Raw genomic sequence first — 230,686 nt, forward strand, 5'->3', positions numbered from 1 at the left:
GAATATAACAAGCTCACATCCCGCTTCCTTGTCTTGATACGAGGAAAGCTCATCAACCTCCTCGTCTAATACTATTCTAAGAATCTGACCACTCACCTCATTTCTTACAGAAAAAATTGGATTTCCGTCCATGAACGGCGTGCCGTTTGAAAAGAATGTATTGTAATAAGGTGCTTTGAACACCGCTGTAATGCTTTGGCTTTTCTGAACTTCCACTCGGAAGAAATCATAAAAAATCCGTTCTAGCCGGAGATAGCAATCCTTATCACTTAGATATTCACCAGGCACTAAGCTCAACTCCTTCCTGATAACTCGACTATCAAAACATGTCTTCATCTAGAAATTTAATATCGGGGGCGCTCTAAGACCAAAAATTCAAGCCCGGATCATGACCGGATGATAGATTGCCGAATTAATCAGGGGTAGACTTCGCTTTATTAAACTCCAACAAATTAGCCTATCCATAAGAGGAGCGACACAATAGCTCCTCAGTTTTTGAGTAGGTCGCCGTAAAAAAACATATCATCAAATGAAAAAATCACTCTCGAACTCTTGGGGATTAGCAATATTGAATTTTCATCAGAAGGGTAAAAAAAATCACTCCAAGATTTTAAAAAAACTTCGCGCGGGACAATTCCTGCCGAGGATCGTCCCCAAAAAAACCATATAAAATCGGGAAAGCTCAGTCGTTCAACAAAGAATTCTAAAGGCTCGGACTCGCACTCAAAGTCCAAAGCAACTTTCTCGTGAAGCATGAAAGCATTATTATCCAGCTCCATTAAGTTTTTAACTGGAATGAACGTATCCCACAATCGTTGTGATTCCAGACTTTCAAATAACACGATCCTTTTTTTATCAATCTCAGATAACAAGCAGTCCAGAGCATTGAAACGCCAGGCGATCGGGTAGGCATCTTCGTCCATTTGATATCTTTTCTTACTCATGAAATATATGTCCTGCGCCGCCTGTTTTTTTACCTTGACTCCAATCCTTCCACTTCAAGTGCGGAAGGTTATTCTCTGGGGCGTTAATTGTATGTGATTCTTCGGGATGCTTTTCATATCCTTTTTTGTAAGGTGTCTCCGTGCAAGTTGGATAGTTATCCATTTTTCCTTTGGATGCCTTCAACAGCTCTTCTCCAGTCGCCTGATCTTTGACCCGGAAATTGGTTTTCCCGCCGTCCTTAATGCTCTCTGTGGCGGTTTTCCATTCTTTACTGCCTTTGTTAATAATAGGTAATTACTAGTATCTCCGACTTCATCCCCTGTCAGACCACGCTTAAAAAATCTTCAAAAACGTGGTCTGCCCCCGAGCAACTCCAATTTTGTTCAGTTGGATGGTTCACGGCGCCTAATTCACTTTAGAGTCTTTTTTTTGCTGCCTCGGCGATCATGTTGTCTTCATCTGTCGCAAGTAGCGCTAATAAATCTTTGGGTGTCTTCGGGTTGCATGCAATTCTATGTCTAACCATTTCGGACTTATCAGTTGCCAGCCTCTCAAAAGTACGTCTATTGATACGCCTCTTCATTGCAACATCCCAGCGAACATCTACGTCGTCGCTTAGTGAAAGTTTCTCGAGCACATCAGTAGAAATTGATCCGTTTGCAACAACCAGTCGTGAAAGCTCAGGGTATTTTGAGATAACCTCGAGCCACACTTCATCTGTCGCAACTTCATTTATCTTTGCGTTTTCTATCTCGTTTTCGCTTTCTGCATAACACTTAAAATCATCAGCGCTGCTAATCATTGGCTTACACCTCAAGCTTTTCGGCACTTCATGTTTTTCATTGACATTATTTTGCCTGTCGGGCCTTTGTGTTTTCCTGTCATGAAGTCTCCGTAAATATCTGCATCATGCTTATGCACTAGATCCGTACCTTGCTGCGCCATTACTTTCCAAGTGGAATCACCATGTGTTTCAGTATCAGCGGACCACCACAACTCCGACGTCGAATCTCGATAGTACTTAACATTTTTTCCATTAAGTTTTCCTTCACAAATCCTATCGTAGTTATTCACCTCCCACTTTTTCCTGCATGGGCATTTCGAGTTTTGATTAGGTTTGCTCGAAATCGGCTTTCTTCCCGCTGCCCCGGGAGCTTTATTGAGGCCAAGTGGGTCAACCCACTCGACAGGGTTAGGAGCGTAGGCAAAAAAGTTGATTCCACCTGCGAGAAGAATTGGATCTTTAGATACGAACCGCCCAACCCCCGGATCATAGTACCTATACCGGTTGTAATGCAGCCCCGTCTCATGATCGTGATACTGCCCCTGGAACCGTATCGGGTTCATCACGCCATGCTGCCGCGCCCATTCCGAACGCTGCTCCGTCACCTGCCCCCACGCCTTGTACTGCGCGGTCCACGCCATGTTGCCTTTGGAATCCGTCAATTCCTGCGGCGTGCCGAGGTGATCACACTGATACCAGGCCAACGCATCAAACGGTAATGCCGTTGCCTTGTGATTCCACACCGGGTCTTCATTGAGGCTGTATTCACCACTGTAATCCGGCAGCCTAATCAGATCGATCGGCGCGTGCCGCACAGCCTGTGCCACAGGGACAAAAGTCCCCGGTTCGAAGACGTAGTGTACCGTGCGACCCGGTTCGCCATCGCTCTGCGCCGGGCTGCTTTCCCAGGCGAGGTTGTCGCCATCCCAGCCGTACAAGGTGAAGCCGCAGCCGAGTTCGCGTTGTTTGCGCGCGTGTTCGTTTCTGTTCCAGAGAGAGCCTGCTTCAGGCCGCTGCTTGTAGTGCGCACGCGAGTTTTTGTGCAGGCGGCGTCCCAGTGCGTCGTAGGCAAAATCCACGCTCAGGCGCGAGTCTTCGAAATGCACCAGTCGATCAAACAGGTCCCAGCGCAGGTCGCTGCGTTGGCCGTTGTGCCAGCGCTGGATCTGGTTGCCGCGTTCGTCGTAGTCGTAGTGCGTGCCGGCGTATTCGCGCAGCAGGTTATCGACCAGTTTGCTGCGCGGTGGGGTCAAGTCCAGTGGTCGGCGAATCTCTGTCGCCTTGTCGTCGAGCAGGTTGCCGGCCGGGTCGAAGGCGAAGGTTTCCACGCCTTGACGCGTTGCGGCGCTGAGCAGTCGGCCGACGGGATCGTAGCGATAGGCGAGCGGCCCGCGACGGCTGTCATTGATGTCGGTCAGTTGGCCGGCGGCGTCGTAGGTGTACTCGCGTTTGAGCAGTGTGGATTTGTCGTCGCTGCGGCCCAGCAACTGTTCCTGTAAGCGGCCGGCCGGGTCCCAGCTTTGGGTTTGCAGCAGGTGGTTGCCTTGATGGCGGGCGACTTCGCGGTGCAGGTCGTTGCGTTCGTAGCCGATCAGCTCGTGCTCGTCCAAGCGCAGTCCGAGCAGGTGGCCGCTGCCGTACGTCAGCCAGCTGACGCGGTGGCCGTCGGGGCGCATGGTGGCGACTCGTTGGTTGAGAACGTCGTACTCGTGCTGCCAGATCGCGACGGTGGGCTTTTCCAGGCCGAGGTAATGCTGGTGCTCGCGCAGCAGATTGCCGGCCGGGTCATGGAACCATTGCAGGCGACTGTCGGCGTTGTCGGCCAGCACCAGGTTGCCGTTGCCGTCGTAGGCGAAGGTCTCGCTTTGCGACTGGTCGCCCAGGGTGGCACGACGTTCGGTCAAACGGCCCATCGGGTCGAAGTTCAGCGAGATGACGCGTTGGCCATTGATCGATTGGGCGAGGCGTCCGGTGAGTGGGTCGTACTGATAGCGCGTGCTGCGGCCGTCGAAACCGCGCTCTTCGAGCAGACGACCGACCGGGTCGTAGTGGAAGTGCGCGCGTTGTTCGTTTTCGTTTTCCAGTGCTGTTAGCCGTCCGAGACGGTCCCAGCGATAGCGCAGGGTTTGTTCGGCTGCGTCGATGCGTTCGGCGATCAAACCGGCGGCGCTGTAGCTCCAGGTGGTGCAGCGATCGAGAGCGTCGACATGCGCCAACAGCCTACCTTCGGCGTCGCGCTCAAAGCGTTCTTCGGTCTTGTCCGGGTGCTTGATCAGCACCAGTTGACCGGCCTTGTATTCGTACTCGGTGTCGTTCCCGGCGGCGTCGGTGAAGCAGATCATCTGCCCCAGTTCGTTGTACTCCCAGGCGCTGGTTTTGCCCGAGCAATCGACGTACTCGACCAGTTGCCCGGCGTCGTTGTAGTCGAGGGTTTTTTCGTTGCCGTTGGCGTCCTTGATCGCGGTGGGCTGGCCGGATTTGTTGTAGGCGTATTCGGTTTTGTTGCCCAGCGGATCCAGCGCTTCGACCAGATTGCCTTGGTCGTCATAGGCGCGCTGCCACTGACCGCCCTCCGCATCGCTGATCTTGATCAGCAGGTCCTGATCGTCGTAGGCGTAGTGCATCACCGTGTGATCGGCGCGGATGTGCTCGAGCAGGTTGCTGCGTTCATCGTAGCTGTAGCGATCGGTGCTGCCGTCGGCATTCACGCGGCGCACGATGTTTTTGGCCTCGTCGCGGAAGAACCATTCCGAACGCTCGTCGGCGTAACGAATGCGGTAGGTGTAGCCAAGGATGTCGTAATAGTGCCAGGTCTCGTTGCCGAGGGCATCGGTGACGTAGGTCAGACGAATGTTTTCGTCCCACTCCAGACGCGTGTCGAAGCTGCCGTCGTCGGCCCATTCGCGCACGGCTTTGGCCTTGGCGCTTGAACCGTCCCATTGCAGGTTCATGCCGCGCCCGGTGCGGTCGGTGTAGCGGGTGATCAGGTGATGCTCGAACTGATACGACCAGACTGCACCGTTCTCGTCCTGCGCCTGAATCAGGTCGCCATAGGCGTCGTACTGGTAAGCACAAAGTTGTCGTAGTGGGGCGCCGTCTACGATCTGCCAGAGGCCGATAAACCGGCCGTGCTCGTCGATCATCGTGCCGAGGTGCAAATGGACTTTGGTGAAATCGTTTTCCTGATAGGTGATCAGGTCGGAGAGCACCGAGTGTTCGCCGTGTCGATGCTCGTAATGCAGCATGACCCCGGCGCCGTTGCGCAGCGAAATGTTGCTCAGCACAAAGCGCTGGCCACGGCGGATGTAGGTTTCCTTGCGTTCGAAACCACGGCACAGCAAAAGCTGATCTTCGCTGTTGCGGACCAGGGTGATGTTTTCGATGGCGTCGTAGTGGAACAGGCCGACTTTTGGCAGTGGGTAGCTGTGGTCGCGGCCGTCGGCGCCGTAGAACGTCAGGCCATCGTCCACGCAATCAAAACGTGTGGTGAATTCGCTGATCCAGCGAGCGCCGAGTTCGCTCTGATCATAGGCGTCGAGGCGTGAGTTGTAGGTGCGCGTCCATTCGATCGGGAAGGGGCCGGGCAGGCTGAAATCGGTATGGCTGAGGCTTTCAGAGCCTATGGCGAAATTGATACTGCGCCCCGTGCTGGCGCAGGCGCAGTTTTTTTTCGGCTCGGGTGCGTGAGTCGCCGAAGCCTGTTGGCCGTTAGAGGCCAACTGCCCCTCGGATGCCGTACGCTTCGCCTGACCGGTCTTGTCCGGGTGGACCGCGGCGTTCTGCCCATGGGCATTACGCTTGCGCCACAAGGTCACGGCGCTGGAAAGGATCAGCAGCAACCAGCCGATCGAGTTCTGCACCGACTCATCGTCGAGCTTGCTCAACTGCGTGCGCAACTCCGGCCCCATCGCCCGCAGTTTTTTGGTTTCGTCGGAAACGGTTTTTTTGAAGTCATCGGGGACGAGGTTTTGCGCCACGCTGTTGGCCAGGCCTTTGCCTGCCGATTTCAGAGCACTGTTGGCAGCCCCAAAAACATTGCTGAACGAGGCCAGCGGATCATTCTTGAATTGATCGGCTGCGGCGCTCGCCTGGGCGCTGGCTGCATTCAGATCACCTTTGGCATCCAGATTGCCGAACGCCACCGCTTCGATGCCTATTGCAATCTGATCAATGATTTCTTCGCCGAGCTTGCCAGCGTCCGCCAAAATGCCCGGTAACTTGCCTTTGGCTTGCTCAACAAAATCATCAAGCGTGCCGATAATCGAGGCGTTCAGGTGACCGACCAGCACCTCGATCACGGAAGTGCTGAGCAACACCTTGCTGCTGGCCCTCATTTCCTGACGCACCAGAAACAGCGTCGGGCGCAGGGTCATCCGCGCCGCAGCCATCGACGGCGGCAATGGCAATACGCCAATCAGGTTGATGCCCAGGCTGGCCCACGCGAGCAAGTCGCGTTGCTTGGCATTCGACAGCGTGACGATGTCACCCAGCGCATCGACCAGCGCCATGATGTTGCCCACCACCGGCAAGAAGCCGGCGTAGTTCTTGATCCGGTCAAGCGTGACCACGCCGTCAGTGGCCGATTGCAGCCAGGCATCGAAGGTTGCCGCACTGCTGGCGACGTCCTGAATGTCGATGGCGTTCAGTGGAACGATGGCAACCTGAGGTTCACGTTTTACAGCAGCTACTTCATTAGTCATGACAGCATCTCACCCGCCAGCAGGCCCGGGGTTTTCAAGGAAGGTTTTGGCAGACTCGGTGCAGGCAGGCTCGGCAACTTGCCTGCCTTGCTCGCCGCCCCTAGAAGCCCCGACGCACTCGGCAACGCCGCACTCGCCAATTTCGGCAACCCGGCCGCGCCGCCCTGCACCACACCCTTTACCTGCTGCGCTGTTTGCATCGCACCTTGCGCCGTCTGCATCGCACTCATCCCTGTTTGCGCCATGTCCTTGCCCTTCTCCAACATGTCCCAGCTCTTGCTCGGCAAGACCTGCGCGACCATCGCCTGCACCTGACTCGGCACGTCTTCGGCCCCCGGCGGATTCAACGGCCATTCAGGCTTGCCGATGTAACTGCCATCGCTCCAGGTGTCTGCCGGATCCTTGCCGAACAGCACACGCGCCGGCCCCGGTGCAGCGCCGGCGACGCTGGCGAAACCCTTGCCGTCGAGCTTGCCCTTGATGCTTTTGCCCAGCGCATCGATGACTTCGTAATCGCCTTCCTTGATGCCCTGACGCCCGGCGTACTGGTTGATCAATTCCAGATTGCCCTTGCCCGGTTTCGGCGGTTCCGGGAATACCCCGGCAAGACTTTTCGCCCCGGTGTAGGCAAAGTTCGCCGCGTGCGCGGTGTACGGGCCGCTGGTGGCGTGGGTGATGCCGCCGGCGTTGTAGGTGGTGGCGCTGCCGCCGCCCTGGATCACCAGTTCGGTTTTCGCGGTGATGGTGATGCGGTCGGCGTTGGCGGTGATGTTGAGTTTGGCCAGCAGGTTGATGCTGTCCTTCAGCGCACGTACGTCGATGTCGCCGGAGGCCGCGACCAAGCGCCAGCCCATGCTTTGCACGAACAGGCGCATGCCGCGACTGGCGCTGGCCAGCAGGCGTTTGCCGATCGACAGGCTGGTGTGGCCGGTGCTGCTCAGGGCCAGGTGTTCGCCGGTGGCGATGTGGCTTGAGCGCGGTGTGGTCAGGGCGATGCCGGCCGGGCTGGCGAGGACCAGATGCGGTTCGGTGAACTCGGGGAATTCGTTGGCGGTGAGGTTGGCCGGGCCACTGCCGAGCACGCCTTGATGCTGGGCATGCAATGCCTTGGCGACGTCGTCCTGATCGCCAGCCTCCTGGGCCTGCAACTCTTTGGCTTGAACGGCGAAGCCATCCTGCTGATCGCTAGCCGTGGCGAGACGCTCGGCCGTTTCCGGCAGATCCTTGTGGTGTTTCGATTCGTTCGGACGTGGCTCGGTGGTGATCAACAGGCCGGCCGCCGCACGCACCGCACCGTGGCGGTCGGTTCGTAACTCAAAACCTTCACCGCGCGGCTGGCCACCGCTCGGGCGCGGATGGGTCAGGTAACCGAGGTTGATCGCACTCGCGCCGTGATCACTGCGCAGCGCAATGCTGATCTCGCTGGTGGTGTCGTCGATGCGTAATTCGTTGGCGCGGCTGCCCTTGTATTCCTTGCTCTTGACCGTGGCCAGGGTCTTGAAGTCCGGCAGCTTGTACGGCGGCAGATTGGCGCCGTGGTACAGGCAACCAGTGATCAGCGGCTGATCGGGATCGCCTTCGAGGAAGGTGATCAGCACTTCCATGCCGACCCGCGGAATGTTGATCGAACCAAAGGTCTCGGCAGCCCAGCTCGACGCGACGCGCATCCAGCAACTGGTCATGTCGTCGTGCTTGCCTTCGCGATCCCAGAAGAACTGCACTTTCACCCGGCCGTATTGGTCGCAGTAGATCTCTTCACCCTCGGGACCGCAAACCACGGCGCTTTGGGTGCCGAGGACTTTCGGTTTCGGGTGATCGAGCGGCGGACGGTACGGCACGTCCCACGGAATGGCGCTGAAGCGGTTGCGGTAGCCCTGGTGGAAATCGTCTTTGTTGTCGGTGGTGTCGCTGGTCACCGACTCTTCCAGTACCTGCGGCTGTTTGCCTTCGTGGAAGATTTCGGTGAGCAGCCAGAGGTCATTCCAGGTCGGATTGGCGTGGTCGGTCAGGGCGAGGAAATGTCCGCTGACGAGGATCGGCTGATCGCTGTTGCCCTCGGCCAGGCGATAGTCACTGCGGTGACGTTCGAGCGCGCGATTGGCCAGGTGTTTGCCGCGCTCGCGATCGACGAAACGACCCGGGTAATCGTAGTCTTCGAGGTCCGGTTGGGCGCTGCTTTTGGCGTCGCTTTCCAGCTCGATTTTCGGTTTGACGAAGTCGTAATCACGCCGCGTGGTGCGGCTGGTGCGGGTGGCCAGACGCAGGCCGAAGCGCTTGACCACCGGTTTGTCGGCCACCAGTCCGGAATCTTGCTGATAGGCCACGGGCGCGAGTTTCGGGAAAACCGTCTGGTCATCGCCGAAGGTCAGTTTGTGGCCGCTGGACGTGTGCTGGAAGTGGTAGTGGATACCCTCCTCTTCACACAGGCGCTGGATGAAATCCAGGTCCGATTCGTCGTACTGCACGCAGTAAATGCGCTCGGGATAAATCGCGCTGAGCTGGAAGTGGTAGTCGCTGGCGAGGATGCCGTGTTCTTCCAGTACCTGGCTGATGATCTGCTGCACGGTCATCTGCTGGAAAATGCGCTGGTTGACTCGATGCGCGAGGTACGCCAGTTGCGGGCGCAGGGAAATCTTGTAGCGGGTCAGGCGTTTGCCCGCCTCGCCTTGGGCGATGCTGTAGACCAACCCGTGAATGCCAGTGCCGGTTGGCGACAGCTGAAGAAACGCCAGTTTGTGCAGCACGCTTTCGAGGTTGATCGAAGCCTTTTCACTGACCAGTTCCAGCTCGAATTCGAACGGCGTGTTAAGGGCCTCACGACCGGTGAACGACAGCACCTGAAAGTCGCTGTCGATGCCATCGACGGTCAGATTGAAATGAGGCTGGTTGGCCGGTGAGAACATCCCTTGTTCCTCGCACAGTGCTGCGACGCGCAATAGCCCGGTGAGGGGCTATTGGCAAAAATTCTTAGAAGTGAATGCGCCCCAACCGGTCATGCCGGTCGGGGCGGTACAACCATCAGCCGTGGTTAAACGACTGGAGCACGCCAGTCATCGGAACCCGAAGTACCGGAAACTTCGTGGGTCCAGGTGATTTTACGGTAGGTGAACTGCACTTCTTCCAGGTGGGTGAAGTGCGCGTTGCCTGGGTCCTGGCAGTTGTGCATTTTGTTGTTGATGGCGACGATGATCGCGTCTTCCAGTTTGGTGGTGTAGTAGTGCTCTTGGGTGCCTTGAGCAGAAGTGCGGTACCACTGGATAACGATTTCGCTCATGCGCTCGCCGGAAGTCAGCGCCGCTTGCAGCAGTGGCGAAGCCTTGTCGTAGACCTTGGTGATCACCACTGGCTTGTGCACGCGCTGACCGGTTGGCTGACCGGATTGCGGGTCACGCGGGATGATCACGTCGTGGGTGAAAGCCTGCACCATGACCTGGTCTTCGTGGCCTTCCTGGTAGGTGTTGCCTACGGAGTCAGCGGTGAAAGCGCCTGCAGTGATCAGGCCTTGTTTTTCGCCGGTAACCGACATGTACGCTGGTGTTGCCATGGGGTGCTCTCCTTGCTTGAAAAGACATACCTCACAGGCACCATTGCCTGAAAGGATGGCCATGCGCCATCAACTTTCATGCCAGTTTTCATGCAACCCATACAGATCAAGGCCCCGAGTTCATCGACTGATTTTTTCCTGTGACTAAGCCAATGAAAAACAAGGGAAAGTGCGCAACTTCTTGCGCAGCGGTGTGCAAGAAGTTGCGCACTTGGCTGGAGGCCACGAGCTACGCGGTCTGCAGAGACTTACCCGGGTGAAAACAGGCGAGGCACTGCGCAACTTCTTGCGCACTTGCACGTGGATGGATAAAGAAGAGCGCTAGATCAAAAGATCGCAGCCTTCGGCAGCTCCTACATGGGAAACCGGTACCCATAAGGAAAGCGCTGCCGAAGGCCGCGATCTCTTTGCTTTTTGAACCCCTGAGCTATCCTGCTGCCCACTAAAAGGTATCGACACATTCAGCAAGGAGGTTTGCATGCGTACCCTCGAATTGGCCGGCGTCCAGGTTCCAGTCATCGGTCAGGGCACTTGGCGCATGGGCGAAGACCGCTCGGCGCATAAGCGTGAAGTGGCGGCGCTGCGCACGGGGATCGAGCTGGGCATGACCCTGATCGACACGGCAGAAATGTACGCCGAGGGCGGGGCCGAATCAGTCGTTGGTGAAGCCATTGCCGGCCTGCGCGATCAGGTGTTTCTGGTCAGCAAGGTCTACCCGCACAACGCCAGCCGCAAAGGCATTCCGCAGGCTTGCGAGCGCAGTCTGCGGCGGCTCGACACCGATTACATCGACCTCTACCTGTTGCATTGGCGCGGTCAGTATCCGCTGGAAGAAACCGTCGAAGCCTTTGAACGCCTGCGTGAAGACGGCAAGATCGGCCGTTGGGGCGTGTCGAATTTCGATGTCGATGATCTTGAAGAACTCTCCAGTTCTGCCTGCGCGACCAATCAGGTGCTTTACAACCTCGAAGAGCGCGGTATCGAATTCGATCTGCTGCCGTGGTGCCAACACCAGCGCCTGCCGCTGATGGCCTACTGTCCGATTGGCCAGGGCGGCGCGATGCTGGCTGAACCGGTGCTGAATGAAATTGCCGCTCGTCATGGTGTAACCCCCGCACAGGTTTCGCTGGCGTGGATTCTGCGTCAGGATGGTGTGATTGCGATTCCCAAGGCTGTGCGACCGGAGCACGTGCAACTCAATGCACAAGCCGCGCAACTGCAACTGGAGGCCGGGGATCTGGCGGCGCTGGACCAGGTGTTTCAAGCGCCACAACGCAAGCAGCGGCTGGCCATGGTTTGAGCCAGCGGCTGGCGAGGGCTTCGCGATGAGAAGCACTGATCAGTACGACCCGTTCAACCTGCAACGTTTTATCCAGGCTCAGGACCCGGTGTTCGAGCGCGTGCAACGCGAACTTGATGAGGGCCGTAAGCGCAGCCACTGGATGTGGTTTGTCTTTCCGCAGTTCGCGGGCCTGGGCGGCAGTGAAATGTCCCGGCGCTTCGCCATCGGTTCGGCCGAGGAAGCCCGGGCCTATCTGGCTCACGAACTGCTCGGCGCACGCCTGCGTACTTGCACGCAGCTAGTGCTAAAGGTTCAACAGCGCTCGATCGCGGAGATTTTCGGTCATCCCGATGACCTGAAATTTCATTCCTCGATGACGCTGTTCGCTCAGTTTTGCGCTGAAGACAGCGTGTTCCATCAGGCGTTGGAACGCTACTTCCACGGCATTCTCGACGAGTGGACGCTGCAACTGCTCGACTCAAAACAGGCCCAGTTGCCCCCCGATCAGGGTTGAGAAATCGTCATCGACAAACGGCAGAATCGCATCCGCCACCGGTTGCAGTTGCCGGGTGATGTAGTGGTCGTAGTCGATGGCCGCACGGCGCACTTCCAAAGGCTCCGGGCCGGCCAGGGTGATGACGTAGCTGATCCAGCCGCCATTCTGGTATTGCCGTGGTCGCCCGTGTTGCTCGTTGTAGTCATCGGCCAGCCGCGCCGCGCGCACGTGCGGCGGTACGTTGCGTTCGTAATCGTCGAGGGTGCGGCGCAGGCGTTTGCGGTAGACCAGGCGATCATCGAATTCACCGGCGAGGGTTTTGCGCACGTAGTCGCGCACGTAATCCTGATAGGGCTTGCGCTGGAAGATCCGCTCGTAGAGCTCCTGCTGAAATTGCCGGGCCAGCAGCGACCAGTCGGTGCGCACGGTTTCCAGGCCTTTGTAGACCATTTCATCGCTGCCGTCGGCACGGGTGACCAGACCGGCGTAGCGCTTTTTGCTGCCCTCCTCCGCGCCGCGAATGGTCGGCATCAGAAAGCGTTTGTAGTGAATTTCGAATTGCAGTTCGAGGGCGCTTTCCAGGCCATATTCATCGCGCACATGCGCGCGCCACCAATCGTTGACGTGCTTGACCAGCGCATGACCGATGCTCGCCGCCTCTTCCTGCCCGTGCGGACGACGCAACCAGACGAAGGTCGAGTCGGTGTCGCCATAGATCACCGCGTGGCCCTGCTCTTCGATCAGCTTGCGCGTACGCAGCATGATCTCGTGGCCGCGCAGGGTGATCGATGACGCCAGCCGCGTATCGAAGAAGCGGCAACCACTGGAACCGAGTACGCCGTAGAAAGCGTTCATGATGATTTTCAGCGCTTGCGACAACGGTGCGTTGTGCTCGCGCTTGGCGGTCTCCCGACCTTCGGCCACCCGCGAGACGATCGCCGGCAGGCAATGCCGGGTGCGCGAGAACCGCGCACCACGGAAACCCGGTACCGAGTCAGCGTCATCGGGGTGCTGCAAGCCTTCGATCAAGCCGACCGGGTCGATCAGAAAGGTGCGAATGATCGACGGATACAGGCTCTTGTAATCGAGCACCAGCACCGATTCGTACAAGCCCGGTTGCGAGTCCATGACAAAACCGCCGGGGCTTGCCTGCGGTGGATTGGTACCGAGATTCGGCGCGACAAAACCCTGTCGGTGCATCAACGGCATATACAAATGCGTGAATGCTGCCACCGAGCCGCCGCTGCGATCTGCCGGCAGTCCGGTGACACTGGCGCGTTCGAGCAAAAAGGTCAGCAGTTCGGTCTTGGCGAAGATCCGCGTAACCAGTTCGCAGTCCTTGAGGTTGTACTTGGCCAGCGCCGGTTTGTCCTCGGCGAACATGCGGTTGATTTCGTCCATGCGCTGGTACGGGTTGTCGATCGACTTGCCTTCGCCGAGCAGGGTCTGCGCGACGTTTTCCAGGCTGAACGAAGGAAAGCTCCAGGTTGCCGAACGCAGGGATTCGATGCCATCGATGATCAGCCGCCCCGCCGCCGAAGCGAAGTAGTGATTGCGACTGCCGTGTTCGCGCCACTGCATTTCTTCACCGCCACGGCCGATCTTCAGCGGCACACCGAGGCGCCGAGCGTGTTCGTGGAGGATGCGCAGGTCGAACTGCACGACGTTCCAGCCGATGATCGCATCGGGGTCGTGACGGGCGAACCAGTCGTTGAGCTTCTTCAGAATGACCGTGCGCGAGTCGCAATATTCAAGGTCGAAATCGACAATGCTGTCATCGCCGTTCGGCGCGCCAAGCATGTACACCTGACGTTCGCCGCAACCTTCGAGGGCGATCGAATACAACTCACCGGTTTCGGTGGTCTCGATGTCCAGCGAGACCAGTCGCAGTTTCGGTCGGTAATCGGGGTCGGGTTTGAGCTGGGCGTTGAGCAACACGCCGTCGGCATCGGGCGTGCCGCTGAACCGCACCGGCGCGGTGATAAAGCGCTCCATCAGGTAGCGTTCCGGCGGGCGCACGTCGGCTTCGAAGACATCGACCCCGTTGCGGTTGAGCGCGGTTTCCAGGCGCATCAATTGGCCGTGTTGCTGGCAATACAAACCCAGTACCGGACGATGCTCGAAATCCTGCAGGGCCAGCGGGCGCAGTTCTACATTCTTTTCATCGTGCAGCAGGCGTTCTGCCGCTGCGCGCTGCTCGGCAGGGATAAATGCCACCGACGGTTGATGCGGCAAGCGCACACGGCGCGGCCCGGCGTCGGTCGCCAGCCAGAACTCGACTTCGGTGCCGGCCGGTGTATCGCGCCAATGCCGGGTCAGGACGAAGCCCTGCGGTAAATCCACCACTGCAACCTCAGGAATTGAATCAGAGAGGCATTCTACGCGGCATTGCCTGGGATGACTCTGGCGATAAATTGCCGCCAGCCACGGAAAAATTCGGCAAATGACGTTTTTTGCGTGTTATCTGCCGCTTTGCCACCTTGCCCTGCGCGCTTGCGTCTACGATGCTTGGATAACAACGACAACACCTGAGTAACCGCCATGAAGACCGTCGCCCAACTGCTCAAGCTCAAAGATCAGAAAAATCAGGAAGTGCACCAGATCAAACCTGATCACATGGTGCTCGAAGCGCTGATGAAGATGGCCGAGAAAAACGTCGGCGCCTTGCTGGTGGTCGAAGACGATAAAGTGGTCGGCATCATCAGCGAACGCGACTACGCGCGCAAACTGGTGCTGCATGGCCGCTCATCCGTAGGCACGCCGGTGCGCGACATCATGGTGGCGAACGTGATCACCGTCGACACCCATCAAACCGTCGACACCTGCCTGGGCATCATGTCGGACAAACGCCTGCGCCACTTGCCGGTGGTAGAGAACGGCAAGTTGATCGGTTTGCTGTCGATCGGTGACCTGGTCAAGGAAGCGATTGCCGAACAGGCTGAGCTGATCAAACAGCTGGAGCAGTACATTCGCGGGGAATAACCCCTCAAGTTCCCCCCACCCCCCTGTGGGAGCGAGCCTGCTCCGGGCGGCGTTCCGACGAAAGCGGTCTGTCAGTAAAAAATGCTGCGACTGACAAGACGCTTTCGTCGGAACGCCGCCCGGAGCAGGCTCGCTCCCACATTTGGTTTTGCGGTGGGATCAGGCAGGCCAATGCCGGGCGAAGACCGGCGCCAGCACAGGATGCCGGTCAATCCGCTGCAACCACGCATAAAACCCCGGCCGCGTCTGGCGCAAATGCTCACGGCTGCCGGCCCAGCGCGTCACCACCGCCGCCAGCACATCCAGCGCCCCCGGCGTTTCGTCATCCAGGTACAACTCGGCGGAAAACTGGTCGGCAAACACCTCCCAACTCCAGTGCAAACGCTCACGCGCGCCGGCCACCAGATTCTGCCGCGAGGCTTCGTCGGGCATCAGCAGCCAGCGCTCCGGATAATCGATGACGCCGATCGCCGCATAGCAGTTGCTGACGATGTAGACCAGACCGCGAATCGCCTGATCACGATCATTCGCCTTGGCTGGCAGCAGGCCGGACCTGGGAAACGTCAGGCCCAGATGAATCAGGATTGCCGCGCTCTCGGTGATAGCGCTGCCGTCGGGCAGTTGCAAGGTCGGTATCTGCTTGAGTGGATTGAGCTGGGCCAGCGCCTCGGCGGCTTCGGTGCTGGCTTCGATATCAATGAAGCGGTAAGCGATCTGGCACAGTTCCAGCGCCGCTTCGATGGCAGCTGCGCCCGAATTTCTGTGCCCATAGAGCTGGTACATATCCAATCCCCCCGAAAAGGCCATTGCCACAGGGTAGATGGCTGTAGCGCGGGTGTAGAAATAATCTGTCTGTGTATCGGTTTTGGCACGGTTTTCCCATGCACTCGCGACTTGCGAATTCAAACCTCGCACAACAGCGCTGGCGGTGCCCATCCCGCACCAAGAGCAATCATCGAACGCTATCCGCGTTCTTGTAAGGTGCGATACCGAACCAAAAGTTCGCGTATCCGAGCTGGCAACAAGGAGTTCACCGCGTGAATCTTCAAACGCTCTGCCGCATCACAGCCTCTTTGCATTTATCCGTTCGCCGCCGAGTTCATCCGAACAGTCCCGGCTGCCCTCACACTTACTTTATTACCTGACACCTCAACAGCGCACTGCGTTCGGCAATGAGTTATTGGCCGACGGCAGCGTGCTATTTAATTTTTAAATAAGACTCGGACAATTACTGCACAAACGCAGTGTGCATTGAACGACAGCAGGATTGTCGAACAATAACTTTCAGCATCATTACAAGTGCACCAAAACTGCTCCACGGCTTTGCACTATTCAATACTTCAAACAGTGATTCCATTTAAACAACAACAAGGAACATGCCCCGTGAGCCGCTAAAACATTGACCCGCACCAAATCGGTCCGCCGCGCACCAGCAAGTGCCTAGGCCGCAAGTCACGACGCCGCTCTATCCCGCCATTCAGCGGGACACCGCGTACAGCCTGACTCGCCTCTGAAAAAGCTCCGCCAACAGGAGTAACGGGAGTCTGTGCGCCGGATAAAAACCACGGCACTGGCGAAACTTATATAAATGCGACATGGGTAACACTCATGAAATAACCGCTCTACATTTCGGCAACATCTGGCACAGCCGTTGCAAAACAGAATTCGAGTAATCAATTGTAGGAGCTGCCGAAGGCTCGGGCCTTCGGCAGCTCCTACATAGAACAAACACCAGGGAATGGCTGATGAACAGACGAAATCGATAGCGCCAAGCCAGTAAGTTTGCACAAGCCTTATTCACCGGATAGTTCAACTATCGGCTTCTGCACACCTTGTAAAAAGTTACACCCACCCACTCGAACATCAGCCAAATGTTCGGACGGCACCTTATTGCCCTTCATCCACCCGAGGGAGCTTTAATGAACGATGCGGTAAAGCACAGAACCCTGCCGGGGTCGTTGCGGGAAGCTCCGGTTCCGCCACCACCGGACAGGCCGGCGTTTAAAGCCAATACCTCGCAACCTGGCGGGCTGAATAAACAGCAGATGGTGTTGCTGGTGGCTGTGTCGGCGCTGATACATGGCGGCGCCTGGTGGTTTCTCCAGCAATCCAAAACACAGCCATTGCCAACGCCGCCGCAGATTCCGGAAATGACCGTCGAGCTGACCAGCCCGACGCCACCGGCACCGCCCACACCGGAACCGCCACCACCGCCTCCTCCGCCACCGCCGCCGGAACCTGAACAACCGGTGGAAGACGAAGACGCGGTCAAGCCACCGCCGAAACCGGTGGAGAAGCCCAAGCCGATCGAAAAACCGAAACCGGTCGAGAAGCCGAAACCGGTGAAAAAGGTCGAGCCGCCGAAAGCGCCACCGGCCCCGGCACAACCGGCTGCATCCGCTGCCCCGGCCACCCCGAGCGCACCGCCGGCCCCTGCCGCCGCGCCGGGTCCGGTCAAGGAGTCGGCAGCGATTTCCGGTCTCGCCAGCCTCGGCAACCCGCCACCGGAATACCCGTCGCTGGCCCTGCGACGCAACTGGGAAGGCAGCGTGGTGCTGCGCATTCAGGTGCTGGCCAACGGTCGCGCAGGATCCGTGACGGTGACCAAATCCAGCGGCAAGCCGCAACTGGATGACGCCGCCGTCGCCGCCGTGAAGAACTGGAAATTTATTCCGGCCAAACGCGGGGACACGCCGATCGACGGCTTCGCCACCCAGACCATCGATTTCAAATTGCCGCAATAACCGAACGCTCAATCAACGCACAACCGAATAACGCAAGCGAGGTGTCACCATGAACGATTTGTCTTCGATGATTGTCCCCGGCGTGCTCTGGGGTCTGGTGCTGTTTTCCGTGGTCAGCTGGGCGATCCTGCTGGTCAAGTCGGCGCAGTACCTGCGCCAGAAAGCGCAGAACAAACAGTTCAGCAAAGCCTTCTGGGGCGCGCCGGATCTGCTCACCGCCGCCGAACACGCCAGCCAGTATCCGGGTTCGCTGGCGCGCATCGCCAGCAGCGGTTTCGAGGCGCTGCTGGTGGAAGATTCGCCGCGCACCACGCAACAACTGGCGCACACCATCAACCGTTCGGATCGCCTGGAACGCAACCTGCGCCAGCAGATCCAGAAGGAACGCCGCTCGCTGGAAAACGGCCAGGCGATCCTCGCCAGTATCGGCAGCACCGCGCCTTTCATTGGTTTGTTCGGCACCGTGTGGGGAATCATGGAAGCGCTGAAAAGCATCGGCGAAACCGGCTCGGCCAGCCTTGAAGCGGTCGCCGGTCCCATCGGTCACGCGTTGATCGCCACCGGCGTCGGCATCGCCGTCGCCGTGCCGGCGGTGCTGATTTACAACTTCTTCCTGCGTCGATTGAAACTCGCTTCGGCAGACATGGATGACTTCGCCCACGACTTCGACGCCCTCGCCTCGCGCAGTGCGTTTTCCATCAGCCGTCAGGCCATCGCCAGCAAGACCACTGCCGCCGTGCGGGAGGCCAGCTGATGTCTTTTTCTACGCAAGACAGCGATGAAGTACTCAGCGAAATGAACGTCACGCCGCTGGTCGACGTGATGCTCGTGCTGCTGGTGGTGTTCATCGTCACCGCGCCGCTGATGACCAATGCGATCAAAGTGAATCTGCCGAAAACCGATGCCGTCGCCCCCGCCGAAAAGAAAGACCCGGTGGTGGTCAGCGTCGATCAGGGCGGCAAGTTCTATCTGGCCAAGACCGAGCTGGCCCCGGAATCGCTGGAGGCCAGCCTCAAGGAGGTCAAGGCCAAGGACGCCGAGGTGCGCGTGCAGTTGCAGGCCGACTCCGCCGTCAATTACGGCCAGGTGGCCAAGGCCATGGCGTCGATCGAACGCTCGGGCATTACCAAAATATCGGTGATGACCACCCACTGAGTGCGGTGCCGGGCGCGCAGTGAAAAACGCGCCCGGCACCGCCCGCTGAATCCTGTCGCAATCAGCCGACCGAAAAAACGCCACGCGTCTTCGGAGGGGATCGGCTTGCTTGAAGAAAGTGGTTTTCCGCACGCGGTATCACCGAAAGCGGAGCAATGAGGGGCTCACAAGGCCAATTCGATAACGTCTAAAAAGTCGGAAATAACCATGCTGATGAACACTCCACGCTTCACGCTCAAACCCTTGGTGGCAACGATTTCTCGCCACCGTTTTGTTCCGTTGTATCTGGTGGCCATGGGGATGGGCGCCGGGACTGTGCAGGCTGCCGAGGACGACAACGCTAACGTCCCGGCAGCTGCGGCGGTGGTTGCGCCGACCACGCAACTGCAACGAGTGGAAGTGACGGGTTCGGCGATTCGCCGGGTCGATGCGGAAACGGCGGTGCCGATCACCATTCTCAAGGCCGATGAGCTGCGCAAACAGGGCGTGACCACCACCGCCGAACTGGTCCAGCGCATCACCGGCAGCCAGTCGATCAACAACAGCGCAGGCTCCGTGGGCGCAGCCACTGGCGGCGCCTCGTTCGCCGACATGCGCGGCATCGGCGCGAACAAGACGCTGGTGCTGCTCAACGGTCGACGCCTGGCCAACAACGCCTTGTCGGGGACCAACTCGGCCGGCGGCGCGGTGGATCTGAACATGATCCCGTTTGCCGCCATCGAGCGCGTCGAAGTGCTGCGTGACGGCGCCTCGGCCCTGTACGGCACCGATGCCATCGGCGGTGTGATCAACTTCATCACCAAGAAATCCCTGACCGACGGCCAATTGACTCTCGGCGGCGAAACCCCAACCCACAGCGGCGGCGGCCAGACCAAAGACATGAGCGCCAGTTGGGGCTACGGCGATCTGGAGGAGGACCGCTTCAACGTCCTCGGCGTGTTCAACTACAACAAGCAGCAGAACCTCGACGCCAACGACCGCTCGTTCGCCACCGACTACGCCCCCGGTCGCGGCCTCGATCAGACCTCCGGCACCGCGTTCCCCGGCAACTACAGTCAGAACGGCAACGCGACCAATCCGTTGGCCAACAGCAATTGCAACGGCCCCAACCTGATCGCCCGCGACGGCTTGTGCCGCTTCAGCACCCGTGAATACATCGATCTGGTGCCGCAAACCGAAAAGACCTCGTTCTTCGGCAAAACCACCGGCAAGCTCGGCGACGATCACAACGTCAACCTCGAATACTTCTGGTCGCGCAACAACAACGCAACGGCGATCGGCCCGGCGCCACTGACCGGCCTGAGCCTCGATTCTTCGTCGCCCTACTATCCCGGCAACGGCATCACCCCGGCGCCAACCGATTTCGCCCTCGACCCGACCCAACCGGTCGACGTCAACTGGCGTGAAACCGCGGCCGGCCCGCGTGAATCGAAAGACCAGAACACCAGCCAGCGCTTTTTGCTCAGCTTCGATGGTCTGGTCGGCGGCTGGGATTACAACGTCGGCGCCTCGTACAACCAGAACAAAATCGTCTCCAGCGTCACCAATGGTTTTGTCAGCGATCAGGCGATGATCAATGGTCTGGCCAGCGGTCTGCTCAACCCGTTCGGCCCGCAGTCGGCGGCCGGTCAGCAGTACATCGACGACGCGGCGTACCACGGCGCCTACTCCACCGCTGTTGGCCGTGTCGCCGGTTTCGATGGTCGTATCAGTCGTGAAATCGGCGACTGGTTCGGCGCAGGTCCGTCCGGCCTGGCCCTGGGTGGCGAGTACCGCAAAGAGAAATTCCATCAGGACTTCGAGTCGTTCGCCGGCGACATCCAGAGCCTCGGTATCGACCCCGCCGGCAGCGTTGAGGGCGACCGCAGCGTGAAAGCCGCCTACGCAGAAATCAACGTGCCGGTGCTCGACAGCCTCGAACTGTCCGCCGCCGTGCGTCACGACAAATACAGCGACTTCGGCAGCACCACCAACCCGAAATACTCGTTCCGTTATCAGCCATTGAAAGAGCTGGTGGTGCGTGGCGCCTACAGCGAAGGTTTCCGTGCGCCGTCGCTGTACGAGCTGTATTCGCCGCGCAGCATCACCTTCACCCAGGGCTTCTACAACGACCCGGTGCTGTGTACCGGCGGTGTGGTGCAACCGGGAGGCAACGGCGGTCGCGATTGCGGTCAGCAGTTCCTCAACCAGATTGGCGGCAACGAAGATCTGGCCCCGGAGAAGGCGCGCAACGTGACCCTCGGCTTCGTGTATCAGCCGATCAACAACCTGTCGGTGGGTCTGGATTTCTGGTGGATTCACATCTCCAACCAGATCCAGCCGTTCCCGGAATCCACCGTGTTTGATCAGGCCGGTTCCTACCCGGACCGCTTCGTGCGCAACGCCGATGGCACGCTCAACTACATCGTCACCGGCAACGCCAACCTTGGCATCGTCGAAACCAACGGTGTCGATGTGTCGCTGGATTATCGCTTCCCGAACACGCCGTACGGTCAGTTCGGTCTGGGGCTGCAAGGCACCTATGTTGACGAGTACGACTTCCAGAGCACCATCAAAGGCCCGTTCACCGACAAGGTCGGCGACTTTCAGGGTGACGGCGTGATCGCCCGCTGGAAGCACAACCTCACCGGCAGCTGGACCTTCGGCGCGGCGCGGGCGGCACTGACCAACCGCTTCACCACGGGTTACAACGACTACGACCGCGATACCCACGCGCGCGTGGCGTCGTATTCGGTGTGGGACCTTTCGGCCGGTTACACCTTCAACAAGGTGCTGGATGTCGATGCCGGGATGAAGAACGTGTTCGACCGCAACCCGCCGTTCTCCAACCAGGCCTACAACTTCCAGAGCGGCTATGACCCGCGCTACACCGATCCGCTGGGGCGTACCTTGTTTGCGCGCATGACTTACCACTTCTAAAGAACGAGCACCGCAAAACCCTGTGGGAGCTGGCTTGCCAGCGATGGCGTTGTATCAGTCGACATTTACTTCACTGACATACCGCTATCTCTGGCAAGCCAGCTCCCACATGGGGACCGGGTTTCTTCAGGGATTTTCAGGAGTGATCTCATGAGCTTTTTGCGCAACATGGCGGGCCTGCTTTTGGGCAGCGCGCTGCTGTGCACCGGCGCCTCGGCGCTGGCCGCTGGCAGTTATGCGCTGACGGTGTACGGCGAGGCGCCGAAGTATCCGGCGAACTTCCAGCACTTTGATTTCGTCGATCCCAAGGCGCCCAAGGGCGGTGCGCTCAGTCGCGCGTCGATGGAAATCGGCCAGTACAACTACATCAGCCCGTATGCCGATCAGGGCATTTCCGTGGTGCAGGTCAACGACTGGGTGTATTCGCCGTTAGCGTTCCGTTCGCTCGACGAGCCCTACACCGTTTACGCACTGGTGGCGCAACAGATCGAGCGCGATCCCGAAGGTATGTGGGTGCGTTTCACCCTCAATCCAAAAGCACGCTTCGCCGACGGCACGCCAATCACCGCTGAAGACGTGCGCTACACCTTCAACCTGCTGATGACCAAGGGCAGCCTGAGTTATCGCCAGCAATACGCCGACGTGCAGGACGTGCTGATCGAAGGCCCGCGACAGGTACGTTTCACCTTCAAGAACAACCTCAACCGCACCCTCGCACTGGATCTGGCGACGATGCGCATTGTCCCCGAACACTGGTGGCAAACCCGTGACTTCGCCAATGGCGGCGGTTTCGAGCCGCCGCTGGGCAGCGGCCCGTACCGGGTGAGCAAGGTCGACGCCGGGCGCAGCATCAGTTTTCAACGCGATCCGGACTGGTGGGGCAAGGACCTGCCGGTCAGTCGCGGTATGTACAACTTCGACACCCTCACGGTGAATTTCTACGGCGACACCGACGTCGCCCGGCAACTGCTGCAGGCCGGTGCGTTCGACTACAACCGCGAGTTCTCCTCATCCGGATACGTGGTCGGCTATGACAGCCCGGCATTGCGCGACGGTCGCTTGCAGCAGGCGATCCTCGCCCCGGAGAAACCCACCGCCGCTCAGGGCTTCGTGTTCAACCTGCAGAACCCGATCTTCCAGGATCGTCGCGTGCGTCAGGCGATCAGCCTGCTATGGGATTTCGAGTGGACCAACAAGCAGATGATGCGCGGCTTCTACGTGCGCCAGAACAGCTTCTGGCCGAAGAGTGAAATGGCCGCTACCGCGTTACCTGATGCCGAGGAATTGAAAATCCTCGAACCGCTGCGCGGGCAGATCCCCGACGAGGTGTTCACCACGGTGTATCAGGCGCCGAAAACCGATGGCAGCGGCTACATCCGCGACAAGCAACTGCAAGCGCTGAAGCTGCTCGCCGAGGCCGGCTGGACGCCGCAACACAATCACTTGGTCAACGCGGCCGGCGAGCCGCTGGAGTTCACTTTCCTCGACGGTCAGGGCGGCTTCGATCGCATGCTGTTGCCATTCAAACGCACCCTTGCGCAGATCGGCATCACGTTGAATCTGCGGCGCATCGATTCGGCGCAATACGTCAACCGCCTCAACGCTCGCGACTACGACATGATCGTCACCAGTTTCCCGCGCAGCGGCGATCCGATCGTCTCTCCCGGCCGCGAGTTGTACAGCCTGTACGCCTCGCAAAGTGCCACGCAAGTCGGCAGCTCGAACTCGATGGTGCTGGCCAATCCGGCGGTCGATCAACTGATCGACGGGCTGGTCCAGGCCAACACCCGCGAAGCCATGGTGCATTACGCCCGCGCCCTCGACCGGGTGCTGCAATGGGGTTACTACATGATTCCCAACTACTACTCCAAAGGCACGCCGACGGTGTATCAGAACCGCTTCGGCATGCCGCCCGTGCAACCGGCGTACGACGAAGGCCTCAACACCTGGTGGGAGGTCTCGGCCAAGGCGCTGACCACGCAACAGATGCACAGCCAACTCGCGGGGGGTCAGTGACATGCTGCGTTATCTGAGTCGACGTTTGCTGCTGATCATCCCCACGCTGCTGTGCATTCTGGTGGTGAATTTTCTGATTGTGCAGGCCGCGCCGGGTGGCCCGGTGGAGCAAGCCATCGCCCGTTTGCAAGGCTTCGGCGGGCACAGCATGGGTGGCGGTGGCGAGGTTGCTGCAGTTGGTGGCGCCGGGCGCAGCAGCCGTGGCCTCGACCCAGCGCTGATCGAAGAAATCAAACACCATTACGGCTTCGATAAACCGATGCACGAACGCCTGTGGCTGATGTTGAAAAACTACGCACAGCTGGATCTGGGCAGCAGCTTTTTTCGCGGCGCCAAGGTCACCGATCTGATTGTGCAAAAGCTGCCGGTGTCGCTGTCGCTGGGCTTGTGGGCGACGCTGATCACCTACCTGATTTCCATTCCGCTGGGCATTCGTAAAGCGATCAAGAACGGCAGCGCGTTTGATGTCTGGAGCAGCACGGCGATCATCATCGGCTATGCGATGCCGGCGTTCCTGTTCGCGATTCTGTTGATCGTGGTGTTCGCCGGTGGCAGCTACGTCAACTGGTTTCCGGTGCAAGGGCTGGTCTCGGATAATTTCGACAGCCTCAGCACGCTGGGCAAGATCGGCGATTACCTCTGGCACCTGGTGTTGCCGGTGACGGCGTTGGTGATCGGCGGTTTCGCCACGCTGACGATTCTGACCAAGAACAGCTTCCTTAACGAGATCAGCCGCCAATACGTCATCACCGCGCGGGCCAAGGGTCTGACCGAGAGGCGCGTGCTCTACGGCCATGTGTTTCGCAACGCCATGTTGTTGGTGGTGGCCGGTGTGCCGTCGGCGCTGATCGAGGTGTTTTTCGCCGGCTCCCTGCTGATCGAAACCATCTTCAACCTCGACGGCCTCGGGCGCATGAGCTACGAGGCAGCAGTGTCGCGGGATTACCCGGTGGTGTTCGGTGCGCTGTTTCTGTTCACCCTGTTCGGCCTGTTGATCAAGCTGATCGGCGACCTCTGCTACACCCTGCTCGACCCGCGCATCGACTTCTCGGCGAGGACTGCCTGATGTTCACTCTCTCCCCTCTCGGCCAGCGCCGCGTTGCGCAGTTCAAGGCTAATCGACGTGGACGCTGGTCGCTGTGGCTGTTTATCGGACTGTGCCTGATTTGTCTGGGCGGTGAGTTGATCGCCAACGACAAGCCGCTGGTGATCCGCTACCACGACGCTTTCTACTTTCCGATCCTCAGCGATTACCTGGAAACCGATTTCGGCGGCGAACTGCCGTTTCAGCCGGATTACGCCAGCGGTTACGTGCACAAACTGATCGAGGATCAGGGCGGCTGGATGCTGTTTCCGCCGATCCCTTTCAGTTATGACACGGTCAATTACGACCTCAGCGAACCGGCGCCGAGTCCGCCGTCATCGAGTAACTGGCTGGGCACCGATGATCAGGCGCGCGATGTGTTGGCGCGGGTAATTTTCGGCACGCGGATTTCGATACTGTTTGCGCTGATTCTCACTGGCATCAGTGCGCTGATTGGCATCATTGCCGGGGCGTTGCAGGGTTATTACGGCGGTTGGGTCGACTTGCTCGGGCAGCGCGTGCTGGAGATCTGGTCGGGGTTGCCGGTGCTGTACCTGCTGATCATTTTGTCCGGGTTTGTCTCGCCGAGTTTCTGGTGGTTGCTGGGGATCATGGCGCTGTTTTCCTGGCTGGCGCTGGTTGATGTGGTGCGTGCCGAGTTTCTGCGTGGACGCAATCTGGAATACGTCAAAGCCGCACGCGCGCTCGGCCTGACCGACAACGAACTGATGTGCCGGCACATCCTGCCCAACGCGATGACCTCCACCCTCACCTACCTGCCGTTTATTCTCACCGGCGCCATCGCCACCCTGACCGCACTGGATTTTCTCGGCTTCGGCATGCCGGCGGGTACTGCATCGCTGGGCGAATTGATCGGTCAGGCCAAGCGCAATCTGCAAGCGCCGTGGTTGGGGTTGACGGCGTTTTTTGCGTTGGCACTGATTCTGTCCTTGTTGGTTTTTATTGGTGAGGCTTGCCGTGATGCGTTTGATCCCCGGAGCTGACATGAACGACAACCTGATTGAAATTCGCGATCTGCGCGTCGCATTCGCCGGGCAGGAAGTGGTGCACGGATTGAACATGGATATTCGCCGTGGCGAATGCCTGGCACTGGTCGGTGAATCCGGCTCGGGCAAGTCAGTGACGGCGCATTCGATTCTGCGTTTGTTGCCGGGCAAGAACGTCAGCAGCAGCGGCGCGATCCGCTACAACGGCGTGGATTTATTGCACGCCAGCGAGCAGCAGATGCGTGGTTTGCGTGGCAACCGTATTGCGATGATTTTCCAGGAGCCGATGACCTCGCTGAACCCGCTGCACACGGTGGAAAAGCAGGTCAGCGAAGTGCTGGAGATTCACAAGGGTTTGAAGGGCCGTGCTGCTCGCGAACGGACTTTGGAGTTGCTGGAACTGGTCGGCATTCGCCAACCTTTGCAGCGTTTGAAAGCCTATCCGCATCAGCTCTCCGGCGGTCAGCGGCAACGGGTGATGATCGCCATGGCGCTGGCTAATGAACCTGAGTTGTTGATCGCCGATGAGCCGACCACGGCGCTGGATGTCACGGTGCAGCAGAAGATTCTCGAACTGCTGATCGAGTTGCAGCAACGCCTTGGCATGTCGCTGTTGCTGATCAGCCATGACCTCAATCTGGTCCGGCGCATTGCGCAACGGGTGTGCGTGATGCGTCACGGCGAGATCGTTGAGCAGGCGGATTGCGAGGTGTTGTTTCGGGCGCCGCAGCATCCATACAGTCGCTTGTTGATCGAGGCTGAACCGAGCGGCGCGCCGGTGCCGAGTGAGTACGATCACAACCTGCTCGAAGTCGATGATTTGAAAGTCTGGTTTCCACTGCCCAAGGCCTTGTTCAGCCGCCAGCAGGATTACATCAAAGCGGTGGACGGCGTGAGTTTCACCCTGCAACGCGGCAAGACCTTGGGGATTGTTGGCGAGTCGGGTTCGGGCAAATCAACGCTGGGTCAGGCGATCCTGCGGCTGGTCGAATCCGAGGGCAATATCCGCTTCGGCAACAAGCAACTGAGCCTGCTCAATCAGCGCTTGATGCGACCGTTGCGGCGGCAGATTCAAGTGGTGTTCCAGGATCCGTTCGGCAGCCTCAGCCCGCGGATGTCGGTGCAGCAGATCATTGCGGAGGGGTTGCTGACCCATGGCATCGGCACTGAAGCCGAGCGGGAAGCGGCGGTGATTCGGGTGCTGGAGGAAGTTGGCCTCGACCCGCAGAGCCGTCATCGTTATCCCCACGAATTTTCCGGTGGCCAGCGCCAGCGCATTTCCATCGCCCGCGCACTGGTGCTGGAACCGGCGCTGATTCTGCTTGATGAACCGACCTCGGCGCTGGATCGTACGGTGCAGAAACAGGTGGTGGAGTTGTTGCGGCAACTACAAATAAAACATGGGCTGACCTATTTGTTTATCAGCCATGATCTGGCGGTGGTACACGCATTGGCGCATGACTTGATGGTGATCAAGGATGGCAGGGTTGTGGAGCAGGGTTCGTCGCGGGAGATTTTTGCCGCGCCCAAACACCCTTATACCCAGGAACTCCTGAAAGCCTCCGGCCTAAAGTCCGCTGAAAAACCCTGTGGGAGCTGGCTTGCCAGCGATGGCGCCGAGTCAGTCGACATACCCTTCTCTGACCCACCGCTATCGCTGGCAAGCCAGCTCCCACAGGTATAGAGGTGTTCCAAAAAATATTTTTCAGGCACTGCATCCAAACGTCTCCGCCACGGGTAGTCCCTGTAACAGCCTTCTTCGGCTGTCAGCGACCTACCCTTTCGGAGATAACACTGATGAACATCACCCAGCTGATTGGCCTCACCGGTTTGCTCGCCCTGTCCTCGACGACCTTCGCCCAAAGCAGTTACCCCGACGCGATCAAAGTACCGGACGGCCACAAGATCGCGATGGAAACCACCGGCGTCGGTGAAATCACCTACGAATGCCGTGACAAAGCCAATACTCCAGGGCAGACCGAGTGGACCTTCGTCGGCCCGAAAGCGGTGCTCAATGATCGCAGTGGCAAACAGGTCGGCACTTACTTCGGCCCGCCCGCCACCTGGCAAGCCAAGGACGGTTCGAAAGTCACCGGCACGCAATTGGCCGTGGCGCCGTCGACTCCGGGCAACCTGCCCTATCAACTGGTCAAGGCCAATCCCGCCGAAGGCAAAGGCGCGATGAGCGGCGTGAGTTACATCCAGCGTGTTGCGCTCAAGGGCGGCGTAGCACCGGGCAGCGAATGCACAGCGGCGAACAAGGGCAAGCAGGAAGTGGTGAAGTACCAGGCTGATTACATTTTCTGGGCGGCGAACTGATCTCTCAGACTCAACATAAATCCCTGTGGGAGCTGGCTTGCCAGCGATGGCGTCGCGTCAGTCAACATTTATGTCACTGATACACCGCCATCGCGGGCAAGCCCGCTCCCACAGGGTTCTGCGTTGTAATGCGGAAAATGAGCTAGATTGCACGACATGCCTTTAGCCGAATCCACATTCGATTACGAAGCCCGTCTCGCTGCCTGTGCCCGTGGCGAGCGCTCGGCCCTGCGCGATTTGTATGTGCAGGAAGGCCCGCGTCTGCTCGGCGTGGCCAAGCGACTGGTGCGCGATACGGCGCTGGCGGAGGACGTTGTTCATGAGGCCTTCATCAAGATCTGGAACGGCGCAGCGGGGTTTGACCCGGCGCGCGGTTCGGCGCGTGGCTGGATGTTCAGCGTGACCCGGCATCTGGCGCTGAATCTGCTGCGAGATCACGGTCGTGAAACGTCGCTCAGGGTTGAGCACGAAACAGTTGGGGACGATGACAGCTTCGACGCCCACGCGCATTCGGCGCGCATTCATCGTTGCCTCGAACAACTCGAGCCGCAACGCCGCCACTGCATCCTGCATGCCTATGTCGACGGCTACAGCCACGCGCAAATAGCCGCGCGCCTCGACACGCCGCTCGGCACCGTCAAAGCGTGGATCAAGCGCAGCCTCAATGCCTTGCGGGAGTGCATGGGATGACCACTGAATCGGCGCAGGAACGTGATGAACTGGCCGGCGAATATGTGCTCGGCACGCTTTCTTTTGAACAGCGGATCGAGGTGCAACGACGCTTGCCCAACGACCCCGAACTGCGTGCAGCGGTGGATGCCTGGGAGCGGCGTCTGCTGGAGTTGACGGATCTAGCGCCTGCGCAACAACCTTCGGCGCTGTTGTGGCCACGGATCGAACGCAGCCTTGAACGACTCGCGCCAAAAGCGTCATCGACGTCATGGTGGAATCTGTTGCCACTCTGGCGCGGGTTGAGTGCTATCGGATTGGCCGCCACGTTGATTTTGGGTTCGATCCTGTTGATCCAGACCACGCCGAAACCAAGCTTTCTGGTGGTGCTGGTCGCGCCACAGGACAAGGCGCCGGGCTGGGTAATTCAGGCGAGCAATTCGCACGAGATTCAGCTGATTCCGCTCGGTGTGGTTGAGGTGCCAGCGGACAAGGCGCTGGAATTCTGGACCAAGGCTGACGGCTGGCAGGGGCCGGTTTCGCTGGGGCTGGTCAAACCCGGGCAGGCGTTGTCGGTGCCACTGGACAAGCTGCCGCCGCTGCAACCTAACCAGTTGTTCGAACTGACGCTGGAAGGCGCCAATGGCTCGCCGATCGGCAAACCGACCGGGCCGATTCAGGCGATCGGGCGCGCGGTGAAGGTACTGTAAGGCTCTGCTCTGCGGCTCCTGGCAAACATCATCGACATCGATGTTTACAATCACGGCAATGAAGTTCTCATAAAAAATCCCGGGCGTAACATCTGCTCCATACCAACCAACAACACCCCGGAGCACACCATCATGAAACGCCAAACCCTTCTCGGTATCGCTTTCTCGGTCTTCGCTATCAACGCTTTCGCCGCTACCCCGGCTCATACCATGATCGCTGAAGGCGGCTCGGACAAACTGATCGAAAGCCGTGTGGCTGAAGGTGGTTCGGATCGTCTGATCGAACGCCGCGTTGCTGAAGGTGGTTCGGATCGTCTGATCGAACGCCGCGTTGCTGAAGGTGGTTCGGATCGTCTGCTTGAACGCCGCGTCGCTGAAGGTGGTTCGGATCGTCTGCTTGAACGCCGCGTCGCTGAAGGTGGTTCCGATCGTCTGCTTGAACGCCGCGTCGCTGAAGGTGGTTCGGATCGTCTGATCGAACGTCGCGTTGCTGAAGGCGGTTCGGATCGTCTGATCGAACGCCGCGTTGCTGAAGGTGGTTCCGATCGTCTGCTTGAACGCCGCGTTGCCTGATGAATGGCGGCAAGCGCAACACCCCAGAGAAACCCGGCTCCCTCAGCCGGGTTTTTTATGTCTGGAGGTTTTATCCGGCCTTGGCCATGCAGCGCTTGTAACGCTCATCTACGCGTTTGGCGAACCACGCGGTCGTGAGTTTTCGGGTGATCTTCGGGCTCTGCAGGACGATCCCCGGCAACACCGCACGCGGCAGTTTTTTCCCCTCCGCTTGCTCCGCCAGTTCGAATACCCGCTGATAGAGTCTGGTCTCTTCGAATTCCAGGGTTTTGCCCTTCTCCAGTTGATCGCGAATGGTCGGGTTGCGCATGCCCAGCGACTTGCCAAGGGTGCGCACCGCCAGTTCCGTGCCACCGGGCATGATCGAGTCGTAGCGGATCAGGTCGCCATCCAGCGCCAGCGGAATGCCGGACGCACGACTCACAGCATTCTGAAACGCAGCATTGCGACTGGCGTACCAACCAGCATTGAAGTCGGCAAAACGGTACAACGGCTCGCGATAACTCACCGGATAACCGAGCAAATGCGCGATGCCGAAATACATGCCACCACGGCGGCTGAACACTTCGCGGCGGATCGTGCCGTCCACCGGGTACGGATAATCCTTGGCGTGCTGCTCGGCAAACTCGATGCTCACCTGCATCGGCCCGCCGGTGTGCACTGGGTTGAAGCCACCGAACAACGTGCGGCCCATCGGCACCCGGCCGATGAAGTCGTCGAAAATGGCGCTGAGTTCTTTCTCACTGCGCGCCGCACTCAGGCGTTCGCTATAGGTCTTGCCGTTGGTTGAGCGCACTTGCAGAGCGCCGCTGACCAACAGGCTGGGGATGTGTACTTTAGCGGCACGTCGATCGATTTCGTCGCGGGCGATTTTGCCCAGGCCGGGTACCGTGGGGTCGGCCTGGAAGGTGGATTCCTGTTCGGCAACGGCCAGCACCGAGCAAAGATTCTGCGTGGTCGGGCTGATGTTCTGCGCGGCAAACGCGGCGTAGATATCGATGGCCCAGCCTTGGCGATCGGCGGTTTTGGCCGGCATCAGCCGCACGATCTCGGCCTTCACTTCGGCAGGCGCACGCGGCACCGGTTCCTGACTGCGCTGCCCCGCGCAACCGGCGAGCACCAGCAGTGCGGCGAGCGTGATCAGTAATCGAAAGTTATGCATGAAACTTCATCCAGTCCGTTAAGCCCGAACCACGATACACAATCCGTGTAGGAGCTGCCGAAGGCTCGGGCCGCGATCGGACGATCTTTTGACTTTGATTTTAAAAACAAGATCAAAAGATCGTCCGATCGCGGCCCGAGCCTGCGGCAGCTCCTACAGGTGATGTGTGTTTTGAGAGGTGATGACAAACTGATTGCAAAACGTTACTGAGAAAAACTATCATTTGCACCTGGAGTCGCATTTGCGCAAGGAGTTCCCGCGCAGCCCTTATTTTTCTCACCGGCCGTGCGCCTCCAGGTACATACATGCCCGCTCCAGCTCGACTCGCCGTCCCGTTTCGCCCGACGCTTCTCGCCCTGCTGTGCTCCCTGACTGTCACCGCTCACGCCGCTGAAGGCGATACCAAAGCGCTGGTGCTGGACGACGTCAACGTCAACGCCCAAGCCCCGGCGCCCAACGCCTTGCCCCCGGTTTACGCGGGTGGCCAGGTCGCCCGTGGTGGTCAACTCGGCGTGCTCGGCAATCAGGACATGATGGACGTGCCGTTCAGCGCCGCGTCCTACACCGAACAGCTGATCCAGGATCAACAGGCCGAAAACGTCGCCGACGTGCTGCTCAACGATTCTTCGGTGCGTCAGGCATCCGGTTTCTCCAACCAGGCGCAGGTCTTCATGATTCGCGGCCTGCCGCTGAACGGCGACGATATTTCCTATAACGGCCTGTACGGTGTGCTGCCACGGCAGATCATTTCCACCGACGCCTTGGAGCGCGTGGAAGTGTTCAAAGGCCCGAACGCCTTTATCAACGGCGTGACTCCGACCGGTTCCGGCATCGGTGGTGGCGTCAACCTGCAACCGAAACGCGCTGGCGACGTGCCGCTGCGTCGTTACACCACCGACATCAACAGCGAAGGCCGTATCGGTCATCACTTCGACATCGGCCAGCGCTTCGGTGAAGACAACCGCTTTGGCGCCCGGATCAACCTGTCCCAGCGTGAAGGCGACACCGGTATCGATCACGAGAACCAGCGCTCGAAACTGTTCGCCATCGGCCTCGACTATCGCGGCGACGCCCTGCGCCTCTCCGGCGACTTCGCCTACCAGAAAGAGCGCGTCAACGGTGGCCGCAGCTCGGTCAACCTCGGCACCGCCACACACATTCCGGATGCGCCATCGGCCGACACCAACTACGCGCCGAAGTGGGGTTACACCGACATCGAAGACACCTTCGGCATGCTCCGCGCCGAATACGACCTGAACGACAACTGGACCGCCTACGCGGCCGGCGGCGCCAAGCACACCCGCGAAGTCGGGCGCTACAACTCGACCACTTTGGTTGGCAACAGCGGCGCGTCGTTTACCACGGGTTCGTTCGTCCCCCACGATGAAGACAACACCAGCGTCATGGCTGGCCTCAACGGCAAATTCAATACCGGCGCGATCAGTCACAAGGTCAACTTCGGCCTGACCGGTATCTGGGCCGAGCAGCGCAGCGCCTATGATTTCGATCTGACCCAATACGCCAACAACATCTATCACCCAGTGCAAACACCGTCGCCGGTGGGCAATTTTGCCGGCGGCGACTTGAATGATCCGGGCATCGTCGGCAAGACTTTCAACCGCAGCATTGCGATTTCCGACACCCTCGGTTTCTTCGATGATCGCCTGCTGGTCACCGCCGGCCTGCGTCGCCAGCAACTGGTCGTCCAAGGCTACAACTACGCCAGCTGGGGCAGCGGCGATCGCAAGTCGAGCTACGACGAATCGATCACCACGCCGGTGTATGGCGTGGTGTTCAAGCCGTGGGAACACGTGTCGTTCTACGCCAACCACATCGAAGGCCTGGCTCAGGGCCCAACCTCGCCGACCAGCACCGGCGGCTTCCGCGTGACCAACGGCAACGAAGTCTACGCACCGGCACGTTCCAAGCAGACCGAAGTCGGGGTGAAAGTCGACATGGGCACTTACGGCGCCAGCCTCGGTGTCTATCGCATCGAACAGCCAAGCGACGGTTACTGCGAAATCGACAGCGCCACCACCTGCACCTACGTGCGTGAGGGCGAGCAGGTCAACAAAGGCGTGGAAATGAACGTGTTCGGCGAACCGATCCAGGGCCTGCGCCTGATCAGCGGTCTGACCCTGATGGACACCGAACTGAAGAACACCCTCAACGGCGCCAACGACGGCAACCGTGCGATCGGCGTGCCTACCTTCCAGTTCAACGCTGGTGCGGATTGGGACGTGCCGGGCCTGCAAGGTGTCGCGCTGAATGCGCGGATGCTGCGTACCGGCGGTCAATACGCGGATGCGGCGAACAACCTGAGCCTGCCGACCTGGAACCGCTTCGATGCGGGTGCACGTTATGCGTTCAAAGTGTCGGAGAAAGACGTAACCGTGCGTCTGGGTGTGGAGAATCTGGCGAACAAGAAGTATTGGGAATCGGCTCAGGGTGGGTATCTGACCCAGGGTGAACCGCGGGTTGCCAAGTTGTCCGGGACTATTGATTTCTAACGCTGAAAAGCCCCTCACCCTAACCCTCTCCCGGAGGGAGAGGGGACTGACCGAGGTGTTCTTTCGAGTTAAGCCGACGTGTGCCACCGAGTTGAGCTCAGGTTTTGAAAGGCACCTAAATCGGCTCCCTTTTCCCCTCGCCTTTTAAAGGAGGGGGGACTGACCGTAGTGTTCTTTCGAGTTACGCCGACCTGAAATATCGAGTCGAACTCAGGTTTTGAAAAGCACCCAATCGGCTCCCTCTCCCTCGGGAGAGGGCTGGGGTGAGGGGCCACTATTTGCGTCACACACCAGCACCCCCGCCGAACACCCTCAAAACATCCCCGTCTGGCCGATCAACTGGCCACCCTCTCCTGCTGATCCATACTTGCTGCACAGCAAACGGAGGACAGGCCCATGAACCGCAGCGACGTCCTGATCATCGGCGCCGGCCCGACCGGGCTGGTGCTGGCCCTGTGGCTGAGCAAACTCGGCGTGCGCGTGCGCATCATCGATAAAACCTCCGCGCAGGGCACCACTTCGCGAGCGCTGGCGGTGCAGGCGCGCACCCTTGAGCTGTACCGACAACTGGACCTCGCCGACACCATCGTGCGCAACGGCCATCGGGTGGCGGCAGCGAATTTCTGGGTCAACGGCAAACCGGTCGCGCAGTTGCCGCTGAACCGCATCGGCGAAGGCCTGACGCCTTATGCGTTCGTCGAAATCTTCCCGCAGGATGAACATGAACGGCTGCTGATTGAGCGCCTCGAAGACTACGGCGTGACGGTCGAGCGCGACACCACGCTGGAAAGCTTCGAAGAAACCGGCTACGGCCTCACCGCGCATTTACGCCTGCCCGATGGCGAACAGGAAATCTGCCAGGCCTGTTATCTGGCCGGCTGTGACGGCGCCCGCTCAGTGGTACGCAAAACCCTCGACACCGGTTTCCCCGGTGGCACCTATCAGCAGATTTTCTACGTGGCCGACGTCAAGGCCAGCGGCCCGGCGATGAACGGCGAGTTGCACCTGGATCTGGATGAAGCGGACTTCCTCGCCGTGTTTCCACTGGCCGGCGAAGGCCGCGCACGGTTGATCGGCACTGTGCGTGACGAACGTGCGGATCGCGCCGAAACCCTGGAATTTTCCGATGTCAGCAGCCGCGCCATCGAACACCTGAAAGTGCATATCGAAGACGTGCACTGGTTCTCGACCTACCGTGTGCATCACCGCGTGGCCGAGCATTTTCGTGGAGGCCGCGCGTTTCTGCTCGGCGATGCGGCGCATGTGCACAGCCCGGCGGGCGGTCAAGGCATGAACACCGGCATCGGCGACGCGATCAATCTGGCATGGAAACTTGCCGCCGTGCTCAGCGGCGCTGCCGAACCGGGCCTGCTCGACAGCTACGAAACCGAACGCATTGCCTTCGCCCGTCGACTGGTGTCGACCACCGACAAAGTCTTCAGTTTCGTCACCGCCGAAGGGCGTATGGCAGACCTGCTGCGCATGCGCGTGGCACCGTTTCTGATCCCGAAAATGGCTTCGTTCGAAGCCAGTCGCGAGTTCCTTTTTCGCACCGTTTCGCAGGTCACCCTCAACTACCGCGGCATGCCGCTGAGCCAGGGCGCAGCCGGCCACGTGCACGGCGGCGACCGTTTGCCGTGGGCACATGATGGTGAGGGGGATAATTACGAACCGCTCAGACAGCCCTGCTGGCAGGTGCATGTGTACGGCGACACCAGCGACGAAATGATTGCCTGGTGCAATGAACACCATTTACCGCTGCATGTGTTCGACTGGCGTCCGGCGTTTGAAACGGCGGGATTGGGGCGCAACGGTTTTTATCTGCTGCGCCCGGATACTTATGTGGCGATTGCCGAGAACAGTGCGGATCCGAAGGTGATTGAGCGGTATTTCCGCGATCACGGGATCCGCCCGTTCTTCGCCTGCCCCTGACCCAAAAACACCACAAGAACCTGTGGGAGCTGGCTTGCCAGCGATGGCGTCAGCACAGTCAAAATCAATGTTGACTGATGCACCGCTATCGCTGGCAAGCCAGCTCCCACAGGGTTGTGCAGTGGTCTCTAGATCCCGGCCAGTGCCAGATCCATCGCAAAGTAAGTAAAGATCAGATCCGCACCCGCACGCTTGATCGCGCCCAGGCTCTCACGCACCACACGATCCTCATCAATCGCCCCGGCCTGCGCGCCGAACTTGATCATCGCGTACTCGCCGCTGACCTGATAGGCCGCCAGCGGCAGGTTCGATGCCTCACGGATGTCGCGGATGATGTCGAGGTACGCACCGGCCGGTTTGACCATCAGCGCGTCTGCGCCTTCCTGCTCGTCGAGCAGCGATTCGCGCAGTGCTTCACGGCGGTTCATCGGGTTCATCTGATAGCTTTTGCGGTCGCCTTTCAGCGCGCTGCCACCGGCCTCGCGGAACGGGCCATACAGCGCCGAGGCAAACTTGGTCGAATAGGCCATGATCGGAATCTGGGTGAACCCGGCGGCGTCCAGCGCCTGGCGAATCGCCCGCACCTGACCGTCCATCGCTGCCGACGGCGCGATCACGTCCGCACCGGCGCGGGCGGCTGCCACGGCTTGTTTGCCGAGGTTGATCAGTGTCTGGTCGTTGTCGACTTCATGGTTGTGCATCACGCCGCAGTGGCCATGATCGGTGTATTCGCAAAAGCAGGTGTCGGACATCACGATCATCTCCGGCACGGCATCTTTGGCAATGCGCGACATGCGCGAGACCAGGCCTTCTTCGCGCCAGGTGTCACTGCCATTGCTGTCCAGATGATGGGACACGCCGAAGGTCATCACCGACTTGATGCCAGCACGGGCATAACGCTCGATTTCGCTGGCCAGTTTGCGCTCGGGAATGCGCATCACCCCGGGCATGCTCTTGATCGGCACGAAGTCATCGATTTCTTCCTCGACGAAAATCGGCAGCACCAGATCGTTCAGGCTGAACTCGGTTTCCTGGAACAGGCTGCGCAGGCTCGCATTGCGGCGCAGACGGCGGGGACGTGCTTCGGGGAACTGACTGGACATGGGGCCTTTCCTGAAAACGGCAGATGAGACGAAAGTCGTAGGGGGCGAAGCTTATGCCTTGCGGGGGGTGGGGTACAAACCTGGATCAATCAAGAGTGCATTACCGGGGGTGTAATAATCTTTCGAAACACTGTGAATCCCTGTGGGAGCTGGCTTGCCAGCGATGGCGGTGGTTCAGTCAACCTTGATGTCGACTGTGCCGGCCTCTTCGCTGGCAAGCCAGCTCCCACAAGGTTATGTGTATAGCCCGAAAATCATGAGGGGATGGTCAGGCCGCGAATGACCGCTGGGCGCGCGAGAAAACGCTCCAGCACGCGGGTGACATTCGGGAAGTTGCTGATGCCAACCAGATCACCCGCCTCGTAGAACCCGATCAAATTGCGCACCCACGGGAACGTCGCAATGTCGGCAATGGTGTAGCGCTCACCCATGATCCAGTCACGGCCCTCGAGCCGACCGTCGAGCACTTTGAGCAGGCGCTTGCTTTCATCGGCGTAACGGTCACGCGGGCGTTTGTCCTCGTAGTCCTTGCCAGCGAATTTGTTGAAGAAACCGAGCTGGCCGAACATTGGGCCGATGCCGCCCATCTGAAACATCAGCCACTGGATGGTTTCGTAGCGCAACGCGCCTTCCTGCGCCAGCAACTGGCCGCTTTTGTCGGCCAGATAAATCAGGATCGCCCCCGATTCGAACAGCGGCAGCGGTTGATCCTCGGGGCCATGGGGATCGAGGATCGCCGGAATCTTGTTGTTCGGGTTCAGCGACAGGAACTCGGCCGACAGCTGGTCGTTGGTGTCGAAACCGACACGATGCGGCTCGTACGGCAGGCCGATTTCCTCGAGCATGATCGAGACTTTCACGCCGTTGGGCGTCGGCAAGGAATAGAGCTGAATCCAGTCGGGGTACTGCGCCGGCCATTTCTGGGTGATCGGGAACGCGGACAGATCGGTCATGGGAAGCATCCAGTCACTGATTAAAGGCTGATCATAAGGTAGAGCTGTCGGATGCTGCGATCTTTTGGCCAGTGCACGCCCACCTCAATCATTAATAAGGCTATCCAGCCACGCGTATTCGATTTTGTTGTGGTACCACGTTTGCAGGCTTTTGGCCGCAAAAATAAGGCTGTCGGCATTGTTCGCAGCCATGCGCGCGCGCAGTTGCGAATCGGCATTGAATAGCCTGACCGCTTCATCAAGATCCAGATCATCGGGGATTCCCAGATAATCGCTGACACCGATCAGGAAGCTGTCGTGGTTGTCAGTGGTGGCTTTCAAGTAATCGACCGTTAACCCACCGCGCATGATCGCGTCGGAAATGCCACGCTCCGGGACGTCGTAAACAGTCCGCGAGTCCGAGTTCAGCAAAGCCCGCTGACTTCCGTGCAGATAGAAAAAATCGGCAGCGTTCGCCCCGATGGACTTGAATCGATCGACTCTGTTGGTGTGCAACATTTCATGGCCGAACGACATGCTCAACAGCCCACTCTTCATGAACTTGCGGTTGATGAAGAACCGGCCATGAAAATCGCTTTTGTACATCCAGGCGGTGGTCTGGTTGTCAATGTCGACCCCGATGAATTTATCCCCGCCCCAGACACCTTGATACTCCCTGGAAAGCGCCAGGCCGCGCGCGACTGAATCAGCGAATTGCGCGGCAACGATTCGGTGGTCAGCGCCAAAAAAACTTTCGTAAACCGTATCGGCGTCTGGCAGCTTCATGGCGATGACGTCGTTGGCATCAGAGAACACGGTTTCGACCACTCGCAACTCCGAACGAATGAGTTCGGCCTGAATGGGCGAAAACTGAGTCAACCCACGCGCAACCAGAGCAGCTTCCGTTAACGTGTCGCGCTCGATCGAGTCGTCGTTACCATCATGCACACGGTGTTTTTCAGTCGAATCATTTCTGATACCGCGAATCAGCTCATCAATATCGATATGAATGACGTCACCCTTGTCAGGGGACGATTGAGCAACTTCAGGTTTCCATATCCTGTTTTGCGGATCAAAGGCCAGCACCGGCCCCGAAGCGGTCCGTTCGGACACCAATGTCGCCCGATACTCGCCGGTTGTTGCGGTTTGCCGAACCAGAGCGATCTCGCCCGCGGCGATATCTACGTACAGGCGATCCTTGATGACCCTGAAGCCCTGTGCATTGGCCGCAGGCAAGCTGTCGGGCGCTTTCAAGCGATAGTCTTCAAGTGACAGGACCCCGGAACGAATCGGCAAAACCTCGGCAGACTGCACTGAAGAAGGCCTGACACGGGCAAGCGATAGGTCCGGTTGAATGGCAGCAGTCTCCCGCGCCTGATTCTCATCAAGGTGAGAACTCTTCCAGGCTGGCCCGTCGTCGGAGGGTACGCGGCCTCTTTTACGACTCGGGCCTGGGTCTACCGGTCCGCGGCCGGGCGACGAGGAGGTGGCGGTTTTACGAGCAATGACCATGAAAATCCTTATTCAAGAAAAGTTGCCAGACGAAAAGCCGGGCAGACATCGCGATATTCGCTTATCGCATATGCGCCATTGCAGTCGATTAAAAATCGCCAGGTGCGGTACATATGTATTGCACATACGTGAGCGTTTTATGCGTTCTTCTGGATCAGGATCAAAAGGTCTATAGCCGCTTCGAACCGTAACATCCTGTCGCTAACCTGTGCCCAAGCCGTTGAAGTTTGCCGCTAAAGTGCCACGCACTCGCATGGATCGAACCAAATCGGCCTCAGGGGACTCTGAGCTATGCCTTTATTGCAAAGGAAGCCGTTCGTGACAGGGAAAACACCCGGTGCTGGGAGCCCGCGGTGTAAAGGTTTGTCAGCCTTAACCGAATTTGCTGAAGAACCTTTTATTTCATGACGAACCTTATGCGTTTCGCCAAACGTTTCAAACATCGCGCGTATGTGGCCCTGCCTTCCCTGCTGGCCGTCAGCGCACTGTTCCTGTCGCTTGAGTCCAGCGAAAGCCGCGCACAACCGGTGGACGGCACCCAGACGCTGGTGTTCCTGCGCCACGCGGAAAAACCCGAGGGCGGTCTCGGTCAGCTCAACTGTCAGGGCCTGAACCGCGCGATCGATCTGTCGACCCTGCTGCCGGATAAATTCGGCAAGGCCGATTACGTGTTCGCCGCCAATCCGACGCGCAATGTCGAGGAAGGTGAGCTGGACAACTCCTACAGCTACATTCGTCCACTGATGACCATCAGCCCTGCCGCGATCAAACTCGGTCTGCCGGTGAACATCGAGTTCTCGGCCAACGACACCAGCGATCTGGCCCGCGAACTGCTGGAAGACAAGTATCACAACTCGACGATCTACACCGCTTGGTCCCATGGCTATCTGCCGGAGTTGATCAACAAGGTGGCGGGCAAAGCAGTCGGCGAAAAACAGAACATCACCGACGACTGGGCGGGCAACGATTTTGACTCGCTGTACGTGCTGACCCTGACCTGGCACAACGGCAAGGCCAGCCTGCAGAGCCACAGCTACAAGCAGGGGCTGGATCATGGCAAGGAAACCTGCCCGACCTGAGTCATCTTCTGTCTGAACCGGCCCCATCGCTGGCAAGCCAGCTCCCACAGGTTTTGTGTACAACGACAATCACTGTGGGAGCTGGCCTGCCAGCGATGAGGCCAGCAAAAGCACTATCAAACCTTCTGATTCATCCGCTCACGCAGATACTCCAGCACCGCCCAACGCTCCCCGGCGAACTCGATCCGCCCGCCCTTCTTCTCGCGCTGAAACACATACATCGGGTCGTAATACTCACACAGCAACCCTTCGATCCAGCCGCGATGCAAATCCACCGCGCCGCTGCGCCCCTGCTCCGCCAAGGCGTCCTCCATCAAAACCAGCATCCGTCGATGGCGCTCGCCACCCAGCCGCTTCTGCACGTTGTTCAGACTTTCCAACAGGCGTTCAGAGAACAAAGTAAAGCCATCTTCACCGTGCACCGCAGCAAATTCTGCCGACAGATCCACCACGTAATCACGCAGGATGCGCTCGACGCGATCGTCAAAACTGTCTTCCAGCCAGACCATCGGATACTGCTGCATGCCCTGATACAACGGCAGTGGCAAGGCGCAACTGCCAACCACCCGACTCTCGTCCTCCAGCACAAACTGCGCGATCCCCGCATCGCGTTTCTTGAGGATGTCGATGGCCAGGCGGTTTTCAAAATCGATGTTCGACGGCTGCCCGGTGGCACGCTTGCCAAAGCTGGAGCCGCGATGGTTGGCGTGGCCCTCCAGGTCCAGACCATTGCGCAACTGCACCAGCACTTCGGTCTTGCCGGTGCCGGTCATGCCGCCCAGCAAAACGAAATCACACTGGGCGATGGCCTGTTCAAGGGTATCGATGAGGAAGTTGCGCATCGCCTTGTAACCGCCAGCAACACGTGGATAGTCGATACCCGCCTCGTCACGCAGCCATTGCTGGGTGATCTGCGAGCGCAGGCCGCCACGAAAACAATAGAGATAACCCTCAGGATGGGCGCGGGCAAAATCGGCCCAGGTCTGGATGCGCTCGGCTTTCACCGTGCCCGAGACCAATTGATGGCCCAACTCGATGGCGGCCTGCTGCCCGTGCTGTTTGTAGCAGGTACCGATCTTCTGCCGTTCGACATCATTCATCAGCGGCAGGTTGATCACGCCGGGGAACGCGCCCTTGTGAAACTCGACCGGCGCACGGGCATCCATCAGCGGCCGGTCGTTGAGGAAAATGTCTCGGTAGTCAGTGCAGTCGCGGAGCATCAAATCACCTCGACTGCGTTCGTCTGTCGCTCAACCAGTTCGCCGATTGGCGCAAGGTTCAGGCCCAGTTCGGCGGCGACAGCGAGGAATTCTTCATTGCCTTGCGGCGTCACCGCGATCAGCAGACCGCCACTGGTCTGCGGGTCGCAGAGCACGCGTTTATGCAGCTCCTGCACGCGCCCGACCTTGCTCGCGTAGCTGTCGAAGTTGCGCAACGTGCCGCCGGGCACACAGCCCTGATCGAGGTAATACTCGACGCTGTCCAGACGCGGTACGCGGTCATAGGCGATGCGTGCGGTGAGCTGGCTGCCATCGGCCATTTCCACCAGATGCCCGAGCAGGCCGAAACCGGTGACGTCGGTCATCGCTGTAACGCCGGCGAGTTTGCCGAAGCGACTGCCGGGTTTGTTCAAGGTACACATCCAGTCGCGGGCCACGCCGACATCGGCGGCGCGCAATTTACCCTTCTTCTCGGCGGTGGTGAGGATGCCGATGCCCAACGGTTTGGTCAGGTACAGCAGGCAACCGGCGGTCGCGGTGTCGTTGCGCTTCATGTGGCGCTTTTCCACCAGACCGGTGACAGCGAGGCCGAAGATCGGCTCGGGCGCATCGATCGAATGCCCGCCCGCCAGCGGAATGCCCGCCGCATCGCATACCGCGCGGCCACCGCGAATCACCTCGCGCGCCACTTCCGGCGCCAACACATTCACTGGCCAGCCGAGAATGGCGATCGCCATCAGCGGATCGCCGCCCATCGCATAGATGTCACTGATCGCATTGGTCGCGGCGATGCGGCCGAAGTCGAACGGGTCGTCGACGATCGGCATGAAGAAATCGGTGGTCGAGACCACACCGCGCTCGGCATCGATCTCGTACACCGCCGCGTCATCGCGCGAGGCATTACCGACCCACAGTTTCGGATCAAGGTTCTGTGCGCCGCTGCCGGCCAGAATCACTTCCAGCACCTGCGGGGAAATCTTGCAGCCGCAACCGGCGCCGTGGCTGTATTGGGTCAGACGAATCGGCTCGCTCATGGGGGAGTCTCAGGCTGTTGATGGGGCCGATTCTAGCAGAGCGCGCGGCAGCAGATTTTTGCACTGACCGAGCGGCCCCTTCGCGAGCAGGCTCGCTCCCACATTTGCACCGCACTCCCCTGTGGGAGCGAGCCTGCTCGCGAAGGCAATCAACTTGCCACCGCAAACGTCACTGAAGGGCGCAAGAGGTTTTTTGACGAAAAACCAACGGCCACTGCTCCCCGCCGGCGCCACATCGAACTGCGCAAACTGTCCGTCTCTGTTTGCGATATTCGGCTTTACCTTAGAGCGCACGAATAAAAAATCGCTGCCTGCGGTTTTTTGCTCTGTTAACGCTCGCGTTGCACCTGCGCGAAGATCTCGGTGATCGGTCGATGTGGCTGGCGCTTTTGCATTTGCCGCACCTGTTCACTCAGCCGCAGCAGCTCTTCACTGGGTTTGGCCCATTGGTCTTGCGGCAGCGGTTCTGACCACTGGCGCATGAGGTCGGGCAGTGCTTGCTTGCCGATTCTTTCGAGGCGGCGCACTTCCCATTCGACGAGGTGGTTGGGAATCGTCCACAAGGTCATGACGTGGTAGAGGTACCAGAAGAAGCCCGACAGCCTTGTTCGTGTGCCTTCGCGGATCTGCTGATGCATGAGCGCTCGGGCATTGCGGAAAGTGTGCAGGCCTTCGTGGGATGGGTCGTCGGGGCCTTGCAGGTCTTGCAGGTCCTGAATCGATTTGAGGTCGTTGACTTCGTATTCCATGTAGCCACGGATGGCCTCCCAGTGGCTGATCGCGAGTGGCAGGCCGGCGCATTGGAATTCGAGGCTGGTGAGGGTTTCGCCTTGGTAGAAACCGATGCCCATGCCGTATTGGCGGTGGATGCCGTATTGGGTCGCGCCTTGGGCTTCGATGATCCAGGCGGAGAGTGATTCCCATGGGACGAAGACGGGTTCGGTTTCGCCTGCGGGCATGAAGCAGACTTCGCGGCGTTGGCGGTTGAAGCGGGTTGGGATGATTGAGGCGCGTTTTTTGTGGTTGTGGTGCCAGACGGCAAGGCCGATGGTCAGACTCAGTAAAGCTGCGAAATTGCCATATGGATAGATGACATAGAAAAAATCAACAACAAGCTCCCATGTATAGGTGATGTCATATCCAAACATTAATCCAATGCAGCCGATAATCGCGGGAAAAAGAAACGCGGTCATAACGGCCCCACTTAACGGCCCTCCCAATATGACCTGCCATGCGAAAACCTGCGGTGATCCAAAGCCGAAATCCAGATATCGGTCATTTAAATCACCAATATGAGGGCCGTAAGGTGGAATCAGTGTTGGCAATGGAAGTGGTGCAAGATAAGTGATACTTCCACTTGAAAACGGTTCCACTTCTCCGGCTTTTGCTTGCTGTTCAAGGAGCGGCCTTCCTGTTGAGATATCACGATCATTCAGCATGATCCGCTCGCTCAAGAAACTGAGTTTCGACCAGCAGAACTGGAGGTTTTTCCTTTACCAGTTGCGGATCAACTACCGCAAAATGTCCGTCTCCGCGAGGATTCAAATGAATGATACGAGTGCGCGATGCCCACTCACCTTTTTCATTCAATGCCTGGATGCAAACCGCCAGTTCCAGCGTTTCCTTTGCCGGAATGAATTCAGAATCAGGGGTTACCGGGTATTGAAGACAGAGCACCAGCCCGTCAGTAGTGGACTTGACTATGCGCAGGCTACTGACAATTTCGTCGCCAATAATATCCCGCTGTTCTCGCGGAGTTCCTCGGCTGTGCAACGGAATAGAAATGCGGTGCGCGCCGATACCTAAACGATGCGTCGGGTTACCGCCGAAGGGAGGTAACAGATCATTCAGCGTCAATCTTGGTAGTACAAGATGTATGTCGCTGGGCTTGGCTTTAAACAGCAGGTTTTTCAGCCAAGAATCGTATGGATTTGGCCCAAGTTGGGCGTAAGGCGCGTGAATCAAAAAGGCCAGATAACTTTGGTAGTCCTCCAGTGTATGGTCACCACGCATATCGGCATCCCGACTCCAAGGCGTGAGCTTCAGCCATTTATCATGAGCACTGATGTTATAGCGGCTGTAAAGCCATGAGCCGCTCAATTCAAGCACAGTAAAAAGCGCTCCGGCCAGATTGAAGCGAAAGAATACAGTTGACAATCGTGTGCCTGCTGCTGCCCAAGCGACCGTTCGCATCGCTTTGGATGCGGTTAATACCTTTACTGTCGCGTGGGCAGTATTACCGACCCCATATGCATTTACCGTCAGCATTCCACTAGTCCCTAATTCGGCTAGGGCAGCAGCTCCTTGTGCCGGACGATTTCCGCTTCGTGTCGCCTGTTCCCAGTTTTTTTGATGGGTGAGAAGACTGCTCATTGAAGAAAGCAAGCCTGAGAAATATGTGAAGAGGCCCAATCCCACATGCATTTTCCCCATTTGTACATAAACGTTCTGAATAGCATGGCTTTGAAGCCCTGCGGCCAGAGCGGTGCTACGAGCTTTCATAGCAGTATCTGCGAGGCTTTGCGCAGCAGTGAATCCTGCAGCGCTCGTGGCCACGACTGGTGCGACCAACTCCGTCAACTTACGTCGATCCCGTGTCTGGCTAAAAGCTTCACGCACGGCCCCCACCAAATTCACGACCTGCACCAAAACCACCACCAACCCCATCCCCTCTGTCTTCACCAAACTCCCCGCCGACACCCCACTCACTCCCAACCGAATATTCCCCAACAAACTCCTCAACTCCCCCTGCTGCGCCGGTGGAAACACCACTGTCACCCCTGCGCGAGCCGGTGTCGCGCCGTACAGCCGGGCCGAGCGATCCGGCAGTTCTTCGATAGGGCTCAACGCCGCCGCCAACCGTCCTTCGAACAGCGTCAATTGCGCTCGCACCCGCACAATCTCTTCCTGCAACTCCACCGCCCGCGCCGTTTTATGGCCCTGACGATTCTTGTTGTGGGTGAGCTGGTTGCGTTCGCGGTTGAGGGTTTTCAGGTATTCGCGTTCGCGCAGCATTTCCTTGATCGCGCCTTGCAGCGCGGATTGTTCGGCGGGGCTGGCGACGGTGAAGGTCACGCCGCTGGTTTTTGCCGCGTCGAAGAGGCGCAGGCGCAAGGCTTTGGGCAGTCGCTGGAACAGTTCTTCCAGCTCGGGGACTTTTTCTCCCGACAGGTCGAAACCTTCCAGTACGCGGTTCAGACCGAGATTCAGAGCCGGGCTGTAGGTGTCCTGCACGGCAGCCGCGACGACCCGGGTGTGTTCGGGCAGTTCGTCGACGGCCGGCAACTGCGGATGCTCGATTTTGCGCAGTTTGGCCAACCAGTCCGGCAGGTTGTTGAACATCGCCATGCCGGCGTTGAACAGCGTTGAATACTGCCCGGCTTGCTGGGCTTGCAGGCGCAGCGACAAGGTGTGGAACAACGTGCGGGTCAGTTCTGGATGCTGCTCCAGATAACCGAGCATCTCTTCGCTGGCCGTGTCGCTGCGGCACAGGTCCTTGAGGCAGGCGTATTCGGTGCTGAGGGCCTGGCCGATTTGCGTCGCGACTTGTGCGTCGAAGTACCACGCCGCGCGATGGAAGCGTCCGGCGATCAGCAACTGCGTGCGGTCGGCGGTGATGCGTTCGAGCAAGCGGTTCCAGCGGCCGAGGTTGTCGCGGTGACGGTTGAGGACGTCGTCCATCGCCGGACGGTCGATCAGGTCGTTGACCCCGCGTTTGCCACTGAGGAACGGGCCGTCGAGCACGTCGCGCATGCGCCGGTCCTGACTCTTGCCGAGGTCGACCAGTGTCGAAAGGTGCCGGTCGACGAAATCGGCCGGGGCGACTTCAGCAAAATACTCGCGTGTATAGAAGCGTCTATCCGCTTCGGCGGTGACGCGGCCATGCGCGGTGAAATCCGGGGCGACGTCGTCAAACCGGTTCAGCGCCAGCGAATCGTCGAGGGCTTTTTCGCGAAGTTGCGAAAGCTCTGGCGTTGCCTCCGCAGAAGCGGGCTCAACCTTGCCGCCCTTGTTCAAATACTCAAGCAACGCCTTGCGCGTATTTTCCCGATCCGGTTCGGGCAGTTGCTCCAGCTCGGCATAAAAAGCTTTGGCTCGCGGATCGTCACTGGCCTTGGCCAGACTGTCGAAATCTGCACTGCCGAGTTGGCTCAGGGACTCGATGTAACTGGCCAGCAGGTAATCACGTTCATTGTTGCCACTGTTGCTCCACTCTTCGACCCAGCCAACGACTGTGTCCTGATACTCGGCCAGATCGCGCATCACGCCCAAGTCATCATTGACCAGCAGAAACAGCGTGTCGTCCTGATAAGGCCCGCGCACCCGACCGAGAAATTCACCGATGTGCGCCTCGCGAAAGCGTCGCGGTTGTTCCCACAGATACGGCTCGCGTTCGTGCTCCGGCGCGTCGCTGACCTGCACCGCCGGCATCCGCGTCGCATCGGTTTCGGCAACGGGTTCAGCGCCAGTCGCCACTTCCGCCAGCCATTGCCGGGTCTGCTCGACGGTCAACAAATGCTCGCCGCCAACCAGGCAATTGACCGGCCCCAAATCGACCGCCTGCATGAAGTGCTCACGCTCCTCGCTGCTCTCCAACACCTGCCGGCACTTGGCAGCCGTCAACTGCACCTCGGCAAACGTCACATACAGCGTGCTCTTGCGGGAAAAGATCAACGCCGGACGCTCTTCGATGGCCGCGCGCTGATCCTCAGTAACGGTTTTACCTTGGTGCAGCAGCGCAGTAACGATCCCGTCCAGCACGCGGTATTCGTACAATTCGCCGCCGAGGCTGTCGATGATGTACAGCCAGCCATCGCGCAACCGGCGTATGCCCATTGGCCGCGCGGTCAGGGCATGCGGTAGCGCCAGCTCAGCACTCGGGTCGTGAGGTCGTTCCACCAGGCCATAAGCCAAGGGCAACAGTTGCACATGGGTTTGCCGCAATGGGCAGGCGCCGGGAGAACCGATGGGGGTTTTGGACGCCGCGGCAGCAGCGAGGTTGGCGGGATGGTTCATGATCGACCTCGTTCAGCTGCCCACTGATGCGCCAGGGCCGCAGCCAGCGCGACGCGCTCGCCGGGTGATTGCAGCGAGGGCGTGTGGAGTAAGTGATGGATTTGCGGATGCTGTTCGAACTCGCTGCTGCCGAGCCAGAACACGACGTTGGCGTAATAAAACAACGCAGAGGGACCGCCGAGGCCAAGGGCAGACGCTTGAGTTTCCAACTGATCAAGTACGCCCCAGCGTTGTGCCAGACTCTCGCCGCTATGGCGCTCGGAGAAGTAGCGGAGCAAATGCGCATCGAGCTCAAGCAGCGTTCGGCGTCGGTCAACCTGATCCAGCGCAACGTCCTGCTCAGGACTCAAGCGGTAAGGCACGGCGAGCGCTGGACACTCCACCTGCCGGGGCCGCTGAAGGCGCCAAAGGTCATTGACGACGTCGGCTGTCACTACACAGGTCAAAGGCCCGAACAAAGACTGATCGGCACTGGCAAACAACGCCTGCGCCACTGCCGCATCCGCCAGACGCAACAGCACTGTCGGGCAGGTCGGCAACTCGACCGTGATCAGTTTGCGCAGGTGTTCGGCGACGCAGTGCAGGGGCGCGGCACTGAACAACAACACGCCCCACTCCTCCTGCGCGCTATGCAGATAGAACTGCGCCAACGGATCGTCGGGTTGCTCGATCGCCACCAACAATGGCGAGACATCGCGCAATGTTGAGAACGGTGGTTGGTCGTAGAGGGCAAGCCTGCTGGCCGTCGGACTGATCTGTTTCAGGCGCTGCGGCAGATCGCTGATCGTCGCGCCGTCCAGCAGTACAAAGGCCTGCTGCTCGCCCCAAGGCAAACCCTCTGGAAAAGAAGTCAACACGCTCATGCTGGCGCGGCCTCGCAAATCTGGCAGCGCGCAGGGCGCTTCGAAACCAGTGCCTGTCGCTGTTGACCCGGATCAAATGCGACCGTCAACAACGGCACCGCCCCCGGCACCAACGGCTCCGCCGCCATTCCCAGTGCAGGCACACCACCCTGAACAATCGGCACGCTGCTGAAAATCCCCTCCGGCCCCAACGTCAACCAATGCCCGCCGGCCTTGATCGTCACATGGGTGCCGCCGTCGATGACCACTTGCTGACCGGCACCGAGGTGGATTTCCTGGCCGGCGCTGAGCCGCTGGCTGGCGACCCGAATGTGGCGGTCGCCTTGCACCCACAGGTGATCGTCCTGCTTGAGTTCGGTCAGGCGATTGCCGTGGGTCACATGGTGTTCGTCGCTGCGCAGCTCCTGGCTGCTGATACCACCAACGACCAGGGTGTGTTGATTGTCGACTTGCACACGCTGGTCATTCAGCACGCGTTGCGCAAAGTCGCGCTGGGCGCGAATGGCGATTTCTTCGGCGCCTTTGCGGTCTTCGATGCGCAGCTCGTTGTAGCCACCGCCGCCGGGACTGCTCTGGCTGCGAAAAATGCTGCGCGTCTGTTCGGCCGGCAGGTCCAGCGGCACCGGCGTCGCCGCGTTGGGCAAGCACGCCAGCACGAACGGCTTGTCTGGATCGCCCTCGGTAAACCCGACCAGCACCTCCATGCCGACGCGGGGAATCTGCACGCTGCCGTATCGGGCATGGGCCCAGCCGGTGGTGACGCGCAACCAGCAACTGGATTGTTCATCGAGTTGCCCTTCGCGGTCCCACAACAACTGGACCTTCACCCGGCCATACGCATCGCAGTAGATTTCTTCGCCTGGCGGCCCCGTCACCACGGCGTGCTGATTGCCGCTGATGCGCGATTTGGGATGTTCGAGTGCGGGACGAAAATTGACCTCCCATGGCGTCGCGACGAAGTGGTTCCGGTAGCCCTGAGTCAAGCCGTCCGCTGGGCTTTCGACACTCGCCGACTCCTCCAGCACCTGCGGTTGTCGACCTAGATGTTTGACGCTGGTCAGCAACCATAAACCGTTGTAATCGGCGCGCGGGTGTTCACGCATGTCGACGAAACTGCCACTGCGCAGCAGGGTCTGGTCACTGCGCCCGTGGCTCTGCCGGTAATCGGCACGATGGCGTTCAAGGGCTCGCTGGCTCAGGTGTTTGCCGCGATCACGGTGGGTGAACTGCCCGGGAAAAGCGTAATCCTCAAGCGCTGGCACCCGCGCTTCTTTGGCTTCGGCATCCAGTTGCACGTTGGGTTTTTCAAAGTGGTAATCACGGCGACTGACCTGCGTGGTGCGCGTTTCCAGGCGCACGTTGAAACGGTCGATCACTGCCGCGTCGGCAACCATGCCGCTGCCCTGTTTATAGGCCGTGGGCTGGGCTGGCGGGAGGAAAACGCTTTGATCGTCACCGAACACCAGCAGGTGCCCATCGCGGCGGTGCTGGAAATGAAAGTGAATGCCTTCTTCCTCGCACAAGCGCTGAATGAAGTGCAGGTCGGTCTCGGCGAACTGCACGCAGTAGCTGCGAGGTTGATAGTCGGCACTGAGCTGGAAACGCCAGGCATCCGCTTGCATGCCGTGGTCACCCAACACCCTCGCGATGATGTGCGGCACGCTCTGTTGCTGAAAGATTCGCTGGTTATGTCGATGCGCCAGGTAGGCCAGATGCGGCACCAGAGTGATCTGGTAGCGGGTCAGGCGTTTGCCCGAGTCGCCTTGGGCAATTCGATAGACCTGCCCATGAATGCCAGCGCCGTCGGCACCGAAGCACAGGAAGGCGGGACGGTGCAGCAAGGATTCGAGATCAAGGTCGGGCCGCTCGCTGACCACGTCCAGTTCGACCTCATAGATTCGATTGAGCGCCTCCTTCGCGCTGAACTCGAAGACCTGGAGTTCATGGAAAAAACCGTCGATATCGAGTCTGAACATCACGGACTTGCCAGCAGTCAGCATCCACATTTCCCTGTGTCTGTTTAAGACACAAGACTGTGGGGGGCGACGGCTGAATCGGTGAAGTCAGATGATTCGATGTTTGACGTAAGGTTTTTCTGACTAGGGAGAAACGGTCGACCTCAGGCCATGTTTCCTACAGACATGACCGCGACTTTTTCCCCGTGCAAAAAAAAACCGCCCTTACGGGCGGCTAAAAGTGCTTCGACCCTAAATCAGAAGCCAAGGCTGAAGCTGATGGTCATCGCGTGGTCGTTGCTGTCGTTGGACAGTTGGCCGGAGTAGCCGACGCCCAGTTTGTCTGGCAAGGAAGAAAGGTAATGATGCCCTTCTCTCCAGCAAGTTCCTAGACTGCCGCATCCACAACTTCGGTAACAAAGTCAAAAAGAAAGTCCAAGCCAATATCTCCAAAATCCAGATTCCATTTTGGCGCAGAATCAAGAACCCAACTACAAACAATAGGATAATTTGAATCAAGACCATACTCAGCAATCAACTTGTTCGCACCCGAAAGTTCGATTTTCTGATTTTCATCCACCTTCGCAACTGTGCCCGTCGCAACCACTGCGTACAACAGATTTTTATAATGCCGACCCTCCCCTCCCCCCTCAATCAGCTTTCGATCTATTAGACCTAAAGAAGAAAAGTTCGAGTACACCATCTTTCTTATTGCCTGATAATAACGCCTTGCCCCGTTTGGATCACCGGCACCCGACCTGATTCCAAGATCAATTCTCCCTTTAAAGTACGAAAGCACCAATCTTGCCAAATCATCCGGAGTGTAATTATCAATATCCACATTCACCGTGCACATTCGATAGTTGTCCATACCGAGAAAGTTAAACACTCTGAATGGCTGAATTCTCGGTTGGCGCGGTAAAGCTGATGGTCCTTGAGCACGAAAGCGTTGTTGAACAGCACCACTTACAAATAACCCATCAATGTAATACCAAGAAGTCGTTACATCAGCTCGGCATTCACACCAACCATCAAAACGACCCTCACCATAATATTTTTTATCCATGTCTCCTGTATCAAGTGGATCAAATATATTCTCAGCAGCTATATGCATTTTTCGATCTTCCCGCCAATCTGGGTCGGGCTTACTCTCCGAAACCATCACCCGTATTACTTGATTGATCCATAGACCATGAGCTGCCTCTACAGCATACAAGTTCGCCCAAGTTTTCATAAACACCTCTCTACCAGTTATAAAATCCAGACCGCACACAGGTAGAGAATGAACCTCACATAAAAAATGTCACCTGTCAGAAATGACAGTACTTTAGAAGTATTTGAAGTAAAAAGACCGATCAACACCATAAAAAAATATAGTCATTGTCATCTCTGACAAAAGAGCAATAAAAACTTTAGATAAAACTGTAAAACACATTATAAAATCCGTGTTCTGTATGGATAGGATACAACGCACCCTACCCTGTATTTTCAAGGCGATGACCTGGTTCGCACTATGAATCTGCTCTAAACATCCACGTCACCATAGCTTGAACTCTTATATGAAAAGCACAGATCAAAAGATCGTCCGATCTTTTGATCTTAAAAAAAAACCGCCCTCGCGGGCGGCTAAAAGTGCTTCGACCCTAAATCAGAAGCCAAGGCTGAAGCTGATGGTCATCGCGTGGTCGTTGCTGTCGTTCGACAGTTGGCCGGAGTAGCCGACGCCGAGTTTGCCGGTCGGGCTGATCTGGAAGTCGACACCCGCTTCGACGATGGCGCTGTCCTTGGCGATCGGCACGCCCTGGGTGCTAAACGAGGCGCCGCCGTCGATGAAGGTCAGGTCGGCATCGGGCTTGGTGTCACCGAAGGCATGGCGCCAGCCGATGGCCGCGCGAGGGGTGAATTGCCCGCCGTTGGCCAGGGTGATGACTTTGCCGGCGCGCACGCCGAGGGTCGAGAAAGTGATGTCTTGATCGGCATCCGCTTCCAGGCGCCCTACTCCGCCCTTTTCCTTGGCTTTGTCGGTGTCGTAGTTGACGTAGGCGAGCCCTGCGAACGGCTCGAGGGCAATGCCGCCAGCGTCGATGGCGTAACCGACTTCACCGAACACTTGGGCGATGCGCGCGTCGTAGTTGGCTTTCAAGCGATCGTTGTAACTGCCGACGCTGACGTTGCGTTTGGTCTCGATGTCGTGCCAGCTGTAAGCCGCGCCGAGGCGCACCGCCAAGGCATCGAACTGCGAGTTGAGGTACGCCGCCAGGTGGTAGCTTTCGACGGTGGCATCCGAGCGACGATCATGCGCATCGAGATCGCTGCGGGTGTAACCGGCGGCCATGCCCACGCGCCACTGGTCATCGAGTTGCTTGTCGGTGCCGAGCATGAAGCCGCTGAGGTTACGGTCGAGTTTCGCCGCGTTGCTGTCGCCATCCGACTCGCCCCAGGCACCGAGTGCCCGCGCCCAGCCGACCATTTCACCGTGGCAACCGTTACTGCTCAGTTGGTTGTCACTTGGCGCCAGGGCACGGCGTGGATCATCCGCCTCGCTGCACGACGGTTGGCGCATGCGATCGTTGACCGCGTCACGCACGTAGCGCGAATCCTCGAGGATGGCACTGGCGGTGCTGGCGTGGATCTCACCCGACAGACTGTCGAAGGCATTACGCGCACCGGCGACACTGAGGTTGACGATCTCGTTCTGCAACGCCGCACCTGCCGGGCCGTTGTTCGACAGCGCGGTGGCGGTGCGGAACTGGTTATCGGTGGCGGCGACATCGGCGAACGAATTGCCATTGCGGCTGACCACCAGGTTCACCGCGCTGGCGTCATATACCAGTGCGCTGTTGAGGAACGCGTATTGCGGCAGGTCCGCAGCGCTGAAGGTGCCGATAACACCACCGCCCGCGGTGATCAGCGAATACGTGGTGTTGCCGGTGAACGGTGCCAGGGAATTCACTTGCAGCCCGCCACCCAGCGTTGCCGTGCCGCCGACGGCCAGTGGCGTTGCGGTTGGCGAACTGACCGTCAGCGCCAGCACACCGTCGGAGGCGTTGGTCAGGTTACCGGCGACGCTCAGGGTTCCGGCTTCGGCCCCCGAAGCGACAACCCCATGGTTGACCACGGAGCCGACGCTGCCGTTGCCGCTCAGACCCGCGCCGTTGGCCACGGTGACTTGCGCGCCCAACGAAGCTCGCGCGGCGCGGCTGCCGACTTGCAGCACACCTTGATCGACCGACACGGTACCGCTGAACGGGTTATCTCCGGTCAACAGCAAGGTACCGGCGCCACGTTTGGCCATCGCCCCGAGACCGCTGAGGACCCCGTTGAACTGACCATTGGCGTTCTGCTGGAACACCAGCGTGGCGTTGTCGAGGATGTTGCCTTGCAGGCTGGTGGTGTTACCGATCAGCGTACCGCCGCTGACGGTGGTGCCACCGCTGTAGGTGTTGGCACCGCTCAATACCAGCGTGCCGGAATCAAGCTTCTCGATACCGCCCGTGCCTACCAGCGGCACGGAAATTTCCGCACTCCCACCGGCATTGACCCGCACCGGTGCAAGGCTGCCGTCGGCGCCATTGACCGGCGTCAACGTGCCGCCAGCCCCCGGAACCAGGCTGTAGCCGCCGGAGAGGAATTGCAGACCGGTGAAGTTCTGATTGCCCTGCACGGTAACGGTACCCGCCTGACCGCCGAACACGGCGAACTGACCATTTGACGCCAAGGCTTGAGTACCGCTCGGATCGGTCCAGTTGGTGCCTGGGCCCCATACACCACTGCCACCACCGATGCTGCCGTCCGGATTGGTAGTGCCACCGTTCCAGAACTGCACCTCACCCGGCGTGCCTTGCACCAGCAGGTTGATCTGATTGGCAATCGCGGTTTGCAGCGTCAGATTGGCCGCCGACACCGGCAGGCTGCCATACGCCAGACCGTTGTCGGTCAGGTTGCCGCCGTAGCTGAACAGTTGATAGACGCCGGTGCCGAAACCGCCGGCATTGCTGATGTTCAACGTACCGTCGAGGGTCAGGTTACCGGCGACATTGACCACGGTGGTCGAACTGGCCGCCGAGCCGAGACTGAAGTCCAGATTGGTCCCCGAGGACAGTGCCAGCGAACCGACCGACAACGGCGTCGCGGTGCCGCCACCGGCCAGCGTCGCACCGTCGGCCAGTTGCACAGCGCCACCGAGCTGACCGCCACCGCCGATGCTCGCGCCGCTGGCAACGTTGACGTTGGCGCTGTTGAGCACACCGTTGACGATCAGGTTGCCGGCCTGCACCGAGGTGTTGCCGGTGAAGGTGTTGTTGCCAGTCAGCAGCAACTCACCCGTACCGGTTTTGTTCAGCGTACCGGCGCCGGTGAGATTGCCGGTGTAACTGCCATCGGCGTTTTGCTCGAAGGTCAGCGTCGCGTTGTTGACGATCGCACCTTGCAGGCTGCTGGTGTCACCGCGCGTCGTGCCGCCGTTCAGCGTGGTGCCGCCGCTGTAGATGTTGGCGCCACTGAGGACGAGATCGCCGGCACCGTTTTTCACCAGACTGCCGGAGCCGGTCACAGCACCGATCAGCGTGGTGTTCTGATTGCCGGCGAGGGTCAGTTGCGCGCCAAGGTTGACGGCGTTGGCCAGTTGCAGCGCCGAGCTGCTGTCGAGGGTGCCATTGCCGGTGACGTTGAGCGCGCCGCTGCTGATCGCACTGTTGTTGCCGAGGACCAGCGTACCGCCGGCGAGTTGAGTGCCGCCGCTGTACGTGTTGCTGCCGTTGAGGGTCAGGCTCGATGCACCGGCCTTGATCAGGCTGCCACTGCCGCTGACTACACCGCCGAGGGTCAAGGCATTGGAGCCGGCAACGGTCAAGCCACCGTTGACGACCACGTCGTTGCCCAGCGTAACGGCGCTGTTGCTGTCCAGCGCGGTGCCGTCAGCTGCGGTCAACACACCGGTGCCGAGCGCCGCGTTGTTGCCGACCACAATCTTGCCGCCGTTGAGTGCGGTGCCGCCGGTGTAGCCGTTGGCCGCGTTGAGCACCAGCGTACCGGTGTCGTATTTGCCCAGCGTTCCGCTGCCATTGAGCGCCACACCGAGGGTTGCCGTGGCGTTCGGGTCAACCCGCACCGTGGCATTGCCCAGCGAACCGTTGACCAGATTCAGCGAGCCCGCCGTGCCGTTCACCAGGTTGTAGCCGTCAGTGACGAACTGCATGCCAGTGAGGGTTTGTGCGCCGTTGACGGTGACCGTGCCGGCCGCGCCCTGGAACACCGCGAAATTATTGGTCCAGGCCTGGTTGGTGGTGCCGTTGACGTCGGTCCAGTTGGTGGTGCCGGTGCCCCAGGTGCCGCTGCCGCCTTCGACCGAACCGTTGGCCACCAGTTGGTTGCCGTCCCAGAACTGCACGGTGACGCCCGGTGCGGTGACCAGCAGGTTGATCTGATTGGCCAGTGCGGTTTGCAGGGTCAGATCGCCCGGGCTGACGCTGCCTGGCAGTGTGCCGAAGAGCATGCCGTTGTCGGTCAGGCCGCCGGTGTAGTCGATCAGACGATAGACGCCGCTGCCGAAACCACCGATATCACTGACGTTGAGAGTGCCGTCGAGGGTCAGGTTGCCGCCAACGCTGACCAACGCATTGCCGCCACCGGACACCGGTGTACCGAGGCCGACGTCGAAGCTGGAGTTGCCGTTGAACACCAGCGAACTCACGCTCAGCGTACTGCCGGTGACGCCCGCCAGATGACCGCCATCGGCCACCGTCACGGCACCGGTCAGGGTGCCGCTGCCGCCGAGGGTGCCACCGTTGTTGACCAGCACATTGCCGCTGGCCAGCGAACCGTTGACCTGCAGCGTACCGGCATTGACGTTGGTATCACCGGTCATGTCGCTGATGCCGCTGAGGGTCAGGGTGCCGGTGCCGATTTTGCTCAGGCTGCCGTCGCCGCTGAGAATGCCAGCGAAGGTGCTGCTGACGTTGTTGCCGCCGAGGCTCAGCGTATTGCCGGTGCCGATCAGCGCAGTGCCGCTGCCTGTCAGGCTGGCAAGGCTGCCCGATGCACCGAGATTCAACGCCGCGCCGCTCGCGAGATTGACCGTGGCGTTGTTGCCCAGCGCCGCGCCACTCAGCGTGGTCAGGCTGCCGGACGCCACATCGAAGGTGCCGCTGAAGGTGTTGTTGCCGCTCAGTGTCACGTCGGCCAGACCGTTTTTGCTCAACGTGCCGGCGCCGGCAATCACACCGCCAAGGGTCAGGTTGTTGTTACCGGCCAGAGCCAGATTGGCGTTGACGTTGAGGTTGTTGGCCAGCACCAGTGGCGCGGAGTTGTCGAGGGTCGAAGCGCCGGCCACCGTCAGCGCGCCGCTGCCCAGAGACGCGCCCGTACCAAGGGTCAGCGTGCCGGCATTCAGCGTGGTACCGCCGGAGTAAGTATTGATGCCATTGAGGGTCAGGTTCGACGCGCCGTTTTTAATCAAGCCGCCCGCGCCGCTGACGACGCCCGCGAGGGTCAGGTTGTTGCTGCCGGTGTTGCTCAGATTGGCGTTGAGCACGACGTTGTTGCCCAGGCTCAGCGCGCTGTTGCTGTCCAGCGCCGAGGCGCCGGCTACGGTGAGGTTGCCCAGGCCCAGCGCCGAGTTGCTGCCAGCGGTCAGCGTGCCCGCGTTCAGGGTGGTGCCGCCGAGGAAGTTGTTATTGCCGCTGAGGGTCAGGTTGGCGGCGCCGTTTTTGCTCAGGCTGCCGGCGCCGTTGACCGTGCCGGCAAGGGTCAGATCCGCCGTGCCACCGATGCCGAGATTGCCGGCCAGGTTGACCGCATTGTTTACCGAAACCGCCGTGCTCGCATCCAGTGTGGTGCCGCCCGCCGCGTTCAACGTGCCGGAGCCCAGCGCCGCATTCGACGCCAGAATCAGTCCGCCGGCATTCAAGGCTACCGGGCCAAGGAAGGCGTTGTTGCCGCCGAGGGTCAGGTTCGCCGTGCCGGTTTTGATCAGGCCACCGGTGCCGCCAATCACGCCGTTGAGAATCAGTGCATTGCTGCCGACCACGGTGAGGTTACCGTTGAGCGTCGCCGCGTTGGCCAGTGTCACCGCCGCGTTACTGTCCAGTTGCGTACCGGCATTCGCCGTCAACGTACCGGTGCCGAGTGCGGTGTTGCTGCCGACGATGATCTTGCCGCCGTCCAGTTGCGTGCCGCCGGTATAGGTGTTGGCACCACCGAGCACCAGAGTGCCGGCGTCGAGTTTATTAAGGATGCCGCTGCCATCGATATTGGCATTAATCGTCGCGGTCACGCCCGGATCGACGCGCAACGAAGTGGTGCCGCCGGTGCCGTTAACCGCTGTGAGTTGCCCCGCTGCACCGTTGACCACGTTGTAGCCGTCGGTGAGGAACTGCATGCCAGTGAACGCCTGCGTGCCGTTCACCGTCACCGTGCCGGCGGTGCCCTGGAACACCGCGAAGTCGCCGGCCCACGGTTGGTTGACCAAACCGTTGGCATCGGTCCAGTTGGTGCCGACCGCATTCCACGTGCCGCTGCCGCCATCGACCACACCGTTGGCGATGGTCTGGCTGCCGTCCCAGTAACGGATGTTGCTGTTCGGCGCGGAGACTTGAATGTTGATCTGATTGGCCACGCCGGTTTGCACCAGCAGATCGCCGAGCCCGTAGCCGACCGGCACGCTGGCCACGTCCAGACCGAGATTGGTCAGGGCGCCGGTGTAGTTGAACAGGCGATACACGCCGACGCCAAACCCGCCGGCATCAGTAACGTTGAGATTGCCGTCGAGGGTGAGGTTGCCGCCGACATTCATCAGCGACGCGGTCGACGGTGTGCCCAATGCCACATCAACGTTGCTGCCAGCGCCGAGAGTCAGAGCACCCGCCGACAAGGTGTTGCCCGACGACAACGCTAGGTGCCCACCGTTGTTGATGTTGACCGCGCCGAGCGCCGAGCCGGTACCGGTCAGCGTGCCACCGGTATTGACGTTGACCTGTGCACTGGCCAGCGAACCGCTGAGATCGACGGTACCGCCATCGATCGCGGTATTGCCTGTAATGCCGTTGATGCCAGTGAGGTTCAAAGTGCCGGTGCCGACTTTGACCAGGCCGCCGCTGCCGCTGAGATCGCCGTCAAACGTACTGGTGACGTTGCCGCCGCCGACGGTCAGGGAATTGCTGCCGGTCAGTTGCACACTGCCGCTGCCGGTCAGCGCGCCGAGGCTGGCGTCGCTGCCCAGATTCAGCCCGGCGCCGGCGCTGATGTTGACCCCGGAAGTGCTGCCCAGCGCATTGGTGTTGAGTGTGGTGACGCTGCCGGACACGATATTCAGCGCACCGGTGAAGGTGTTGTTGCCGGCCAGAGTCAGGTCCGACAAACCGTTTTTGGTCAGGCTGCCGGCACCGTCAATGATGCCGTTCAAGCTCAAATCGTTGTTGCCGGCAACGGTCAGTCCGGCATTCAGCGTAATCGCGTTGCCGATGCCGAACGAAGCGCTGTTATCCAGCGTTGCCGCGCCACCGACGACCAATGCGCCGCTGCCCAGGCCGTTGGCATTGCCCAGGGTCAGCGTGCCGGCGTTGAGCGTGGTGCCGCCGCTGAAGGTGTTGTTGCCGTTAAGCGTCAGGTTGGCAGCGCCATCCTTGATCAACTGGCCTGTGCCGCTGGTGACGCCGCCGAGGGTGAGGTTCTGCGTGCCGCCAACGCTCAGCGCCGCATTCAGGGCGACGGCGTTGTTGAGGCTGACCAACGGCGAATTACTGTCCAGCGTTGCGGCGCCAGCGACGGTCAGCGCCCCGGAACCCAGTGCCGAGCTGTTGCCGACGGTCAGGGTGCCGGCGTTCAGCGTGGTGCCACCGATGTAGTTGTTGGCCGCGTTGAGAATCAGATTGGCCGCGCCGTCTTTCACCAGACTGCCGGCGCCGCTGACCAGACCGGTCAGGGTCATATTCGCCGTGCCGCCGATGTTCAAGGCACCGGCGAGTGCCACGGCATTGTTCAGGCTGACGGCGGTGTTGGCGTCCAGCGTGGTGTTGGCGGCCGCGTTCAACGTACCGGAACCCAGCGCGGTGTTGCTGCCGACAATCAGTTTGCCGGTGTTCAACGCGGTGTTGCCAAAATAAGTGTTAGCGCCATTGAGGGTCAGGTCGGCAGCGCCGTTCTTGGTCAGCCCACCGATACCGGCGACCACGCCGCCGAGGGTCAGCGCATTGGTGCCGCCCAAGGTCAGGGTGCCGCCGAGGTTGACGTTATTGGCCAGCGTTGCCGCAGTGCTGGCATCGAGGGTGGTACCGTTCGAGGCGTTGAGTGTGCCGGTGCCGAGGGCGGTGCTGGAACCGACAATCAGCGAACCGGCATTCAGCGCCGTGGTGCCGGTGTAGGTGTTATTGCCGTTGAGGGTCAGGCTCGATGCGCCGGTCTTGATCAAACCGTTGCCGCCACTGATCACCCCGCCAAGGGTCAATGCGTTGGCGCCGCCGGCGGTGAGGTTGGCGTTGAGAATCACATTGTTGTTCAGGGTCACGGCCGAACTGCTGTTGAGCGTGCCCGCACCTTCCACCGACAACGCGCCGGTGCCCAGTGCTGCGCCGTTGCCGACCGTCAGGCTGCCGGCATTCAGCGTGGTGCCGCCGCTGTAGGTGTTGACGCCGCTGAGTGTGAGATTGGCTGCGCCGTTTTTTACCAGTTGGCTGGCGCCGCTGATCACCCCGCCGAGGGTCAGCGCGTTGCTGCCGCCAATGCCCAGGCTGTTGTTGAGAATGACCGCGTTGTTCAGCGTCACCGCCGCATTGCTGTCGAGGGTGGCCACGCCGCCGACGGTGATATTGCCGCTGCCGAGCGCCGCGTTGGCACCCGCCGTGATCGTGCCCGCGTTCAACGCGACCGCACCGAGGAAGGTGTTGGCGCCATTGAGAATCAGGTTGGCCGCGCCGTTTTTGGTCAGCCCGCCGCTGCCGCTGACGATGCCGCCGAGGGTCAGGTTGGCGCTGCCGCCGACGTTGAGGTTACCGCCGAGCGACACCGCGTTGGTCAGTGCCACTGCCGTGCTGGCGTCGAGGGTGGTGCCCGCCGCCGTGGTCAGTGCACCGGTGCCCAGCGCGGTGTTGGAACCGACAATCAGCGTGCCGGCATTCAGCGCGGTGCCGCCGGAGAAGGTGTTGTTGCCGCTGAGACTGAGGTTCGCAGTGCCGTTCTTGATCAGATTGCCGGCGCCACTGACGACGCCACTCAGGCCCAATGCCTGCGTCCCACCAACGGTCAGTCCTCCTGCCAGCGCGACGGCGTTGGCGAGGGTCACCGCCGTGGTTGCATCCAGCGTGGTGCCTGCTGCCGCATTCAGCGCGCCAGTACCCAGCGCGGTGTTGCTGCCGACCAACAGGCTGCCGGCATTGAGCAGCGTGTTGCCACTGTTGGTGTTGTTGCCGGTCAACGTCAGGCTGGCACTGCCGGATTTGGTAATCCCGCCGGTTCCGGACAACACACCACCAAGGGTCAGCGCATTGCTGCCGAGCACGTTGAGCGCGCCGGTCATGCCAATGTTATTGGCCAGCGTGACGTTGGCGGTGCTGTCCAGACTGGTACCGGCGGCCGTGTTCAGCGCGCCGCTGCCGAGCGAGTTGTTATTGGTCACCAGCAGGCTGCCGGCGCTCAAAGTGGTGGTGCCGGTGAACCCGGTGTTGGCGCCGCTGACGGTCAGGCTGCCAGTACCGGTTTTGGTCAGGCCGCTGCTGCCGCTGATCAAACCGCCGAGGGTCAGTGCGCCAGTGCCGCCGGCCGTCAAGGTGCCGCCGAGGCTGATGGCGTTGGCCAGGCTGATCGTGCCCGGTGCGCTCAATGTTGTAGCGCCGGTGACGTTGAGGCTGCCGGTGCTGAAGGCCTGATTGTTGCTGACCTGCACCGTGCCGCCATTGAGCGTGGTGTTGCCCAGGTAGGTGTTGGCGGCGCTAAGGCTCAATTGCCCGGAACCGACTTTGGTCAGACCGCCACTACCGGAAATCACCCCGCTCAGGGTGGTCGCGTTGGTGCCTTGCACCGTCACGCCACCAGCGCCGAGGGAAATCAGATTGCTGATGTTCAACCCGGCATTGCTGGCTTGCAGAGTCCCGCCGTTGGAAGTGAGCACACCGCTGCCGAACGTGGCGTTGTTGTTGAACTGGGCGACACCGCCGTTGAGCGTGGTCGCGCCGCTGACCAATGGCCCCTGCAAGGTCCAGGTGCCGCTGTTGAGGGTCAGGTTGTTGAAGTTGATGTAGGTGGCGCTGGATGCGGTGCCGACACCGGTAGTGCCGCCGCCGACGCCAGCCGGGTTTTGCAGGATCAGGCTGTTGGTGCCGCCCGCCCCGCCATCCACCGTACCGGTCGGGGCGAAGGTCAGGTTGATGCCGATCAATCCGCCTAGACCGACGCTGATCTGTACACCGTCACCGACGTTGACGCTGGAGCCGGTCACCGCAGTGAAGGTGTTGGTGCTCGCCGCGCCCATCGAGACGCCGCCGGTAATCGCACCGGCGTTGGTGAAGGTGTTGCCCGCCGCCGACGTCTCGAACGCGATCCGGCCGTTGATCACACCGGTGCTGCTGTTGGTCATGTTGACCTGCGAGCCACCGTAGACGCCGATCACCGGGGTATCCGCCAACGTGATTCCGCCGATCGAGAGTCCGGTCGAGGTGATGGTGCCGTTGTTGGTGATGCTGGTGGTGCCGGTTGCCGCGTTGTTAACCGAAAGGGCCAGGCCGTCGATGCTGGTCAGATTGAGCCCGAGCAGCATGCCCGTACCACGGATGATCCCGCTGGCGTTGTTGAGCACACTGACCGTGCTGGTTGCGCCAGTGCCGATGAATGCACCGCCGCTCAATACCGAGACCAGACCGAGCAGCGCCGGGTCGATAGTGCCAGAGTTGTTCAGGGAGATGTTCACCCCGGTCAGGTCCATCACATGGCCGCCGAGGGTCGCGTTCATCTGCGCGCCGCTGTTGACGTTGACCGTCAGGCCACTGGTGGCACTGGAGAAATTGTTGAGAAACAGCGGCAGGCTCGGAACGCCGGTACAGGTCACCGTTGAACCCGCCGTGGAGCATGTGGCCAGCGCAGGTGCGCTGACGCCGCCGAACAACAGCCCGGCAACGCTCAAGTGCACAGCAAGGGAAAGAGGGGAAAAGCGCGAAACGAGGGCGACACCAAACCTTGCTTCCACGGGCTACTCCTTGTCGTGGCCAATTTCTTCCTTGAAGGCGTGCAAAGCCTGCTTATTCCACACGCGAATCAAGACTGCGACGGTCATCACAAAACCGTTGATTGGGGACAAAGCTAGTAGACGCCCGGCAATGGGGCACGGATTAAATGGTGTTAATACTTTAATACTAGAGTGGTCTGGAATCAGCGTTTCAGCCCGCAAGCGCTGGTCTGAGGGCGATACAACACCTGTGGGAGCGAGCCTGCTCGCGAAAGCGGTGGGTCAGCTGAGAACTACTTTTCTGATACTCAGCCTTCGCGAGCAGGCTCGCTCCCACAGGGGACTAGGGGTGTACAAACCGTACCTGACTGCCCCATCAACAAATAAGCTGAAACCTTCGAAATTTCAGCGTATTGAGAAAATTGGTACGCCTTGTGCAAACGTTTGCGTAACGTCAATACCAACGTTTTCGTAACAAAACCGTACAAGCCCACGGAACACGGGCCTCGATCCGCAAAAAAGGACTTTGAATGCACGCCGCCTCGCCTTTTCGCGCACCGTTTGCGCGCACGCTTGCTGTTTCCCTGCTACTGACCGGCGTTACCGGACTTCTCAGCCACAGCGCACACGCGCAACCAGCAAGCAAAGAAGAATCCGCCCAGGGTGAAGCGCTCAGCCCCGAAGCCAGCCCGCCGAAAAAAGGCGCCTACCTGTCGGACTGGTACAACCAGGACCTGATGCTGATCGGCAGCAAAGACATCAGCTTCGGCCCGCAACCGGCCGACGATATCTACCTGGAATACGAGTACTTCGGCCGTAAAGGCCCGTTCGAACTGTACGGCTACGTCGACATCCCGAAGATCTTCAATATCGGCAACAGCCACGACAAAGGCGTGTGGGATCACGGCTCGCCGGTGTTCATGGAGCACGAACCGCGCATCTCCATCGACTACCTCGCCGGCCGTAGCCTGGCCATCGGTCCGTTCAAGGAATGGTATGTAGCGTTCGACTGGATCTACGACCACGGCAGCCGTAAAGAGAACCGCGCCAACACCCTTTACAGCGGTTTCGGCACCGACATTGACACCCATTCGCGGGTCAATCTGTCGGCCAACCTCTACGGTCGCTATCAGTGGGAAAACTACGGCGCCAGCAACGAATATTCCTGGGATGGCTACCGCGCGCAGCTCAAGTACATCGTGCCGATCGATAAATTCAGCAACGGCGCCTCGCTGACTTACATCGGTTTTACCAACTTCGATTTCGGCTCGGACATTCACAAAGACAACCCGGCGCGCACGGCCAACGCGACGGTGGCGACCAACGTCCTGCTCTACTCGTTCACCCACTTGCGCTTCACCCTGGTGGGTCGTTATTTCCACAACGGCGGCAACTGGGAAGACGGCAGCGAGCTGAATTTTGGCGACGGCAATTTCCGTGCGCGTTCCAACGGCTGGGGTTACTACGCCGGCGTCGGTTATCAGTTCTGAATCAAGGAGTTTTCCATGCAAGCAATGATGCGTTTGACCCTGGCCGGTGCGGCCCTGCTCTCCTCCACCGCGTGGGCTGCCGAGGCACCGATCCAACCGAAAGTCGTGCTGATCACCATGTTCGCCCCCGAGGCGCAACACTGGATCGATCGCCTGGAGCTGAAGCAGGAAATCCGCGTGCCGGGCCTGTCCGCCGAGTACCCGAGCATCCGCTGCAACGCGCAGCAGGTGTGCCTGCTGACCACAGGCATGGGCCAGACCAACGCCGCCGCTTCGACCCTGGCGTTGGCGCTGTCGCCAAAATTCGACCTGCGCAAAAGCTACTTCCTGATCGCCGGCATTGCCGGGATCAGCCCGAAACACGGAACCATCGGCACCGCCGCATGGGCGCATTATCTGGTGGAATTCGGCACGCAATGGGAGATCGATTCGCGCGATGCGCCGTCGACCTGGCCGACCGGCTATCTGGGCATCAACACCAAGGGTCCGAACGAAAAACCGCCGCTGGATTACAAGACTGAAGTCTTCGAGCTCAACCCGAAACTGCAGGCCAAGGCCTTCGCCCTGAGCCACAAGGTCGAGCTGAGCGAAAGCAAGGAATCGGCAGCATGGCGCCTGAAATATCCGTCGGCACCGGCCAATCAACCACCGGTGGTGACGCGCTGCGACACGTTGGCCGGCAACACTTGGTTCTCCGGCACGCGCCTGAGCGAACGGGCTGAGGTCTGGACCAGGTTGCTCACCGACAACAAGGGCGAATACTGCACGACGCAGCAGGAAGACAACTCGACCTATGAGGCCTTGCTGCGTGCCAGTCGCGAAGGTCTGGTCGACGTGCAACGTCTGGCCGTGGTGCGTGCCGGGTCCGACTTTGATCGCCCGGAACCAGGCGGCAGTGAAGTGGACAACCTGCTCAAGTACGCCGATCAGGGCGGCTTCGTGCCGGCGCTGGAGAACCTCTATCGCGCAGGTAATCCCCTGGTGCAGGACATCCTGAAGAACTGGTCGGCATGGGAAAACGGCGTCCCTGCCTCTTAAGATCAACGCGAATCCCTGTGGGAGCTGGCTTGCCAGCGATGGCGTCAGCTCAAACAACTCCTCGTCGCCTGTTCCACCGCTTTCGCTGGCAAGCCAGCTCCCACAGGTTTTAGGGTGTTAAGGCGATTTAGGCTGTGTCAGGGGATAAGGATGACCTTGTCGCCGCGGCCCTGATTCACATCGGCGTAGCGCGCGAGCCCCTCGGCCAGCGGCGCCTCGACCAACCCTTGCGGCAACGGCAACAACCCTTCATCGAAGAACCGCCCGAACTGCTCGAGCATCGCCGCGCAAGCTTCAACGCCATACAACAACGAATTGATCCCGACCACCGACCCGCCCTTGCGATACAAGGCCAGCGCCGGCAATTGCACATGACCGTCCACCGGCGCGGCAATGATCGCGATCCGTCCGAACGTGGCCAATGCCGCCACCGACGCCGGCAACCAGAAACCGGTGGTGTCGAAGATCACATCGGCACCGCCGCGATACACCGCGCTGACCTGCGCGCCGAGGTCCTCGGGCTTATCCAGTTGAATCGTCTGATAGCCCTGCATCTGCAACTCCGCCACCTGCTCCGGGCGCCGCGCCGCTGCCAGCAACTGCGCGCCACGCACTTTTGCCAGCGCCAAAGCCGCCGTGGCCACCGCACCGCCACCGATCACCAGCAAACGTGTTTCAGCCGTTACCAGACTGCGTTCCAAAGCATCCCACGCCGTGGTGTACGGCACGCCGAGGCTGGCGGCCTGGGTGAAACTCAGGTGCGAAGGTTTGTGTGCGACACCATTGGCCGGCAGTTTGACGAACCCGGCGTGGGAGCCATCGGCAAAAAAGCCCAGCTCTCGGCCAGTGCCCCAGACTTCCTGACCGATCAACGCCTGCGGCCCTTCGACGACCACGCCGGCGAAATCCCGACCGGGAATTCGTGGCAGCGTGGTGTAGGGAAAACGCCCGAGGACGTTCTTTACGTCGCTGGGATTCAGGCCGGCAGCCTTGATCTGCACCAGCACTTCGTCAGCGCCGGGTATCGGGGTCGGCACCTCCACATAACGCAGGGAAGACAGGTCGCCGGTTTTATCGAATTGCAGTGCTTTCATGGGGAGATCCACCGAAGGAAAAGAGGAAATTCAGGACAACCAGCCCGCGACCAATTGCCGGCCCATCGGCCACAACTGTTCACCGGCCAGCATGCCGAGCAAGCCGACCAGCGCGATAGCCGGTGGCGCGGGAGAACGGAAGTCCAGCGCGCCGTAGAGCAGGCCGACGCCGAGACCGATGGCCAGCGAAATCAGGTAGTTCATGGGGAGGAACTCCGCCCGTGGAAAGGAATGGGCAAAGTTTAGGGAACCGGCGGGGATGGCATCGGCCAAGGACTTCTGAATTTCGGACAAGTATCGGATGCACACCACAAAACCCTGTGGGAGCTGGCTTGCCAGCGATGAGGCCTGTACATCCGACATCCTCATCGGCTGACACACCGCTATCGCTGGCAAGCCAGCTCCCACAAGGTTCTGTGTAGGTTCAGGATATAGCGTCGTTACAGAGTGAATTGTGAAGGAGCGACACCCAATTCACGGCGGAACATGTCGCTGAAGCTACTGGGTGAATAGCCGAGCTCACGGGCAATAACACTCACCGCCACGCCCTGAATCAACTCCGCCACCGCCGTCGCCAGTTGCACCTGCCGCCGCCACTCGGCGAAGCCCATGCCGAGGCTGTCCTTGAACAACCGCGCCAGGGTGCGCACGCTGGCCCCGGCATTTTCCGCATGCTGTTCAAAAGGAATCTCCAGCGACGGCGCCGCCATCACCGCCTGACACAGATTCATCAAGCGCCGGTCGGAGTCGTCCGGCATCGGGATTTTCAGCTGCGAACGCCGTGCGCGTTTCAGCTCCAGCAAGGCCAACCCGACCAGTGCCTCGTAATACGCCGGATCACCGCTGTCGCCCTGCTCCACCAGCCCGACAATCAACTCGCGCAGTAAACCGCCGACCTCGATCACCTGCACCGTCTGATCCAGCGTCGCCGCCAGCGCCGGGCGCAGGTAGATATTGCGCATCTGCAGATCCGACACCACCCGAATCCCGTGCGGCACACCCGGCGGCAACCACACCGCCCGCTGCGGCGGCACCACCAGCGCTTCGTGCGGCGTCTCGACCCACATCACCCCGCTCATCGCATACAGCAACTGTCCCCAGACATGCTCGTGCGGCTCGATAAACAAGCCACGCGGATAGGTCCGCGCCAGCGGTTGCACGGGCACATCGGTATCACTCAGATCAGGGGGTGCGGCAAGGGCCATGGCGAGCATTCATTGGGGTTGGCGAAAACCCCATGGTAACCAGTGCACCACGGCGTCGCCAACGATAGATACCGTCGGACAATCCGAGTGAATTTTCCCGCAGCGCCGCGATCCCTCTATTACCACAGGGAGGAATACGGGCTTTATGAACAACGCAAAACTCTATGTCATCGATTACACCCTTCACGGCACGCCCAAGTCCTTCATTATCCGCTCGGACAAGATGGACAATGCCGAGGCTTGGCACTGGGCGAGCTGCGACGCCGGGGTCGGCCGCATCCCGCGTTTTGGCCGTGAGAAGGTGCAGAAGACCAGCAAACCGATGGCGGAAAAATTCGGCGTGGAAAACGTCGTGTGGCGACCGACCAGCTAAGCTCTGCCTGGCGATCGGCATCATTCGGGGGAATGCACCATGAGCAACATCATCAGCCCGGCGCATCTGGATTACGGCCTTGATACGCTGTTCGGGCGGATCACCAAAAGTGTGGACTGCCGCGTTGGGCTGGAGGCGGTCGAAGATGATCCGTTTCGCTTTGCACTGCGAGTGCCGGCACCACTGCCGGAGGATCTTGATCAGGCGAAAACCGTGGTAGTCAGGGTTGAAGGCCGACGGCTGCAAGGCACGGTGCGGCATACCGAGCGGCTGGATGATGAGAGCCTGAAACTGGAAGTGGAGCCTGATTAGGCTCCACTTTTTTATGGGTGCTGTTATTTCGAATCCCCGCAGTGACAACCTTTGCTGGAACACGCTTTGTCATCCTTGTGATGGTGGGCGCAGGCTTCGCAGCAATAGTGTTTGCCGTGGACGGCGTAAGCATGTTCGCCTTCCTTGATTGTGCATTTGCAGTTGGGACAATCGCATTTTCTATCGGGCATGGGACAGACTCCTTGGGTGGGGGTTGTCTGGGGCTTGAAGGGCAAGCCGTGATTACCAGTGTAGAAGCTGCCGCAGGCTGCGATCTTTTGATTTTGTTTGGGATTGGGGTTGGGATTGGGGGCATATCCGTTGCTGCGGGTGCTGCTTCTGGCGGTTTCGCTCTTACAGCGAGTCACCTTTTCCAAACGCCGAAAAGGTAACCCAAAAGGCTTTGCCCCGGCGTACGGCACTTCGCTGAGGCTCAGTGTTCCCTCGCTACGGTGTCCATCCGGGGGCGCCTACGGTTTGCTTCGCTGCACCTCCTCTCGATGAATGCGGCTGCGCCGCACGGCGCTACGCGCCTCCCCCCGGATGAACACCTCCGCTCGGCCTGCCGATGGGGCAAAAGATCAAAAGCCAAAGCCAAAGCCAAAGCAAGATCACAAGCCAGATCAAGAGCCCCTCACCCTAGCCCTCTCCCAGAGGGAGAGGGGACTGATCGAGGTGTCTGGGAGAGCTACGCCGACTTGGGATACCGAGTCGAACTCAGATTTTGAAAAGCCCAAAAATCGGCTCCCTCTCCTCGGGGAGAGGGCTGGGGTGAGGGGAAGCACCACCACAAATCCAAAGCCGACCACGCCCCGCTCTTCACCACTCAACAGGATGAGCGTTAGCTCGGCTGCGGCTTTTGATCTGTAAGGCGACGTCGGAAGGCTGAGTGGAGGGATTGATCCGGGGGTGGGAGCGCAGCGACCGTTTGGCGAAGCCAAACACAGCGAGAGGAGGTGCAGCGAAGCAAACCGTAGGCGCTGCGCCCGGATCGATCCCGGAGCGAAGGAACCCCGAGCCCCAGCGAGCGGGCCGCACGTAGGAGCAAGCGTTTTTTTGCTTACTTTTTTTTGGCGCTTGTAAAAAAAGTGAGTCGCCGTAAGGGCGAAACCCTAAGCAGCCGTTACCGCAGCAACGGATATGTACTCAACTCAAATCAAATCAAATCAAATCAACCAACCCGACGCGAACTGCTCCGATACATAAACACCAAAGCCAACCCCAAACACCCCATCGCCAAAATCCGGCTAGAAGAAAGCTCAATCGCCGGATTCCCCAACCAGCCAAAATTATCAATCAACATCCCCATCCCCAACTGCCCGACAATCACCGCCACCGTCGCCACAGCTGTCCCCACCACCGGCACCGCCCCGACCATCACCATCATGTACACCACACCAAACAGCGCCCCGGTCAACTGCCACTTCGGCACATCCAAAAGACTCAGCGCATGCGCTGGCTCAAAAAACAAAATCAACAACCCGGTCGATACCGCGCCCACAACAAACGTCAGCAAACTACTGCGCAACACCCCGACGCTCTCGCCCAGACGCCCATTGATCGCCGCCTGCACACTCAACACCGCACCGGCCAACACCACCACCGCCAACAAGATAACCAGACTCATCACTCACCCCCGCGCAATCAAAACAAGTGCCGCCACAATCAACCCCAACGCCAGCCACCGCTCGGCATTGACCTTCTTGCGCGTCGCCCCGAACCAGCCGAAATGGTCAATCAGCACACTCTTGCCGACCTGCCCGGACAGAATCGCGATCATGGTCATGGCAATGCCGATATGCGGCGTCGCCAACGTCAGCACCACCACATACATCGGCCCCAGAAACCCACCGATCAACTGCCAACGCGGCAGATCAGTCAGCGCCGGCCCCTTCTGTGGCCCAGCGAACAACAACAGCAAAAACAGAATCGCCGAACCCACACCGAAGATGCTCAACGTCGCCCACAAATGCCCGACCTGCACGCCCAACGGCCCAAGCAACCCCGCCTCCACCGACAACCCCATACCCGCCAGAATCACCAGCGGCAGCAACAACAAGCGCAATCCGGATTTCGTCGCCGGCGCGCTGAGACTCACCTCATCCAACGTCTGCATAAACAACATTCCACTCAAGTAAACGATGGCGCAGATTATCGGCTGGCGAAGCTTTGCGATAAATGGGAGCATCCTGACAACACTTTTGCGCAATACGCATAGCAGGAAACATCATGCACGGGCTCAACGAACTCGGATTCAAGGCACTCAGGCTGTTTGTGGCCGTGCTCGACCACGGCAGTTTTTCCGAAGTCGCCCGCCGCGAAGGCGTGGCGCCCTCCTCGATCTCGCGGCAGATCCAGTTGATGGAACAGGCGCTGAACCAGCAATTGCTCTACCGCCACACCCGCGCCGTCACGCCGACCGAAGCCGGGCGCATGCTCGGTCACCATGCGCGGCTGGTACTGGTGCAATTGGAAGAAGCCGAACAGGCGCTGCAGGAACAGCAAAGCGAACCCACGGGGCTGGTGCGCATCAACGCGCCGGTGGTGTTCGGTCAGCGCCATCTGACGCCATGGCTGGGCAAGCTGTGCGCGCGCTATCCGAAGCTGCAACTGGATATCCAGCAGACTGACCATTACGTCGACCCGTTGCAGGAAGGCGCCGACCTGTTGTTCCGCATCGGCCCGATGCACGATTCGAGTATGCAGGCACGGATCCTGGCGCCGCACCGCTTTCAGGTCGCGGCCAGCCCGGCGTATCTCAAACGCCACGGCACACCGCAACATCCTGACGATCTGGCGCAGCACCAATGCCTGGCCTACAAAGGCGCGACCGGCCAGCAGCGCTGGTTTTTCCGTCATGATGGCGAGGACTGGACGCCCTATTCGGTCAAAGGCCCGATCACTGGCAACCACGCTGACACCCTCACCCAAGCCGCTGAACAGGGTTTGGGGCTGGTGATGTTTCCGTCCTGGCTGATTGGCGAAGCGGTGCGCGACGGCACGCTGGTGCCGGTGCTGGGGGACTATCAGGTGTCGAACAGCCTGGAGCCGCAGCAGATTGCGGTTTTGTGGCCGGGGAGCCGGCGGTTGTCGGTGAAGGTGCGGACGGTGATTGATTTCTTTGTCGAATGCTTTGGTGAAGTGCCCTACTGGGATCGACCTTGAGTCTTTGAAGATCAAAAGCCCCTCACCCTAGCCCTCTCCCAGAGGGAGAGGGGACTGATTGGGGGGATGCTGTGGAACTCCGCCGACCTGAAACAGCTTTACCGAATCCATAATCGACTGAATCTTTCAGGTCGACGGATGACACAAGACACCTCGGTCAGTCCCCTATCCCTCTGGGAGAGGGAACTGATTGGGGGATGCTGTGGAACTCCGCCGACCTGAAACAGCTTTACCGAATCCATAATCGACCCAATCTTTCAGGTCGGTGCATACCGCAAGACACCTCCGTCAGTCCCCTCTCCCTCTGGGAGAGGGTTAGGGTGAGGGGCTTCTCAAGCTGTCAAATACGGAACTGTCCGACCAGTTTGCCAAGCCGCTGCCCAAGCTCCGCCAAACTACGCGAAGTCTGCGCCCCCAACTGCGTCTCATCAGCCACGCTGTCCACCGCCACCGCAATCTGATGCACGCTGCGATTGATCTCTTCCGCCACCGCCGTTTGCTCTTCCGCCGCACTGGCAATCTGCGCGTTCATCGAGTTGATCGTCGCAATCAACTCCGCCATCGCATCCAGCGAAGCCCCGGCCTGATTGGCCTGTTGTGAAGTGCCGTCACCCGCCTCGCTGGAGCGACGCATCGCCTCGACCGCCGACTGCGTACCCGCCTGCAAGCGATCGATCATCCCCTGAATTTCCTGAGTGCTGATCTGCGTGCGACTGGCCAATGCCCGCACCTCATCCGCCACCACGGCAAACCCGCGTCCAGCCTCACCAGCCCGCGCCGCTTCAATCGCGGCGTTCAGCGCTAGCAGGTTGGTCTGCTCGGCAATCGAACGAATCACCCCGAGCACGCCGACAATCGACGTCACGTCCTGCTGCAAGCTATCGAGCGACACGCCGCTGCTGCGGATGTCATCGACCAAGGCATGAATCTGTTTGATGCTGCCGGCCACCACACGCTTGGCGCTCTGGCCTTCTTCATCGGTCTGCTGGGCGGCGACGGCGGCGTTCTGCGCGCTCTTCGCCACTTCCTGCGCGGCGGCAGACATCTCGTTGATCGCCGTGGCGACCTGATCGGTCTCATGGCGCTGACGCTCCATCGCCTGATCGGAACGCTGGGCTTGATCGGACACTTGCGTCACCAGCCCGGTCAGTTGCGTGGTCATTTCGGTGATCTGCCGCACCAGGCCATGGATCTTGTCGACGAAGCGGTTGAACGAGCCGGCCAGTTCGCCGAGTTCGTCCTGGCTGGTGATGTTCAGTCGGCGGGTCAGATCGCCCTCACCCGCCGCGATGTCGTCGAGGTTGGCTTTCATCAGGGTCAACGGCCGCAAAATGGTATTGGCCAGCAGCATCCCCGCTGCCGCAATCACCAACAACACCACCACCGCCACGCCGACGATGCTCAGCACCACGCCTTGCACACGTTCCTGCACCTGCGCTTCGACCAGCGCCACTTGCGCTTCGATGCCGTCGAGGTTGACCGAAGTCCCCACAGCCATGTCCCACTTCGCCAGGTATTCGGTGTAACCGAGTTTCGGCACCAACACCTTGGCATTACCCGGCAGCGGCGAGCTGTATTGCAGATAGTGCGTGCCGTCCTTCGCCACTTTCACCAGCCCGAGATTGACGTAAACGCCATTCGGGTCGCGGTTGTCCTTGAAGCTTTTACCCACGCCTTCCGGGTCGTTGGCCTTGAACAGGCGCACGGTCTCGGAGTCGTAGCCGAAGAAGTAGCCGTCCTTGCCGTAGCGAATGCCCGAAAGCAACTTGATCGCCTGCGCCCGCGCCTCAACGTCACCGGGTGCGGCGGCGTCGTACAGCGGTTTGATCGTGGTCATGGCCACGGCGACGTAACTTTGCAGAGTGGCTTTGGCATCGCCGAGCAGGCGCTCGCGGGTCTGTTCGACCTCTTTGTGCGCCTGTTCCTGGAGGATGAACAGCGTGGTCAGGCTGATGACCAGCGCAAAGAGCAACACCGGGAGAACGGCGAGGGACAGGACTTTAGCCTTGAGGCTCAGGCGCATTGTGGGAGCTCACTCTTTTGGTTTTATTGGCGTGGTTAAAGGCTTTAACGGCACGCCATCACAAAAGTTGAGCAAAGGGATTATCCCATTCCCCTGTGGGAGCGAGCCTGCTCGCGAAGGCGTCGTGTCAGTCAACCATTAAGTCGCTGATACACCGCTTTCGCGAGCAGGCTCGCTCCCACAATCGGGATTTTGCAGATCAGAGAACCATCGCGGCCACCCAGCCGAACGCCAGCAGCGGAAGGTTGTAGTGCAGGAACGTCGGCACCACGGTGTCCCAGATGTGGTGATGCTGGCCGTCGATGTTCAGGCCCGAGGTCGGGCCCAGCGTCGAATCCGAAGCCGGCGAACCGGCATCGCCCAACGCACCAGCGGTGCCGACGATGCAGACAATAGCGATCGGGCTGAACCCGAGTTGCACGCACAGCGGCACGAAAATCGCCGCCAGAATCGGCACCGTGGAAAACGACGAACCGATGCCCATGGTCACCAGCAACCCGACCAGCAGCATCAACAGCGCACCGATGCCCTTGCTGTGGTTTATCCACGACGCCGAGGATTCAACCAGTGTCTGTACCTCGCCGGTGGCCTTCATCACCTCGGCAAAACCCGAGGCGGCGATCATGATGAAGCCGATCATCGCCATCATCTTCATGCCCTCGGTGAAGAGGTCATCGGTCTCGCGCCACTTGACGATGCCTGATGCCGAGAAGATCAGAAAACCGACCAGCGCCCCGATAATCATCGAGTCCAGCAGCAGTTGCACAATGAACGCGGCGGCAATCGCCACACCGGCAATCATCAGGCTCAGCGGGTTGTACTGCACCGCGACTTGCTCGACCTGCTCAATCTTCGCCAGGTCGTACACGCGTTTCTTGCGGTAGCTGATAAACGCCATCGCCAGACCAAAGACCATGCCCAGCGCCGGAAGACCCATGGCATGGGTGACATTGATGCCGCTGATGTCGACCCCACTGCGCGCAACATTCGCCAACAAAATCTCGTTGAGGAAAATGTTACCGAAGCCCACCGGCAGAAACATGTACGGCGTGATCAGACCGAACGTCATGACACAGGCGATCAAGCGGCGGTCGAGTTGCAGCTTGGTCAGTACATAAAGAAGCGGCGGCACCAGCAGCGGAATGAACGCGATGTGGATCGGCAGGATATTCTGCGAGGCAATCGCCACCACCCACAACAGGCCGATCAGCAGCCATTTGACGCTGCCACCGCCGGTTGCGTGCTGACGGTCAACCATCGCCAGGGCCTTGTCGGCCAGCGCGTGGGCCAGGCCAGACTTGGCAATCGCCACGGCGAAAGCGCCGAGCAATGCGTAGGACAACGCCACCGTGGCGCCGCCGCCCAGGCCGCTGTTGAACGCCTTGAGCGTGGCGTCGATGCCCAGACCACCGGTCAGGCCGCCGACCAGCGCGCCGACGATCAGGGCGATCACCACGTGCACGCGGGACAGGCTGAGCACCAGCATGACGCCGACCGCCGCTATGACTGCATTCATTTCACTTCCTCGAAAAACACTGCGGTGGAAAACCGACCGCCAGACAGAATGAGTCCGCCAAAGCTTAACCGGCGGATTTGCAAAGAGGGTCTTATTAGAAGGGCGCGCACTGTGCCGCAGCGAACTCCCCTTGTCAAAGCCAACGCCGCCTCCAGTGATTGATCGTTCCCACGCTCTGCGTGGGAATGCCTCAATGGACGCTCTGCGTCCGCTTTGGGACGCGGAGCGTCCGGGGCTGCATTCCCACGCAGAGCGTGGGAACGATCACGTACAAAGCATGACAGTGCGGCAATTGGTCATATTGTGTTTCAAGGATAAAGAAAGCTGAAAAGCAGCCGTTACAGTGCAAAGTCTCAGATATTTATCGAATAAGGACATCTCCATGTCGCTCAGACAACTTTCCATCCAATGGAAAATCACCCTGCTCGCCGGCCTGTGCCTGGCCGGTATCGTGACCCTGTTGGTGGGTCTTTCGCTGTATCGCATGGAGCACAGTTCTGAACTGGTGAAAGCTTCGAGCATGGAAATGCTCACTGAGTCGGCGCAGGCACGCATCGAATCGCAAGGTGAAGTGCAGGCCGCCGGCATTCGCCAGCAGTTCATGGACGCCTATCAATATGGCCACGGCTTCTCGCGGCAGGTGCTGTTCCTGCGCGAACAGGCCGAGAAGCGCTTCCTCGATGCCTTCGACCTGCGTGAGGACATGACCCGTCAGGTCAAATCGGCGCTGCAAGCCAACCCGGAATTACTCGGCCTGTCGCTGGTGTTCGAAGCCAACGCGCTGGACGGCAAGGACGAACTGTTTGCCGGTCAGGCTGAACTCGGCAGCAACGACAAGGGCCGTTTCGCCCTGTACTGGTCGCAACCGACCCCGGGTAAAGTCACCTCGATGGCCCTGCCGGAAAGCGACATGGCCGACACCAGCACCGGCCCCAGCGGTCAGGCGGCCAATGCCTGGTTCACCTGCCCGCGCGCCACGCTCAAGCCGTGTGTGATCGAACCGTACTTCTATGTGATCGACGGCCAGAACGTGCTGATGACCAGCATCGTCTTCCCGCTGATGGTCAACGGCAAAGTGATTGCTTCGCTGTCGGTCGACATCAACCTCAACAGCCTGCAAGCGATCAGCCAGGGCGCCAGCAAGAAGCTCTATGACGGCCAGACCGCCGTGAGCATCATCAGCCCCGCCGGCCTGCTCGCCGGTTACAGCCCGGATGCCGGCAAACTCAGCCAGCGTCTGGATGCCGTGGACAAGATCAGCGGCGCCGAATTGCTGAGCAAACTCGCTTCCAGCAACAGCGTCAGCAGCCTGCACAGCAACGGCCAGTTGAAAGTGTTGTCGCCGTTCCAGCCGATCCCCGGTGGTCCGTCGTGGGGTGTGTTGCTCGATGTGCCGGAGAAAGTGCTGGTCAGCCGCGCCGAAGCGCTCAAGCAACAACTGGATGCCAGCAATAACTCGGGCACTTTGATCGAACTGAGCCTTGGCGTGCTAGCGGCGTTGATCGGCCTGCTGCTGGTGTGGCTGATGGCGCGCAGCGTGACCAAACCGATCCTCGGCGTGGCGCACATGCTCGAAGACATCGCCAGCGGTGAAGGCGATCTGACCCGCCGTCTGGCCTACGACAAAAAGGACGAACTCGGTCAACTGGCCGGTTGGTTCAACAAGTTCCTCGACAAGTTGCAGCCGATCATCGCCGAGGTGAAACGCTCGGTGCAGGACGCGCGCAACACCGCCGACCAGTCTTCGGCCATCGCCACCCAGACCAGCGCCGGCATGGAACAGCAATACCGTCAGGTCGATCAGGTCGCCACCGCGTCCCACGAAATGAGCGCCACTGCGCAAGACGTCGCCCGTAGCGCCGCACAAGCTGCCGAGGCCGCCAAGGACGCCGATCGCGCGACCCGTCAGGGTCTGACCGTGATCGACCGCACCACCGCGAGCATCGACACTCTCGCCGCCGACATGAGCGCAGCCATGGTGCAAGTCGAAGGCCTGGCGGCCAACAGTGAGAAGATCGGCGCCGTGCTGGAAACCATCCGCGCCATCGCCGAACAGACCAACCTGCTGGCGCTCAACGCCGCGATTGAAGCGGCGCGTGCCGGTGAGGCTGGCCGTGGTTTTGCCGTGGTCGCCGACGAAGTCCGCAACCTCGCCCGCCGCACACAGGAATCGGTGGAAGAGACCCGTCAGGTCATCGAGCAACTGCAAACCGGCACGCAGGATGTGGTCGGTTCGATGGGCAACAGCCATCGTCAGGCTCAGGGCAGTGTCGAACAGGTTGGCCAGGCCGTGACGGCGCTGCGTCAGATTGGCGATGCGGTGACGGTGATCAGTGACATGAACCTGCAGATTGCCAGTGCCGCTGAAGAGCAGAGTGCGGTGGCCGAGGAGATCAATAACAACGTGGCGACGATTCGTGATGTAACCGAATCGTTGTCCGGGCAGGCGAATGAGTCGGCGCGGGTGAGTCAGTCGCTCAATAGCCTGGCGAATCAGCAGCAGAGTTTGATGGATCAGTTTCGGGTTTGATTCGAAGGGTGCGGGGTGTCAGCTGGATTCCCCCCTCACCCCAGCCCTCTCCCCCCAAGGGGGGCGAGGGGGAAAGGGAGCCGATCTCCATGTCATGCAAAACCTGAGTTCGACTCGGTATTTCAGATCACGAGGATGCTTTCAAAACCTGAGTTCGACTGGGTATTTCAGATCACGAGGATGCTTTCAAACCCTGAGCTCGACTCGGTATTTCACGTCGGTGTACCTCGAACAAACACCTCGGTCAGTCCCCTCTCCCTCCGGGAGAGGGCTAGGGTGAGGGGCTTTTAGAGGCTCACCGCCGAGGCAACTCAATCACCACCCTCAACCCGCCCCACTCACTCTCGCCCAACACCAGCAACCCGCCCCAGGTCTCGACAATATCGCGGACAATTCCCAGCCCCAAGCCATGCCCATGGGTCTGCTCATCCAGCCGCGTGCCCCGGCTGAACACCTCGGTGCGCTGTTCTTCGGGAATCCCCGGGCCGTCATCTTCCACGCTCAGGGCAAAGCCATCCGCGCGCTCGATCACGCTGAGGCGCACCTCGGCATCCGCCCACTTGCAGGCGTTGTCCAGCAGGTTACCGAGCAACTCGAGCAAATCCTCCCGATCCCACGGCAGTTGCAACCCCGCCGGCGCAACATAACTCAACGCCAAATGCTCGCCATGAATCATGTTCAACGTCGCCAGCAACCCTGGCAGTTCTGCATCACAATCGAACAACGCACCGGGCAGCGCATCACCAGACAATCGTGCCCGATTGAGCTCGCGATTGAGCCGCTGCTGCACCTGCTCCAACTGTTCCTTGAGCACCTTGCGCAACTCGGGATGCGCATCGAGTTTTTCGCTGGAAGCCAGGCTCAACAGCACCGCCAATGGCGTTTTCAACGCGTGCCCAAGATTGCCCAAGGCATTTCGCGAACGCTTGAGGCTGTCTTCGGTGTGCGCAAGCAAATGGTTGATCTGCGCCACCAGCGGCTCCAGCTCCACCGGCACCTGATCATCGAGTTGCGAACGCTGGCCCTGCTGCAATTGCGCAATCTGCTCGCGGGCTTTTTCCAGCGGTTTCAACGCGCGGCGTACGGTCAAGCGCTGCAAGAACAAAATCAAAAGCAACGCCGCCAGACCGAGGCCGAGGCCGATCTGACGCATGCGCTGAAAGCTCTCACGCACCGGCGTGTAGTCCTGCGCGACGCTGATCGAGATCGACTGGCCCAGGCGTCGATAGTCCGAACGCAGCACCAGCAGTTGCTGACCGTCCGGGCCTAGTTGCAGATTGCTGTGCAGCCCGGGATGGTCGAGCAGCGGCAGATCCTGATCCCACAACGAACGCGAGCGCCAATGGCTGTCGGCAAAGTCGATTCGGAAGTAATGCCCGGAGAACGGTCGCTGATAGGCCGGCGACAAATGCCGCTCATCCAGCTGCAGCCCCTGCGGCCCGCGCACCAATGCCACCAGCAAACTTTCGCTGTCATTGCGCAGACCGGCTTCGAGGTAGCGCTGCAAACCCACTTCGAACAACCACAGACTGGTTTGCGCCACCACCACGCCAACGATCACCATCACACTGATCAAACCCAGGCTCAAGCGGCGCTGGATCGACCTCACGAAGCTTGTCCGCCGAACAGGTAACCCTGGCCGCGACGGGTTTCGATCACGCTTTTGCCGAGTTTGCGCCGCAGGTGATTGACGTGCACTTCGAGGACGTTGGAGTCACGCTCGGTTTCACCGTCGTAGAGGTGTTCGGCGAGGTGGCTTTTGGAGAGGATCTGTTCCGGGTGCAACATGAAATAGCGCAACAGGCGGAATTCGGCGGCGGTCAGTTGAATGTCGGCACCGTCGCGCACCACGCACTGGCGGCCCTCGTCCAGATGCAGACCGGCCGCCTGCAAGGTCGGCTGATTGGCCTGGCCTTTGGAGCGGCGCAACAACGACTGAATGCGCAGTTGCAGCTCTTCGGGGTGGAACGGCTTGGTCAGGTAATCGTCGGCGCCAGCCTTCAAGCCCTCGATGCGTTCAGCCCAGGAATCGCGCGCGGTGAGGATCAACACCGGAATTGCCAGACCACCGGCGCGCCATTGCGCCAGCACCTCCAGCCCCGGCACGCCGGGCAGGCCGAGGTCGAGAATGATCAGGTCATACGGCTCGCTGCTGCCCTGATACAGCGCATCACGACCGTCCGCCAGCCAATCCACCGCGTAGCCTTGGCGTTGCAGGCCGGCGAGCAATTCGTCGGCCAGCGGTACGTGGTCTTCCACCAATAGCAAACGCATCGATCAATCTTCCTTGTCTTTCACAAGTTCGCCGGTATCGGCCTTCAGGTGCAGCTCACGGGCGACGCCTTCGATGGTGAGCAACTCGACTTCATAAATGTAGACGTCGTGTTTTTCTTCCAGCTCGACTTCCAGCAGTTTTGCGCCGGGATAGCGGTCCATCGCCTGCTGCAGTACTTGCTCCAGCGGCAGGATCACGCCCTGCTTGCGCAAATTGAGCGCTTCGTCCGGGCCGAGGTCGCGAGCCATCGCCGTCGAGCAACACATCACCAGCACCAACGCCGTACGGCGGGTGGTGCGAACATTAACCTTCATTACGTATCCTGATGATCCTTGAGAACCTGCCCAGTCACCGCGTCTAATTCCAGATCCCACTCCAGCCCCTGCGGATCACGCATTTCGATCTGGTAGATGTACTTGCCGTACTGCTCTTCCAGCTCGGTGTCGGTGATCGTCGAACCCGGATGTTTGGCCAACGCGGTGGCGTTGAGCTTCTCGAAGGAGACGATAGTACCAGCGTCGCGCAGGCGCAGGGCTTCGTCAGGGCCGAGATCGCGGGCGTGAACAGTGCTGGCAGTGAGACCGATGATCGAGGCAATGGACAGGGCAGTCAGGGTTTTCATGGTGTCTCCGTATTTTTATGTGTTGCTTAACGGTGGGCACCTTAGCGGGATGAACTTAACTGAAACTGAATTGCCATCATTGCTCCAGCTCAACACATGCCCCCGTGTAGGAGCTGCCGCAGGCTGCGATCTTTTGATCTTGTCTTTTAAAAACAAAATCAAAAGATCGCAGCCTGCGGCAGCTCCTACAGGATTTTGCAACATGTGCTTATAATTGTTCGCTTGCTAACGATCGAGACCGGTATGACCGCCATCCACATCAAATTCCCCGCCCTCACCCTCAAGGCCGGCCCGCGCGCCATGGCGCGGATTCGTGCGCAAGGCCTGAGCGCCGCCGATATCGGCACCCTGCCCGGTGCCGCCGGTGGGCCGAAGGCGTTGGGGATTCAGGGGCTGGATCTGGCGTTGTTCGGCGAATGGCTGCCGAGCGCACCACGTGAGCGTTCGCTGATCGGCGCCTCGGTCGGTTCCTGGCGCTTCGCCAGTGCCTGCCTGCCGGACGCCGCCGAAGGCATTCGCCGCCTCGGCCATCTGTACGCCGAGCAGAACTTCAACAAAGGCGTGACCATGGCCGAGATCAGTCAGAGCTCGCAGCGCATGCTCAACGACCTGCTCGACGGCCGCGACGCGAGCATCCTCGACAACGCCCATTACCGCTTGAACATCATGGTGGTGAAAAGTCAGGGGCGTCTGGCTGATGACCATCGCGGGCGCCTCGGTCTGGCGCTGGGCTCGGTGATCGCCGACAACTTGCGCGGCCGCGCGCGGCTGTCGCGGCACTTCGAACGGCTGATCATCCACGACCCGCGCCTCGCCCCACCGGTGAATGCGCTGAACGACTTCCCGTCGCGATTCGTCGCGCTGAATGCCGGTAATCTGCGCCAAGCGCTGCTGGCTTCGGGTTCGATCCCGATGGTCATGGAAGGCGTGCGCGATCTGCCGGGTGCCGGCGTCGGCACGTTCCGCGATGGCGGCCTGCTCGACTATCACCTCGATCTGCCCTACAGCGGCGACGGCATCGTGCTCTATCCGCACTTCACCGACCGGGTGATTCCCGGCTGGTTCGACAAGACCCTGCCGTGGCGCAAGGCCTCGGTGGAGCGCTTGCAGGACGTGCTGCTGCTCGCGCCGTCGAAGGAATATCTGGCGCGCCTGCCCTACGGCAAACTGCCCGACCGCAACGACTTCAAACGCTTCATGGGTGATGCACCCAGCCGGCAGAAATACTGGCACGCGGCGATGGACGAGAGCCGCCGTCTCGGCGATGAGTTCCTTGAACTGACTGCCAATGGTCGCCTCGCCGAGCGCTTGCTGACCCTTTAGTCAGCACGGCCAAAGACAAGCTGGTAAACTCGCCGCCTGCCCGAATCGCTGCGGCGAACGCCATCTGAACAGAGCTGAAAATACCGTGGAAATCTTCAAAGAATTTACCTTCGAATCCGCCCACCGCCTGCCGCACGTCCCGGACGGCCACAAGTGCGGGCGTCTGCACGGTCACTCGTTCAAAGTGGCGCTTCACCTCAGCGGCGACCTCGATCCGCACACCGGCTGGATCCGCGATTTCTCCGAGATCAAAGCGATCTTCAAGCCGCTGTACGAGCGCCTCGATCACAACTACCTGAACGACATTCCCGGTCTGGAAAACCCGACCAGCGAAGTGCTGGCCAAATTCATCTGGAATGAAATGAAGCCATTGCTGCCGGAATTGAGCGCGATCCGTATTCACGAGACCTGCACCAGCGGTTGTATCTATCGCGGTGAATAACCTCTGACACCCCAACTATCCCTGTGCGAGCCTGCTCCGGGCGACGTTCCGACGAAAGCGGTGTGTCAGCTGACATTGATATCGACTGATACGCCCTCTTCGCGAGCAAGCTCGCTCCCACAGGGATAAGCGGCGTGTCAGTGAATGAATAAACAGCCTTCACGGCTGTTTTTTTACGCCTATGCTTTTTGGCTCCCACCCGCCAAGAGGACAGGCCCATGACAGACTGGCTGCTGGATCAGGTCTTTGACTTCAACGGCCGACAAATACGTTACGCCGTACACGGCGAGGGCCCGCCGCTGGTGTTCGTGCATGGCACGCCGTTTTCGTCGTACGTGTGGCACCGGATTGCACCGCACTTTTTCGCCACGCATCGCGTGCATTACTTCGACCTGCTCGGCTACGGGCGCTCCGAACAACCCGACGCCGATGTCTCCCTCGGTGTGCAAAACCACCTGCTGGCGCAACTGCTCGACCACTGGAATCTGCAACGCCCGGATGTCGTGGCTCACGACTTCGGCGGCGCCACGGTGCTGCGCGCACATCTGCTCAACGCCAAGGATTACCGCAGCCTGACCCTGATTGATCCGGTCGCACTGACGCCTTGGGGTTCGCCGTTCGTGCAGCATGTGCGTCAGCATGAAGCAGCCTTCAGCGGACTGCCCGATTACATCCAGCGCGCCATCGTGCCGACCTACATTCGCGGGGCGATTCACCGCGATATTCCTGACGACGAACTCGCTCCCTATGTGCAGCCATGGTTGGGCGATCCGGGGCAAGCGGCGTTCTACCGACAGATTGCGCAAATGGATGAGCGCTACACGCTGGAAGCGCAACCGCTGTACCCGACGATCCGCTGTCCGGTACAGATTCTTTGGGGTGAAGACGATCAGTGGATTCCCATCGAGCGTGGCCGGGCGTTACATCAGATGATCCCGGGATCACAATTCCAGCCGATTGCCAACGCCGGCCACCTCGTCCAGGAAGACGCCCCCGAAGCCATCGCCGCCGCCCTGCTGCGCTTTCTCTGACAGGCCCCAAATGCCCCTGACACCGATCGTTCCCACGCTCTGCGTGGGAATGCCTCAACGGACGCTCCGCGTTCGGCTTTGGAGTGGGACGCGGAGCGTCCCGGGCTGCATTCCTTTGCTGCGCGTGGGAACGATCAAAAACAAGATCAAAAGATCGCAGCCTTCGGCAGCTCCTACATTGGGGCTCCGGTGTATTCAGGTGCACCGCTTTCGCGCCAATCCGCGCGACTCGTCTATACATAACCCGCGCCATCCGGCATTTGGCACGACCACTGCAACCCTCCCCCGCGTCTCCTCTCCTCCAGCAAGGACCGCCCCATGACGCAGAACGCTCCCGGCAACGATTACCCCCTCAGCGAAGTCCCCATGCACGCGCGCAAAGGCCTGGCCTCGACGGCGATGGTGTTACTGGGCTTCACGTTTTTCACCGCGACCATGTTTGCCGGCGGCAAGCTCGGCGTGGCGTTCAGTTTCGGCGAGATGATGGCGGTGATCATCGTCGGCAATCTGCTGCTCGGCCTGTATGCGGCGGGTCTGGGTTATATCGCCTTCAAAAGCGGCCTCAACTCAGTACTGATGGGGCGTTTCTGCTTCGGTGAAGTCGGCAGCAAGCTCAGCGACCTGATCCTCGGTTTCACCCAGATCGGCTGGTACGCCTGGGGCACCGCGACCGCCGCAGTGGTGCTCGGCAAATATTTCGATCTCGCTGAAGGCACGGTGCTCGGCCTGATGGTGCTGTTCGGCCTGGTGTTCTGCGCCACCGCGTATGTCGGTTATCGCGGACTGGAGATTCTCTCGTACATCGCCGTGCCAGCAATGATGTTGTTGCTGATGCTGTCGATGTGGGTGGCGACGGTGAAAGTCGGCGGTTTCGAAGGCTTGCTCAGCGTGGTGCCGACGGGTTCGCTGGACTGGTCGACGGCGATCACTTTGGTATTCGGCACCTTCGTCAGCGGCGCGACGCAGGCGACCAACTGGACGCGCTTCTCGCGCTCGGCGCGTGTTGCCGTGTTGGCCAGCCTGATCGGCTTCTTCATCGGCAACGGCCTGATGGTATTGATCGGCGCGTACGGCGCCATCGTCTATCAACAACCGGATGTGGTGGAAGTGCTGCTGTTGCAAGGTTTCGCCATGGCCGCAATGGCCATGCTGTTGCTGAATATCTGGAGCACCCAGGACAACACCATCTACAACTTCGCCGTCGCCGGTTGCAACCTGCTGCGCACCGGCCGGCGCAAAACCGTGACGCTGGCCGGTGCGGTGATCGGTACCCTCCTCGCCCTGCTGGGCATGTACGACATGCTGGTGCCTTATCTGATCCTGCTTGGCACGGTGATTCCGCCGATTGGCGGGGTGATCATGGCGGACTTCTTCTTCCGTTGGCGCGGGCGCTATCCGCGCCTGGCCGACGCGCGGTTGCCGGCGTTCAACTGGCCGGGCCTCGGGGCTTACGCAGTCGGCACCGTCGCCGCGTTCAGCTCGCCGTGGGTCGCGCCGCTGGTAGGCATCGCTGCTGCCGCGCTAACGTATGTCATCGTCACCGGCGTGCTCGGCGCTCGCAGCGCGACCGCGCCACTACAAGACCTATAAAAAAGGATTCGCCTGATGCACATCATCAACGCCCGTTTGCGCAACCAGGAAGGTTTGCACGAATTGCACCTTGAAGACGGTCTGATCCGCAGCATTGCCCGGCAGACCGAAGCGCCGACCCTAGGCCCGGATGACCTTGACGCCGGCGGCAATCTGGTGGTGCCGCCCTTCGTCGAGCCGCACATTCACCTCGACGCCACGCTGACCGCTGGCGAGCCGCGCTGGAACATGAGCGGCACGCTGTTCGAAGGCATCGAATGCTGGGGCGAGCGCAAGGTCACCATCACCGAAGAAGACACCAAGACCCGCGCCAAAAAAACCATTCAAGCGCTGGCCGCTCACGGCATTCAGCATGTGCGCACCCACGTCGACGTTACCGACCCGCAACTCACCGCGCTCAAAGCCATGCTCGAAGTGCGCGAAGAAAGCCGCCACCTCATCGATCTGCAAATCGTCGCGTTTCCGCAGGAAGGCATCGAGTCGTTCCGCAACGGTCGCGAATTGATGGAAGAAGCGATCCGCATGGGCGCGGACGTGGTTGGCGGCATTCCGCATTTCGAGTACACCCGCGATCAGGGCGTCAGCTCAGTGAAGTTCCTGATGGACCTGGCCGAGCGCACCGGTTGCCTGGTCGACGTGCATTGTGACGAAACCGACGACCCGCATTCACGCTTCCTCGAAGTGCTCGCCGAAGAAGCGCGCAGTCGCGACATGGGCGCCCTCGTCACCGCCAGCCACACCACGGCGATGGGTTCTTACGACAATGCCTACTGCGCGAAACTGTTCCGTTTGCTGGGCCATTCCGGGATCAGTTTTGTCTCCTGCCCGACCGAGAGCATTCACCTGCAAGGACGCTTCGACAACTTCCCCAAACGCCGGGGCGTCACTCGCGTCAATGAACTGCTAGAAGCTGGGATGAACGTGTGTTTCGGTCAGGACTCGATCGTCGATCCGTGGTATCCGCTGGGCAACGGCAATATCCTGCGGGTGCTCGAAGCGGGGCTGCACATCTGCCACATGCTCGGTTATCGCAACCTGCAAAGTGCGCTGGACCTGGTCACCGACAACAGCGCCAAAGCCATGCATCTGGGTGAGCGCTATGGCCTGGAACAGGGGCGTCCGGCGAATCTGCTGATTCTGTCGGCGGACAGTGATTACGAGGTCATTCGCAGCCAAGGCTTGCCGTTGTATTCGATTCGCAGCGGCAAGGTGTTGATGAAACGGCAAATGCCGGTGGTGGAATTTGCCCCGCAACTGATCTGAACGAACCTACAAAATAAGCCCGAAAACCACCTCTTTTCGGGCTTGACTGATGGCACATCGCCAAGAAACATTCTGAATCACTTCCTTTTTACCCTTATAGACCGGGGGCCTCCTCCCATGTGCGCAACTTTTTGCGCAACTTTTTCCCTTTAACATCCAGCTCCTGTCTGCGTTCTCCAGACCGATGCAAAACGCCCGTGGATGACCGGCGTAAATCTCAAGGAGCCTGAGATGTTCAACCCCGCAAACGAAACCCACTTCAGCCTCAAAGTGGAAGACTACGTCGGCGACCTGCAAGTGCTGTCGTTCACCGGCACCGAAGGCATCAGCCAGCCGTTTCGTTTCGACCTCGAACTGGTCAGCGAAAACCCTGATCTGGACCTCGAACAACTGCTGCACAAGCAGGCGTTTCTGGCGTTCGATCCGCAAGGCTCCGGCATCCACGGGCAGATCTACCGCGTCGCCCAAGGCGATGCCGGCAAGCGCCTGACCCGCTACAAAGTGTCGATGGTGCCGCAACTGCAATACCTGCATCACCGCACCAATCAACGCATCTACCAGCAGATGTCGGCGCCAAAAATCATCGCGCTGATCCTCGAAGAACACGGCATCAAGGGCAACGCCTACAGCTTCCAGCTGAGTCAGCCATGCCCGGATCGCGACTACTGCGTGCAATACGACGAAACCGACCTGCACTTCGTCCAGCGCCTGTGCGAAGAGGAAGGCATTCACTACCATTTCCAGCACAGCGACAAAGGCCACCTGCTGGTGTTCGGCGACGACCAGACCGTGTTCCCCGACCTCGGCCAGCCAACCGCGTACGTGCAAGGCAGCGGCATGGTCGCCGAAGAACCGGTGATCAAAGGCTTCAAACTGCGCCTGGAAACCCGCACCAGCCGCACCACACGCCGCGACTACGACTTCGAAAAGCCGCGCCTGCAAATGGAAGCGGCTTACAAACCCGAAGGCGAGAGCACTGAGCCAGATCTGGAAGACTACGACTACCCCGGCCGCTTCATCGACCGCGCCCGTGGCAAGTTCCTCAGCCAACGCGCCCTCGAACGCCACCGCGCCGACTACCGCCAGGCCGAAGGTCGCGGCGACCAGACCAAACTGGTCAGCGGCCACTTCATGGCCATGTCCGACCACCCGCGCAGCGAGTGGAACGACCTGTGGCTGCTCACCGAAATCTTCCACGAAGGCAAACAACCGCAAGTCCTCGAAGAAGGCGTGACCAGCGACACCACCGACAACAAAGACGACTTCCACCAAGGCTACCGCAACACCTTCCTCGCCACCCCGTGGGACGTGTTCTACCGCCCGGCCCTCGAACACCCGAAACCGCGCGTCCTCGGCAGCCAGACCGCCATGGTCACCGGCCCCAAAGGCGAAGAAATCCACTGCGACCAGTACGGCCGCATCAAAGTCCAGTTCCACTGGGACCGCGAAGGCCTCGCCGACGACAAAACCAGCTGCTGGCTGCGCGTCTCCAGCTCCTGGGCCGGCGACCGCTACGGCGCGATCAGCATCCCGCGCATCGGCATGGAAGTCCTCGTCACCTTCCTCGAAGGCGACCCCGACCAACCGCTGGTGACCGGCTGCCTGTACCACAAGGAAAACCCGGTGCCGTACGCACTGCCGGCGAACAAGACCCGCAGCGTGTTCAAAACGCTCAGTTCACCGGGTGGCGGTGGGTACAACGAACTGCGCATCGAAGACAAGAAAGGTGCGGAGCAGATCTACATTCATGCCCAGCGTGATTGGGATGAAAACGTAGAGCATGACCAGAAGATTCGGGTCGGGAATGAACGCCACGACACGGTGGTGAAGAACACTTACACCGAGCTCAAGGCCGAGGAACACCGCACCACGATTGCCGATCGCAAGGTTGAGGTCAAAGCCAACGATCACCTGACCGTCGGCCAGAACCAGCACGTCAAACTCGGCACCGCCCAACTGACCAGCGCCGGCCAGGAAATACACCTCAGGGCCGGCGAAAAAATGGTCATCGAGGCCGGTACGGAACTGACGATCAAGGCCGGCGGCAGCTTCATCAAACTCGATGGCGGCGGCATCACCGTGATCGGGCCAGTGGTGAAAATCAATGCCGGGGGCGCGGCGGGAAGTGGTTCGGGGATTGCGATACTGCTGCCAAAACTGCCGGTACCTCCGCCGTCAGCCAAGCCCGGCAACCTGCTCGGCAGCGCCCAACCCGGCGTGCTCGCCCCCCCGCCGGAACCCAGGGAGTATTTCTTCGACATCAAGTTGACCGATGTTCCGGGTGACGACGGTTTCCCGTTGGCGCACACAGCCTGGTCTATCGTGCAGGACGGCGAAGATGCCCTGCTGCTCGAAGGTCGGACTGACGATGACGGACGGGTCAATATCGATGATGCGCAGCGCTTGAAATTGTCCAAAGCCTACGCAACCAAGGGAGCCTTGTGGCTGTGTTATCCCGGGCAACGGGTGCCGGTGGCGCTGCACGACGAACCATCGGATGCCGACAAGGAACGCTTTGCCCTCGCCGCCCTCGACTTCCACGACAGCGCCAAAAAAGGCCGGATCAGCACCGCGAACAGTGAACGCAGCAAACAGGATCTGCTCGCCGACGGCGATCTGTACAGCCAGTTGCAAACCAGGGACGAATGAGCATGACGGACTCCGCAACGCCTTATAACGGCATTCGCCACAAAGAAATCAGCCAGATCAACACGGCCGCCGGCAAAGCCCTGCCCGCCGTCAATGCGCCAGACTTTTTCATTCAGGACACGTCCGCCTTCGCGCCCAAACGCAGTGGCAACAAGGTGCGTTTTTTCACCACTGGCGAGGACTACTACAAGGATCTGGCCAAGGAAATTGCCAAGGCTGAAACCTCGATTTTCATTACCGGTTGGCAGGTAAACTATGACGTGACCCTGGACGGCAAGCAGACCTTGTGGGAGTGCTTGTACAACGCCCTCAAAGCGCACTCGTCACTGAAAGTGTTTGTCATGCCATGGCTGAGTCCGGCGGCAAGCGTCGGCACCCATGACTTCGAAACCATGCTCGCGGTTTTCCAGCTCAACGCCGGGCTGAAGGTGCCGCGCGCCTTCTGTACACCGGCCATCCAGCAAAGCGACATGAAGGGCCTGGGCTCGACGTTTTCCCACCACCAGAAGTGCGTAGTGATCGACAACAAGATCGGTTATGTCGGCGGTATCGACCTGGCGTATGGGCGTCGCGACGACAACAACTTCAGCCTGGATGCCAGCGACCGCCAGGGCAATGACGCGTACAACCCGGGGATTCCGCATCTGGGCTGGATGGACATGAACAAGCACGTCAGTCGAGCCGGCCTGCTGTTGGGCACACTGTTCGACCTGTCCAAGCCGCTGGCCGAAACGACCATTGGCACAGAAAGCACCCACGTCACACTAGCGTTGCCGCGTCGCGATACCCTGATCAACGTCGGCGCGGCGATTCAGAACTTCTTCGCCAGCCCGCCCCTGCCCGTTCTGGATCGGATGATGAAGGCTGGCGCCAGCCTGAAGGAGTACGCGTCCTCCATCGATCCTTTGGCCAGACCCAAGGAATATCTGACCGACGCGGCCATCCGCAATATCACCGCGCTGATTAAGCACAACTGGACGCGCCTGCCGCTTGCCGAACCGCTCAAAGGTCGGGTTCAAGTGTGGATTCGTGAAGTGGAAACCAGCGCCGGCAACTTGCAAGCCGCGCTGCGCCTGAAGAGTTACGAGCTGATCAACAACTGGACGAATTCGACCGATCTCGGCCGCCTTGTCGCGATGTTCTGCGACAAGGGTTACGACGCCATGCCGGCGGAGAAAATGGGTTGGCTGAACAACATCGGCCAATTGACCACTTCGTTGCTCGGGCACTTTTACGCGTTGCTGCAAGACCGTCTGGCAAATCACCGGGAGCCCTTTGTCTATCTCAAACACGAACCGCAACCGCTGGCGTCTGCAGATTACAGCCGGCTGGACAAGGATCAGCCGCGCATGCCGTGGCAGGACGTTCACAGTCGCATCGAAGGGCCGTCGGTGTACGACCTGTCGCGCAATTTCATCGACCGCTGGAACGGACAACAGGCCTACATAGCCGAAATCAAAAGCCTGGAAAAAACCACCGTCATCGTCGCCCTGATGGAGTGGGTCAACACCCTGGTCCGGGACGCCGGCCTGCCCCACCACCTGGACGTCAACAATCAGATCAACCTGAGGCTGCCAATGCCCAAACCGGTCTGGATCGATCAGGCTCCGACCCTGCCGACACCACCACAAACTGCGCAAGGCGGGGTCAGCGTGCAGGTGTTGCGCAGCGCTTCAGCCACCATGACCACTCAGGAAGCCAAGGGTCGAAACCTGGCCAAGGTGAACCTGCCGCTGCCCGAAGGTTTCAACGTTGGCGGCGTTCAGGACAACTGCCTGCGCGCCATGCTGCAGACCATTTCCAGCGCCCAGCACTTCATCTACATCGAGAACCAGTTCTTCCAGACCGATTTCGGTGATGAGGGCGAACTGGCGGAAGGCCGGCCACTGTCCGGCCCGATGGCCAGCCTGCGCGACCCGTCCACTTTGAACGAGAATTTCGTCGCCCGGATCAAATTGCGTGAAGCGCTGGAAGACGAGGACTTCACCCAAATCGACTGGAAAGAAGTCAATGCCATTAGCAAGGAGCCCGGCGAAGAGGCCCGCACCTTTCTCAAAAGTTTCCTGACGATCTGGCAGACCAACGCACAGGGCTGGCTGACGCAGAAACTGGGGAAAGAACAGAAGCTCACCAACAGCATCGGCAAGGCGCTGGCCGACCGCATAGGCCGGGCGATTGCAGAAAACCGTCCGTTTCACGTGTACCTGATTTTGCCGGTGCACCCGGAAGGCGCGCTGAATGTGCTGAACCTCATGCACCAGGTTCACCTGACCATGCAGAGTCTGGTGTTTGGCGAGCAGAGTCTGGTCAAACGCATTCAACGGCACATGGCGATGAAGGACATGATGGATCGGGGTGCGAGCAAGGAAGAGGCCGGGAAAATTATTGAGCGGTTGGACACCAACAAAAAGCCCGTCTACGCACAACAGGACTGGTCAAAATATTTGACTCTGCTCAACCTGCGCACTTGGGATACGCTTGGCAATCGCGTGGTCACTGAACAGATCTACGTACATAGCAAATTGTTGATCGCGGATGATCGAGTGGCGATTCTCGGCAGCGCCAATATCAACGACCGCAGTCAATGCGGGACACGTGACTCAGAGCTGGCTGTCATTGTGCGCGATAGCGAATCGACTGACGCGAAGCTGGACGGCAAGCACAACCAGAAGGTAGGGAAGACGATCAATAAGTTGCGCAAGGATTTGTGGAAGAAACATTTCGGGATGAGTCAGGCGAAACAAAATGGCCCTGTGGCTCACTTTACTGTTTCGGATGAAACTCTTGATCAGCCTGCTGCTGAAAAGACCTGGAAAGCCATTCAGACTCAAGCCGCTAGCAACTCCAAGGCATATGAATACTCCTTTAACTTCATTCCGCGAAACTTCAATGAATCACAAGTAATCGAATCCTCAACTGCTCAGCAGTATCAAGATGGATTTCCATCACCAATTTGGCCAACTTGGACTTATCGTTCAACGTTGCATCTGAATCTAGGCGGCCAAATATCGGAACCATTGCCGCATGAGCAAGGCTTCTGGGAGAGCAAGACTCTAGCTGGCGTGAAAAAGTATCCGGCTCCCATTGGGGTTAGAGGTTTTATTACCGCTTTACCCATCTATTGGACAAAGGCTGAGAACAATGAATCAGGGTTGAACCTGACAATCATTGCTCACAATCAGGACAAAAAAAACGACGTACACATCGCGAGTTTAAGCGAAGCGTCACATAGAAATGAGCACAGTTCATGACACGAATTATCATTACCTTCGCTGGCCTGCTGCTGGGAGTTCAATCAGTCTTTGCTGAGCCTGTCTTGCATGAATGCCTGGGGCGCACCAGATTCCAATCCCCAGAAGCATTCGAATGGGCAACATTTGCGATTGAACGCAGCAACATGAAAGGAGCAGGAGGTCATGTATTTTCTAAAAATGTTCATGCAGTGGGCGACTATGTCAGTTACGACTACGACGAAATGACCATCAGAGTCAGTGACGTTACGACAAGGGAGAGCTTTGACAGAGAACGCAACGCCATCGTTTACGAAACCGAGCTTTATAAAAAAAGGCTGCAGGACGATCTCAAGACCAACGAGTACCTGCTGGCATCTATCAAGGAAATGAACTACTCCGACGACATCGTCAAAACCCAGGTGAACCGAATCAGTCAGCTGGAAGAGCGGATTCAAAAAACAAAAAAATACGAACACGATCTAGGCATCCCCGACTCCCATGTCCTGGGCAGTAAAGAAACGCCCTACGAATTCCTGCTCTGGCGCAACAACCGGGTGTTCTACTTCAACATGAACAAACCCGCCGAAAACTCCGCGCAACGTATCAAGGATCTCGCCGCCCGCTTCGAAGCCCGCGACCTCTATCAAGTACCCGAAGGACCCGGGGTCTGTATGCCTTACGGCTTTATCCATGACGATGGCAAAACCGGTTTCAGCGTCAAGAACAGCTTGCGGTTTACCAGTACACCAAACGTGATCATGAGTTTGATCAATGCCTCACAAAACGATCCGACCAAACCGACCCGTGGAACCTACGACACCGACTACCGCCCCGGCTATGACGCCGAAATCTGGAAGAAGTCGAAAATCATGGAGAAGTTTTACATCGGCGAGCGCATGACCACCCTCGAAGGCTGGCGCCTGGACCCGCGACCTGAATCCAAAGAGCAAGATCGTGCCTGGTTCGCCATCGCCCATGTCGGCGGTCTCGCCAGCCCACTGATCGCGGCGCAGATGTTCACCTTTCAGCAAGGCACTGATGGCCTGAAGGATCTGGTGCCGCCGCCCGAAGCAGTCGTACCGCGTTTTTTGAAGTTGACGCAAAGCATCCGCGAACAGTGAGAGTCAGGTCGTGAACGAAACGTCCCGTCGAAATGAGCGCATTTCATGACCCGAATTGTCGGCACCTTAGCCAGCCTGCTGTTTGGCGCCCAGTCAGTCTTTGCCGAACCGATCCTTCAAGAATGCCTGGGACGCACCAGATTCGAGTCGCCAGAATCATTCGAATGGGCAACCTTCGCGGTTGAACGCAGTAAGATTGCATCGGCGGGAGGCCATGTTTTTTCGAAGAACGTTCACGCTGTGGGGGACTACGTCAGCTACAACTATGACGAAATGACGATCAGAGTCAGCGATGTCACTACACTCGAAAACTTTGATCGACAACGGAACGCAATCATTCACGAAACCGAAGCCTATAAAAAAATCCTTCAGGACGATCTCAAAACCAACGAGCGTCTGCTGGAAACGATCAAGAGAATGAAATACAGCGCCGACATCGTCAAAAACCAGGAATCCGAAATCAGCAAACTGGAAGACCAGATACGACAGACCAAAACCTATGAACACGACCTGGGCATCCCCGACTCCCATGTCCTGGGCAGTAAAGAAACGCCCTACGAATTCCTGCTCTGGCGCAACAACCGGGTGTTCTACTTCAACATGAACAAACCCGCCGAAAACTCCGCGCAACGTATCAAGGATCTCGCCGCCCGCTTCGAAGCCCGCGACCTCTATCAAGTACCCGAAGGACCCGGCGTCTGTATGCCTTACGGCTTTATCCATGACGATGGCAAAACCGGTTTCAGCGTCAAGAACAGCTTGCGGTTTACCAGTACACCCAACGTGATCATGAGCCTGATCAACACCTCACAAAACGATCCGACCAAACCGACCCGTGGAACCTACGACACCGACTATCGCCCCGGCTACGACGCGCAGAACTGGAAGAAGTCGAAAATCATGGAGAAGTTTTACATCGGCGAGCGCATGACCACCCTCGAAGGCTGGCGCCTGGACCCGCGACCTGAATCCAAAGAGCAAGATCGCGCCTGGTTTGCCATCGCCCATGTCGGCGGTCTGGCGAGTCCTTTGATCGCGGCGCAGATGTTCACGTTCCAGAAAGGTACCGACGGCCTGAAAGACTTCACACCTGCGCCCGAAGCGGTGATTCCCAAATTTCTGAAGCTGACGCAGAGCATCAGCTCGCAATAGTTCTTCCTGTAAACAGCGAATCTGCACCGATCCGCCACCAGGGACCGGCGCTTCAGTCACCGCATGGCTGTTGTTCTCCGTGCTTCAGTGCGCCATCCGTCGCGCGGTGCCAAACAGTCTGACGCCGCGCAATTGACCATGTTCTGCGTCAAGCAGGATCGGCGCCGTGCCGCCGGGCATCACCACCTGCACTTCACCGGCCGCCACCCACCCCACACGCCAGGCCGCGCAGGCCACGGCACTGGCGCTGGTGCCGGAAGACGCCGTCGGCCCCTCGCCGCGTTCGAACACACGGGCGAGGATTTTCTGTGGTGATTCCAGCACCGCCCATTGCAGATTGACGCCTGCCGGGCATGGATCACCGGCGCCGGCGGGGATCGCGTAGGCGATTTCGGTCAACCCTTCGTTCAGCGGTGACTCACGCATCTTTTGATTGCTCGGCAATGCCGCCCTGTCATCCAGCAGCGTCACGCAATGCGGATTGCCGATACGCACAAACTGGCTGTGTGACCATGCCGGATCGAGTGTCGCCAGTGGTTTTACTTCACTCACGTCATGTCCGTTGAAGTCGACGCTTTCCATGTTGTGCGCAGCCACTGCGCCAGGCCCGAAATCGGGTTGCCCCAAATCAAGCCAGAAACCCTGAACGCCTTCGACTTCAGCCGGTTTCACCGAAGTCTCTACCGCGTCACTCTTGTCGTGATGCACGCGCAACAACGCACCCTCCTCCGGCATCAATCCTTGCTCGGTCAGTGCCTGCGAGAAAATCGTCAGGCCATTGCCACTGCGCTCGGCGAGGGTGCCGTCGGTGTTGATGATCAGTACGTCGAACGGCGGCGACGCCTGGAACGGACCGATCAGCAGACCGTCGCTGCGGTGGGATTTGCTGTTAACCGGGCGCTGGCCTTCGGGCCAGTCGCAGCAAAGTTTGATTGCTGCTTCGCTCCACGACTGACGCGAAGAGGCGCATTCGGTGGCGCTGGCAGGCAAGGCAAGGCCCGCGTCGCGCAGTGCCTGCGGCGCAATCACCCCGTAAATATTGCCCCGTGCATCGTAAAACTGCGTCATCAGTGTTTGTCCCCTGTTGCCGAAGAAGGCCACTGTAAAACGCAACCCCTTGTGGGAGCGAGCCTGCTCGCGAATGCAGTGTGTCAGTCAATATATTTTTCAGCTGACACTGCGCCTTCGCGAGCAGGCTCGCTCCCACAGGGAGATGTGCATGACCGCTTATTGGTGAGCCTCCGTTCCCACAGGGTAGGATGTTGCCTGTACTTCCCCGAATGGCCGGCGATCGAACCTCGTTGCCGTATCACTGTCCTTCGGGGACGCGATGTTTTTTGCCAAGGATCGATATGACCAGCCTCAACCCCCAAGACACCTTCGTCCCCGGACGCCTGCAACAGATGTCCACGCGCATCGCCTTTTTCATCGCCGGGCTCGGCATTGCCGCGTGGGCGCCCTTGGTGCCGTACGCCAAGGCCCGCGCCGGACTGGATGAAGGCACGTTGGGCTTGCTGTTGTTGTGCTTGGGGGTCGGTTCAATTCTGGCGATGCCGCTGGCGGGGATTCTCGCCACACGCTTTGGCTGTCGGCGGGTGGCCACCGGCGGAACGATGTTGATCTGCGCAGCGTTGCCGTTACTGGCCACGGTGTCGTCGATACCGGCGCTGATCGCCACACTGTTCATGTTCGGCGCCGGCCTCGGCACGGTGGATTCGACGGTGAACCTGCAAGCGGTGATCGTCGAACGCGCCAGCGGCAAGAACATGATGTCGGGCTTTCACGGCTTGTTCAGTCTCGGCGGGATTGTCGGCGCGGCGGGTGTCAGCGCCCTGCTCGGGCTGGGTCTGACACCACTGGCCGCCATGCTGGTGGTGGTCGTCGTGCTGATCGCGGCGTTGTTCAAGTGCGTGCCGCACATGTTGCCCTATGGCAGTGAAAGCTCGGGCCCGGCATTCGCCATTCCGCACGGCATCGTGCTGTTTATCGGCGGGATGTGCTTCATCGTGTTCCTGACCGAAGGCGCGGCACTGGACTGGAGCGCAGTGTTTCTGGCACAGGAACGCGGGATCGACACGGCGTATGCAGGGTTAGGTTATGCGGCGTTTGCATTGACCATGACGGCCGGGCGTTTGATGGGTGACCGGATTGTGCGGATTGTCGGTGCCACGCGGATCATTCTGTTTGGCGGTCTGCTGGCAGCGGCCGGTTTGTTTCTAGCGACGTTTGCGCCGAGCTGGGAAGCAGCGCTGGTGGGTTACGCGCTGGTCGGCGCTGGCTGTTCGAACATCGTGCCGGTGCTGTACACGGCGGTCGGCAAGCAGACGGTGATGCCGGAAAGCATTGCGGTGCCGGCCATTACCACGCTGGGTTATGCCGGGATTCTGGCTGGGCCGGCGGTGATCGGCTTTGTGGCGCATGCCAGCAGTTTGAGTTTTGCCTTTGGCTTGATGGCGGTTCTGCTGGTCGCCGTCGCCATCGGCGGTAAAGTCCTTAAAGTCTAAAAGCTTCGCGAGCAGGCTCGCTCCCACAGGATTTCAGTGCTCCATGTGGGAGCGAGCCTGCTCGCGAAGAAGCTAACGCGGTCTATCAGAAACCAACGCTGGCCTGCACAAAGAACGTACGCGGCGCGCCCACATACATCCCCGAGTTGTTGTCGCTGGAGCGGGTGAAGTACTGCTTGTCGAAGACGTTCTTCACCCCGGCGCCCAGCTTCAGGTTCGACACCTGCGGCCCGAAGTCATAGCCGCCACGCACGTTCCAGGTCACGTAACCCGGGATGTCGCCGTACTGCCCGTCCGCCGTGCCGTCAGTGATGTAGTTGCCGTTGAAACTGCCGTCGGCATTCACACCGGTGCCCGGCGAGTGCTGTTTCGACTGGGCGAAACCGTCGAGGTTGTAGGTCCAGCGATTGATGTCGTAACGCAAACCAACGGTTGCCACCTGCCGCGAATAGAACGGCAGATCACGGCCCTTGAAGCCCGGAATCTCACCTTCATAAGTGGCGCGGGTGTAGGTGAAGCCAGCGTTGGCGGTCAGACCATCAAGGCGTGGATCCAGCGCTGCCATGTCGTAATGCACCGACGCTTCAAGGCCCTGGTGCTTGGTCGCGCCGAGGTTGGTCCAGCCCACGTCGTTGCTGATGTATTGCAGCTCATCGTCGAAGTCGATGTAGAACAGCGTCACTTCACCGCCCCACACATCGTCGTTGTAGCGCGTGCCGATCTCGTAGGTCTTGGCCTTTTCCGGTTCCAGACCATTGGCGGTCTGATCCCCCGAACCACCCTGGCCGAGCTGGAAATACTGCAGGCTGCCGAACGAGGTTTCGTAGTTGGCGAAGAGTTTCCATGCGTCCGACAGGTGATACATCACGCTCAGCGCCGGCAACGGTTCGTTGCTTTCGATGCTGCGGTTTTTCGCCTGTACCGGTTTGCCGGCCGTATCGAGCACCGCGCGGTCATGCCAGTCGGTGCTGATGTGTTCGAAGCGAATGCCCGGGGTGATGGTCCAGTTGCCAACGTCGATCTTGTTGTCGATGTAGACCGAGTTGGCCTCGGTGCCACCGGTGCGGTCCTGGAACACATGGCCGTCGGAGGTCGGCGTGAGCACCGGCTGGTTGTTGACCAGCGCCACACGGCTCGACGATTCGTGCATCGCCTCTTTCAGATAGCGATAACCGACGCTGACTTCCTGGGTGGTCGGGCCGACATCGAAAACCCGCGACACCCGTGGCTCGATGCCCAGCGTGTAATACGAACGCGGGTACGAGCTGAGGGTTTTCTGGTCGCGAGCGGCGATGGTGCTGCCACGGAAACTGTCGGTGTAATACGTCAGAATTTCCGCTTGGGTGCGCTCGTCGATCTGGCGGATCCACTTGAACGACACGTCTTTGCGCCGACCGGTGAACTGGTCGTAGTCCCGCACCGAGTCGTACGGTTTGGCGTCGTACTGCTTCTGCGTCAGACCGCCGGGCATGTCGGCCGTGGCGTCGTAGTAGTGGAAGTTGAGGCTGAAATCGTCCTGATCGGTCGGCGCCCAGTGGGTCTTGAGCAACACGTCATCGATATCGTTGCCGTTGTTGCGCTCGCGGTAACCGTTGCCATTGACGCCCGAATACAGCAACGCCACGCCCATGCCATTGTCGGCAGTGCCGCCGAGGAACGCGGTGTCGATGTGTTTCCAGCCACCGTACTGAGTGGTTTCCAGGGTGGTGCCGATTTCACCGGTAGCTTTTTCCGGGATCGCGCGGGTGACGAAATTGATCACGCCGCCGACGTTCTGCGGCCCGTAACGCACCGAACCGGCGCCACGCACGACGTCGATGCTGTCGAGGTTGCCCGAGGAGATCGGCGCCATCGACAGTTGCGGCTGGCCGTACGGGGCGAACGCCGCCGGTACACCGTCGATCAACACGGTGGAGCGCGGCGACAGACGCGAAGTCAGACCGCGCACACCGACGTTGAGGGAAATGTCACTGCCGCCGGTGCCGTTGGCGTCCTGCACCTGCACGCCCGGCACACGCTTGAGCACGTCGCTGACGTTCATCGCGCCCTGTTCGACCATCGCTTCGCGGCGAATCACCGTGCGCGCGCCGGGGTGATTCTGCACCACGGCGGCGTTGGCATCACCGAGCCAGTCGCCGACCACTTTAATGTCGGTCACGCCCAACTCGAGCGGGCCGTTGACGGCAGCAGAAGTGACCGCTGGCGACAGCGTCACCGAGCCTTCGTTGATCTGATAGTCCAGACCGCTGCCCTGCAGCAATTGACGCAGCGCGTGCTCCGGAGAAATATCGCCGTCGACTGCCGGCGCCTGTTTGCCGGCGACCAGGTCCGGGCTGAAAAACACTTGCAGCGACGTCTGCTGGCCCAGCTCGCTCAGGGCCTGACCCAGTGGCTGTGCGCGGATGTGGATCGCTTCGCCAGCGAACGCCAGCGGCACGGCAGCATTGACCGCCAGCGCGAGGGCCAGCGGCAGCCAAGGGGATTTTTTGTTGTTGGCAGGGGTGTTTTTCACGTCGTACGTAGTCCTGTGGATCGCAAGAGTGTGCGGCTGTTAATGCAAACCAGTTGCAGTTGAACAGGAAGACGAAGAACTCGAAAAAAACCTGAATTTTATTTTGCGATTATTTCCTGACTGCCATCCGCAAGGGTGCGAACGGCCACCGGCAGGATGCTCGGCAAGGCTTTGAGCAAAGCGTCGGTGTTGTCGGATTTGAACACGCTGGTCAGGCGCAGACTGGCCACGGCCGGGTTGGTCACGGTCAACGGCTTCTCACGATAACGCGACACTTCGGCCGCGACTTGGCTGAGGCTGGCGTTGTTGAACACCAATTTGCCGCCGCGCCACGCCGTCAGTTCTGCCGGGTTGACCGCGTAGGCGGCGGCGACCTGGCCTTGGGCATCGACGTGGGTGCCGAGGCCGGAGGTCAGTTTGATAAATTGATTATCCGGCGCATCGCGCCCCTGCACTTTCACCGTGCCCTGCTCCACCGCCACGCGGGTTTGCATGACATCGCGGCGCACATCGAAACGCGTGCCGGTGACTGTGACCTTGCCATTGCCGGTCTCGACCACGAACGGTCGCGAGGTGTCGTGCGCGACGCTGAACATCGCTTCGCCTTCTGCCAGTTCGATGACGCGACGATCCTCTTCAAAGCGCACCTGCAAACGGCTGCGGCTGTTCAGATCGATCACCGAACCGTCCGGCAGCGCCACATGTTTGCGTTCGCCCAGCGCCGTGGCGAATTCGGCGCTGTAGCCACCCGGATGATTCAAGCCACTGAACAAGCCCAGCCCGAGCGCCACCGCCAACACACTCGCGGCCACGGCATAACGCAGCATCGGACGGCGTTCGCGGCGGGTTGGCGGTGTTTCAACAAGGGCTTTGAGGCGTGGCGCCGGCAGCAGATCGGCCGCCGACCACAAGCCTTGCAGCAACTGAAATTCGTCTCGGTGCTGCGGATGTTGATTCAGCCAGGCATCGAAGCGCTGCTGCTCGTCGGCATCGATGGCCGGCTCCTGCAAACGCACAAACCAGCGAGCCGCATCATCGCGCACCGTTGTTTGCCCGCACGCGCAATCACGAGTATCCATCATGGAATGTCCTGTTGGGCTGGGGATGAAAAGCTGCGGCGGCTCATGACTGCAACCCGTCGAGGCGATCACGCAGATGCCGCAGGGTGCGGATCATATACTTTTCGACCATGTTCTTGGACAGGCCCAGGCGTTCGGCGATTTCCGCTTGGGTCAGGCCTTCGATCTTCTGCCAGACGAAAATCTTCCGGCAATTGACCGGCAACTCGGCGAGCGCCCGTTCGATGGAGTCGGCCAACTGGATCGCCTGCATGTAATGCTCCGGGTCGCCGGATGACGACTCACTGTGATCGAGGGCCTGCGACTCCATGGCGCCGCGCCGATCCTCACGCCGATAACCGTCGACCGCGATATTGCGCGCGGTCTGGTGCAAATACGCCCGTGGCTGCTGCACCGCCGCCGAATCCGACTCAAGCACCCGCACAAAGGTGTCGTGCGCCAGATCCTCGGCCTGCGCGCGATTGCGCAGGCGACGAGTCCAGGTGCCGATCAACTCTTCGTAATGCTCGAAAAAGCCGGGTCTGCGGGGACGCATGGGGGTTTGGGCGGCGTGCTGAGGAAAGGGGCGTGAATAGTAATGGTTACCATTAAGCCGAAGCAATGGATTCCTCGACCGACTGTCCGCGCAGCAACTGAAGCTCAGCGTTTTAGCGCAATCACGCCGCTCATGTAGTCATGCAGATCGCGCAGATCCTTAACGCTCCAGGCGTGCGGCGGTATCTTTACCCCGTTTTCCATTAGCGTTTTCGGAATCAGGTTGCCGTTCGGTCGAAGGATGATCGACGACACAATCACGCCCGGATATTCATTCAGGCGTTTTTTGAACGCGGGCGTTGTCAGGTCAGGTGTGGGCGGATTGCTTTTATGCGCCAACGGCCCGGTGCCCTTCATATCGGCGCCGTGGCACACAGCGCAGCGCTGCGAATAGAGATTTTTGCCATTGCTGGTGTCCGCGAAGGACACGGACGGTTGGGCGATCAACAAAGCCCCGAGTACAGCGACGAATGCTGTTTTCATTGTTTGCCTCCATGGCGTCTTAAGGTCGCGCATGATGCGCGAGATTCAACGCTTGGCGCAAAACAAAGTGGGAGCGAGCTTGCTCGCGAAGGCGGTACATCAGGCACTGGTTGCAGTGACTGGACGGACGCTTTCGCGAGCAAGCTCGCTCCCACAGGGATCGGTGGTGGCTGGCAGATCTGGCACATCCACTACCGTTGGTTTTAGCCTTTTTCGTCGATCCCGGCTTGCAGGGTCTGGGTATCCAGATGCCCGCTGAGGGTGACCGGACCGACTTTCAGGTTGCCGTTTTCCAGGGAAACCTTCGGTGCGTTTTCCTCGGCTTTATGCGGCAGATCAAGGCCCGCGTTCACACCGTAGTCACGGTTGCTCAGATCAGTGCTGCTGACCTTCGAACCACCCAGATCGACCTTCCCTTGCGTCGCCGATATGCGCGCACCGGTCAGTTGTGTTGCGCCGTCGACCGCGAGGTTCAAGCCTTGGCTGGCACTGATACCGGACGCCTGCGCAACGCTGTCCTTGTGCGCGTACTCACCCTGCACTTTCAGCGTCGGTTTGTAGTCGGTGCCGGCGAGCTTCTCTTTGTCGCTCGGTGGATTTTTCTTCGCAGTCAGGCCCAGATCGACATCGACCTTGGCGTGGTTGCTGCTGTCCTGACGGCTTTCGACGGTCAGATCACCCGCGACCTTGCCGCTGACAGTTTTCGCGTCGATCTGCGCACCCGAAAGCTGTGCATCACCGGCGCTGTTCAACACCACGCTGTCAGCCTTGATCTGACTATTCTGCTGGGTGCCGCCTTGCAGGTAATCCACGCCCACTTTGGCCCCGGCGTTGAAATCATGATCGCTGCTGGCCTTTTCATCGGCTGCCGTTGGGGTCTTGCTGCTCAGTTTGCCGCCGGCGTTCAACGCGACATTCCAGTTATTGCGGTTGTCGCTGGACTGCGCCGATTCCTGCACATAACCGCCCTTCTGCGCGTCGATGTTGACGTTCGGTGCGCTGACTTGCGTGCCTTGCAGATGAACCGAATCACCGTTCAGGACAATGCCGTTCTCGCTGTTGAGCTGGCCACCGCTGAGGGTTTTCGAATCCTCGTTGACTCGACCGATATTGAAATTGCCGCTCAGATTGCCGCCCTGATCACGGCTCTTCTCGCTGCTGGTTTTGCTGCCGCCGCCCTTCAAGCCGCCGCCGAGATTACTGCCGGTGGCGGTGTGCGTATCGGTGGCCGCTTGCAGATCGAGCTTGCCGTCGGCGTGCAAATCGATGGCGCCGGCGCTGTCGATTTTCGTGCCTTGCTGCACTTGATTGCCGCCGCTGCTGAGTTGCACAGGACCGTTGCCGCTGATGCTCGCCACATGGGCCTGAGTGTCAGTGCTCTGCTTGCCGGTGTGATCGAGCTGGAAACCGGCGCCGAGGTCGACATTGGTGCCATCGTTACCCGGCAAGGTGCCGACCGTCAGCGAGCCATTGCCGCGCAGGCTGCTGTCGTTGCTGTTCTGACGGTCACTGGCCTGATTCAGCGCCAGATCACCGCCAGTCTTGATGCTTACACCGCCCTGCCCGCCGTCGAAACGGCTGCCTTCGAACTGCGCATCACCGCCGATCTTGATGTTCACACCCTGGCTGCCGGCATAAGCGCCGACGACGGCGGTGGAACTGTCCTTGCTCGACGCACTGCTGCCACCCGCGCCGCTGCCGGCGACATTCACGTCTTCACCGGTCTTTGTGTAGACGCGCACATCGACCTTGGCATCCACCGCGTTCGCGCTGCTGTTGTGCGTGTTGCTCGCGGCGTCGGCAAGCAGTTGGTCAGCGCTGATGTTCACTTGGCCGGCGCTGGCGTTGTACTGGGTGCCTTGGTCGTGCAGCGTGCCAGTGGTTTTCACATCGACCGTGCCGCCGTCAAAACGGCTGATCACAGCGTTGTTGTTTTGCTCGGTTTTGCTAGCGCTGCCGTGACCGACTGCGACGTCGATACCGACATTCGGCTGACCGAGATTGGCCAGTGCATCCTTGTCCGGCACCTTGCCGTTGAGCACGTCCTTGACCGCGCCCGCGATTGGCCGGGCGATGTCTTTGTACTCGACGTTGGCGCCGATGTCCGCCGACCAGTTGCTGTCGTTGTGCGTGCTGCTTTCGCTGTTGCTGGCCGCGCGGTTGTCGATCTCGTTGGCGGCGACGTTCAGACCGTTGCCAGCCTTGAGTTGTGCGCCTTCGGTAGCGAGTTTGTCGGCATTGATCGTCAGGCTACCGTTGCTCTGCACACTGCTGGTTTGCGCAGTGGATTTGCTGGTCGAATCCTGCGCCGTGCTGTGGGCGAAATCGACGCCACTGCCAGCACGGTCGAGGCCGCCGGTGTAGTAGAAACCGCCGCCAGTGCTGGAGGTGTCGGTGGCGGTTTTGTGGCTGTCGGCTTCGGCGAGCAACGACACATTTTTGCCGCTCAACGTCGTGTCGCCTGCGGTGGATTTCACCTCCGCGCCTTTGAGCGTGACGTCACCGCCCGCCTTCACCTGCACGCTGCCACCGCTGAGGCTGGAGCCTTGCTGGGTGACGTCGTTGCGGGTGACGGTTTGCTGTTTGTCTTCGTAGTGAATCCCGGCGCGATACTGCTCCGGCGTTTGCTCCTTGGCGTACGCATCAAAGCCACGGGTTTGCGTGGTGTCGCTGCTGTCGTGAGTGTTCTGCGCGGAATGCACATTGACGTCGCCCGCCGCGTCGGCCGTCAGCGTCCCGTCAGCCTTGACCGTCGAACCCGCCAGTTCGATGTCCTTGGCGCTTTTGAGCTTGAGGTTGCTGTCGGACACCAGTTCGCTGCGCACGGTGCTGCTGTCTCGGCTGTTCTGCCGCGACTCGTCCTTGCTGATGCCGAAGAACTTGCTGTCCTTGTCATGGTTGTTGCTGTGCGAGGTGTCCTGCACACCATCGATCACCAGCGAACCCTTGTCGCTGATCACGCTGGCGTCGGTGCCGCCACGCACCTGGCTGCCGCTGATGCGCACGTCGTCAGCCTTGACGATCAGTTTGCCGGTGGCGTTGATTTTGCTGCCCTGATGCTGGGTCTTGCCCTTGTCGGCATCGCCGGTCTTGCCAAAGAAACCACCGCCGACCAGGTCACCGGAGTAACTATTGTCGCTGCTGCGATTGGTTCGTGTGGCGGTACTGATTTCCACTTGTTTGCCGGCCAGTTGCAAGTCGCCGGCGCTGGTCAATTCGGCGCCTTCGGAGCGCAATAATGCGGCGGTTTGCAGGGCGATGTTGCCGGCCTTCAACTGGCTGGTGACGCTGCGCTGTTCTTCGCTGCTGCTGTTCCAGTCGGCTTTCCACAGGTGCTTGCGGTGGTTGCCTTGATCAGTCTGGGTGTGGCTTTCAGTGGCGGCGGTCAGCCGCAGATCGCCGCCGCTTTGCACGTCGAGATTTTTCGCTGCTTCGACTTTGGCGGCTTTCAGTTCGGTGTCTTTGCCGGACGTCAACTTGGCGTCGCGGCTGGCGACAATCTGGCTGCCGTGTTGACGCGATTCACTGTCGGTCTGGGTGCGATCGTAGGTTTCCCAAGTGATGCCGATGGTGCTGTTGCTCCAGTTTTCTCGCTTTTCCTGAAGCTTGCGGCTTTCGACCGTCGACAGGGTCAGATTGCGTTTGGCCTCTACGGTGACGTCGCGAGCGCTGACATCGGCAGCGGCCAACGTCAGATCCTTGCCGCTGTGCAAGCCGACGTCGCCCTGACTACTGCGGATACCGGCGCGGGTCACGTCGAGGCTGTTGGCCACGGCTTCACCGCTGACACTCAAGTCACCGGCCGAGCGAATCTGCACGCCGTCACGCCCGGCGACTTGCACCGCGCCCACCCGCACGCCCGCGCCTTCGGCGGTGCTGACAATATTGATTCGCCCGGCCTGCATCGCGCCGAACAGGCTGGCGTCGATGCGTTGATCAGACGTGTTGCCCGCCGGATCCACGGCTTTCACCTGACCGCTGGCGTAATCGACCTGATTGCGTCCCACCGTGAGGTTCAACTGATCGCGTGCAGTGATCGCGCCCTGGCTGTCGATACGCGGCGCGATGAGGTTGATCGAGCCCTCACCGTTGCGCAGGCCACCGCCCTGAATCTGCAACTGACCGCTGGCATCGCGGCTGTTCAGACTTTGCAGTTTGCCGTCATTCAACTCCGGACGACCGACCACCAGATTGGCATTCGGCGTGTTGATGAAACTGCCGCCATTGACCGAGATGCCGTTGGGGTTGGCCAGCACGTAATCGGCTGCGCGGCCGAAGATTTCCTGCGCGCCATTGATCGCGGACGGATTGCGACTGATCACTTCGTTGAGGATCACGCTCGCCGCCTGCCCTTGCAGTTGCGGGTTGGCCGCCAGTTGCCCGGCCAGTTGCGATTGCCCGGCCTGCAAGGCGTTGTTCAGCACCAGGCCCTGGCGGTCGACGTTGTAGTCGAGGAACTGGTTGTGCGACAGGCCCGAACCGTTGGGCGCGACGATGTTGACGATGGGCACACCGCCCTGGGTCTGCAATTGCGCAGTGCCGCCGGGTCCTGGTGCGACCACGACGCCGCCGGCGAGCGCGCTCGGCAGATGCACGGCGAAGAACAGGCTGGCAATCGCCCAGCGCAATTTGCCCCGAGGGGAAAGATGAAATGCAAAGGTGTGTGCTGGCATAAAAACGTCTCCATGTGAGTACGGCATCACGTTGCGCGTTTAGTCTTGGCCGTGGCTGACGCGCTCAGATCCGACGGCTGTTTGTTCACTGCGTTGTTCAGATTTGCAGGCCCACGCGCATCAGCCAGGTCTCTGGCTCGTGCTGCAGACCGTTCGGGGTGTTGAGGGCACGCTGGTAATCGACGTCGACTTGCAGATTCTTCCAGCCCAGATTCAGGCCGACACTGGCGCCGCTCAGGCGTTGGCCCTGCGCGCCGTGATCAGCCTTGATCCAGCCGTGGTCGAGGCCCACACGCGGGGTGATCTGCAGCGGCCACTCAATGCGCATCGGCAGGCGCAAGGTGTTGCGCCAGATCGCGCCGCTGGCGCCGGAGGCACTGCTGACCCGGTAGCCGCGCACCGCCGAATCGTCGGTGCCGAGCAACTGTTCGATCGCTGGCAGCGGGTCCGGGCTGTACTGCAAATTGAGTTGGCTCTGCCACTGCCACGCCTGCGCGCCGAACTGACCGTTACGCCATTGGCTGAGGCCGGCTCGGTACTTGCGGAACTGCGCCTTGGGCAAATTGTTGATCTGCTGCTGTGAATCGTCGTCGGCGCCAAACCAGCGCAGGCCTTGGGCGTAATTGACGTCGAGGTTCCACACCGCGCGGTCGAGCCAGAACAGATTGAGCCCGGCCTCGGCCACGGTCAGGGTCGGGCTCTGAATGCCGAGGCGAACGTCTTGCAGATAGCTGTCGACATCCTTGTGCGCCAGTTGCAGGTTGGCGCTGAGCTGACGGCTCTGGTCGCGCCACAACACACGGTCGGCGCGCAGGCTGACCTGGTCGGTAATGCCGGTGCTGTGAAAGGTCACGCTCGGCAGTTTGAACGGCGCGCGATATTCGGCGTGGCTGGCGAACACGCTGTAGGTCCAGTAGCCGTAAGGGATCGCGTAATACAGGCTGGCATTGCGGCTGTAGCGGTCACCCTGATTGAGGGTGTCGCTGGCGCTGAGGCTCAACAAGTCGTTGAGTTGCAACGGGCTGTCGAGACTGAGGCTGACGGTGTCGCGATCCCGTCCGGTACTGGCGCTGCCGAGGTTGTCGATGCCCGCGTTCAAGGCCCAGCGCGAATGCGCGGCGGTGCGAGAGCGCAGGATGATCCGCGAGGCGCCGGGCTGGCTACCGGGGGCGATGTCGGCGGTCAGATCAATCGAGCGCAGGCGATTCAGTTGATCGAGGCCCTGTTCCAGATCGCGCAGGTTCAACGGCTCGCCGAGCATTCCCGGGAACGCGCCACCCAACGAAACCGGCAGACTTTGATCGGCCAGTTCGATGGACTCGATGTAGCCTTCGTCAACACGGATATCCAGCGACTGCCCCGCTGCCGGTGCGCTGATCAGATACGGGCGGCTGGCGATGTAGCCCTTGTCGACGTAGCTCGCGGTGATGGTCGCGAGCAGATGATTGATCTGGCCGACGCCCATGCACGGCGCCAGCAGCGGTTTGATCCGCGCGTTGAGTTTGTCGCTGTCGATCAGCGTAACGCCGCCGATCCGCGTGCCGCTCAACGGCCAGCAACGTTCATCGGGAGCAACTGTTTGCGGGATGGCCGGGATGATCGGCGTCGGGCCGAACGCGCCGCGCTCCAATTGCCGTTTTCTTTGCTCAAGTTGCAGTTGTTGCAGATCGCGCTGTTGCTGTTGCTGCTGGCGCAGCACTTCCTGACCCGGCGCGACAGGTTCGGCCGCGTCAATCGAGGAGGCACAGACACTCAACACGACGGCCGACAACAGCGGGCAAAGCGTGGAACGACGACGGAAAACAGCGCGAAACGGATACGGCACGCAACATCCTTGCGATCATAAAATGGCGTAATGCCATGTCATCAATGATCGTGATAGTCGGAGCCCTCCTACACAAATGCAAGACGCTTCCTACAGCGCTTACATTTCTTAAACAATTGCTTTGCCTGGCTTTATTGTCAGCAGCAAGGCCACGGCGCTGCACACTATCAGGGTTTCCCCGAGAGCTTGAGACCAGCCGGAGAGCATCAGCCCTGTGCCGATCAGCAAGTAATACATCAAGCCCAACAACGCCCCGGCGGTGCCCAATCGATCAGCGTAATCGGCCAGCGCCGCACCGAGAATGTTGGGGATCGCCAAGCCGAACGCCAATACCACCAACAGCATCGGCAGGACGAACGCGACACTGTTCTGCAGCGACCACACGCCCACGCCACCGAGCAACGCGATGCCGCCCGCGAGGCGAATCAACTGCAATGCCTTGAACCCGGCTGTCAATAAACGCCGGTTGAACCATGCTCCAAAACCTGAGCCCAGCGCGAGGATCACGCCGCTGTAACCGAACACACTGGCGTTCACCTCCAGCCGCTGAAACATGAACGGGCCGAGGCTGTAATAACTGAACAACGCCACGTTGAATGACGCGATCCACAGCGCCGAGCGCCAGATTCCCGGGTCACGCAACATGCGCCCTGACGTTTCGAACAGGCAGACGTGCGGTGGTTGTTCCGCTCGGGTTTCCGGCAAGGCGTACACACTCCACAACCAGAGCAGCGTGGCCAATAACAGCAAGGCGCCGAGCACACCGCGATAACCAAAGGCCTGAACCAGACCGGCGCCACTGAACAAACCAATCGCCGGACTGGCCGCCAGCGCAATGCCCACCAACGAAAACACCTGCGCCAGTTCGGCGCCTTTGAAGCGGTCGCGCAACACGGTTTGCGTGACCACCGAGCCCACCGCCGCACCGAATGCCGCCAACATCTGCGCCAGTAACAAGCCGTTGAAACTGCTGACCCGCAGGCCTAAAAGCGTGGCAATCGCATAGATTGCCAGGCCCGCGAGCATCGCCGGGCGCCGACCGATGCGATCACACAAACGCCCCCACACCACCACCCCGACAGCAAACGCGAGGAAATACACCGACAACGTCTGCGCGGCGGCTTGCGGGCCAACGTTAAACACACGCCCGATATCACCGAGCGCAGGGCTGTACAGGGTTTGCGCGATCTGCGGAAACATCAGCAGCGAAATCGCCAGCCACAGGAAATGTCTGTTGTTCATTCTTCATCACTCCTCACATAAATCGCCGAGGAGTTTAAGAATCGGTGAGTGGCGTATTATCCGAACCCTGCCAACTAATCGCTGAAATCGGACAACCCATGGCTTGGCTCGACGCCCACGCAACCTTTGACGCTGATCGCTTTCAGGCACCGGTGATTGGCATCGCCTCGACTTTGAGTGATCACAATTCCGGCCTGCACCGTCATCAACGCGGGCAATTGCTGTACACGCGACAAGGCTGCACGCGGATTACCCTGGCGCAGCAGTTGTGTCTGCTGCCGCCGTCGCGGGCGGCGTGGATTCCGCCGGGTGTCAGCCATCGTGCGGTGATGCAGCAAAGTGTCGATTACCGCTCGATCTACCTGATCCCCGAACTGTGCGCCGAGTTGCCGCAGCAGGTCTGCGTGATTGAAGTCAGCCCGTTGTTGCGTGCGGTGCTGGAACCGATGGCGCTGGCCGATTTCGCCAGCGATTGGCAGCAAGGCAAATTCGTCCATCTGCTCGGCCTGTGCCTGAACGAAATCGCTGACGCGGCGCAGCAACCGATGCTGTTGCCGTTACCTCAGGACAAGCGCCTGGCGCCGCTGCTGAAAACGCCGGATCGACTGCCACCGGAACTGCAAGTGCTGGAGCAGCAGATCGGCGCCAGCAGTCGCACCATCGGGCGAATCTTCCAGCGCGAAACCGGCATGAGTTATCAGCAATGGCGCCAGCAGTGGCGCTTGATGCGCGCGATGGAATTGCTCGCCACCGGACGCAGCCTGAGTTACTGCGCTTTTGAAACGGGTTTTGCCAGCGACAGCGCCTTCATCGCCTTCTTCAAATCCATGACCGGCAGCACACCGGGCCACTGGCTCAAATGAACAACTGACGATCGGCGTCAGAAATCATTTGCGACTAAATATTACCTGCGTCATATTACAACCGTAATAACTACCCGTTTACCCAGGTAATCCGCCATGACCAGCATGCCCAACCTCGAACCTGTTGTGGTAAAGACCAAGCCGCCCCTGCTTAAACGCTTGCTGCTTCCCGGCGCTGGTTTGCTCGCGCTGATCTTCGCCGGTGTGTACGCCGTGCACTGGTGGGGCGCCGGGCGTTTTCTCGAAGAAACCGACGATGCCTATATTGGTGGCGATGTCACGGTGATCGGGCCGAAAGTCGCCGGTTACATCGACGAAGTGCTGGTCAGCGACAACCAGCATGTGAAGGCCGGCGATGTGTTGATCCGCCTCGACGCCCGCGACTATCGCGCCAACCTCGCCAAGGCCGAAGGTGCCGTGGCCGCCGAAGAAGCGCTGCTGGCCAACCTCGACGCCACCGAACAACTGCAACAAGCGGTGATCGGCCAGGCCCGCGCCGGCATCGATGCCGCCGGCGCAGAAACCGCGCGTTCGCGAGATGACAACGCGCGTTATAAACGCTTGGTAACCACCAATGCCGTGTCAGTGGAAAGCGCACAACGTGCCGACGCCACCTTCAAAACCGCACAAGCCTTGAGCGCCCGCGCCCAGGCCGAACTGCTTGCCGCGCAACGCCAACTGGCGGTGATCGACACCCAGAAACAACAGGCCCGCGCCGCCCTTCAACAAGCCCGAGCCGAGCGTGATCTGGCGCAACTGAACCTCAGCTACACCGAACTGCGCGCACCGGTCGACGGCGTGATCGGCAACCGTCGCGCACGGGTCGGCGCCTATGCTCAGGCCGGTTCGCAACAATTGTCCGTGGTACCTGCCAGCGGTTTATGGGTCGATGCCAATTTCAAGGAAGACCAATTGGCGCGGATGAAACCCGGCCAGCGCGTGAGCATCCGCGCCGACGTGCTCTCCGGTCAGGAATTCCACGGCCGTCTCGACAGCCTCGCCCCTGCCACCGGTTCCCAGTTCAGCGTGCTGCCGCCGGAAAACGCTACCGGTAACTTCACCAAAATCGTCCAGCGTGTCCCGGTGCGCATCCTCCTCGACCCGGCTGATGGCGTGCTCGGTCACTTGCGCCCGGGCCTCTCGGTGACGGCAGAAGTCGACACCCGCGCACAACCGGAAACCAGCGCCGTGGCCGTCGCGCCATGAGCACCGCCCTCGCCGCTCCTGCACAGCCATTCAACGCGGCGGACATGGCGACCGCGACCAAGGTATTCGCCTTCGCGACCATGTGCATCGGCATGTTCATCGCGCTGCTGGATATCCAGATCGTCTCGGCGTCGCTGCGCGATATCGGTGGCGGACTGTCCGCCGGCACCGACGAAACCGCGTGGGTGCAGACCAGTTACCTGATCGCCGAAATCATCGTGATTCCGCTGTCGGGCTGGTTGTCGCGCGTGGTCTCCACGCGCTGGTTGTTCTGCGCTTCGGCAGTCGGTTTCACCCTCGCCAGCCTGCTCTGCGGCGTGGCCTGGAACATCCAGAGCATGATTGCCTTTCGCGCGCTGCAAGGATTTCTCGGCGGTTCGATGATTCCGCTGGTGTTTACCACGGCGTTCTTTTTCTTCACCGGCAAACAACGGGTGATCGCTGCGGCGACCATCGGTGCGGTCGCGTCATTGGCGCCGACAATGGGGCCGGTGATCGGTGGCTGGATCACTGATATTTCCTCGTGGCACTGGTTGTTCTACATCAACCTGGTGCCGGGGATTTTCGTTGCCGTGGCGGTGCCGATGCTGGTGAAAATCGACCAGCCGGAATTGTCCCTGCTCAAAGGCGCGGACTACCTGAGCATGGTCTTTCTCGCGCTGTTTCTCGGTTGTCTGGAATACACCCTCGAAGAAGGCCCGCGCTGGAACTGGTTCAGCGATCAGACCATTCTGACCACGGCGTGGATCAGCGGCCTCGCGGGATTGGCCTTCATCGGCCGCACCTTGCACGTGGCCAATCCGATCGTCGATCTGCGTGCCTTGAAGGATCGCAATTTCGCCCTCGGCTGCTTCTTCTCGTTCGTCACCGGCATCGGCCTGTTCGCAACGATTTACCTGACGCCGCTGTTTCTCGGCCGGGTGCGCGGCTACAGCGCGCTGGACATTGGTCTGGCGGTTTTCTCCACTGGCGTATTCCAGATCATGGCGATTCCGCTGTATGCCTTTCTGGCTAATCGCGTCGATCTGCGCTGGATCATGATGGTCGGTCTGGGTTTGTTTGCGGTGTCGATGTGGGAGTTCAGCCCGATCACCCACGACTGGGGTGCCGGAGAGTTGATGCTGCCGCAAGCGTTGCGCGGGATTGCCCAGCAACTCGCCGTACCGCCAGCGGTAACGCTGACCCTCGGCGGATTGGCACCGGCACGTTTGAAGCATGCGTCGGGGCTGTTCAACCTGATGCGCAATCTGGGCGGTGCGATTGGTATTGCGGGGTGCGCGACCATTCTCAATGACCGCACCAACCTGCACTTCACGCGGCTGGCCGAGCATTTGAACAGCAGCAATGAAGCGATGAATCAGTGGCTGGCGCAGGTCGGTGGCAACCTTGCAACGCTGGGCCAGAGCAGCGACGTCGGCGTCACCGCCAGCCTGCGCCAGTTGTGGCTGCTGACCTACCGCGAGGCGCAGACGCAAACCTACGGCGACACCTTTTTGATGATCGGGGCGTGTTTCGTCATCGCCACCGCGATGGTGCCCTTGATGCGCAAGGTGCAACCACCGGCGGCGCCGAGTGCGGATGGGCATTGATCACTATTTTCTGGCCATGCCCATTTCCCTTGTGGGAGCGAGCCTGCTCGCGAAGGCGTCGTGTCAGTCACCATGGTTGTTATCTGACACTCCGCTTTCGCGAGCAGGCTCGCTCCCACAGGGGTTATGCGTTGAGGCTTAAGCTTGTGGGGTTTTGCGGAAGCCCACCGCCAGACGATTCCAGCTGTTGATGGTGCTGATCGCCACGGTCAGGTCGACCATTTCTTTCGGCGTGAACTGCGCAGCGACCACGTCGTAGTCCTCGTCCGGCGCGTGGGTCAGGCTCAGTTGGGTCAGCGATTCCGTCCACAACAGCGCGGCGCGTTCGCGGTCGCTGAAGAACGGCGCTTCACGCCATGCAGTCACCGCGAACAAGCGGCGCGGGGTTTCACCGCCCTTGATCGCATCGGTGGTGTGCATGTCGATGCAAAAGGCGCAGCCGTTGATTTGCGAGGCGCGCAGCTTGACCAATTCGATCAGGTTTTTTTCCAGCGGCAGTTTGGATACGGCGGTTTCCAGCGCGATCATCGCTTTCAGGGCATCTGGGGAAGCAGTGTAGAAATCGGTACGAGGTTGCATGGTAGCTCCGGGCAGCAAGTGAATGTGTGGCTACGTTAGTCCCCGCACCGGGTTCGGCAAATAGCCAATATTCCAGAAGATCAGGAGGCCACTTCGGTTTTCACAGCTGACCGCTCGTCAGCCACTCGGCACCAAGGGTTCTGCGCGTCAGACCAATATCAGGTACATGCCCTTTCTGGAGACGGATCATGATCACGCGCAAACTCACCTCGTTATTGCTCGCCGGCCTGCTGGCTACGGCATCGGCCGCCAGCTTCGCCGCCAATGATGGCGCTGACGCCACCGGCACCAAATCCGGTGGAGCGACCAGCACGACCATGCCACCGGACAACACGCCCGGCGCGCCTTCTGGCGGTAGCGGTTCCTCGGGCACAGGTTCCGGAACTGGCACCAATGGTGGCGCCAGCGGTTCCGGTTCCGGGGCGGGCGGCGGCACCGGTTCGGCGGGTGGCGGGACTGGCGGTGCGGGCGGTGGCACTGGCGGCTGAACGAACAAGAGCCATCCGCGGTGAAACACATCCTCGGTTTCTAGGGGGGTTCACCTAATCCTGGCTCAATGAAATTCCCTGTGGGAGCTGGCTTGCCAGCGATAGCGTCAGCACAGTCGACATCTTCCTTGACTGACCGACCGCCATCGCTGGCAAGCCAGCTCCCACAGGTTTTTGTGTTGGTTTGCAGATCAGCGATCAGAGCGCATCAAATCGGCCAAACCGCTGTCCAGCGATAACACCGCCGCGCGATTGCGTCCGGCATTTTTCGCCTGATACAACGCCGCATCGGCGCGCTGGATAAACACTTCCAGGCTGTCATTACCGCTCGGGATAAACGAATAACAACCCAGACTCACCGTCAGATACCCGGTCGGCGAGCCGCTGTGGATGATGTGCTTGTCGATCACGCTACGACGAATCTGCCCGGCAATTGCCAGTGCGCCGTTGATGTCGGTGTCCGGCAACAGCACCGCAAACTCTTCGCCACCGTAACGTACCGCCAGATCCGACTTGCGCTGGCAGCACGTTTGCAGCACTTGGGCGACCTGAGTCAGACAATGATCCCCGGCGACATGACCATAGGCATCGTTGTAGCGCTTGAAGAAATCGATATCGAGCATGATCAGGCTGACCGGGCTGACCTGCCGCGCGCCGCGGGCGAATTCGATCTCCAGCGAACGCTCGAACAAACGTCGATTGGCCAGCCCGGTCAGACTGTCGTGGGTCGCAATCTGCTCCAGTGTGCGCTGGGCCTTGCGCAGGTTTTTCTCGATCCGTTCGCCGTCACGCACCTGGTGAATGAACACCCAGCCAAACAGGCCGATGCCGAGAATCACCAGCGCGACAATCACACTCGACTGGAATGCGCGTGCGTACCAACCCTCGAGAATCGTGTCGCGCGACGTCGCCGCCGACACCACCAACGGATACGCCGACAAACGTCGATAGCCGTACAGACGCACAACCCCATCGACCACCGAATCGATCATTGCGGTGCCGGCGGAGGCCTCGGGCAGCAACGTGCGATAAATCCGCCCTTGCGCCAGCGACGTGCCGATCAGGTTTTCATCGAACGGACGGCGGGCGAGCAAGGTGCCGTCGCTCAGACCGAGAAACATGATGCCTTGGTCGTCGAGGCTGAAACTTTCGAAGAAGCGGTCGAAGTACGACATCTTGATCCCGGCCAGCAGCACACCCTGAAAATTGCCGGCGTGATCATTGACGCGCTTGGAAATCGGGATGATCCACTCACCGTTCTCACGGCTGCGGATCGCCGGGCCGATGTGCGCCAGCGTCGAGGCATTCTGCTGGTGAAACTTGAAGTACTCGCGGTCCGCCACGCCATTGCCACGGGGCAGATCGGCGAACGAGGTAATCACCCACTGACCCTGCGTGTCGAAGAGGAACATGCCGTGCAACTGATCCAGTTGCTGCACGCGACGGGCGAAGGTTTTCTGCAGGCGCGGTCGTTGCGCCGCGCCGTAGCCGTCGTCCTGAATCCAGTCGACCAGGCTGGTCATCACCAGATCGGCGGCGAGGAAGGTGTCTTCGGCCTGCTGCGCCATGGCCCGGGTCAGGTTGCTCGAAGCCACCTTCGCCACCGCCAGATCCTGCCGTCGCGACTGCTCCAGTTGCAGGTACAGCAAACCGGACAGGCACAACCCCACCGCAACGATAAACAGCACCGCCGCTTTGCGCAGCGGCAGGCGTTTAAGGGTGCCTCCGGGGGCCTGATGCGGATCGTGAATGGGGATAGGCAAAAGCAAGTCCTGGGCAGGTACGACAAGGGCGCCAGCGGGTAAACCCTTATGTTTGTGAGCGTAGCCCACCGGAATCTACGGGGCAAACGCCCCGCTTCCGCCCAGGTATATCGGCGCGCAACGAGTTTGGATGATCGCTGTTCGACGATTTATTTTCGATTGCCTCTTTAGGGTTAGTCAGTTGTGAAGGGCCAGGCGCCGCATCGCACTGTGCAGATGCGCCCGCGCACTTTGCGCATCGCCCTCGCGCATCTGCTCATAAGCCCGTTGCGCAATGGCATGGGGCACAGGCTTCAGTTCCCGTTGCGTGGCCATCGCCAGCAGTTGCACCTGCGCGGCGCGCTCCAGGTAATAGAGGTCGTCCCAGGCTTGGGCGATGGTCGGCGCGGCAACGATCAAGCCGTGGTTTTTCAGGAACAGAATGTCGGCGTCGCCCATGACCCCGGCGATGCGGTCGCCCTCGGATTCGTCCAGCGCCAGACCGTTGTAATCTTCATCCACCGCCGTGCGGCCGTAGAATTTCAGCGCGGTCTGCCCCAACCACAACAACGGCGGCCCTTGCAGCAGGCACAGCGCTGTGGCGTGAGGCATGTGGGTGTGAAACGCGACTTTCACTCGCGGCAGTTGTTTATGCAGCCGTGCGTGGATGTAAAACGCCGTGGCTTCCGGCTGGCCTTCGCCTTCAAGCACATTGCCGTCGAAGTCGCAGACCAGCAGATTCTGCGCGGTCACCTCGGCAAACGCATAACCGTAGGGATTGACCAGAAACAGATCGTCGTGACCAGGCACCATCGCCGAAAAATGATTGCAGATGCCCTCCTCCAGGCCATGCAATGCGGCCAATTGAAAGCACGCTGCGAGTTCGTTGCGGGCGGTGATGATCGCCTCCGTGTCGAGGTTCAACGCTGTCGGGCGTGAGGCCCGCGCACTGGCAGTCAGGGTGTGAGCCATGACGATTCTCCGTGATTACCATCCAAGGGATTTGAACAGCGGCAGCACTTGATCGAGGCGGTTGAGGATCGCGTCGGGGCGATAGTCCGCCAGCAACTGGCGACCGGTGCCGCGATCGATCCATACACAGCGAAAACCCATGTCCCGCGCCGCCGTGTGGTCGAGCATCGGGCTGGCGCAGATGTGCACCACCTCTGCGCGGCTGACGCCCAACTGCTCATGAGCGTAGTCGAACAGGCGCGGCGCCGGTTTGTAGGCGCCGGCCTGTTGTGCGGTGATCACCCGGTCAATGTAGCCGCCGAGTTGCGCGACGTTGCCGGCAATGATCTCGTCGTCGGTGTTGGAGACGATGCACAGTTTGAAACCCATGGTTTTCAATTCACGCAGAGTCTCGATCACCTCGGCAAACGGCGGCATCTTCGGGATCGCGGCGGCCAGACGCTGGCTGTCTTCGGGCAGGCTGGGCAGACCCAATTCCTCCAAGGCCAATTGCAGGCCGAGGGTGCTGAGCTCGCGGAACGAACGGTGCGGCGGCGTTTGTTCGAGGCGGTGTTCATGACGGTCATAGACGCCGATCAGGTGCCCGACATCGACTTGATGCTCGCCCTTCTCACTGAGAATTTCCCCGACAACAGCTTTGAGGCCTTCGTCCCATTGGATCAACGTGCCGTAGCAATCGAAGGTCAGCCACTGCGGGCGCGGGGTGTGGATGAGTGTCATTGGTCGAATCCTCCGGAGTGAGGACTTCAGCTTATGAGCGCCCGGTGATAGTGTGAAATTAAATAAATAGCCAATCGTCAGTTGAAAATCCACTATCGAGTGCACCGCCATGCTGGATCTGGAACTGCTGAAAACCTTTGTCTGCGTGGTCGACGAAGGTAGCTTCACCCGCGCCGCCGAGCGCGTGCACCGCACCCAGTCGACGGTCAGCCAGCAGGTGCGCAAACTCGAAGAGCTGGTCGGCCACGCCTTGCTGCTGCGTGATCGCACCGGCCTGAACGTCGCCGTCACCGAGCACGGCGAACTGCTGATCCACTACGCCCGCCGTTTGCTCGCGCTGTCCGCCGAAGCCACTGAAGCCTTGGCCAGCGACCTCGATCTGGAAATCCTGCGTATCGGCATGCCGGAAGACTTCGACGCGCGGCGCATGGCGCTGATCCTCGCCGGCTTCACCCGCAGCCATCCGCAAGCACGGCTGGAAACCCTCAGCGGCATGAGCCTCGATCTGCGCCAGCGCCTCGATGCCGGCGACATCGACATCGCCCTGATCAAACGCGAACCTGACAGCGGCCCGGCGTGGGCGACCTGGCCGGAGCGGCTGGTGTGGGTCAAAGGTGCGGAGTTTGATTCGTCCACTGGCGTGCTGCCGTTGGCGTTGTTTCCGCAGGGCTGCCTGTATCGGCAGCGCGCCATTCGGTTGCTCGATGTTGCCCAGCGACCGTGGCGAGTGGCGTTTGGCAGCCACAGCCTGACCGGGATTCAAGCGGCAGTGGCCTCGGGGCTGGGGGTGTCGGTGCTACCGGTGTCGGCGGTGTTGCCTGAGCATCAGGTGTGTACGGATTTGCCGGAGCTGGCGCCGACGGAGTTGGCACTGGTTAGTCGTGATGGGGTTTTGAGTGGGTTGCAGCGTGGATTGGTGGAGTTTTTACGAGGAGAGCTGGGGGTGGATGCGGGGGGATTTGCCTGAAATCCCCCGCTTCAGCTACCGGGGTTTGTTGATTTCCCGTAGGAGGTCCGCGACGGGAATGTTCATGGTGTTTGAGTAGTAGGGTTTGTAGCCGTAGGCGGTGACGACGACTTTGCAGGGGATTTGTTGTTTGTTGGAGAGGAGTTGGTTCAGTTCTGCCGCTGACAAGTCTCGCCGCGAACCGCCACCGTTTGAAAGTTCACTCATGAAAGTACGGGTCAAGTAGGAGAACCCCACTTTTCTGCTGACGTCTTTTTCGGGTTCTATTACACCAAATGCAGTAAATCGCATGAATTTCTTAATAGAAAAATCTTGGTCATCCGACAAACCGCACTCAAACATGCCTGACGCCATCCCCACCCTTTCTCCTCGATCAAAAAGATTAAGGACATCGACATCCGACTGATACCGAATGACATACAGAAGCGAACTATCATCCCTCTCAACAGAACGGAAGACCAAGTTCGCAGGTGGTTTTATATGATCTTTCGCACACCCGGAACAAATACATAGAAATACGCAAAGTAAAAACTTATTCACCCGGAAACTCCTTCATGATGGATTCAAACAAGAAGTCGCTCGCCGATTTCCTGCCTGCTATCGGCGCATTGAATAGCCCGAAAGCGTTGGCATGGTTCGTATCGACACTGACATTCACCGATGGACCGCATGAAACAAGCCATTTCTCGCCAAAGTCAGCCACTCCATCTGACGGGTCTCTCTGGGTGGGTGCAGCCTTGATATTTATCCAGTCATTGGTGATTGGCTCAGGTCGCTCGCGATAAATATCCGACCCCAGCCAAACCAAAGCTCCCTCTCCTACCGGGTCAAGAGTGATCAGCATCTGAACTCGGTAGCCCCATTCCGACATGATTTTTGTCAGATGAGCGCCATTCCATCCACCGAGGCTATGTCCGACGATATAAACAGGACAACTCTTGTAAGGAATAAGGCTCAAGACATGACGCTGAATATCCTGTTTTCCTCTGACCTCGTTGTAGCCCAACCAATCTGACTTGTATCTACCCTGCTCTTGCAACTTACGGGTGCGATCATCAAATGTCACCCATGCCTCTCGGATATTTTTATATGGTCCGGAAAAGTAATAACTCTCTTTGTCGCCAGCCCCACCAACGAATAGAACAATCGCCTTGGTACTCTCCACCGGCACAGGCTTGTCACTGACATCCTTCTTATCCGTCAGCGCATGTTCCTTGTGAAGCTTGTAATTGTTGCCCTTCGCGCACGTTACCGTTTCAGCAGCCATGCCTCACTCCTCCAAAAACAACTTGATGGTTTCAGGCAGATGCGAGCTGACTTGGTGAGTAAATCCGTTCGCGTCAGACACCCCATGTTCCAGACGTCCGTCAGCGCGCTGAATAACGTAAGGATGATCAGGCATGGGCTCACCGGTCACGTCATTGACCAGTTTCAACCGGTCAGTGAAATGCACCGGCATCGGCAACAAGCCACTGAAGGGAGCCGATGTCACTGTGTCACCGATGATGACCGTGCCTGAACCGCCGATGACGACATTGCCGTGACCACCGGTGCTGTCCAGTGTCGCGGCGTTCAAACCATTGATGAACACCGTCGACGCAACAGCACCGGTAATCGGGCTGCCGCAGGCGGATTTGTCAGTCATCCGCGCAGCCGCCAAGCCGTCGAAATTCACATTCGGGGAGCCACTGACAATGGGATTGGTGCCATGTCCCGGCAATGGGCAGGCGGTTGGATCGGTGACGCGGGCGGCGGGTTTTCCGCTCATGAACAGCTCCTTGCAATGTAACGAGGTCATCCTTTCGGGGGCGCAAGCATGCGGGACTTCGCCGGGGACTTCAAACCTTCAGACCAAAAAAGGCGCCCGATCGGGCGCCTTTTTATATGTGGAAACCGCTCAGGTTAGCGCGACGGCGGCACGCGAATATCCCCCGCCCGGCACTGGGTTTTCACGCCTTTGCCACAGGCGCCGAACTGCAGATCCTTGCCCATGCACACGCGCACTTCCGACAGTTCCGGGCCGCTGCAAATGACGGCGATGCCATCGGCTGGAATGCCCGGGTTGGCCTTGCGGAACAGGTCAGCGATTTCCTGCGCCTCGAAGTAATACGAGGAGCTGAACGGTTGCAGTTCCTGCGGGATTTTCACCGCCGCCACCGCTTTGTCCGCTTCATCCAGATAGCCCATCGCGCCGAGGCCGCTGCAGGTGCCGTGTTTGGACCATTCGTGGTCGAGCAGTTTCTTGGTCGGGAACAGCATCAGGCCCTGGCTGGTTTGCGCCGCGTTCAGCGTGGTCAGCGGTGGGCAGGATTCCGGCCAGCCACCCTTGGCGTATTGCGGCCACAAACCGTGCAGCACGAACCCATAACCCTTGCCCGTGCACTGTGAGTCGTCTTTGTGCGTCAAACAGAAGGTCGGCGACCAGGACAGCGCCAGCAGGTAGTAATCGAACACCCCCGCCACCGATTCCGCCTGGGCTTTGCTTGACTGTGATTGCCGCGCCGAACTCAAACCGATGCTACCGGCCGTCAGCGCAATCACCGCCAAAATTGTAAACAGCTTTTTCATGTACCCACTCCTTTGGGACGCTTGCGTCCATGGTTTTCGATCCTGACCGACTTGGCCAGCGCTGATTTCGACACGCTTGTGTTGCAAGCGCATGACGCAAGGCAAAGCCGTACGCCGTTGAAAGGTCTACGATTAACAGGCAGCCACCAAACCTAGGGAACCAAAATGAGTAAAGCAGACGAACTCGCCGCCAAACTCAAGCAAACCCGGCATACCCACGCGGATGCGGCACTGGAAATCGATTGCTGGCCTGCTCAGGTGTATGACTTGTACCACCGCATTGAGGCGTGGTTGCAGCCCGTCACCGAAGTAGGACTGAAGATTCGGCGAAATCCTACGCATGTTTGCGAAACTTCACCGGATGGTGAGGCGCATGACTACGCAATTGATCAACTGGTGATCGAGGCCAACAATCAAAGCCTGACATTCGATCCCATTGCGCGGTTTACCGAGGATGGCGCCGGGCGGGTGCAGATTACCCTGCCGGAAAGAAACACTTATCTATTGCGAACCGTCGATGAACACCACGAAAGCCACTGGTGGTTGCAAACGGTTGAAACCGGTCAGGAACTGGATGCCATCGCCCTGACCGAGAACAATTTGCTGCAGGTAGTGCAGGAAGGCCTCGGCCTCTAGCCCCCCATCACTGCCGCCGCGCCGAGCAAAACTCGACGATCACCTGCGAGACCGCATCGAGCATCTGCGGATCAGCGTGAGGTGCGACAAACAAGCGGAACTGCGCATCCGGCAACGCCGGCAAGCGCTGTTCCGCGCCGAGCGCGGCCATCCCCGGCCCCAACTGACTTGCCGGCATCGGCGCGACGGCAAATCCGGACAACGCTGCCGCGCGTAACCCGGCGGTGCTCGAACACAGCATCGCGGTGCGCCGGGAAATGCCCGCCTGAGCCAATCGCGTCAACGCCGCCTCGCGATAAGGACAAGGCTCGGGAAACAGCGCCAGCGGCAAAGGCATCGGCAACTGCGTGACAGGCTGCGCGGCCCACGCCCACACCAGTGGCTCCTGCCAAAGTAAACGTCCTGACTCGCCGGTTTCACACAGCGAACCGATGACCATCTCCAGATCGCCCTGCTGCATCTGGCCCAGCAACGTCCCCGGAATATTCACCTGTACTTCGATCTGCATACCGGGATGCTGCGCCGCGCAATCCTGCAATGCGCGTAACAACCGCGCCTCGACGAAATCTTCGGACACGCCAATCCGCACCCGCCCCTGAAACGGCGTGCGCGTGAGCTGCGCCCAGGCATCGCGGTTCAACGCCAGAATCGTCCGCGCGTAAGCAATCAGGCGTTCACCGTCGGCGGTGAGTTGCTGAGAACGAGTGGTGCGCTTGAGCAGCGGTTTGCCGATTTGTTCTTCGAGCCGGCGCAGATGGCCGCTGACCGCCGATTGCGTCAAATGCAGTTTTTCCGCCGCACGGCTGAAGCCGTCCTCATCGACAACGGTGACAAAGGTCTTCAACAACAGGGCGTCGAACATAGTGAGATACGTGATCAATAGCCAATTTATTCACGATTTATAGTTTGATACGCGCTATGTTGCAATGCCTCGCACTCACTCCCCCGACTGCCGAGGCTTCACGTGACCACCCTTCTGCACATTGAATGTTCACCGCGCAAACAACGCTCCGCGTCACTGCAAGTGGCGCGCAGCTTTATCGATCGCTATCTGCAGCATCATCCGCAGACCCAGGTCGAAACCCTCGACCTTTGGGGCATATCGCTGCCGGAGTTCGGCGAGGACGCAATGGACGCCAAGTACGCCGGCCTCTATGGCACACCACTGACGACCGCCCAGCAATCGGCGTGGAATGAGCTCAAGCACCTCGCCGCTTACCTGCATCGCGCCGACCTGATTGTGCTGTCGGTGCCGCTGTGGAATTTCAGCATTCCGTACAAGCTCAAACACTTCATCGACCTGGTGTCGCAGAAAGACATCCTCTTCAGTTTCGACCCGCAACACGGCCTGCAAGGTCTGCTGAAAAACAAAATCGCCGTCGGTGCCTATGCCTGCGGGATGGATTTTTCGGCGCAGTCGACCACACCGGCCGAGCGCTTCGATTTTCAGAAACCCTACGTGGCCGCCTGGCTCGAGTTTATCGGCATCAGCGATGTGCATGAATTACGTGTCGAGAAGACCATTCTCGGCGAAGACGTCGACCGTGAGTCGCGGCTGGCTGCCTCACAACGGGCGCGGGATCTGGCCGATCAGCTCGCCTGCTGAAGCGGCCAAGACAGTCATCCGCCGATCAGCGACCCGTTCTGATGACACTCACTAAAGGCTTTTACTACACTGGGCCACCTTCCCTTTCAGAAGCCCCCAGCTCAATGACAATTCTAAAAAGCATGATGACTCTCTGCGGTGCGCTGACATTGGCCACCGCCGTTCAGGCCCAAGAACCCCCTTCGCACCTCGACAGCATCCAGCAACAAGGCCAGTTGCGCGTGTGCACCACCGGCGACTACAAGCCCTACACCTTCAAACGCCCCGACGGCGATTTCGAAGGCATCGACATCGCCATGGCCCGTTCGCTGGCCGACAGCCTCGGGGTCAAAGTCGAATGGGTGCAAACCACCTGGAAAACCCTGATGCCGGACATGCAGGCCGGCAAGTGCGACATCGGCATGGGTGGTATCTCGGTGATCCTCGAAAGGCAGAAAAAAGCCTACTTCAGCAACACCCTCGACACCGACGGCAAGATCCCGCTGGTGCGTTGCGCCGATGTCAGCAAGTACCAGACAATCGAGCAGATCAACCAGCCCAACGTGCGTCTGGTCGAACCCGCCGGCGGTACCAACGAAGCCTTCGTCCACGCCTTCCTGCCCAAAGCGCAACTGGCGCTGCACGACAACGTGACAATCTTCCAGCAACTGCTCGACAACCAGGCCGACGTGATGATCACCGACGCCTCGGAAGCGCTGTATCAGCAGAAACTCAAACCTGGCCTGTGCGCGGTTAATCCGCATCAGTACATGCAGTACGGCGAGAAGGCTTATCTGCTGCCGCGCGATGACATCAGCTGGAAACTGTACGTCGATCAGTGGCTGCACTTGAGCAAAGTCACCGGCAAGTATCAGCAAACCCTGAGCGAGTGGATCGCCGTACCGGCCGCGCAGTAATCCTCAATCGTCATGCAACATGCCGGAGCTGTATTGATTGAGACTGCTGCCGATACTGTTGCCGCCGAACTTCAACGTATTGGCGTTACGCCCCTCCGGCGACTGACAGTCGCTGGAGAAACAACGGGTGGTGGTCAAACCACCCGCGCCGGAACAGGCACTCAACACCGATACTGCAGCAGCAATCAACAGCACTTTGACGACATTCAGGCGCATGGCACGATTCCCCTCGGGATGAACAGCGACGATCTTGTCTCAGCAGACTAGGCCTGCTTCGCACGCGGCAAGATGAAACTTTGCTGATCGACAGCGCGCGTTCAGAATCGACAACCTGCCTGACAAGGATCGCCACATGCAATCGGATCAGCGCTATTTAACGCCGGGAGGCCCAAGCTTGAAACGAGAGCTGAGTCCAGCCGACTTATACAAAATCCGCGCAGCCCTCTCCGACATCTTCGTCGACAGCGGCGTCGATTACCCCTACATCGCCCGCGAAGTCGAAGGCTACGACCCGGAACAAGTCAAAGACATTCTGTATGCAGAAGTTGCCGTCGTCTGCGCCGGAAATCTGGAATGCGTACTCCCGCCGGTCTGGACAGGATTCGAACCTGACTCATTGAACCGGGATATCGAGCAGATGCTGCTCGCAAACAAGCACAGCTGGATTCGGCGGCAACTTCACAAGATCCACACCGCATGGTTGCGGTTTAGTTATCGGCAAGTCTGGGCAGAGATTACCGCTCACTGCAAAGGCTGGAGTTAATACAGCCCTGCGTGGCAATGGCGCATCAACAACCTACAACGCGTTGAAACTGAAAAGATGATTGCCCCTCTGCCCACTCAGTCCTTTCCCGGTTTAGGAATAGCAATCCGGCTCCCGGTCTTGACCTCGCGCAATGCCAGGCTGGACTGAATGGAGGCAATCCCCACCTGACGCCTCAGCACCTGCTCGATGAAATCGCTGTAGCTATCAAGATCCTCCGCCAACACCTGCAACACATAATCGGCATCGCCGGTGATCTTGTGGCAGGCCACCACCTGCGGCAATTGCGCAATCACCGCCTCGAAAGCGTCCGGCGCGTGGTCGGCGTGGGTGGAAAAACGAATGTGCACGAACGCCATGATATCCAGCCCGAGCATTCGCCGATCGAGGTTGGCCTGATAGCCCTTGATCACCCCGGCCTCCTCCATGCGCTTGCGCCGCCGCCAGCACGGCGTAAGGCTCAGCGACAGCCGCTCGCTGAGTTCCGCGTTGGAAACGCTGGCGTCTTCCTGCAGCAATTCAAGAATCGCCAGATCGGTCTCATCGAGACTGATGCGTTTGGATGTTTTTTTCTGCATAACGCCATTCCTGAGTAAAAACGCCCGAATAATCAACTGAATCACGAACACAAAGCAAAGAAAGCGCAGCCCAGCCGGAACAGAATATTTGCACTGGCCAACAATAACGGATGCGCAGAATGTTTACAGTTTTCAGTGATTCCCACCGGTTGCACCACGGCACCGAATTGAAAGACGGCGTGCTCAAACCGTCGTTCGAACAACCGAGTCGCGCCGACACCGTGCACAACCGCGTGAAACAGGTCGGCCTCGGGCAGATCGTCGAACCGCGCGCGTTTGACCGCTCGTGCTACGTCAACGCGCACAGCGAGCGCTACGTCAGTTTTCTCGAAACTGCCTGGAGCGAATGGTGCGCCACCGGTCGCACTCACGATGCCTTGCCGCTGATATGGCCGGTGCGCGATCTGGCCGGCGAGCAGGTGCCGACGTTCATCGACGGCAAGCTCGGCTTCTATGCCATGGACGCCGGTTCGCCGATCACCGCGACGACCTGGCAAGCGGTGAAAACCAGCGCCGACATCGCCCTCACCGGCCTGGCCCTGCTCGATGAAGGCCACGACAGCGCCTTCGCCCTGTGCCGCCCGCCCGGCCATCACGCCGCGCGCGAATACATGGGCGGTTATTGCTACCTCAACAACGCCGCGATTGCCGCGCAGCAAGCCATCACCCAAGGCGCCAAACGTGTCGCGGTGCTCGACGTCGACTTCCATCACGGCAACGGCACGCAGAACATTTTTTATCAGCGCAGCGACGTCATGTTCGTCTCGTTGCACGGCGAACCGGCGGTGTCCTATCCGTACTTCTCGGGCTACAGCCACGAAGTCGGCGCGGGTGCAGGCGAGGGTTACAACCTCAACTATCCATTGCCGAAAAACACCACGTGGGAGAGCTATCGCAACGCCCTGCTCCACGCCTGCAAAAAACTCCAGCAGTTCGCGCCTGAAGTGCTGGTGATTTCCCTCGGTGTCGACACGTTCAAGGACGACCCCATCAGCCACTTCCTGCTGGAGAGCGAGGACTTCATCGGCATCGGTGAACTGATCGCCAGCGTCGGCTGCCCGACTCTGTTCGTCATGGAGGGCGGCTACATGGTCGATGAAATCGGCATCAATGCCGTCAACGTGCTGCACGGTTTCGAGAGCAAACGCAGCTGAGCCAACTCGCGCTCTACAACCTTTCAATGACTGGATCGGAGAACAAGAACATGACGCTTTTTATTGATGTCGATGATGCTGCACGCCTGTTCACCCAAGTCGGTATCCGCCGCGCCATTCGCGAAATGGCCGGCTACATCGAAGCGGACTACGCACGCTGGGCGCAGTTTGATAAATCGCCGCGCACGGCCAATCACTCGGCGGACGGCGTGATCGAGTTGATGCCCACCGACGATGGCCAGCAGTACTCGTTCAAATACGTTAACGGCCACCCGAACAACGGCCAGCAGAACTTGCTCACGGTCATGGCCTTCGGTCTGCTGGCCGATGTGCAAAGTGGCTATCCGACCCTGCTCAGCGAACTGACTTTGACCACCGCCGTGCGCACCGCCGCAACCTCCGCGCTGGTCGCGCAATCGCTGGCTCGTCCGGGTGCGACCTCAATGGCCCTGATTGGCAACGGTGCGCAAAGCGAATTTCAGGCGTTGGCCTTTCACGAAATGCTGGGCATCAACGAAATCCGCATCTTCGATATCGATCGCGACGCTTCACTCAAGTTGAAGCACAACCTCGCCGCTTTCCCAGGGATCGAAGTGATTCTGGCCAGTTCGGTGAAGGACGCGGTCAAGGGCGCGGACATCGTCACCACGGTCACCGCCGACAAAGCCTACGCAACGATTCTGACCCCCGAAATGATCGAGCCCGGCATGCACATCAACGCGGTCGGCGGTGACTGCCCGGGTAAAACCGAACTGCACGCCGACATCCTGCGCAACGCTCGGGTCATCGTCGAGTTCGAGCCGCAAACGCGCGTTGAAGGCGACATTCAGCAACTGGCAGCCGATTCCCCGGTGATCGAGTTTTTCCGGATTGTGCAGGGCGAAGTCGCCGGACGCGAAAACGATACGCAGGTGACGGTCTTCGATTCGGTGGGTTTTGCCCTGGAAGACTTTTCCTCACTGCGCTACCTGAAAGACCTGGCCCATGCGCAGCAAATCGGCCAACGCATCCACCTGGTGCCGACGCCGGCCAACATCAAAAACCTCTTCCAATTGCTGGATCCGCAACCGGCCAAAGCCTCGCGTCTGCGCACCGTCAGTTGATCGCAATCGCCGCCCCCACCACAGGGGGCGATTCACCTTGTGATTAGCCGCTGCACCTCTAACAAGAACGCTCGACACCTACTTTCTGCCAAAACTCAAAAACATAAAATCAAGAGGTTTTGCAATGAAATCGACCCCTTCCGGGCTGCCTGAACAGCCCGCGCTGCAGCGCACGCTGAGCAATCGTCACATCCAGTTAATGGCCATGGGCGGTGCCATCGGTACCGGCCTGTTCATGGGCTCCGGGAAGATCATCGCCCTCTCCGGAACGTCGATCATCCTCATCTACATGATCATCGGCCTGTTCGTGTTTTTCGTCATGCGCGCCATGGGCGAAATGCTCCTGTCCAACCTCAACTTCAAAACCTTCGCCGACTTCGCCGGCGCCTACCTCGGCCCGCGCGCGGCGTTCTTTCTCGGCTGGTCGTACTGGCTGAGCTGGAGCGTGGCGGTGATCGGCGACGCCGTCGTGGTCGGTGGATTCTTCCAGTACTGGTTCCCCGACGTCCCGGCGTGGATACCCGCCGTCGGCATGCTGGCGACCCTGTTCGCGTTGAACGTGCTGACCGTCAGGCTGTTCGGTGAGGTGGAATTCTGGTTCGCGATCATCAAGATCATTGCCGTCGTGACCCTGATCGGCGTCAGCACCGTGCTGATCGCCAGCTCCTTCGTCTCACCCAGTGGCGTCACCGCGTCCCTGAGTCACCTGGTGGACAAACAGGCGGCGTTCCCCAACGGTTTGTTCGGCTTCTTCGCCGGATTTCAAATGGCGATCTTCTCCTTCGCCGGCACCGAGCTGATCGGCACCGCCGCCGCTGAAACCCGCTCGCCAGAGAAGACCTTGCCCAAAGCGATCAACTCGATTCCGCTGCGAATCATCCTGTTCTACGTGCTGGCGCTGACCTGCATTATCGCCGTGACCTCGTGGCAACAGGTTTCTCCAGTCAAAAGCCCCTTTGTCGAACTGTTCCTCGTCGCCGGATTTCCCGCAGCGGCCGGCATCGTCAACTTCGTGGTCCTGACCTCGGCCGCCTCCTCGGCCAACAGCGGCGTGTTCTCCTCGAGCCGCATGCTGTTCGGACTGGCCAACCAAGACAACGCCCCCGGCCTATTCCGCCGACTGTCGAGCAACAGCGTGCCGCTGCTGAGCCTGGCGTTCACCACGCTGTTGATGCTGGTGGGTGTGCTGGTGCTGTTCATCGTGCCGGAAGTCATGACCGCGTTCACCATCGTCTCCACCGTGTCGGCGATTCTGGTGATCTTCACCTGGTCGACCATCCTCGCGTCTTACATCGCCTACCGCAAAAAACGCCCGGATCTGCATGCGAAGTCGGCTTACAAGATGCCCGGCGGCGTGCCGATGGCTTGGTTCTCGCTGGCGTTTTTGGGGTTTGTGCTGGGGTTGCTGGCGTTGAGGCCTGACACGCGGATTGCGCTGATGGTGATGCCGGGGTGGTTTGTCTGGTTGGGGATTGCTTACCAGCTGACGCGGTTGAGGAAGCCGAAATCTGCGGTTGAGTCGGCGGGTCAGTTTGGCTAGATGTGCAAGCGAAAGCCGTCACCTTAAAGTGACGGCTTTTGGTTATCAGTGAACGAGCATTTCACCTGCCCATGGCGGGACAAGCTTTACGCCTTCACCTCAACGTTATCCAACGCCTGATTCACCGCCAACTCCCCCAACATCACCACCTGCGCAATGCCCAGCGCGGTTTTGCGGTGCGAGGGCTCGAGTGCGGCGGCGAAATTGTTGAGCATTTCCGAAGCGGAACTCAGCGTTTCACTGGCGTTGGCCAGCAGGGATTCCGAGTCGTACTTGGGGTTGGCGAGGTACATGCGCTCGGGCTCGTTGACGCTGGACATGATGTGGCCGGCGGGAAGGAGATAGTGATCGAGGGCGCGTTCGGCGGCTTCGTGGAGTTTTTTGGGGTTGAGGGAATCGTAGGGGGATGCGGGATCGGTTTCTGGTGGATTCGGTGTTGGTTTGAACATGGTGTAACTCCTGACGGATGAACGAAAAGGAGCCATCACTCTCGCTACCAAACGAAGGGTGGAGGCCATACGCAGGTTGGTAGACCGGTCGTCAGGAACCCCGGCGCATCCGAAGACGCCCCGCGCATGACCACCATAAAACGAAGACGAGAACGCCCTCGCAAGACAGTAGTCTTGTGCTTCTGACGGAGACGGGCTACCAAACCCGATCACTGGTTTTCAGTGACGTAGGGACGATAGAACCTGCGGGCTAGAGGCACAAGCCGGGGGATTCTGTCTTAGGTGTAGGGGGATGCGCAAGGAAGTGTAGGCTCAGGACTGCAGTAACAGACTTCTATTAAACAGACACGTATTTTCCGTTTGGAAAGGCTTTACTGGCACGCTGATTGATCCAAGTACTGTCAACAGCACAGAGAGTATTGCGTTCTTTTCAAGCGCTGTCCGTCGCGCCGATGATGGATTGGACTGACCTCTCTCCTAGCTCCCACAAATAAAGGCCCAAACACCTCCCCGCCAAACCGCGTACCAGTTGCGTACCAGCTTTGCCTTCCCCCCCTCTTCCTCCTATCCCTCCTGCCGACTGCTGTAGCAAATTTTAAGCATCCGTTTTCGGGTCCAATCCCAGCACTGTTCATCCTGGCTGCAGGCGATTTCGTGAGCGTTACATTAGGTGCATGGAAGGCTAGCACCGTCCCCGTCTGTGCTTGACCCCGTTTTCAGGTTGACCCATGGGAAAAAGGTAATATTGGTAATGTTCTTTTTTATTTCAGAAATAACTCAATAAATACAAAGACTTACAGATGAACCACAAAGGTAATAATAGGGTAAGGAAAAGGTTAGAAAATTACCTTTAGCCGTAGTAATTTTAGCCATTCATGAACCCCTTTAAAATCAAGCACTTGGCAAAATATTACCTCCTGCCTTACCAAATATTACCTTCAAAGGTAATACGTCAAAGCCACGTTCTATAAGGGCTGTAGACAATTTCCGGCATCGACTTACCAAAATTACCCTTTTCCCAGCCTCGAACTGAAATCAGTGATGAGGCGCCCTGCTATGCTTTCGATTTTTGAAAGGAGTCGAAGATATGGCAAACGAGTATTCCCTCTACGCGACGCTCGAAAGGATGTACGAAAACCAAATTGCGATTGAAGCCGCTCTGATGGAACTGACGCTGTTAGCAGAGCAGCAAGGCTTTGGCGAAGCCGGTGACAACGCAAGGGGCGCCTTGAGTCGCATCGGCGAAAACGCAGGCTTCATAAAGCAGGGGTTGGCTCGGTTGAGATCGATTGAAAAAAATTAGTCGCCTGATTGCTCCACCTGTATGAATTCATCAGGTAGTTGATCGGTACCGGCGTAGGGCTATCGCTGACGAATCGAGGCGCTCGCACCGTGCATGATCAACGCGACTATGCAAAAATCGACGCCTCCCCTCTCGAATGAAAGGAAGCGCGGTAGCCGAGGTGCATTGAGGTGCATTACTGCTCCTCTGGCTCAAAGGATGGCTTTCTGCTAGCGTTCAGCGGGCACGTCGTTCAGCCGCATACATTGACGTTTTTTATTTTTTTGAGCTTTAGTCCATTTATATGACCCTTAAGAAACCAAGCGCAATCGACCTGTTTTGTGGAGCAGGTGGACTCACAACTGGATTAAAGGCAGCTGGATTCTCAGTACTTGCAGGGTTTGAGCTTAATGAAACTGCGGCAGCCACCTACAAACTGAATCATAAAAAATCAAGATTATTTATTGGTGATCTTTCTAAAATAGATCCCAAAGAAGTTATGGATAGTTTGGGATTAAAACACGGAGAATTAGACCTCCTCGCAGGCTGCCCGCCATGCCAAGGTTTCTCGACCCACAAAACACGTAACAGATCCAGTTCAGTAGATGACATACGAAACGATTTAGTCTTTGAGGTGTTACGTTACATTAAGGTTTTCCTACCAAAAACCATCATGCTGGAAAACGTACCAGGTCTAGCCAAAGACGAACGCATGTCAAAACTTAAAGCCGAGCTTAAAGTGCTTGGCTATGTAATAGATGATAACACTGTAAAAGTTCTGGACGCTGCTGACTTCGGCGTGCCACAACGCCGAAAGCGTATGATTTTACAGGCCTCACTTTTCGGAGTTATCAACGAGCCTGAGAAGACAAGAACTAGAGCAACGGTAAAGCAAGCAATAGGCGCACTGCCTATACCTGGTTGTTCAGGTGATGAACTTCACGACCTACCTGTCTCTAGAAGCAAAAAAGTATCAACGATAATTGAGAACGTCCCTACCGATGGTGGCTCAAGAAGCGACCTCCCACTAGAGCTTTGGCTACCATGTCATATCAAACGACCTGGTTCTTACAAAGACGTATATGGGCGAATGTCTTGGGACGACGTAGCGCCAACAATCACTGGTGGCTGCACCAACCCTTCTAAAGGTCGATTTATCCATCCGGATCAGAATAGATCAATCACACTTCGAGAAGCCGCTTTGCTTCAGACTTTTCCCGAAGACTATAAGTTTTCGCTGAAACGAGGAAAAGATTACGCCGCGCTAATGATAGGTAACGCGCTTCCGCCCTTATTGATTAAGGCCCACGCAAAAAAATATATACAGCATTTAAAGTCGGTTGAAACAGGGAACGTAAAATGACCAAGCGCTTTGTAATGAAGTTTGACCCCAAGACTATCGAGCACTTGGGGGTTCGAATGTACTCTACGCTTCCTCCGGCTCTTGCTGAATTGATTTCCAACGCATACGACGCGGACGCATCTGAGGTAAAAATAAACCTCGCCGAGACTGCGTCAGGGCCATCTTCTATCAGTGTTACAGACGATGGGCATGGGATGAGTGCCCTCGACATTCAAGAAAAATTTCTGGTCATTGGCAGAAATCGCCGGCAAAAAGAAGGTGATGAGCCCACTACACGATTCAAGCGGCTCGCCACAGGTAAAAAAGGACTGGGTAAACTTGCACTTTTTGGACTGTCCAAGCATATAACCATTGACACGATTAAGGACGGACTGCGGAACCGGTTTAGCTTGGACTGGGACACGCTCATGACGTCAGAGGGTGAGTATTCACCCACTCGTGAAATTAACAACCAAAAAACCACTCGCGCGTCCGGCACCACTATCAAGCTTGCAAAGCTCAAACGTCAATCGAGCTTCGACATAGAAGCATTGGCTGATAGCTTGTCTAAGATATTTATCTCCGACACCACCTTTAGCATCATAATAAATAAAGGCACAGAGCGCGCTATCGTCAACGAACAGCGGCGATACAAACACTTCAATAAAGAATTTGAGTGGGATCTTGACGACTACATAGAAGACGACTCTAAATACAAGGATGTCATTGGGAAGCTCTTCACCGCTGAGACTCCGATTCGCCCTAACTCTGGATTGCGCGGCATATCTATTTTTTCACGTGGAAAACTGGTGAACGCGCCCGAGTTTTTTTCAAGCAGCACCTCTAGCCACTTTTACCAATATCTCACCGGTTGGATTCGCGCTGACTTCATTGATGAACTTGACGAAGATGTGATATCAACGAATCGTCAATCCATAAATTGGGACAATATTGAGATGGCGGAATTTCGGGAATTTCTTTCCGAAACCATATCCAAAGTTAATAATAGCTGGCGTGAAAAGAGAAGAGCAAAGAAAGGTACCACGATCAGAGAGGCCACTGGTATCGACACTGAAAAGTGGATGTCTACCATGCCTCAAAAAGTCAGGGAGCAAACCTCCATAATTCTTGACACTCTCAACAACGATGAGTCTATAACAAAGTACGTTCCCATCGTTGAAGCGCTACACGAACTAATACCAGAATACCCGGAACTGCACTGGCGGCATCTGCATTCGGCGCTTAGAGATCGCGTTCGTAGCTATTATGAAAATCAACAATATGGAGATGCAGCTGACCAAGGAGTTAAAATCTATTTTGAAACTATCAGAAAGATCTCTGGCCTTAAGTCCGATGGCGCAGATTTAATCGGCAAAGCCTTCGGCACACGACCTCCCGTTATTAAAGTTGCGGATGTAGATACCGATTCTGGAGATAATATTCAGAAAGGGCAGGATCATTTATCCAGAGGACTTTTCATGGGGTTTCGAAACCCTTTGAACCACTCACCCATTGACACGCTCGTCCCCAATACATTCTCAGAAGTAGACTGCTTAGATATCCTCAGCCTAACCTCGTACTTGGTCACGAGGATAGACGCCGAGAAAGAGTCGACAGAAGAGGAATGAGCAAAACCTCCAAAGGTCGCGTCCAGAATGCCTTCTTTGGGCGGAACGCGGCCTTCAAAATGATAATCTCGCGCTAGGCGCTCTCCCCTAACTTTGCAATGCATGGAAACTGGCTCAATAGCCCTCTAGGCTCAGCGTTTCTAGGGGCTGGGTTCACGGCCCGCCCTTGCTTAACGGCGCCACAAGCTCTCCTTTACGACTATTTCAAAAACGTAAAACCCCGCAAAATGACTGTTTTGTGAGCCTTCCACTCCGTAAAACCGGGGGCCTTTCGGGATACTTTTAAACGCTTTAATGCCAGAGCAATTGAAGTCGGTATTGCATTTATTTTCAAAACCTTGCACTGCGTGCAATCGCTACAACGCTCACAGCCCCCGCAGCGGGCCTATGCAAAGCCGGCGTTTGCACAGCTCTGGCCTTTGCACAAAAAAGGAACGTAAACCCCGTCGGCGGGAGGGGGATAAGTGCTTTTTCAGGAGTTTTTTTCGTGGCGGCGGGATTTTCCCAAGACGGGCCAGTGATCGGATAGCCCAGGCGCAAAAAAGCCCCCGACAGCCAAGGCTGTGGGGGCTTGTATCCAGCGATCTGCCGCTGAGCTTAGGCCGCTACCACCTTCTCTACCTTCTCTACTGAAAGCGAGATACGACGCCCCAGCTCTTGCAGGGCGCGCTCCACGTTTTCGATCTTAGAGTGGTGGAGAAAGTCGACCAAGCGATCGACCTGGGGGCGATTAACATCCAGCCGACGGGCCAACTCAGCTTTGCTAACTCCCGACTCCAAGAGCGTATTCCACAATGCGACTTTCGATGCGGTGAGAGCTGGCAAACGCAGCACGAACTCGCCCTTAGCTTCCCCACCGGTTGGGATCGCCCGACGATCATCGACATAGATAGACAAAGCTGTCTCGATTGAATCCAGTGCGCTTTCATACGCCTCTTCCAGAGTATCGCCGGCGGCGTGCATCTCTGGGATTTCTGCACATGACAGCCAAAAGCTGCCCGGCTCTTTGTGAACATCTAACGCATAAGCAAACATAACGTTACCCTCCGCGACTTCCTCGACTTCCTCGACTTCCTCGACTTTCTAATCTTCCTGATTTTCTCGCTTTCCTGACTTCCTGACTTCCTGACTTCCTGACTTGCTGACTTGCTGACTTGCTGACTTGCTGATGAGGGTACAGCTGGGCCTCAATCATTGAGACCCAGCTGTTTGATTATCGACTTTCTCAACCCTTCGGGCATTTCCTTGCCCGTGTGGTCGGGAAATACGGTTGATTCGCCATTTATTGAAACCTTGAAGTGGCTACCCTTGCCGTTCTGAAACAGAACGCCTTGGGCCTTCAACCATCGCCGAAACTCGCTGTATTTCATGTGCATGCCTCATCGTCTCGGTGAAGAAATTATGCAACACATATGATGCACGTGCAACATTTATGTTGCTTAAAATTCCATCATCACAATTCGCCGTGCGCCGTCAGTCGCTCTCTTGATGTGGCGTTATAAACGCTTCGATATACTGTTTTTATATACAGCACACTGAAAAAACAGGCATCGCCGATGAATAAAGAATCAACGAGAACCGTAGCGTCGGAGTCATCCGCAGTAGCGCAATGGCGGGTCATGTTGCGCGATGAGGCCGCTTTGCTCGCAATGCCCGGAGCCCATCACAAAGCATTGCTCAGGCAAGCACATGCACTGCATCAAGGCCAAATGATCGATAGCGACCATCTCGGCGATTTGCTTGAGTTAGCAGACGCGGCACTGTCCTACGCGATCGAATCGCTACTCGACCTCGAATCTGACGATTAGGAGAAGCCATGTACGTACTGGTCACACCCATGCGCTTGCGTGGCGTCGCGCTGGATCCGAAAGAGCGGCGTCGTTATTCGGCGATCCGGGGCAACGTCATGGTTAACTCTACTGCGTGCCATGAGTTAGGCCGAGCTGCCAACATTGCTCGCGTTATGGTGGGAATGCCGCTTGATCCGGATCCGCTACCGCCTCTGCTTGATGCGACCCTGGCTGGGATGGCCGTAACCGGTTTCGTCTTGAGTGGAATTGAATACATCGACGGCTGCGCTTACGCACAGTCTTGGTGGTGCCGGCAGGAATAGAAGGATGCAGGGGCCAATGGCCCCTGCTATTGACGCGTTATATTTCCCGAGCGAGAACGAACAGGCGGACAGTCCAATAGACTGCTTGGAGCGCTCGAATCATTTCTTCAGGTAGATAACGATTTATAAGTATCTTCATATAAAGATGCTCAGAGAGTTGGCAGGAACCGCTACCTGCAAAGGTGCGGGGTGTCCTACCCGTCTAGCAACTCAACCCGCCAAAAAAGAAACTTATCAACGCAACTCGTTAAATAATGATTATTTCCTAATTAGGGAAAAGCTCAGAACTAACGTCTTTTGACAAGTATTCTTGCTTGACTGGTCTGTCACAGAGCCATACTCTTTGAAATTCCGGTATCAAAGAAGCAAAACCTCGGGTAGTTGGGAAGGATGCTAACACAGCTTTTCTGACGTGGAACAGCCAATGCGGCACATCCGAGGAACACAACAAAGCCCGGCCCCGCCCGGGCTTTGTTGTGTCTGACGCCAGTGCGAGAGCGCCGATTTGACACCGCTGCCTGAAACACAAGGGTTTCGTTGAGGCGTTGATCAAATTTGTTTACCGATAACGGTAAACTTTCGTAAACACTAGTAAACACTATGTCACAAAAACTTTCCGACAGACGGTCATCAGCAACTAATTGTATCAAACAAGGCGCTCGCCCCATCTTCCACACTTTACTGTGGAAATATGTACGAATACCGCATAACCATTTATGCCCGCACACTCTCAATAGTAAAACATGCCTAGTACGTAACGCGCTTTAATACCCCTGCGAGGGATGCAGCCCATGCGCTGTTCGTGGAAAAAGCAGCCGCGTTGGAAGGTGCCGGACTCGGCCCGTGAACGTGTGCAGCGATCTGAACATTCATCTGTTCCAGCAGGTCGAGCACATCGCAGACCACCTGGAACAAGTTCACGCGGTCCGAGCCGATCCAATTCTTTGGCGCCTGCAACCGTTGGCTGGCTACTGCAACGCTTTCACGCAAGCCTTCGATCCTTTCCTGCATATCGCCCCCCACCGTAACGTTGTGCTTCTGCCCCACAACTACATTCAGATCCCGGCCCGTCGCCTGGTGCAGATCGTCCACCGCCGCCAGGCTCGCGGATCCACCCGACATCAGTTTGAGCGCGCCCAGCGCCTCGATCTTTTTCACACCACCCACCGTCTCGGTCGAGTGGTCATCGATCGTCTGCGTGTGGCTCTGGAACTGCTCGCGGTTGTCCAGGGCTTCGACTTCGCGCTCGATCGCTTGATCACGGATCTTGCCATCGGTCTGGCGTAGCCAGTTGCCGTCGGCATCGACGCGCTGTTGGGCGGCCTCGCTGTGCTGCCACACCTGATCACCCTTCGGCACCTTGGGCATGCTCAACCCGTGCGGCAAGATCGATTGGATGTAGGGCTTGTTCGGTAGGCCGTAGGCGAAGCACACCACGACCCGCGTGCCCTCCTCCGGAAAGGCATAAATGCCCATTTCCTCGCCACCGGTGGGCAGCGGTAAAGGAACGCCAGTGAGCGGCGGCATGGCCGGATCTGGCTCGTCATCCGGACCGAGTACGACAATGTCGACGGCGTAGCGCGGACGGAAGTCGTCGCACAGTCCGGCATCCGCCGGCGCATCAGCCACGGCGGTAACCCGGGCAAAACGCGGCAGGTGGTAACCCCCGGTGAGTTCGGGGAATTGGCGCTCTACAGCGCGGCGGATTGCGTCTTCCATCGGATAGCCATCTGGTCGTTGGCAAGCGACACCGTGGTGATGCGCTCGCCGTTATTGATTGTTGCACCTGGGCGCAACCCGGGAAGGGCCGCGACCATCGCGCTCTGGTTGCCCTGGTAGCCGTCGAACAGCTCCGTGGGAATTTGCAGCGGCGCACGTGCGCCGAAAAAACTGTCGGCCCAACTGCCAGCAAACACTTCACCGTTGCCCAGCTGGTGCCAGGTGAAGTCGGGAATGCTGAACACTCGGGCCAAACTGTCCATAGCCTGGTAACCGGCAGCGAGGCTGTAGAAATACGGCGCCTTCACGCTGGCATAAGGCCGATCGGGGACCCGAAAGCGCAGCCCGGTCTGTTCGCTGACCTGGGCAAGCACAGCGCGCAGATCCACATGACGCAGGTTCAACGGCAGCGGGTTGGCCAGCACGGCGGCCAGCTCCCGGCAGAACAACACCTGCTCGACCGCGTTGGCGGCGGTGCAGCGCTCGATGTAGCCGATAAAGTGCCGTTGCAGCGTGCCCTCGTTGTAGCCGATATCCAGCGTCACCAGCCCTTTCAGCGGCGCAGGGGATTGAACGGTGAAATTCGCCCGGCCGGGGCTGGTAGCGTCCAGCCTGACGTCTTCCTTGATCAGCCGGATCGGCGCGCCATTGATGGCCAATACCTTGTGCAGCTTCACGTCTGCTCACTCCCAAGCCACTTATCCACACGGCCCAGCACTTTTTCAAAGCCGCTCAGCGCAGGATTGTCGTTGGTTGCGTCACCGGCGGCGCCTTCGCCGACCGCACCGCCCGGGGCGCCTTGGGCGTTGACCTTGTTGCCAGCGCGCCGGCCTTCGACTTTCTCCGGGTTCGATTCGCGCTCGCTCAGTGTGAACTGCACCAGCCAGGCTTTCAGGGTGTCCGCCTCCCGCGCACTGACGCCGTCGGAGAACTCCACCTGGCGTACGCCGAAGGCCTCGGCCGTGTCGTTCACGATCCGGTACAGATGCAATTGACCGCCGTCGGCGGTGGATTCCGCCATGCGCATCAGATCCGTCAGCTGGGTTATATCCACAAAGGGAATCATCAGTGAGACGGCCAGCGTCTTAGGCTTGAAGCCTTTGTGAGCCTTGTCAGTGTTGCTGGTCTGGCCGGACATATCGCCGCTTTCGATTCGCAGGTTGGCCGTGACTTTGAGGTTCTTGCCTTGGACTTTTTGCCCGTCGAGTAGCAGCGTCATAGGCCCACCAGTTCCTGGACGAAACTCAACCCTTCTTTGCTGCCGACCAACAGCAGGCCGGCGCACTGAATCCATTCGTGGCCCGGGGCGTCGCCGGCCAACAGTTCGCGGCGTAATTCGCCGGCAGTGCCCGGGCCGATCAACCGTGCGCGCATGCTGACGTCAGGGTTTCCCCCAGCCAGTAGCTTTTTCAGGTCAGCCAATTGCTTATCCCGTCCCTGCTGCTGGGCACTCTTGCGCGCTGCCAGCGCTGCCAGATCGGCCAACGGCGAGCTATCGGCGGCGTAGCCTTCCAGCACGGCTATTTGCCCCGCCATGGACTGTTTGGCAGCTTTAACCACCGTGCAACGTTCCAGCGGCAAACCTTGCCAGCGCGGCAGCGGTCCGGCGCCGGGGATCTCCCACTTTTCGCTCTCCAGTTTCAGCAGGTGTTGCGCCCGGCGCTCTGTGCGCACTAGGTCAGGGATAGGCAGCAGTGCATTGAATCTCGCCAAGCTGCTGGCCAGCTGTTCCAGACGCGTGCCCAGAAACAGGATCGACAGCGCGTATTGCGGCCCGGTGGGGCGTCCGCTGTCGCTGGCGTCTTCCAGTTTTTTGGCGAGATGTTCCAGCGCGTTGGGCGCGGACAAAAAGCGCTGATAGCCCGCGCCCTGGCCAACGCCGCTTTGAAATGGCGTCACGACCAGGCACGCCGGAACCTGCCCCATCTGCTCGGCCAGCGCTGCGCGTCCGGCCGCGATCGCGCCTTTTGCTGCATCACCGACCGGCCCCGGGTTGGTGTTGGCCAGTCCACTCAGGCCAGCCAGGCGCTGGGCGGTGCTGGCCAGTTCGCCACCGGCTAGATCCTTGGCTGCTGACAGCCCACCCATCCATTGCGTGGCCTGCTCCGGCCAGCGCATCGTCACCGGTGCCCAGGTCATGCCGGCGGCGTCCAGGTGATGGCTTTCATCGCCTTCAGATTTTTGTCTTTTTGAGCCTTCGCCAAAGCTTGGCGCAGTGTTTCCGCGTGCTGTTGCGCCGCTTGCCGGAAGCGCACCAGGTCAAGGCTGACTTTCTGCAATTGTTCGATGGTGTGCGGCCGGAAAGTCATTACCTGATGAGCGTCATAACATGGATAAACATCGTCCATCCCTAGTAGCACTTGGCCACTCAAGTTCACCTGGTCATCGATCGCACTGCCGTAGCGGTATGGCTCACCCAATGCGCTGGAGTTAAAACCGCCGGCGATGTACGCCGCGCAGTCGTTGGCGATCGCTTGCAGTTTTTTGTCCCGGAGTGCAGCCAGCACGGCTTCAATGTCGTCAACCCATTCGCCGTTTTTCCAGACTTGGTTCGGTCCGGGTTTTTTCATGGTGAAACCGGCGGGCACCGGTTCGAAGCCTTCCAGCGTTCGCGGCTCGCCGGTGTCGGTGCTGTACACCACGACGCCACCGAAGAAGTCCACAAGCTGCCAGGCTTTGCCGTTCCACCACGCGGCTTTGTGTTCCGGGACTGCTGGTGGTGCAGACTCCACGCAGCCACCGGGGATCAGATACACACCCTCTTCCAGCGGTGATTCTTCAGCCTTCACGGCACCAATAAAGATGCCGAGATAGTCGGTCTGATAAACGAGTTTGTCAGTCATGCTCGATCTCAATACTTGATGCAGTAATAAAGGGCCATGTTCTTCGGCCGGGTTTCGGTACCGCCATTGGCGGCGACGGTCACGGCGTGGGTGTGGGCACCGCCGCCACTGACACCAACGTTGTGCGCATGCTGGCCAGCGGCACCGATGCCGACGTTGTGTGCGTGGTTGCCCTGGTAGTCGGTTCGCATCGGTCGCCCGTCGGCATTCTTACCGCCGCCGATCTCAAGCTCCGTCCAGACACTGCCGCCTGCTGGGTAACCAACGTTCACGCCGGCACCGTTGTCGACAGTTCGGAACCCGTGGTCATGGTTACCCTGGGCATCAGTCCAAGCGCTGTGGACGTGGTTGCCTTGCGCATCTGTCCAAGCGGTGTGCAAGTGATCACCTACTGCAGCGGCCGAGGCTGTGTGAGCGTGTAAATGCAGAGCCATGTCCTGAAACGATCCGAAAGCCCGGCCGGGATCGACGCCGCGACCGTCATCAAACGCACGGGGGAACAGACCGCGCATGTCCGGCACGTTGAACGTGGTTGTTCCGTCACCTGCCCCGTAGTGCGTGCCGATGCGTGCGAATAGGCCAGCGAAGGCAGTACGCGAGATAGCGGCGCCGTTGCATGCAAGCCAGCCCGCCGGCGCCGAATACATGCTGAAGCCGGCAACCATGCCGGTCATCGAGTCGCCGACTTGCTTCTGCAGTTTGTTCAGCGCGGCAGTCGTCGCCAGAATCTCGCTACTGTTGGTGGTTGGGTCGTCGCTCTTTGCGTTGGGCAGGTTGCCGAGTCCGACGTCTTCTTTGGTCGTCGCCCGGGCGCGGAGATTCGCGTAATCACCCTCACGCGCCGCGAAGTGTTGAACGAGTGGCCCGGCAATTGGCTCCGGCTGGCGCTCATCCCAGAACGCTGTCGGCGACGTGTAATGGGCGATCGGCACGCAGTAATGGCGCGCGCCTGCGGCGTCGGTGTAGTCGGCCTGTTCGCCATAGACGACTTTCCACGTCGCTACCCGATCGCTTAACTGCCGTTCCAAGCAGACGTCAAGGGTGATTTTTCCTGCAGGGATAGCGCCGGTGATTGGCAGAGCCTTCGCCAGTGAAACCCGGATACCTTCGATATAAGCCGTACCCGCACCCAATTGGAAGCCGCTTTCGCCTTTGCCGAAGGCCAATGAGTTACCGAAAAAGCAGGCGCGGCCGTACAGCTCTCGATTGCTCAGGCGCTCGCGCTCATCGATGCCGGCAAGACGCACCGTAAAGTCATGCTGCCAGGTGCTGGCGTCAATCGTGATGCCTGTCAGTTGCATGGCACCGTCATAGGCCACCAGAAAGTTTCGGGTGACGTTGTTGCCGATCTGCTCCGGTGGGATGTTCTTGCGCTTCTGCTGCAGTGGCACCGACGACGCGGCGAACAAGATGCCGTCGGCGTCCTCGAGGCCGACCCAGTTAAAGTCCCAGTCGCCAACGTCAGACCCCAACTGTGCGCTGTACACCACCTGGTTCGGATTCACGAAACCCGCGTTCTTTTCCGGGATGGTGTAGACGTGAACAATCTGCGCAGCCGGTGGCTTGCCGGCAGCGCGATCGAGCGGCGCGGTCGGATCAAGCCCGGGTACATTCGCAAAGATGAAGCGGCTGACGATCAGCGGCTTTTGCTGGCTTTGTTTAAGGGCGATTTGGCTTTCGCCGGCCAAGGTAATACTGGCGCTCACGGTGCGCTCCTACAGGCTGGCAACCAGCGTTTGCTGGTCGTCGTTGAAGTCGATCAGGGCGATTTGCAGCCCTACGGGGGTGATGGTGACGAAGTCGTAGCGCCGGCACGTTCGGCCGTACTGCTGGATCAGCACGCGCAGAAGTTCGGGATTGAGCGACAACTGAGCGTTGCTGAACTTCAGCAGCACCACGTCCCAATCGCGGTCGGGCTGGCGTTCCTCGATCTCGACGTAACCCACGCCCAGTCGCTCGAAAATGCGTTTCAAACCGGCAGTGCTGCCGGCGTCGACTGAGTTGATAAACGCGTACTTCACGCGCAGTCGAAACAGGGTCTCGGGTTCGCCCTTGAAGCGCGTCACGTCCCGCTGCCAGGCCCACAGCTCAAGGATGCTCATGTGGCAGGTGTCGGGATCGATCTGCGAGTAGGGCCAGCGCAGCCACCCGGTGACGGTTTCCCACCACGCCTGTGCAGCCGCGACCAGTTTTGAAAGCTCGGTACCGCCCAGCCAGAACGGCAGTTTCAGTTTGTTCATTGCAGGTTCACCTTCAGCGAAGTCAGGCGCGGAATGTCCAACCCGCTGGTGATGTCGACGCCAGGTGTAAACCGCAATGAGGCGATATCGGCAAACTGCTGGTGCAATTCCTCAGCCAGTCGACTAAAGCTGAAACGCGACTGGGGGTAGGTCAGCGTCGGCTGATAATCGCGGGGCGTGCTTTCCCGAAACGCGGCGCGGATGAATAGCTCGATCTCACTTTTCAGCGTGTCGATCTGCTCGGCGCTCAGATTTGGTTGCGGCCAGAGCGTCATCGCAACACTCACGGGTACTTCGGGCATCACCATGGCCAGCAGATCATCGCCGTGGCCATGGTTGCCCTGGTCGCGAATGTGCGAATTGATTTGCTCCAGGTAAGTCGCCGCCGGCACACCTGCATCAAACAACACAAAGGCATTCGCGCTGCCCGGGCCACGCGGTGCGCCATGTTCGAAGTAAACGCCGTCTGGACGCACGCCCGGAAAGGCCGAGATCATGGCGCGATACACCGCGTCGGTGTGCCACTGATTCACGGCCGAGAACTGGTTGCGCACGCGCAAACGCAGCTGGTCGTTCGGTTCCGGATCCGCACCTGGTGACTCCAGCCAACCGTCCTTGTTCACTACCTGAACAATGCCGGGGATGGGCACCGGCAGGATGGCGTAGTAACCCGGGGCGAGATTGAAACCGCTGCCGGATTCGATCGCCTCCACCGGGACTTCCAGCTGCAGCTGGCCCGCGACGAACGTCGCCGGCGCCGTGGTAATCAATTGGTACACGTTGCCGTTGATGGCGGCCGACTGCACCACAATGCCCTTTTCCAGTTCCATCACGCCGTCCGGTAAAGCGCGGGTGAACAGCAATTTCCCTTGCGCTTTGGTGGCGCCTTTACGCTCGACATTCACCGCCCAGGCGAGCATGTCCAGCCACGCGTCCACCGCCGTTTTCACAAAGAAGTTCGGCAGCACCGTCAGGCACAGAAAGTCCAACAGCCACAACACCGGTTTGGTCACCAGCGCAGTCATCACCCGCCAGAACGGCGAATAACTGCTAGTGTTCGCCACCTTCGCGCCCTGGGCTTCAACCTCCTTTTCCCACGCAGCCTTCAAACCGGCCTCGGTGGTCGGGATGCCGGCATCGGCGATCACCTTTTTAAAATCGACCTGGCTCACAGACTTACCTCAATCGAACCGAATTTCAGGGTTTTCGCAGTGACCAGGTACACGCCTGGTTGCTGCTGGGTGATGCGTGCCGTGCCGGGCACCAGGCGCTGATCGTTCTCGACCAGCAGTTCCAGTTGCTGGATGCAGTCGCGCTGCCGCAGCCGATCGCGTTCAGCGACCAGCGTCACCAACAACCCGCTGTCGCGGATCATGTGAGCGATGTCTTGGGCGATGCAGGCGCGGTCATCGATGAGCAAAGGTTGATGCGACGGATCCAGTGCCAGGTCGTTGTCGACGATCAACAGGTCTACGTATTCGCTCATCCGCCAACCGCCATGGCGACCATGTTTTCCATCTCCAACGGGGTCATGACCTTGCCCGTGTGAATGTTCACGTTCTCCACATGCGTGCCCTTGGTCTGGCTGCTGTTGTTGTTCTGAATGCTGGTCAGCAAGCCGCCGGGCGGCACCGCCGAAGGGCGCGCCGGCGAAAGGCTGGGGATTGCCGCGTTGATGGTTTGCTGGGCTTTCTGCGCGGCGTTGGCGGTGTTAGCGGCATTGGTCGCGGCATCGACGCCGGGCACTTCAGGCATGCCGCCGAAACGCGCTTCGATGTTCACGCCCGGGATGCTGTTCAGCAGCTCGATCACACCGTTTACGGCCTTGGTGAAAATGCCGACGATGCTGTCCCATGCGGCCTTGGCCATGCCTGACCAACCGCCCATGGAGTTAAACCAGTCGGACAGCTTCTGCAGCTTGTCAGCGACGAACTGGAACGCGGCCGTGTTCATCAGGGCGGACGTCCATTCGTCCCAGTAGTGAACCGCCGCGACAATGACCGCCACCAGGGCGAGAACCCCGACCACGATCCACACCATCGGGTTGGCCAGCAGCGCCGCGTTGACCAGCCAGATCGCGCCCTGCCACAGCAGCATGGCGCCGCGTACCAGTGCTAGGCCGGCGCTGAGCGTGTAGATCACGGCCATGTAAGCCAGGATCGCCAGTTTCTGCAGGACGAAGCCGGCGACCGTGCGCAGATTCAGCAGCTGTACAACCTTCCACACCGACACCAGGCCAAGCCAGGTCATCCGCGCCACGCCCACAACGACGGTCAACAAAGACATGGCGCCAATAATCGCCATGATGGTCAGTGCGGTGATGCCGATCACCCGGGTGATGTTGGGAAACAGCTGCGACCAACGCACCAGGGTTTTGCCGATGTCGACCATCTTGTTCATGAACGGCGTCAGCACCGGGATCAGCACCTGGCCAAACACCACACGCATGACCTCGACCAGAGACGCCCACTGCTGCCACGGATCGACCATCGCCCGGGCCATCTGCTCGGCGTTCTCCAGTCCGCGCACCTTGCCCAACTGCTCGATACCGTTACGCAGTCGATCGGTGTCCTTGGCCAACGCGCCGATCACCTGGGCGCCTTCCCCGCCGAAAGCCTCCATTAACTTCGCCCCGGCTGACGCGCTGGTCAGATCACCGAACTTGCCCTGCAGCTTGTCCAGAATCGCCACCATCGGCAGCACCTTGCCCTGCTGGTCGGTGAACTTCATGCCGAGTTTTTCAGAAGCCGCGCCGATGTTCTCGAAGAACGCTTTGTAGCGTCCGCCGGCGTCGCCGCCCTCCATGGTGCTGCTGAGCGTGCCGATCACCGCCATCTGTTCGGCAAGGTCGACGCCCGATGTGGTGGCGATCGCGCCGGCCTCCTTGAAGGCGTCTTTCATCGCGGCGCCGCTGGTGCGGAACAACTGCACCGCCAGCGCCGTTTGCCCGCCAAGCTTTTCCACCCATGCACCCTTCCCCATCGCATCGGCCTGGGACTTCTGCAGGTTGTAGAGCGTACCGACGTATTCGCCCATGGTTTCGGCGTCGGACTTGGTGGCTTTCGCCAGCAAGTTGCTGGTGTTGGTGAACGTGGCGAGTTGATTGCCGGCAAGCCCTTTGATGGCGCCCTCGATCAAGTAAGCCGAGGCCACAAAATCCTTGGCGTTCTCGCCATAGCTCACCGCGAACTGCAGCGACTTGGCATTGAGTGCCGACAACGCATCCTCAGCCACGCCCAACGATCGGACGTCGCCCAAGGCGCGATTGACCTCCAGCGCCGGTTCCATGGACTCACGGATCCCGACCACAGCAGCGGTCACGCCGCCCAGGCCAAGCCCGATCGTCTTTATGTGTTTTTCACTCTGATCGGCAAGCTCGGAAAAGCCCATTTTCACCTTGCCCAGAGGCGCGGTGACCTTGTCCTGCAAGCTGAGAATGAAAGCCAGGCTGGCGCTACGGTCTGCCAAAGTCGTTACCCGTTCAGCGCAAGGGCGATGCCGTTAGCCACGGCGAACTCCATGCGTCTCCAGTGTTCGTCCTCCAGCCACTTGGCCGTCCCCATCGCCTCGGGCGTGGGTTCGGCACCAGGAAGCCAGCGGTTCGTCAGGGCCATCAACTGGCCCAGTCCGTTTTCGCTTAGGCGCTCAGCGTGCTCGAGCGCTTTTTTACGATCACCTCAACGTTGGGCGCGTACTCCTCGAGCAGCGCGCCGGCGATCTGCATCACCATCACCGGGTTGCCCAGCAGCGGTTTCAGCACGGCTTTTTGTTCCTGCTGCACAGTGGTCATCAACAGGTTGTTGCCCGGGGCGACCTTGTTGGTTTGGGTCAGAGCGTTGAAATACTTGGTGACGTCGGCCGGGGTCAGGTTGAAGGTGAATTCCTGTTCGCCGACTTCCAGGGTGATTTCGGTGTTGTTCTGTTGGCTCATTGGGTAGATCTCTTGTTGAGGTTGGGAGAAGTGGTGTCCTGGTGCGCTGGCGATCGCTGGCACACGCCACGGACGTATTGCTGCAGTCCGAGAATCATTTGCCGGCTTAGGGCGAGCTGATTACGGAGGGTGAAATAATCCGGTCGAGCGTCTGCTGCGAGTTCGGCGCGTCCTGCATCAGCCATGCGGGCGGTGCCGGCGGTGGCGGGCACAGATCCGGTGGCGGAACAGGTGGCGCGGACGAGCAACCGGCCAGAGCCATCGCTAACAGCGCGGCGCAGGCGCTCGTTTTCAGTGAGTGCATCGGTCAATTCCTTGGCGTTTCGTTGGTCGATCGCATCCCGCTCAGCGAGCATTTCGCCGCTGATTCGGGCCGCTTCACGCAGGCCGTTCGCTTCCCATTGCACGCTGTCGCGCTCGCGCCTGGCGTCGTCGCGCTGATCGGTTACCCGATCGAACGCCACCCACACCAGCACGGCCACCAGCAGCACGAAAGGCGCCAGGCGCAATGGGGAAAGGCTCATCGCAGGCACTTCTCCATTTCAGCCAGCCGGCGGTTGTGCAGGCCTTGAACGAAGCGCTTGCGGCCCTGGGCGTCGGTCACGTACGCCCATACCGGTGTCTTGCCGTCCGGTGCCCAGGCCAACGCCCTGCAGCCGTCAGCAATGCGGCCGGCGTTGATCAACGCCACCGCCCGACTGGCGCAAGTGCTGGGCACACCGACGTTGTGTCCATGGCTGGTCAGCGCGTCGAAAGTGTTCTGGCTCACGTCCGGGTTGGTGATGCAGTCGGCCAGCTGCAGCTGGGTTTTGCGGATCACCAGCTGCTCCACCTCCGCGCAACGATCGGGCGACCAGTAGTCACCGACTACCACCGGGAACGGGCTGGTGTATCGGGTGATGCCCTTGCAGACAGTGGGCAGTCCGCTGGCCAACTTGTCGGCATAGACGGTGTTCTGGCCACGGCCTTCCCAAGTGCCCAGGAAGATCACCAACGGAGCGCTGGCCAGCGCAATCACACCGGCTTGAATCCTGCCACGCAGGCTCATGGGAACCACACCCGCAACAGTGCCGGCACAACCATCTGCAGCACAGAAGCGACCACCGTGAGAATGGTCAGCAAGCGGCCGACCTTGGCGCCGATGTCGTTCACCGCGACCGTCAGGGTCTGCTGGCCAGCGTTCAGTTCCGAGAGTTGACCGGCCATGTGTTCGAACCCCTGCTCCAACTTGGTCACGCGGGTAGGCACCGTTTCGTGGCGGTCTTCCAACTCGCTCAGCCGGTGTTCGAACACAGCGAATCTCTGCTCCAGCGTTCCGAGGCGTACGGTTTCAGTCGTCATCAGCGTTTACTCTGCTCAAAGCCCGTCTGGCACGGGACGCATCGCGTTTTACCGCCCAGCGCACGGCGTGCCGGCGGGATCTCTTTGTCGCAGTCCTCGCAATGGGTCAGGCTTGGCCCGACCGGCACAGGCGTCAGCAGTTGGGCCTTGATCGCCTGGTCACGTTGGCGTTGTTCCAGCTCCTGGGCGCGGTCGAACCAGTCCACCATTAACGGATCCCCTCGATCTCGGTAGCGTCGAGGTACGGAACGCCGTTGATGTGGATAAAGTCGGGACTAGTCACGTCAAACGGCACTTTGTGCTTGGTCTTCTCGCCGCCTTTTGGATCGATCGACAGCAAGCTGGAGATCTTCACCTTGCAGCCGAACGCCTCCACGCGCAGTTCCTCGTCTTCGCCGGCCTTGGCGAAAAACACTGCGTCGAACGGCTTGAGCTTGCGGAAGCTGCCCGCCGATCGCGCCGCGTCGATCAGCAACTGAAAGTTGGAGCTATCCAGTTCCAGTTCGCCGGCAGCGGCCACGTCGCCCTCTACGTAGCCGTCAGGCACGCCCCGGGTTTGGGCCACAGCCGAGTTGTCGGTAATGTCCAGGGTGCAGCTCTCGACGTGCAGCGACAGATCGCCCAGGCTCACGTCGAAGTTCTTGCCGCCAATTTTTGCCATGGGGCGTTACTCCGTTTTGTCAGTGGAAAGATCCAGAGCGATGTTCGCCGTGAGGTCTTTCGGGCAGTTGAGGGGTTTGAGCTTGATGTAGGCCGCGACCTTGGTTTTGCTGAGCCATTCCAATACCAGGTCGCCGTCTTTCGGCGGCTCGATATCACCGGGGAACACCTCGCCGGCGAACTTGACGGACTTGGCCATGGCACGCAGCGGCGCCATCAGTTGATTGGTGTTCACCGCCATGCTGTTGGGTGTGCTGTTCAAGCGGCGATCAGCGACACGGCGGATCAGCAGCGGACGGATCAGGCGCGCGGCCTTGTCGGTGATGCGCAGGTACTCCACGACCTGAAAGTCGCTGCCCGGGGTGTCCAACATGTTGCAGTCGCCCCAGTACACGCCCGGATAGTCGGGGTAGGTCTGGGTGACAGAAAACCGCGCCCGATCCAGTTCACTGCGCACAGCGGACGGCAGCGGAATCAGCTCGCTATCAATAGGCACGTCGCCAAGCCCCAACACCGGGCCGGTGGCCACGCGCATCGGGCTATCAGCAATGCTCACAGCCGAGTTGGCCAAACGGCCAGCCAGCACGCCGAGATCATTGCCGTGCAGTTGCGGTACCGGCGAAACGCGCGGCGCTGCCAGACCCGCTACCAACGCTTTTTGCTCGGTGAGGTACTGCGCCCAGGTCTGGTCGACGGCGATGCCGGCACTGCTCGCCAGAAAGAAAACCCGGCGACCGTAGGTGTTGTTCAGGGCGACGGCCGCGTCATGCATGGCCAACAGTTCCTCACCCTTTGTCACGGGTTTGGTGACAATTACCCCTTCCACCGACACCCCTTGTTGCTGGGTTTTCTCCAGAGCGGTGGCCCAGTCGCCTTCGGGGCCGATCGGGGCCGCCATGCAGGCCCAGCGCTGGCCACCGTTCAAACGTGCGGCGGTGATTTGGGTTTTCAGATCGCTCGTCGGGACGCCCAGGGCGGCGTCCAGATCGCTGTCAGTGTTCAGCGGAATGATCTGGCCGACGTTTTTGGCGGCGGGGCCGATGAAAAGAAAGTAACGCTCAACCTCTGTCACGGCGCCCTGGCCTAGATTGAGATTGTCGACGGTGACTTGACCGAGTGCCATGCAGTGCCTCGTTAGCGGGGTGAAGTTAGGATTTGTTGCAACACCTGGTTAATCAGGAGATTGGTTTCGCGCTCAGTTTCGGCGCCGATGAACTGGCGTTTCGGCAGCGTGATTTCCCAGCTCTGCGCGCCGGTGCTTTCGCTGCGCTGGTCGTCCAGGATCCGGATCAACAGGCCGGCTTTGGCGTAGTTCACATGCTCCTGAATCCACGCCACTGACGGTCGGGTCAGCGTCTTTTTGCCCGCTTGGCGCACACGGAAGCCCAACCGCCGTAAGCGTTTTGCTTGCTTGTCGGTTGCTGCCAAACCCGGTGGGGTCTTGTTCCATCGGCGCATCTGCTGGGCGGTGCGGCGCTCACTGACGCCGTTGTGCTGCTGCGCGGCGACCCATCGGGTCAGGGCGTTTTTCCAGCCCAGTTCCGCTTCATCAGCGGACACCCGGGTGACCACCATCAACTTGGCCAGGCCGGCTTCCATCTTCTTTTTGCCCTTGCTGTCGCCCCTGCGTGGGGCGAAGGGCGTGCCGTCCAGGTTCTTCTGCTCACGCACTCGCTTGCGGCTCATCGTCCGCACGCGTTTGGTGACCTGGTTCAGCAAGCGGCGGCGCAATTGCGGCGGCAGGCTCAGCAACGCCAGTTGTTCGCGTACGCCCAAGCGACCGCGAATGTCGAGTTCGAACGTGCTACGCCCGGCCATCGGTGGCCACCTCGCCGCGCTCTGCAATCCACAGATCAAACGGGACAAAGGCCCAGGTCTTGCCGAAGGCTTCGATCTCGCCGGCAGGGTCTTCGGCCAGATACTGCGGCTCGACAAACTCCAGCGTGATTTCCACGTCGAACAGATCGTTATCCAGAGGCTCGACAAGGAACTCCGGCGCCGGCAGTTCGTGGCGGTCACGGTTGGAGTCGTGGTTTTCCAGCCAGCTGCCGACCAACGCCATCATGCGAGCCGGATTGGCGGCGAAACGCTCCAGGACAATCACGGCGCGATAGTGCATATCGGCAAAGTGCATGCCGTCGACGTCGGGTTTCCAGATCAGCGAAAGCTTTACCTGCTCCGTCCAGCTGTCGAGTTGTTCAGGCTCGACCAGGCGGCGCTCCAACAGATACGCGGTCAGTGTCTGCAGCTTGGTCATACGATTGCCGCCGTGATTCGGCCGCGCCCCTGCAGCGAGCGAACCGCCTGCTGGCTGAACTGCAGAAACGTCTCGCCGCGTTCGGGCATTTCTTTGCCGGTGTTTTCGGCGCTTTCACGGCGGCTTACCGTGGCGAACTGCGTCAGCAAGCTGGCCTTGGCTCGGCAATACACGGCGCGCTTGTACGTCGCTACGTGAAATGTGGCGTCAGGCAGCACCTTAGGGTCACCAGATTCCACGGAGGTGATGCCCACGCTCTGCCATTGGCCTTTGCGTTTGGACAAATCGCGATTGATCTCAATCATCGCGGTAGTCAAATCAGTGACCAGCATGTCAACCAGGTACTCCGCCGGCAGGCGGTAGCCCTTCTGAAACTCGGACACGGAGAGGTTCGGCCAGAAGCCGTCGTTCTCAATCGCCTGTTCCACAAAGGTGGTGGGTTTCCCGGAAAAGCTCATTGCTGGCCGCTCGAATAGGGCGGGGAGACTGTTTTTCGTGGGGCTGGCCATGAATGGCAGACACACGTCCACAGTTCCCCGCTGGGGGGGTAGTCGGTTATTGCGCGCCGGTCACGGCGGGGGTTTGTTTGGCGATCGCCTTGCGGCACTTCGCAATGCGCGTCTCATTTCCTGCTTTCGCGTAAAGCTCGGTGGAGCGTTCCAGGTGCTGGAGCGCGGTTTCCCACTGCTCGGCCTCCATGGCGCGCATGCCGATCAACTTGTGGTACTTGCTGGGGATCTGTTCGGTCAGCTCCCATTCACCGTCGACACGCGGCAGCAGATCGGACAGGTACGGCTCCGGGCTGCGTTGCGCGTTGTATTCGGCGTAAGCCCAATCGATCACTGCGTCCGCAACGAAGGTTTGCACGTCGCGGCGCTTAAACCGCTCGGGCATCTCCTGGCCCTGCCCGATCGCAAAGTCCGCGAGTGCCAGGCCGTCTTCGAACTGCTCGGTGTCGAACAGCCAGACCATCACCTGCACCAGAACGCGGTTCGGCATCACCAGACCCGAGTCCATGTAGCGCTGAATGAAATCCTGGTACTTGGGCAACAGCTCTTCGCGCTTGAGTGCCTGACGCCCAGCGAGACCCTTGATATCGCTCAGGCGCTGCAGATCCTGATCCAGAGAGGCTTCCATCAGCAGCAGGTGCTTTTTCGCGTTGGCCGGGCTGCTCAGGGCTTCCGCCGGCGAATACGCCAGCGGTGCGGCGGCTGCAGCGATTACTGCAGCAGTTCCCTGTGCCAAAGTACGGCGCTTGTGGGCAAGGGCCAGGCTCATGCGGCCAACTCAACGTTTTCAGTAAACGCGATCTTTTCCAGCTGCTCGATCACGTAGCCTTCGTTGCGGCTGTTGTAATCCTCGACACGGGAGCGTTTCGGGTTGTCTACGGTTTGCTTGCGCCAGCTGGAGTCCTGGAAGTAGATCGACAGATTGTCCCAACTGGTGACCAGCACGCCGTTGACCGGGAAGAACGGCACGCTGAAGCTTGGCAGACCACCGTAAGTGGCGATCACCTGGGCGTCCTCGATGCGCTCTTTCTCGGTCGGTGTATCACCTTGCTTGGCGTACAGCTTGGCCTTGTCAGCCGCCAACAGGTCGGTGCCGATAATGGCGATCAGGTCGCCGCCATCGCGCAGGCGTTCGTCCACCATTTGCTTGGTGTCATGCACCAGGGCGTCCAGGTTGGCGTAATCACCGCCCTGCCCCAAGATTACTTTGCCAGCGGTTTTGCCTTCCTTGAGTACCTGTTGTGGGGCTTGCTCGCGCAATTGTTGCAGCCAGCCTTTGTTCACGTCCTGCAGCATTGGGTAAGCGGCAATATCGGTCTGCGCAGCGGCTTTCAGGCCGTGGAAACCGACCATGATGCGGTCCAGAGCGATCTGTTTCTGCACAGCCGCCGAGTAACGTTGATGGAAGTCCGGGAATTTGGCCCAGGCGTCGATTTTTGCGTACGGCAGACCCACGTCCGACTCGGTGGACGAGAGTTCGTAGGTGGTGTTGTCCAGCTCGGAGGCGTCTTTCGCTTCGCGATCGGTGGTCTTGGTGTTAGTACGCCCAGTCACCGGGCCGGACACACCGATGAACACCTTCTCGCCCTTGATTTCGCTCACGCCAATGACGTTGATGCGCGAAAGGAAGTCCGACTTGGCGGTGATGGCGTCGTTCAGTTCCTGGGTGATGGACGGCTCAACGCTGAACATCTTGCTGGACAGCTCGACGCCGTAAGTTTCGGCCATGGCCAGTTGCATGGCCGCATACATCTTGGCGCCGTAGGCGCTCAGGGAACGGGCCATATCAGAGTACCCGCGCTTTGGTTTTGTCGGCTGCGCCGGTGGAACGCGGCAACTGACGGCCGGTGCTGGTGTTCTGCAGCGTGGTGAACTGTTGCTGCAGGCTGGTCAGAGCTGCCAACACTGCTTTGTTGGAACTGCCGCCGTTTCGCTTGAATTCGCGTTCTTCTTCGGCGGTGGTGACGATCTCGTCGACTGCCGCGCTGACGTCATCGATCGGGGCTTGATCGGGTTCTGGTGCGTCTTCGGCAGCAGGCTCAATCACGGCCTGAATGCCGGCAGCGACGACCAGCAGCTGGGCCAGCAGGGCTTTCAAAGCCGTTGCGGTAGCTTCATCCATTGGGGGTTTGCTCTCGGTTGGGGTTTGCGGAGTGGTTTCGGCGGCGGTGTCGTCAATGCCGAAACGCTTGAACAGGCGGGTGAACATGCCGACAAGGCGGCCAATCTCGCCCTGCGCTTCGGTTTCGCGCAGAGGGCCGAGTTCTTGGGATGCGGCGTAGTACGCATCGCGGCTGGTGCGACTGGAGAAGTAGAGTTCCTGCGTGCCGACGCTGGCGGGTTCGTCGGTGACGGCGATACCGGTCATGTAGGCTTTGCCACGGCCCCGGAAATTCGGCTTGATCTCTATGCTGGTGAACAGCTTTTCGCCGGCGTCATTCAGGCGCAGCAGCTTGTCGTTTGGCTTCAGTTGCGCTTCAAGGGCGACTTGGCCAGGTTCCAGATCGTCGCCCTCCTCGATCAGGCGCACAGCGAAAACCGTTCCGTGGGATCCGAACCAGCGTTCGTGTTCACACCAGATAACAGCGGTGTACAAAGTCGGCGTGTAGGTCTCGGCGATGTCGCGCAGTTCCTGGGGAAGGATCTCGCGGCCATCGACGGTCGGGCCGCTGGTGGCTACACGTTTCCAGTAGGAGACAAGGGAACGGGGCATGAGTAGTGACTGCGCTCAATCGTTGAATGAGCCGCCACGATAGGGAGCCGTTTACCGCCAAACAAACGGTTGAAATTCAGGGTTCTCCTATTTTCGAGAGATAGGCGGATCGCAGCATTTAACCCCGCGTTTCCGGGGTTTTCGCCGCATAGACTGCGGCCCATGAACTACCCGACCGAAGTTAAAGAAGCTGCAAAACGCCTCTACCTGCGCCGCTGTTCGGTGAAGGAAATACAGGCGCATTTGAAGCTGCCCAACATCCGAATCGTTTACTACTGGATCCGCCAAGGCGGCTGGGACGAAATGCTCACGGATGAAGAACCGTTGAGCGCGGTCAACCGGCGAATCACCCTGATCCTGGAAAAGATCGATCCGCTGACGAAAGCCGAACTGGACGAACTGGAGCGCCTGACGAGCCTGCTTGAGCGGCTGAAAAAAATTGCAGCCAAGCCTGCACAGGCAGCGCCGTCGGACGCAGCGGACGAGCCTCGCGAACGCCAGCCTGGTCAACGTCGTGAACGCGGCGAAAGCAGCGGCAAGAAGCGGGAAAAGAAGGCCAAGAACGACGTCAGCGGCCTGACCGAAGTGGACTTCCTCGATAAATTCATCTCGAAGATGTACGGCTACCAGAAAGAGCTGTTCGAGGCGAAACAGAACCCGCTGACACGCCGCGTCCGGAACATCCTCAAAAGCCGACAGGTCGGCCTGACGTACTACTTCGCCGGCGAAGCGTTCATGGACGCCGTGCTGAGCGGTGACAACCAGGTGTTCCTGTCTGCCAGCCGATCGCAGTCCGAGATCTTCCGCAGTTACATCATCCAGTTCGCCAAGCAGTGGTTTGATATCGAGCTGACGGGCAACCCGATCACGCTCAGCAACGGCGCCGAACTGCGCTTTCTCAGCACCAACAGCAGCACCGCCCAGGGCTACCACGGCCACGTCTACGTGGACGAATATTTCTGGATCCGAGACTTCGAAAAACTCAGCACCGTGGCCAGCGCCATGGGCACACACAAGAAGTGGCGCAAAACCTATTTCTCGACGCCCAGCGCCGTGTCGCACCAGGCGTACCCATTCTGGTCAGGTGAGGAATTTCGCAACAGCAAACGCGGCAAGAAGGCTGGTGGTGTGTGGCCGAGCGAAGCGGCCTACACGCAGGGCGCGCTGTGTCCGGACGGCCAGTGGCGCAAGACGATCACCCTGGACGATGCGATCGCCGGCGGCTGCGATCTGTTCGACCTGGAGCAGTTGCAGCTGGAGTACGACGAAGACAAATTTCAGCAGCTGTTCTACTGCAAATTCATCGACAGCACCCAAAGCGCATTCAGCCTCAAGGATCTTGAACGCTGCTACTCGGATCTATCGTTGTGGGAGGACTACAACCCAGATCTGGATCGACCGTTTGGCAACAGCCCCGTCTGGCTTGGCTACGACCCAAGCCGCACCCGCGACGACGCCACCTGTGTGGTCATCGCGCCGCCACTCGAACCCGGGGCGAAGTTCCGGATTCTGGAGAAGCACAGCTGGCGCGGTCACTCGTTCACCTACCAGGCTGCACAGGTCAAGAAGCTGACCGAGCGCTTCAACGTTCAGCACATCGGCATTGACGTCACCGGCGTGGGTTACGGCGTTTTCGATCTGGTGCGCGACTTCTACGCCAAGGCAACACCGATTCACTACAGCCTTGAGGCGAAAAACGCTCTGGTGCTCAAAGCCCAGGACACGATCCAAGGCAGTCGCATCGAGTGGGACGCCGGCTGGACCGATATCGCCCAGGCATTCCTGACAATCAAGCGCGGCTCCACCAACAGTGGGCAGATCACCTACAGCGCATCGCGTACCGAAGCCACCGGTCACGCCGACATTGCCTGGGCGGTGATGCACGCCCTGTCCAACGAACCTTTGAACACCAACAAGCGGCGTCGCAGCCGCTACGTCACGAGTAACCAGAGTAGCCATGGCCAACCGCAAGCGCAGAAAGCAACACGTAGCCCAACCAACGCAGCAACCGATGCGCTCATTTACGTTCGGGGAACCGGAACAAGTGCTGTCCGGCAACATCGGCGAGTACGTGGGCGTGTTCCCCAGCGACGACGGCAAGATCTACAAACCTCCGGTGTCACGGGCTGGCCTGGCCAAGCTGCTGCGCGCCAACGCGCATCACGGCGCCATTCCAAAATTCAAACGCAACCTGCTGTTGCGTGAGTTCATCCCGTCGGCAGGCTGCAACACCGAGACAATGGGGCGCGCCGGGCTGGACTACATGGTGTTTGGCGAATCGTATTTCTACAACGACACCAATGCATTCGGCCAAGTGCTGGAGCTGCAGCACCTTCCAGCTATCAATATGCGGGTAAAGGTCGACGGCGGTTTCGTGATGCTTCTGCCCGACAACAAGGAAATGGAATTCGAACAGCACGAGATCTCTCACGTTATGGATTACGACGTGGAACAGAACATCTACGGGATCCCGGACTACTTGGGCGGCCTGCAGGCGCTGCTGCTCAATGAGGCGGCCACCCTCTTCCGCCGTCGGTACTACAGCAACGGCGCGCATGCCGGCTACATCTTCTACACCAACGATCCTGACCTGACCGAAGAGGACGAAGACGAGCTGCGCGCACAGATCAGTGCCAGCAAGGGCGTGGGCAACTTCCGCTCGATGTTCGTCAACATTCCCAACGGCAAGGAAAACGCGATTCAGATCATCCCCGTGGGTGACTTCCAGGCCAAAGACGAGCTGGAGAAGGTGAAGAACATCACCCGAAACGACGTTATCGCCGCCTGGCGCATGAACCCGGCATTGGCGGGCATCATTCCGGAAAACACCGGTGGTTTCGGAGACATCGAAAAGATCGATCGCGTGTACACCAGCAACGAGATCCGGCCGATCTGCCAGTTGTTCAACCAACTGAATGACAAGCTGCGAGAAGACAGGCGCTTTAGCTGGAGGCCTATTCCTGAAGCAGTGGATACCACTACATGAACAACCAGACGGAGAGAAAGCCACTACATATTGTGGCAATATGGTGGCGATCAGCTGCCCCTGGGGAGGGACACAATGAGAGTTGTATGCAATTGCGGACACAAGGGCCGGATTGCCTCGCGGGAAGAGGTAACCAGAGCCTTTGTAAAACTGTACTGCCAGTGCCTCGACGCAAAGTGCGGGCACACATGGGTGGCAAATCTGACGTTCTCGCACACGCTCAGTCCGTCATCGCAGACATTCGAGCGGATGTTGATCGATCGCTTGCGGGAAATGCCCCGAGCGAAGCAGCGGGAGCTTTTCGAGCAGTTGGAATCGCAGGCGGTGGCGTAGTTACAAACCGCCAACGCTATAGCGCCGGCGATCGGGATCATTCAAGGAATGACGGTCAGCCCTCTACTTTCTCCTTTGGGTTGATTGCCAGTATCTCGGCCACGCGACGAACCTGTTGCTGTTCAATTCGGCTCAGCCGGCGATACAGATCGATCAGTCGACGCTCAATGTCCGTGAGTACGGTAGTTTCCGACCCGGCGTGTTCGAGGTTGATGTGATCGTTCTTCTTGCGATCCAACATGCTAACTACTCCATAAAGTGCATTGCTGAATGGACTTTATGGGGGGTGCGCAACTGCATTGGAATAAGAGATACCCCAATGACTGTGCGGGATTGTTGCGAGTTAAGACCGGTGCCGGGCGGCGTCGTCGGCCATCGCTTCAAGGAAACGACGAATCGCCTTCTGATCATCATCAGGGATCGACCTGAATTGCATGATCATCTGTTCTTCCGAGGGGCTAAAAAGTTGGCCCAATGGTGTCGCATGACGTCCCGTAAGCACATACGCCGCATCTACCCCCTTTTCTTCCAGGGCCGTGACGTAACGAAGGTCTAAGGAGCTGGCTCCCAGTTCGTAGTTCTTTTGCGTTCCCCTACTGACTCCCAGTAGGACTCCAAACTCTGTTTGATTTAACCCCAAGCGCTCGCGCTCTTCCCTGAGGCGTTCACCTACTCGATCCGCTATGAGCATTTTTTTAGTCACCACCATTGACTTGATCATTTTTTTGACCAAGAATCACCACAGACAAACGCAAACAAACACAAATGAACAGAGGGAACACTATGCCCGCCACCATTACGCACGAGCAAGCCCGGGCGGCTCTCGATCGAAAGGGACTGAGTATCGCGGAATTCAGTCGCAAGCATGGGCTGAACAAAAATTTGGTCAGCGACCTTTTGAACGGTCGGATCAAAGGTCGCCGAGGGGAGGCACATCGCGCCGCGGTGTTGCTAGGCATCAAAGACGGCGTAATTGAACAGTAATCGCGGCGCTCAACAGGGAAAAGTAGAAGTTGAAAAGTCCAATCCTAGATACCCGCAAGCAAGTCATGAGCGAGATCATCCGCAGTTACACCGGCGGACGCGAAGCCGCTGCTGCGCGCTTGGGACTTAAGCTCAAAAAGTTCGACAACCATGCCTACGAAAACGCCGGATGCAGCCCTCTCAGCGACTCACAAGTTTTCATGCTCGAGCAGGACTGTGGAACTCAGCACTTCCCCAATTACGTCGCGTCGATGTACGGGGGACTGTTCGTACCAGTGGCTGATCCTGGAACGCTTGACAATGTCGAACTCTACAAACGCTCCGTGCAGGTTTCTGCAAAGCGAGGGTGTGTTGATCAAGCAATTGCTGCCGCTCTTGAAGACGGTTCGATCAGTGATGAAGAAGCCGAATTCATCATGGACGCGCATAACCTCCACGTAGCAGCAAGGCACGCAGAAGTGCTGGCTTCCATCGCTCTCTACCGCGCAGGAAAGGCTCAATGAACAATTTGTCTGCAGTACCGGAATACCAGGATGTCCTGCAGAGCGCCGCGCTGGCGTTTCTTGAGCGTCACCACTGCGAACACCTGAGCGACGATCAGCAACTGTTCAGCCGGGCTGTTCAACACCTGGTTGCAGACTACGACGTGCAAACGCAGGTCGCTGAAAAGATCGTTCACCTAGCAGGCACCACCATGGTCGCCGTTCGCGATCGGCAACGCCTGAATATCCAGAGCAGCACGTCGACGCACACCGTGATCGTTGATCCGGTCACCGGCCGACAATGGGCCGTACCGGTCAGCCTCATCTATGAGCGAATCATCAACGCGCCGGACCTTGGCCGCTTTCGCTCAGCCAACTCGTAACACCAACCCTCAAACAAACGCCTGCCCCGCACTCCGTGGGTTTGGGTGAGCTGCGCCCGAAATCGAGGTTTCAAGATGGGAAACGCCGTAATTCTGACCACCCAGCTGCCACCTGCAGAGGCCGAAGCACTTCTGGCTGCGATGCGTGAGCAGTACCGCTTGAGCCTCAACAACTACTGGTATGCGGATGAGTACCGGTATGTCCCGCAAGAAAAACGGCACAGCTCAATCCTCGAAAGAACTCCGGTGATGGCCGCCCAGAAACGCCTGATGGCCGCCCTCTCCCTCAGCCTCAAAGCAGTGAAGTAATCATGAAAGAAGATCTCCGCCACGACGTGTTGCAACGCCTCCAGTTCGATTTCGGACTGAAGCACCGCGTAGGCACCGATTACATGCGCGGTGGCACCTGCCCCAAGTGCAAGAAAAAGGAGCTGTATTCCCGATTCGATACACCATGGATGGTGATCTGTGGTCGCCCGGAAAAGTGCGGCCACACCCTGCACGTGAAAGAGCTGTACGACGATCTGTTTGAGGACTGGAGCAAGCGTGCGCCGGCGACGGACCAGCACCCCAACGCCACTGCACGGGCTTATCTGGAGTACGCCCGAGGCTTTAGATTTGAACTGATTCAGGGTTGGTTCACTCAAGAAAGCTTCTACTCGCCTGACCACAACGCCGGCAGCGCCACAGTGCGTTTCGCCTTGGAAAAAGGCGGCTGGTGGGAACGACTGATCGATCAGCCGCACCGTTTCGGCAAGATGAAGGCGCGCTTCAAATCCAAGGACAGCTATCGAGGCGTCTGGTGGTGCCCCCCTTGCGTCGACCTGCTCGAGGTCAAGGAAATCTGGATTGTCGAAGGGATCTTTGACGCCATCGCTCTGGTGCACAACGACATCGCGGCCGTATCGGCCATGTCGTCCAACGCGTTCCCTGGGGACTCGCTTAAGGCGCTGATCAAAACCCGCGAAAGCGGCAAGCTGCCTAAATTGGTCTGGGCGCTGGACAACGAACCGAGCGCCAACGCCTACACCCGGCGCTGGGTCCGCGAAGCCCGTGCCCTCGGTTTCGTCTGCGAGTCAGCACAGATCCCGCAACGTGACGGCCGCAAGTCTGACTGGAACGACCTGCACCAGCGCTGGAATTTTATTCAGGACGACACCAAGCGCGCCGAACAGATCGCAGCGGACCTCAAACAGGCCCGCCATCAGGGCGCCCTGCTGCTGGCAGAGAGCGCAGCCGAAAAGGCCTTGCTCATGTACGACTGGAACAAGCGCGGGGAATTTCACCTGGGCTTTGGCAGCCGTCTGTACTGGTTCAAGTTGGACATGGAGAAATTCAACCGGGCCATGTCCGACATCGAGGACAGCGAGAACCACGACGACCAGTTGCTCAACCAGGCGCAACAGCGCGAGAAGGCGCTACAGCAGTCCGGCAGCGTCGTGGAGATTGCCAACTGCTACCCGCAAGCCTTGTACTTTCAGCGCAACGAAGTCACCGACGAGTCCTGGTATTACCTGCGCGTGGACTTCCCCCACGACTCCGAAAGCGTGAAAAACACCTTCACCAGCGGCCAGCTGTCCGCCGCCAGTGAATTCAAAAAGCGCCTGCTCGGCATGGCCGCCGGCGCCATGTTCACGGGGAGCGGCCAGCAGCTCGACAAGCTGATGAAGGACCAACTGTTCGGCATCAAAACCGTGTCGACCATTGACTACGTGGGCTACAGCAAGGAATACGCCTGCTACGTCTACGGCGATATCGCAATCAAGGACGGCACCACCTACAAGGTCAACAGCGAAGACTATTTCGAGTTCGGCAAGCTGCGCCTGAAAACCCTGCAGAAAGGTGTTCCCATCAAGCTGCAGCGGGACGGCAAAGACTTCAACGAGCAATGGGTGCGGTTGTTGTGGACCTGCTTCGGCGCCCAGGGCTTCGTCGCGCTGGTGTTCTTTTTCGGCTCGCTGTTCTGCGAGCAGATTCGCGCGCGTTATCAGTCCTTTCCGTTTCTGGAGGCCACCGGTGAAGCCGGTGCCGGCAAAACCACCCTGCTCAACCTGCTGTGGAAGCTGCTCGGGCGCGAAGGCTATGAAGGCTTCGACCCGATGAAATCGACCAAAGCCGGACGCTCGCGCCTGATGGGCCAGGTTTCCGGCATGCCGGTGGTGTTTCTTGAGGCCGACCGCCACAGCGACGATCGGGCACACGCGAAAACCTTCGAATGGGATGAGCTGAAAGACTTCTACGGCGGCGGCACGCTGGCCACCAAAGGCGTCAAGACGGCAGGCAACGAGACGTACGAACCGCCCTTTCGGGGAACGATAGCCATCAGCCAGAACGCCGCCGTGGTGGCTCACGAAGCGATCATGACGCGCATCGTAAAGCTGCACTTTGTACGCCCGACTGTCACCCCGGAAAGCCGTGCGGCCGCTGACCAGTTGAACGCACTGGACGGCGGCACCCTCAGCCACTTCCTCTTGAAAGCGGTGGGCAAAGAATCTGCCGTACTCGATCTGTTCGCCCAGCGCATGCCCGAACACGAAGCCAAGCTGCGCCGCCTGCACACGCATTGCTTTGCCTGCAGTACGGCCTATGTCAGCGACCAGGGCAACTGCACCAGTTGTGGTTATGACCTGCGCGGCTACATCCGCGTGGAGCGCATCAGCAAGAACCACGCTCAGTTGCTTTCGCTGCTCGATGCACTGCGCCTAGTCCTAAAACTGGATGAGCCTCAAATAGCCGCGACCCAGCGCCAAATCGTCCGCATGGCGATCGAGCGCCAGGCGTCAATCAGCTCCGACCACCCGGCCGTTGCTGAATTCTGGGAAGTCTACGACTACCTCGAATCACTCAACGATGACCCCTTGGTTGATCACAGCAGTGACCCGAGCGTCATCGCGATAAACCTCAACGAATTCAGCGAACGAGCTGCTGAACACAAACAGAAACTGGCGGACGTGGCCACCCTGCGTGACCTACTGAAAGAGTCCCGCTCGCACAAGTTTCTGGAAGCAAACAAGGCCGTACATAGCGCAGTCCGCGCAGCCATGAACAGCAGGACACCCTTGGCGCCGGGTCGCCCTACCACAGTCAAGTGCTGGATCTTCAAAGCGTGAAAAGGAGGCTAAACCGATGCAAATCCAAGTCTTTATGGGCAATGCCGGCGACGGCAAAACAAGCAAGTTGCAGGAGATCCAGAACCGGTTAGAAGGGATCGGCGAATGCCAGCCGGTCATTCAGGCCGGTGCTTATGGGGAGGACGGACTGCTCCAGATTCTTGAGGTTCGTGCCGCAGGTGGCCAACGCGAAATCCTGGTGGACGCGTGCAGCCCACAGCAGATTTTGAGAGTACTCGAATGGCAGTCCTGCACTGAGGAAGATCTGAAGTACGCCGACCTAATTATTCACCTGGCCCGCCAGGACTGACGGAAAAAAGAAGCGATGTCGAGGAGTTGCACCTCCCCGACATCAACCACCACCGAGGGCAACACCATGGAAGTAAAGCACCAAAGCGGCAGTGATTCGAAGGCTAACACACTTAACAACAGTGACTCCCACACTCGGCATCTGATGGCTATCAGAATCGTAGGAACAGCACTGTTTGATTATCGGGTACGGAAAACCGAAGTAGCGCGTATCCGTCTTGAATGCCTTACCACTTTCGCCAAGGAGTTGGGCGACATCGACGCGGCAGAGTTCGCTGTTGTCGCTCAACTACTGGCTGGCAACTCAACAGCCAACCTAACCCCGATTGATCGACCTCACCCACTCGAAGGAATCGCACTATGAAAACGTTGTTTGTACTGATGGCTCAATACAATAGCCAAGTGGTAATTCCGCTGGATCGAGTGTGTCAGGATTATTTCACGCACCTGACAACAGACATGTTCCAACGCAAAGTGGGGGCCGGCCAGATAAAGCTCCCTATCACTCGCATGGAGCCGAGTCAGAAAAGCGCGAAAGGTATTCACATTGCAGACCTGTCGGCTTACCTGGATGAGCAGCGCGCTGCAGCAGTCAAAGAAAGTAACCAACTGAATAGCGCGCCACGCAGCAGCTAACTCACTTCAACGTTTTGGCGCCCAGCTTTACGGGCGCCTGCAGGATCCGCTCGAACCACTCCCAAGTTGCATAAACATCCCCTCGCCCGCGCAGGTGGGTATAACGGCGCATCGAGTTCCAATCTCGATGTCCCGACACACTCGCCACTCGCGGAATATCCCAGTCCATTTCGAACAGCCGGCTGACGCCTTCGTGGCGCAGATCGTGAAAGTGCAGATCTGCGATGCCCAGGATTTTACAAGCCCTTGTCCAAGACGTGGACACGGATTCAGCGCTGTAAGGAAAAATCTCAGGCAACACTCTAGGCATGGTCTGAAGTATCGCCCAAGCTTCTGGCGGCAAATGACACCAGACGTCGTTACCGACCTTCTGGCCTGGATTCTTCATGTCACGGACCAGCACCCGCTGGCCAGCTTCGTCCAAGTCATCCCAAAGGATCCGAGTAATCTCTTCTTGCCTACGTGTAGAAAACAACGCGAAGCCCGTCAGCTTAAGCATGTTGATAGAAGTTGGACGACGGGTTTGGATACTCCGGAAGTGCGTAAGCAGTTTGTCGAGTTCGTCCAGGGTTGGCCGGCGATCGCGCTCGCGGCTTTTCATGTTGTAACCGAGCTTTTTTAATACTCGACGCGCGTCCGCCATTGAATGCGGATCCACCTCATAACCCCAAGCGGGGCGAGCGATCGAGAGAACCGCGCCCAGGTGTGCGAGATCGTTGCCAGCGGTCTGAGGCTGAACGCCCCCACCCTCCTTGCCCATGCGCCATAACGCATACTCGACCAGGTGCTGACTGCTTATATCTCTGTCGTTCAACTTTCCCAGGTAGGACTCGCTGATCGCCCTCAACGTGCCAAGCTTCGTTTTCCCGAGAGGGCGCGCCTTGGTCATTTCGGCCAGGTAGCGATCGATCATCTCCTTGATCGTCGCACCAGGTCGGTTCGCCCGCTCGATCGCACCTGGTTCGTCCAGTTCGGTTTCTCTTTTACGCACCCAAGCCTGTGCGGCCTGTTTTCGGGCGAAGGTCTGACTCTCTTGGTAAACTTGCGCCCCATCGCGAAACAGGCGTATCTGTGCCGTGTAACTGGTGCTGCCGTCGGTGCGTTTCCGTGCTCTGATCGTGGCCATCGTCAACTGGTACAATTGGAAAAGTGATTGGTACATTGTACCAACCGACCTCAGAAAACGCCTATTTACCCCCTGAAATCGGCCTAGAACACGTAGAGCAAAATGGTACATAAATCAGCTATATACCCAACAAACACCGGCTCTACGCTGTCTAGAAGGTTCTCCGTTGCGCCCATGATGGATTGGACCGACCGCCATTGCCGTTTCTTCCTACGCCTCCTGTCGAAGAACGCCCTGCTCTACACCGAAATGGTCACCACCGGCGCACTCCTCAACGGCGATCACGAACGCTTCCTCCGTCACAACGAAGCCGAGCACCCTCTCGCATTGCAATTAGGCGGTAGCGTTCCGCTGGACCTGGCTGCCTGCGCGCGTATGGCCCAGGAACACGGTTACGACGAGGTAAACCTGAACGTCGGCTGCCCAAGCGATCGTGTGCAAAACAACATGATCGGCGCGTGCCTGATGGGTCACCCTCAACTGGTGGCGGATTGTGTGAAGGCAATGCAAGACGCGGTGTCGATTCCGGTAACGGTAAAGCACCGCATCGGCATCAACGGTCGGGACAGTTACGCGGAGCTGTGTGATTTCGTCGGCACCGTCCGCGATGCCGGGTGCACCAGTTTTACCGTGCATGCGCGGATTGCGATTCTGGAGGGGTTGTCGCCGAAGGAGAATCGTGACATTCCGCCGTTGCGCTATGACGTGGCGGCGCAGCTGAAGGCGGATTTTCCGGCGTTGGAGATTGTGCTGAATGGCGGGATCAAGACGATGGAGGCTTGCCATGAGCATTTGCAGACGTTCGACGGTGTGATGTTGGGGCGTGAGGCTTATCACAATCCGTATTTGCTGGCGGAGGTGGATCAGCAGTTGTTTGGCAGTTCGGCGCCGGTGACCAGTCGGGCTGAGGCGTTGGCGCAGTTGCGTCCTTATATAGCCGAGCATTTGCTGGCGGGTGGGGCGATGCATCACATCACGCGGCATGTGCTGGGCTTGGGCACGGGGTTCCCGGGGGCGCGGAAATTCCGTCAGTTGTTGTCGGTGGACATTCACAAGGCCACGGATCCGCTGGCGTTGCTGGATCAGGCGGCTGAGTTGCTTGAAGGTCGTTGACTGAAGTTTTGAATGTGCGGGCGATGCATGAGCGTCGCCCGTTGTTTTGTTGTACTGACAGGATGTCTTTCGTTTATGCCCGCGTTTACTTTTTCTGCTTTCAAGCGTTTCACCCTCCTCGCTTTGTTCAGTTTCACTTCCGACGTTTATGCGCACTGCGACGGCTTTTGCATGGGCCGTACCGATACGCCGTGGGAGGTGACGCAGTTTTCCGGCTTCACTTTGGTGTCTTTAATCCTTGCACCTATTTCGTCTAGCCAGGAAACGACCGACAGTCACAAGCGCGTTTACTCCGCCGAGGAGCAAGAAGACGCGCGACTCTATCTGGCCAGCGACGGCATGCTGCAGGCCGCGTATTTCACGTCGGCCTTGCAGCGCTTCCGCCAGGAGTCGCCGGATTCGGCGCTAAACGATCTCGCCGTTGCGGCGTTGATCAGCGCTCAGTGATCAGGCGGCCGCTGCGGCGGTCCAGTTGACCCAGCCAAACAGCCACGTTGCCAGAATCAACAAACCAAAGGCGATCCGATACCAGGCGAACGCGGCGTAGCTGTGGTTGGCAATAAACTTGAGCAGGCCGCGTACGGCGATCATCGCGAAGATAAACGCGGTGACGAAGCCAAGGGCGAAGACTGGCAGGTCGTTGGGCTGGAACAGGTCGCGGTATTTGTAGCCGGAGTACACGGCGGCGCCGACCATGGTGGGCATGGCGAGGAAGAACGAGAACTCAGTGGCTGCCTTGCGCGACAGGCCGAAGAGCAGGCCGCCGATGATGGTCGAGCCGGAGCGCGAGGTGCCGGGAATCATCGCCAGGCATTGTACGAAACCGACTTTCAGTGCGTGAGACCAGCGCATGTCGTCGACGTGTTCGACGCTGATCACATGGCTGCGCTGTTCGGCCCACAGCATGATGATGCCGCCGACGACCAGTGCCACGGCGACGGTGATCGGGTTGAACAGGTATTCGTGGATCGCATCCGCGAACAATACGCCCAAGACCACGGCGGGCAGAAAGGCGATCAGCAAGTTGAGGGTGAAGCGTTGCGCATTACGTTCGGTAGGCAGGCCTTTGATGATGTCGAAGATCTTCGGTCGAAACTCCCAGACGACGGCAAGAATGGCACCCAGTTGAATAATGATGTTGAAGGCCATGGCGCGTTCACCGCCGAATTCCAGCAAGTCGGCGACGATGATCTGGTGGCCGGTACTCGAGATCGGCAGGAACTCGGTCAGGCCTTCTACCGCACCTAATATCAACACCTGGAAAAGGGTCCAGAAATCCATTAATCCTCCGTCAGAGCGCTCTTTGGGCGAGCGACCGGGTAATAACACTCAGGGGTTGAGTATCTGCAGTGAGACCATTGACATACATAAACGCAAAAGTTCATCAGCCACAAAGATTACGTCTTATTAAAAGACACACTCAAGCCATGTTAGTAATCGTCGGCTGACGAACTACGCAGAAAATATTTAGGCCTTTTTGCAGAAAAAAGTTGCTCTGGCAATAAAGTGTGATCAATATCACATTATGCAGAGATGGCCAGACAGTGGCAGATGGACATAGACAAAGCCATCGCAATAAGCTCAAAATAGTGGCACCATTGCATATCGCCACCATCTAAGCAGTAGTTCACCCCTCCGAGAAAATCAACTAAAAGCTTGAAAAGCTTAATTATTGTTAGAAAACTCGGGAGCCACGTCTAAAAATCGCGTGAATGTTACCAATTGTCAGTCACAGATGAGAACCGGTGCTTTAACATCCCGATGTCAGCACTTAATTCGAGTCAATGCATGATGCTCTCAGGGAACTTGGCGACTAGAAGTCCGCGCCCGACAAATGACGAACCTGGTGTTCTTACTCTGGGTCGTACCCGTGGCGTGGCTGAACATTTCAAAGCGCTAGTCGCCCAGCATTTACGCACTGATATGGCGCTCGAAGCCGATGCGTACACTAGTTCATATCAGTTGAATGAACAGTCTGGTTCGTATCGAGCCATCTTCCTGGTTATCGACAGCCCCCAGGCCCTCGAAGACAATCTTGCGCTGGTCGAGAACCTGCGCAGCGACAACTTGAAGCCGATCATTTGCGCGGTCATCACCGGTCGCGGCGCCTTCAACAAGATCAAATATTATCTGGCTGGCGCGGATGTTTGTATCAAGCTCAATACCCTTTCCGACGATGGCGCCGAGTTGCTGGGCGAGTTCTTCAATAGCGAAGAATGGCAACGCGATATCGATCTGACGCTTGATCCGACCCGTATCTGTCTGATGGGCACCAGCAAGAAACTCGATATCTCGTTTGCCGAAATGAAGATCCTCGAAGCGTTCGCGCAAACCAGCAACCACATTCTGAGCCATGATGAAATCGCCAGCATCATGGGCCTCAATACCAATTTCTACGACCCTCGCGCACTGGAGAAATCAATCAGTCGCTTGCGTGGAAAAATCAAGGACATGTATGGTACAAACGCGATTCAGAGCATTCGCGGCTATGGCTATCGCCTGCTGCGGGGTCTGATATCGACTGCCTGACTCTCGGGCAGCCTTCCCTTTTGCATACGTACGAAGGATCGTCTGATGCAACCATATAGCTCCTGTTCTGCTTCACGCCTGTTTGAAATCAAGCAATTGAATGAGCGCGACAACACGACCCATAACAATAAAACTCCATAACATAGCAGCAGATCGAGTGGAATTTATCGAGGGCCAATCTTGGGCCCAGACCCTGCCTATCGATTACTTCCGAGGAAGTCATTGCTCGCCTGCCGATTTTTCTTTTAGCCAATTTTGGTGTGTATTTAGGAGAGAGACATGGAAACTAGTACAACCCTCCCAAGGAAATATTTTGTTGTCGTGACTCACAGTACAACGTCGCAACGTGAACTGGAGAGCATGCTGTCCAGTGAACGTTTCAATTCGTTTGAAGGGGTTGATTCGCCCTCTTCCGCTCCAATGGTGATGGAGTTCACATATCCAGGCATCAGTCGCAAAAACGCCCCGCGCAGTATCGAACATGATACTCAGCGAATACTGGCCACGCTCGAGTCCGAATGGCGGGCAGCGCAATCGGCTAATCCTTTCCAGAATGTCCCGGCCATCACCGGGGAAACCCGCAATATGCCGCCCGCCATTGAAGGTGATATGCCCGGCAATGAAACCTGGCATCTTGATCCGGCTCAGGGTGCACTGGTCAAAGAGGGTGTCGAAATCAACCTGACTGGCCTGGAAACAGCATTGGTCAGGAAAATGCTCAGCCATGAAGAGCGTGTTGTCAGTCGTGACGAGCTGATCCTCAGCATCGGTCGAGAACCGGAACAATATCGCGGTCTGGAAATGTGCCTGAGTCGCTTGCAAGACAAATTCAAAAGCGCCAGTAATGGAGAGCGACTGTTTCGTGCCGTCAGAAACCGCGGTTATTGCCTGATTCAGGAAATCGTCGCGTAACCACGAAAATCTCCACGAACAGAACAAACAGAAAAAGTGCGATTACAAAAACAACAAGAGCACTCTGTTTGGCTTCATCTTCCTCCTTGAATTAAACATTCCCTGCCTCCACCCCTCCAACAGTAACAAATACAACATACTTTATTCACCCCTCGCTCTACGACCTTTTCTAACACCCTTCTATTTAATTATTAAAAAGTTGGCACTGTGCCATCTTGTTAGAACTCGTCAGACACCATTCCAGCCAATAACTTAGTCTATTGACTGACGACAGTTCGGCATATCGATGTTGTTACCTCAGGACACTCGTTAGAACAAAAACAATAAGTCTGCATAACAACTCGGATTTCAACTGTTGAAACCTGAATGGACGTCTTTTGGGGATACCGTATGGATCTTTCTCTAAGTATCAATCGAAGCACAGGCCTCAAGGGACTGACCTTTTGGGGCCAATGGGCGCTGGCACAAGGCTTTGTGGTGACGCTGTTGTTCATACTCGCCGAGCAGCACACCGGTACGGTCGCGTTTTACTACCGGATGTGTGCAACGCTGGCGGTACTGGCGTCGGTGCCGGCTTATACGTTTAGCGGTGTTTATCGCAAGCGTGACAATTACCTGACCGGTCTTGGTCGACTGTTTATGGGTTGGTCGATGACCATGGCGGCGCTGGCGTGCATCGCCTTTGTCTGCCAGGCCGATGAGCTGTTTTCGCGGCAGGTGATTCTGAGCTGGGCGGTATATGGCTTCCTCGGTCAGGCGTTTCTCTACGCTCCGCTGCATGCGTTTTCCAAGTACTACCAGCGCTCGCGGAAAAGCGAGCACAAGACGCTGATCGTCGGCACCGGCGAACTGGCGTTGGGTCTGGCGAAGAAGCTCAGCCAACTGGAAAATCTGCCGTTGGTAGGTTTGGTCAGCAATGGTGATGTGTCTGCGCTGGGTTCGGATGCACCGCGCGTTGTTGGCGATCAGGAGCAACTGCTGGAGCTGATCGAGGCGCACGACATCCGTCGCTTGTACATCACCCTGCCGTTGTGTGAAGCCGCGAAAATCGAAGCGATTTATGGCGATTTGCTCGGCGCCAACGTCGATGTGGTGTGGGTGCCGGACTTGAACAGTCTGACCCTGCTCAATCACTCGGTGAAGGTCGTGGACGGTCTGCCAGCGATCTACTTGAACGAGAGCCCGCTGACCAGCCGCCCTACCGCTGCTTTGAGCAAGAGCCTGGTCGAGAAAACCGTGGCCTTCCTGGCGATCATCGCGCTGAGTCCGATCCTGCTGATCATTGCGCTGGCGGTGAAGATCAACTCGCCTGGCCCGGTGTTCTTTAAACAGGATCGCCATGGCTGGAACGGCAAGGTGATCAAGGTCTGGAAGTTCCGCTCGATGCGTGTTCACGATGACCGTGACGTGAAGCAAGCCAGCCGTAATGATTCGCGCATTACCGCAGTCGGCCGCTTTATCCGCCGCACTTCGCTGGACGAATTGCCGCAACTGTTCAACGTGCTGCAAGGGCATATGGCTCTGGTCGGCCCACGCCCGCACGCTGTTGCGCACAACAACTACTACTCGGGGAAAATCCTCGCGTACATGGCGCGTCACCGGATTAAACCGGGGATCACCGGGCTGGCCCAGATCAGCGGCTGCCGTGGTGAGACGGACACCATCGACAAGATGCAGAAGCGTGTCGAGATTGACCTGCAGTACATCAACAGCTGGTCGTTGTGGCTGGATCTGAAGATCCTGGTGAAGACACCGTTTACGTTGCTGTCGAAGGATATTTACTGAGGTTTGAAGCTGGATACCGCAAGGGGACGAAAGTCCCCTTTTTTGTGCGTGGGATTTGGGAGCGGCGCTGGATTGCGGGTGAATGCAAAAACTGTGGGAGCTGGCTTGCCAGCGATGGCGGTGGGTCAGCCAATATCAATATTGAATGTGCCGACCTCATCGCTGGCAAGCCAGCTCCCACAGGGATTCGGGATTGGTTCGGGATTTGTGCTGTGACTAATAACCAACGTAGGCCTTCGCCTGCTCGCGATGGCGGTGGGTCAGGCAACAACAATGTTGAATGTGCCGGCCTCTTCGCTGGCAAGCCAGCTCCCACAGGATTCGGGATTGGTTCGGGATTTGTGCTGTGACAAATAACCAATGTAGGCCTTCGCCTGCTCGCGATGGCGGTGGGTCAGGCAACACCAATGTTGAATGTGCCGGCCTCTTCGCTGGCAAGCCAGCTCCCACAGGGATTCGGGGTTGGTTCGGGATTTGTGCTGTGACAAATAACCAATGTAGGCCTTCGCCTGCTCGCGATGGCGGTGAGTCCGGCAGCGGAGATATCGGCTGGTCGGACGCTTTCGCGAGCAGGCTCGCTCCCACAGGTTTATGGGGTGCTTCGGTGATCCGCGCTTACTCAGTGATCTTCTCGAAATTCCGATAAAACATGTCCCCTTCCCGGCTATCGGTCATCGAGTGCAGTTGGTAGCTGCGATTCAGTCGCGCGCCACCGTCACGGGTCAGCGGGGCCCAGACCAGGTTGGCGCGGCGCATGGTCGACATGCTCATCATTTCGTCGAACGGGATCGACAGGTAGATGCCTTTGTCGAAACTACCTTCGCCATACTCCGCGCTACCCGCCGTGGTGATCGTCGCCCACGCGCCGAAGCGCACGCCATTGAAAAACTCGCGCGAGATGTCCAGCGTGCCGCCCCAATCTCCGGCCAGATAACGCCCGACGCTCACCGCCGCCAAAGTATCGAACGGCAAATCGGTATACGCCGTGACATGCCCGGTCACCACCGAGTAATCGCGCAGGGCAAAACCCTGATCGAAATCGCGCTGACGCACCCAGTTCAGATCCGCGCCCACCGACCAGCGCTCACCGGTCGGGCGGAACAACACTTCACCGCCGACACCGGCAAACATCGACTCCAGATAACCGCCATACACCATGCCATACCAGTCTTTATCCAACTGCTCGGCATGGCTGACCTGGAACAACGGCATGGTCGTGTTAGACGTGGTCAGGTACTGACGCAAATCCGTGCGCACACGCGGCAGACCGCTCGGCGCGTCATAGGTGAACTTGTCGAAGTTGTTGGCCAGGTTGGCACTGAGCAAACCGCTCCACCAGGTGTTGCGGTTAAAGCGATATTCAGCGTCGGCATCGGCGCTCAATTGATAGAGCAAGCCATCCGGGCCGCCAACGTTCTGCTTGAAGCCCAGCCCCACGCCATAACTGAAATGCTGCGGCGCTTCGGTGTAGAGGGTTTTCTCGTTGTGCGGCATCGCCGGGTTGATCTCGGTGGTGCGGTGCAACGACTGCAACGGCTCCTCGTTGTTGATCACTTCGCGGAAGGTCTGGCGCGGCACGCTGGTTTCTTCCAGCGGCAGGTCGTAGCGCTTGTTGACCACGGTGAACCAGTCGATGTCGTCGTTGACGCTGTTGTCGAGAATCCGGCTCGCGCGCCCGACAGCCTTGGACGAATGGAAGTAACGCTGCTGCTCGCCATACACGATCAGCTCGGAATCACGCTGAGTGATGCGCTCGACTTTGTAGCCGGCATTCTGCTGCAAGCGTTGCGAGACGTTAGCCCAGTTGACCTGATCCATCGCCGTGGTCGGCGCTTTCGCCGGCAGCGGTTCCGGGGTCGGATCGTAAGTCTTGGCCGGTGCCTTGCGGCTGACAAAATTGGTGTGGAAGGTCACGCCAAACATCGCCGTATTACCGCGCTCCCACGCCGCGCTGACATCGACCGAATCGGTGACTTTGAACACTGCGCCGAGGTTGATCGGCGAGTCCTGCTTGATCTCGTTGTCCTTCGGTTCGTTTTTGTAATCGTTGCCTTCGTATTCGAGTTTCAGGCTGAGGCGATCCCACGGCGTCTGATAGCTCACGCCACCGAAAAATGACGGCCGGCCACGAAAGTACGAACCCGAGTTAACGTCACCGGTCCCTTCAAGCGCCGGCCGGGTATCGAAGCGATCGCTGACGTAGCCCAACGGGTTGTCCATGTCGCCGCGATTACCGAGGTAACCCCAGGCAATACCGGCGCTGAAATCGAAGTTGTCGTAGCGTTTGTTGGCGACGAAAAATTCACTGGAGAACAAACCCGTACCGCCGACGTCTCGGAAGCCCAGCGCCACGTCGGGCAGCCAGTGACTTTCCTGCCACAGCCGGACTTTGACGTCGACCGCCTTGTCCTTATAACTTTGACTACCGCTGAGGGCCTCCGAGCCGTAAGGCCGGTTGGTGATCGCGGTGTAGCGAAACGAGCCTTCGAGCCAGTCCAACGGCTGCAACGAAACGCTGTAGCGACTGTACGGATCGGTGCGGTTGGCGTTGACGCTCAACTCGCCGGCCGGAGCCATGCGCGCGGTCGGCGTCTGCAACAGACCGGTGCCACCGAAGTCATTCTGGGTAATGCGCGGCTCGGCATGGGCCAGACCGCAGGGCAATAACAACACAGCTGCAAAACGTAACTTCAACGAACCACCTCGGCCAGCTGCGTGGCAATGAATTCGGCCAACTGCTGATTCAGTTCAGGTAGAGGCGGATCAAGATCATCATTTTTCAACGGCACCAGAATCTTGCTGCCGGCCACCGGAAACTGCCCGGACTCGCGATTCCAATGGGCAATGCCGACGCGACGCGACGCGCCGTTGGGCTGGATCAGCCACAGGTAATCGGCTTCGGCATCGTTCAGGATCGAACAGCCCTGCAAATACTCACGGGCTTCCTGCAACGGCTGATACGGCAAGTGGCAAGGCTCGGCGACGGCACCGAGCACTTGCACTTCGTCGACGCGTTTCGGGTAGATCAGACGATCGCCGTCATCGAGGCGAATGTTGCGCGCGAAGCCGACTTCCAATGCGACCGGATCGAGATCGGCAATCTGTCGGCCCGTCACCGGCATCTTCCGCACTTCTTCGGCAATGCGCTGCGCCAGCGCCGCACGACTCGGCCGGTCGAACAGCAGCGACATGCGTTGCAGCACATCCAGATCAAACAGCACACCGACCTTCAGCCGCGTTTGCTCCTCGATCAGCGACTGCCGCAGCAACCCGCCCGCCAGCCAATAGCCTTCGGCATTCGGCACCGCTTCGCTGATCACATCGAGCAAGCGCCCGCCCGGTGGCAACTTGACCGGCCCGGGATTGGCGACATCGCCCGACACCGTAACGGCCGCCTGACTCACACTCGCGACCAGCATCAAACTCGCCGACAACATTTTCAGGCGCATCACGGCAGGTGCCTGCTATCAGGGGTCAGCTGTACAACCTTGACGCGTAATTGCGAGGTCAATTGCTGCTCGCTCTGCAAAATGAAACCGTCACGCGGGTCGACCCAGTAACGATTGGTCGCACTCAGGCCGATGGCCGGGGCGTCAATCTGCTCATCGACACGCAGCACGGTGTATTCCTTGTCGAGAATCTTCAGGGTCTGTTCGGAGCGGCGGGAGAAGCGGCTGTTGACGATCACCCCGACTTCCTGACCCTTGTAGAGGTCGATCCAGCGCCGCGTGGTGAAACCGTCGGCGACGTGGTGCAGGCCCTGCTTGAACGGCGAGTCATCGGAAAGCCGCGTGCCATCGAGATCGCCTTCCAGACCAAGGCCAATGGTGCGCACGGCGAGCCCGTTGCGCAGCAGCAGCACTTGCTTACCGGAGGCGACCCAGAACTGCAGGTCTTCGCGCTCGCGCACCAGCGCCAGCACCCCGGAGCCGGACGGCGTGGTCAGTTTCAGTTGCGGGTAGTTGACCCCGGCCACTTCAGCCGCCGACACGTCGACTTCATCCGGGCCGACGACCGCCGCTTTAAGGTTGTTCAACGAAGCGCTCATCAGCGGGTTACAGCCGCACAGCAACGAGGCCGCCATCAGGCACAGGCCAACTTTCAAAATGTTCAAAGTCGGCGACCTTATTTGCTGTTGTTACTGTATTCGCTCCAGTTCTTCGCAGCGGAAGCGCCGGTGCCGACAATCGATGCCGACGGCACCAATTGACTGATCAGACGGTTCCAGCGAGTCACGTTGGCAGGCCCGACATACACCACGTCCTGAGGACGCACTTCGAAGTGCGAAGCGAGGGCCATGGCGGTCGGCGATTCGGCTTCCAGCTGATAGATCTTGGCCGGTTCGACATCGAGGTTTTCCACGCCACGAATGACATAGACCGCGTTGCCATTGGAGGTGGTCTGGGCCAGGCCGCCGACCGAACCGAGCACGTCGGTGAGGTTCATCGTCGCGGTCTTGAAACTCAGTGCACGCGGTTGGTTGACCTCGCCCATCACGTAGATGCGTTTATTGTCGTTGTACGGCAGATACAGCTGATCGCCACCCTTGAGGTAAACGTTCTGCAACTCGGAATCCTGCTGATTGAGCGAGTCGAGATTGAGCGGATAAGTGCGACCTTTGCGCGTCAGCAACAGCCCGGACAAATCGGCGTTGTTGGTGTCGATACCGGCCGAACCGAGGGCTTCGACCACGCTCAGCGGATTGGTGGAAATTGCTTGCGGGCCGGCCTTGGCCACCGCGCCGGTGACCACCACTTTCTGGCTGGCGAAACGCAACACCGCGACATCCACTTGCGGCTCGGCGATGAACGCCGACAGCCGTTGTTCAATGTCCGAGCGCAGTTGCTGGATGGTCCGGCCGGTGGCCTGGACTTCCTTGATGAACGGGTAATAGAGCGTGCCATCGGAGCGCACCAGACGGCCGTTGGCATCGATCTGTTGTTGCGCGCCGGACGGGGCCGTCAGCTCAGGGTGATCCCATACGGTGATGTACAGAACATCGTTGTTGCCGATGCGGTATTCGGCCGGGGTCGCCAACAGTTCCGGCGGCAGCGACTCACGCTTTTGCGTGGCGCGGTTCATGGCAATCAGCTTGGGCGTGATCGGGATCAGCTCGACCCGGCTGCTTTCACTGGCACCCTGGCGGGTGATGTCACTGGTGCTGAGGTATTGACCGGGGGAAAACATGCAACCTTGCAAAGCGAGACTTGCCAACATTAAAAGATAAACACTACGAGTCATAATGGCACTACGCTATTCAAGGGCGAATCCAAAAACAAAGTCACCCGACTTGCGTCGGGCGACCCTGTACTGCACTAACAGAACTTCCTGTTAGTTATGCGTGCCGGTTGTACCGGTGGTACCCGTCGTACCGGTGGTACCGCCGTTGGCACTGCCACCGCTGTTAGACGCCGCTACAGCACTGGCAACCATTGCAGTACTGGCTGCGGGCGCTTGAGAAGCCGCCACGTTGCCACCTACATTGGTTACCGCTGTCAGCGGTGCTTCAGCAGCGGCAGCCCAGTTGCTCAACATCATCAACAGGGCAACTGCCATCACTTTTTTCATATCAACTCCTTTCTAACATTCGACCTGTTAAAAAACTGGCCTGAGTTAGCGGTGGTGAGTTCAAGTCCGCAAAAAACGCGAACAAGATCCGTTGTTCTTTCACAGTCTTACCCAACTGATAAAAGTCGAACGGCAGGTTTATATCTACGGACTTGCAAAAGGCATTGCCAGTGTAATTTCCCGACGTTATCTAACAAGCTGACTGAAAATAACATTGGACTAAATGGCCATCATCGCAAGTAGCCTTTGGGATGGTTCGATTGCCAGCGCCAAGTATCGGTCACCATGTCCTGCAAGTTGCGCGTGGCTTTCCAGCCAAGTTCTTTCGCAGCCTTGGAGGCGTCGGCCCAGCTCTCGGCGATATCCCCGGAGCGACGCGGCATCATCCGGTACGGCACTGCTTGCCCGCAGGCCTGTTCGAAGGCGTGGAGCACTTGCAACACGCTGTAGCCATCGCCGGTGCCAAGGTTCCAGGTATGAATGCCGGTGCGCCCGGAGATCGACTGCAAGGCCTTCACGTGACCGTCCGCCAGATCGACGACGTGGATGTAATCGCGTACGCCAGTGCCGTCGATGGTCGGGTAATCGTTGCCGAAGATCGACAATTCTTGCAGGCTGCCGACCGCCACCTGACTGATGTAAGGCACCAGATTATTCGGGATGCCGTTGGGGTCTTCGCCCATATGCCCGCTGGCGTGGGCGCCGATCGGGTTGAAGTAGCGCAGCAAGGCGATGCTCCAGCGCGGCTCGGCCTGGCTGAGGTCACGCAGGACGTTCTCGACGATGAGCTTGGACTGGCCGTAAGGATTGGTCGGGTTGCCGGTGGGGAAATCCTCGCGGATCGGCATCTGCTCAGGCTCGCCATACACCGTGGCCGACGAACTGAACACCAGGCGGAACACCCCCGCCGCCGCCATTGCCTGGCACAGATTGATGCTGCCGCTGACATTGGTTTCGTAGTACTCGAGCGGCTTGCGCACGCTCTCGCCGACCGCTTTCAGGCCGGCAAAATGCAGCACCGCTTCGATGTTGTGCTCGCGGAAAATCCGGTCGAGCAGTGCCCGGTCACAGACATCGCCACGGATCATCCAGGCACTCTTGCCGCAAATGCCTTCAACCGCGTGCAACGCGGCTTCGCTGCTGTTGCAAAGGTTATCCAGTACGACAACTTCATAACCTGCTTCAAGTAGCGCAAGTGTGGTGTGCGAGCCGATATAGCCGGCACCACCCGTTACCAGAATCTTCATAGCGCGATCCGTCTTTGAATGAGTGACAAGTAGCGTGTCAAGCCTGATTCATTGAAGATGTGTCACAATCCACACAAACAGGCGACAACAACCGAAAACAAAACTAGTTCAATGACTGGCAATAAATATTTTTGCAGGTCACACTGTATTGCCCGCTATTTATTAGCACTCCCTGTGCACTCATCACTATCAACAGATACCGACTAAAAATAACCAATAACACACTTACCGACATCTCATAACATTGTCGCGCTTTACCGCTTCAACTAATTGCCATTAACAACCTGACTCAGGTATTAAAGCAGTCGTTCAATAATATTCAAACTTGCACGCCCTCATTTAGTGCGCGCATCTGTCGCCTGTGTTCCATGACTGTCCAGGATACTTTTATGATTCGTAAATGTTTGTTCCCCGCTGCCGGTTATGGCACGCGTTTCTTGCCGGCCACCAAAGCCATGCCGAAAGAGATGCTGCCAATCGTCAACAAGCCGTTGATCGAGTACGCCGTTGAAGAAGCGCGGGACGCCGGCCTGCAACACATGGCCATCGTCACCGGTCGCGGCAAGCGTGCGCTGGAAGACCATTTCGACATCAGCTACGAACTTGAACACCAGATTCGCGGCACCGAGAAAGAGAAATTCCTCGCCGGCACCCGCGAGCTGATCGACACCTGCACCTTCTCCTACACCCGTCAGGTGGAAATGAAAGGTCTGGGCCACGCGATTCTCAGCGGTCGTCCGCTGATCGGCGATGAGCCGTTTGCCGTGGTGCTGGCCGATGACCTGTGCCTGAACCTCGAAGGTGACGGCGTACTCACCCAGATGATTGAGCTGTACAAGAAATTCCGTTGCTCGATCGTTGCCATCCAGGAAGTCCCGGCCGACCAGACCCACAAGTACGGGGTGATCGCCGGCGAGCTGATGTCCGACGGCATCTACCGGGTCAACAACATGGTGGAAAAACCGGCCCCGCAAGACGCGCCGTCGAACCTGGCGATCATCGGCCGCTACATCCTCACCCCGGACATTTTCGACCTGATCGCCGACACCCAACCGGGCAAGGGCGGCGAGATCCAGATCACCGACGCGCTGATGAAGCAGGCGCAAAACGGTTGCGTGCTGGCCTACAAGTTCAAAGGTCTGCGCTTTGACTGCGGTGACGCCGAGGGTTACTTGCAGGCGACCAATTTCTGCTACGAAAACGTTTACCTCAAGGGCCGCTGAGACGGCTCCCTTCCCCCAACGAGGCCACCATGAACATTGCACAACATTCCGTAGAGATTGAACGCGAGGTGGGTAACCTCGGGGTGATGAGCTGGTTGTCCCGCCATCAGCCGTTGCCCAGCGCCAACGAAACCTGGCTGGGCACGATTCTGCTGGTGGAGCGGATTGGCGTGTTTCCGGCGTCCGGCGATATTCGCCGGCCGCTGCGCGATCCCTATCCGCTGCTCGCGCATCTGAAAAAACTGTATGGCGATCAGGCGTTGGAAATGGATGACAGTGATGGTTTGAAAGTGATTTTCAGCGACTGGCGCTTTCGTGTGCGGATTTGCTGCAACGACCCGGCGATCATCATCAACGTTGAGACTCGGTGCGATACGCGGTTGATGCCGCAGAAGATTGCGGAGTTGCTCGAGCAAGTAGACGCCTTCGAATAACTCCCCTCACCTGATCGTTCCCACGCTCCGCGTGGGAATGCATCCAGTGACGCTCTGCGTCACCCAGCGAAGGGACGCGGAGCGTCCCGGGCGGCATTCCCACGCGGAGCGTGGGAACGATCACCGCTCTGGGTTTTGCGTGTTATTTAGGGGCGGCGTCGCAACGTTCCTTGGCGCCCATGATCCAGCCATAAAAGTAATCAGCAATCACCTTCCCGCCCGTGGCCGGAACCGGATGAATCTTGTCCGGGCCGATCATCGCTGCCGCGTAGCGTTTGACGTCGGGACCAAACGCACACTGAAGATTGGCGTACCCCAGATGCTGCTCACGCGCCCACGGCTCCAGCACCTGCGCATACGCCGACATCGGATACGCACTGGAGCGTGTGGTGTCCTGGCGCATGATCAGGTTGATGCTCGCCTGCGGTTGAATCTCGCGCAGCATCCCCACCAGCCCCTGAACGTTCTGCAAGTACTGCGCAGGCTTTACGCCGAAGCCTTGATCGTTGCCACCGAGCATGATCAGGTAAACATCCGCAGGAATCTTCGACACAGCGGCTTTCCACTGCACCTGCCATTGTGGATCCTGGTGATAGAAGTCCGCAGAGGCCGCGCCGGAGGCCGCCAGTTTCGACACCCGCACGCCGTTCTGCTCGTTGCTCATCCACAGACCAAACAACGTCGGCGCGCCCTTCACCACTTCCAGTTTGAATGACCAGTCTGTCGCTGCCGAGAGACCTGTCAGCGCGACTTCCTGAACGCCCGAACCTTCAAGCTTCAGGGGCTGCCAGTCTTGCGCGGGAGACCAGCGATAGCGGATCTCGCTGGATTCGCCGTTGCCCAGATAAAGCAGTTTCGCCCGAGTGACAGCGGTATCGATGCGCGGCGTCGGACTCGCATCCACTTGCAACCATGCGCCGGGCCGGCCTGTCACCGTGCGGCTGTCCGGACTCGCTTGCCCCAGGTCTGAAACCTTCCAGTCGCCGCCGAAGTACTTGTCACTGCTGCGGGTGTATTTGAAATGCGTGCCGCCCAACGCCGCGCCGTGGTTGAAACCGACATAACCCGGCCCGGCAAAACCCACCTCCCCGGCCACGCGTTGCACCAGCTTATTCAGATAGAAATCCTGCCCGGCGCTGTAGCTGTCGCCGATCACCGAGACCGAAAACACCTTGCCGGCCTTGCCTTCACGCCACTGCGCAAAACGCTCGCGCGCATCGCCCACCTGAACCACCGACGCCGCGACGGGTTGAGCGTCATCTACTGCCAACATGCAAAATTTCCTTCAGTCTGGAATGGCCCACTGAATACCGGATGTACATAGATCAACTGTAGGCCTTCGCCTGCTCGCGATAGCGGTCTAACCAATACAAATGCATTGACTGACCCACCGCCATCGCAAGCAGGCGAAGGCCTACATTTAACGCGATCATCCGCTAAATCTGTGTACACCGAGAAAACCTGTGGGAGCTGGCTTGCCAGCGATGGCGGTGGGTCAGGCAATGAATCTGTGTCTGCCCCGGCCTCATCGCTGGCAAGCCAGCTCCCACAAGGATGGTGGGAGTTACAGGGATGATTGGGTCTGCACCACCGGAGTGACAGGCACCAACGGTTTCTTCTTCGCCGCGCGTTCCCCAAGGAACAGCACCGAAGTGAAATTGAACCGGCTGAAAATCATCGACAACACCACCGGCCCAAGCAAGCCGCAACTCAAGCCACCCAGCACCAGCAAGCTCTCATCCTTCACTCCCAACCGCCCCAGGACAAACCGCGACGTCGCCGCGAACAGCACATGGAACAGGAAGATTGCATAGGAATAACCACCGAGCCACGTCAGCGCCTTCGAGCGCATATCACTCGACAGCAAGGCGATGCACGACACGCAACCGACAGTCAGACCGATCAAACTGCGACGATCAACAATCAACTCACGATCAATCGCCGCCACATACAACAGCGTCAACGAGATCAGTACAAACACGAGCGGCCCGATCACCTTTAAGCGCTGCTTCAACGCGTCGACATTCTCCTGGCCAATCATCCCTGCCACGAAAAACGGCAACAGATAAATCGCGCCGTTAATCCCGAATGCATCAAACTTGAACGGCGGCAACAGAAACAACACAGCCGCAAACGCAAACAGCCCATACAGCCGCGTCGCCGAACGCAACATCCCGCGCCATTCCAGCAGCCCGACGAACATGAAAATAATGAACACCGCCTGCAGGAACCAGAAGTGGTTGATCGGCACCCAGAACGACAGCAACGCGTCGATCACGCCGACATCCTTGTTCACCCCCGGCCCGACAGCCTGCAACACCGAGAACGGCACGCCGACGCAAAACAGCGGCACGATCAGGCGCCGAACCTTGCCGCTGAAGAACGCGGAAAAGTCATTGCCACGGATTTTGTAGATCGAATAGATGTACCCGGAGATGAACGTGAACAGCGGCATGCGCACGTACACCATCGAATCGGCGAGCACCCGGAACGGCGAGCCGATGTCGATCTTCAATCCGCCACCCAGCGGCCCGATGACGTGATAGAGCACCAGCAACAGGCACGCCAGGCCGCGCAGGGTTTCAATCTCCAGGGACTTTTTCTTGCTCGACATAAAGCACCTGCCTCAATTCAGAATTCGTGATTCGACCTGCACAGGTTTGTTCGCTCGCAGCATCAAACCCAGGCCGACGAACAACACCGGCACCACCATCGAGAAGTGCCGGGCGAAGGAGCCGAAGTCCGGCTCGAACAACCCTTGCACCAGCAGAAACGCCAGCGGGATGGCGATCAGTTCCTTGGGTTTGGTCTGGATCGGCGCGCCTTTGTAATCGGTCGAGGTGATGACTTTGAACAGCAGCAGCGCGGTCATGATCATCAATGCGACGAAGATCACCTGCCCCGGCCCGGACAGCAGAATCAGTTCCACCGGGAACGACAAGCGGAAGAAAATGATCATCGAGTCCAGCGCCTGCGAAACAAAATCGCTGCCGCTGAGCCACGACACGATCAACGATTTCGAGCCCTCCTCGCCCGCCGTGCGCAGTTCGTTGTTACTGGCGCGAATCGACGACACCGGAAAGCCCAGTGCGAGCTGGATCGACATCGCCACTGCCAGATAAAACAAGAACAACATCAGGAAGAACGTCGTGCGCGACACGTACTTTTTCATCACGCAGACGCCGACCCACGACAGCGAAAACAGAATCCAGTAAGGCCGGATCAACACGCCGTAGATCACTGCCGAGAGAAAAAAACCGCCGCGATATTTACGCGTCAGCGAGCTGAGCAGAATGCTCAACACCGCCACCGACACAATGATTTCCTTGGTCAGGTTCTCAAGGAAGAACGAGCGCACGATGCCCCACAGACACAGGGTGCCGAAGATCGCCAACGGCATGCGCCGAAACACCACCACCGGAATCGCCGTGAGGAAAAAATTGCAGAACATGCCGTAGGCCCAGGCATTGGTCAGGTTGATCCCGGTGGGCCGTAGCAGGAATGCCGAACACTCGTAGGACGAGCGATCCGGCGAGAACGGGTTCCAGAAGTTGCAGTTGTCGGCTCGCGCGTAGGACGACCACAGGGTCATCGCATCCGGCCCCGGATCACGCGGGATCAACAGCGGCATGGCCACCGACAGGAACAGCCCGGTGAACAGGATCAGGAACGACACATACGAATCGAGTCGCTTGCCACGAAACTCGATGCACGGCAGTTTCAGGCCCATGACAACGCAGCCTTTTTCCCGGCCGTTGCGCGGGTCAGAACGGCAATCACCAGCAGTTGCACGATGATCGCGAAGACGTTGCCCCAAGCGGCGCCGTAAATCGAATAGTGCTTGATCAACACATAGCTGACCGGCACCGAAACCAGCAGACAGATCGCCGCGCTGGCGAGCGATACGCGACTGTTTTTCGAAGCAATCAAACCGCCCCAGACGATGTCGCCAATCGCGCGCAAAGCGAAGGAAAAAATCAGTACGCCGAGGATCGCATTGTCCGGACGCGGCACGCTGGTGGCGACGTAATCGAGCACCACGTTGAAAAACACATAGATCGCCACCGCCACCGCCGCCGACACTACAAGCGAGCGCATCACCCACTTGTTGACGAACAATTGCTTGACCGTGAACGCCTGCTGATCAGCCTGAAAACGCTTGGCCAACAGCGGAATCCCGACCACCGCGACCACCGCATACGACAACGCCTGCAAGGTATTCGCCGCCGACCATGCGTACACGTATTTACCGAGGCTGGCGTAGGGTTCCAGATCAATGATCAGAAACCGCTCCGCGTACTGACTCAACGCGATCAAACCAGTACCGAGGTAAAACGGTAACCCGGCCTTCCATACAGTGGCCGTGGCTAACGACTCGCTGACCCGGCCCTTGTGCACGTTCACCACGATCAGGTAACCGGCGATGATCACCAGCACGTTGGCGGCGACCCACAGCCACAACACACTGGCGATTCCCGAGACCCAACCGAGCATCATCCCGCCCACCGCCAACACCGCCCACAGACCGGTCTTGATGAAGAACAGCAATGCGCCCGCCGTGGCTTTCTGCGCAGAAAACACGAACGAATTGATCTCGAACGACAGATGCTCAGTGAGCAAAACCAGCGTCACGCAGAGAATCAACGCAGCGGTTGCTTCAACTGTCTGGAACAGCGAATAAATCAGCACCGTCACCACCGACAGCACCAGCCCCACTGCCAGGTACAGCAGCAAAACCTTGTCGACCACGCGGCGCGAACTGCCGGCCACGCTGATCAACCGATTGATCTCGGAACTGAAACCGACGCTGTAGAACTTCGACGCGATCAACGATGCCGCGACCACCACGCCGTAAAAACCCAGCGCCTCATAACCGAGGTAATGGGTGATCGCCAACACCAGCAAAAACTTCGCGCCCAATGCTCCGCCGCGAAGCAGCAGCCGAAATATCATCGAACGACACCCTTGATGATCTCGTCCATGGCCACGGTTTTTGCTTCGATTTCACGGCAGGTGTCGGTCAGGCGTTTGCCGAAGTTCGACAGCGCATTCGGCGCGTAAACCGTGTCGATGATGGTGTCGACATTGATGTCGCCGCCGTTGATCACCCAGTCGTCCACGCCCATGTCCTGATAGGCGCCGAAACCTTTGCGCTCATAGCTGATGTGGTACGCCGGTACGCCCGAGAGCAGCGATTCGATGGCGCCGTGCAAACGCACGGAAATCACCAGGTCCGGTTGATATTTGGCAATCGTCGCTTTCAACGACAGCAGATCTTCAGTGATGCCCAACTCGCGATAAAAAGCGCCGTCATCGTTGCCGCGTACCGCGCTCTGTACCGCACAGACCACTTTGCTTTTGTTCTTCAGGCGCTGCAGCAGCAACTTCAGGTTGGCCACGTAGGCGACTTTCTTCTCCTTGCTCCACTCCGGCGGCTTGCGCAGTACCACGCACACGGTGGCTGGCGAAGACGCGCAGCGGGTGAATTTCGCTTGCTGAAGGATTTTGCTCGCCAGCGACTGCACCGCCAGATCCGGCGCACGGTAGACGTTGGCGCAGGCATCGAAAATCGCCGAAGAACGATTGTCACGCACGAACACCGCGTCGGCGCTGGCGTAGTGTTCGACGATCTTGCTGCTCTCGCCATGGAACGGGCCGATGCTTTGCGGCAGGTACACCGACGGCACTTTGCTGAGGATCGCGGTTTCCAGTTGCTTGGCGTGGCCGAGTTTCAGCTTGATGTGTTCGAAGGCGCTTTTCGAGCGCATGTAGCCGCCACCGACGCCGACGATCAGATCGGTTTTCTTCAACAGATCCGCCAGACCGGCGTAGGACTGATTGAGAAACACCGCTTGCTTGACCCGACCCAAACCCTTGGCCGCCATCACCGGCGCGTCGAAACGCGGGTGCGGCAAGTAGCTGAAAGAATCCGGATCGGAAGCCACCACGCTGATCGCGGTGTCTTCACCAAAGTTGCGCTGCACCAGCGCGATGGCCAGATCGACGAGCAAGCCGTCACCGGAGTTGGACGCACTGTAGCCATGCAAAATCGTTACGTTCATATGCTTGAGTTCTACTTAAAAAGTGGGAGCGCGATACAGGTCGTAGGTCTGGCGAATCATCAACGCGGCACTGAAACGCTCGCGGACAATGCTCCGTCCTTCGTTGCCGAGATCGAGCAAGCGCGGCTTCTGGATGATCGTCAGCACATCGGCCAGCGCCTGGTGATCGCCGGACGGGAAGACATAACCGGAGACTTCATTGGTGACCAGTTCAGGCAGCGAGGTGCAGTTGCTGGCAATCACCGGCAAACCCATGGCCATACCTTCCAGCGGCACCATGGCGAAACCTTCCCAGCGACTCGGCACGATCAGCGCATCGGCTTTCTGGTACAGCGCCTGCACTTCGCTCGGCGTGACCCATGGCAGGTATTCAACGGAGTCCATCGGTGGGCACTCCACCGCGTCCTCGTTCACCGCGCTGCCGACCACGGTCAGCTTCAAGTCTTTGCGTTGCACGTTGGCGAAGGCCTTGAGCAACACGTCGAAGCCTTTCTGATAATCGAGGCGACCGACGAAGAGCAGATGAATCGGCTCGGGACTCGCCGCTTTCGGCGCGTCGTCCTTGTGGTGAATGCCGTTGTAGATCAGCTTCATGCGCTTGCGCTCGATACCGAAGCGCGCGGCTTTGTCGAGTTCGTACTGGCTGACGCAAATGATCACGTCGGTGACTTTCTGCAGCACCCGCTCGATCCACGCATAGACTTTCTGCTTGGTCGGCGAGCTTTCCATCAGGAACGAAAACGCGTGCGGGCAGTAGACGATTTTCGGCTTGCGCCACGGTCGCAACAGCACGCATACGCATCGCCCGATCACCCCGGAAAAGGTGCTGTGCAAATGCACCACATCGGGTTTTTCCTTGAGCATCACCTGGGTCAAACGCCAGGCGAAACGCAGCAACGACGGCACGTTGCGCCCGGTGCGGGGAAAGGTGCGGATCTGCTGCGCGCCGATGCCGTGCAACTCTTTGGCCTGATCGTCCGGGACCAGATACACCAGCTCGTAGTTCGCCGCATCGCCTTCAGGCGAGGCCGAAATCGTCCGGATCACCGTCGCGACGCCACCTTTGATCGTCTCTGCCACGTGCAGTATTTTCTTCACAAATCACCCACTTCAAACAGGAAAAAACAGTCGCTGACAGTCAGGATTTGTCGGACGCGTATTCGTAGTTGTAATAGCCGTAACCGCCGTTGCCGTAGTAGCTGGCGGCGCGCTTCTCGACGCCGTTGAACACCGCGCCTTTCAACTCGATGCCGTTCTGCGCGAAGCGGCGAATGGTCAGTTCGATCTCTTTGGCCGGGTTCACCCCGAAGCGCGTGACGATCAGGCTGATCCCGGCTTCACGGCCGACAATCGCCGCATCGGTCACCGCCAGCAGCGGCGGCGTATCGATGATCACCAGGTCGTAACGCTCGCTCAGTTCCGCCAGCAGCTCGCGGAAATTGGCGTGCATCAACAGCTCGGACGGATTCGGCGGTACTTGGCCACGACTGATGAAGTGCAGGTTGTCGACTTCGATTTTGTTGATCGCCTGGTCGATGCTGCAGCGCTTGACCAGCAGGTCGGACAAGCCGTTGGTGATCGGTGTGTTGAGGGTTTTGTGCAGGTGACCTTTGCGCATGTCGGCATCGATCAGCACCACGCGCTGGCCGCTCAGGGCCATGACGGCGGCGAGGTTGGACGAGACGAAGGTCTTGCCGACCTGCGGGCTCGGCCCGGAAATCATGATGCGGTTGTTGGTCGAATCGAGCCCGGCAAAGTGCAGGCAGGTACGCAGGCTACGGATCGATTCGATCGACAGATCCGTCGGATTGCGCAGGGCCAACAGGTACGCCGGCTTGTCGACGCCGTCGCGGGCGCGGCCTTTTTTGTTGTCCTCTTCATCCTGCAAGGCGCTGTACGGAATCGACGCGTACACCGGCAAACCGAGTTGCTCGATAGCTTCCGGGCCTTCGAGGCCACGGCTCAAGGATTTGCGCAGCAGCACCAGCGCTACACCAACGAAGGCACCGAGGAAGGTGGCGATGATAACGATCAGGGCTTTTTTCGGTTTGACCGGGCTGGTCAGGTCGACATCCGCCGCATCGACCAGACGTACGTTACCCACGGCACCGGCGCGGACGATGTCCAGCTCCTGGGATTTGTTCAGCAACTGCGTGTAGATCTGCGAGGCCACTTCGACGTCGCGGGTCAGGTTGAGCAACTCTTGTTGGGTCGCGGGCAGATCGCCGACCTTGCCTTCCAGCGACTTCTGCTGCTGGGTCAGTTCGCCGATCTGGCTCATCAACGCGCGGTAGGCCGGGTGCTGTTTGGTGAACTTGCGGTCCATCTCCGCTTGCTGCATTTTCAGCTCGGATATCCGCGTTTCCAGCGCCACCGACTGACCCAGCACCGACTGGGTTTCCAGCGAGATGTTCACGGTCTTGCCGTGGGTCTGATAGGCGTTCAGCGCATCGCTGGCCTTGGCCAGATCGCGTTTGACCTGCGGCAACTGGCTTTGCAGAAAGGCCAGGCTCTGCGCTGCTTCAGCTGAGGTGCGGCGCACGTTCTGATCGACGTACAGCGCGGCGATCTTGTTGAGGATCTTCACCGCTTCAGCGGCGTCGCTGCTGGCCAGCGCCAGTTTGATAATCCCCGATTCCTTGCCCTGCTCAGAGATATCCAGCGCGTCCTGATACCCCTGAATGGTCACGATCCGTGGGTTGCGCACCACTTCGAAACGCGTGCCGGGGTTGGCCAGCAACTGGCTGATCTGCCCTTCTATGCCGTCCTGCGCGAACGCTTCGCCGGCGACGCCTTCGACCAGCAGGTTGTCGTTGTCATCGAGTAACTGGAAGTGCTTCTGTTCGCCGGCAATCAGGGTGAGTTTCTTGCCCAGCAGTTCTTTCGGCAGATTGAGCCGAGCGAACTCCAGACGCTCACCGCCCCAGGCGTAGCTGTTCAAACCGAAACGCGGCGCGGCGACGCTGGTCTCGGTCTCGCCGCGATAACGCCGGGCGAGAAAGCCGCCAATCATCGGGAAGGTGTTGGGGGTGACATCAATGTCCAGACGCAGGTCGTCGACGGTTTTGCCGATCACCGCGCGGGATTTGATGATGCCGATCTCGGTCACCGACGGCGATTGCCCACCGAGCATGCTGTTGAGGTCGGAGAAACCGAGCATGTCGTTCTTTTTCGGTTCGACCTGCACCAGCGCATTGGCCAGGTACACGGGCGTGGCCAACACTGCGTAGGCCACGCCGGTGACCATGAAAGCGCCGGTGAGCGCGCCGATCAACCATTTCTGGTCGATCAAACTGCCGAATATGCCGAGAAGATCAATACTGTCTTGATCATTGTCGCGGGTGCCGATGACGGACGGTAACTGCATAAGTCTGTTCTTACCATTCATTGATCTGAAGAATATTCATCAACGCGCGAGGCGTTGTGCCCATGAGCTAACAGCATCTTCAATCAATGCATGGGCATGAATAAAAGCGGCCTTGCCTTGACGATATGGATCTTGTATTTCGCGCTCGCTCTGCCATTTACCGAGCAGAAATACTTTGCCTCTCGCATGAGAGGCAATCTTCAATACTTGATTAACATGCTGTTTTTCCATGACCAGAATCAGGTCTGAGTCATTGACGATGTCCGCGGTCAACTGCCGCGCCTTGAAGCCTTCGGCGCAATGCCCATGGTCTTCGAGCACCTGCCGTGCGGAAGTTTCGACGCCCTCGCCAACCCGCGCCGACAGGCCTGCGGAGGAAACGGTGATCGCTGAAGGCGCAAGCGCGTTGCGCAGCATCAGTTCTGCCGTCGGACTTCGGCATATGTTGCCCACGCAAACAACAAGGATCTTTCTGAACAAGGTTTTACTTTCCTGTGTAATGTCAAACGGCCAACATCCCGAGAGCATTTTAATGACCCTCAAGATCTTCCTGCACTCAGAAATAGATTCGCCCTGTTAGTACCGAAGCATTAAGTACCACAGCGTCTAAAAGTCCCCCAACCACAATTAGCGGACTAAAAATAACTGTGATTTTCGGCTGTTTGATTTCCGACAAAAAATAACATTCGCGCACTAAGTGCCATCATCTTGTTCGAAAACCGAGTAACGAGATCAATATTCGTAGTTGTCACTTCTCTTCGGGAGAGCAGACATGAAATCCGTACATCTCAAAAAACTCGGCGCCCTGGCGCTGATGGTGCTGGGTGCAACTGAGGTTAACGCCAGCGAACTGTTCCCTAACCTGCCAGCCAGGAACATCGGCGTTCAGGTGAAGATCCAGAACTTCACGGCGGCCGATGCCGCACAGATCAAGACGGCAGGCTTCGGTTTTGTACGCTTCGGCGTGTGGAGCGAGAGCCTGACTGCCAAGGCTTATCAGCAACAAGTCAGCGACGCTTTTGCAGCGGCCAAGTCTGCAGGACTGGAGGTGCTGTTGACGGTCCGCGCGATCAAGCCGTTGCCCGCCACTTCAAACGCCGAACTGGCCAGCGCGGGTGAAGGCTTCGCCAAAGCCGTGACCGGGCTGGAACAGTCGTACGGCTCGCAAATGGTCGCGATTGAGTTATGGAACGAGCCGGACCTGGAAACCTATTGGCCGACGGGCAAGTTCGACACCACTTTTGTGCCGTTCATGAGCGCCGTGTGCAAGACGCTGCAAGGGCAACCGCCATCGACGCCGGTCATCGGTTACGGCTTCGCCCGGCCACCCAGCGCCGGCTCGGCCTCTACGGTGGCGCTTAATCGTATCGTCAGTGAATACCCGAAATGCCTGAGCGCGGTGTCCTATCACCCCTACGGCATGACGGCCACGCAGATCAGCAACGCGCAAAACTTCATTCAGCAGAACTTCCATCTGCCGGGGGTCATCAGTGAATGGGGGATCTCGGCGCTCGCCTCCAATGGCGGGCCTGAAGGGCAAGCGAGCAAGATCAACGCGTTTATTGGCGATGTTAAAAAGCTCAATATTCCGCTGACCTCCATTTATGAATGGAAGAACAGTGATTCGGGCAGTAACGACCGCGAGAAGAACTTCGGCCTGCTGACGTCCGACGGGCAACCGAAACCGGCGCGAATGTCGGTCGAAACCCTGTTGAACGCCCAGTAGCGCATACACAACCGGCCTGTACGCAGGTCGGTTGCTTTGAACCTGTTGGCTGTTTTGGCATCGTATTCATCGATACCGCGCCCCGCCTTTCAAACAATCGTTTTCAGGTTGTTGCCGCAGGGGCCATCGATACACGCACCTACCCTTGAGTGGCCGTCAGCGCTCGGGTAATGTCATCAGACCCATAGGACAGAGCACGCCCATGACTTCCAAGCTGGAACAACTCAAACAATTCACCACCGTTGTTGCCGACACCGGCGACTTCGAAGCGATCGCCCGAGTCAAACCGGTCGACGCCACCACCAACCCGTCCCTGCTGCTCAAAGCGGCAGCCATTCCGGCCTACGCCGAGCTGCTGAATGCCTGCGTCAGCGACTGCAAGGGCGATGTCGGCCTGGCCAGCGACCGCTTTGGCGTCGCGGTCGGTCAGGAAATCCTCAAAGTGATCCCGGGCCGTATCTCCACTGAAGTGGATGCGCGCCTGTCGTTCGACAAGGATGCTGTGCTGAAACGCGCGCACCGTCTGATCGAGCTATACGACAAGGCCGGCGTTGGCCGTGATCGCGTACTGATCAAGATCGCCTCGACCTGGGAAGGCATCCGCGCCGCTGAAGTGCTGGAGAAAGAAGGCATCCAGACCAACCTGACCCTGCTGTTCTCCTTCGCACAGGCCGCCGCTTGCGCCGACGCGGGTGTGTTCCTGATTTCGCCATTCGTGGGCCGCATCTACGACTGGTACAAGAAGGCCAACGGCAACGACTACACCGGTGCCGATGATCCGGGCGTACAGTCGGTTACCCGCATCTACAATTACTACAAGGCCAATGACTACAAGACCGTGGTCATGGGCGCGAGCTTCCGCAACCTCAACCAGATCGAGCAACTGGCCGGCTGCGACCGCCTGACCATCAGCCCGGACCTGATCGACAAACTGGCGGCCGACACCGGCAAGCTGGAGCGCAAACTGGCCCCGGGCAACGCCGGTGAAGCCCGTCTGAGCCTCAACGAAGCGCAATTCCGCTGGTTGTCCAACGAAGACGCGATGGCCACTGAGAAGCTGGCTGAGGGCATTCGTCAGTTTGCCCGTGATCAGGAGAAGCTTGAGGCGCTGTTGCAGGCCAAGCTGTGATTTGAGTGGGTGAAATGCAAAAAGGGCGAACCTGTGAGGGTTCGCCCTTTTTTATGGCTGCTGGAAAATTTTTGGTGATCTTGCGGCCGCTTTCGCGAGCAGGCTCGCTCCCACAAGGGGGATCTGTGATCGACGCCGCGTCAGTGTGGGAGCGAGCTTGCTCGCGAAGGGGCCAGCCCAGACAACATCACTTCATCAGATCAATGCCGCTCGAGGGCATTCACCAGGTCATGGAACGCTTCACGATTGGAATCGTTGAGGCCCATGAGAATCTTGTGCGCTTCAAGCACCTTGATCCGCACCACTTCTTCCGACTGGTCCTGATCCGGCAGATCGTCCAGGCACTCCGGGCATGGCACCGGGTGGTTGACGATGTTGAACACCTGCTCGAAACCCATCGATTGCAGCAAACGGGTGATGTCTTCGTGGGTGGTGACGACGGTCGGCAGCAGGCCGACCTTCTGCCGCGACAGGATCGACAGTTTGGCCAGCAGGCCCAACGTCGTGCTGTCGATGCTGCGGGTTTCGGTCAAATCGATCACGATCGCGTTGAAATTCAGCGCGGTGAAGATTTTCTCAATAGTCGCATCCAACGCCGAACACAGGGTCAGGCGAACTTCACCGACGAATTTCAGGACGAAGGTGCCGTCCTGCTCGGCGAACTGGATTCTACCGGTACTCATTAAAGATTCCTGCTCAACACCAACAGGGCGATATCATCCGGCATCTCCCCTAGCGTGGCCAATCCAAATACTTGCCGCAGACCATCCAGGCTGCCGCCCGCCGACTTCACCCGTTGAGGCAAAGCGGCTTCTTTTTCTTTGAGCGTAGGTTCTGGCAAAAGATCCAGAATGCCATCCGACATCAGTGTCAGGCTGAATGTCGGCGGCAGCTCAAGCACGTGGTCTTCGTAGGTGGCTTCATTGAAGAGGCCCACCGGCAGACCGCGCCCTTCGAGATAACGAACACTGTCAGGCGTGTACAACACAGGCAACGGCAGATGGCCGCCGATGCTATAGGTCAACAAACCGGTCTCCTCGTCGATGACTCCACCGACCATTGTGACGTGTTTACCCAGCTTACAACTGATCAGCCCCCGGTTGATATGACCAAGGACTTCCGAAGGCTTGAATTCCGGCAAGGTGCCGTTGCGCTTGGATTCGAACAGCAAGCGCGTGGTCATGAACTTCAGCAGAACGGTGACGAAGGCTGAAGAGGCGCCATGACCGGAGACATCCGCCAGGTAAAACGCGACCCGGCGCTCGTCGACACGGAAATAGTCGACAAAATCACCCGACAGGTACAAAGACGGGATGATCTGGTGGGCAAACTTGAACTCGTCGATGCTCCACGGGCTTTCCGGCAGCATGTTCATCTGCACCTGGCGACCGGCATTCTGGTCTTCCTGGAGCAGGTTCAGGCTGGCCTCAAGTTCGCGGTTGGCCTTTTCCAGCTTCTCGCGATAACGCTGGTTTTCCAGCAGCAGGCGCGCACGATCCAGGGCCCGGCGCACAGAGTGCTCGAGAACAGCCAGATCTTCGAGAGGCTTGATCAGGTAATCCGCCGCGCCCAGGCGCAGGGCCTCGACCGCGTCGTTCATCACGCCGGCACCTGACACCACGATCACCGGCGTCTGCGGTGACCGCTCGGTGACCTGACGGATCAGTTCGAGACCGCCCATCTGCGGCATGCGCAGATCGCAGATGACCAAGTCGGGCTTTTCTTGCTCGAATACCTGAAGACCCTGTTGGCCGTTGCTGGCCTGCAGGACGCTGAAACCACTGTCTTCCAAATAGGCCGCGAGGCTCGCGCGCACTACTTCGTCATCATCGATTATCAGCAGCGTGGCACTGGTTTTTGGCATGTGGGCAAACGGCGCCAGAATTAGGTTGGCGTAGTTGGCGGGGCATTTGGCCCTGCGCAGACTACTGGATTCGCTTTCTAGCCTCTCTGCTGCACCGCTTTCGAGCATTGGCTGCAAACGCGGTTGCACCAGAGGTGCCCTTCTAAGGCGCAGACGGTACTCCCATCCGCAGAGCGTTTCAAGCATGCGCCGATGGTCGCTTGACGACTTTACTTGTCAAATCACCGAGAGTTATAAGAACAGCTCAAACCGTAACCCAATGGAAGGACGAACCTATGAGTCAAACCGGTCGGGACTACAGCGAAAAGCGCGATTTCATCCGCATGCGGGTCGATGCCGATGTCGTGTTGATCCATGAGGGTGATGAGGTCGCAGGCGTGTGCATCGACCTCTCCAGCAGTGGCATGCAGGTCGAAGCGCCGCAGCCATTCGCGGTCGGCGACCGTTTGAGCGTACGTATCGACTCCGACCACGCCGCGCTCAGCGGCCTCGAAGCCGACACTGAAGTGGTCTGGGTCAGGTCTCAGGACGGTGGCGGCCAGAAGCTCGGCCTGACCATTCTGAAGATGAAATAGCTACACACAAAAAAGGCGACCCTGAGGTCGCCTTTCTTCTTACCGGTCGAAATTAAAAATCGTCTTCGACCTGGCCATCCTTCACCTTGAACTCGCGGTTCTGCAAGTAGGCATTGCGGATGAAGGTGTACTTGTCGCCGCTGATCAGCTTCTCGCTCGACAGCAGGCTGGCGCGGGTGTCGACGATGTTCAGACCAAAGATCGAGTTACGCACTGGCACATCGTTGATATAGCGGTACATGCCGGTGTAGCTGTCGACGTACTTGGACGGCGCGTCACGCAGAGTGCTTGGGCCCATCAGCGGCAGCATAACGTACGGACCGCTGCCCACGCCCCAGTAACCGAGGGTCTGGCCAAAGTCTTCATCGCTGCGGTTCAGGCCCATTTTGGTGCCGACGTCGAAGAAGCCGAGCAGACCGAAAGTGGTGTTGAAAATCAGGCGCGCCGTGTCGACGCCAGCGGCAGCCGGTTTGGCCTGCAGGATGTTGTTGGCAAGGTTGGTGACGTCACCGACGTTGCGGAACATGTTGTGGATGCCGTCTTCAAGGAACTGCGGCGTGACGAACTCATAGCCCTGCGCCAGAGGCTTCAGCGCATAGGTGTCGACGAAGTCGTTGAACTCGAAGATTGGACGGTTGACGCTTTCCCAAGGGTCTTCTTCCGTTGCGGCCTGAGTGGCGAACGGAGCCAGCAACAGGCCGGCACATACACTTAGCTGAGCGAGCGGATTGCTCCAGCGCATAGAAAAACTCCTTGGAATGGTACTGTCGCGGACCTCTGGGCCCGGCTATTCAGGTCGCTAGTATAAGCGCAAAAGCCCGTTTGGACAGTCCGCGCAATGCAGCAGTCTGTAGGACCCTTCCCGCGTCGCCCTTCACACTGTTGTCATCCAACTGTCACCGACACGCCCTAGCCTGATCGTTATTTCAGGGATGTTGCCATGACCCACGCCGAAACCTTGCCCGTCGCCGCGCCCAGCCTGACGGCCGTACTGTTTGGACTCAGTGGCTGTCTGGTGGATTTCGGTGCCCGCGCCCGGCAACAAACGATCGCCCTGCCCGAGCAAGCCGAGGCGACTCCGGGCGCACTCGACAGCCTGCACAGCTTGCAGCGCCAGCAGATTCCCTGCGCGTGGCTGGAGGAACTGCCGCCGGCCCTCGCACAAGCGTTGTCGGCCTCGCTGCCGGCGTGGATCAAACCTGCGCAACATTCGGCAACAATCAACCCATGGCCCGCCCCGAACGCCTGCTGGCAAGCGTTGATGGACTTGAACGTCGACAGCCTGGACGGCTGCGTGCTGGTCAGTGGCGAACCGCGCCTGCTGCAAGCTGGCCTGAATGCCGGACTGTGGACCATCGGTCTCGCCTCCTGCGGCTCGCTATGCGGCTTGGCGCCGGGGGCATGGCAAGCCTTGAGCCAGAAAGAACGCGAACACTTGCGTGGCAAAGCGACCGTGAAGTTATTCGGGCTGGGCGTGCATTCGGTGATCGATCACCTGGGTGAGCTCGACACCTGCCTGGCGGACATCAGCCTGCGCCGCCTCAAAGGCGAAAAGCCCTGACCGGGATCATGCAGGTTTGCCGGGAGTGGATTAATCTAAAGGTCAGCCATAGACCTTTGGCGCGCGGCTGCGGTCAATGCCAGTGCCTATTGATAAAAGGAAAACACCATGCCCGCCCAAGAACTGCAAAAACAGCTCGAGACCCTGCGCGAGCAGCTGGAGCAGAATCCGCCGCTGTCGGAAGCCGAGCGTGAGGATTTGCATGCGCTGATGAAGCAGATTGAACTGGAACTTGAGCTCGAAACCAAGACCAACGACTCGAACATTGCCGACGGCGTGAACCTCGCCGTTGAACGCTTTGAAGTTGACCATCCAACCATAGCTGGCACCCTGCGCAACATCGTCAATGCGCTGGGTAGCATGGGGATCTGACTCCCCCCGAAACGCAAAAAGCCCTGCCATCACTGGCAGGGCTTTTTCATTTCCAGATTGGCAATGCAATCCCCTACAGTTGATCTTTATTGACGTACGAGCCGATGGTTCGGCAGCTGTACGCTTTCGGTGCTGCGATACGGGTTGATGTCCAGTCCGCCGCGACGTACGTAACGGGCAAATACCGTGAGCTTCTCAGGTTTCAGAAGACGCTGCAGATCCAGGAAAATCCGCTCCACACATTGCTCATGGAAGTCCGAGTGCTGGCGGAAGCTGACGATGTATTCCAGCAGGCTGGCGTGATCCAGCGCCGAACCACGGTACTCCACCACCACGCTGCCCCAGTCTGGCTGGCTGGTCACCGGGCAATTGGATTTGAGCAGGTGGCTATACACCGTCTCTTCGACAACCCGCGATTCATCGCAGCGCAGCAATTCCGGGCGCGGATGCTCATAGTTGCTGACGCTGATATCCAGATCATCAATGCACACGCCGGGCAATGCCACGACGCCTTCCGCTTCAACGTCCTTCAGGCTGCGAACCCGAACGCCCACCGGCTTGCCGGCAGCGGCCGACAAATCCTTGACCAGCGTCGCTTCCAATGTCGCGATGTCGGCAAACGCCGTCTGGTTCAGCGAGTTCAGGTACAGCTTGAACGACTTCGACTCGATGATATTCGGCGAGTCCGCCGGAATGCTGAATTCGCCGATCGCCACCACCGGCTTACCGGATGGCAGCAGCCACGACAGCTCGAAGCAGTTCCAGAAATCCACACCTTTATACGGCAGGGTTTCGGCGGTCAGACCCAGCTCGGCCCATTTCGCGGTGCGCGGAATCGGGAACAGCAGGGACGGCGTGTACGTGGCGATGTATTCGCTGGATTTGCCCAGCGGCGAGTGTTCGGCTGCGGGATGCATGGCGGAAACCTGACTGAAGAATCAGCGGATTCTACCAGCCTTTGCCCGCGCCTTTGAGTGCTTACTGACTGACAGTCAGTTTGCCGACCATGCCCGCCTGATAATGCCCGGGAATATTGCAGGCAAATTCCAGACTGGTCGCCTTGTTGAAGGTCCAGGTCAGTTCGGCGGTTTTGCCCGGCTCGACCAACACGCTGTTCGGATCATCGTGCTTCATGCCATGGCCCATCGCTGCGTGATCCATGCCGGCCATATCGTGGGACATTTCCTTCATGCCGGTAGGCGTGAGCATGCCGCTTTGTTGCATCTGCAACATTTCCTGCTGGTGTCTGGCATGCATCGCTGCGTCGCCGAGGTTGAATTCGTGCAACAACTGGCCTTTATTCACCAGCACAAAGCGAACGGTCTCACCGGCCTTGACCTGAATCGCCTTCGGGTCGAACGACATGTCGTTCAACACCACTTCAATGCTGCGCGTGGCTTTGGCGGCAGGCGCTGGCTGGCCAAATTCGTAGGTGTGAGCCGGCGCGGCCCACACTGGCGAACTCAGCGCCAACAGACAGGCAGCCAACGTCAGGGATTGGCGTAAAAACATGGTCGTTCTCCAACAAGATAAGGTTCAGCCTGTGGGAAACTTTAGCCGGCCTGCGCTGGCATCTACCTGACAGGCAGATTACAACTTTGTCAGGTTGGCGCCTGTCGCCTGCTCTCAAGGTATAAAGCTTTCGTTTCTACACCCCGAACAAAACCGAGTCGCCCATGAAACTGTTGATCGTCGAAGACCAAGCGAAAACCGGCCAATACCTGCGCCAGGGCCTGACCGAGGCCGGGTTCAATACGGAGCTGGTGGCCGACGGCAACAGCGGTCAGCAACTGGCACTGAGCGGCGATTATGCGCTGCTGATCCTCGACGTGATGCTGCCGGGCCGCAACGGCTGGCAGATTCTGCACGCGGTGCGCAGCGCCGGGCTGGATACGCCGGTACTTTTTCTGACGGCCAAAGACGCCGTGGAAGACAGGGTTCACGGCCTCGAACTTGGCGCCGACGATTATCTGGTCAAACCGTTCGCCTTCTCCGAACTGCTCGCACGAGTGCGCAGCCTGTTGCGTCGCGGCAGTGCCACAGCGCAGGAAACCAGCCTGCAACTGGCCGATCTGCGCCTGGACCTGATTCGCCGCCGGGTCGAGCGCAGTGGTCAGCGTATCGATCTGACCGCCAAGGAATTCGCGCTGCTGGAAATGCTTCTGCGTCGCCAAGGCGAAGTGCTGCCGAAATCGCTGATTGCCTCACAGGTCTGGGACATGAATTTCGACAGCGACACCAATGTCATCGAAGTGGCGATCCGCCGATTGCGCCTGAAGATCGACGATGAATTCCCTAACAAACTGATCCACACCGTGCGCGGCATGGGTTACGTGCTCGAAGAGCGTGGCGCCTGATGCGCCGGTTGTCACTGAGTTCGCGCCTGGCCTTGTTGTTTGCCGCGTGCACCGCCGTGGTTTCACTGTTCGCCGGCGTGCTGTTCGACCGCGCCAGCGAGGCGCACTTTATCGAACTCGATCAACAGCAATTGGACGGCAAACTGATTGGCCTGCGCCGCGCCTTGCAGGATGTTCAACCCGCTCAACGTGAAGCACGGCTGGCGGATGAGCTGAGCCGTCAGGCCGATCTGTCGCTGCGCATCACCGGCAGCGACGGCCAACGCTGGTACGACAGTTCGACGCAGATCCCCAAGGATTTACCGCAACAATCGGGTCTGTCGACGATCAGCAACGACGGTACCGACTATCGCGTACTCAACGCCCCGCTCTCCCCGGACCAACCCGAGTCGCCGCAATTGACCTTGTTGCTGGACATCACCCATCACCAGCACTTCCTGCAACGCATGCAGCATCTGATCTGGCTGACAGTCGGCCTTTCGGCGTTGGCCACTGCTTTGCTCGGTGCCTGGGCCGCACGCAGCGGCTTGCGGCCATTGCGGCGCATGAGTGCAGTCGCCCGTGGGATTTCCGCACAATCGCTGAATGCCCGACTCCCAGAAGAACAAATGCCGCCAGAACTTGCGGAAATGGCCCACAGCTTCAACGCCATGCTCGCACGCCTCGACGACTCGTTTCAGCGGCTCTCGGCGTTTTCCGCCGACATCGCCCATGAACTGCGCACACCGCTGTCGAACCTGCTTACTCACACCCAAGTCACCCTTACCCGCCCACGGCCGATCGAGGATTACCGCGAAGCGCTGCACAGCAACCTCGAAGAGCTGCAATGGATGGCGCAACTGGTCAACGACATGTTGTACCTGGCCAAGGCTGATCACGGTTTGCTGATGCCCAAGTGCGAACCCTTGGAATTGGCGGATGAGACCGATCTGCTGCTGGAGTTTTTTGCGCCGCTGGCGGAGGACGCCGGGGTCAAGCTGACGCGCGAGGGCAATGCGCGGATCGAGGGTGATCGCAGCATGTTGCGCCGGGCCTTGTCGAACTTGCTGGATAACGCGTTGCGGTTTACCCCGGCTGAGGGCTATGTGAGCTTGCGGATCGTTGATCAACAGAGCGCTGTGCGCGTTTCAGTCGAGAACAGTGGCGAGGGGATTTCTGCGGAGTTGTTGCCACGGCTGTTTGACCGGTTTTATCGGGCCGATCCGGCGCGACAGGAAGGCAGCAGCGAGCATGCGGGGTTGGGGCTGGCGATTACTCAGTCGATCGTCCGCGCCCATGGTGGGCAGATTCATTGCGAATCCAAAGCGGGATGGACGCGGTTTGTGATTGAGCTGCCCAAGGGAGATTGAGGCCAGCAGTTGCGGCCCCTTCGCGAGCAGGCTCACTCCCACATTGGATCTGCGTCGTTCACAAATCCCCTGTGGGAGCGAGCCTGCTCGCGAAAGCGGTCTAAAGGTTTACGAATATCTCAGGGCGTGAGCCGGCTCGATCTTCGCCGCTCGCCACGCCGGATAGACCGTCGCCAGGAAGCTCAGAATAAAGCCCGCCGAGCAAATCAACAGCACGTCCCCACCCTGCAATTCCGACGGCAGATTGCTGACGAAATACACGTCGGAACTGAAGATATGCTGGCCGCTGACTCGCTCGATCCAGCCCACGATCTGACTGACATTCAGCGCCGCGATCACACCCAACACGCCGCCAATGATCGTGCCGACAATGCCGATTACCGTGCCCTGCACCATGAAGATCGCCATGATCTGCCGTGGCGTGGCGCCGATGGTACGCAGGATCGCGATGTCCGCGCCCTTGTCGTTCACCACCATGATCAACGTCGCAATGATGTTGAACGCCGCCACCGCGACGATCATCAGCAACAGCAGGCCGATCATGGTTTTTTCCATCTTCATCGCACTGAACAGACTGCCCTGGGTGTGGGTCCAGTCGTCAGCCTTGAACTCGGCGCCCAAACCGGCGGCGATGTCCGAGGAGACTTTCGGCGCGGCGTACAGGTCTTTCACCGCCAGACGCACACTTTGCACCTGATTCGGCTCCCAGTGCTGCATGGTTGCGGCGTCAGCCACATGGATCAGGCCCATCGAGCCGTCCAGTTCGGCGCCAACCTTGAACACGCCGACCACGTTCAGACGCTGCATACGCGGGGTGATGCCACCCGGCGCAGTGCTGACTTCCGGGACGATCAGGGTGATCTTGTCGCCAACATTGAGACGGAAACGGCGGGCGGTGATTTCACCAATCACCACACCGAACTCGCCCGGCTTCAAGGCGTCGAGACGGCCCTGCACGATGTGCTGGGCAACGATCGACACCTTGCCTTCCTGTGCCGGGTCAACACCACTGATCTGGATCGGCTGCATCAAGCCCTTGTAGGACAGCATGCCTTCCATTTCAGTGAACGGCACGGCCGCAGTCACTTCAGGATTCTTCATCGCGGCAGCAGCCACAGGCTGCCAGTCATCGATCGGCTTGACGCCAACGATGGTCGCGTGCGGCACCATGCCGAGGATGCGCGAGCTCATTTCGCGCTGGAAGCCGTTCATCACCGACAACACCACGATCATCGCCAGCACGCCGAGGGCGAGGCCGATCATCGAGGTCATCGAAATGAACGAAACAAAGCGATTGCGGCGCTTGGCGCGGGTATAGCGCGTGCCGATAAAGATCGATAACGGTCTGAACATTCGCTGGGGCACCGTATAAAAATAAAAGACCCGACGTCTTTGCAGGCGTCGGGTTTCAGCCAATCAGATGGGCGTCAGGCAACCTTCTTGCAGGTGCAATACGCGATCCATCTGGCGGGCCAGGTTCATGTCGTGGGTCACCACCAGGAACGCCGTGCGCATGGAGGTGCTGAGTTCCAGCATCAAATCCTGAATGCCTTGGGCGGTGTGGGAGTCGAGATTGCCGGTTGGCTCGTCGAGCATCACCAGGCCAGGCTTGTTCACCAGCGCACGGGCGATGGCCACACGCTGACGCTCACCACCGGACAGTTCCGCCGGTTTGTGCTCCAGACGATGACCGAGGCCGACGCGTTCCAGCAAAGCCGTGGCGCGCTGACGGGCTTCCGGGATCGGCGTCTTGCCGATCAACAGCGGCATGCAGACGTTTTCCAGCGCGGTGAATTCCGGCAGCAAGTGGTGGAACTGGTAAACGAAACCGAGCGCACGGTTACGCAGCAGGCCACGCTTCTTCTCGCTCAGTGCCGACAGTTCTTCACCGTCGAGCCAGACGCTGCCCTTGGTCGGCGTATCGAGACCGCCCAACAGGTTGAGCAAGGTACTTTTGCCCGAACCCGAGGTGCCGACGATCGCCACACGCTCGCCCGGGTGCAACTCCAGTTGCAGGCCGGCCAGTACTTCTACCGATTCCGGGCCTTCCTCGTAGGATTTGCCCAGGTTGCGGCAGCTCAGGATTGCTTGTTCACTCATGCCCGACTCACTCATAACGTAGCGCCTCCGCCGGCTGGGTGCGCGCGGCACGCCAGGCTGGATACAGGGTGGCGAGAAAACTCAGGACCAACGCAGCAGCGCAGACCATGACGACATCCTGGCTCTGTACCTGCGACGGAAGATAATCAATGAAATACACGTCAGCATTAAGGAATTTGTGGCCGATCAGGCCTTCCAGTGCCGAGATCGCCGCGCTGACATTAAGCGCCGCGAAGATGCCGACCACCGCGCCAATCGCTGTGCCGACCACACCGATCACCGTGCCTTGCACCATGAACGTGCGCATGATCGTGCCCGGCGTCGCGCCCAACGTACGCAGAATGGCGATGTCGCCCTTCTTGTCGTTGACCACCATCACCAGCGTGGAAATGATATTGAACGCAGCCACAGCGACAATCAGCAGCAACAGCAGACCGATCATGGCTTTTTCCATACGGATTGCCTGATACAGATTGCCGTGGGTGCGCGTCCAGTCACGGGCGTAGTAATGGTCTTCGCCGAGTTGCTGGGCGATGTTCCACGCCACACGCGGTGCCTGGAACAGGTCGTCGAACTTCAGGCGAATACCCTGCACCTGATCCGGTTTCCAGCGGTGCATCTTCGCCATATCCTGCAGGTTGGTCACACCCAGATAACCGTCGAGCTCGCCGGCGCCGACATGGAAAATGCCGACCACGGTAAAGCGCTTCATGCGCGGGAACATCCCGGCCGGGGTCACGCTGACCTCCGGGGCGACGAAGGTGACCTTGTCACCGATGCCGACACCGAGCTTGGTCGCGGCCTTGTCGCCGATGACGATGCCGAAGCTGCCCGGCGTCAAATCGTCGAGTTTGCCCTGCTTCATGAAGTTGTCGATGATCGACACGTTGCGCTCGAGCGCAGGGTCGATGGCGTTGAGCAACACCTTGGACACCTGACCGTTATTGGTCAGCAGGCCCTGCATCTGGGTAAACGGCGCAACCGCCGTCACCTGCGGGTTCTGCTTGACCTGGGTCGCGAGGCTTTGCCAATCGTTGATCGGCTCAGTGGATTCAATGGTCGCGTGGGGCACCATGCCCAGCACGCGGGTGCGCATCTCATGATCGAAGCCATTCATCACCGACAACACGACGATCATCACGACCACGCCAAGGGCGAGCCCGATCATCGAAGTCAGGGAAATGAATGACACAAAATGATTGCGACGCTTTGCACGGGTATAACGCGTGCCGATAAATACGAAGAGAGGTCTGAACATGTCGGGGCTTGTTCGGAGGGAAAAGGAACGTCCTTGTGGCGGGGGTCGATAACCAGCTTTACACTCAGACCACCGCCGCTACCATGGGTTCGCCATGTCGACATTAGATGAAGAAGATCGCCGCGAATACTACCGTATCGAGGACACGATCGCACTGGAAATTCGGCCCCTGTCCGCTCCCGAAGCCGCAGGCCAGGAAGTGTTGCAGGATGCTTCCCCACTCTTCAACCTGCTCAGCGAACTGCACCTGAGCGAATTCGAGTCGCAGCACCTGTTGCGCCAGATCAGCGAGCGCGACCGGGCCATCGCTGCGTTCCTGAAATCCCAGAACAAGCGCATCGACCTGCTCAGCCAGGTGGTCGCCCTGACCGTGCTCGGCCATATCGGCGAGCCGCAACCGGTGATCATCTCCGAGGGCGGGATCGACTTTCAGCACCCGACACCGATTGCCACCGGTGCACACCTGTCGGTGAAACTGGTGCTGATGCCGCAAGCGTTGGGCCTGCTGCTGCGCGCTCGCGTCACCCATTGTGATCGCAAAGGCGAAGGCTACGACGTCGGCACCGAGTTCGAACACTTGACCGACGCCCAGCGCCAGTTGCTCGCCCGCTATATCTTGCAGAAGCAGGCTCAGGAACGACGTCTGGCCCGCGAACAGAACGAATCAGGCATTTAATTTAAGGAAGAACCGTGACCCTCATCTACGGCCACCGCGGCGCCAAGGGCGAAGCACCGGAAAACACCCTGAGCAGTTTTCAGGAATGTCTCAAGCACGGCGTGCGCCGCTGCGAACTCGATCTGCACCTGTCCAAGGACGGCGAGTTGATGGTCATCCACGACCCGACCCTCAAGCGCACCACGGAACGCCGCGGCAAAGTCGTTGAGCACACTGCCGCCGAACTGGTGACCTACGACGCGCGCAAGGGCGGTCCGGGCTGGATCAAGCCGTGCCCGATTCCGACGCTGGAAGAGCTGTTCGAAAAGTGCGATTTCGAGCACTGGCAACTGGAAGTCAAAAGCGCTTCACGCACTCGCGCCGCAACCACGGTGCTGGCGATTCGTGAAATGGCTCAGCGCCATGGCCTGCTTGACAAGGTGACGATCACCTCGAGTTCGCGGGAAGTGCTGAAAGCAGCGCTGGATCTGGTGCCGGACGTGTCGCGCGGACTGGTCGCCGAATACGCCTGGCTCGACCCGTTGAAGGTCGCGGCCAGCTATGGCTGTGAGATTCTCGCTTTGAACTGGACGCTGTGTACGCCGGAACGCCTGCAGAAGGCGCAGCGTCAGGGGCTGCATGTGTCGGTGTGGACCGTCAACGAGCCTGCGCTGATGCGCAGACTCGCCGACTTCGGCGTTGACAGCCTGATTACAGACTTTCCCGGTTTGGCCACTGCCACGCTCGAGAATTGCTGAAATCGGTCTCCCCGGCCGGCTCAGGCCACCGGCCGGAGCCCGTCAAAAAAGCCGGTTGAGGCCGTCGTACGCCGCTACCCGATAGGCTTCGGCCATGGTCGGGTAGTTGAACGTGGTGTTGACGAAATACTTCAGGGTGTTCAGCTCGCCCGGCTGGCTCATGATCGCCTGACCGATGTGGACGATCTCCGACGCCTGATAACCGAAGCAGTGAACGCCCAGCACTTCCAGGGTTTCACGGTGGAACAGGATCTTCAGCATGCCTTGCGGCTCGCCGGCGATCTGCGCACGCGCCATGCTCTTGAAGAACGCCTTGCCGACTTCGTACGGCACCTTGGCCTGGGTCAGTTCCTGCTCGTTCTTGCCGATCGAACTGATCTCCGGAATGGTGTAGATGCCGGTCGGCACGTCATTCACAAAGCGCCAGCTACCGTTATCAACAATGCTGCCAGCAGCCGAACGACCCTGGTCGTGGGCGGCACTGGCCAGGCTCGGCCAGCCGATCACGTCGCCGGCGCCGTAGATGTTTGGCACGCAGGTGCGGTACGCCTCGTCGACTTCGATCTGCCCACGGCTGTTGACCTTGACGCCGATGTTTTCCAGACCCAGCTGGTCGGTGTTACCGGTACGGCCGTTGCACCAGAGCAAGGCGTCGGCCTTGATCTTCTTGCCGGACTTCAGGTGCAGGATCACACCGTTGTCGACGCCTTCAACGCGATCGTAATCTTCGTTGTGGCGCACGGTGATGTTGTTGTTGCTGAAGTGGTAGCTCAACGCCTGAGAGATTTCCGAGTCGAGGAAGCTCAGCAACTGACCACGGTTATCGACCAGTTCGACCAGTACACCCAGACCGCTGAAGATCGAGGCGTATTCGCAACCGATCACGCCAGCGCCGTAAACGATCAGTTTGCGCGGGGTGTGGTTGAGGCTGAGGATGGTGTCGCTATCGTAGATACGCGGGTGGTGAAAATCGATGTCCGCCGGGCGATACGGGCGCGAACCGGTGGCGATGATGATGTGCTTGGCCACCAGTTTTTCGACCACACCGTTGGCGCAGACCACTTCGATGGTTTGCTCGTCGGCGAAGCTGCCGGTGCCGAAGAATACGTCGACGCGGTTACGGGCGTAGTAGCCGGTACGCGAAGCAACTTGTTTGGAAATGACTTTTTCGGCGCTTTTCAACACGTCCGGGAAGGAGAACCAGCGTGGCTCGCCGATCGCCCGGAACATGGGATTAGTGTTGAACTGCATGATCTGCCGCACCGAGTGACGCAGTGCCTTGGACGGGATGGTGCCGAGGTGGGTGCAGTTGCCGCCGACCTGGCGACGGCTGTCGACCATCGCGACCTTGCGCCCTGCTTTGGCGGCGTTCATTGCCGCGCCTTCTCCCGCCGGGCCGGAACCCAGCACCACCACGTCGTAGTTGTAGACAGCCATGCGTACTCCTCAGAACAGGCCGCGGTGCCAGCAGCACCGGCGGCTAAATCACGCCGAACGGCGGCGCGAAGGAACAATTGGGGGTCAATCAAGAACCCGGACACAGTCTATAGAAGCGTCAACGCCGCGCACATTAACCCTTGGTCGCGTCGTAGGCTACTTTTGCCTGCACTACAACGCCAGCTTTCGTATTGTTCTCAGTCAGTTTTCTTGCCACTGAGGCGTTCGAAAGCCGCGTTGGTGCGGACGACAAAACCTGTATCGGCACGAATCACAAAGAATGCACCAATGTCATGTTTTTCGGCATAGTCCCACGCCCTTTCCGGGCCGAGAATCAGCAACAGCGTCGATAGTCCATCGGCCATCAACGCTGAAGGATGAATCACCGTGACTGACGCCAGATCGTGTAGGACCGGTGCGCCAGTGCGCGCATCGAAGGTGTGGGAATAACGCCGGCCGCCCTGCAGGAAATAGTTACGGTAGTCGCCCGAGGTGGAGACGCCGTAGCCGTCGACATCAATGATGCGCTCGGCGACCTGCTGATCGTCGCTGGGCTCTTCCAGAGCGATGCGCCACGATGAGCCGTCAAGCTTGCGGCCCTTGGCCTTGAGCTCCCCCGTAGCTTCAGCGAGGTAATCGTGAATGCCCAGCGCATCGAGCCGTGCCGCAATAGTGTCGACGGCATAACCGGCGGCGATGCTGTTGAAATCAACCTCGACGGCGGCATCCTTGCACAACTGATCGCCATTGATATGTAGATGCTGGTGACCAACCCGTCGCATCACCTCGGCCAGCGCAGCGGCATCAGGGACTTTCTCTTCACGACCTTGCGGGCCGAAGCCCCAGAGATTCATCAGCGGTTCGACAGTGAGGTCGTAGGAGCCTTCGCTTTGCACTGACAGTTGTTCGCCAACACGGACCAGTTCGAGCACCGACGCGGGCATGTTCTGACAGCTGTTAACCGGCAAGTCATTGAATCGCTCAATGTCCGAATCACTACGATAGGTGGACAGTTGACGGTCGACTTCGCCGAGGATGCCCTCCACTTCCCGGCGAACTTGCGCGGGGTCTGCGAGGCCAGCGTGACGCACGTACTTGATCGAATACGTGCTGCCCATCGTCGGCCCGCCAAAGCTTTCCATGGAATCGCCATTGCCGCAGCCGGCCAATACGCCAGCCAGAATCACAAGCCCAAGCAAGCGTCCAGTGAACAATTATTCATCTCTCCGTAAAACCACGGCGGCCATTATGAATTAAAGGATCTGCAACATCTTTATACAAAATCCAATAGTGAGTACCTGAACATGTCCACCACCACGGGCAAAGGCAAAGCGATCTTTCGCGTTGTCAGCGGCAACTTCCTCGAAATGTTCGACTTCATGGTCTATGGCTTTTACGCCACGGCCATCGCCAAAACCTTCTTCCCGACTGACAGCGCTTTCGCCTCGCTGATGCTTTCGCTGGCGACCTTCGGCGCGGGTTTCCTGATGCGCCCGCTGGGGGCGATTTTCCTTGGCGCTTATATTGACCGTCATGGCCGTCGCCAAGGGCTGATCATCACGCTAGCGCTGATGGCTGCTGGTACGGTGCTGATTGCCTGCGTGCCGGGCTACGCGACCCTCGGCGTCGCCGCACCGCTGATCGTGCTGTTCGGTCGCTTGCTGCAAGGCTTTTCGGCCGGCGTGGAACTGGGCGGTGTGTCTGTCTATCTGGCAGAGATCGCCACACCGGGCCGCAAGGGTTTCTTCGTCAGTTGGCAGTCCGCCAGCCAGCAAGCAGCCGTAGTCTTTGCCGGATTGCTCGGCGTCGGCCTCAACCATTGGCTGAGCCCGGAACAAATGGGCGATTGGGGCTGGCGCGTACCATTCCTGATCGGCTGCATGATTGTGCCGGTGATCTTCGTCATTCGTCGCTCGCTGGAGGAAACCCCAGAGTTCCAGGCCAGAAAACACCGCCCTACTCTGCGGGAAATCGTCCGCTCGATCGGTCAGAACTTTGGCATCGTCATCGCTGGCATGGCGCTGGTGGTGATGACCACGGTTTCTTTTTACCTGATCACTGCCTACACCCCGACCTTCGGCAAGGCTGAGCTGCACTTGTCGGACTTTGATGCGTTGCTGGTGACGGTGTGCATCGGCCTGTCGAACTTCTTCTGGTTGCCGGTGATGGGTTCAGTGTCTGACAAGATCGGACGTAAACCCCTACTGCTGGCAGCGACGATTCTGGCAATTCTGACGGCCTACCCTGCCCTGTCGTGGCTGGTGGCGAACCCGAGCTTCAGCCATTTGCTGATCGTCGAGTTGTGGTTGTCGTTCCTGTACGGCTCGTACAACGGCGCGATGGTGGTGGCGCTGACCGAGATCATGCCGGTGGAAGTGCGTACGACCGGGTTCTCGCTGGCTTACAGCCTGGCAACGGCGACGTTCGGCGGTTTTACCCCGGCGGCGTGTACTTATCTGATTCATGTGCTGGATAACAAGGCTGCGCCGGGGATCTGGCTGAGTGGTGCGGCGGTGTTGGGGCTGATTGCGACGCTGGTGTTGTTCCGGGGCAATAAGCATGAACTGCGCACCGCGCAAGCGGCCATACCCGGCGGCGCCCGATAAATCGCTTTCGCGAGCAGGCTCGCTCCCACACTGGATCTGTGTCGCTCAGACAATCCCCTGTGGGAGCGAGCCTGCTCGCGAAGAGGCCAGCACTGACAACACAGCTCTAAACGGCACACAAACAAAAACGCCCCGACCTAAGTCGGGGCGTTTTCATTTGCAACGAGTGCTTAGCGCGGGAACGCTGGCGGGTTTACACCGGCCATATCTTCCATCACGCGGATAACCTGGCAGCTGTAACCGAACTCGTTGTCGTACCAGACGTACAGAACAACGCGGTTGTCCTGCACGATGGTCGCTTCAGCGTCGACCACACCGGCGTGGCGCGAGCCAACGAAGTCGGTCGAAACCACTTCCTGCGAGTTGACGAAGTCGATTTGCTTGTGCAGATCGGAGTGCAGCGCCATGTAGCGCAGGTACTCGTTCATCTCTTCACGGGTGGCGGCTTTCTCGAGGTTGAGGTTGAGAATGGCCATCGACACGTTCGGCGTCGGAACACGGATCGCGTTACCGGTCAGCTTGCCAGCCAGCTCAGGCAGGGCCTTGGCAGCAGCGGTGGCAGCACCGGTCTCAGTGATCACCATGTTCAGTGCGGCGCTACGACCACGGCGATCGCCTTTGTGGAAGTTGTCGATCAGGTTCTGGTCGTTGGTGTACGAGTGAACGGTTTCGACGTGACCGTTGATGATGCCGAACTTGTCATTCACAGCCTTCAGCACCGGCACGATGGCGTTGGTGGTGCAGGAAGCGGCGGACACGATCTTGTCGTCAGCGGTGATTTCACCGTGGTTGATACCGTGAACGATGTTCTTCAGCTTGCCTTTGCCAGGTGCGGTCAGAACAACGCGGTCGATACCCGGGCACTGCAAGTGCTGGCCCAGACCATCGGCGTCACGCCAAACACCGGTGTTGTCCACCAGCAGCGCGTCTTTGATGCCGTACTGGGTGTAATCCACCTCGGTAGGGTTCTTCGCGTAGATCACCTGGATCAGGTTACCGTTGGCGGTGATGGTGTTGTTTTCTTCGTCGATGGTAATGGTGCCGTTGAACGAACCGTGTACCGAATCACGACGCAGCAGGCTGGCGCGTTTGGTCAGGTCGTTTTCGGCGCCTTTGCGCACGACGATGGCACGCAGACGCAGGCCGTCGCCACCACCGGTTTTTTCGATCAGGATGCGCGCCAGCAGACGGCCGATACGACCGAAGCCGTACAGCACAACGTCGGTGCCTTTACGTGCGGAAGCGTTTTGCTGGCCAACCACGTCAGCCATCTCTTCACGAACGAACTGCTCGGCGCTGCGGCCATTGCCTTCGTTACGGAATTTGAACGCCAACTTGCCCAGATCTACCGAAGCCGCGCCGAGCTTGAGCTCGCTCATGGCTTTGAGCAGTGGGAATGTTTCGTGGACGGAGAGTTCGCTGTCGTCGGAAGAACGGTGGCGCGCAAAGCGGTGAGCTTTGAGAATCGCGATGACAGACTGGTTGATCAGGCTGCGGCCATAGATCGAGCTCACCACGTTGTTATTGCGGTAGAGCTGACCGATAAGCGGAATCATCGCTTCTGCGAGTGCTTCACGGTCGATCCATTCACCAAGACACTGGTCGGGCTTCTGAGTCACGGTAACCTTCCACATGTAGGGGCAGAAAAAAGGGGCTACATTATGCCGCCGACAACCTCCTGTAGCAATGCGCGCTTGTCGCGAAATCGGTAACAAAATTCCGTTCAAAAAAATTACGCCCCTCTAAAGCCCAGTAAAACCGGGGCTTTCAGCCCAGTCAATTTTTCGACGACTGTTAGACGATGTCTGTAACCCTCCGTAACACCACCCGCTTTCGGCACTACATAACCGCTAAAAAACGGCTGGTTTTTATGGTTACCACTACATTTCGTCCAAACAACGAAGATAGACGTAGTCTGCAACTGACAGGCGGCACCGGACGCCGCTACAATTACCGACTTTGTCGCAAAGCCTGGAGCTCAACCTTCCGTGCCCGTTCTGCGTCTACCGCTACTCCCTGCCGAGGCAGGTAAACAGCATTGGGGCAATCTGCCCGGTGCTGCCCTCAGCCTGGCGATTGCCGAGGCTGCCAGCGCTGCCAAGCGCTTCACCCTGCTACTGACCGCCGACAGCCAGAGCGCTGAACGACTGGAACAGGAGCTGAGTTTCTTCGCCCCGGATTTGCCCGTACTGCATTTTCCCGACTGGGAAACCCTGCCCTACGACCTGTTCTCGCCGCACCAGGACATCATTTCCCAGCGCATCGCCAGCTTATACAGGCTGCCGGAGCTGGCGCACGGCGTGCTGGTGGTGCCGATTACCACGGCGCTGCACCGCCTGGCGCCGACCAAGTTCCTGCTCGGCAGCAGTCTGGTGCTGGATGTCGGCCAGAAACTCGACGTTGAACAGATGCGCTCGCGGCTCGAAGCCAGCGGCTATCGCTACGTCGATACGGTCTACGAGCACGGCGAGTTCACCGTACGCGGTGCGCTGATCGACCTGTTCCCGATGGGCAGCAAACTGCCCTATCGCATTGATCTGTTCGACGACGAAATCGAAACCCTGCGCACCTTCGATCCGGAAAACCAGCGCTCCATCGACAAGGTCGATTCAGTCAAGCTGCTGCCGGCTCGTGAGTTCCCGCTGCAGAAAGACGCGGTCACCCGTTTCAAGGCACGCTTTCGCGAGCGTTTCGACGTCGACTTCCGTCGCTGCCCGATCTTTCAGGATCTGAGCAGCGGCATCACACCGGCAGGCATCGAGTACTACCTGCCGCTGTTCTTCGACGAAACCTCGACCCTGTTCGATTACCTGCCGCAAGACACCCAAGTTTTCTCGCTGCCCGGCATCGAGCAAGCGGCGGAAAACTTCTGGAACGATGTGCGCAATCGCTATGAAGAGCGCCGCGTCGACCCATCGCGTCCTTTATTGCCACCCGCCGAATTGTTCCTGCCGGTGGAAGACTGCTTCGCCCGCTTAAAGAGCTGGCCACGCGTGGTCGCCAGCCAGCAAGACGTAGAAACCGGCGTCGGCCGCGAGCGCTTCCCCGCGCAAGCCCTGCCGAATCTGGCGATTGAAGCCAAAGCCACGCAACCGCTGGCAGCGCTGTCGGCATTTCTCGACGAGTTCCCCGGACGCGTGCTGTTCACCGCCGAATCCGCCGGCCGTCGCGAAGTGCTGCTGGAGTTGCTCGAACGCCTGAAGCTGCGACCGAAAACCGTCGACAGCTGGCCGGACTTCGTCGCGAGCAAGGATCGCCTGGCGATCACCATCGCTCCGCTCGACGAAGGCCTGATGCTCGACGACCCGGCGCTGACCCTGGTCGCGGAAAGTCCGCTGTTCGGCCAACGCGTGATGCAACGTCGTCGTCGCGAGAAACGCAGCGACGTCAGCAATGACGCGGTGATCAAGAACCTCACCGAGCTGCGCGAAGGCGCGCCGGTGGTGCACATCGACCACGGTGTCGGCCGCTATCTGGGCCTGACGATTCTGGAAATCGACAATCAGGCTGCCGAATTCCTCACCCTCGAATACGCCGAGAACGCCAAGCTTTACGTGCCGGTGGCCAACCTGCATTTGATTGCTCGCTATACCGGCAGCGACGATGCGCTGGCCCCGCTGCACCGCCTCGGCTCCGAGGTTTGGCAGAAAGCCAAACGCAAAGCCGCCGAACAGGTGCGCGATGTCGCCGCTGAATTGCTCGACATCTATGCCCGCCGCGCCGCTCGCGAAGGCTACGCATTTGCCGACCCTAAAGCCGATTACGCAACGTTCAGCGCCGGATTCCCGTTCGAAGAAACCCCGGATCAGCAGTCGACCATCGAAGCCGTGCGCGAAGACATGCTCGCGCCGAAACCGATGGATCGACTGGTCTGCGGTGACGTCGGTTTCGGCAAGACCGAAGTGGCCATGCGCGCCGCCTTCATCGCCGTGCACGGTGGCCGTCAGGTGGCGATTCTGGTGCCGACCACCCTGCTCGCCCAACAGCACTACAACAGCTTCCGCGACCGCTTCGCCGACTGGCCGGTGACCGTGGAAGTGATGAGTCGCTTCAAATCGGCCAAGGAAGTCAACGCGGCGATCGCCGATCTGGCAGAAGGCAAGATCGACATCGTCATCGGCACGCACAAACTGCTGTCCGACGACGTGAAAATCAAAAACCTCGGGCTGGTAATCATCGACGAAGAACACCGCTTCGGTGTGCGTCAAAAGGAACAGCTCAAGGCCCTGCGCAGTGAAGTCGACATTCTGACCCTGACCGCCACGCCAATTCCGCGCACGCTGAACATGGCGGTGTCGGGCATGCGCGACCTGTCGATCATCGCCACGCCGCCGGCGCGACGCCTGTCGGTGCGCACCTTCGTCATGGAGCAGAACAAGAGCACGGTCAAAGAGGCCCTGCTCCGCGAACTGCTGCGTGGCGGTCAGGTGTACTACCTGCACAACGATGTGAAAACCATCGAGAAGTGCGCCGCCGATCTCGCCGAACTGGTGCCGGAAGCGCGTATCGGTATCGGCCACGGACAGATGCGCGAGCGCGAACTCGAACAGGTGATGAGCGACTTTTATCACAAGCGTTTCAACGTGCTGATCGCCTCGACCATCATCGAAACCGGTATCGACGTGCCGAGCGCCAACACCATCATCATCGAGCGCGCCGACAAATTCGGTCTGGCGCAACTGCACCAGTTGCGCGGTCGCGTTGGCCGTAGTCACCACCAGGCTTACGCGTACCTGCTGACGCCACCGCGCCAGCAAATCACCTCGGATGCGGAAAAGCGTCTGGAGGCAATTGCCAATACTCAGGATCTCGGAGCCGGTTTCGTCCTGGCCACCAACGACCTGGAAATCCGTGGCGCTGGCGAACTGCTTGGCGATGGTCAAAGCGGACAGATTCAGGCCGTGGGCTTCACGTTGTATATGGAGATGCTGGAACGCGCGGTGAAGTCGATCCGCAAGGGCGAGCAACCGAACCTCGATCAGCCGCTCGGCGGTGGTCCGGAAGTCAATCTGCGGGTGCCGGCGCTGATTCCGGAAGACTATCTGCCGGACGTTCACGCCCGCCTGATCCTGTACAAGCGCATTGCTTCGGCCACCGACGAGGAAGGCTTGAAGGATCTGCAGGTCGAGATGATCGACCGCTTTGGCTTGCTGCCGGAACCGACCAAGAATCTGGTACGCATTACGGCGTTGAAGTTGCAGGCCGAGCAACTGGGCATCAAGAAAGTCGATGGCGGCCCGCAAGGTGGGCGCATCGAGTTCGAAGCGCAAACGCCGGTCGACCCGATGACCCTGATCAAGCTGATCCAGAGCCAGCCCAAACGCTACAAATTCGAAGGCGCGACGATGTTCAAGTTCCAGGTACCGATGGAACGTCCGGAAGAGCGCTTTAATACTGTAGAGGCGCTGTTTGAGCGCCTCCTCCCGAAAACTGTTTGAAGGACGCCGCATGCGCCTGTTTCGCTCACTGACTTTGCTACTCACCTTCGTAGCACCGATGGCGTTTGCCGACGACACCTATCAGGTCGAAATGATTCTGGTCCGGCAGAACGCCGTGCCGGCGATTGTCAGCCGCGCCGCACCAGAAGACTGGGCCGCTGGCGCCCAGCGTTTGGGCGACGACAGCCAGCGCACGCCTGCGTTGAATGACGTTGTCACAAAACTCACCGCCAGCGGCGACTACAGCGTACTGATGCACAAGGCTTGGCAGCAAACCCTAGGCGAAGCACCGGCAAAAGTTGCGGTCAGCGATGGTCAGGAGCAGTTCGGCCAGTTCCCGATCGAAGGCACACTGGAAATGAAACTGGGGCGCTTCACCGATGTGAACGCCGACTTCTGGGTCAATCAGATCGACGCCAATGGCCTGGTCACCGCCAGCGAGCGCCTGAAACAGGACAGCCACACCAAGAACGGCCAACTCAACTATCTCGACAACGGCCACCTGGCGCTGCTGATCAAGATCACTTCCCTGACCGCGCCTGCGCCACGGGAAGCGCCTGAAGCGATTCCGGACTGATCGAAGTCCTTATGAACCCGCCGCTGAGTAAACCGTTGGCGCCCTCCTGGGTCAGCCGATTCAAGGAACAGAGCCTGGAACGTGGCCGACGCTACGCCGTGGAAAATCGAGTACGCATCGCCCAGGTCGGCGATGCAACGATCACTGCCAGTTGTGAAGGCTCTGGCGGTAACGTTTACCGTCAGACGATTCATCTGCGCGAGTCAGCCAAGGGCACCTTGCTGCTGGTGGATGCCGGCTGCACTTGTCCGGTTCGCACCAACTGCAAACACTGCGCAGCGGTGCTGCTGAAAGTGCAGGAAACCCTCGATTACCCCGCCGCTGCCAAAGACGCCGAACTCTTGGAAAAGCTGCAAGCCGTGCTGGAAAACCGCAGCCCGAAAGCGCCACCACAAGTGCTGGTCGATAACGTGCAGCCGTTGCCACGTCTGTGGCTGGCCAGCGTCGAGTTCAGCGCCTTCGAACCGCGCAACGGCAAGATGCAGCGCTACATTCAGCATCGCGCGGCGCTGTCGTTCAGTTATCTGGACGAGTACGTCAGCGGGCAGAAGAACAGCGACATCCTGATCCGCCAGGAAACCCAGACCCTGCGGATAAAACGTCACCCGGAAGTCGAACAGTCCTACCGTGAACAGTTAAGAATCCTCGGCTTTCGCATCGCCACCCGCCAGAGCAAAGCCCTGCCGGAAAGCGCCGGCGAGCTGTACGAGATGGTCAATGACAGCGCCTGGCTGACCTTCACCCTTAACGATCTGCCAAAACTGCGCAGCCAAGGTTGGGAGCTGCAGATCGATGAGGAATTCGGCTTCGATCTGACCGCCGTGGATGACTGGTACGCCACCGTCGAGCAGGTGCCGGATCGCGACTGGTTTGATTTGGAACTGGGGATCATCGTCAACGGTGAGCGCCTGAGCCTGCTGCCGATTCTGCTCAACCTGATGCGCTCGCACGCGGAAATCCTCAATCCGGAACGTCTAGCGCGCCGTCGCGATGACGAACTGATTCTGGTCAATGTTCCGCAACGCAACATTGAGCACGGGCCACTGCAGGTGGCTTTGCCGCTGGGCCGGTTGAAACCAGTGCTGATGACGCTCGGCGAGTTTTATTTGCAGGAGCCGGGCGAAACCACTCTGCGCCTGAGCAAGGCGGATGCCACACGGCTCAATTCGCTGGAAGGCCTGCCGCTGCTGTGGGAGGGCGGCGAGCAGATCCGCACGTTCGCTCAACGCCTGCGCGACATTCGTGATTTCAGCGTTGAAGCGCCGGAAGGACTGAACGCGACGCTGCGCCCGTATCAGCTCGAAGGTTTGAGCTGGATGCAGTCACTGCGGCAACTGGAAGTCGGCGGGATTCTCGCGGATGACATGGGGCTGGGTAAAACCCTACAGACCCTGGCGCATATTCTCAGTGAGAAAAACGCCGGGCGTCTGGATCGGCCGTGCATGGTGGTGATGCCGACCAGTCTGATTCCGAACTGGCTCGATGAGGCGGCGCACTTCACCCCGCAACTGAAAGTGGTTGCGCTGTACGGCGCGACTCGTAAGAAGCATTTCGACAATCTGGCCGACTTCGACCTGATCCTCACCACCTACGCGCTGCTGCCCAAAGACGTCGAACGTCTCGCCAAGCAGCCACTGCATGTGTTGGTGCTGGATGAAGCGCAGTACATCAAGAATCCGAACAGCAAAGCCGCTCAAGCCGCGCGCGAGCTTAATGCACGCCAGCGCCTGTGCCTGAGCGGTACGCCGCTGGAAAACCATCTGGGCGAGCTGTGGTCGCTGTTTCACTTCCTGCTGCCGGGCTGGCTCGGCGACGTGAAAAGCTTCAACGCCGATTACCGTGTACCGATTGAAAAGCGCGGCAGTGAGGTCAGACTTCAGCACCTTAACGGTAGGATAAAACCGTTCTTGCTGCGCCGGACCAAAGAGCAGGTTGCCACTGAGCTGCCGCCGAAGACCGAGATCATCCACTGGGTCGATCTCAATGAAGCGCAGCGCGATGTGTACGAAACCATGCGCCTGGCGATGGACAAGAAAGTCCGCGACGAGATTACCCGTAAAGGCGTGGCGCGCAGTCAGATCATCATTCTTGAGGCGCTTTTGAAGCTGCGTCAGGTCTGCTGCGATCTACGCCTGGTCAACGACGCCACCCTGCCCGCTCGCGGCAGCACCTCGGGCAAGCTCGACAGCCTGATGGAAATGCTTGAGGAATTGTTCGAAGAAGGACGGCGGATTCTACTGTTCTCGCAATTCACCTCGATGCTGTCGTTGATCGAGGAAGAGCTGAAAAAACGCAACGTGTCCTACGCGCTACTGACCGGCCAGACCCGTGATCGGCGCACGCCGGTGAAGGAATTCCAGAGCGGTAAGCGTCAGATCTTTCTGATCAGTCTGAAGGCTGGTGGCGTCGGTTTGAACCTGACCGAGGCGGACACGGTGATTCACTACGACCCCTGGTGGAACCCCGCGACCGAGAATCAGGCGACTGACCGAGCGTATCGAATCGGCCAGGAGAAACCGGTGTTCGTCTACAAGATGATTGCCCGGGGCACGGTGGAAGAGAAGATTCAGCACCTGCAAAAGGAAAAATCCGATTTGGCGGCAGGCGTGCTGGATGGGCGCAAGGCCGGGGACTGGAAGTTGCAGAGTGATGACATTGAAGCGTTGTTTGCGCCTTTGCCGGACAAGCTCGACAAGCGTTGAGACCTGCGTCGCCTGTTAGATAGCTATCGCTGGCAAGCCAGCTCCCACAGGACTGTGAGTTGTACACAAAACTGTGTTTCAACTCGATACCTGTGGGAGCTGGCTTGCCAGCGATGGGGCCATCAGATATTGCTCTATTACTTAGGGCTCAGTCTTTGGAAACAGGCAACGGCGCAAACAGCGCCTCAATGTCACCCTGCTCCAGCTTCCAGCCACCCGTCGTGCCGCCCTCAAGCACCGCCCCGGCCAACGCAGCTTTTTCCTGCTGCAACGCCTGTATTTTTTCCTCCACCGTGCCGCGAGCGATCAGCTTGTAAACGAACACCGGGTTGTTTTGCCCGATTCGATACGCGCGATCGGTGGCCTGATTTTCCACCGCCGGGTTCCACCAAGGGTCGAAGTGGATCACCGTGTCCGCAGCAGTCAGGTTCAAACCGGTGCCACCCGCCTTGAGACTGATCAGAAACAGCGGCACCTTGCCGCCCTGAAAGTCCTTCACCGGCGTGCGTCGATCCGTGGTGTCACCGGTCAGCAGCGAATAGGCAATGTCACGTTGCTGCAATTCTTCCTCGATCAAAGCGAGCATCGAGGTGAACTGCGAGAACAGCAGGATCCTGCGACCTTCGCCGAGCAGCTCTTCGAGCATCTCCATCAAGCTGACCAACTTGCCACTGCCGGAGCGCAGTGCCTTTGCTGTCATCGGCATCTTGATCAGGCGCAAGTCGCAACAGACCTGCCGCAGTTTGAGCAAGGCATCCAGAATAATGATCTGACTGCGCGCCACGCCACTGCGGGCAATTTCGTCGCGCACTTTTTTGTCCATCGCCACGCGAACGGTTTCATAGACATCGCGCTGGCCGTCACTGAGATCCACCCAATGGATGATTTCGGTTTTCGGCGGCAGTTCGGTGGCCACCTGATCCTTTTTGCGGCGCAGTAAAAACGGCTTGATGCGCGCTGTCAGGTGCTGCATACGCTGAACATTGCCGTGCTTTTCGATTGGCGTGCGGTAATCGCGATTGAAGGACTTGCTATCGCCAAGCCAACCGGGCATGAGGAAATGAAACTGCGACCAAAGCTCGCCCAAGTGGTTTTCCAATGGCGTGCCGCTCAGGCACAAGCGCTGGCGGGCCTGCAGGTCACGGGCCGCTTGCGCCGCTTTGCTGATCGGGTTTTTGATGTTCTGCGCTTCGTCGAGAATTAGTACGCTCCACAGCTGCGGCTGCAAGGTCTCCACATCCCTTGGCAATAACGCGTAAGTGGTCAGTACCAGATCGTACTCAGCCAGATTAGCGAAATCCTTTTGCCGCCCCGTGCCGTGCAGCGCCAATACTTTCAACTGGGGGGTGAAACGCTCGGCCTCGTCGAGCCAGTTGGGAATCAGGCTGGTCGGCATCACCGCCAGAGCCGGACAATCAAGACGACCGGCGTGTTTTTCCGTGAGCAGATGTGCCAAGGTTTGCAGCGTTTTGCCCAGCCCCATGTCATCGCCCAGAATGCCGCCGACCTCAAGCTCGCGCAGGGTCTGCATCCAGTTCAGCCCTTCGAGCTGATACGGGCGCAGTTGCGCGTTAAGGCCGGCCGGCGCAGCGACCTGGGTGTGACTGGAATTCTGCAAGCGCTTGGCGAAGGTGCGCAGCCGCTCGCCACCCTGCCAATCCAGCGGCACGCCATCGAGCATACTCAAGCGCGCGGCATCCGGGACACTCAAGCGCAGTGCATCGCCCTGATGACCGCCCAGGTACAACTCGCCCAGCGTGGCCATCAGCGGTTTGACCCGACTCAGCGGCAGCGCGACCTTGGCGCCTGAAGGGTCGCCAAAACCGCTGGGTTTCAGTTCGATCAGGAGTTTTTCGTCATCGCTGCGTTGTGCCAGATTGACCGGGTCAAGCAAGCGCGGCTGGGTGCGCAACAAGTGCAGAAGGATCGGCAGCAAACTGTAGCGCTGGCCATTGACGACGATACCCAACTGCAAATCAAACCACTGATGCCCAGCCTCTTCTTCGACCTCGGCGTACCAATGCTCAACCGGTTGCACATTGAAATGAAAGCCGGGACTCATCTCAACTTCCCAGTTCGAGGCGCGCAACGTGGCAAGCCCTTCGTGCATAAACCCGAGCCAGGCGGAATCATCCGCCAACGTGAACATCTCGCCGGGACGATCCAGCGAGCTCTTGCGCGTGGCTTTCTTGAAACCGAGCTTTTGCAGGATCTGGCGCAGTTTCTTTTCCACCGCAGGCTGGCGTTGAATGCGCTGGGTTTCGGTACCGTTGAGGATCATTACTTCCGGGTTTCGATCCACCGTCGGCTGGCCGTTGTAGGTAAACACCAGAGCGGCGCGATGCTCAAGAATGTATTCCCAGCGCGAGCGCTCCCGACCGCTGACGAGGGTGAGTTGCGGCTGCGGAAGTACGTCGTCGATGACTCGTTCGGTCAGTTGGTGGGGCGGCGGGATTCTCGTCGCGGCGCTCATGCGATGGCTGAACTGCATGGCCTGACGCGCCGGAATGTCCGGCGCCAGAGTCAAATGACTGGCCAGCTTTTCTTCCAGTTCATTGAACAGAGCGCCAATCTGCCGCTGTTCACGATCCAGGTAATAAAGCGGCTCCAGCGCCAGCACGGTTTCCTGCGCAGCCTCGGCACTGCTCCACTGCGCACGGAAACCGCCGTCGGTCTGCTCGGCCCAGGCGAAATGGCCGATGCGCTTCGCGCCCGGCACCAACGGTCGCAGATCCTCGAAATCGAGGAACAGCCGCGAGGTGCGCAGGAGCATTTCCAGCAGTTCGGCGCCGCTGCTGCCTTCCAGCGGATAGCCGCTGTAATAGGCGTGGTGGGAGTGCATGGCAACCAGCAGCCTGGCGACGCGCAGATCCAGCTCGGACAGGTAGCCGGGCTGACGCATGAGCATTTCCGCCAGCGAATACAGCGGTTTGACTTCGCGTAACTCGCCGCTCTTGAGCTGGGAAACCTTGAAAATATCGAGCAGCCACTTGCCGCTCACTGACGTTGGCTTGAGCTTGTAAAACAGGCGCGTGCCTGCGGTTTGCGCGCCTTCTTCAGCGGGTTTGGCCGGCACGGGAATGGACGAAAGCCAATGCTCCAGCGCCCGCCCCAACTGGGTCTGTGCGTCACTTTCGGACGCTTCATGATCACTGCCCTGCAGGTGATAGAGCACCGCAGCGCAGTGTTTGCAGTCGATTGAGACAGGACAGGTACACAGGCAACGCAAGTTGACGGAACCCAGGCGATCTTCGGACAGGTAAATGGTCTGTTCATACGCCTGATCTTCCGAACCGACGCAGAACGCCTCGATCTTCCTGTCATCGATCTCGATGATCTCTACCCGATCATCGGCGGCATAAGCCCGGGCCTTGGCCAGCGCGTTGCTAGTGAATACCCGGGTCCAGGCCAACGACTTGAGCCGTTCGATGAGAATGCTCATGGGCAGTCCTTAGCCGGCCAACACCCGCGCCAACGCCGACTTCACCTTGCCCATGCCATCGTGCAATGCCTGCTCGATCTCGGCCATGGTGATCACTTCGGTGGTCTTGCCCGCCGCCGGGTTCACCACCAGCGCCAGACAGGCGTAATCCAGATCCAGCTCGCGCGCCAGTGCCGCTTCCGGCATGCCGGTCATGCCGACGATGTCGCAGCCATCCCGTTCCAGGCGCACGATCTCGGCGACCGTTTCCAGACGCGGGCCCTGGGTGCAGGCATACACGCCCTGATCGCTGTACTCGCAACCTTCGGCGGCCACAGCGGCGATCAATTGCTGACGCAACGGCTCGCTGTAGGGAAAGCTGAAGTCGATATGGGTGACGTGCTCCAGATCATCGGCGAAAAAGGTGTGCTCGCGACCACTGGTGTAGTCGACGATCTGGTGCGGCACGCAGAAGTGCCCGGTGCCCATGGCCGAATGAATCCCGCCCACGGCGTTCACCGCGATGATTGCCTCGGCACCAGCCTGCTTCAACGCCCACAGGTTGGCGCGGTAGTTGACCTTGTGCGGCGGGAAGCGATGCGGGTGGCCGTGACGGGCGAGGAACAGCACTTCCTTGCCGGCGTATTCGCCAATTTGCACGTCGGCCGATGGCGCGCCGTAGGGCGTGTCCACCGCCAGCGATTGGCGAATGGTCAGGCCTTCGAGCTGGGTCAGGCCGGTGCCACCGATGATTGCGTAAACCGTCATAGCGAAAAATCCTTAATCGATCAGTTGAGCGTCTTTGAGCGCGCCGATGGCGGTGAGCCAGCGCGGATCCTGGCGATATTCGGTGCTGGCAATGGCCTGACCGCGCATGCGGGCGATTCGGGCCGATGGCTTGACCCTCATGCGTTGTGCGGCGCTCAGGGCCAGTTCGGCAGCGGCGCGGTCGTTGCATATCAGGCCCATGTCGCAGCCAGCGGTCAGCGCAGCTTCGATGCGACTGGCAGCGTCGCCGACCACGTGCGCGCCGGCCATCGACAGGTCGTCGCTGAAGATCACACCGTCGAACTGCAATTCGCCGCGCAGAATGTCCTGCAACCAGCGACGGGAGAAACCGGCGGGCTGCGAATCGACCTGCGGATAGATGACGTGCGCCGGCATGATCGCGGCCAATTGCTTGCTGAGTTTGGCGAAGGGTACGAGATCGTTGGCGCGGATCTCGTCGAGGCTGCGCTCGTCGTTCGGGATCGCGACGTGGGAATCCGCTTCCGCCCAGCCGTGGCCGGGGAAGTGCTTGCCGGTCGCAGCCATGCCAGCACTGTTCATGCCGCGAATGAATGCACCGGCGAGCAGTGCCGCGCGCTCGGGATCGCCCTCGAATGAACGGGTGCCGACCACGGCGCTGCGCTGGTAATCGAGATCAAGCACCGGGGCGAAGCTCAGGTCGAGGCCGACCGCGAGTACTTCGGTGGCCATGATCCAGCCACACTGCTCGGCCAGGTATTCGGCATTCGGGTTGTCGGCGATGGCGCGCATGGCCGGCAGACGCACGAAGCCCTGCCGCAGGCGCTGCACGCGGCCGCCCTCTTGATCCACCGCCAGCAGCAGATCCGGGCGAATCGCGCGAATCGACGCGCTGAGTTCACGCACCTGGCGTGGATGCTCGATGTTACGCGCGAAAATGATCAGGCCGCCCACTTCGGGCTGACGCAACAATTGGCGATCTTCGGCCGTCAGCCAGGTACCGGCGACGTCCACCATCAACGAGCCTTGCAGGCCAGCAGTCATAGAGATTCCTTGAAAACGAAAAACCCGATTTGCAGGAAATCGCTACCGTGAACAATGCTCGGCAGGTTGGCAATTTCTATGGAGATCGGGTTCAGAACGAGAGTCGGCATGGGCGGCTAGCTTAGCGGATACAAGCTGCCGCGCCCACCCGTGTGCGGTTAAACCTTGGCGGCGACCGGCGTTGACTTGCTGCGCGGACGCAGTTGCGCGGTGGCCATGGCTGCATCGGTGACGCCGGTTTCGGCGCGCATGCCCGCAGCGAGGAAGGGCACCATCAGACGCATCACTTGTTCGATGGAGGTGTTGACGCCGAAATCGGTCTCGGCGATCGCGCGCAAAGCCTTGATGCCAGACATGCTGAACGCGGCGGCGCCGAGCATGAAGTGCACACGCCAGAACAGTTCGATCGGCGGAATGCGTGGTGCGGCTTCGTTGACCAGCAACATGTAGCGACGGAAAACCTTGCCGTACATGTCTTCCAGATAACGACGCAAGTGGCCTTGGCTTTGGCTGAATGCCAGGCCGAGCAGGCGCATGAAGATCGACAGATCGTTGCCGCTGCGTGGCTGCACCACGAGGGCTTGCTCGACGAGAATTTCCAGCAGCTCTTCGAGAGTCGGCTTGTTTTCAGGCTTGGCCTGACGGCGCTCCAGCTCTTTATCGAGGCTGATGCAGAACGGCCCGAGGAAGCGCGAAAAAACCGCCTGAATCAGCGCCTTTTTCGAGCCGAAGTGATAGTTCACCGCTGCCAGGTTGACGCCAGCCTTGCTGGTGATCAAACGCAATGAGGTTTCAGCGAAACCTTTCTCCGCGAACAACTGCTCGGCAGCATCAAGAATGCGTTCAACGGTTTCCGACTGGGCCATGGCTACTCCGCCTGACAAACACTTGTTTGAAACATACGTTTCAGCCTGTGCCTTGTCAAGCCTGCCGGTTCGTTTTGGGAATGGTCGGTCAGCTATTTAACCACACAAGCCCGCCACATTAATAAGCACACCCGCCGACCGTCTGGCGGCCTGCGAAAAAACGGCCATTGCCAAGACCGCTTCACTGTATATAATCCCAGTCACTGTATAAAAAGACAGAGCGATCAATATGCTAAAGCTGACGCCACGCCAAGCCGAGATTCTGGCCTTTATCAAACGCTGCCTCGAAGACAACGGCTACCCGCCAACCCGCGCGGAAATCGCTCAGGAACTGGGCTTCAAGTCGCCGAACGCGGCTGAAGAGCATCTCAAGGCACTGGCCCGAAAAGGCGCCATCGAGATGACACCTGGCGCTTCGCGCGGTATTCGCATCCCTGGCTTCGAAGCCAAGGCAGATAACTCTACCCTGCCGATCATTGGCCGGGTCGCTGCCGGCGCGCCAATCCTCGCCCAGCAGCACATCGAAGAATCCTGCAACATCAATCCGACTTTCTTTCATCCGCGCGCTGACTATCTGTTGCGCGTACACGGCATGAGCATGAAGGACATCGGCATCTTCGACGGTGACCTGCTGGCGGTCCACACCACACGTGAAGCGCGCAATGGCCAGGTCGTCGTTGCCCGCATCGGCGACGAAGTGACGGTCAAACGCTTCAAGCGTGAAGGCAGCAAGGTCTGGCTGATTGCCGAAAACCCTGAGTTCGCCCCTATCGAAGTCGACCTGAAAGATCAGGAACTGGTGATCGAAGGCTTGAGTGTCGGCGTTATTCGCCGCTAAAGGAGGCTCTATGCAGTTCCCACACACACCTCAGCAAACACAACTGCCTTTATTCGAAGCGTTTCTGGCACAACCGATGGCGCCGACCCTCAAAGAGGTCGTCGAGCGCCCGTGGATTGCCGAACCTGAAGTATTCAGTGAGCTGTCCCTGCGTGGTGCTGCCGGGAACTGCCTGAACCTGCTCGCTCCGATTCTTCGCGAACTCAGTGAAGATCAGGACGCGCGCTGGCTGACGCTGATAGCGCCTCCTGCGAGCCTGACTCAGGCATGGCTGCGGGATGCCGGCTTGAATCGCGAGCGTATTCTGCTGCTGCAACCAAGAGGCGCTCAAAGCGCCCAGCAACTGGCGTGCGAAGCCCTGAAGCTGGGCCGCAGTCACACCGTAGTCACCTGGCTTAACCCGCTAAACACCCATTCACGGCAACAACTGATCAGCGCCGCACGCACGGGCGATGCTCAGAGCCTGAATATTCGTTTGGGTTGATAATGGGTATACGCGCTGTGTGAAGCGCAGGGCTTCTCCAAGGACAGAGAAGCCGATCTGAAGCGGTAACGTCAGAAAGAAAAAGACGGGGATCAATGAAGAACCCGCGGCCCCTCCTCCTTATCAAACTCGCCTTCGACCATACGACCGGCCATCTGCACGCCGACGCTCAACATCGCCTTGGCGATTTCCACATGCTGACCTTGCAGGAACGCCTTGGCATCCTCGGAGAAATCCAGCGTCACCAGAGAACCTTCGTCCTCGGCCCTGCGCAGTTCGATTCGGCCGTCTGGTAACTCGACAATTTCTAGAAAGGACGTTGGCATAAAGGTCTGTTCTCCACGAAAGGCAGGGATTATATAGACATCATTCAGGCTTCGCTCGGGATCTTGACCAGCAGCATGTTTCAGATTGCCACCGTGTCAATCGCCCTCAGCACTCGTTCAAGCCTTCGCGAAAGCGAATCGCCAAGCCTTTCAGATTCTGCCGCCAGCCCTCCAGCTCCTCTCGACTCAACTCTTCTGGCGCTTCTTCTTCATCCAGATTAATCGCCTGAATCAACGGTTGCGTCACATCACCCTTCGGCTTGTGTGGTACCCGTGGTGGCTGAAATAGCGCCGAATGCGCTGCCAGCAGTTTTGCCAGCCAGGTCTCGGAGTTACCTGCCAGCTCGACCATCTCTGCCAACTCGGGAATCGCAATTGACTCCAGCACTTCACGCGTCAGCAGCATCTCGGCCCTTGGCGCATTGGCTTGCGGCAAACGATAGAAACCCGCGATCTCATGACAAAGCCCCAACAAGGCGCCGTACAGGTGAAACAACGCTGATTCACGTCCAGCCTGAATCAATGCCAGAGAATTCATCGCCCGCCCCTCTTCAGCACGAGCGAGGGCTTCCAGCGACAGACCGGCGAAATAGATTTTCTGGTTGGTACGGGTATAGAGCTCGTGGGCCATGACGGCAGTCTCCACTACGAAATAATTGCTTCACACAGGCCGGACAGTGTCGTGGATCAGCCGATCCCACCGCAAGCACAAAACAAAAAGGCCGCCTGAAAACCCGAGGGGTCTCATGCGGCCTTTCAGTATCAGGCTAACGCTTATTCAGCTTTGGCCTTCGTACGCTTGTCTTCAACCGTCCACTTGCCGCCGTCGAAGTACGCCTTCCAACCGGTAGGCTTGCCATCGACTTCGGTCTGCACGTATTGCTCCTTGGTCTTGCGGCTGTAGCGGATCACCGCTGGCAAACCATCAGGATCCTTCTTCGGCGCGTCGCAGAGGAAGTGATACTTCGGATCGATTTCGTCCTTGTGCGGCACAATCTCGATCACCAGCGGAGCACGGGTCTCACGGTTTTTCGGGAACTGGCTGGCGGCCAGGAACAGACCTGAGGCACCATCACGGAGGATGTAGGTGTCGTTGACCTTTTCGCATTTCAGCTCAGGCATCTTCACCGGATCCATCTTCGGCGGCGCTGCATCACCGCTTTTCAGCAGTTTGCGGGTGTTCTTGCACTCAGGGTTGGTGCAACCGAAGAACTTGCCGAAACGGCCAGTCTTGAGCTGCATCTCGCTGCCGCACTTGTCGCATTCCAGGCTCGGACCTTCGTAGCCCTTGATGCGATAGCTGCCCTCTTCGATTTCGTAGCCGGCGCAATCCGGGTTGTTACCGCAGATGTGCAGCTTGCGCTTCTCGTCGAGCAGATAAGCGTCCATCGCCGTGCTGCAAATCGGGCAGCGATGCTTGCCGCGCAGAACCAGCGATTCCGACTCACCTTCGTCGTCCGCAGCAATCTCGTCGCCCGGCACCAGGTTGACGGTGGCCTTGCAGCGTTCTTTCGGCGGCAGGCTGTAGCCCGAGCAACCGAGGAACACGCCGGTCGACGCAGTACGAATCTGCATCGGACGACCACAGGTCGTGCACGGAATGTCGGTCATGACCGGCTGGTTGGCGCGCATGCCGCTTTCAGGGTTTTCGGCTACTTCGAGTTTCTTTTTGAAATCGCCGTAAAACTCGTCCAGCACGCTTTTCCAGTCGCGCTCGCCCTGTGCAACGTCATCGAGGTTCTCTTCCATGCCGGCAGTGAAGCCGTAGTCCATGAGGTTGGAGAAGCTTTCCGACAGGCGCTCGGTAACGATGTCGCCCATCTTTTCCGAGTAGAAACGACGGTTGTGCAAAGTCACATAGCCGCGATCCTGAATGGTCGAAATGATCGCGGCGTACGTCGAAGGACGACCGATACCGCGTTTCTCCATTTCTTTTACCAGACTGGCTTCCGAGTAACGCGCCGGCGGCTTGGTAAAGTGCTGGGACGGATCGAGCTTGATCAGCTTCATCACGTCGCCCTGCGCCATATCAGGCAGAACATCGTCGTCGCCTGGCTTGGCAATCTGCGGCATGACGCGGGTGTAACCGTCGAACTTGAGGATACGGCCCTTGGCACGCAGCTCGAAGTCACCAGCGCCTACGCTGACTGTGGTCGACAAGTATTGCGCCGGCAGCATCTGGCAAGCGAGGAACTGGCGCCAGATCAGCTCGTAGAGGCGCTCAGCGTCACGCTCCATGCCTGCGAGCTTGCTCGGCGTGGTGTTGGCGTCGGAAGGACGGATCGCTTCGTGAGCCTCTTGCGCGCCTTCTTTGCTGCTGTAGACGTTTGGCGTTTCCGGCAGGTACTTCTTGCCGAACTCGTCTTCAATGTAAGTGCGCGCCATCGCCACGGCATCGGCCGAGAGGTTGGTCGAGTCGGTACGCATATAAGTGATGTAGCCGGCTTCGTACAGACGCTGGGCCATCATCATGGTTTTCTTCACGCCAAAGCCCAGGCGGTTACTCGCAGCCTGTTGCAGGGTCGACGTGATGAATGGCGCCGAAGGCTTGCTGCTGGTCGGCTTGTCTTCGCGCTTGACGATGCTGTAGCTGGAAGACTTGAGCTTCTCCAGCGCGGCCATGGCCTGGGCTTCGTTGAGCGGCTTGAAGGCTTCGCCTTTCTCGCGAGCCACTTCGAAACGCACGGTCGAGCCTTTGGTGGTGCCGAGATCGGCATGCACTTCCCAGTACTCTTCCGGGTTGAATGCACGGATTTCACGCTCACGCTCGACCACCAGCTTCACGGCAACCGATTGCACGCGACCGGCAGACAGGCCACGGGCGATCTTCGCCCACAGCAGCGGCGAGACCATGTAACCCACAACGCGGTCGAGGAAACGACGCGCCTGTTGCGCATTGACGCGATCGATGTCCAGCTCACCCGGCTCCGAGAAGGCTTCCTGAATCGCCTTCTTGGTGATTTCGTTGAACACCACACGCTTGTAGCGGCTGTCGTCACCACCGATGGCTTCGCGCAGGTGCCAGGCAATGGCTTCCCCCTCGCGATCCAAGTCGGTTGCGAGATAGATGGTGTCAGCATCTTTGGCGAGCCGGCGCAGCTCTTCGATGACCTTCTCTTTACCCGGGAGGATCTCGTACTTGGCTTTCCAGCCATGATCGGGATCGACACCCATACGCGAGACCAGCTGCTTGCGCGCTTTCTCTTTCGGCGAGAGCACCGGACCTTCGCCCGCAGCAGCCTTGCCGCGCTTGGCGGCTGGCTCTTTGCTGGCGCTAGCCGAACCGCTGGTGGGCAGGTCTCGGATATGGCCGATACTCGACTTCACCACGTATTGGTTACCCAGATACTTGTTGATGGTCTTGGCCTTAGCCGGGGATTCCACAATGACCAGCGATTTGCCCATGGATCAGAAAATTCCTGAATTCTAGAAGTGAAAGGCGGTTGGCGCCTGACGCGGCACCGCTATATATAGTTGATACAAGGTGAGGTCAAGCACAGGGTTCTGTGCGCACTCGCCTTATGCCTTGGAAAAAAGGCTCGGTTCGGCTTGCACCAAAGCAAAGCGTGGCACCTGCTCGCCGTCAACCTCGACTGACTCGAGAAACATGCTCAGAGGGCGTACCCAAAAGCCGTAATCGCCATACAGGGCTTGGTAAAAGACCACTTCTTCTTCGGTCTCGGAATGCCGCGCAACACTGAATACGCGGTACTGCGGACCTTTGTAATGTTGGTAGAGCCCAGGTTGTATCGGCATGTGTTGGCCCTCACTCAAATTTTTTCAAAATAAAAACAAAATAAATCCACAAAAACAAAAACCGGGGCACTTGGCCCCGGCTTCCATCAACGAGACGCTTAGACGCGTTCGAAGACGGTGGAGATGCCTTGGCCGAGACCAATGCACATAGTGGCCACCCCGAAGGTGCCGCTATTCTGCTTCATCACGTTCAGCAAGGTGCCGGAAATACGGGCACCGGAGCAACCGAACGGGTGACCCAGGGCGATCGCGCCGCCGTGCAGGTTAACCTTCTCGTTTATCTTGTCGAGCACTTTCAGATCTTTCAGCACTGGCAGGGCCTGTGCGGCGAAAGCTTCGTTGAGCTCGAAGAAGTCGATATCGTTGATGCCAAGGCCCGCACGTTTCAGGGCTTTTTGTGTCGCCGGAACTGGACCATAGCCCATGATTGCCGGATCCACACCTGCCACTGCCATCGAACGGATAACCGCCATTGGCTGGATACCCAGGTCTTGAGCGCGCTGCGCCGACATCACGATCATGCACGAAGCACCATCGGTGATCTGCGACGAAGTACCGGCAGTCACGGTGCCGCCCTTTGGATTGAAGGCAGGCTTGAGGGCCGCCAGACTTTCCAGGGTGGTTTCCGGACGAATGGTTTCGTCGTAGTCGAACAGTTTCAGGAAACCGTTCTCGTCGTAGCCCTGCATCGGGATGATTTCGTCTTTGAACTTGCCTTCCACGGTTGCCTTGTGGGCCAACTGGTGGGAACGCACGCCGAAGGCGTCTTGCTGCTCGCGAGTGATGCCGTGCATTTTGCCGAGCATTTCCGCGGTCAGGCCCATCATGCCCGAGGCTTTCGCTGCGTACAGCGACATGTGCGGGTTCGGATCGACACCGTGCATCATGCTCACGTGGCCCATATGCTCGACGCCGCCAACCACGAACACGTCACCGTTGCCGGTCATGATCGCTTGCGCAGCAGTGTGCAATGCGCTCATCGACGAACCACACAGACGGCTGACGGTCTGGCCGGCCGAAGTGTGCGGGATCTGGGTCATCAACGACGCCATGCGCGCGATGTTCCAGCCCTGCTCCAGGGTCTGGTTGACGCAGCCCCAAATCACGTCCTCGACTTCAGCAGGATCGACCTTGGCGTTGCGTTCCAGCAATTTGCTGATCAGGTGCGCCGACATGTCTTCGGCGCGGGTGTTGCGGTGCATGCCGCCCTTGGAGCGGCCCATCGGAGTACGACCGAAGTCGACAATCACGACGTCTCTTGGATTCAAGCTCATAAAATTTCACTCTCGCTCAAAAGTTGGGACGCTTAACCGAAGAACCGTTGGCCGGTTTTGGCCATTTCACGCAGCTTCGCGGTCGGGTGGTACAGCGCGCCCAAATCAGCGTACTGGTCAGCCAGGGCAACGAACTCGGCAACACCGATCGAATCGATGTAGCGCAGCGCACCGCCACGGAATGGAGGGAAACCGATACCGTAGACCAGACCCATGTCGGCTTCGGCGGCGGTTTCAACGATGCCGTCTTCCAGGCAGCGCACGGTTTCCAGGCACAGTGGGATCATCATCCAGTTGATGATGTCTTCGTCAGTGACTTCACGCTGCTCGTAGACGATCGGCTTGAGCACTTCGAGTACCGAAGGATCGGCAACTTTCTTCTGCTTGCCTTTCTTGTCGGCCTCGTAGGCGTAGAAGCCCTTACCGTTTTTCTGACCCAGGCGCTTGGCTTCGTACAACACGTCGATGGCCGAACGACGGTCATCCTTCATGCGATCCGGGAAACCTTCAGCCATTACGTCACGACCGTGGTGACCGGTGTCGATACCGACCACGTCCATCAGGTACGCCGGGCCCATCGGCCAGCCGAATTTTTCCATGACCTTGTCGATACGGACGAAGTCCACACCGGCGCTGACCAGTTTGGCGAAACCGCCGAAGTACGGGAACAGTACGCGGTTGACCAGGAAGCCCGGGCAGTCGTTGACGACGATCGGGTTCTTGCCCATTTTCTTGGCGTAGGCAACGGTGGTGGCAACAGCCAGCTCACTCGACTTCTCGCCGCGGATCACTTCCACCAGCGGCATCATGTGCACCGGGTTGAAGAAGTGCATGCCGACGAAGTTTTCCGGACGCTTGAGGGCCTTGGCCAGCAGGCTGATGGAAATGGTCGAAGTGTTGGACGCGAGGATGGTGTCCTCTTTGACCTGACCTTCCACTTCAGCCAGTACGGCTTGCTTGACCTTCGGGTTCTCGACCACAGCTTCGACGACCAGATCGACGTGACCGAAGTCGCCGTAGGACAGGGTCGGACGAATGGCGTTGAGTACTTCAGCCATTTTCGCAGCGGTCATGCGGCCTTTATCAACGCGGCCAACCAGCAACTTGGCGGCTTCGGCCAGACCTTGCTCGATACCGTGCTCGTTGATGTCCTTCATCAGGATCGGCGTACCCTTGGAGGCCG

The 230,686-nt window shown here is 59.0% G+C and carries 201 protein-coding genes and 2 pseudogenes (2 of these 203 cut by a window edge); 84 read left to right on the forward strand and 119 right to left on the reverse strand.

From position 1 onward, the window contains the following. The 7 genes from RMV17_RS19220 to RMV17_RS19250 all read right to left on the reverse strand — a co-directional run. Positions 1-288: the 5' portion of a hypothetical protein gene (locus RMV17_RS19220; RefSeq protein ID WP_034154640.1), read on the reverse strand. The gene continues 63 nt to the left of window position 1, outside the view; the window shows 288 of its 351 coding nt (coding positions 1-288); its start codon is at positions 286-288; its stop codon lies off the left edge, out of view. Between the two features lie 200 nt (positions 289-488). Next, positions 489-923 carry a hypothetical protein gene (locus RMV17_RS19225; RefSeq protein WP_146177945.1) on the reverse strand — a complete coding sequence of 145 codons (435 nt, stop codon included), beginning with the start codon at positions 921-923 and terminating at the stop codon, positions 489-491. Between the two features lie 13 nt (positions 924-936). Then, entirely contained in the window at positions 937-1,128 is a 192-nt protein-coding gene (locus tag RMV17_RS19230) for a hypothetical protein (protein WP_311881716.1), read from the reverse strand. 232 nt (positions 1,129-1,360) lie between these two features. Then, positions 1,361-1,747, reverse strand: coding sequence for a hypothetical protein (locus tag RMV17_RS19235; RefSeq protein WP_311881718.1), 387 nt, complete (start codon positions 1,745-1,747; stop codon positions 1,361-1,363). An 11-nt stretch (positions 1,748-1,758) separates the two neighbouring features. After that, entirely contained in the window at positions 1,759-6,429 is a 4,671-nt protein-coding gene (locus RMV17_RS19240; protein ID WP_311881720.1) for an RHS repeat-associated core domain-containing protein, read from the reverse strand. Further along, positions 6,426-9,332: a type VI secretion system tip protein TssI/VgrG gene (locus RMV17_RS19245; RefSeq protein WP_311881722.1), complete on the reverse strand. Its 2,907-nt coding sequence runs from the start codon at positions 9,330-9,332 to the stop codon at positions 6,426-6,428. The genes RMV17_RS19240 and RMV17_RS19245 overlap by 4 nt, the downstream gene beginning before the upstream one ends. A 125-nt stretch (positions 9,333-9,457) precedes the next feature. Next, the gene (locus RMV17_RS19250) at positions 9,458-9,973 is read right to left on the reverse strand and encodes an Hcp family type VI secretion system effector (RefSeq protein WP_007949952.1); all 516 of its coding nucleotides are present in this window, start codon (positions 9,971-9,973) and stop codon (positions 9,458-9,460) included. Between the two features lie 478 nt (positions 9,974-10,451). Between RMV17_RS19250 and RMV17_RS19255 the strand changes: the two genes are divergently transcribed. Both RMV17_RS19255 and RMV17_RS19260 read left to right on the forward strand, forming a co-directional pair. Continuing rightward, positions 10,452-11,273: an aldo/keto reductase gene (locus tag RMV17_RS19255; RefSeq protein ID WP_311881723.1), complete on the forward strand. Its 822-nt coding sequence runs from the start codon at positions 10,452-10,454 to the stop codon at positions 11,271-11,273. A gap of 25 nt (positions 11,274-11,298) precedes the next feature. Next, a complete protein-coding gene (locus RMV17_RS19260; RefSeq protein WP_034154634.1) occupies positions 11,299-11,769 on the forward strand; it encodes a DUF1810 domain-containing protein in 471 nt (156 codons plus the stop codon). Here the strand turns inward: RMV17_RS19260 and RMV17_RS19265 are convergent. Further along, a complete protein-coding gene (locus tag RMV17_RS19265) occupies positions 11,734-14,094 on the reverse strand; it encodes a DNA polymerase II (protein ID WP_311881726.1) in 2,361 nt (786 codons plus the stop codon). The two genes, RMV17_RS19260 and RMV17_RS19265, sit on opposite strands and share 36 nt — an antisense overlap. Positions 14,095-14,292: 198 nt before the next feature. Here RMV17_RS19265 and RMV17_RS19270 point away from each other — a divergent pair, with 198 nt between their 5' ends. Further along, positions 14,293-14,733 carry a CBS domain-containing protein gene (locus tag RMV17_RS19270; protein WP_008084932.1) on the forward strand — a complete coding sequence of 147 codons (441 nt, stop codon included), beginning with the start codon at positions 14,293-14,295 and terminating at the stop codon, positions 14,731-14,733. 159 nt (positions 14,734-14,892) lie between these two features. Here RMV17_RS19270 and RMV17_RS19275 read toward each other — a convergent pair whose 3' ends face one another. Next, positions 14,893-15,516 carry a glutathione S-transferase N-terminal domain-containing protein gene (locus tag RMV17_RS19275; RefSeq protein WP_311881728.1) on the reverse strand — a complete coding sequence of 208 codons (624 nt, stop codon included), beginning with the start codon at positions 15,514-15,516 and terminating at the stop codon, positions 14,893-14,895. A 1,136-nt stretch (positions 15,517-16,652) separates the two neighbouring features. Between RMV17_RS19275 and RMV17_RS19280 the strand changes: the two genes are divergently transcribed. The 12 genes from RMV17_RS19280 to RMV17_RS19335 all read left to right on the forward strand — a co-directional run bounded on the left by RMV17_RS19280 (position 16,653) and on the right by RMV17_RS19335 (position 29,929). Beyond that, complete coding sequence (locus tag RMV17_RS19280; protein WP_311881730.1) at positions 16,653-17,477, forward strand: energy transducer TonB; 825 nt, start codon at positions 16,653-16,655, stop codon at positions 17,475-17,477. A gap of 67 nt (positions 17,478-17,544) precedes the next feature. Continuing rightward, entirely contained in the window at positions 17,545-18,231 is a 687-nt protein-coding gene (locus RMV17_RS19285; protein ID WP_371748312.1) for a MotA/TolQ/ExbB proton channel family protein, read from the forward strand. Further along, the gene (locus RMV17_RS19290) at positions 18,231-18,632 is read left to right on the forward strand and encodes a biopolymer transporter ExbD (RefSeq protein WP_311881733.1); all 402 of its coding nucleotides are present in this window, start codon (positions 18,231-18,233) and stop codon (positions 18,630-18,632) included. Before RMV17_RS19285 ends, RMV17_RS19290 begins: the two co-directional genes overlap by 1 nt. 207 nt (positions 18,633-18,839) lie before the next feature. Then, positions 18,840-21,551 (forward strand): TonB-dependent receptor, encoded by a 2,712-nt coding sequence (locus tag RMV17_RS19295; RefSeq protein WP_311881735.1) that lies wholly within the window; start codon positions 18,840-18,842, stop codon positions 21,549-21,551. A 150-nt stretch (positions 21,552-21,701) separates the two neighbouring features. Continuing rightward, positions 21,702-23,567 carry an extracellular solute-binding protein gene (locus RMV17_RS19300; protein WP_311881737.1) on the forward strand — a complete coding sequence of 622 codons (1,866 nt, stop codon included), beginning with the start codon at positions 21,702-21,704 and terminating at the stop codon, positions 23,565-23,567. A gap of 1 nt (position 23,568) precedes the next feature. Beyond that, positions 23,569-24,633: a microcin C ABC transporter permease YejB gene (locus tag RMV17_RS19305; RefSeq protein ID WP_150795791.1), complete on the forward strand. Its 1,065-nt coding sequence runs from the start codon at positions 23,569-23,571 to the stop codon at positions 24,631-24,633. Continuing rightward, a complete protein-coding gene (locus RMV17_RS19310) occupies positions 24,633-25,655 on the forward strand; it encodes an ABC transporter permease (protein ID WP_034154627.1) in 1,023 nt (340 codons plus the stop codon). The genes RMV17_RS19305 and RMV17_RS19310 overlap by 1 nt, the downstream gene beginning before the upstream one ends. 1 nt (position 25,656) lies before the next feature. Continuing rightward, positions 25,657-27,342, forward strand: coding sequence for an ABC transporter ATP-binding protein (locus tag RMV17_RS19315; RefSeq protein WP_311881742.1), 1,686 nt, complete (start codon positions 25,657-25,659; stop codon positions 27,340-27,342). A gap of 113 nt (positions 27,343-27,455) precedes the next feature. Continuing rightward, positions 27,456-27,977, forward strand: coding sequence for a DUF3455 domain-containing protein (locus RMV17_RS19320; RefSeq protein ID WP_034154625.1), 522 nt, complete (start codon positions 27,456-27,458; stop codon positions 27,975-27,977). Positions 27,978-28,133: 156 nt separating this feature from the next. Further along, entirely contained in the window at positions 28,134-28,667 is a 534-nt protein-coding gene (locus tag RMV17_RS19325; protein WP_311881745.1) for a sigma-70 family RNA polymerase sigma factor, read from the forward strand. Continuing rightward, positions 28,664-29,356 (forward strand): anti-sigma factor domain-containing protein, encoded by a 693-nt coding sequence (locus RMV17_RS19330; protein ID WP_311881747.1) that lies wholly within the window; start codon positions 28,664-28,666, stop codon positions 29,354-29,356. The genes RMV17_RS19325 and RMV17_RS19330 overlap by 4 nt, the downstream gene beginning before the upstream one ends. 132 nt (positions 29,357-29,488) lie before the next feature. After that, positions 29,489-29,929, forward strand: a complete 441-nt coding sequence (locus tag RMV17_RS19335) for a phage infection protein (protein WP_311902265.1) — start codon at positions 29,489-29,491, stop codon at positions 29,927-29,929. Positions 29,930-29,999: 70 nt separating this feature from the next. Here the strand turns inward: RMV17_RS19335 and RMV17_RS19340 are convergent, their stop codons facing one another. Continuing rightward, a complete protein-coding gene (locus RMV17_RS19340; RefSeq protein WP_108227257.1) occupies positions 30,000-31,091 on the reverse strand; it encodes a DUF1615 domain-containing protein in 1,092 nt (363 codons plus the stop codon). 305 nt (positions 31,092-31,396) lie between these two features. Here RMV17_RS19340 and RMV17_RS19345 point away from each other — a divergent pair, with 305 nt between their 5' ends. Next, a complete protein-coding gene (locus tag RMV17_RS19345; RefSeq protein ID WP_311881752.1) occupies positions 31,397-33,601 on the forward strand; it encodes a TonB-dependent siderophore receptor in 2,205 nt (734 codons plus the stop codon). 396 nt (positions 33,602-33,997) lie between these two features. Continuing rightward, complete coding sequence (locus RMV17_RS19350) at positions 33,998-35,533, forward strand: FAD-dependent oxidoreductase (protein WP_311881755.1); 1,536 nt, start codon at positions 33,998-34,000, stop codon at positions 35,531-35,533. Positions 35,534-35,661: 128 nt separating this feature from the next. Here the strand turns inward: RMV17_RS19350 and hemB are convergent, their stop codons facing one another. From hemB to RMV17_RS19365, 3 genes are all read right to left on the reverse strand, one after another. Continuing rightward, a complete protein-coding gene (hemB, locus tag RMV17_RS19355) occupies positions 35,662-36,636 on the reverse strand; it encodes a porphobilinogen synthase (protein ID WP_047300672.1) in 975 nt (324 codons plus the stop codon). A gap of 254 nt (positions 36,637-36,890) precedes the next feature. Then, complete coding sequence (locus RMV17_RS19360; RefSeq protein WP_311881760.1) at positions 36,891-37,589, reverse strand: glutathione binding-like protein; 699 nt, start codon at positions 37,587-37,589, stop codon at positions 36,891-36,893. An 84-nt stretch (positions 37,590-37,673) separates the two neighbouring features. Next, entirely contained in the window at positions 37,674-39,080 is a 1,407-nt protein-coding gene (locus RMV17_RS19365; RefSeq protein ID WP_311881762.1) for a hypothetical protein, read from the reverse strand. A gap of 404 nt (positions 39,081-39,484) precedes the next feature. Between RMV17_RS19365 and RMV17_RS19370 the strand changes: the two genes are divergently transcribed. Beyond that, on the forward strand, positions 39,485-40,159 hold the full coding sequence (locus tag RMV17_RS19370; protein WP_311881763.1) for a histidine phosphatase family protein: 675 nt from the start codon (positions 39,485-39,487) through the stop codon (positions 40,157-40,159). 116 nt (positions 40,160-40,275) lie between these two features. On the opposite strand, the gene mnmH is transcribed toward RMV17_RS19370, so the two are convergent. The 8 genes from mnmH to RMV17_RS19410 form a co-directional block, all read right to left on the reverse strand. Continuing rightward, a complete protein-coding gene (mnmH, locus tag RMV17_RS19375) occupies positions 40,276-41,379 on the reverse strand; it encodes a tRNA 2-selenouridine(34) synthase MnmH (RefSeq protein ID WP_311881764.1) in 1,104 nt (367 codons plus the stop codon). Further along, positions 41,379-42,413, reverse strand: coding sequence for a selenide, water dikinase SelD (selD, locus tag RMV17_RS19380; RefSeq protein WP_093433889.1), 1,035 nt, complete (start codon positions 42,411-42,413; stop codon positions 41,379-41,381). Before selD ends, mnmH begins: the two co-directional genes overlap by 1 nt. Positions 42,414-42,742: 329 nt before the next feature. Continuing rightward, positions 42,743-43,852 carry a hypothetical protein gene (locus tag RMV17_RS19385; protein ID WP_311881768.1) on the reverse strand — a complete coding sequence of 370 codons (1,110 nt, stop codon included), beginning with the start codon at positions 43,850-43,852 and terminating at the stop codon, positions 42,743-42,745. Beyond that, entirely contained in the window at positions 43,842-47,429 is a 3,588-nt protein-coding gene (locus RMV17_RS19390) for a toxin VasX (protein ID WP_311881770.1), read from the reverse strand. The genes RMV17_RS19385 and RMV17_RS19390 overlap by 11 nt, the downstream gene beginning before the upstream one ends. Next, the gene (locus RMV17_RS19395; protein ID WP_311881772.1) at positions 47,426-48,292 is read right to left on the reverse strand and encodes a DUF4123 domain-containing protein; all 867 of its coding nucleotides are present in this window, start codon (positions 48,290-48,292) and stop codon (positions 47,426-47,428) included. The genes RMV17_RS19390 and RMV17_RS19395 overlap by 4 nt, the downstream gene beginning before the upstream one ends. Next, positions 48,289-50,292 (reverse strand): type VI secretion system tip protein VgrG, encoded by a 2,004-nt coding sequence (locus RMV17_RS19400; protein WP_311881774.1) that lies wholly within the window; start codon positions 50,290-50,292, stop codon positions 48,289-48,291. Before RMV17_RS19400 ends, RMV17_RS19395 begins: the two co-directional genes overlap by 4 nt. Before the next feature lie 343 nt (positions 50,293-50,635). Continuing rightward, positions 50,636-51,481, reverse strand: coding sequence for a hypothetical protein (locus RMV17_RS19405; protein WP_311881776.1), 846 nt, complete (start codon positions 51,479-51,481; stop codon positions 50,636-50,638). 414 nt (positions 51,482-51,895) lie between these two features. Next, entirely contained in the window at positions 51,896-62,419 is a 10,524-nt protein-coding gene (locus tag RMV17_RS19410; protein WP_311881778.1) for an autotransporter-associated beta strand repeat-containing protein, read from the reverse strand. A 509-nt stretch (positions 62,420-62,928) separates the two neighbouring features. On the opposite strand from RMV17_RS19410, the gene RMV17_RS19415 reads away from it, so the two are divergent. Both RMV17_RS19415 and RMV17_RS19420 read left to right on the forward strand, forming a co-directional pair. Then, positions 62,929-63,888, forward strand: coding sequence for a nucleoside-specific channel-forming protein Tsx (locus tag RMV17_RS19415; RefSeq protein ID WP_311881780.1), 960 nt, complete (start codon positions 62,929-62,931; stop codon positions 63,886-63,888). A 15-nt stretch (positions 63,889-63,903) separates the two neighbouring features. Further along, positions 63,904-64,926, forward strand: a complete 1,023-nt coding sequence (locus RMV17_RS19420) for a purine nucleoside permease (protein ID WP_311881782.1) — start codon at positions 63,904-63,906, stop codon at positions 64,924-64,926. Between the two features lie 137 nt (positions 64,927-65,063). Here RMV17_RS19420 and RMV17_RS19425 read toward each other — a convergent pair whose 3' ends face one another. The 3 genes from RMV17_RS19425 to RMV17_RS19435 form a co-directional block, all read right to left on the reverse strand. After that, positions 65,064-66,020, reverse strand: a complete 957-nt coding sequence (locus RMV17_RS19425; RefSeq protein ID WP_311881784.1) for a zinc-binding alcohol dehydrogenase family protein — start codon at positions 66,018-66,020, stop codon at positions 65,064-65,066. Between the two features lie 30 nt (positions 66,021-66,050). Continuing rightward, positions 66,051-66,224 (reverse strand): DUF1427 family protein, encoded by a 174-nt coding sequence (locus RMV17_RS19430; protein ID WP_007969534.1) that lies wholly within the window; start codon positions 66,222-66,224, stop codon positions 66,051-66,053. A gap of 236 nt (positions 66,225-66,460) precedes the next feature. Next, complete coding sequence (locus tag RMV17_RS19435; protein WP_034154603.1) at positions 66,461-67,234, reverse strand: AraC family transcriptional regulator; 774 nt, start codon at positions 67,232-67,234, stop codon at positions 66,461-66,463. A 136-nt stretch (positions 67,235-67,370) separates the two neighbouring features. On the opposite strand from RMV17_RS19435, the gene RMV17_RS19440 reads away from it, so the two are divergent. Both RMV17_RS19440 and RMV17_RS19445 read left to right on the forward strand, forming a co-directional pair. Then, positions 67,371-67,598 carry a DUF6555 family protein gene (locus tag RMV17_RS19440; protein ID WP_034154602.1) on the forward strand — a complete coding sequence of 76 codons (228 nt, stop codon included), beginning with the start codon at positions 67,371-67,373 and terminating at the stop codon, positions 67,596-67,598. A gap of 39 nt (positions 67,599-67,637) precedes the next feature. Next, a complete protein-coding gene (locus RMV17_RS19445; protein ID WP_108225697.1) occupies positions 67,638-67,910 on the forward strand; it encodes a hypothetical protein in 273 nt (90 codons plus the stop codon). A 23-nt stretch (positions 67,911-67,933) separates the two neighbouring features. Here RMV17_RS19445 and RMV17_RS19450 read toward each other — a convergent pair whose 3' ends face one another. The 3 genes from RMV17_RS19450 to RMV17_RS19460 all read right to left on the reverse strand — a co-directional run bounded on the left by RMV17_RS19450 (position 67,934) and on the right by RMV17_RS19460 (position 70,026). Then, positions 67,934-68,101 (reverse strand): metallothionein, encoded by a 168-nt coding sequence (locus RMV17_RS19450; protein ID WP_150751181.1) that lies wholly within the window; start codon positions 68,099-68,101, stop codon positions 67,934-67,936. Between the two features lie 980 nt (positions 68,102-69,081). Then, a complete protein-coding gene (locus RMV17_RS19455; protein ID WP_311881792.1) occupies positions 69,082-69,537 on the reverse strand; it encodes a DMT family transporter in 456 nt (151 codons plus the stop codon). A 3-nt stretch (positions 69,538-69,540) separates the two neighbouring features. After that, positions 69,541-70,026, reverse strand: coding sequence for a DMT family transporter (locus tag RMV17_RS19460; RefSeq protein ID WP_311881794.1), 486 nt, complete (start codon positions 70,024-70,026; stop codon positions 69,541-69,543). Between the two features lie 113 nt (positions 70,027-70,139). Here RMV17_RS19460 and RMV17_RS19465 point away from each other — a divergent pair, with 113 nt between their 5' ends. Then, complete coding sequence (locus RMV17_RS19465) at positions 70,140-71,075, forward strand: LysR family transcriptional regulator (RefSeq protein WP_311881796.1); 936 nt, start codon at positions 70,140-70,142, stop codon at positions 71,073-71,075. 340 nt (positions 71,076-71,415) lie between these two features. Here the strand turns inward: RMV17_RS19465 and RMV17_RS30150 are convergent, their stop codons facing one another. The 3 genes and pseudogenes from RMV17_RS30150 to RMV17_RS19475 form a co-directional block, all read right to left on the reverse strand. Then, entirely contained in the window at positions 71,416-72,237 is an 822-nt protein-coding gene (locus tag RMV17_RS30150) for a methyl-accepting chemotaxis protein (protein ID WP_409077500.1), read from the reverse strand. Between the two features lie 84 nt (positions 72,238-72,321). Next, positions 72,322-73,098: pseudogene (locus RMV17_RS30155) on the reverse strand (cache domain-containing protein); the annotation flags it as partial. Positions 73,099-73,297: 199 nt separating this feature from the next. After that, on the reverse strand, positions 73,298-74,614 hold the full coding sequence (locus RMV17_RS19475) for a Na+/H+ antiporter NhaC family protein (RefSeq protein ID WP_311881799.1): 1,317 nt from the start codon (positions 74,612-74,614) through the stop codon (positions 73,298-73,300). A 1,567-nt stretch (positions 74,615-76,181) separates the two neighbouring features. On the opposite strand from RMV17_RS19475, the pseudogene RMV17_RS30160 reads away from it, so the two are divergent. Continuing rightward, positions 76,182-76,238, forward strand: a pseudogene (locus RMV17_RS30160) (hypothetical protein); the annotation flags it as partial. A 201-nt stretch (positions 76,239-76,439) separates the two neighbouring features. Next, the gene (locus tag RMV17_RS30165) at positions 76,440-77,144 is read left to right on the forward strand and encodes a methyl-accepting chemotaxis protein (RefSeq protein WP_409373136.1); all 705 of its coding nucleotides are present in this window, start codon (positions 76,440-76,442) and stop codon (positions 77,142-77,144) included. 295 nt (positions 77,145-77,439) lie between these two features. Here the strand turns inward: RMV17_RS30165 and RMV17_RS19485 are convergent, their stop codons facing one another. From RMV17_RS19485 to RMV17_RS19500, 4 genes are read right to left on the reverse strand one after another with little or no spacing between them, the layout of a single operon-like run. After that, complete coding sequence (locus RMV17_RS19485) at positions 77,440-78,753, reverse strand: sensor histidine kinase (RefSeq protein WP_311881803.1); 1,314 nt, start codon at positions 78,751-78,753, stop codon at positions 77,440-77,442. Continuing rightward, positions 78,750-79,418 carry a response regulator transcription factor gene (locus tag RMV17_RS19490; protein WP_007915592.1) on the reverse strand — a complete coding sequence of 223 codons (669 nt, stop codon included), beginning with the start codon at positions 79,416-79,418 and terminating at the stop codon, positions 78,750-78,752. Before RMV17_RS19490 ends, RMV17_RS19485 begins: the two co-directional genes overlap by 4 nt. Positions 79,419-79,421: 3 nt before the next feature. Continuing rightward, complete coding sequence (locus RMV17_RS19495) at positions 79,422-79,733, reverse strand: PepSY domain-containing protein (RefSeq protein WP_034156358.1); 312 nt, start codon at positions 79,731-79,733, stop codon at positions 79,422-79,424. Then, positions 79,733-80,041, reverse strand: coding sequence for a PepSY domain-containing protein (locus tag RMV17_RS19500; protein WP_137218751.1), 309 nt, complete (start codon positions 80,039-80,041; stop codon positions 79,733-79,735). Before RMV17_RS19500 ends, RMV17_RS19495 begins: the two co-directional genes overlap by 1 nt. 243 nt (positions 80,042-80,284) lie before the next feature. Here RMV17_RS19500 and RMV17_RS19505 point away from each other — a divergent pair, with 243 nt between their 5' ends. The 9 genes from RMV17_RS19505 to RMV17_RS19545 all read left to right on the forward strand — a co-directional run bounded on the left by RMV17_RS19505 (position 80,285) and on the right by RMV17_RS19545 (position 93,845). Then, positions 80,285-81,364, forward strand: coding sequence for a patatin-like phospholipase family protein (locus RMV17_RS19505; RefSeq protein WP_311881814.1), 1,080 nt, complete (start codon positions 80,285-80,287; stop codon positions 81,362-81,364). Positions 81,365-81,449: 85 nt separating this feature from the next. Then, a complete protein-coding gene (gene queD / locus RMV17_RS19510; protein WP_007915588.1) occupies positions 81,450-81,806 on the forward strand; it encodes a 6-carboxytetrahydropterin synthase QueD in 357 nt (118 codons plus the stop codon). Between the two features lie 218 nt (positions 81,807-82,024). Further along, positions 82,025-82,837 (forward strand): alpha/beta hydrolase, encoded by an 813-nt coding sequence (locus RMV17_RS19515; protein WP_311881816.1) that lies wholly within the window; start codon positions 82,025-82,027, stop codon positions 82,835-82,837. Positions 82,838-83,155: 318 nt separating this feature from the next. Next, positions 83,156-84,427 carry a cytosine permease gene (codB, locus tag RMV17_RS19520; protein WP_311881818.1) on the forward strand — a complete coding sequence of 424 codons (1,272 nt, stop codon included), beginning with the start codon at positions 83,156-83,158 and terminating at the stop codon, positions 84,425-84,427. 15 nt (positions 84,428-84,442) lie between these two features. Next, on the forward strand, positions 84,443-85,690 hold the full coding sequence (gene codA / locus RMV17_RS19525; protein ID WP_311881820.1) for a cytosine deaminase: 1,248 nt from the start codon (positions 84,443-84,445) through the stop codon (positions 85,688-85,690). 231 nt (positions 85,691-85,921) lie between these two features. Then, positions 85,922-88,339, forward strand: coding sequence for a type VI secretion system tip protein TssI/VgrG (gene tssI / locus RMV17_RS19530; protein ID WP_311881822.1), 2,418 nt, complete (start codon positions 85,922-85,924; stop codon positions 88,337-88,339). A gap of 260 nt (positions 88,340-88,599) precedes the next feature. Next, positions 88,600-91,590 carry a phospholipase D-like domain-containing protein gene (locus RMV17_RS19535; RefSeq protein ID WP_409373093.1) on the forward strand — a complete coding sequence of 997 codons (2,991 nt, stop codon included), beginning with the start codon at positions 88,600-88,602 and terminating at the stop codon, positions 91,588-91,590. Further along, positions 91,587-92,693 carry a hypothetical protein gene (locus tag RMV17_RS19540; RefSeq protein ID WP_311881826.1) on the forward strand — a complete coding sequence of 369 codons (1,107 nt, stop codon included), beginning with the start codon at positions 91,587-91,589 and terminating at the stop codon, positions 92,691-92,693. Before RMV17_RS19535 ends, RMV17_RS19540 begins: the two co-directional genes overlap by 4 nt. A 45-nt stretch (positions 92,694-92,738) precedes the next feature. Further along, a complete protein-coding gene (locus tag RMV17_RS19545) occupies positions 92,739-93,845 on the forward strand; it encodes a T6SS immunity protein Tli4 family protein (protein WP_311881827.1) in 1,107 nt (368 codons plus the stop codon). Positions 93,846-93,929: 84 nt separating this feature from the next. Here the strand turns inward: RMV17_RS19545 and RMV17_RS19550 are convergent, their stop codons facing one another. Continuing rightward, entirely contained in the window at positions 93,930-94,913 is a 984-nt protein-coding gene (locus tag RMV17_RS19550) for a diaminopimelate epimerase (RefSeq protein WP_311881829.1), read from the reverse strand. Positions 94,914-95,197: 284 nt separating this feature from the next. On the opposite strand from RMV17_RS19550, the gene RMV17_RS19555 reads away from it, so the two are divergent. Beyond that, entirely contained in the window at positions 95,198-96,349 is a 1,152-nt protein-coding gene (locus tag RMV17_RS19555; protein ID WP_108225707.1) for an MFS transporter, read from the forward strand. An 85-nt stretch (positions 96,350-96,434) separates the two neighbouring features. On the opposite strand, the gene RMV17_RS19560 is transcribed toward RMV17_RS19555, so the two are convergent. From RMV17_RS19560 to RMV17_RS19590, 7 genes are all read right to left on the reverse strand, one after another. After that, positions 96,435-98,861 carry a TonB-dependent siderophore receptor gene (locus tag RMV17_RS19560; RefSeq protein WP_311881834.1) on the reverse strand — a complete coding sequence of 809 codons (2,427 nt, stop codon included), beginning with the start codon at positions 98,859-98,861 and terminating at the stop codon, positions 96,435-96,437. A gap of 98 nt (positions 98,862-98,959) precedes the next feature. Continuing rightward, positions 98,960-99,943 carry a FecR family protein gene (locus RMV17_RS19565; protein ID WP_311881836.1) on the reverse strand — a complete coding sequence of 328 codons (984 nt, stop codon included), beginning with the start codon at positions 99,941-99,943 and terminating at the stop codon, positions 98,960-98,962. Between the two features lie 40 nt (positions 99,944-99,983). Next, positions 99,984-100,475: a sigma-70 family RNA polymerase sigma factor gene (locus RMV17_RS19570; RefSeq protein ID WP_311881838.1), complete on the reverse strand. Its 492-nt coding sequence runs from the start codon at positions 100,473-100,475 to the stop codon at positions 99,984-99,986. 104 nt (positions 100,476-100,579) lie between these two features. Beyond that, positions 100,580-100,957: a c-type cytochrome gene (locus RMV17_RS19575; protein WP_311881840.1), complete on the reverse strand. Its 378-nt coding sequence runs from the start codon at positions 100,955-100,957 to the stop codon at positions 100,580-100,582. A gap of 203 nt (positions 100,958-101,160) precedes the next feature. Next, on the reverse strand, positions 101,161-105,630 hold the full coding sequence (locus tag RMV17_RS19580; RefSeq protein ID WP_311881842.1) for a hemagglutinin repeat-containing protein: 4,470 nt from the start codon (positions 105,628-105,630) through the stop codon (positions 101,161-101,163). Positions 105,631-105,727: 97 nt separating this feature from the next. Then, positions 105,728-107,455: a ShlB/FhaC/HecB family hemolysin secretion/activation protein gene (locus RMV17_RS19585; protein WP_311881844.1), complete on the reverse strand. Its 1,728-nt coding sequence runs from the start codon at positions 107,453-107,455 to the stop codon at positions 105,728-105,730. A gap of 108 nt (positions 107,456-107,563) precedes the next feature. Beyond that, positions 107,564-108,697, reverse strand: a complete 1,134-nt coding sequence (locus RMV17_RS19590; RefSeq protein WP_311881846.1) for an MFS transporter — start codon at positions 108,695-108,697, stop codon at positions 107,564-107,566. 98 nt (positions 108,698-108,795) lie between these two features. Here RMV17_RS19590 and RMV17_RS19595 point away from each other — a divergent pair, with 98 nt between their 5' ends. The 3 genes from RMV17_RS19595 to RMV17_RS19605 all read left to right on the forward strand — a co-directional run bounded on the left by RMV17_RS19595 (position 108,796) and on the right by RMV17_RS19605 (position 112,355). Next, on the forward strand, positions 108,796-109,560 hold the full coding sequence (locus RMV17_RS19595) for a helix-turn-helix transcriptional regulator (RefSeq protein ID WP_311881848.1): 765 nt from the start codon (positions 108,796-108,798) through the stop codon (positions 109,558-109,560). Between the two features lie 96 nt (positions 109,561-109,656). After that, positions 109,657-110,766, forward strand: a complete 1,110-nt coding sequence (locus RMV17_RS19600) for an HlyD family secretion protein (protein WP_311881850.1) — start codon at positions 109,657-109,659, stop codon at positions 110,764-110,766. Continuing rightward, entirely contained in the window at positions 110,763-112,355 is a 1,593-nt protein-coding gene (locus tag RMV17_RS19605) for a DHA2 family efflux MFS transporter permease subunit (RefSeq protein WP_311881852.1), read from the forward strand. The genes RMV17_RS19600 and RMV17_RS19605 overlap by 4 nt, the downstream gene beginning before the upstream one ends. A 138-nt stretch (positions 112,356-112,493) precedes the next feature. Here the strand turns inward: RMV17_RS19605 and RMV17_RS19610 are convergent, their stop codons facing one another. Further along, positions 112,494-112,934 carry a carboxymuconolactone decarboxylase family protein gene (locus RMV17_RS19610; RefSeq protein WP_108225718.1) on the reverse strand — a complete coding sequence of 147 codons (441 nt, stop codon included), beginning with the start codon at positions 112,932-112,934 and terminating at the stop codon, positions 112,494-112,496. A 188-nt stretch (positions 112,935-113,122) separates the two neighbouring features. On the opposite strand from RMV17_RS19610, the gene RMV17_RS19615 reads away from it, so the two are divergent. Further along, a complete protein-coding gene (locus RMV17_RS19615; RefSeq protein ID WP_034156378.1) occupies positions 113,123-113,422 on the forward strand; it encodes a hypothetical protein in 300 nt (99 codons plus the stop codon). Positions 113,423-113,613: 191 nt separating this feature from the next. On the opposite strand, the gene RMV17_RS19620 is transcribed toward RMV17_RS19615, so the two are convergent. The 3 genes from RMV17_RS19620 to RMV17_RS19630 all read right to left on the reverse strand — a co-directional run bounded on the left by RMV17_RS19620 (position 113,614) and on the right by RMV17_RS19630 (position 116,856). Beyond that, on the reverse strand, positions 113,614-115,185 hold the full coding sequence (locus tag RMV17_RS19620) for a diguanylate cyclase (protein WP_311881857.1): 1,572 nt from the start codon (positions 115,183-115,185) through the stop codon (positions 113,614-113,616). 177 nt (positions 115,186-115,362) lie between these two features. Beyond that, complete coding sequence (locus RMV17_RS19625; protein WP_311881859.1) at positions 115,363-116,136, reverse strand: aldolase; 774 nt, start codon at positions 116,134-116,136, stop codon at positions 115,363-115,365. Positions 116,137-116,151: 15 nt separating this feature from the next. Continuing rightward, positions 116,152-116,856, reverse strand: a complete 705-nt coding sequence (locus RMV17_RS19630) for a haloacid dehalogenase type II (RefSeq protein WP_311881861.1) — start codon at positions 116,854-116,856, stop codon at positions 116,152-116,154. 109 nt (positions 116,857-116,965) lie between these two features. On the opposite strand from RMV17_RS19630, the gene RMV17_RS19635 reads away from it, so the two are divergent. Further along, positions 116,966-117,823 carry a LysR substrate-binding domain-containing protein gene (locus tag RMV17_RS19635; RefSeq protein ID WP_034156382.1) on the forward strand — a complete coding sequence of 286 codons (858 nt, stop codon included), beginning with the start codon at positions 116,966-116,968 and terminating at the stop codon, positions 117,821-117,823. 15 nt (positions 117,824-117,838) lie between these two features. Here the strand turns inward: RMV17_RS19635 and RMV17_RS19640 are convergent, their stop codons facing one another. From RMV17_RS19640 to RMV17_RS19655, 4 genes are all read right to left on the reverse strand, one after another. After that, a complete protein-coding gene (locus tag RMV17_RS19640) occupies positions 117,839-118,363 on the reverse strand; it encodes a hypothetical protein (RefSeq protein WP_311881864.1) in 525 nt (174 codons plus the stop codon). Next, entirely contained in the window at positions 118,356-119,090 is a 735-nt protein-coding gene (locus RMV17_RS19645; protein WP_160058776.1) for an alpha/beta hydrolase, read from the reverse strand. The genes RMV17_RS19640 and RMV17_RS19645 overlap by 8 nt, the downstream gene beginning before the upstream one ends. A 3-nt stretch (positions 119,091-119,093) precedes the next feature. Further along, a complete protein-coding gene (locus tag RMV17_RS19650) occupies positions 119,094-119,591 on the reverse strand; it encodes a PAAR domain-containing protein (protein WP_150811783.1) in 498 nt (165 codons plus the stop codon). A 134-nt stretch (positions 119,592-119,725) separates the two neighbouring features. Further along, a complete protein-coding gene (locus RMV17_RS19655; RefSeq protein WP_311881871.1) occupies positions 119,726-120,391 on the reverse strand; it encodes a ribonuclease T2 in 666 nt (221 codons plus the stop codon). 165 nt (positions 120,392-120,556) lie between these two features. Between RMV17_RS19655 and RMV17_RS19660 the strand changes: the two genes are divergently transcribed. Next, complete coding sequence (locus tag RMV17_RS19660; RefSeq protein ID WP_034156385.1) at positions 120,557-121,027, forward strand: hypothetical protein; 471 nt, start codon at positions 120,557-120,559, stop codon at positions 121,025-121,027. 7 nt (positions 121,028-121,034) lie between these two features. On the opposite strand, the gene RMV17_RS19665 is transcribed toward RMV17_RS19660, so the two are convergent. Then, the gene (locus tag RMV17_RS19665; protein WP_311881874.1) at positions 121,035-121,889 is read right to left on the reverse strand and encodes a LysR family transcriptional regulator; all 855 of its coding nucleotides are present in this window, start codon (positions 121,887-121,889) and stop codon (positions 121,035-121,037) included. 102 nt (positions 121,890-121,991) lie between these two features. On the opposite strand from RMV17_RS19665, the gene RMV17_RS19670 reads away from it, so the two are divergent. Together RMV17_RS19670 and RMV17_RS19675 are read left to right on the forward strand one after the other, a co-directional pair. After that, complete coding sequence (locus RMV17_RS19670; RefSeq protein ID WP_311881876.1) at positions 121,992-122,633, forward strand: NAD(P)H-dependent oxidoreductase; 642 nt, start codon at positions 121,992-121,994, stop codon at positions 122,631-122,633. A gap of 104 nt (positions 122,634-122,737) precedes the next feature. Further along, positions 122,738-123,529 carry a transporter substrate-binding domain-containing protein gene (locus tag RMV17_RS19675; protein ID WP_311881878.1) on the forward strand — a complete coding sequence of 264 codons (792 nt, stop codon included), beginning with the start codon at positions 122,738-122,740 and terminating at the stop codon, positions 123,527-123,529. 3 nt (positions 123,530-123,532) lie between these two features. On the opposite strand, the gene RMV17_RS19680 is transcribed toward RMV17_RS19675, so the two are convergent. Continuing rightward, a complete protein-coding gene (locus tag RMV17_RS19680) occupies positions 123,533-123,745 on the reverse strand; it encodes a hypothetical protein (protein WP_038362448.1) in 213 nt (70 codons plus the stop codon). A 136-nt stretch (positions 123,746-123,881) separates the two neighbouring features. Here RMV17_RS19680 and RMV17_RS19685 point away from each other — a divergent pair, with 136 nt between their 5' ends. Then, the gene (locus RMV17_RS19685) at positions 123,882-124,292 is read left to right on the forward strand and encodes a hypothetical protein (protein WP_311881883.1); all 411 of its coding nucleotides are present in this window, start codon (positions 123,882-123,884) and stop codon (positions 124,290-124,292) included. Positions 124,293-124,369: 77 nt separating this feature from the next. Here the strand turns inward: RMV17_RS19685 and RMV17_RS19690 are convergent, their stop codons facing one another. Then, positions 124,370-124,870 carry an Lrp/AsnC family transcriptional regulator gene (locus RMV17_RS19690; RefSeq protein ID WP_311881885.1) on the reverse strand — a complete coding sequence of 167 codons (501 nt, stop codon included), beginning with the start codon at positions 124,868-124,870 and terminating at the stop codon, positions 124,370-124,372. Positions 124,871-124,989: 119 nt separating this feature from the next. Between RMV17_RS19690 and RMV17_RS19695 the strand changes: the two genes are divergently transcribed. The 3 genes from RMV17_RS19695 (at position 124,990) to RMV17_RS19705 (ending at position 128,667) form a co-directional block, all read left to right on the forward strand. Continuing rightward, positions 124,990-126,024, forward strand: a complete 1,035-nt coding sequence (locus RMV17_RS19695) for a histone deacetylase family protein (protein ID WP_311881887.1) — start codon at positions 124,990-124,992, stop codon at positions 126,022-126,024. Between the two features lie 50 nt (positions 126,025-126,074). Continuing rightward, on the forward strand, positions 126,075-127,127 hold the full coding sequence (locus RMV17_RS19700) for an ornithine cyclodeaminase (protein ID WP_311881889.1): 1,053 nt from the start codon (positions 126,075-126,077) through the stop codon (positions 127,125-127,127). 124 nt (positions 127,128-127,251) lie between these two features. Next, complete coding sequence (locus RMV17_RS19705; protein WP_186624051.1) at positions 127,252-128,667, forward strand: amino acid permease; 1,416 nt, start codon at positions 127,252-127,254, stop codon at positions 128,665-128,667. Between the two features lie 86 nt (positions 128,668-128,753). On the opposite strand, the gene RMV17_RS19710 is transcribed toward RMV17_RS19705, so the two are convergent. After that, on the reverse strand, positions 128,754-129,116 hold the full coding sequence (locus RMV17_RS19710) for a DUF6124 family protein (protein ID WP_311881890.1): 363 nt from the start codon (positions 129,114-129,116) through the stop codon (positions 128,754-128,756). A 1,087-nt stretch (positions 129,117-130,203) separates the two neighbouring features. Here RMV17_RS19710 and RMV17_RS19715 point away from each other — a divergent pair. The 3 genes from RMV17_RS19715 (at position 130,204) to RMV17_RS19725 (ending at position 133,368) form a co-directional block, all read left to right on the forward strand. After that, a complete protein-coding gene (locus tag RMV17_RS19715; RefSeq protein WP_311881891.1) occupies positions 130,204-130,419 on the forward strand; it encodes a hypothetical protein in 216 nt (71 codons plus the stop codon). Positions 130,420-130,702: 283 nt separating this feature from the next. After that, positions 130,703-131,761 carry a DNA cytosine methyltransferase gene (locus RMV17_RS19720; RefSeq protein WP_311881893.1) on the forward strand — a complete coding sequence of 353 codons (1,059 nt, stop codon included), beginning with the start codon at positions 130,703-130,705 and terminating at the stop codon, positions 131,759-131,761. Next, positions 131,758-133,368 (forward strand): TIGR02391 family protein, encoded by a 1,611-nt coding sequence (locus tag RMV17_RS19725; protein ID WP_311881895.1) that lies wholly within the window; start codon positions 131,758-131,760, stop codon positions 133,366-133,368. The genes RMV17_RS19720 and RMV17_RS19725 overlap by 4 nt, the downstream gene beginning before the upstream one ends. 597 nt (positions 133,369-133,965) lie before the next feature. Here the strand turns inward: RMV17_RS19725 and RMV17_RS19730 are convergent. Further along, the gene (locus RMV17_RS19730; RefSeq protein ID WP_128615535.1) at positions 133,966-134,403 is read right to left on the reverse strand and encodes a type II toxin-antitoxin system HicB family antitoxin; all 438 of its coding nucleotides are present in this window, start codon (positions 134,401-134,403) and stop codon (positions 133,966-133,968) included. 152 nt (positions 134,404-134,555) lie between these two features. After that, the gene (locus tag RMV17_RS19735; protein WP_128615534.1) at positions 134,556-134,738 is read right to left on the reverse strand and encodes a type II toxin-antitoxin system HicA family toxin; all 183 of its coding nucleotides are present in this window, start codon (positions 134,736-134,738) and stop codon (positions 134,556-134,558) included. 186 nt (positions 134,739-134,924) lie between these two features. Between RMV17_RS19735 and RMV17_RS19740 the strand changes: the two genes are divergently transcribed. Both RMV17_RS19740 and RMV17_RS19745 read left to right on the forward strand, forming a co-directional pair. Further along, positions 134,925-135,176, forward strand: coding sequence for a hypothetical protein (locus tag RMV17_RS19740; protein WP_256591647.1), 252 nt, complete (start codon positions 134,925-134,927; stop codon positions 135,174-135,176). A gap of 8 nt (positions 135,177-135,184) precedes the next feature. Then, the gene (locus RMV17_RS19745; RefSeq protein WP_128615533.1) at positions 135,185-135,481 is read left to right on the forward strand and encodes a hypothetical protein; all 297 of its coding nucleotides are present in this window, start codon (positions 135,185-135,187) and stop codon (positions 135,479-135,481) included. Positions 135,482-136,228: 747 nt separating this feature from the next. On the opposite strand, the gene RMV17_RS19750 is transcribed toward RMV17_RS19745, so the two are convergent. The 24 genes from RMV17_RS19750 to RMV17_RS19865 all read right to left on the reverse strand — a co-directional run bounded on the left by RMV17_RS19750 (position 136,229) and on the right by RMV17_RS19865 (position 153,694). Continuing rightward, positions 136,229-137,200 (reverse strand): hypothetical protein, encoded by a 972-nt coding sequence (locus tag RMV17_RS19750; RefSeq protein ID WP_311881906.1) that lies wholly within the window; start codon positions 137,198-137,200, stop codon positions 136,229-136,231. Continuing rightward, complete coding sequence (locus RMV17_RS19755; RefSeq protein ID WP_311881908.1) at positions 137,173-137,877, reverse strand: hypothetical protein; 705 nt, start codon at positions 137,875-137,877, stop codon at positions 137,173-137,175. The genes RMV17_RS19750 and RMV17_RS19755 overlap by 28 nt, the downstream gene beginning before the upstream one ends. After that, complete coding sequence (locus tag RMV17_RS19760) at positions 137,874-138,419, reverse strand: DNA-binding protein (RefSeq protein WP_311881910.1); 546 nt, start codon at positions 138,417-138,419, stop codon at positions 137,874-137,876. The genes RMV17_RS19755 and RMV17_RS19760 overlap by 4 nt, the downstream gene beginning before the upstream one ends. Further along, positions 138,416-139,339: a hypothetical protein gene (locus RMV17_RS19765; protein WP_311881911.1), complete on the reverse strand. Its 924-nt coding sequence runs from the start codon at positions 139,337-139,339 to the stop codon at positions 138,416-138,418. The genes RMV17_RS19760 and RMV17_RS19765 overlap by 4 nt, the downstream gene beginning before the upstream one ends. Further along, positions 139,336-140,043 carry a hypothetical protein gene (locus tag RMV17_RS19770; RefSeq protein WP_311881912.1) on the reverse strand — a complete coding sequence of 236 codons (708 nt, stop codon included), beginning with the start codon at positions 140,041-140,043 and terminating at the stop codon, positions 139,336-139,338. Before RMV17_RS19770 ends, RMV17_RS19765 begins: the two co-directional genes overlap by 4 nt. A gap of 8 nt (positions 140,044-140,051) precedes the next feature. Then, positions 140,052-141,749 (reverse strand): phage tail protein, encoded by a 1,698-nt coding sequence (locus RMV17_RS19775; RefSeq protein WP_311881914.1) that lies wholly within the window; start codon positions 141,747-141,749, stop codon positions 140,052-140,054. A gap of 9 nt (positions 141,750-141,758) precedes the next feature. Continuing rightward, a complete protein-coding gene (locus tag RMV17_RS19780) occupies positions 141,759-142,283 on the reverse strand; it encodes a phage tail protein (protein ID WP_150708049.1) in 525 nt (174 codons plus the stop codon). Then, the gene (locus RMV17_RS19785; RefSeq protein WP_039756543.1) at positions 142,280-143,455 is read right to left on the reverse strand and encodes a baseplate J/gp47 family protein; all 1,176 of its coding nucleotides are present in this window, start codon (positions 143,453-143,455) and stop codon (positions 142,280-142,282) included. The genes RMV17_RS19780 and RMV17_RS19785 overlap by 4 nt, the downstream gene beginning before the upstream one ends. Beyond that, positions 143,452-143,769 carry a DUF2590 family protein gene (locus tag RMV17_RS19790; protein WP_311881919.1) on the reverse strand — a complete coding sequence of 106 codons (318 nt, stop codon included), beginning with the start codon at positions 143,767-143,769 and terminating at the stop codon, positions 143,452-143,454. The genes RMV17_RS19785 and RMV17_RS19790 overlap by 4 nt, the downstream gene beginning before the upstream one ends. Beyond that, positions 143,766-145,751: a phage tail tape measure protein gene (locus RMV17_RS19795; RefSeq protein WP_311881921.1), complete on the reverse strand. Its 1,986-nt coding sequence runs from the start codon at positions 145,749-145,751 to the stop codon at positions 143,766-143,768. The genes RMV17_RS19790 and RMV17_RS19795 overlap by 4 nt, the downstream gene beginning before the upstream one ends. Positions 145,752-145,756: 5 nt before the next feature. After that, the gene (locus RMV17_RS19800; RefSeq protein WP_039013052.1) at positions 145,757-145,897 is read right to left on the reverse strand and encodes a DUF6890 family protein; all 141 of its coding nucleotides are present in this window, start codon (positions 145,895-145,897) and stop codon (positions 145,757-145,759) included. A 23-nt stretch (positions 145,898-145,920) separates the two neighbouring features. Continuing rightward, complete coding sequence (locus RMV17_RS19805) at positions 145,921-146,214, reverse strand: putative phage tail assembly chaperone (RefSeq protein ID WP_311881926.1); 294 nt, start codon at positions 146,212-146,214, stop codon at positions 145,921-145,923. Next, positions 146,211-146,738 (reverse strand): lysis system i-spanin subunit Rz, encoded by a 528-nt coding sequence (locus RMV17_RS19810; RefSeq protein ID WP_311881928.1) that lies wholly within the window; start codon positions 146,736-146,738, stop codon positions 146,211-146,213. The genes RMV17_RS19805 and RMV17_RS19810 overlap by 4 nt, the downstream gene beginning before the upstream one ends. Further along, positions 146,735-147,262, reverse strand: a complete 528-nt coding sequence (locus tag RMV17_RS19815) for a glycoside hydrolase family protein (RefSeq protein WP_311881930.1) — start codon at positions 147,260-147,262, stop codon at positions 146,735-146,737. Before RMV17_RS19815 ends, RMV17_RS19810 begins: the two co-directional genes overlap by 4 nt. After that, a complete protein-coding gene (locus RMV17_RS19820) occupies positions 147,259-147,555 on the reverse strand; it encodes a hypothetical protein (protein ID WP_128615521.1) in 297 nt (98 codons plus the stop codon). The genes RMV17_RS19815 and RMV17_RS19820 overlap by 4 nt, the downstream gene beginning before the upstream one ends. Continuing rightward, the gene (locus tag RMV17_RS19825; protein ID WP_116256721.1) at positions 147,555-147,764 is read right to left on the reverse strand and encodes a TraR/DksA family transcriptional regulator; all 210 of its coding nucleotides are present in this window, start codon (positions 147,762-147,764) and stop codon (positions 147,555-147,557) included. Before RMV17_RS19825 ends, RMV17_RS19820 begins: the two co-directional genes overlap by 1 nt. After that, positions 147,764-148,216, reverse strand: coding sequence for a phage protein (locus RMV17_RS19830; protein ID WP_039756525.1), 453 nt, complete (start codon positions 148,214-148,216; stop codon positions 147,764-147,766). Before RMV17_RS19830 ends, RMV17_RS19825 begins: the two co-directional genes overlap by 1 nt. Before the next feature lie 6 nt (positions 148,217-148,222). Further along, positions 148,223-149,338: a DUF2586 domain-containing protein gene (locus RMV17_RS19835; RefSeq protein WP_311881937.1), complete on the reverse strand. Its 1,116-nt coding sequence runs from the start codon at positions 149,336-149,338 to the stop codon at positions 148,223-148,225. Between the two features lie 11 nt (positions 149,339-149,349). After that, entirely contained in the window at positions 149,350-150,033 is a 684-nt protein-coding gene (locus RMV17_RS19840; protein WP_150708058.1) for a phage virion morphogenesis protein, read from the reverse strand. Further along, the gene (locus RMV17_RS19845) at positions 150,020-150,472 is read right to left on the reverse strand and encodes a phage tail protein (protein ID WP_311881940.1); all 453 of its coding nucleotides are present in this window, start codon (positions 150,470-150,472) and stop codon (positions 150,020-150,022) included. Before RMV17_RS19845 ends, RMV17_RS19840 begins: the two co-directional genes overlap by 14 nt. Then, positions 150,469-150,930, reverse strand: coding sequence for a head completion/stabilization protein (locus RMV17_RS19850; protein WP_180699822.1), 462 nt, complete (start codon positions 150,928-150,930; stop codon positions 150,469-150,471). Before RMV17_RS19850 ends, RMV17_RS19845 begins: the two co-directional genes overlap by 4 nt. Positions 150,931-151,027: 97 nt before the next feature. After that, positions 151,028-151,750 carry a phage terminase small subunit gene (gene gpM, locus RMV17_RS19855; protein WP_110645157.1) on the reverse strand — a complete coding sequence of 241 codons (723 nt, stop codon included), beginning with the start codon at positions 151,748-151,750 and terminating at the stop codon, positions 151,028-151,030. After that, positions 151,747-152,766, reverse strand: coding sequence for a phage major capsid protein, P2 family (locus RMV17_RS19860; RefSeq protein ID WP_064392744.1), 1,020 nt, complete (start codon positions 152,764-152,766; stop codon positions 151,747-151,749). The genes gpM and RMV17_RS19860 overlap by 4 nt, the downstream gene beginning before the upstream one ends. A gap of 1 nt (position 152,767) precedes the next feature. Further along, a complete protein-coding gene (locus tag RMV17_RS19865) occupies positions 152,768-153,694 on the reverse strand; it encodes a GPO family capsid scaffolding protein (RefSeq protein WP_311881946.1) in 927 nt (308 codons plus the stop codon). Between the two features lie 162 nt (positions 153,695-153,856). Here RMV17_RS19865 and RMV17_RS19870 point away from each other — a divergent pair, with 162 nt between their 5' ends. The 3 genes from RMV17_RS19870 to RMV17_RS19880 all read left to right on the forward strand — a co-directional run bounded on the left by RMV17_RS19870 (position 153,857) and on the right by RMV17_RS19880 (position 157,013). Next, positions 153,857-155,899 carry a terminase large subunit domain-containing protein gene (locus RMV17_RS19870; protein ID WP_311887069.1) on the forward strand — a complete coding sequence of 681 codons (2,043 nt, stop codon included), beginning with the start codon at positions 153,857-153,859 and terminating at the stop codon, positions 155,897-155,899. Then, entirely contained in the window at positions 155,811-156,680 is an 870-nt protein-coding gene (locus RMV17_RS19875; protein WP_311887070.1) for a phage portal protein, read from the forward strand. Before RMV17_RS19870 ends, RMV17_RS19875 begins: the two co-directional genes overlap by 89 nt. 75 nt (positions 156,681-156,755) lie before the next feature. After that, entirely contained in the window at positions 156,756-157,013 is a 258-nt protein-coding gene (locus RMV17_RS19880) for an ogr/Delta-like zinc finger family protein (RefSeq protein ID WP_212615680.1), read from the forward strand. Between the two features lie 55 nt (positions 157,014-157,068). On the opposite strand, the gene RMV17_RS19885 is transcribed toward RMV17_RS19880, so the two are convergent. After that, positions 157,069-157,254 carry a hypothetical protein gene (locus RMV17_RS19885; protein ID WP_220556597.1) on the reverse strand — a complete coding sequence of 62 codons (186 nt, stop codon included), beginning with the start codon at positions 157,252-157,254 and terminating at the stop codon, positions 157,069-157,071. Between the two features lie 102 nt (positions 157,255-157,356). Further along, a complete protein-coding gene (locus tag RMV17_RS19890; RefSeq protein ID WP_177409285.1) occupies positions 157,357-157,704 on the reverse strand; it encodes a helix-turn-helix domain-containing protein in 348 nt (115 codons plus the stop codon). A 92-nt stretch (positions 157,705-157,796) separates the two neighbouring features. Here RMV17_RS19890 and RMV17_RS19895 point away from each other — a divergent pair, with 92 nt between their 5' ends. From RMV17_RS19895 to RMV17_RS19925, 7 genes are all read left to right on the forward strand, one after another. After that, positions 157,797-157,997, forward strand: coding sequence for a DNA-binding protein (locus RMV17_RS19895; protein ID WP_095050509.1), 201 nt, complete (start codon positions 157,797-157,799; stop codon positions 157,995-157,997). Between the two features lie 29 nt (positions 157,998-158,026). After that, a complete protein-coding gene (locus tag RMV17_RS19900; RefSeq protein WP_311881958.1) occupies positions 158,027-158,500 on the forward strand; it encodes a YmfL family putative regulatory protein in 474 nt (157 codons plus the stop codon). Further along, positions 158,497-158,862 carry a hypothetical protein gene (locus tag RMV17_RS19905; protein WP_311881960.1) on the forward strand — a complete coding sequence of 122 codons (366 nt, stop codon included), beginning with the start codon at positions 158,497-158,499 and terminating at the stop codon, positions 158,860-158,862. Before RMV17_RS19900 ends, RMV17_RS19905 begins: the two co-directional genes overlap by 4 nt. Before the next feature lie 75 nt (positions 158,863-158,937). Next, positions 158,938-159,171 (forward strand): hypothetical protein, encoded by a 234-nt coding sequence (locus RMV17_RS19910; RefSeq protein WP_095050507.1) that lies wholly within the window; start codon positions 158,938-158,940, stop codon positions 159,169-159,171. A gap of 2 nt (positions 159,172-159,173) precedes the next feature. Continuing rightward, entirely contained in the window at positions 159,174-161,972 is a 2,799-nt protein-coding gene (locus RMV17_RS19915) for a toprim domain-containing protein (RefSeq protein ID WP_311881964.1), read from the forward strand. 16 nt (positions 161,973-161,988) lie between these two features. Beyond that, complete coding sequence (locus RMV17_RS19920) at positions 161,989-162,282, forward strand: hypothetical protein (RefSeq protein WP_311881966.1); 294 nt, start codon at positions 161,989-161,991, stop codon at positions 162,280-162,282. Positions 162,283-162,641: 359 nt separating this feature from the next. Continuing rightward, positions 162,642-162,917 (forward strand): pyocin activator PrtN family protein, encoded by a 276-nt coding sequence (locus RMV17_RS19925; RefSeq protein WP_311881968.1) that lies wholly within the window; start codon positions 162,642-162,644, stop codon positions 162,915-162,917. 1 nt (position 162,918) lies between these two features. Here the strand turns inward: RMV17_RS19925 and RMV17_RS19930 are convergent, their stop codons facing one another. Continuing rightward, positions 162,919-164,043 (reverse strand): site-specific integrase, encoded by a 1,125-nt coding sequence (locus RMV17_RS19930; protein ID WP_311887071.1) that lies wholly within the window; start codon positions 164,041-164,043, stop codon positions 162,919-162,921. Positions 164,044-164,145: 102 nt separating this feature from the next. Between RMV17_RS19930 and dusA the strand changes: the two genes are divergently transcribed. Both dusA and RMV17_RS19940 read left to right on the forward strand, forming a co-directional pair. Beyond that, entirely contained in the window at positions 164,146-165,156 is a 1,011-nt protein-coding gene (dusA, locus tag RMV17_RS19935) for a tRNA dihydrouridine(20/20a) synthase DusA (protein ID WP_311881970.1), read from the forward strand. A 27-nt stretch (positions 165,157-165,183) separates the two neighbouring features. Then, positions 165,184-165,603, forward strand: coding sequence for a DUF2388 domain-containing protein (locus RMV17_RS19940; RefSeq protein ID WP_311881971.1), 420 nt, complete (start codon positions 165,184-165,186; stop codon positions 165,601-165,603). On the opposite strand, the gene RMV17_RS19945 is transcribed toward RMV17_RS19940, so the two are convergent. Next, a complete protein-coding gene (locus tag RMV17_RS19945; protein WP_099756770.1) occupies positions 165,604-166,437 on the reverse strand; it encodes an undecaprenyl-diphosphate phosphatase in 834 nt (277 codons plus the stop codon). It lies immediately after the preceding gene. Positions 166,438-166,944: 507 nt separating this feature from the next. On the opposite strand from RMV17_RS19945, the gene RMV17_RS19950 reads away from it, so the two are divergent. The 3 genes from RMV17_RS19950 to RMV17_RS19960 all read left to right on the forward strand — a co-directional run bounded on the left by RMV17_RS19950 (position 166,945) and on the right by RMV17_RS19960 (position 170,382). Continuing rightward, a complete protein-coding gene (locus RMV17_RS19950) occupies positions 166,945-167,685 on the forward strand; it encodes a winged helix-turn-helix domain-containing protein (protein ID WP_034156400.1) in 741 nt (246 codons plus the stop codon). Positions 167,686-167,964: 279 nt separating this feature from the next. Next, a complete protein-coding gene (locus RMV17_RS19955) occupies positions 167,965-168,597 on the forward strand; it encodes a winged helix-turn-helix domain-containing protein (protein WP_311881976.1) in 633 nt (210 codons plus the stop codon). Positions 168,598-168,987: 390 nt separating this feature from the next. After that, positions 168,988-170,382 (forward strand): undecaprenyl-phosphate glucose phosphotransferase, encoded by a 1,395-nt coding sequence (locus tag RMV17_RS19960; protein WP_007950006.1) that lies wholly within the window; start codon positions 168,988-168,990, stop codon positions 170,380-170,382. 615 nt (positions 170,383-170,997) lie between these two features. Here RMV17_RS19960 and RMV17_RS19965 read toward each other — a convergent pair. From RMV17_RS19965 to galE, 6 genes are all read right to left on the reverse strand, one after another. Beyond that, positions 170,998-173,076 carry a YjbH domain-containing protein gene (locus RMV17_RS19965; protein WP_311881979.1) on the reverse strand — a complete coding sequence of 693 codons (2,079 nt, stop codon included), beginning with the start codon at positions 173,074-173,076 and terminating at the stop codon, positions 170,998-171,000. Further along, positions 173,073-173,831: a capsule biosynthesis GfcC family protein gene (locus RMV17_RS19970; RefSeq protein ID WP_311887072.1), complete on the reverse strand. Its 759-nt coding sequence runs from the start codon at positions 173,829-173,831 to the stop codon at positions 173,073-173,075. Before RMV17_RS19970 ends, RMV17_RS19965 begins: the two co-directional genes overlap by 4 nt. Next, positions 173,831-174,496, reverse strand: coding sequence for a YjbF family lipoprotein (locus tag RMV17_RS19975; RefSeq protein ID WP_311881981.1), 666 nt, complete (start codon positions 174,494-174,496; stop codon positions 173,831-173,833). The genes RMV17_RS19970 and RMV17_RS19975 overlap by 1 nt, the downstream gene beginning before the upstream one ends. Positions 174,497-174,507: 11 nt before the next feature. Then, positions 174,508-175,569: a polysaccharide biosynthesis/export family protein gene (locus RMV17_RS19980; RefSeq protein WP_049802139.1), complete on the reverse strand. Its 1,062-nt coding sequence runs from the start codon at positions 175,567-175,569 to the stop codon at positions 174,508-174,510. Positions 175,570-175,713: 144 nt separating this feature from the next. Continuing rightward, positions 175,714-175,950, reverse strand: coding sequence for a hypothetical protein (locus RMV17_RS19985; protein ID WP_282358727.1), 237 nt, complete (start codon positions 175,948-175,950; stop codon positions 175,714-175,716). A gap of 230 nt (positions 175,951-176,180) precedes the next feature. Continuing rightward, positions 176,181-177,197 (reverse strand): UDP-glucose 4-epimerase GalE, encoded by a 1,017-nt coding sequence (gene galE / locus RMV17_RS19990; protein ID WP_311881988.1) that lies wholly within the window; start codon positions 177,195-177,197, stop codon positions 176,181-176,183. A 389-nt stretch (positions 177,198-177,586) separates the two neighbouring features. On the opposite strand from galE, the gene galU reads away from it, so the two are divergent. Further along, positions 177,587-178,420, forward strand: a complete 834-nt coding sequence (gene galU / locus RMV17_RS19995) for a UTP--glucose-1-phosphate uridylyltransferase GalU (protein WP_007910549.1) — start codon at positions 177,587-177,589, stop codon at positions 178,418-178,420. Between the two features lie 29 nt (positions 178,421-178,449). Further along, on the forward strand, positions 178,450-178,854 hold the full coding sequence (locus RMV17_RS20000) for a mannose-1-phosphate guanylyltransferase (protein WP_034156408.1): 405 nt from the start codon (positions 178,450-178,452) through the stop codon (positions 178,852-178,854). 142 nt (positions 178,855-178,996) lie between these two features. On the opposite strand, the gene RMV17_RS20005 is transcribed toward RMV17_RS20000, so the two are convergent. The 8 genes from RMV17_RS20005 to RMV17_RS20040 all read right to left on the reverse strand — a co-directional run bounded on the left by RMV17_RS20005 (position 178,997) and on the right by RMV17_RS20040 (position 188,763). Continuing rightward, positions 178,997-180,127, reverse strand: a complete 1,131-nt coding sequence (locus RMV17_RS20005) for a GDSL-type esterase/lipase family protein (protein ID WP_311881992.1) — start codon at positions 180,125-180,127, stop codon at positions 178,997-178,999. A 291-nt stretch (positions 180,128-180,418) separates the two neighbouring features. After that, positions 180,419-181,468 (reverse strand): acyltransferase, encoded by a 1,050-nt coding sequence (locus RMV17_RS20010; RefSeq protein ID WP_311881994.1) that lies wholly within the window; start codon positions 181,466-181,468, stop codon positions 180,419-180,421. 12 nt (positions 181,469-181,480) lie between these two features. Then, positions 181,481-182,584: a hypothetical protein gene (locus RMV17_RS20015; RefSeq protein ID WP_016986717.1), complete on the reverse strand. Its 1,104-nt coding sequence runs from the start codon at positions 182,582-182,584 to the stop codon at positions 181,481-181,483. Then, entirely contained in the window at positions 182,575-183,807 is a 1,233-nt protein-coding gene (locus RMV17_RS20020; RefSeq protein ID WP_311881997.1) for a polysaccharide biosynthesis C-terminal domain-containing protein, read from the reverse strand. Before RMV17_RS20020 ends, RMV17_RS20015 begins: the two co-directional genes overlap by 10 nt. Next, a complete protein-coding gene (locus RMV17_RS20025; protein ID WP_108225791.1) occupies positions 183,804-184,916 on the reverse strand; it encodes a polysaccharide pyruvyl transferase family protein in 1,113 nt (370 codons plus the stop codon). The genes RMV17_RS20020 and RMV17_RS20025 overlap by 4 nt, the downstream gene beginning before the upstream one ends. 15 nt (positions 184,917-184,931) lie before the next feature. Further along, on the reverse strand, positions 184,932-186,014 hold the full coding sequence (locus tag RMV17_RS20030) for a glycosyltransferase (RefSeq protein ID WP_095050484.1): 1,083 nt from the start codon (positions 186,012-186,014) through the stop codon (positions 184,932-184,934). A gap of 40 nt (positions 186,015-186,054) precedes the next feature. Continuing rightward, positions 186,055-188,283 (reverse strand): polysaccharide biosynthesis tyrosine autokinase, encoded by a 2,229-nt coding sequence (locus RMV17_RS20035; RefSeq protein ID WP_311882001.1) that lies wholly within the window; start codon positions 188,281-188,283, stop codon positions 186,055-186,057. A gap of 39 nt (positions 188,284-188,322) precedes the next feature. After that, a complete protein-coding gene (locus tag RMV17_RS20040) occupies positions 188,323-188,763 on the reverse strand; it encodes a low molecular weight protein-tyrosine-phosphatase (protein ID WP_108225792.1) in 441 nt (146 codons plus the stop codon). A 292-nt stretch (positions 188,764-189,055) separates the two neighbouring features. On the opposite strand from RMV17_RS20040, the gene RMV17_RS20045 reads away from it, so the two are divergent. After that, positions 189,056-190,009, forward strand: a complete 954-nt coding sequence (locus RMV17_RS20045; RefSeq protein ID WP_034156415.1) for a cellulase family glycosylhydrolase — start codon at positions 189,056-189,058, stop codon at positions 190,007-190,009. A 202-nt stretch (positions 190,010-190,211) separates the two neighbouring features. Continuing rightward, positions 190,212-191,138 (forward strand): transaldolase, encoded by a 927-nt coding sequence (gene tal / locus RMV17_RS20050; protein WP_034156416.1) that lies wholly within the window; start codon positions 190,212-190,214, stop codon positions 191,136-191,138. 200 nt (positions 191,139-191,338) lie between these two features. Here the strand turns inward: tal and rssC are convergent, their stop codons facing one another. Both rssC and rssB read right to left on the reverse strand, forming a co-directional pair. After that, entirely contained in the window at positions 191,339-191,821 is a 483-nt protein-coding gene (gene rssC, locus RMV17_RS20055; protein ID WP_003226553.1) for an anti-sigma factor antagonist RssC, read from the reverse strand. Next, complete coding sequence (gene rssB / locus RMV17_RS20060) at positions 191,821-193,002, reverse strand: two-component system response regulator RssB (RefSeq protein WP_034156417.1); 1,182 nt, start codon at positions 193,000-193,002, stop codon at positions 191,821-191,823. Before rssB ends, rssC begins: the two co-directional genes overlap by 1 nt. Positions 193,003-193,277: 275 nt before the next feature. Here rssB and RMV17_RS20065 point away from each other — a divergent pair, with 275 nt between their 5' ends. Further along, positions 193,278-193,577 carry a PilZ domain-containing protein gene (locus RMV17_RS20065; protein ID WP_034156418.1) on the forward strand — a complete coding sequence of 100 codons (300 nt, stop codon included), beginning with the start codon at positions 193,278-193,280 and terminating at the stop codon, positions 193,575-193,577. Positions 193,578-193,629: 52 nt separating this feature from the next. Here the strand turns inward: RMV17_RS20065 and RMV17_RS20070 are convergent, their stop codons facing one another. Next, positions 193,630-194,319, reverse strand: coding sequence for a VacJ family lipoprotein (locus tag RMV17_RS20070; protein WP_034156419.1), 690 nt, complete (start codon positions 194,317-194,319; stop codon positions 193,630-193,632). A gap of 198 nt (positions 194,320-194,517) precedes the next feature. On the opposite strand from RMV17_RS20070, the gene RMV17_RS20075 reads away from it, so the two are divergent. Beyond that, positions 194,518-195,138: an HAD family phosphatase gene (locus RMV17_RS20075; RefSeq protein WP_311882007.1), complete on the forward strand. Its 621-nt coding sequence runs from the start codon at positions 194,518-194,520 to the stop codon at positions 195,136-195,138. A 108-nt stretch (positions 195,139-195,246) separates the two neighbouring features. Beyond that, entirely contained in the window at positions 195,247-195,510 is a 264-nt protein-coding gene (locus RMV17_RS20080; RefSeq protein WP_108225793.1) for a DUF4404 family protein, read from the forward strand. Positions 195,511-195,596: 86 nt separating this feature from the next. On the opposite strand, the gene queF is transcribed toward RMV17_RS20080, so the two are convergent. Continuing rightward, positions 195,597-196,427 (reverse strand): NADPH-dependent 7-cyano-7-deazaguanine reductase QueF, encoded by an 831-nt coding sequence (gene queF, locus RMV17_RS20085; protein ID WP_034156422.1) that lies wholly within the window; start codon positions 196,425-196,427, stop codon positions 195,597-195,599. A gap of 61 nt (positions 196,428-196,488) precedes the next feature. Then, on the reverse strand, positions 196,489-197,022 hold the full coding sequence (locus tag RMV17_RS20090) for a cupredoxin family protein (RefSeq protein WP_311882011.1): 534 nt from the start codon (positions 197,020-197,022) through the stop codon (positions 196,489-196,491). Positions 197,023-197,186: 164 nt separating this feature from the next. Between RMV17_RS20090 and RMV17_RS20095 the strand changes: the two genes are divergently transcribed. Both RMV17_RS20095 and RMV17_RS20100 read left to right on the forward strand, forming a co-directional pair. Next, on the forward strand, positions 197,187-197,867 hold the full coding sequence (locus tag RMV17_RS20095; protein WP_311882013.1) for a heavy metal response regulator transcription factor: 681 nt from the start codon (positions 197,187-197,189) through the stop codon (positions 197,865-197,867). Then, on the forward strand, positions 197,867-199,216 hold the full coding sequence (locus RMV17_RS20100) for a heavy metal sensor histidine kinase (RefSeq protein WP_311882015.1): 1,350 nt from the start codon (positions 197,867-197,869) through the stop codon (positions 199,214-199,216). Before RMV17_RS20095 ends, RMV17_RS20100 begins: the two co-directional genes overlap by 1 nt. Positions 199,217-199,324: 108 nt before the next feature. On the opposite strand, the gene RMV17_RS20105 is transcribed toward RMV17_RS20100, so the two are convergent. The 3 genes from RMV17_RS20105 to RMV17_RS20115 form a co-directional block, all read right to left on the reverse strand. Next, the gene (locus RMV17_RS20105; protein WP_102902248.1) at positions 199,325-200,569 is read right to left on the reverse strand and encodes a lipoprotein-releasing ABC transporter permease subunit; all 1,245 of its coding nucleotides are present in this window, start codon (positions 200,567-200,569) and stop codon (positions 199,325-199,327) included. A gap of 63 nt (positions 200,570-200,632) precedes the next feature. Continuing rightward, on the reverse strand, positions 200,633-201,331 hold the full coding sequence (gene lolD, locus RMV17_RS20110) for a lipoprotein-releasing ABC transporter ATP-binding protein LolD (RefSeq protein WP_007910506.1): 699 nt from the start codon (positions 201,329-201,331) through the stop codon (positions 200,633-200,635). Beyond that, the gene (locus RMV17_RS20115; protein ID WP_311882022.1) at positions 201,324-202,574 is read right to left on the reverse strand and encodes a lipoprotein-releasing ABC transporter permease subunit; all 1,251 of its coding nucleotides are present in this window, start codon (positions 202,572-202,574) and stop codon (positions 201,324-201,326) included. The genes lolD and RMV17_RS20115 overlap by 8 nt, the downstream gene beginning before the upstream one ends. A gap of 94 nt (positions 202,575-202,668) precedes the next feature. Between RMV17_RS20115 and RMV17_RS20120 the strand changes: the two genes are divergently transcribed. Together RMV17_RS20120 and RMV17_RS20125 are read left to right on the forward strand one after the other, a co-directional pair. Beyond that, positions 202,669-203,250 (forward strand): PilZ domain-containing protein, encoded by a 582-nt coding sequence (locus RMV17_RS20120; RefSeq protein ID WP_034156427.1) that lies wholly within the window; start codon positions 202,669-202,671, stop codon positions 203,248-203,250. Between the two features lie 14 nt (positions 203,251-203,264). Beyond that, entirely contained in the window at positions 203,265-203,987 is a 723-nt protein-coding gene (locus RMV17_RS20125; protein WP_007910500.1) for a glycerophosphodiester phosphodiesterase, read from the forward strand. Between the two features lie 42 nt (positions 203,988-204,029). Here the strand turns inward: RMV17_RS20125 and sthA are convergent, their stop codons facing one another. Together sthA and RMV17_RS20135 are read right to left on the reverse strand one after the other, a co-directional pair. Next, the gene (sthA, locus tag RMV17_RS20130) at positions 204,030-205,424 is read right to left on the reverse strand and encodes a Si-specific NAD(P)(+) transhydrogenase (RefSeq protein ID WP_016986738.1); all 1,395 of its coding nucleotides are present in this window, start codon (positions 205,422-205,424) and stop codon (positions 204,030-204,032) included. A 197-nt stretch (positions 205,425-205,621) separates the two neighbouring features. Then, entirely contained in the window at positions 205,622-206,566 is a 945-nt protein-coding gene (locus RMV17_RS20135; protein WP_409373137.1) for an FAD:protein FMN transferase, read from the reverse strand. A 162-nt stretch (positions 206,567-206,728) separates the two neighbouring features. Here RMV17_RS20135 and RMV17_RS20140 point away from each other — a divergent pair, with 162 nt between their 5' ends. Next, on the forward strand, positions 206,729-208,030 hold the full coding sequence (locus tag RMV17_RS20140) for an MFS transporter (protein ID WP_034156429.1): 1,302 nt from the start codon (positions 206,729-206,731) through the stop codon (positions 208,028-208,030). Positions 208,031-208,200: 170 nt separating this feature from the next. On the opposite strand, the gene RMV17_RS20145 is transcribed toward RMV17_RS20140, so the two are convergent. Next, positions 208,201-209,664, reverse strand: a complete 1,464-nt coding sequence (locus RMV17_RS20145; RefSeq protein ID WP_034156430.1) for a glyceraldehyde-3-phosphate dehydrogenase — start codon at positions 209,662-209,664, stop codon at positions 208,201-208,203. 354 nt (positions 209,665-210,018) lie between these two features. Between RMV17_RS20145 and mfd the strand changes: the two genes are divergently transcribed. The 3 genes from mfd to RMV17_RS20160 are packed head-to-tail and all read left to right on the forward strand — an operon-like array spanning position 210,019 to position 216,747. After that, the gene (gene mfd / locus RMV17_RS20150; protein ID WP_311882029.1) at positions 210,019-213,468 is read left to right on the forward strand and encodes a transcription-repair coupling factor; all 3,450 of its coding nucleotides are present in this window, start codon (positions 210,019-210,021) and stop codon (positions 213,466-213,468) included. 10 nt (positions 213,469-213,478) lie between these two features. Then, positions 213,479-214,045: a CsiV family protein gene (locus RMV17_RS20155; RefSeq protein ID WP_034156432.1), complete on the forward strand. Its 567-nt coding sequence runs from the start codon at positions 213,479-213,481 to the stop codon at positions 214,043-214,045. Positions 214,046-214,056: 11 nt separating this feature from the next. Then, entirely contained in the window at positions 214,057-216,747 is a 2,691-nt protein-coding gene (locus RMV17_RS20160) for a DEAD/DEAH box helicase (protein ID WP_311882032.1), read from the forward strand. Between the two features lie 148 nt (positions 216,748-216,895). Here RMV17_RS20160 and RMV17_RS20165 read toward each other — a convergent pair whose 3' ends face one another. The 4 genes from RMV17_RS20165 to RMV17_RS20180 all read right to left on the reverse strand — a co-directional run bounded on the left by RMV17_RS20165 (position 216,896) and on the right by RMV17_RS20180 (position 222,825). Then, positions 216,896-220,189 carry a DEAD/DEAH box helicase gene (locus tag RMV17_RS20165; protein ID WP_311882034.1) on the reverse strand — a complete coding sequence of 1,098 codons (3,294 nt, stop codon included), beginning with the start codon at positions 220,187-220,189 and terminating at the stop codon, positions 216,896-216,898. 9 nt (positions 220,190-220,198) lie between these two features. Next, positions 220,199-220,936 (reverse strand): S-methyl-5'-thioinosine phosphorylase, encoded by a 738-nt coding sequence (locus tag RMV17_RS20170; protein ID WP_007910483.1) that lies wholly within the window; start codon positions 220,934-220,936, stop codon positions 220,199-220,201. 12 nt (positions 220,937-220,948) lie between these two features. Beyond that, on the reverse strand, positions 220,949-221,959 hold the full coding sequence (gene nagZ, locus RMV17_RS20175) for a beta-N-acetylhexosaminidase (RefSeq protein WP_311882037.1): 1,011 nt from the start codon (positions 221,957-221,959) through the stop codon (positions 220,949-220,951). Positions 221,960-222,117: 158 nt separating this feature from the next. Next, positions 222,118-222,825, reverse strand: a complete 708-nt coding sequence (locus RMV17_RS20180) for a TetR/AcrR family transcriptional regulator (protein ID WP_007910473.1) — start codon at positions 222,823-222,825, stop codon at positions 222,118-222,120. 229 nt (positions 222,826-223,054) lie between these two features. On the opposite strand from RMV17_RS20180, the gene lexA reads away from it, so the two are divergent. Beyond that, positions 223,055-223,663 (forward strand): transcriptional repressor LexA, encoded by a 609-nt coding sequence (lexA, locus tag RMV17_RS20185; protein WP_311882039.1) that lies wholly within the window; start codon positions 223,055-223,057, stop codon positions 223,661-223,663. A 10-nt stretch (positions 223,664-223,673) separates the two neighbouring features. Next, the gene (gene sulA, locus RMV17_RS20190; protein WP_034156436.1) at positions 223,674-224,147 is read left to right on the forward strand and encodes an SOS-induced cell division inhibitor SulA; all 474 of its coding nucleotides are present in this window, start codon (positions 223,674-223,676) and stop codon (positions 224,145-224,147) included. 92 nt (positions 224,148-224,239) lie between these two features. Here sulA and RMV17_RS20195 read toward each other — a convergent pair whose 3' ends face one another. The 6 genes from RMV17_RS20195 to fadB all read right to left on the reverse strand — a co-directional run. Next, positions 224,240-224,473, reverse strand: coding sequence for a hypothetical protein (locus tag RMV17_RS20195; RefSeq protein ID WP_003226592.1), 234 nt, complete (start codon positions 224,471-224,473; stop codon positions 224,240-224,242). 106 nt (positions 224,474-224,579) lie between these two features. Continuing rightward, the gene (locus RMV17_RS20200; protein ID WP_034156437.1) at positions 224,580-225,104 is read right to left on the reverse strand and encodes a DUF6586 family protein; all 525 of its coding nucleotides are present in this window, start codon (positions 225,102-225,104) and stop codon (positions 224,580-224,582) included. 143 nt (positions 225,105-225,247) lie between these two features. Then, positions 225,248-227,878, reverse strand: coding sequence for a type I DNA topoisomerase (gene topA, locus RMV17_RS20205; protein ID WP_034156438.1), 2,631 nt, complete (start codon positions 227,876-227,878; stop codon positions 225,248-225,250). Positions 227,879-227,992: 114 nt separating this feature from the next. After that, entirely contained in the window at positions 227,993-228,229 is a 237-nt protein-coding gene (locus RMV17_RS20210) for a DUF1653 domain-containing protein (protein ID WP_007910467.1), read from the reverse strand. Between the two features lie 98 nt (positions 228,230-228,327). Beyond that, positions 228,328-229,503 (reverse strand): acetyl-CoA C-acyltransferase FadA, encoded by a 1,176-nt coding sequence (gene fadA, locus RMV17_RS20215; RefSeq protein ID WP_100847813.1) that lies wholly within the window; start codon positions 229,501-229,503, stop codon positions 228,328-228,330. A gap of 32 nt (positions 229,504-229,535) precedes the next feature. Beyond that, on the reverse strand, positions 229,536-230,686 hold the 3' portion of the coding sequence (gene fadB, locus RMV17_RS20220; RefSeq protein ID WP_034156439.1) for a fatty acid oxidation complex subunit alpha FadB. The gene runs 997 nt beyond the window's last position; the window shows 1,151 of its 2,148 coding nt (coding positions 998-2,148); its start codon lies beyond the right edge, outside the window — the gene reads right to left on this strand; its stop codon occupies positions 229,536-229,538.

It is taken from the genome of Pseudomonas sp. VD-NE ins (assembly GCF_031882575.1).
GTDB classification, from domain to species: domain Bacteria; phylum Pseudomonadota; class Gammaproteobacteria; order Pseudomonadales; family Pseudomonadaceae; genus Aquipseudomonas; species Aquipseudomonas fluorescens_BZ.

Coding starts and splice junctions, on each gene's coding strand:
- RMV17_RS19840 (WP_150708058.1), bottom strand. CDS start 150,033: ATGGCCGGGCGTAGCACGTTCGAACTCGACATTCGCGGTCGCTTGGGC.
- RMV17_RS19295 (WP_311881735.1), top strand. CDS start 18,840: ATGCTGATGAACACTCCACGCTTCACGCTCAAACCCTTGGTGGCAACG.
- RMV17_RS20145 (WP_034156430.1), bottom strand. CDS start 209,664: ATGTGGAAGGTTACCGTGACTCAGAAGCCCGACCAGTGTCTTGGTGAA.
- RMV17_RS19345 (WP_311881752.1), top strand. CDS start 31,397: ATGCCCGCTCCAGCTCGACTCGCCGTCCCGTTTCGCCCGACGCTTCTC.
- RMV17_RS19770 (WP_311881912.1), bottom strand. CDS start 140,043: ATGACTGACAAACTCGTTTATCAGACCGACTATCTCGGCATCTTTATT.
- RMV17_RS19820 (WP_128615521.1), bottom strand. CDS start 147,555: ATGACGACTGAAACCGTACGCCTCGGAACGCTGGAGCAGAGATTCGCT.
- RMV17_RS19420 (WP_311881782.1), top strand. CDS start 63,904: ATGCAAGCAATGATGCGTTTGACCCTGGCCGGTGCGGCCCTGCTCTCC.
- codB (WP_311881818.1), top strand. CDS start 83,156: ATGACGCAGAACGCTCCCGGCAACGATTACCCCCTCAGCGAAGTCCCC.
- RMV17_RS19845 (WP_311881940.1), bottom strand. CDS start 150,472: ATGACCAAGCTGCAGACACTGACCGCGTATCTGTTGGAGCGCCGCCTG.
- RMV17_RS19945 (WP_099756770.1), bottom strand. CDS start 166,437: ATGGATTTCTGGACCCTTTTCCAGGTGTTGATATTAGGTGCGGTAGAA.
- queF (WP_034156422.1), bottom strand. CDS start 196,427: ATGCATCCCGCAGCCGAACACTCGCCGCTGGGCAAATCCAGCGAATAC.
- RMV17_RS20025 (WP_108225791.1), bottom strand. CDS start 184,916: ATGAACGTAACGATTTTGCATGGCTACAGTGCGTCCAACTCCGGTGAC.
- RMV17_RS19435 (WP_034154603.1), bottom strand. CDS start 67,234: ATGCTCGCCATGGCCCTTGCCGCACCCCCTGATCTGAGTGATACCGAT.
- RMV17_RS19390 (WP_311881770.1), bottom strand. CDS start 47,429: ATGAACCATCCCGCCAACCTCGCTGCTGCCGCGGCGTCCAAAACCCCC.
- RMV17_RS19665 (WP_311881874.1), bottom strand. CDS start 121,889: ATGTTCGACGCCCTGTTGTTGAAGACCTTTGTCACCGTTGTCGATGAG.
- RMV17_RS20210 (WP_007910467.1), bottom strand. CDS start 228,229: ATGCCGATACAACCTGGGCTCTACCAACATTACAAAGGTCCGCAGTAC.
- RMV17_RS19590 (WP_311881846.1), bottom strand. CDS start 108,697: ATGAACAACAGACATTTCCTGTGGCTGGCGATTTCGCTGCTGATGTTT.
- RMV17_RS19955 (WP_311881976.1), top strand. CDS start 167,965: ATGGAAACTAGTACAACCCTCCCAAGGAAATATTTTGTTGTCGTGACT.
- RMV17_RS19605 (WP_311881852.1), top strand. CDS start 110,763: ATGAGCACCGCCCTCGCCGCTCCTGCACAGCCATTCAACGCGGCGGAC.
- RMV17_RS19615 (WP_034156378.1), top strand. CDS start 113,123: ATGATCACGCGCAAACTCACCTCGTTATTGCTCGCCGGCCTGCTGGCT.
- RMV17_RS19650 (WP_150811783.1), bottom strand. CDS start 119,591: ATGAGCGGAAAACCCGCCGCCCGCGTCACCGATCCAACCGCCTGCCCA.
- RMV17_RS19315 (WP_311881742.1), top strand. CDS start 25,657: ATGAACGACAACCTGATTGAAATTCGCGATCTGCGCGTCGCATTCGCC.
- RMV17_RS19610 (WP_108225718.1), bottom strand. CDS start 112,934: ATGCAACCTCGTACCGATTTCTACACTGCTTCCCCAGATGCCCTGAAA.
- RMV17_RS19685 (WP_311881883.1), top strand. CDS start 123,882: ATGCAATCGGATCAGCGCTATTTAACGCCGGGAGGCCCAAGCTTGAAA.
- RMV17_RS19445 (WP_108225697.1), top strand. CDS start 67,638: ATGAGCAACATCATCAGCCCGGCGCATCTGGATTACGGCCTTGATACG.
- RMV17_RS19645 (WP_160058776.1), bottom strand. CDS start 119,090: ATGGCTGCTGAAACGGTAACGTGCGCGAAGGGCAACAATTACAAGCTT.
- RMV17_RS19625 (WP_311881859.1), bottom strand. CDS start 116,136: ATGGCTCACACCCTGACTGCCAGTGCGCGGGCCTCACGCCCGACAGCG.
- RMV17_RS19635 (WP_034156382.1), top strand. CDS start 116,966: ATGCTGGATCTGGAACTGCTGAAAACCTTTGTCTGCGTGGTCGACGAA.
- hemB (WP_047300672.1), bottom strand. CDS start 36,636: ATGTCCAGTCAGTTCCCCGAAGCACGTCCCCGCCGTCTGCGCCGCAAT.
- RMV17_RS19555 (WP_108225707.1), top strand. CDS start 95,198: ATGACCAGCCTCAACCCCCAAGACACCTTCGTCCCCGGACGCCTGCAA.
- RMV17_RS19240 (WP_311881720.1), bottom strand. CDS start 6,429: ATGACTAATGAAGTAGCTGCTGTAAAACGTGAACCTCAGGTTGCCATC.
- RMV17_RS19395 (WP_311881772.1), bottom strand. CDS start 48,292: ATGAGCGTGTTGACTTCTTTTCCAGAGGGTTTGCCTTGGGGCGAGCAG.
- RMV17_RS19450 (WP_150751181.1), bottom strand. CDS start 68,101: ATGCCCGATAGAAAATGCGATTGTCCCAACTGCAAATGCACAATCAAG.
- RMV17_RS20035 (WP_311882001.1), bottom strand. CDS start 188,283: ATGCAGTTACCGTCCGTCATCGGCACCCGCGACAATGATCAAGACAGT.
- RMV17_RS19730 (WP_128615535.1), bottom strand. CDS start 134,403: ATGTTTGCTTATGCGTTAGATGTTCACAAAGAGCCGGGCAGCTTTTGG.
- RMV17_RS19500 (WP_137218751.1), bottom strand. CDS start 80,041: ATGAAAACCCTGACTGCCCTGTCCATTGCCTCGATCATCGGTCTCACT.
- RMV17_RS19460 (WP_311881794.1), bottom strand. CDS start 70,026: ATGCAGACGTTGGATGAGGTGAGTCTCAGCGCGCCGGCGACGAAATCC.
- RMV17_RS19540 (WP_311881826.1), top strand. CDS start 91,587: ATGACACGAATTATCATTACCTTCGCTGGCCTGCTGCTGGGAGTTCAA.
- RMV17_RS19335 (WP_311902265.1), top strand. CDS start 29,489: ATGAAACGCCAAACCCTTCTCGGTATCGCTTTCTCGGTCTTCGCTATC.
- RMV17_RS20105 (WP_102902248.1), bottom strand. CDS start 200,569: ATGTTCAGACCGTTATCGATCTTTATCGGCACGCGCTATACCCGCGCC.
- RMV17_RS19305 (WP_150795791.1), top strand. CDS start 23,569: ATGCTGCGTTATCTGAGTCGACGTTTGCTGCTGATCATCCCCACGCTG.
- RMV17_RS19595 (WP_311881848.1), top strand. CDS start 108,796: ATGGCTTGGCTCGACGCCCACGCAACCTTTGACGCTGATCGCTTTCAG.
- RMV17_RS19960 (WP_007950006.1), top strand. CDS start 168,988: ATGGATCTTTCTCTAAGTATCAATCGAAGCACAGGCCTCAAGGGACTG.
- nagZ (WP_311882037.1), bottom strand. CDS start 221,959: ATGACTGCTGGCCTGCAAGGCTCGTTGATGGTGGACGTCGCCGGTACC.
- RMV17_RS20195 (WP_003226592.1), bottom strand. CDS start 224,473: ATGCCAACGTCCTTTCTAGAAATTGTCGAGTTACCAGACGGCCGAATC.
- RMV17_RS20005 (WP_311881992.1), bottom strand. CDS start 180,127: ATGTTGGCAGTAGATGACGCTCAACCCGTCGCGGCGTCGGTGGTTCAG.
- RMV17_RS19950 (WP_034156400.1), top strand. CDS start 166,945: ATGATGCTCTCAGGGAACTTGGCGACTAGAAGTCCGCGCCCGACAAAT.
- RMV17_RS20020 (WP_311881997.1), bottom strand. CDS start 183,807: ATGATATTTCGGCTGCTGCTTCGCGGCGGAGCATTGGGCGCGAAGTTT.
- RMV17_RS20135 (WP_409373137.1), bottom strand. CDS start 206,566: ATGGAAAGCTTTGGCGGGCCGACGATGGGCAGCACGTATTCGATCAAG.
- RMV17_RS19680 (WP_038362448.1), bottom strand. CDS start 123,745: ATGCGCCTGAATGTCGTCAAAGTGCTGTTGATTGCTGCTGCAGTATCG.
- RMV17_RS19890 (WP_177409285.1), bottom strand. CDS start 157,704: ATGCTCATAGCGGATCGAGTAGGTGAACGCCTCAGGGAAGAGCGCGAG.
- RMV17_RS19505 (WP_311881814.1), top strand. CDS start 80,285: ATGACCGCCATCCACATCAAATTCCCCGCCCTCACCCTCAAGGCCGGC.
- RMV17_RS19925 (WP_311881968.1), top strand. CDS start 162,642: ATGAAAACGTTGTTTGTACTGATGGCTCAATACAATAGCCAAGTGGTA.
- RMV17_RS19790 (WP_311881919.1), bottom strand. CDS start 143,769: ATGAGCGAATACGTAGACCTGTTGATCGTCGACAACGACCTGGCACTG.
- RMV17_RS19245 (WP_311881722.1), bottom strand. CDS start 9,332: ATGTTCTCACCGGCCAACCAGCCTCATTTCAATCTGACCGTCGATGGC.
- RMV17_RS19270 (WP_008084932.1), top strand. CDS start 14,293: ATGAAGACCGTCGCCCAACTGCTCAAGCTCAAAGATCAGAAAAATCAG.
- RMV17_RS19675 (WP_311881878.1), top strand. CDS start 122,738: ATGACAATTCTAAAAAGCATGATGACTCTCTGCGGTGCGCTGACATTG.
- rssC (WP_003226553.1), bottom strand. CDS start 191,821: ATGAGTACCGGTAGAATCCAGTTCGCCGAGCAGGACGGCACCTTCGTC.
- RMV17_RS20200 (WP_034156437.1), bottom strand. CDS start 225,104: ATGGCCCACGAGCTCTATACCCGTACCAACCAGAAAATCTATTTCGCC.
- RMV17_RS20120 (WP_034156427.1), top strand. CDS start 202,669: ATGTCGACATTAGATGAAGAAGATCGCCGCGAATACTACCGTATCGAG.
- sthA (WP_016986738.1), bottom strand. CDS start 205,424: ATGGCTGTCTACAACTACGACGTGGTGGTGCTGGGTTCCGGCCCGGCG.
- RMV17_RS19415 (WP_311881780.1), top strand. CDS start 62,929: ATGCACGCCGCCTCGCCTTTTCGCGCACCGTTTGCGCGCACGCTTGCT.
- RMV17_RS19940 (WP_311881971.1), top strand. CDS start 165,184: ATGAGCGTCGCCCGTTGTTTTGTTGTACTGACAGGATGTCTTTCGTTT.
- mnmH (WP_311881764.1), bottom strand. CDS start 41,379: ATGCTCCGCGACTGCACTGACTACCGAGACATTTTCCTCAACGACCGG.
- RMV17_RS20170 (WP_007910483.1), bottom strand. CDS start 220,936: ATGACGGTTTACGCAATCATCGGTGGCACCGGCCTGACCCAGCTCGAA.
- RMV17_RS19905 (WP_311881960.1), top strand. CDS start 158,497: ATGAACAATTTGTCTGCAGTACCGGAATACCAGGATGTCCTGCAGAGC.
- RMV17_RS19225 (WP_146177945.1), bottom strand. CDS start 923: ATGGACGAAGATGCCTACCCGATCGCCTGGCGTTTCAATGCTCTGGAC.
- RMV17_RS20090 (WP_311882011.1), bottom strand. CDS start 197,022: ATGTTTTTACGCCAATCCCTGACGTTGGCTGCCTGTCTGTTGGCGCTG.
- RMV17_RS19290 (WP_311881733.1), top strand. CDS start 18,231: ATGTCTTTTTCTACGCAAGACAGCGATGAAGTACTCAGCGAAATGAAC.
- RMV17_RS19255 (WP_311881723.1), top strand. CDS start 10,452: ATGCGTACCCTCGAATTGGCCGGCGTCCAGGTTCCAGTCATCGGTCAG.
- RMV17_RS20160 (WP_311882032.1), top strand. CDS start 214,057: ATGAACCCGCCGCTGAGTAAACCGTTGGCGCCCTCCTGGGTCAGCCGA.
- RMV17_RS19695 (WP_311881887.1), top strand. CDS start 124,990: ATGTTTACAGTTTTCAGTGATTCCCACCGGTTGCACCACGGCACCGAA.
- RMV17_RS19465 (WP_311881796.1), top strand. CDS start 70,140: ATGCACGGGCTCAACGAACTCGGATTCAAGGCACTCAGGCTGTTTGTG.
- tssI (WP_311881822.1), top strand. CDS start 85,922: ATGTTCAACCCCGCAAACGAAACCCACTTCAGCCTCAAAGTGGAAGAC.
- RMV17_RS19575 (WP_311881840.1), bottom strand. CDS start 100,957: ATGAAAACAGCATTCGTCGCTGTACTCGGGGCTTTGTTGATCGCCCAA.
- RMV17_RS19280 (WP_311881730.1), top strand. CDS start 16,653: ATGAACGATGCGGTAAAGCACAGAACCCTGCCGGGGTCGTTGCGGGAA.
- RMV17_RS19860 (WP_064392744.1), bottom strand. CDS start 152,766: ATGGCCCGTTCCCTGAGCGCCTACGGCGCCAAGATGTATGCGGCCATG.
- RMV17_RS19275 (WP_311881728.1), bottom strand. CDS start 15,516: ATGTACCAGCTCTATGGGCACAGAAATTCGGGCGCAGCTGCCATCGAA.
- RMV17_RS19985 (WP_282358727.1), bottom strand. CDS start 175,950: ATGAAAAAAGTGATGGCAGTTGCCCTGTTGATGATGTTGAGCAACTGG.
- RMV17_RS19370 (WP_311881763.1), top strand. CDS start 39,485: ATGACGAACCTTATGCGTTTCGCCAAACGTTTCAAACATCGCGCGTAT.
- RMV17_RS19920 (WP_311881966.1), top strand. CDS start 161,989: ATGCAAATCCAAGTCTTTATGGGCAATGCCGGCGACGGCAAAACAAGC.
- RMV17_RS20155 (WP_034156432.1), top strand. CDS start 213,479: ATGCGCCTGTTTCGCTCACTGACTTTGCTACTCACCTTCGTAGCACCG.
- RMV17_RS19690 (WP_311881885.1), bottom strand. CDS start 124,870: ATGCAGAAAAAAACATCCAAACGCATCAGTCTCGATGAGACCGATCTG.
- lexA (WP_311882039.1), top strand. CDS start 223,055: ATGCTAAAGCTGACGCCACGCCAAGCCGAGATTCTGGCCTTTATCAAA.
- lolD (WP_007910506.1), bottom strand. CDS start 201,331: ATGAGTGAGTCGGGCATGAGTGAACAAGCAATCCTGAGCTGCCGCAAC.
- RMV17_RS19320 (WP_034154625.1), top strand. CDS start 27,456: ATGAACATCACCCAGCTGATTGGCCTCACCGGTTTGCTCGCCCTGTCC.
- RMV17_RS19475 (WP_311881799.1), bottom strand. CDS start 74,614: ATGAATGCAGTCATAGCGGCGGTCGGCGTCATGCTGGTGCTCAGCCTG.
- RMV17_RS19800 (WP_039013052.1), bottom strand. CDS start 145,897: ATGGCCCTGACGAACCGCTGGCTTCCTGGTGCCGAACCCACGCCCGAG.
- RMV17_RS19385 (WP_311881768.1), bottom strand. CDS start 43,852: ATGCTGAATGATCGTGATATCTCAACAGGAAGGCCGCTCCTTGAACAG.
- RMV17_RS19310 (WP_034154627.1), top strand. CDS start 24,633: ATGTTCACTCTCTCCCCTCTCGGCCAGCGCCGCGTTGCGCAGTTCAAG.
- RMV17_RS19365 (WP_311881762.1), bottom strand. CDS start 39,080: ATGGTCATTGCTCGTAAAACCGCCACCTCCTCGTCGCCCGGCCGCGGA.
- RMV17_RS19350 (WP_311881755.1), top strand. CDS start 33,998: ATGAACCGCAGCGACGTCCTGATCATCGGCGCCGGCCCGACCGGGCTG.
- RMV17_RS19745 (WP_128615533.1), top strand. CDS start 135,185: ATGTACGTACTGGTCACACCCATGCGCTTGCGTGGCGTCGCGCTGGAT.
- RMV17_RS20095 (WP_311882013.1), top strand. CDS start 197,187: ATGAAACTGTTGATCGTCGAAGACCAAGCGAAAACCGGCCAATACCTG.
- galU (WP_007910549.1), top strand. CDS start 177,587: ATGATTCGTAAATGTTTGTTCCCCGCTGCCGGTTATGGCACGCGTTTC.
- RMV17_RS19660 (WP_034156385.1), top strand. CDS start 120,557: ATGAGTAAAGCAGACGAACTCGCCGCCAAACTCAAGCAAACCCGGCAT.
- RMV17_RS19870 (WP_311887069.1), top strand. CDS start 153,857: ATGAACTACCCGACCGAAGTTAAAGAAGCTGCAAAACGCCTCTACCTG.
- RMV17_RS20010 (WP_311881994.1), bottom strand. CDS start 181,468: ATGTCGAGCAAGAAAAAGTCCCTGGAGATTGAAACCCTGCGCGGCCTG.
- RMV17_RS19915 (WP_311881964.1), top strand. CDS start 159,174: ATGAAAGAAGATCTCCGCCACGACGTGTTGCAACGCCTCCAGTTCGAT.
- RMV17_RS19250 (WP_007949952.1), bottom strand. CDS start 9,973: ATGGCAACACCAGCGTACATGTCGGTTACCGGCGAAAAACAAGGCCTG.
- RMV17_RS19865 (WP_311881946.1), bottom strand. CDS start 153,694: ATGCCCCGTTCCCTTGTCTCCTACTGGAAACGTGTAGCCACCAGCGGC.
- RMV17_RS19235 (WP_311881718.1), bottom strand. CDS start 1,747: ATGATTAGCAGCGCTGATGATTTTAAGTGTTATGCAGAAAGCGAAAAC.
- RMV17_RS20180 (WP_007910473.1), bottom strand. CDS start 222,825: ATGGCCCAGTCGGAAACCGTTGAACGCATTCTTGATGCTGCCGAGCAG.
- gpM (WP_110645157.1), bottom strand. CDS start 151,750: ATGAGCCTGGCCCTTGCCCACAAGCGCCGTACTTTGGCACAGGGAACT.
- RMV17_RS20075 (WP_311882007.1), top strand. CDS start 194,518: ATGACCCACGCCGAAACCTTGCCCGTCGCCGCGCCCAGCCTGACGGCC.
- RMV17_RS19430 (WP_007969534.1), bottom strand. CDS start 66,224: ATGAACTACCTGATTTCGCTGGCCATCGGTCTCGGCGTCGGCCTGCTC.
- RMV17_RS19885 (WP_220556597.1), bottom strand. CDS start 157,254: ATGTTGGATCGCAAGAAGAACGATCACATCAACCTCGAACACGCCGGG.
- RMV17_RS19580 (WP_311881842.1), bottom strand. CDS start 105,630: ATGCCAGCACACACCTTTGCATTTCATCTTTCCCCTCGGGGCAAATTG.
- RMV17_RS19515 (WP_311881816.1), top strand. CDS start 82,025: ATGACAGACTGGCTGCTGGATCAGGTCTTTGACTTCAACGGCCGACAA.
- selD (WP_093433889.1), bottom strand. CDS start 42,413: ATGAGCGAGCCGATTCGTCTGACCCAATACAGCCACGGCGCCGGTTGC.
- tal (WP_034156416.1), top strand. CDS start 190,212: ATGACTTCCAAGCTGGAACAACTCAAACAATTCACCACCGTTGTTGCC.
- RMV17_RS20140 (WP_034156429.1), top strand. CDS start 206,729: ATGTCCACCACCACGGGCAAAGGCAAAGCGATCTTTCGCGTTGTCAGC.
- RMV17_RS19340 (WP_108227257.1), bottom strand. CDS start 31,091: ATGCATAACTTTCGATTACTGATCACGCTCGCCGCACTGCTGGTGCTC.
- RMV17_RS19980 (WP_049802139.1), bottom strand. CDS start 175,569: ATGTTTTCCCCCGGTCAATACCTCAGCACCAGTGACATCACCCGCCAG.
- RMV17_RS19835 (WP_311881937.1), bottom strand. CDS start 149,338: ATGGCACTCGGTCAAGTCACCGTCGACAATCTCAATCTAGGCCAGGGC.
- rssB (WP_034156417.1), bottom strand. CDS start 193,002: ATGCCAAAAACCAGTGCCACGCTGCTGATAATCGATGATGACGAAGTA.
- RMV17_RS19260 (WP_034154634.1), top strand. CDS start 11,299: ATGAGAAGCACTGATCAGTACGACCCGTTCAACCTGCAACGTTTTATC.
- RMV17_RS19720 (WP_311881893.1), top strand. CDS start 130,703: ATGACCCTTAAGAAACCAAGCGCAATCGACCTGTTTTGTGGAGCAGGT.
- RMV17_RS19330 (WP_311881747.1), top strand. CDS start 28,664: ATGACCACTGAATCGGCGCAGGAACGTGATGAACTGGCCGGCGAATAT.
- dusA (WP_311881970.1), top strand. CDS start 164,146: ATGGTACATAAATCAGCTATATACCCAACAAACACCGGCTCTACGCTG.
- RMV17_RS19765 (WP_311881911.1), bottom strand. CDS start 139,339: ATGACCTGGGCACCGGTGACGATGCGCTGGCCGGAGCAGGCCACGCAA.
- RMV17_RS19700 (WP_311881889.1), top strand. CDS start 126,075: ATGACGCTTTTTATTGATGTCGATGATGCTGCACGCCTGTTCACCCAA.
- RMV17_RS19405 (WP_311881776.1), bottom strand. CDS start 51,481: ATGAAAACTTGGGCGAACTTGTATGCTGTAGAGGCAGCTCATGGTCTA.
- RMV17_RS19285 (WP_371748312.1), top strand. CDS start 17,545: ATGATTGTCCCCGGCGTGCTCTGGGGTCTGGTGCTGTTTTCCGTGGTC.
- RMV17_RS19630 (WP_311881861.1), bottom strand. CDS start 116,856: ATGACACTCATCCACACCCCGCGCCCGCAGTGGCTGACCTTCGATTGC.
- RMV17_RS20115 (WP_311882022.1), bottom strand. CDS start 202,574: ATGTTCAGACCTCTCTTCGTATTTATCGGCACGCGTTATACCCGTGCA.
- RMV17_RS19850 (WP_180699822.1), bottom strand. CDS start 150,930: ATGAGCTTTTCCGGGAAACCCACCACCTTTGTGGAACAGGCGATTGAG.
- RMV17_RS20100 (WP_311882015.1), top strand. CDS start 197,867: ATGCGCCGGTTGTCACTGAGTTCGCGCCTGGCCTTGTTGTTTGCCGCG.
- RMV17_RS20000 (WP_034156408.1), top strand. CDS start 178,450: ATGAACATTGCACAACATTCCGTAGAGATTGAACGCGAGGTGGGTAAC.
- RMV17_RS19565 (WP_311881836.1), bottom strand. CDS start 99,943: ATGATGGATACTCGTGATTGCGCGTGCGGGCAAACAACGGTGCGCGAT.
- RMV17_RS19880 (WP_212615680.1), top strand. CDS start 156,756: ATGAGAGTTGTATGCAATTGCGGACACAAGGGCCGGATTGCCTCGCGG.
- topA (WP_034156438.1), bottom strand. CDS start 227,878: ATGGGCAAATCGCTGGTCATTGTGGAATCCCCGGCTAAGGCCAAGACC.
- RMV17_RS19550 (WP_311881829.1), bottom strand. CDS start 94,913: ATGACGCAGTTTTACGATGCACGGGGCAATATTTACGGGGTGATTGCG.
- RMV17_RS19570 (WP_311881838.1), bottom strand. CDS start 100,475: ATGCGTCCCCGCAGACCCGGCTTTTTCGAGCATTACGAAGAGTTGATC.
- RMV17_RS19705 (WP_186624051.1), top strand. CDS start 127,252: ATGAAATCGACCCCTTCCGGGCTGCCTGAACAGCCCGCGCTGCAGCGC.
- RMV17_RS19910 (WP_095050507.1), top strand. CDS start 158,938: ATGGGAAACGCCGTAATTCTGACCACCCAGCTGCCACCTGCAGAGGCC.
- RMV17_RS30150 (WP_409077500.1), bottom strand. CDS start 72,237: ATGACCACGCAACTGACCGGGCTGGTGACGCAAGTGTCCGATCAAGCC.
- RMV17_RS19725 (WP_311881895.1), top strand. CDS start 131,758: ATGACCAAGCGCTTTGTAATGAAGTTTGACCCCAAGACTATCGAGCAC.
- RMV17_RS19970 (WP_311887072.1), bottom strand. CDS start 173,831: ATGCGCCTGAAAATGTTGTCGGCGAGTTTGATGCTGGTCGCGAGTGTG.
- fadA (WP_100847813.1), bottom strand. CDS start 229,503: ATGAGCTTGAATCCAAGAGACGTCGTGATTGTCGACTTCGGTCGTACT.
- RMV17_RS19400 (WP_311881774.1), bottom strand. CDS start 50,292: ATGCTGACTGCTGGCAAGTCCGTGATGTTCAGACTCGATATCGACGGT.
- RMV17_RS19830 (WP_039756525.1), bottom strand. CDS start 148,216: ATGGCAAAAATTGGCGGCAAGAACTTCGACGTGAGCCTGGGCGATCTG.
- sulA (WP_034156436.1), top strand. CDS start 223,674: ATGCAGTTCCCACACACACCTCAGCAAACACAACTGCCTTTATTCGAA.
- RMV17_RS19760 (WP_311881910.1), bottom strand. CDS start 138,419: ATGACGCTGCTACTCGACGGGCAAAAAGTCCAAGGCAAGAACCTCAAA.
- RMV17_RS19930 (WP_311887071.1), bottom strand. CDS start 164,043: ATGGCCACGATCAGAGCACGGAAACGCACCGACGGCAGCACCAGTTAC.
- RMV17_RS19825 (WP_116256721.1), bottom strand. CDS start 147,764: ATGGTGGACTGGTTCGACCGCGCCCAGGAGCTGGAACAACGCCAACGT.
- RMV17_RS19740 (WP_256591647.1), top strand. CDS start 134,925: ATGAATAAAGAATCAACGAGAACCGTAGCGTCGGAGTCATCCGCAGTA.
- RMV17_RS19735 (WP_128615534.1), bottom strand. CDS start 134,738: ATGAAATACAGCGAGTTTCGGCGATGGTTGAAGGCCCAAGGCGTTCTG.
- RMV17_RS19750 (WP_311881906.1), bottom strand. CDS start 137,200: ATGGAAGACGCAATCCGCCGCGCTGTAGAGCGCCAATTCCCCGAACTC.
- RMV17_RS19655 (WP_311881871.1), bottom strand. CDS start 120,391: ATGAAAAAGCTGTTTACAATTTTGGCGGTGATTGCGCTGACGGCCGGT.
- RMV17_RS19815 (WP_311881930.1), bottom strand. CDS start 147,262: ATGAGCCTGCGTGGCAGGATTCAAGCCGGTGTGATTGCGCTGGCCAGC.
- RMV17_RS20015 (WP_016986717.1), bottom strand. CDS start 182,584: ATGGGCCTGAAACTGCCGTGCATCGAGTTTCGTGGCAAGCGACTCGAT.
- RMV17_RS19805 (WP_311881926.1), bottom strand. CDS start 146,214: ATGAGCCAACAGAACAACACCGAAATCACCCTGGAAGTCGGCGAACAG.
- RMV17_RS19425 (WP_311881784.1), bottom strand. CDS start 66,020: ATGAAAGCACTGCAATTCGATAAAACCGGCGACCTGTCTTCCCTGCGT.
- RMV17_RS19895 (WP_095050509.1), top strand. CDS start 157,797: ATGCCCGCCACCATTACGCACGAGCAAGCCCGGGCGGCTCTCGATCGA.
- RMV17_RS20045 (WP_034156415.1), top strand. CDS start 189,056: ATGAAATCCGTACATCTCAAAAAACTCGGCGCCCTGGCGCTGATGGTG.
- RMV17_RS19810 (WP_311881928.1), bottom strand. CDS start 146,738: ATGAGCCTTTCCCCATTGCGCCTGGCGCCTTTCGTGCTGCTGGTGGCC.
- RMV17_RS20165 (WP_311882034.1), bottom strand. CDS start 220,189: ATGAGCATTCTCATCGAACGGCTCAAGTCGTTGGCCTGGACCCGGGTA.
- RMV17_RS19780 (WP_150708049.1), bottom strand. CDS start 142,283: ATGAACAAACTGAAACTGCCGTTCTGGCTGGGCGGTACCGAGCTTTCA.
- RMV17_RS19455 (WP_311881792.1), bottom strand. CDS start 69,537: ATGAGTCTGGTTATCTTGTTGGCGGTGGTGGTGTTGGCCGGTGCGGTG.
- RMV17_RS19545 (WP_311881827.1), top strand. CDS start 92,739: ATGACCCGAATTGTCGGCACCTTAGCCAGCCTGCTGTTTGGCGCCCAG.
- RMV17_RS20065 (WP_034156418.1), top strand. CDS start 193,278: ATGAGTCAAACCGGTCGGGACTACAGCGAAAAGCGCGATTTCATCCGC.
- RMV17_RS19440 (WP_034154602.1), top strand. CDS start 67,371: ATGAACAACGCAAAACTCTATGTCATCGATTACACCCTTCACGGCACG.
- RMV17_RS19715 (WP_311881891.1), top strand. CDS start 130,204: ATGGCAAACGAGTATTCCCTCTACGCGACGCTCGAAAGGATGTACGAA.
- RMV17_RS19360 (WP_311881760.1), bottom strand. CDS start 37,589: ATGACCGATCTGTCCGCGTTCCCGATCACCCAGAAATGGCCGGCGCAG.
- RMV17_RS20080 (WP_108225793.1), top strand. CDS start 195,247: ATGCCCGCCCAAGAACTGCAAAAACAGCTCGAGACCCTGCGCGAGCAG.
- codA (WP_311881820.1), top strand. CDS start 84,443: ATGCACATCATCAACGCCCGTTTGCGCAACCAGGAAGGTTTGCACGAA.
- RMV17_RS19710 (WP_311881890.1), bottom strand. CDS start 129,116: ATGTTCAAACCAACACCGAATCCACCAGAAACCGATCCCGCATCCCCC.
- RMV17_RS30165 (WP_409373136.1), top strand. CDS start 76,440: ATGAGCGCCACTGCGCAAGACGTCGCCCGTAGCGCCGCACAAGCTGCC.
- RMV17_RS19325 (WP_311881745.1), top strand. CDS start 28,134: ATGCCTTTAGCCGAATCCACATTCGATTACGAAGCCCGTCTCGCTGCC.
- RMV17_RS19300 (WP_311881737.1), top strand. CDS start 21,702: ATGAGCTTTTTGCGCAACATGGCGGGCCTGCTTTTGGGCAGCGCGCTG.
- RMV17_RS20070 (WP_034156419.1), bottom strand. CDS start 194,319: ATGCGCTGGAGCAATCCGCTCGCTCAGCTAAGTGTATGTGCCGGCCTG.
- galE (WP_311881988.1), bottom strand. CDS start 177,197: ATGAAGATTCTGGTAACGGGTGGTGCCGGCTATATCGGCTCGCACACC.
- RMV17_RS19495 (WP_034156358.1), bottom strand. CDS start 79,733: ATGAAGGTTAATGTTCGCACCACCCGCCGTACGGCGTTGGTGCTGGTG.
- RMV17_RS19490 (WP_007915592.1), bottom strand. CDS start 79,418: ATGCGTTTGCTATTGGTGGAAGACCACGTACCGCTGGCCGACGAATTG.
- RMV17_RS19600 (WP_311881850.1), top strand. CDS start 109,657: ATGACCAGCATGCCCAACCTCGAACCTGTTGTGGTAAAGACCAAGCCG.